Origin of the sequence: Shimia fortis, assembly GCF_040225985.1 — a bacterium.
GTDB lineage: Bacteria > Pseudomonadota > Alphaproteobacteria > Rhodobacterales > Rhodobacteraceae > Shimia.
Genome location: NZ_JBBPEU010000007.1, coordinates 1 through 202,819 on the forward strand (window position 1 = coordinate 1; position 202,819 = coordinate 202,819).

General features: G+C 60.1%; 203 protein-coding genes, 1 tRNA gene and 1 pseudogene. 91 read left to right on the forward strand and 114 right to left on the reverse strand.

The features are described 5' to 3' along the window. Nucleotides 1-334 precede the first annotated feature (334 nt). The 14 genes from WNE31_RS11570 to WNE31_RS11635 all read left to right on the forward strand — a co-directional run bounded on the left by WNE31_RS11570 (nucleotide 335) and on the right by WNE31_RS11635 (nucleotide 13,962). Complete coding sequence (locus WNE31_RS11570) at nucleotides 335-514, forward strand: Flp family type IVb pilin (RefSeq protein ID WP_349979935.1); 180 nt, start codon at nucleotides 335-337, stop codon at nucleotides 512-514. A gap of 261 nt (nucleotides 515-775) precedes the next feature. Next, on the forward strand, nucleotides 776-1,642 hold the full coding sequence (cpaB, locus tag WNE31_RS11575) for a Flp pilus assembly protein CpaB (protein WP_349979936.1): 867 nt from the start codon (nucleotides 776-778) through the stop codon (nucleotides 1,640-1,642). Nucleotides 1,643-1,832: 190 nt separating this feature from the next. Then, the gene (locus WNE31_RS11580; protein WP_349979938.1) at nucleotides 1,833-3,260 is read left to right on the forward strand and encodes a type II and III secretion system protein family protein; all 1,428 of its coding nucleotides are present in this window, start codon (nucleotides 1,833-1,835) and stop codon (nucleotides 3,258-3,260) included. 4 nt (nucleotides 3,261-3,264) lie between these two features. Next, on the forward strand, nucleotides 3,265-3,918 hold the full coding sequence (locus WNE31_RS11585) for an OmpA family protein (RefSeq protein WP_349979939.1): 654 nt from the start codon (nucleotides 3,265-3,267) through the stop codon (nucleotides 3,916-3,918). 307 nt (nucleotides 3,919-4,225) lie between these two features. Then, nucleotides 4,226-5,494 (forward strand): AAA family ATPase, encoded by a 1,269-nt coding sequence (locus tag WNE31_RS11590; protein ID WP_349979940.1) that lies wholly within the window; start codon nucleotides 4,226-4,228, stop codon nucleotides 5,492-5,494. Between the two features lie 14 nt (nucleotides 5,495-5,508). Next, nucleotides 5,509-6,960, forward strand: coding sequence for a CpaF family protein (locus WNE31_RS11595; protein ID WP_349979941.1), 1,452 nt, complete (start codon nucleotides 5,509-5,511; stop codon nucleotides 6,958-6,960). Between the two features lie 5 nt (nucleotides 6,961-6,965). Continuing rightward, complete coding sequence (locus WNE31_RS11600; RefSeq protein WP_349979942.1) at nucleotides 6,966-7,934, forward strand: type II secretion system F family protein; 969 nt, start codon at nucleotides 6,966-6,968, stop codon at nucleotides 7,932-7,934. Between the two features lie 13 nt (nucleotides 7,935-7,947). Continuing rightward, nucleotides 7,948-8,913: a type II secretion system F family protein gene (locus WNE31_RS11605; RefSeq protein WP_349979943.1), complete on the forward strand. Its 966-nt coding sequence runs from the start codon at nucleotides 7,948-7,950 to the stop codon at nucleotides 8,911-8,913. A 27-nt stretch (nucleotides 8,914-8,940) separates the two neighbouring features. Further along, entirely contained in the window at nucleotides 8,941-9,504 is a 564-nt protein-coding gene (locus WNE31_RS11610) for a tetratricopeptide repeat protein (protein WP_349979944.1), read from the forward strand. 32 nt (nucleotides 9,505-9,536) lie between these two features. Next, nucleotides 9,537-10,385 carry a tetratricopeptide repeat protein gene (locus WNE31_RS11615; protein ID WP_349979945.1) on the forward strand — a complete coding sequence of 283 codons (849 nt, stop codon included), beginning with the start codon at nucleotides 9,537-9,539 and terminating at the stop codon, nucleotides 10,383-10,385. A gap of 15 nt (nucleotides 10,386-10,400) precedes the next feature. Next, nucleotides 10,401-10,895 carry a prepilin peptidase gene (locus tag WNE31_RS11620; protein WP_349979946.1) on the forward strand — a complete coding sequence of 165 codons (495 nt, stop codon included), beginning with the start codon at nucleotides 10,401-10,403 and terminating at the stop codon, nucleotides 10,893-10,895. Between the two features lie 114 nt (nucleotides 10,896-11,009). After that, a complete protein-coding gene (locus WNE31_RS11625; RefSeq protein WP_349979947.1) occupies nucleotides 11,010-12,317 on the forward strand; it encodes an ATPase in 1,308 nt (435 codons plus the stop codon). Between the two features lie 62 nt (nucleotides 12,318-12,379). Continuing rightward, nucleotides 12,380-13,183, forward strand: a complete 804-nt coding sequence (locus tag WNE31_RS11630) for an NAD(P)-dependent oxidoreductase (RefSeq protein WP_349980144.1) — start codon at nucleotides 12,380-12,382, stop codon at nucleotides 13,181-13,183. An 86-nt stretch (nucleotides 13,184-13,269) separates the two neighbouring features. Then, complete coding sequence (locus WNE31_RS11635; protein ID WP_349979948.1) at nucleotides 13,270-13,962, forward strand: CDP-alcohol phosphatidyltransferase family protein; 693 nt, start codon at nucleotides 13,270-13,272, stop codon at nucleotides 13,960-13,962. Here WNE31_RS11635 and WNE31_RS11640 read toward each other — a convergent pair. The 3 genes from WNE31_RS11640 to WNE31_RS11650 all read right to left on the reverse strand — a co-directional run bounded on the left by WNE31_RS11640 (nucleotide 13,959) and on the right by WNE31_RS11650 (nucleotide 18,376). Next, nucleotides 13,959-14,411 carry a methylated-DNA--[protein]-cysteine S-methyltransferase gene (locus WNE31_RS11640; protein ID WP_349979949.1) on the reverse strand — a complete coding sequence of 151 codons (453 nt, stop codon included), beginning with the start codon at nucleotides 14,409-14,411 and terminating at the stop codon, nucleotides 13,959-13,961. The two genes, WNE31_RS11635 and WNE31_RS11640, sit on opposite strands and share 4 nt — an antisense overlap. A gap of 91 nt (nucleotides 14,412-14,502) precedes the next feature. Next, on the reverse strand, nucleotides 14,503-17,412 hold the full coding sequence (gene ileS, locus WNE31_RS11645; protein WP_349979950.1) for an isoleucine--tRNA ligase: 2,910 nt from the start codon (nucleotides 17,410-17,412) through the stop codon (nucleotides 14,503-14,505). 253 nt (nucleotides 17,413-17,665) lie between these two features. Further along, nucleotides 17,666-18,376 (reverse strand): VIT1/CCC1 transporter family protein, encoded by a 711-nt coding sequence (locus WNE31_RS11650; protein WP_349979951.1) that lies wholly within the window; start codon nucleotides 18,374-18,376, stop codon nucleotides 17,666-17,668. 82 nt (nucleotides 18,377-18,458) lie between these two features. On the opposite strand from WNE31_RS11650, the gene WNE31_RS11655 reads away from it, so the two are divergent. Beyond that, nucleotides 18,459-18,872, forward strand: coding sequence for a group III truncated hemoglobin (locus WNE31_RS11655; protein WP_349979952.1), 414 nt, complete (start codon nucleotides 18,459-18,461; stop codon nucleotides 18,870-18,872). On the opposite strand, the gene WNE31_RS11660 is transcribed toward WNE31_RS11655, so the two are convergent. Continuing rightward, nucleotides 18,864-19,859 carry a YcjF family protein gene (locus WNE31_RS11660; protein WP_349979953.1) on the reverse strand — a complete coding sequence of 332 codons (996 nt, stop codon included), beginning with the start codon at nucleotides 19,857-19,859 and terminating at the stop codon, nucleotides 18,864-18,866. The two genes, WNE31_RS11655 and WNE31_RS11660, sit on opposite strands and share 9 nt — an antisense overlap. After that, nucleotides 19,856-21,271, reverse strand: a complete 1,416-nt coding sequence (locus WNE31_RS11665; RefSeq protein WP_349979954.1) for a YcjX family GTP-binding protein — start codon at nucleotides 21,269-21,271, stop codon at nucleotides 19,856-19,858. The genes WNE31_RS11660 and WNE31_RS11665 overlap by 4 nt, the downstream gene beginning before the upstream one ends. 120 nt (nucleotides 21,272-21,391) lie before the next feature. On the opposite strand from WNE31_RS11665, the gene truA reads away from it, so the two are divergent. Both truA and WNE31_RS11675 read left to right on the forward strand, forming a co-directional pair. After that, entirely contained in the window at nucleotides 21,392-22,159 is a 768-nt protein-coding gene (gene truA, locus WNE31_RS11670) for a tRNA pseudouridine(38-40) synthase TruA (RefSeq protein ID WP_349979955.1), read from the forward strand. Nucleotides 22,160-22,300: 141 nt separating this feature from the next. After that, nucleotides 22,301-23,422, forward strand: a complete 1,122-nt coding sequence (locus tag WNE31_RS11675; RefSeq protein WP_349979956.1) for a beta-ketoacyl-ACP synthase III — start codon at nucleotides 22,301-22,303, stop codon at nucleotides 23,420-23,422. A gap of 358 nt (nucleotides 23,423-23,780) precedes the next feature. On the opposite strand, the gene WNE31_RS11680 is transcribed toward WNE31_RS11675, so the two are convergent. Continuing rightward, a complete protein-coding gene (locus tag WNE31_RS11680; RefSeq protein ID WP_349979957.1) occupies nucleotides 23,781-24,680 on the reverse strand; it encodes a helix-turn-helix transcriptional regulator in 900 nt (299 codons plus the stop codon). A gap of 2 nt (nucleotides 24,681-24,682) precedes the next feature. Beyond that, complete coding sequence (locus WNE31_RS11685) at nucleotides 24,683-25,138, reverse strand: hypothetical protein (RefSeq protein ID WP_349979958.1); 456 nt, start codon at nucleotides 25,136-25,138, stop codon at nucleotides 24,683-24,685. A gap of 360 nt (nucleotides 25,139-25,498) precedes the next feature. Here WNE31_RS11685 and WNE31_RS11690 point away from each other — a divergent pair, with 360 nt between their 5' ends. Further along, complete coding sequence (locus WNE31_RS11690) at nucleotides 25,499-26,077, forward strand: thymidine kinase (RefSeq protein ID WP_349979959.1); 579 nt, start codon at nucleotides 25,499-25,501, stop codon at nucleotides 26,075-26,077. 36 nt (nucleotides 26,078-26,113) lie between these two features. On the opposite strand, the gene WNE31_RS11695 is transcribed toward WNE31_RS11690, so the two are convergent. From WNE31_RS11695 to WNE31_RS11730, 8 genes are all read right to left on the reverse strand, one after another. Then, nucleotides 26,114-27,076, reverse strand: a complete 963-nt coding sequence (locus WNE31_RS11695; protein ID WP_349979960.1) for a 2-hydroxyacid dehydrogenase — start codon at nucleotides 27,074-27,076, stop codon at nucleotides 26,114-26,116. After that, entirely contained in the window at nucleotides 27,073-27,411 is a 339-nt protein-coding gene (locus tag WNE31_RS11700) for a tRNA-binding protein (RefSeq protein ID WP_349979961.1), read from the reverse strand. Before WNE31_RS11700 ends, WNE31_RS11695 begins: the two co-directional genes overlap by 4 nt. Further along, nucleotides 27,404-28,219: a pyrroline-5-carboxylate reductase gene (gene proC / locus WNE31_RS11705; protein WP_349979962.1), complete on the reverse strand. Its 816-nt coding sequence runs from the start codon at nucleotides 28,217-28,219 to the stop codon at nucleotides 27,404-27,406. Before proC ends, WNE31_RS11700 begins: the two co-directional genes overlap by 8 nt. Nucleotides 28,220-28,249: 30 nt before the next feature. Then, nucleotides 28,250-28,750 (reverse strand): type III secretion system chaperone family protein, encoded by a 501-nt coding sequence (locus WNE31_RS11710; RefSeq protein ID WP_349979963.1) that lies wholly within the window; start codon nucleotides 28,748-28,750, stop codon nucleotides 28,250-28,252. A 231-nt stretch (nucleotides 28,751-28,981) separates the two neighbouring features. Continuing rightward, nucleotides 28,982-30,202 (reverse strand): efflux RND transporter periplasmic adaptor subunit, encoded by a 1,221-nt coding sequence (locus WNE31_RS11715; RefSeq protein WP_349979964.1) that lies wholly within the window; start codon nucleotides 30,200-30,202, stop codon nucleotides 28,982-28,984. 6 nt (nucleotides 30,203-30,208) lie between these two features. After that, nucleotides 30,209-32,572 carry an ABC transporter permease gene (locus WNE31_RS11720; protein ID WP_349979965.1) on the reverse strand — a complete coding sequence of 788 codons (2,364 nt, stop codon included), beginning with the start codon at nucleotides 32,570-32,572 and terminating at the stop codon, nucleotides 30,209-30,211. 4 nt (nucleotides 32,573-32,576) lie between these two features. Continuing rightward, entirely contained in the window at nucleotides 32,577-33,290 is a 714-nt protein-coding gene (locus tag WNE31_RS11725; RefSeq protein ID WP_349979966.1) for an ABC transporter ATP-binding protein, read from the reverse strand. Nucleotides 33,291-33,379: 89 nt separating this feature from the next. After that, the gene (locus tag WNE31_RS11730; RefSeq protein WP_349979967.1) at nucleotides 33,380-33,619 is read right to left on the reverse strand and encodes an accessory factor UbiK family protein; all 240 of its coding nucleotides are present in this window, start codon (nucleotides 33,617-33,619) and stop codon (nucleotides 33,380-33,382) included. A gap of 117 nt (nucleotides 33,620-33,736) precedes the next feature. Here WNE31_RS11730 and lgt point away from each other — a divergent pair, with 117 nt between their 5' ends. The 4 genes from lgt to WNE31_RS11750 all read left to right on the forward strand — a co-directional run bounded on the left by lgt (nucleotide 33,737) and on the right by WNE31_RS11750 (nucleotide 36,717). Continuing rightward, nucleotides 33,737-34,624, forward strand: coding sequence for a prolipoprotein diacylglyceryl transferase (gene lgt / locus WNE31_RS11735; protein ID WP_349979968.1), 888 nt, complete (start codon nucleotides 33,737-33,739; stop codon nucleotides 34,622-34,624). Next, on the forward strand, nucleotides 34,617-35,678 hold the full coding sequence (locus WNE31_RS11740; RefSeq protein ID WP_349979969.1) for a class I SAM-dependent methyltransferase: 1,062 nt from the start codon (nucleotides 34,617-34,619) through the stop codon (nucleotides 35,676-35,678). Before lgt ends, WNE31_RS11740 begins: the two co-directional genes overlap by 8 nt. Next, on the forward strand, nucleotides 35,675-36,433 hold the full coding sequence (gene pgeF, locus WNE31_RS11745) for a peptidoglycan editing factor PgeF (RefSeq protein ID WP_349979970.1): 759 nt from the start codon (nucleotides 35,675-35,677) through the stop codon (nucleotides 36,431-36,433). The genes WNE31_RS11740 and pgeF overlap by 4 nt, the downstream gene beginning before the upstream one ends. Nucleotides 36,434-36,576: 143 nt before the next feature. Continuing rightward, complete coding sequence (locus tag WNE31_RS11750) at nucleotides 36,577-36,717, forward strand: hypothetical protein (RefSeq protein WP_349979971.1); 141 nt, start codon at nucleotides 36,577-36,579, stop codon at nucleotides 36,715-36,717. Nucleotides 36,718-36,797: 80 nt separating this feature from the next. On the opposite strand, the gene WNE31_RS11755 is transcribed toward WNE31_RS11750, so the two are convergent. Then, nucleotides 36,798-37,298: an Lrp/AsnC family transcriptional regulator gene (locus tag WNE31_RS11755; protein ID WP_349980145.1), complete on the reverse strand. Its 501-nt coding sequence runs from the start codon at nucleotides 37,296-37,298 to the stop codon at nucleotides 36,798-36,800. A 214-nt stretch (nucleotides 37,299-37,512) separates the two neighbouring features. On the opposite strand from WNE31_RS11755, the gene trxB reads away from it, so the two are divergent. The 3 genes from trxB to WNE31_RS11770 all read left to right on the forward strand — a co-directional run bounded on the left by trxB (nucleotide 37,513) and on the right by WNE31_RS11770 (nucleotide 42,471). Further along, a complete protein-coding gene (gene trxB / locus WNE31_RS11760; RefSeq protein ID WP_349979972.1) occupies nucleotides 37,513-38,454 on the forward strand; it encodes a thioredoxin-disulfide reductase in 942 nt (313 codons plus the stop codon). 126 nt (nucleotides 38,455-38,580) lie between these two features. Beyond that, the gene (locus WNE31_RS11765) at nucleotides 38,581-40,257 is read left to right on the forward strand and encodes an adenylate/guanylate cyclase domain-containing protein (protein WP_349979973.1); all 1,677 of its coding nucleotides are present in this window, start codon (nucleotides 38,581-38,583) and stop codon (nucleotides 40,255-40,257) included. A gap of 135 nt (nucleotides 40,258-40,392) precedes the next feature. Next, entirely contained in the window at nucleotides 40,393-42,471 is a 2,079-nt protein-coding gene (locus WNE31_RS11770) for a bifunctional sulfate adenylyltransferase/adenylylsulfate kinase (RefSeq protein WP_349979974.1), read from the forward strand. A 141-nt stretch (nucleotides 42,472-42,612) separates the two neighbouring features. Here the strand turns inward: WNE31_RS11770 and WNE31_RS11775 are convergent, their stop codons facing one another. From WNE31_RS11775 to WNE31_RS11790, 4 genes are all read right to left on the reverse strand, one after another. Next, on the reverse strand, nucleotides 42,613-43,146 hold the full coding sequence (locus WNE31_RS11775; RefSeq protein WP_349979975.1) for a hypothetical protein: 534 nt from the start codon (nucleotides 43,144-43,146) through the stop codon (nucleotides 42,613-42,615). A gap of 146 nt (nucleotides 43,147-43,292) precedes the next feature. Further along, nucleotides 43,293-44,159: a glycosyltransferase family 10 domain-containing protein gene (locus tag WNE31_RS11780; protein ID WP_349979976.1), complete on the reverse strand. Its 867-nt coding sequence runs from the start codon at nucleotides 44,157-44,159 to the stop codon at nucleotides 43,293-43,295. A gap of 110 nt (nucleotides 44,160-44,269) precedes the next feature. Beyond that, nucleotides 44,270-44,500, reverse strand: coding sequence for a DUF1150 family protein (locus tag WNE31_RS11785; RefSeq protein WP_349979977.1), 231 nt, complete (start codon nucleotides 44,498-44,500; stop codon nucleotides 44,270-44,272). Between the two features lie 2 nt (nucleotides 44,501-44,502). After that, entirely contained in the window at nucleotides 44,503-44,916 is a 414-nt protein-coding gene (locus tag WNE31_RS11790) for an Hsp20 family protein (RefSeq protein ID WP_349979978.1), read from the reverse strand. A 159-nt stretch (nucleotides 44,917-45,075) separates the two neighbouring features. Here WNE31_RS11790 and WNE31_RS11795 point away from each other — a divergent pair, with 159 nt between their 5' ends. The 3 genes from WNE31_RS11795 to WNE31_RS11805 all read left to right on the forward strand — a co-directional run bounded on the left by WNE31_RS11795 (nucleotide 45,076) and on the right by WNE31_RS11805 (nucleotide 46,994). Beyond that, nucleotides 45,076-45,300, forward strand: a complete 225-nt coding sequence (locus WNE31_RS11795; RefSeq protein ID WP_349979979.1) for a YdcH family protein — start codon at nucleotides 45,076-45,078, stop codon at nucleotides 45,298-45,300. Nucleotides 45,301-45,436: 136 nt separating this feature from the next. Next, nucleotides 45,437-45,925 (forward strand): 5-(carboxyamino)imidazole ribonucleotide mutase, encoded by a 489-nt coding sequence (purE, locus tag WNE31_RS11800; RefSeq protein WP_349979980.1) that lies wholly within the window; start codon nucleotides 45,437-45,439, stop codon nucleotides 45,923-45,925. Then, nucleotides 45,918-46,994 (forward strand): 5-(carboxyamino)imidazole ribonucleotide synthase, encoded by a 1,077-nt coding sequence (locus tag WNE31_RS11805; RefSeq protein ID WP_349979981.1) that lies wholly within the window; start codon nucleotides 45,918-45,920, stop codon nucleotides 46,992-46,994. The genes purE and WNE31_RS11805 overlap by 8 nt, the downstream gene beginning before the upstream one ends. A 37-nt stretch (nucleotides 46,995-47,031) precedes the next feature. Here WNE31_RS11805 and WNE31_RS11810 read toward each other — a convergent pair whose 3' ends face one another. Beyond that, the gene (locus WNE31_RS11810; RefSeq protein WP_349979982.1) at nucleotides 47,032-48,165 is read right to left on the reverse strand and encodes an alpha-D-ribose 1-methylphosphonate 5-triphosphate diphosphatase; all 1,134 of its coding nucleotides are present in this window, start codon (nucleotides 48,163-48,165) and stop codon (nucleotides 47,032-47,034) included. After that, complete coding sequence (locus tag WNE31_RS11815) at nucleotides 48,162-48,884, reverse strand: esterase/lipase family protein (RefSeq protein WP_349979983.1); 723 nt, start codon at nucleotides 48,882-48,884, stop codon at nucleotides 48,162-48,164. Before WNE31_RS11815 ends, WNE31_RS11810 begins: the two co-directional genes overlap by 4 nt. A 63-nt stretch (nucleotides 48,885-48,947) precedes the next feature. Here WNE31_RS11815 and WNE31_RS11820 point away from each other — a divergent pair, with 63 nt between their 5' ends. Further along, nucleotides 48,948-49,403, forward strand: coding sequence for an NUDIX hydrolase (locus tag WNE31_RS11820; protein ID WP_349979984.1), 456 nt, complete (start codon nucleotides 48,948-48,950; stop codon nucleotides 49,401-49,403). Here the strand turns inward: WNE31_RS11820 and WNE31_RS11825 are convergent. The 6 genes from WNE31_RS11825 to WNE31_RS11850 all read right to left on the reverse strand — a co-directional run bounded on the left by WNE31_RS11825 (nucleotide 49,384) and on the right by WNE31_RS11850 (nucleotide 54,505). Beyond that, on the reverse strand, nucleotides 49,384-49,860 hold the full coding sequence (locus WNE31_RS11825; protein ID WP_349979985.1) for a GNAT family N-acetyltransferase: 477 nt from the start codon (nucleotides 49,858-49,860) through the stop codon (nucleotides 49,384-49,386). The two genes, WNE31_RS11820 and WNE31_RS11825, sit on opposite strands and share 20 nt — an antisense overlap. A 36-nt stretch (nucleotides 49,861-49,896) precedes the next feature. After that, nucleotides 49,897-50,730: a DMT family transporter gene (locus WNE31_RS11830; RefSeq protein ID WP_349979986.1), complete on the reverse strand. Its 834-nt coding sequence runs from the start codon at nucleotides 50,728-50,730 to the stop codon at nucleotides 49,897-49,899. 177 nt (nucleotides 50,731-50,907) lie between these two features. Beyond that, nucleotides 50,908-52,557 carry a chaperonin GroEL gene (groL, locus tag WNE31_RS11835; RefSeq protein WP_349979987.1) on the reverse strand — a complete coding sequence of 550 codons (1,650 nt, stop codon included), beginning with the start codon at nucleotides 52,555-52,557 and terminating at the stop codon, nucleotides 50,908-50,910. A 39-nt stretch (nucleotides 52,558-52,596) separates the two neighbouring features. Further along, entirely contained in the window at nucleotides 52,597-52,884 is a 288-nt protein-coding gene (locus tag WNE31_RS11840) for a co-chaperone GroES (RefSeq protein WP_349979988.1), read from the reverse strand. A gap of 146 nt (nucleotides 52,885-53,030) precedes the next feature. After that, nucleotides 53,031-53,804, reverse strand: a complete 774-nt coding sequence (locus tag WNE31_RS11845) for a potassium channel family protein (RefSeq protein WP_349979989.1) — start codon at nucleotides 53,802-53,804, stop codon at nucleotides 53,031-53,033. 32 nt (nucleotides 53,805-53,836) lie between these two features. Continuing rightward, nucleotides 53,837-54,505, reverse strand: coding sequence for a DUF2161 domain-containing phosphodiesterase (locus WNE31_RS11850; RefSeq protein ID WP_349979990.1), 669 nt, complete (start codon nucleotides 54,503-54,505; stop codon nucleotides 53,837-53,839). A gap of 127 nt (nucleotides 54,506-54,632) precedes the next feature. Here WNE31_RS11850 and WNE31_RS11855 point away from each other — a divergent pair, with 127 nt between their 5' ends. Beyond that, nucleotides 54,633-55,631, forward strand: a complete 999-nt coding sequence (locus tag WNE31_RS11855; RefSeq protein ID WP_349979991.1) for a TraB/GumN family protein — start codon at nucleotides 54,633-54,635, stop codon at nucleotides 55,629-55,631. Between the two features lie 128 nt (nucleotides 55,632-55,759). Next, nucleotides 55,760-56,680, forward strand: a complete 921-nt coding sequence (locus WNE31_RS11860) for a manganese-dependent inorganic pyrophosphatase (RefSeq protein ID WP_349979993.1) — start codon at nucleotides 55,760-55,762, stop codon at nucleotides 56,678-56,680. 33 nt (nucleotides 56,681-56,713) lie between these two features. Here WNE31_RS11860 and WNE31_RS11865 read toward each other — a convergent pair whose 3' ends face one another. Both WNE31_RS11865 and WNE31_RS11870 read right to left on the reverse strand, forming a co-directional pair. Further along, nucleotides 56,714-57,895 (reverse strand): winged helix-turn-helix domain-containing protein, encoded by a 1,182-nt coding sequence (locus WNE31_RS11865; protein ID WP_349979994.1) that lies wholly within the window; start codon nucleotides 57,893-57,895, stop codon nucleotides 56,714-56,716. A gap of 130 nt (nucleotides 57,896-58,025) precedes the next feature. Beyond that, a complete protein-coding gene (locus tag WNE31_RS11870; RefSeq protein WP_349979995.1) occupies nucleotides 58,026-59,171 on the reverse strand; it encodes an acyl-CoA dehydrogenase family protein in 1,146 nt (381 codons plus the stop codon). 172 nt (nucleotides 59,172-59,343) lie between these two features. On the opposite strand from WNE31_RS11870, the gene WNE31_RS11875 reads away from it, so the two are divergent. The 5 genes from WNE31_RS11875 (at nucleotide 59,344) to WNE31_RS11895 (ending at nucleotide 63,587) form a co-directional block, all read left to right on the forward strand. Then, entirely contained in the window at nucleotides 59,344-60,219 is an 876-nt protein-coding gene (locus WNE31_RS11875; protein WP_349979996.1) for a TIGR01459 family HAD-type hydrolase, read from the forward strand. A gap of 103 nt (nucleotides 60,220-60,322) precedes the next feature. Next, nucleotides 60,323-60,766 carry a MaoC family dehydratase gene (locus tag WNE31_RS11880; RefSeq protein WP_349979997.1) on the forward strand — a complete coding sequence of 148 codons (444 nt, stop codon included), beginning with the start codon at nucleotides 60,323-60,325 and terminating at the stop codon, nucleotides 60,764-60,766. Between the two features lie 369 nt (nucleotides 60,767-61,135). Then, nucleotides 61,136-62,068 (forward strand): bifunctional riboflavin kinase/FAD synthetase, encoded by a 933-nt coding sequence (locus WNE31_RS11885; RefSeq protein ID WP_349979998.1) that lies wholly within the window; start codon nucleotides 61,136-61,138, stop codon nucleotides 62,066-62,068. Next, nucleotides 62,065-62,541, forward strand: coding sequence for a YcgN family cysteine cluster protein (locus WNE31_RS11890; RefSeq protein WP_349979999.1), 477 nt, complete (start codon nucleotides 62,065-62,067; stop codon nucleotides 62,539-62,541). Before WNE31_RS11885 ends, WNE31_RS11890 begins: the two co-directional genes overlap by 4 nt. Beyond that, on the forward strand, nucleotides 62,541-63,587 hold the full coding sequence (locus WNE31_RS11895; protein ID WP_349980000.1) for a threonine aldolase family protein: 1,047 nt from the start codon (nucleotides 62,541-62,543) through the stop codon (nucleotides 63,585-63,587). Before WNE31_RS11890 ends, WNE31_RS11895 begins: the two co-directional genes overlap by 1 nt. Before the next feature lie 2 nt (nucleotides 63,588-63,589). Here WNE31_RS11895 and WNE31_RS11900 read toward each other — a convergent pair whose 3' ends face one another. Both WNE31_RS11900 and WNE31_RS11905 read right to left on the reverse strand, forming a co-directional pair. Beyond that, nucleotides 63,590-64,396 carry an alpha/beta fold hydrolase gene (locus tag WNE31_RS11900; RefSeq protein ID WP_349980001.1) on the reverse strand — a complete coding sequence of 269 codons (807 nt, stop codon included), beginning with the start codon at nucleotides 64,394-64,396 and terminating at the stop codon, nucleotides 63,590-63,592. Between the two features lie 2 nt (nucleotides 64,397-64,398). Next, a complete protein-coding gene (locus WNE31_RS11905) occupies nucleotides 64,399-64,998 on the reverse strand; it encodes a 2-hydroxychromene-2-carboxylate isomerase (protein ID WP_349980002.1) in 600 nt (199 codons plus the stop codon). Between the two features lie 115 nt (nucleotides 64,999-65,113). Between WNE31_RS11905 and WNE31_RS11910 the strand changes: the two genes are divergently transcribed. Further along, nucleotides 65,114-66,133, forward strand: a complete 1,020-nt coding sequence (locus tag WNE31_RS11910) for a ribose-phosphate pyrophosphokinase (protein ID WP_349980003.1) — start codon at nucleotides 65,114-65,116, stop codon at nucleotides 66,131-66,133. 54 nt (nucleotides 66,134-66,187) lie between these two features. On the opposite strand, the gene WNE31_RS11915 is transcribed toward WNE31_RS11910, so the two are convergent. The 7 genes from WNE31_RS11915 to WNE31_RS11945 all read right to left on the reverse strand — a co-directional run bounded on the left by WNE31_RS11915 (nucleotide 66,188) and on the right by WNE31_RS11945 (nucleotide 72,574). Next, complete coding sequence (locus tag WNE31_RS11915; protein WP_349980004.1) at nucleotides 66,188-66,538, reverse strand: H-type lectin domain-containing protein; 351 nt, start codon at nucleotides 66,536-66,538, stop codon at nucleotides 66,188-66,190. A gap of 109 nt (nucleotides 66,539-66,647) precedes the next feature. Next, nucleotides 66,648-67,043 (reverse strand): F0F1 ATP synthase subunit epsilon, encoded by a 396-nt coding sequence (locus tag WNE31_RS11920; RefSeq protein ID WP_349980005.1) that lies wholly within the window; start codon nucleotides 67,041-67,043, stop codon nucleotides 66,648-66,650. An 11-nt stretch (nucleotides 67,044-67,054) separates the two neighbouring features. Continuing rightward, the gene (gene atpD, locus WNE31_RS11925) at nucleotides 67,055-68,479 is read right to left on the reverse strand and encodes a F0F1 ATP synthase subunit beta (RefSeq protein ID WP_349980006.1); all 1,425 of its coding nucleotides are present in this window, start codon (nucleotides 68,477-68,479) and stop codon (nucleotides 67,055-67,057) included. Between the two features lie 16 nt (nucleotides 68,480-68,495). Then, nucleotides 68,496-69,371: a F0F1 ATP synthase subunit gamma gene (locus WNE31_RS11930; protein ID WP_349980007.1), complete on the reverse strand. Its 876-nt coding sequence runs from the start codon at nucleotides 69,369-69,371 to the stop codon at nucleotides 68,496-68,498. 12 nt (nucleotides 69,372-69,383) lie between these two features. After that, the gene (gene atpA, locus WNE31_RS11935) at nucleotides 69,384-70,922 is read right to left on the reverse strand and encodes a F0F1 ATP synthase subunit alpha (protein ID WP_349980008.1); all 1,539 of its coding nucleotides are present in this window, start codon (nucleotides 70,920-70,922) and stop codon (nucleotides 69,384-69,386) included. Continuing rightward, on the reverse strand, nucleotides 70,922-71,482 hold the full coding sequence (locus tag WNE31_RS11940; protein ID WP_349980009.1) for a F0F1 ATP synthase subunit delta: 561 nt from the start codon (nucleotides 71,480-71,482) through the stop codon (nucleotides 70,922-70,924). Before WNE31_RS11940 ends, atpA begins: the two co-directional genes overlap by 1 nt. Before the next feature lie 351 nt (nucleotides 71,483-71,833). Further along, nucleotides 71,834-72,574 carry a class I SAM-dependent methyltransferase gene (locus tag WNE31_RS11945; protein ID WP_349980010.1) on the reverse strand — a complete coding sequence of 247 codons (741 nt, stop codon included), beginning with the start codon at nucleotides 72,572-72,574 and terminating at the stop codon, nucleotides 71,834-71,836. 61 nt (nucleotides 72,575-72,635) lie between these two features. Between WNE31_RS11945 and gloB the strand changes: the two genes are divergently transcribed. The 3 genes from gloB to WNE31_RS11960 all read left to right on the forward strand — a co-directional run bounded on the left by gloB (nucleotide 72,636) and on the right by WNE31_RS11960 (nucleotide 76,990). Further along, a complete protein-coding gene (gene gloB, locus WNE31_RS11950) occupies nucleotides 72,636-73,403 on the forward strand; it encodes a hydroxyacylglutathione hydrolase (protein WP_349980011.1) in 768 nt (255 codons plus the stop codon). A 297-nt stretch (nucleotides 73,404-73,700) separates the two neighbouring features. Then, complete coding sequence (gene clpA / locus WNE31_RS11955; protein ID WP_349980012.1) at nucleotides 73,701-76,022, forward strand: ATP-dependent Clp protease ATP-binding subunit ClpA; 2,322 nt, start codon at nucleotides 73,701-73,703, stop codon at nucleotides 76,020-76,022. Then, entirely contained in the window at nucleotides 76,019-76,990 is a 972-nt protein-coding gene (locus WNE31_RS11960) for a M23 family metallopeptidase (RefSeq protein ID WP_349980013.1), read from the forward strand. Before clpA ends, WNE31_RS11960 begins: the two co-directional genes overlap by 4 nt. A gap of 5 nt (nucleotides 76,991-76,995) precedes the next feature. On the opposite strand, the gene WNE31_RS11965 is transcribed toward WNE31_RS11960, so the two are convergent. The 3 genes from WNE31_RS11965 to WNE31_RS11975 form a co-directional block, all read right to left on the reverse strand. Further along, on the reverse strand, nucleotides 76,996-79,122 hold the full coding sequence (locus tag WNE31_RS11965) for a peptidoglycan -binding protein (RefSeq protein WP_349980014.1): 2,127 nt from the start codon (nucleotides 79,120-79,122) through the stop codon (nucleotides 76,996-76,998). A 2-nt stretch (nucleotides 79,123-79,124) separates the two neighbouring features. Beyond that, complete coding sequence (locus WNE31_RS11970; protein WP_349980015.1) at nucleotides 79,125-80,333, reverse strand: biopolymer transporter ExbB; 1,209 nt, start codon at nucleotides 80,331-80,333, stop codon at nucleotides 79,125-79,127. Between the two features lie 89 nt (nucleotides 80,334-80,422). Then, nucleotides 80,423-80,959, reverse strand: a complete 537-nt coding sequence (locus WNE31_RS11975) for a gamma-glutamylcyclotransferase (protein ID WP_349980016.1) — start codon at nucleotides 80,957-80,959, stop codon at nucleotides 80,423-80,425. 127 nt (nucleotides 80,960-81,086) lie between these two features. Here WNE31_RS11975 and WNE31_RS11980 point away from each other — a divergent pair, with 127 nt between their 5' ends. Continuing rightward, a complete protein-coding gene (locus tag WNE31_RS11980; protein WP_349980017.1) occupies nucleotides 81,087-82,082 on the forward strand; it encodes a DUF2125 domain-containing protein in 996 nt (331 codons plus the stop codon). Nucleotides 82,083-82,085: 3 nt separating this feature from the next. Here WNE31_RS11980 and WNE31_RS11985 read toward each other — a convergent pair whose 3' ends face one another. From WNE31_RS11985 to WNE31_RS12030, 10 genes are all read right to left on the reverse strand, one after another. Beyond that, nucleotides 82,086-82,934 (reverse strand): extensin-like domain-containing protein, encoded by an 849-nt coding sequence (locus tag WNE31_RS11985; RefSeq protein WP_349980018.1) that lies wholly within the window; start codon nucleotides 82,932-82,934, stop codon nucleotides 82,086-82,088. Then, nucleotides 82,931-83,857 carry a prephenate/arogenate dehydrogenase family protein gene (locus WNE31_RS11990; RefSeq protein ID WP_349980019.1) on the reverse strand — a complete coding sequence of 309 codons (927 nt, stop codon included), beginning with the start codon at nucleotides 83,855-83,857 and terminating at the stop codon, nucleotides 82,931-82,933. The genes WNE31_RS11985 and WNE31_RS11990 overlap by 4 nt, the downstream gene beginning before the upstream one ends. Continuing rightward, nucleotides 83,854-84,939, reverse strand: a complete 1,086-nt coding sequence (gene hisC, locus WNE31_RS11995) for a histidinol-phosphate transaminase (RefSeq protein ID WP_349980020.1) — start codon at nucleotides 84,937-84,939, stop codon at nucleotides 83,854-83,856. The genes WNE31_RS11990 and hisC overlap by 4 nt, the downstream gene beginning before the upstream one ends. A gap of 110 nt (nucleotides 84,940-85,049) precedes the next feature. Further along, the gene (locus tag WNE31_RS12000; protein ID WP_463407432.1) at nucleotides 85,050-85,577 is read right to left on the reverse strand and encodes a TIGR00645 family protein; all 528 of its coding nucleotides are present in this window, start codon (nucleotides 85,575-85,577) and stop codon (nucleotides 85,050-85,052) included. Nucleotides 85,578-85,789: 212 nt separating this feature from the next. Next, on the reverse strand, nucleotides 85,790-86,410 hold the full coding sequence (gene rpsD / locus WNE31_RS12005; RefSeq protein ID WP_349980021.1) for a 30S ribosomal protein S4: 621 nt from the start codon (nucleotides 86,408-86,410) through the stop codon (nucleotides 85,790-85,792). Between the two features lie 465 nt (nucleotides 86,411-86,875). Continuing rightward, nucleotides 86,876-87,910 carry a radical SAM/SPASM domain-containing protein gene (locus WNE31_RS12010; protein WP_349980022.1) on the reverse strand — a complete coding sequence of 345 codons (1,035 nt, stop codon included), beginning with the start codon at nucleotides 87,908-87,910 and terminating at the stop codon, nucleotides 86,876-86,878. Nucleotides 87,911-87,916: 6 nt separating this feature from the next. After that, nucleotides 87,917-88,315: a hypothetical protein gene (locus WNE31_RS12015; protein ID WP_349980023.1), complete on the reverse strand. Its 399-nt coding sequence runs from the start codon at nucleotides 88,313-88,315 to the stop codon at nucleotides 87,917-87,919. Beyond that, on the reverse strand, nucleotides 88,299-88,676 hold the full coding sequence (locus WNE31_RS12020) for a hypothetical protein (protein WP_349980024.1): 378 nt from the start codon (nucleotides 88,674-88,676) through the stop codon (nucleotides 88,299-88,301). Before WNE31_RS12020 ends, WNE31_RS12015 begins: the two co-directional genes overlap by 17 nt. Then, nucleotides 88,673-91,327: an SMEK domain-containing protein gene (locus tag WNE31_RS12025; RefSeq protein ID WP_349980025.1), complete on the reverse strand. Its 2,655-nt coding sequence runs from the start codon at nucleotides 91,325-91,327 to the stop codon at nucleotides 88,673-88,675. Before WNE31_RS12025 ends, WNE31_RS12020 begins: the two co-directional genes overlap by 4 nt. A gap of 1,102 nt (nucleotides 91,328-92,429) precedes the next feature. Further along, on the reverse strand, nucleotides 92,430-92,945 hold the full coding sequence (locus WNE31_RS12030) for a hypothetical protein (protein WP_349980026.1): 516 nt from the start codon (nucleotides 92,943-92,945) through the stop codon (nucleotides 92,430-92,432). Nucleotides 92,946-93,046: 101 nt separating this feature from the next. On the opposite strand from WNE31_RS12030, the gene WNE31_RS12035 reads away from it, so the two are divergent. Next, nucleotides 93,047-93,667, forward strand: a complete 621-nt coding sequence (locus WNE31_RS12035; protein WP_349980028.1) for a hypothetical protein — start codon at nucleotides 93,047-93,049, stop codon at nucleotides 93,665-93,667. A 208-nt stretch (nucleotides 93,668-93,875) separates the two neighbouring features. Here the strand turns inward: WNE31_RS12035 and WNE31_RS12040 are convergent, their stop codons facing one another. Both WNE31_RS12040 and WNE31_RS12045 read right to left on the reverse strand, forming a co-directional pair. Further along, on the reverse strand, nucleotides 93,876-94,940 hold the full coding sequence (locus tag WNE31_RS12040; RefSeq protein WP_349980029.1) for a Hint domain-containing protein: 1,065 nt from the start codon (nucleotides 94,938-94,940) through the stop codon (nucleotides 93,876-93,878). A 304-nt stretch (nucleotides 94,941-95,244) separates the two neighbouring features. After that, nucleotides 95,245-97,524 (reverse strand): adenosylcobalamin-dependent ribonucleoside-diphosphate reductase, encoded by a 2,280-nt coding sequence (locus WNE31_RS12045; protein WP_349980030.1) that lies wholly within the window; start codon nucleotides 97,522-97,524, stop codon nucleotides 95,245-95,247. A gap of 195 nt (nucleotides 97,525-97,719) precedes the next feature. Here WNE31_RS12045 and WNE31_RS12050 point away from each other — a divergent pair, with 195 nt between their 5' ends. Continuing rightward, nucleotides 97,720-98,151, forward strand: coding sequence for a DUF1489 family protein (locus WNE31_RS12050; protein WP_349980031.1), 432 nt, complete (start codon nucleotides 97,720-97,722; stop codon nucleotides 98,149-98,151). A 16-nt stretch (nucleotides 98,152-98,167) separates the two neighbouring features. Here WNE31_RS12050 and hisG read toward each other — a convergent pair whose 3' ends face one another. The 4 genes from hisG to WNE31_RS12070 all read right to left on the reverse strand — a co-directional run bounded on the left by hisG (nucleotide 98,168) and on the right by WNE31_RS12070 (nucleotide 102,346). After that, nucleotides 98,168-98,863, reverse strand: coding sequence for an ATP phosphoribosyltransferase (gene hisG, locus WNE31_RS12055; protein ID WP_349980032.1), 696 nt, complete (start codon nucleotides 98,861-98,863; stop codon nucleotides 98,168-98,170). Further along, entirely contained in the window at nucleotides 98,860-99,945 is a 1,086-nt protein-coding gene (locus WNE31_RS12060; RefSeq protein ID WP_349980033.1) for an ATP phosphoribosyltransferase regulatory subunit, read from the reverse strand. The genes hisG and WNE31_RS12060 overlap by 4 nt, the downstream gene beginning before the upstream one ends. Beyond that, entirely contained in the window at nucleotides 99,945-101,435 is a 1,491-nt protein-coding gene (hisS, locus tag WNE31_RS12065; RefSeq protein WP_349980034.1) for a histidine--tRNA ligase, read from the reverse strand. Before hisS ends, WNE31_RS12060 begins: the two co-directional genes overlap by 1 nt. A 107-nt stretch (nucleotides 101,436-101,542) precedes the next feature. Then, entirely contained in the window at nucleotides 101,543-102,346 is an 804-nt protein-coding gene (locus WNE31_RS12070) for a crotonase/enoyl-CoA hydratase family protein (RefSeq protein ID WP_349980035.1), read from the reverse strand. Nucleotides 102,347-102,447: 101 nt separating this feature from the next. Between WNE31_RS12070 and WNE31_RS12075 the strand changes: the two genes are divergently transcribed. Further along, nucleotides 102,448-102,642: a SlyX family protein gene (locus WNE31_RS12075; RefSeq protein WP_349980036.1), complete on the forward strand. Its 195-nt coding sequence runs from the start codon at nucleotides 102,448-102,450 to the stop codon at nucleotides 102,640-102,642. Nucleotides 102,643-102,773: 131 nt separating this feature from the next. Here WNE31_RS12075 and dnaE read toward each other — a convergent pair whose 3' ends face one another. Then, entirely contained in the window at nucleotides 102,774-106,292 is a 3,519-nt protein-coding gene (gene dnaE / locus WNE31_RS12080; protein WP_349980037.1) for a DNA polymerase III subunit alpha, read from the reverse strand. A gap of 322 nt (nucleotides 106,293-106,614) precedes the next feature. On the opposite strand from dnaE, the gene WNE31_RS12085 reads away from it, so the two are divergent. Genes WNE31_RS12085 through WNE31_RS12100 form a run of 4 tightly spaced genes read left to right on the forward strand, consistent with a single transcriptional unit; the run spans nucleotide 106,615 to nucleotide 111,254 of the window. Further along, nucleotides 106,615-108,144, forward strand: a complete 1,530-nt coding sequence (locus tag WNE31_RS12085; protein WP_349980038.1) for an ABC transporter ATP-binding protein — start codon at nucleotides 106,615-106,617, stop codon at nucleotides 108,142-108,144. After that, nucleotides 108,141-109,220 carry an ABC transporter permease gene (locus WNE31_RS12090; protein WP_349980039.1) on the forward strand — a complete coding sequence of 360 codons (1,080 nt, stop codon included), beginning with the start codon at nucleotides 108,141-108,143 and terminating at the stop codon, nucleotides 109,218-109,220. Before WNE31_RS12085 ends, WNE31_RS12090 begins: the two co-directional genes overlap by 4 nt. After that, nucleotides 109,220-110,140 (forward strand): ABC transporter permease, encoded by a 921-nt coding sequence (locus WNE31_RS12095; protein ID WP_349980040.1) that lies wholly within the window; start codon nucleotides 109,220-109,222, stop codon nucleotides 110,138-110,140. The genes WNE31_RS12090 and WNE31_RS12095 overlap by 1 nt, the downstream gene beginning before the upstream one ends. 40 nt (nucleotides 110,141-110,180) lie before the next feature. Beyond that, nucleotides 110,181-111,254 (forward strand): BMP family ABC transporter substrate-binding protein, encoded by a 1,074-nt coding sequence (locus tag WNE31_RS12100; protein WP_349980041.1) that lies wholly within the window; start codon nucleotides 110,181-110,183, stop codon nucleotides 111,252-111,254. 49 nt (nucleotides 111,255-111,303) lie between these two features. Here the strand turns inward: WNE31_RS12100 and WNE31_RS12105 are convergent, their stop codons facing one another. After that, nucleotides 111,304-112,338, reverse strand: coding sequence for a helix-turn-helix domain-containing protein (locus WNE31_RS12105; protein WP_349980042.1), 1,035 nt, complete (start codon nucleotides 112,336-112,338; stop codon nucleotides 111,304-111,306). 104 nt (nucleotides 112,339-112,442) lie between these two features. On the opposite strand from WNE31_RS12105, the gene WNE31_RS12110 reads away from it, so the two are divergent. From WNE31_RS12110 to WNE31_RS12125, 4 genes and pseudogenes are all read left to right on the forward strand, one after another. Next, nucleotides 112,443-113,501: a DUF1214 domain-containing protein gene (locus tag WNE31_RS12110; protein ID WP_349980043.1), complete on the forward strand. Its 1,059-nt coding sequence runs from the start codon at nucleotides 112,443-112,445 to the stop codon at nucleotides 113,499-113,501. Between the two features lie 14 nt (nucleotides 113,502-113,515). Next, nucleotides 113,516-114,520 (forward strand): DUF1214 domain-containing protein, encoded by a 1,005-nt coding sequence (locus WNE31_RS12115; RefSeq protein WP_349980044.1) that lies wholly within the window; start codon nucleotides 113,516-113,518, stop codon nucleotides 114,518-114,520. Nucleotides 114,521-114,556: 36 nt separating this feature from the next. Continuing rightward, nucleotides 114,557-115,534 carry a hypothetical protein gene (locus tag WNE31_RS12120; protein WP_349980045.1) on the forward strand — a complete coding sequence of 326 codons (978 nt, stop codon included), beginning with the start codon at nucleotides 114,557-114,559 and terminating at the stop codon, nucleotides 115,532-115,534. Between the two features lie 13 nt (nucleotides 115,535-115,547). Next, nucleotides 115,548-115,664 (forward strand): annotated as a pseudogene (locus WNE31_RS12125) (hypothetical protein); the annotation flags it as partial. A gap of 64 nt (nucleotides 115,665-115,728) precedes the next feature. On the opposite strand, the gene WNE31_RS12130 reads toward WNE31_RS12125, so the two are convergent. From WNE31_RS12130 to WNE31_RS12145, 4 genes are all read right to left on the reverse strand, one after another. After that, nucleotides 115,729-116,088, reverse strand: coding sequence for a DUF5368 domain-containing protein (locus WNE31_RS12130; RefSeq protein WP_349980046.1), 360 nt, complete (start codon nucleotides 116,086-116,088; stop codon nucleotides 115,729-115,731). A 13-nt stretch (nucleotides 116,089-116,101) separates the two neighbouring features. Beyond that, nucleotides 116,102-117,421, reverse strand: coding sequence for an NAD(P)/FAD-dependent oxidoreductase (locus WNE31_RS12135; RefSeq protein ID WP_349980047.1), 1,320 nt, complete (start codon nucleotides 117,419-117,421; stop codon nucleotides 116,102-116,104). A 162-nt stretch (nucleotides 117,422-117,583) separates the two neighbouring features. Further along, nucleotides 117,584-117,778, reverse strand: a complete 195-nt coding sequence (locus WNE31_RS12140; protein WP_349980048.1) for a YgaP family membrane protein — start codon at nucleotides 117,776-117,778, stop codon at nucleotides 117,584-117,586. A 67-nt stretch (nucleotides 117,779-117,845) separates the two neighbouring features. Continuing rightward, nucleotides 117,846-118,436, reverse strand: a complete 591-nt coding sequence (locus WNE31_RS12145; RefSeq protein WP_349980049.1) for a Crp/Fnr family transcriptional regulator — start codon at nucleotides 118,434-118,436, stop codon at nucleotides 117,846-117,848. A 122-nt stretch (nucleotides 118,437-118,558) separates the two neighbouring features. Between WNE31_RS12145 and WNE31_RS12150 the strand changes: the two genes are divergently transcribed. The 7 genes from WNE31_RS12150 (at nucleotide 118,559) to WNE31_RS12180 (ending at nucleotide 123,505) form a co-directional block, all read left to right on the forward strand. Next, nucleotides 118,559-119,140 (forward strand): VOC family protein, encoded by a 582-nt coding sequence (locus WNE31_RS12150; protein ID WP_349980050.1) that lies wholly within the window; start codon nucleotides 118,559-118,561, stop codon nucleotides 119,138-119,140. 11 nt (nucleotides 119,141-119,151) lie between these two features. Further along, a complete protein-coding gene (locus tag WNE31_RS12155; RefSeq protein WP_349980051.1) occupies nucleotides 119,152-119,772 on the forward strand; it encodes a DUF502 domain-containing protein in 621 nt (206 codons plus the stop codon). Nucleotides 119,773-119,839: 67 nt separating this feature from the next. Further along, nucleotides 119,840-120,778 carry an aldo/keto reductase gene (locus WNE31_RS12160; RefSeq protein WP_349980052.1) on the forward strand — a complete coding sequence of 313 codons (939 nt, stop codon included), beginning with the start codon at nucleotides 119,840-119,842 and terminating at the stop codon, nucleotides 120,776-120,778. Next, entirely contained in the window at nucleotides 120,775-121,845 is a 1,071-nt protein-coding gene (locus WNE31_RS12165) for an NAD(P)/FAD-dependent oxidoreductase (protein ID WP_349980053.1), read from the forward strand. The genes WNE31_RS12160 and WNE31_RS12165 overlap by 4 nt, the downstream gene beginning before the upstream one ends. After that, a complete protein-coding gene (locus WNE31_RS12170) occupies nucleotides 121,845-122,507 on the forward strand; it encodes a DUF938 domain-containing protein (protein WP_349980054.1) in 663 nt (220 codons plus the stop codon). The genes WNE31_RS12165 and WNE31_RS12170 overlap by 1 nt, the downstream gene beginning before the upstream one ends. 194 nt (nucleotides 122,508-122,701) lie before the next feature. Then, nucleotides 122,702-123,037, forward strand: coding sequence for a carboxymuconolactone decarboxylase family protein (locus WNE31_RS12175; RefSeq protein WP_349980055.1), 336 nt, complete (start codon nucleotides 122,702-122,704; stop codon nucleotides 123,035-123,037). 63 nt (nucleotides 123,038-123,100) lie between these two features. Next, entirely contained in the window at nucleotides 123,101-123,505 is a 405-nt protein-coding gene (locus WNE31_RS12180) for an EF-hand domain-containing protein (protein ID WP_349980056.1), read from the forward strand. Nucleotides 123,506-123,536: 31 nt separating this feature from the next. Here WNE31_RS12180 and WNE31_RS12185 read toward each other — a convergent pair whose 3' ends face one another. From WNE31_RS12185 to WNE31_RS12195, 3 genes are all read right to left on the reverse strand, one after another. After that, nucleotides 123,537-124,349 (reverse strand): hypothetical protein, encoded by an 813-nt coding sequence (locus WNE31_RS12185; protein ID WP_349980057.1) that lies wholly within the window; start codon nucleotides 124,347-124,349, stop codon nucleotides 123,537-123,539. Then, nucleotides 124,349-126,859 (reverse strand): GcvT family protein, encoded by a 2,511-nt coding sequence (locus WNE31_RS12190; protein ID WP_349980058.1) that lies wholly within the window; start codon nucleotides 126,857-126,859, stop codon nucleotides 124,349-124,351. Before WNE31_RS12190 ends, WNE31_RS12185 begins: the two co-directional genes overlap by 1 nt. Before the next feature lie 182 nt (nucleotides 126,860-127,041). Beyond that, nucleotides 127,042-128,058, reverse strand: coding sequence for an alpha/beta hydrolase (locus WNE31_RS12195; protein WP_349980059.1), 1,017 nt, complete (start codon nucleotides 128,056-128,058; stop codon nucleotides 127,042-127,044). Between WNE31_RS12195 and WNE31_RS12200 the strand changes: the two genes are divergently transcribed. The 3 genes from WNE31_RS12200 (at nucleotide 128,042) to panB (ending at nucleotide 130,171) form a co-directional block, all read left to right on the forward strand. Beyond that, entirely contained in the window at nucleotides 128,042-128,398 is a 357-nt protein-coding gene (locus tag WNE31_RS12200) for a hypothetical protein (RefSeq protein WP_349980061.1), read from the forward strand. The two genes, WNE31_RS12195 and WNE31_RS12200, sit on opposite strands and share 17 nt — an antisense overlap. A gap of 112 nt (nucleotides 128,399-128,510) precedes the next feature. After that, nucleotides 128,511-129,365 (forward strand): pantoate--beta-alanine ligase, encoded by an 855-nt coding sequence (gene panC / locus WNE31_RS12205; protein ID WP_349980062.1) that lies wholly within the window; start codon nucleotides 128,511-128,513, stop codon nucleotides 129,363-129,365. Then, the gene (panB, locus tag WNE31_RS12210) at nucleotides 129,362-130,171 is read left to right on the forward strand and encodes a 3-methyl-2-oxobutanoate hydroxymethyltransferase (RefSeq protein WP_349980063.1); all 810 of its coding nucleotides are present in this window, start codon (nucleotides 129,362-129,364) and stop codon (nucleotides 130,169-130,171) included. Before panC ends, panB begins: the two co-directional genes overlap by 4 nt. 70 nt (nucleotides 130,172-130,241) lie before the next feature. Here the strand turns inward: panB and WNE31_RS12215 are convergent, their stop codons facing one another. The 5 genes from WNE31_RS12215 to WNE31_RS12235 all read right to left on the reverse strand — a co-directional run bounded on the left by WNE31_RS12215 (nucleotide 130,242) and on the right by WNE31_RS12235 (nucleotide 135,770). Then, the gene (locus tag WNE31_RS12215; protein WP_349980064.1) at nucleotides 130,242-130,847 is read right to left on the reverse strand and encodes a hypothetical protein; all 606 of its coding nucleotides are present in this window, start codon (nucleotides 130,845-130,847) and stop codon (nucleotides 130,242-130,244) included. Nucleotides 130,848-130,916: 69 nt separating this feature from the next. Next, entirely contained in the window at nucleotides 130,917-131,351 is a 435-nt protein-coding gene (locus WNE31_RS12220) for a CBS domain-containing protein (protein ID WP_349980065.1), read from the reverse strand. Nucleotides 131,352-131,436: 85 nt separating this feature from the next. Then, nucleotides 131,437-132,843: an FAD-binding oxidoreductase gene (locus WNE31_RS12225; protein ID WP_349980067.1), complete on the reverse strand. Its 1,407-nt coding sequence runs from the start codon at nucleotides 132,841-132,843 to the stop codon at nucleotides 131,437-131,439. 53 nt (nucleotides 132,844-132,896) lie between these two features. After that, a complete protein-coding gene (gene ggt, locus WNE31_RS12230) occupies nucleotides 132,897-134,627 on the reverse strand; it encodes a gamma-glutamyltransferase (RefSeq protein WP_349980068.1) in 1,731 nt (576 codons plus the stop codon). A 156-nt stretch (nucleotides 134,628-134,783) separates the two neighbouring features. Beyond that, complete coding sequence (locus WNE31_RS12235) at nucleotides 134,784-135,770, reverse strand: 2-hydroxyacid dehydrogenase (RefSeq protein ID WP_349980069.1); 987 nt, start codon at nucleotides 135,768-135,770, stop codon at nucleotides 134,784-134,786. 106 nt (nucleotides 135,771-135,876) lie between these two features. Between WNE31_RS12235 and WNE31_RS12240 the strand changes: the two genes are divergently transcribed. Beyond that, complete coding sequence (locus WNE31_RS12240) at nucleotides 135,877-136,395, forward strand: SH3 domain-containing protein (RefSeq protein WP_349980070.1); 519 nt, start codon at nucleotides 135,877-135,879, stop codon at nucleotides 136,393-136,395. Nucleotides 136,396-136,422: 27 nt separating this feature from the next. Beyond that, entirely contained in the window at nucleotides 136,423-136,941 is a 519-nt protein-coding gene (locus WNE31_RS12245) for a GNAT family N-acetyltransferase (RefSeq protein WP_349980071.1), read from the forward strand. A gap of 9 nt (nucleotides 136,942-136,950) precedes the next feature. On the opposite strand, the gene rpe is transcribed toward WNE31_RS12245, so the two are convergent. Continuing rightward, nucleotides 136,951-137,640 (reverse strand): ribulose-phosphate 3-epimerase, encoded by a 690-nt coding sequence (gene rpe / locus WNE31_RS12250; RefSeq protein ID WP_349980072.1) that lies wholly within the window; start codon nucleotides 137,638-137,640, stop codon nucleotides 136,951-136,953. Between the two features lie 255 nt (nucleotides 137,641-137,895). On the opposite strand from rpe, the gene WNE31_RS12255 reads away from it, so the two are divergent. The 11 genes from WNE31_RS12255 (at nucleotide 137,896) to WNE31_RS12305 (ending at nucleotide 147,490) form a co-directional block, all read left to right on the forward strand. Then, a complete protein-coding gene (locus tag WNE31_RS12255; RefSeq protein WP_349980073.1) occupies nucleotides 137,896-138,177 on the forward strand; it encodes a hypothetical protein in 282 nt (93 codons plus the stop codon). A 113-nt stretch (nucleotides 138,178-138,290) separates the two neighbouring features. Further along, nucleotides 138,291-138,968: a hypothetical protein gene (locus WNE31_RS12260; protein WP_349980074.1), complete on the forward strand. Its 678-nt coding sequence runs from the start codon at nucleotides 138,291-138,293 to the stop codon at nucleotides 138,966-138,968. A 263-nt stretch (nucleotides 138,969-139,231) separates the two neighbouring features. Next, nucleotides 139,232-139,456, forward strand: a complete 225-nt coding sequence (locus tag WNE31_RS12265; protein WP_349980075.1) for a hypothetical protein — start codon at nucleotides 139,232-139,234, stop codon at nucleotides 139,454-139,456. 183 nt (nucleotides 139,457-139,639) lie between these two features. Then, entirely contained in the window at nucleotides 139,640-140,653 is a 1,014-nt protein-coding gene (locus WNE31_RS12270) for a C4-dicarboxylate TRAP transporter substrate-binding protein (protein ID WP_349980076.1), read from the forward strand. Nucleotides 140,654-140,761: 108 nt separating this feature from the next. Beyond that, on the forward strand, nucleotides 140,762-141,391 hold the full coding sequence (locus WNE31_RS12275) for a TRAP transporter small permease subunit (RefSeq protein WP_349980077.1): 630 nt from the start codon (nucleotides 140,762-140,764) through the stop codon (nucleotides 141,389-141,391). Beyond that, nucleotides 141,391-142,788 (forward strand): TRAP transporter large permease, encoded by a 1,398-nt coding sequence (locus WNE31_RS12280; protein ID WP_349980079.1) that lies wholly within the window; start codon nucleotides 141,391-141,393, stop codon nucleotides 142,786-142,788. The genes WNE31_RS12275 and WNE31_RS12280 overlap by 1 nt, the downstream gene beginning before the upstream one ends. Nucleotides 142,789-142,911: 123 nt before the next feature. Then, nucleotides 142,912-143,586: an energy-coupling factor ABC transporter ATP-binding protein gene (locus tag WNE31_RS12285; RefSeq protein ID WP_349980080.1), complete on the forward strand. Its 675-nt coding sequence runs from the start codon at nucleotides 142,912-142,914 to the stop codon at nucleotides 143,584-143,586. Continuing rightward, on the forward strand, nucleotides 143,586-144,182 hold the full coding sequence (locus tag WNE31_RS12290) for an energy-coupling factor transporter transmembrane component T family protein (RefSeq protein ID WP_349980081.1): 597 nt from the start codon (nucleotides 143,586-143,588) through the stop codon (nucleotides 144,180-144,182). Before WNE31_RS12285 ends, WNE31_RS12290 begins: the two co-directional genes overlap by 1 nt. Nucleotides 144,183-144,288: 106 nt before the next feature. Then, entirely contained in the window at nucleotides 144,289-144,825 is a 537-nt protein-coding gene (locus WNE31_RS12295; protein WP_349980082.1) for a biotin transporter BioY, read from the forward strand. A 9-nt stretch (nucleotides 144,826-144,834) separates the two neighbouring features. Continuing rightward, nucleotides 144,835-146,340, forward strand: coding sequence for an AMP-binding protein (locus WNE31_RS12300; protein WP_349980083.1), 1,506 nt, complete (start codon nucleotides 144,835-144,837; stop codon nucleotides 146,338-146,340). Next, nucleotides 146,312-147,490, forward strand: a complete 1,179-nt coding sequence (locus WNE31_RS12305; RefSeq protein WP_349980084.1) for a thiolase family protein — start codon at nucleotides 146,312-146,314, stop codon at nucleotides 147,488-147,490. The genes WNE31_RS12300 and WNE31_RS12305 overlap by 29 nt, the downstream gene beginning before the upstream one ends. A gap of 79 nt (nucleotides 147,491-147,569) precedes the next feature. Here WNE31_RS12305 and ilvD read toward each other — a convergent pair whose 3' ends face one another. Then, nucleotides 147,570-149,423: a dihydroxy-acid dehydratase gene (gene ilvD, locus WNE31_RS12310; protein ID WP_349980085.1), complete on the reverse strand. Its 1,854-nt coding sequence runs from the start codon at nucleotides 149,421-149,423 to the stop codon at nucleotides 147,570-147,572. Between the two features lie 224 nt (nucleotides 149,424-149,647). Between ilvD and WNE31_RS12315 the strand changes: the two genes are divergently transcribed. From WNE31_RS12315 to WNE31_RS12325, 3 genes are read left to right on the forward strand one after another with little or no spacing between them, the layout of a single operon-like run. Then, entirely contained in the window at nucleotides 149,648-150,754 is a 1,107-nt protein-coding gene (locus WNE31_RS12315; RefSeq protein WP_349980086.1) for an NAD(P)/FAD-dependent oxidoreductase, read from the forward strand. Continuing rightward, nucleotides 150,741-151,055, forward strand: a complete 315-nt coding sequence (locus WNE31_RS12320; protein ID WP_349980087.1) for a (2Fe-2S)-binding protein — start codon at nucleotides 150,741-150,743, stop codon at nucleotides 151,053-151,055. The genes WNE31_RS12315 and WNE31_RS12320 overlap by 14 nt, the downstream gene beginning before the upstream one ends. Beyond that, the gene (locus WNE31_RS12325) at nucleotides 151,048-152,418 is read left to right on the forward strand and encodes an FAD/NAD(P)-dependent oxidoreductase (RefSeq protein ID WP_349980088.1); all 1,371 of its coding nucleotides are present in this window, start codon (nucleotides 151,048-151,050) and stop codon (nucleotides 152,416-152,418) included. The genes WNE31_RS12320 and WNE31_RS12325 overlap by 8 nt, the downstream gene beginning before the upstream one ends. A 21-nt stretch (nucleotides 152,419-152,439) precedes the next feature. On the opposite strand, the gene WNE31_RS12330 is transcribed toward WNE31_RS12325, so the two are convergent. Then, complete coding sequence (locus tag WNE31_RS12330) at nucleotides 152,440-153,585, reverse strand: alpha-D-ribose 1-methylphosphonate 5-triphosphate diphosphatase (protein WP_349980089.1); 1,146 nt, start codon at nucleotides 153,583-153,585, stop codon at nucleotides 152,440-152,442. Nucleotides 153,586-153,634: 49 nt separating this feature from the next. On the opposite strand from WNE31_RS12330, the gene WNE31_RS12335 reads away from it, so the two are divergent. After that, nucleotides 153,635-154,321, forward strand: coding sequence for a DUF1045 domain-containing protein (locus WNE31_RS12335; RefSeq protein WP_349980090.1), 687 nt, complete (start codon nucleotides 153,635-153,637; stop codon nucleotides 154,319-154,321). Here WNE31_RS12335 and phnN read toward each other — a convergent pair. The 7 genes from phnN to phnG all read right to left on the reverse strand — a co-directional run bounded on the left by phnN (nucleotide 154,303) and on the right by phnG (nucleotide 159,571). Next, complete coding sequence (phnN, locus tag WNE31_RS12340) at nucleotides 154,303-154,845, reverse strand: phosphonate metabolism protein/1,5-bisphosphokinase (PRPP-forming) PhnN (protein WP_349980092.1); 543 nt, start codon at nucleotides 154,843-154,845, stop codon at nucleotides 154,303-154,305. The two genes, WNE31_RS12335 and phnN, sit on opposite strands and share 19 nt — an antisense overlap. Continuing rightward, complete coding sequence (gene phnL, locus WNE31_RS12345; RefSeq protein WP_349980093.1) at nucleotides 154,845-155,525, reverse strand: phosphonate C-P lyase system protein PhnL; 681 nt, start codon at nucleotides 155,523-155,525, stop codon at nucleotides 154,845-154,847. Before phnL ends, phnN begins: the two co-directional genes overlap by 1 nt. A 49-nt stretch (nucleotides 155,526-155,574) precedes the next feature. Further along, nucleotides 155,575-156,345, reverse strand: a complete 771-nt coding sequence (phnK, locus tag WNE31_RS12350) for a phosphonate C-P lyase system protein PhnK (RefSeq protein ID WP_349980094.1) — start codon at nucleotides 156,343-156,345, stop codon at nucleotides 155,575-155,577. Next, a complete protein-coding gene (locus WNE31_RS12355; RefSeq protein WP_349980095.1) occupies nucleotides 156,342-157,253 on the reverse strand; it encodes an alpha-D-ribose 1-methylphosphonate 5-phosphate C-P-lyase PhnJ in 912 nt (303 codons plus the stop codon). Before WNE31_RS12355 ends, phnK begins: the two co-directional genes overlap by 4 nt. A 217-nt stretch (nucleotides 157,254-157,470) precedes the next feature. After that, on the reverse strand, nucleotides 157,471-158,559 hold the full coding sequence (locus WNE31_RS12360) for a carbon-phosphorus lyase complex subunit (protein ID WP_349980096.1): 1,089 nt from the start codon (nucleotides 158,557-158,559) through the stop codon (nucleotides 157,471-157,473). Further along, complete coding sequence (phnH, locus tag WNE31_RS12365) at nucleotides 158,559-159,128, reverse strand: phosphonate C-P lyase system protein PhnH (protein WP_349980097.1); 570 nt, start codon at nucleotides 159,126-159,128, stop codon at nucleotides 158,559-158,561. The genes WNE31_RS12360 and phnH overlap by 1 nt, the downstream gene beginning before the upstream one ends. Continuing rightward, complete coding sequence (gene phnG / locus WNE31_RS12370) at nucleotides 159,125-159,571, reverse strand: phosphonate C-P lyase system protein PhnG (protein WP_349980098.1); 447 nt, start codon at nucleotides 159,569-159,571, stop codon at nucleotides 159,125-159,127. The genes phnH and phnG overlap by 4 nt, the downstream gene beginning before the upstream one ends. A 102-nt stretch (nucleotides 159,572-159,673) precedes the next feature. Here phnG and phnF point away from each other — a divergent pair, with 102 nt between their 5' ends. From phnF to WNE31_RS12385, 3 genes are all read left to right on the forward strand, one after another. Then, nucleotides 159,674-160,420: a phosphonate metabolism transcriptional regulator PhnF gene (gene phnF, locus WNE31_RS12375; RefSeq protein ID WP_349980099.1), complete on the forward strand. Its 747-nt coding sequence runs from the start codon at nucleotides 159,674-159,676 to the stop codon at nucleotides 160,418-160,420. Between the two features lie 67 nt (nucleotides 160,421-160,487). Continuing rightward, complete coding sequence (locus tag WNE31_RS12380; protein ID WP_349980100.1) at nucleotides 160,488-161,669, forward strand: alpha-D-ribose 1-methylphosphonate 5-triphosphate diphosphatase; 1,182 nt, start codon at nucleotides 160,488-160,490, stop codon at nucleotides 161,667-161,669. Between the two features lie 53 nt (nucleotides 161,670-161,722). Then, on the forward strand, nucleotides 161,723-162,121 hold the full coding sequence (locus WNE31_RS12385; RefSeq protein ID WP_349980101.1) for a DUF1801 domain-containing protein: 399 nt from the start codon (nucleotides 161,723-161,725) through the stop codon (nucleotides 162,119-162,121). A gap of 4 nt (nucleotides 162,122-162,125) precedes the next feature. On the opposite strand, the gene WNE31_RS12390 is transcribed toward WNE31_RS12385, so the two are convergent. The 5 genes from WNE31_RS12390 to phnC form a co-directional block, all read right to left on the reverse strand. Beyond that, the gene (locus WNE31_RS12390) at nucleotides 162,126-162,743 is read right to left on the reverse strand and encodes an LbetaH domain-containing protein (protein ID WP_349980102.1); all 618 of its coding nucleotides are present in this window, start codon (nucleotides 162,741-162,743) and stop codon (nucleotides 162,126-162,128) included. Nucleotides 162,744-162,787: 44 nt separating this feature from the next. Beyond that, nucleotides 162,788-164,104 carry a phosphonate ABC transporter, permease protein PhnE gene (gene phnE, locus WNE31_RS12395; RefSeq protein ID WP_463407433.1) on the reverse strand — a complete coding sequence of 439 codons (1,317 nt, stop codon included), beginning with the start codon at nucleotides 164,102-164,104 and terminating at the stop codon, nucleotides 162,788-162,790. A 2-nt stretch (nucleotides 164,105-164,106) separates the two neighbouring features. Beyond that, nucleotides 164,107-164,985 (reverse strand): phosphonate ABC transporter, permease protein PhnE, encoded by an 879-nt coding sequence (gene phnE / locus WNE31_RS12400; protein WP_349980104.1) that lies wholly within the window; start codon nucleotides 164,983-164,985, stop codon nucleotides 164,107-164,109. 66 nt (nucleotides 164,986-165,051) lie between these two features. Further along, nucleotides 165,052-165,954, reverse strand: coding sequence for a phosphonate ABC transporter substrate-binding protein (gene phnD, locus WNE31_RS12405; RefSeq protein ID WP_349980105.1), 903 nt, complete (start codon nucleotides 165,952-165,954; stop codon nucleotides 165,052-165,054). 54 nt (nucleotides 165,955-166,008) lie between these two features. Further along, entirely contained in the window at nucleotides 166,009-166,803 is a 795-nt protein-coding gene (gene phnC, locus WNE31_RS12410; protein ID WP_349980106.1) for a phosphonate ABC transporter ATP-binding protein, read from the reverse strand. Between the two features lie 217 nt (nucleotides 166,804-167,020). Here phnC and WNE31_RS12415 point away from each other — a divergent pair, with 217 nt between their 5' ends. Then, a complete protein-coding gene (locus WNE31_RS12415; RefSeq protein ID WP_349980107.1) occupies nucleotides 167,021-167,692 on the forward strand; it encodes a GntR family transcriptional regulator in 672 nt (223 codons plus the stop codon). Here WNE31_RS12415 and WNE31_RS12420 read toward each other — a convergent pair. The 13 genes from WNE31_RS12420 to WNE31_RS12480 all read right to left on the reverse strand — a co-directional run bounded on the left by WNE31_RS12420 (nucleotide 167,689) and on the right by WNE31_RS12480 (nucleotide 186,268). Continuing rightward, nucleotides 167,689-171,021, reverse strand: a complete 3,333-nt coding sequence (locus tag WNE31_RS12420; RefSeq protein ID WP_349980109.1) for an error-prone DNA polymerase — start codon at nucleotides 171,019-171,021, stop codon at nucleotides 167,689-167,691. The genes WNE31_RS12415 and WNE31_RS12420 overlap by 4 nt on opposite strands. Next, nucleotides 171,018-172,484, reverse strand: coding sequence for a Y-family DNA polymerase (locus tag WNE31_RS12425; protein WP_349980111.1), 1,467 nt, complete (start codon nucleotides 172,482-172,484; stop codon nucleotides 171,018-171,020). Before WNE31_RS12425 ends, WNE31_RS12420 begins: the two co-directional genes overlap by 4 nt. A gap of 116 nt (nucleotides 172,485-172,600) precedes the next feature. Continuing rightward, the gene (locus WNE31_RS12430; RefSeq protein WP_349980113.1) at nucleotides 172,601-173,719 is read right to left on the reverse strand and encodes a porin; all 1,119 of its coding nucleotides are present in this window, start codon (nucleotides 173,717-173,719) and stop codon (nucleotides 172,601-172,603) included. Between the two features lie 177 nt (nucleotides 173,720-173,896). After that, nucleotides 173,897-174,010 carry a cytochrome bd-I oxidase subunit CydX gene (gene cydX / locus WNE31_RS12435; RefSeq protein WP_349980114.1) on the reverse strand — a complete coding sequence of 38 codons (114 nt, stop codon included), beginning with the start codon at nucleotides 174,008-174,010 and terminating at the stop codon, nucleotides 173,897-173,899. Between the two features lie 15 nt (nucleotides 174,011-174,025). Further along, nucleotides 174,026-175,189: a cytochrome d ubiquinol oxidase subunit II gene (gene cydB / locus WNE31_RS12440; protein ID WP_349980115.1), complete on the reverse strand. Its 1,164-nt coding sequence runs from the start codon at nucleotides 175,187-175,189 to the stop codon at nucleotides 174,026-174,028. Nucleotides 175,190-175,194: 5 nt separating this feature from the next. After that, complete coding sequence (locus WNE31_RS12445) at nucleotides 175,195-176,793, reverse strand: cytochrome ubiquinol oxidase subunit I (protein ID WP_349980116.1); 1,599 nt, start codon at nucleotides 176,791-176,793, stop codon at nucleotides 175,195-175,197. A 175-nt stretch (nucleotides 176,794-176,968) separates the two neighbouring features. Continuing rightward, a complete protein-coding gene (locus WNE31_RS12450; RefSeq protein ID WP_349980117.1) occupies nucleotides 176,969-178,615 on the reverse strand; it encodes an amino acid ABC transporter ATP-binding/permease protein in 1,647 nt (548 codons plus the stop codon). Further along, on the reverse strand, nucleotides 178,612-180,270 hold the full coding sequence (locus WNE31_RS12455) for an ABC transporter ATP-binding protein/permease (protein ID WP_349980119.1): 1,659 nt from the start codon (nucleotides 180,268-180,270) through the stop codon (nucleotides 178,612-178,614). The genes WNE31_RS12450 and WNE31_RS12455 overlap by 4 nt, the downstream gene beginning before the upstream one ends. A 149-nt stretch (nucleotides 180,271-180,419) precedes the next feature. Beyond that, nucleotides 180,420-183,272 (reverse strand): nidogen-like domain-containing protein, encoded by a 2,853-nt coding sequence (locus WNE31_RS12460; protein WP_349980120.1) that lies wholly within the window; start codon nucleotides 183,270-183,272, stop codon nucleotides 180,420-180,422. Between the two features lie 131 nt (nucleotides 183,273-183,403). Then, a complete protein-coding gene (locus tag WNE31_RS12465) occupies nucleotides 183,404-184,009 on the reverse strand; it encodes a hypothetical protein (RefSeq protein WP_349980121.1) in 606 nt (201 codons plus the stop codon). Nucleotides 184,010-184,131: 122 nt separating this feature from the next. Next, nucleotides 184,132-184,208 (reverse strand) — tRNA-Met (locus tag WNE31_RS12470). 84 nt (nucleotides 184,209-184,292) lie between these two features. Further along, nucleotides 184,293-185,294 (reverse strand): GlxA family transcriptional regulator, encoded by a 1,002-nt coding sequence (locus WNE31_RS12475; protein WP_349980122.1) that lies wholly within the window; start codon nucleotides 185,292-185,294, stop codon nucleotides 184,293-184,295. 62 nt (nucleotides 185,295-185,356) lie between these two features. Then, nucleotides 185,357-186,268, reverse strand: coding sequence for a LysR family transcriptional regulator (locus WNE31_RS12480; RefSeq protein WP_349980123.1), 912 nt, complete (start codon nucleotides 186,266-186,268; stop codon nucleotides 185,357-185,359). Between the two features lie 98 nt (nucleotides 186,269-186,366). On the opposite strand from WNE31_RS12480, the gene WNE31_RS12485 reads away from it, so the two are divergent. The 6 genes from WNE31_RS12485 to WNE31_RS12510 are packed head-to-tail and all read left to right on the forward strand — an operon-like array spanning nucleotide 186,367 to nucleotide 191,561. After that, nucleotides 186,367-187,548, forward strand: coding sequence for a lipid-transfer protein (locus WNE31_RS12485; protein ID WP_349980124.1), 1,182 nt, complete (start codon nucleotides 186,367-186,369; stop codon nucleotides 187,546-187,548). A gap of 1 nt (nucleotide 187,549) precedes the next feature. After that, nucleotides 187,550-188,032: an FAS1-like dehydratase domain-containing protein gene (locus WNE31_RS12490; protein ID WP_349980125.1), complete on the forward strand. Its 483-nt coding sequence runs from the start codon at nucleotides 187,550-187,552 to the stop codon at nucleotides 188,030-188,032. Further along, nucleotides 188,029-188,445: a MaoC/PaaZ C-terminal domain-containing protein gene (locus WNE31_RS12495; protein WP_349980126.1), complete on the forward strand. Its 417-nt coding sequence runs from the start codon at nucleotides 188,029-188,031 to the stop codon at nucleotides 188,443-188,445. Before WNE31_RS12490 ends, WNE31_RS12495 begins: the two co-directional genes overlap by 4 nt. A 17-nt stretch (nucleotides 188,446-188,462) precedes the next feature. Further along, nucleotides 188,463-189,611 (forward strand): acyl-CoA dehydrogenase family protein, encoded by a 1,149-nt coding sequence (locus WNE31_RS12500; protein ID WP_349980127.1) that lies wholly within the window; start codon nucleotides 188,463-188,465, stop codon nucleotides 189,609-189,611. Nucleotides 189,612-189,615: 4 nt separating this feature from the next. After that, a complete protein-coding gene (locus tag WNE31_RS12505) occupies nucleotides 189,616-190,443 on the forward strand; it encodes an SDR family NAD(P)-dependent oxidoreductase (RefSeq protein WP_349980128.1) in 828 nt (275 codons plus the stop codon). A gap of 23 nt (nucleotides 190,444-190,466) precedes the next feature. Beyond that, a complete protein-coding gene (locus tag WNE31_RS12510) occupies nucleotides 190,467-191,561 on the forward strand; it encodes a CaiB/BaiF CoA transferase family protein (protein WP_349980129.1) in 1,095 nt (364 codons plus the stop codon). A gap of 15 nt (nucleotides 191,562-191,576) precedes the next feature. Here the strand turns inward: WNE31_RS12510 and WNE31_RS12515 are convergent, their stop codons facing one another. Then, on the reverse strand, nucleotides 191,577-192,197 hold the full coding sequence (locus WNE31_RS12515) for a 2OG-Fe(II) oxygenase family protein (protein WP_349980130.1): 621 nt from the start codon (nucleotides 192,195-192,197) through the stop codon (nucleotides 191,577-191,579). 124 nt (nucleotides 192,198-192,321) lie between these two features. On the opposite strand from WNE31_RS12515, the gene WNE31_RS12520 reads away from it, so the two are divergent. After that, the gene (locus WNE31_RS12520; RefSeq protein ID WP_349980131.1) at nucleotides 192,322-192,789 is read left to right on the forward strand and encodes a DM13 domain-containing protein; all 468 of its coding nucleotides are present in this window, start codon (nucleotides 192,322-192,324) and stop codon (nucleotides 192,787-192,789) included. 80 nt (nucleotides 192,790-192,869) lie between these two features. Here WNE31_RS12520 and rplP read toward each other — a convergent pair whose 3' ends face one another. The 10 genes from rplP to rpsJ all read right to left on the reverse strand — a co-directional run bounded on the left by rplP (nucleotide 192,870) and on the right by rpsJ (nucleotide 199,039). Then, nucleotides 192,870-193,283, reverse strand: a complete 414-nt coding sequence (gene rplP, locus WNE31_RS12525; protein ID WP_349980132.1) for a 50S ribosomal protein L16 — start codon at nucleotides 193,281-193,283, stop codon at nucleotides 192,870-192,872. A 13-nt stretch (nucleotides 193,284-193,296) separates the two neighbouring features. Beyond that, nucleotides 193,297-194,004 (reverse strand): 30S ribosomal protein S3, encoded by a 708-nt coding sequence (gene rpsC, locus WNE31_RS12530; protein ID WP_349980133.1) that lies wholly within the window; start codon nucleotides 194,002-194,004, stop codon nucleotides 193,297-193,299. After that, entirely contained in the window at nucleotides 194,004-194,384 is a 381-nt protein-coding gene (gene rplV / locus WNE31_RS12535; protein WP_349980134.1) for a 50S ribosomal protein L22, read from the reverse strand. The genes rpsC and rplV overlap by 1 nt, the downstream gene beginning before the upstream one ends. A 3-nt stretch (nucleotides 194,385-194,387) precedes the next feature. Next, entirely contained in the window at nucleotides 194,388-194,669 is a 282-nt protein-coding gene (gene rpsS / locus WNE31_RS12540) for a 30S ribosomal protein S19 (RefSeq protein WP_349980135.1), read from the reverse strand. A 3-nt stretch (nucleotides 194,670-194,672) separates the two neighbouring features. Then, nucleotides 194,673-195,515, reverse strand: a complete 843-nt coding sequence (gene rplB / locus WNE31_RS12545; protein ID WP_349980136.1) for a 50S ribosomal protein L2 — start codon at nucleotides 195,513-195,515, stop codon at nucleotides 194,673-194,675. 299 nt (nucleotides 195,516-195,814) lie between these two features. Further along, nucleotides 195,815-196,807 (reverse strand): fatty acid desaturase, encoded by a 993-nt coding sequence (locus WNE31_RS12550; protein WP_349980137.1) that lies wholly within the window; start codon nucleotides 196,805-196,807, stop codon nucleotides 195,815-195,817. A 275-nt stretch (nucleotides 196,808-197,082) separates the two neighbouring features. Next, nucleotides 197,083-197,379, reverse strand: coding sequence for a 50S ribosomal protein L23 (locus tag WNE31_RS12555; RefSeq protein WP_349980138.1), 297 nt, complete (start codon nucleotides 197,377-197,379; stop codon nucleotides 197,083-197,085). After that, nucleotides 197,376-197,993 (reverse strand): 50S ribosomal protein L4, encoded by a 618-nt coding sequence (gene rplD / locus WNE31_RS12560; RefSeq protein WP_349980139.1) that lies wholly within the window; start codon nucleotides 197,991-197,993, stop codon nucleotides 197,376-197,378. Before rplD ends, WNE31_RS12555 begins: the two co-directional genes overlap by 4 nt. Then, complete coding sequence (rplC, locus tag WNE31_RS12565) at nucleotides 197,990-198,715, reverse strand: 50S ribosomal protein L3 (protein WP_349980140.1); 726 nt, start codon at nucleotides 198,713-198,715, stop codon at nucleotides 197,990-197,992. Before rplC ends, rplD begins: the two co-directional genes overlap by 4 nt. 15 nt (nucleotides 198,716-198,730) lie before the next feature. Further along, a complete protein-coding gene (gene rpsJ / locus WNE31_RS12570) occupies nucleotides 198,731-199,039 on the reverse strand; it encodes a 30S ribosomal protein S10 (RefSeq protein ID WP_044028221.1) in 309 nt (102 codons plus the stop codon). A gap of 416 nt (nucleotides 199,040-199,455) precedes the next feature. On the opposite strand from rpsJ, the gene WNE31_RS12575 reads away from it, so the two are divergent. After that, complete coding sequence (locus WNE31_RS12575; protein ID WP_349980141.1) at nucleotides 199,456-200,229, forward strand: lysophospholipid acyltransferase family protein; 774 nt, start codon at nucleotides 199,456-199,458, stop codon at nucleotides 200,227-200,229. Here the strand turns inward: WNE31_RS12575 and WNE31_RS12580 are convergent, their stop codons facing one another. From WNE31_RS12580 to WNE31_RS12590, 3 genes are all read right to left on the reverse strand, one after another. Beyond that, nucleotides 200,230-201,465, reverse strand: coding sequence for a CoA transferase (locus WNE31_RS12580; protein WP_349980142.1), 1,236 nt, complete (start codon nucleotides 201,463-201,465; stop codon nucleotides 200,230-200,232). It abuts the gene before it with no gap. Next, nucleotides 201,462-202,307: an HTD2 family dehydratase gene (locus tag WNE31_RS12585; protein WP_349980143.1), complete on the reverse strand. Its 846-nt coding sequence runs from the start codon at nucleotides 202,305-202,307 to the stop codon at nucleotides 201,462-201,464. The genes WNE31_RS12580 and WNE31_RS12585 overlap by 4 nt, the downstream gene beginning before the upstream one ends. Nucleotides 202,308-202,728: 421 nt before the next feature. Then, on the reverse strand, nucleotides 202,729-202,819 hold a 91-nt coding region (locus WNE31_RS12590), incomplete at its 5' end, for an EF-Tu C-terminal domain-related protein (RefSeq protein WP_349980149.1).

Consider the following 202,819-nt stretch of genomic DNA (forward strand, 5'->3'; position numbering starts at 1 on the left):
AAATTCATCAAAAACTTCCGCAAAGACGAAAACGGCGCCGTAACTGTTGACTGGGTTGTTCTGACCGCAGCCGTTGTTGGCCTGGCCGTCGCAGCTTACACCGCGATCGAAGCCAACACCAACACCCTGGCCGCTCAGGCAGCTGGCGACATCGCTGGCGAGATCGGCCAATAAGCTGAACGCTGCAAGACAACTTGAAGGGGCCGTGCCGATGTTCGGCGCGGCCCTCTTCTTAACCGAGATACTGCCAATCTCATCTTAACGAGTTCGTGGGTATTTGGGGGGCCTGCCCCGAATGGGTGGGCTTCTGGATGTCAAAAGGAAAGGCCCGGCAATGAAACGCTTTTTGGCCCGTTTCCATCGTAGTGAAAAAGGTGCCGTGACAGTTGACTGGGTTGTCATCTGTGCGGGAATCGTCGCCTTGGCCATACTTGCGATAACAGCAATTGAAAACGGCACACTCTCGCTGGCAAACGATACACGCTCCCAAATCGGGGATCGCCTGCACGACTAGGGTCATCCGCCGTCGAGAGGAGACCGTCTGTCGCGAAGCTTTTGCTGTCGCGGCATTTTGTGCCGAACGCCGTCCGGCTCCATGCCCCTGTTGACCACCGCTGTGGTAGCCGTTTCCAAAGACAAAACGCCTTTCCCTAAATCACGAAACAATCCCTTCAAAGGCCACATTTTGCCATATTGTCGTGTTCTATAAGGTTCTGGACCCGTAGGCGCGCCAACGGGCTAACGGCTGGCGCGACAAGATACGTGAGGAACGAGTATGCGAGCGATATTTGCAGTTGTATTGCTGGTCGGGCTGGGCCTGGCTGGTTTCGCCGTCTACATGGCGCAGAACTATATCGAGGGATACCAGTCTGCCCTGGCCAAGGAGCGCGCGACGAAGAAACCCGAGATCAAGACGAAAGAGGTGTACGTCGTAACCCGCGCCATGAAATATGGCGAAGAGCTGACACCTGAGGATGTCAAGCTGGTCAAATTCCCGCAAGAGGCGCTGCCGGAAGGCATCTTTACCACCAAGGAAGACCTTTTCCCGCAAGGTGAAGAAGTCGGGCGCTATGTCGTGCGCGCGATGGAAGAAAAAGAGGCCATTCTGGCCGTGAAGGTCACCCGGCCCGGCGAAGATGCCGGTCTGACCACGCGCCTTGAACGCGGCATGCGGGCCTTTGCCATCAAGGTGGACGTGGCCAGTGGGGTCTCCGGCTTCCTGCGCCCCGGCGATCGCGTCGATGTCTACTGGACCGGCCGTGTCAAAGGCATGGGCGGAGAGTTGGGTAGCGACGAGGTGACCAAGCTGATCGAGACGAACATCCGCTTGATCGCCATCGACCAGAGTGCCGACGGTGAAATTGAAGCGGGCAATGTGGCCAACACCGTCACCGTGGCCGTCAAGCCGCAACAGGTGGCCGCACTGGCACAAGCGCAGAAGACCGGCGATCTGATGCTGGCCCTCGTGGGGGCCGAAGATGACAGCATCGCCTCGGTCATCGAAGTCGACCAGCGCAGCCTTTTGGGGATCGAAGCGCCCGAAGAGAAGATTGTCGAGCGGGTCGAAGAAGAGAAAGTCTGCACCATCAAGACCCGGCGCGGGGCCGAAGTTGTCCAAATCCCGATCCCGTGCACGAACTGAACCCGGAACATGATCCAAAGGGGCGCCCGTCTGTGGCGCCCCTCTTGCGTTTGGAGGGCTGTTGCCCTGTTCCCACATCAAGAACCGCTCAAAACCCTTTGTTTCTTGCAATGAAACCGGTTTTGACGCAAACTGGCAAAAAAGTGGGCGCAAGATCCACTTCTGAGGCGTGATCAAAAAGGCAGGTCACATGACATATCGTAGATTTCTTGGCGCAGCCCTTTTGGGGTTGGCCATTGCCGCAGCACCTGTTGTCACGTCGATGGCACAGGCTGAATCGCTGCGCGTCGTTCGCAGCGGAACATCCTCCAAGCTGAGCGTCCCGATGAACCGGGCTGTCGTGGTCGAAAGCGATGTGCCCTTTGCCGAACTCAGCATCGCCAACCCGGCCATTGCAGACATCTCGTCCTTGTCGGACCGCACCATCTATGTTCTGGGCAAGGCTCCGGGTCTGACCACGCTGACCCTCCTGGATGGCACGGGGCGCCTGATCACCAATGTCGATGTGCATGTCGCCGCCGACATCAGCGAATTCAAGGAACGCCTGCGCCAGATCCTGCCAGGTGAGAAGATTGAAGTCCGCACGGCTAATGACGGGATTGTTTTGTCAGGCACCGTCAGCAGTCCACAGCGCCTGCAACGCGCGCTGGATCTTGCCGAGCGCTATGCGCCCGAGCGTGTATCTAACCTGATGACGGTGGGTGGCGTGCAGCAGGTCATGCTGAAAGTGCGCTTTGCCGAAATGCAACGGTCTGTTGCCAAATCGCTGAGCGCCTCGCTGTCGATGGAAGGCGCGATTGGCGGTGGCAGCACCGGCATCAAGGGCGGCACAAACACCACGGTGGCCAATGGTGCCGTAGACAATGCCCTTTCGGGCAACCTGCCAATCACAAATGACAACAACGGCGCGATCCTGTTCGGCTTTTCCGCAGGCAGCGTTCAGGTTGGTCTGCTTCTGGAGGCCCTTGAAACCAAAGGCGTCGTGCGCTCGCTGGCCGAACCGAACCTGACCGCCCTGTCGGGGCAGGAGGCCAAATTCCTTGCCGGCGGTGAATATCCCATCCCGGTCAGCCAGGATAACGGCGCGGTGACGGTCGAATTCAAACCCTTCGGTGTCGAGCTGAACTTTATTCCGCGCGTGATCGACGGGGACCTGATCAATCTCGAGCTTGACGCAGCGGTGTCGTCAGTCGACTCCTCGAACAGCTATCAGGACGGGACCTTTACCATCAACGGGTTTAAGCGCCGTGAAACCTCGACCACGGTCGAGCTGCGCGACGGTGAAAGCTTCGCAATCGCAGGCCTTTTGCAGGATGACTTCCTAGACAACAACGGGCAGGTGCCATGGCTGGGCGATATTCCCGTTCTGGGTGCCCTTTTTCGCAGTGCCGATTTCCAAAGATCACAATCCGAACTGGTCATTATCGTGACCGCGCACCTTGTGACCCCCACCCGGGGCGAGGCGTTGGCCCTACCCACGGACCGTATCAAACCACCAAGCGAGGCGGATTTGTTCCTGTTCGGGCGCGTGGCTCGCGAAAAAGCCCCGCAAAAAGGTGCTGCGGGCGAAGTTGCCAAGCAGGACTTTAGCGGTTCTTACGGCTATGTGATGGATTAAGCCAATGATGATAAAAAGGAAACATCTTCTGGCCATCGCCGCCCTGACCGCCCTGGCCGCATGTGACACCAGCAGCTATCGCGAGGCAGGCGCCGTTGTCGACAAAGGCAATTTCGGAGCTGCGACCGTCAACAATGCCGAGATTCAAACCGGCGAACGCAGCTATGTGATCGAGCTGGCAGGGCGTTTCGCCGAAGAAGTGCCCTCGACCGTGAATTTCGCCTTTGACAGCGCCTCGCTGGATGCGCAGGCACGCACCATCCTGCGCGAGCAGGCGGTTTGGATCAAACAATTCCCAGAAGTCCGGTTCCGCGTCTATGGCCACACTGATGCCGTAGGATCCAGCAGCTATAATTACAATCTCGGCCTGCGCCGCGCCAAGGCTGTTGTCCGTTACCTCGGCAGCCAGGGCATTGGCCGCGACCGGCTTGAGGCCATCGTCTCCGAAGGCGAAACCCAGCCCCTGATCGTCACCCAGGGCCGCGAGATGCGCAACCGCCGCACCGTAACCGAAGTTTCGGGTTTCGTGGAGCGTCACCCGACCATCATGGACGGGAAATACGCGCAGGTGATCTATCGCGAATACGTCGAAAGCGCGACCGCAGAATCCGGCCTCACGGGCATCAGTAGCGCTGACTACCAGTCCGGGGGCGGCTAAGCCTGCTCGGTTTCGAACAAAAAAGCCCCCGCCTGAGAGATCAGCGGGGGCTTTTTCGTGTCAGGCACCATTGCCACCAGCATTCACTCAACAATCCTGTTTTGCGGCCCGCATCGTTCAAAGATACCGCACAATTTCGATTTTTTGGCCCCAATGTTGCCAAAGTTCCCCTTCACATTCCTTGCAAAGAACGAATTGCGTCCGGCGTTTGAGTCGACGCGGCGTCGCGGATGTGGGGAAGTTCAACGTGTGTGTGTTGGCCCCGACACCAAGGCAAACGGCGCTCTTGTTAAGAACCGAGGCTATGATGACGAGTAACACAACAAATCATGAGGATCCGGGTCCCATCCTGGCCTGTACCGTCTGCCGCGACGTGCAGAATTTTGAACTCCTCATCGTGGACATGGAAGAGGCGCTCGGGGAACAATGGGGCGACCTCAGCTTTTCCGATGCGCTTCAGTTCTTTGACCAGCCGGATGCGAAAAGCCTCGAATTCATCGCCATGGCCATAGACGACTATGACGAAGACAACCTAGCGCAGTTGATGGACGTGATTTCAGCGGCGAAAAGCCGGGGTATTCGCAGCATTCTGATCGCCGAGGATGTCACCCCCGCCTCGCTTCACAAACTGCTGCGCCATGGCGCCGACGAATTTGTCCCCTACCCGCTGCCATCCGGCGAATTGAAAGAGGTGATTGAACGCCTGCGCGCGCCTGAACCGGAACCGCAAGCGCCCGCCGCGCCGGCCCCTGTCCCACAGGAAGCCCCTGCCGTAGTATTGAACGACGGTGGGTATTCTCGCGAAGGGGTCGTGATCGCCGTGCACGGGTTGGCAGGCGGCACTGGTGCCACGACCCTTGCGGTCAATCTGGCGTGGGAGTTGGCCAACGCAGATAAGAACGATCCCCCGTCCGTTTGCCTGCTCGATTTTGACATGCAATTCGGATCGGTCTCGACCTATCTGGATCTTCAACGCCGGGAAGCGGTGTTTGAACTGCTGTCTGACACCGAAGGCATGGACGCCGACAGCTTCGGACAGGCGCTGGTCAAATACGAAGATCACCTGCATGTTCTGACCGCACCCAGCGACATCATCCCGCTGGATCTGATCTCGTCAGAAGATGTTGAGCGGATTCTCGATACGGCACGCCGCCATTTCGACTATGTGATCATCGATATGCCCTCGACGCTGGTGCAATGGACCGAATCCGTACTGAATGCCGCGCACGTTTACTTTGCCACGCTCGAAATCGACATGCGCTCGGCACAGAATGCCATGCGGCTGAAACGGGCCTTGCAAGCCGAGGAACTGCCCTATGAAAAGCTGCGCTACGTTCTGAACCGCGCGCCGAAATTTACCGATCTCGCAGGCAAGTCACGTGTCAAACGTCTGGCCGAGAGCCTCGATATCTCGATTGATGTGCTGCTGCCGGATGGCGGGCGCCAGGTGATGCAGGGCGGCGACCATGGCCAGCCCCTGGCAGAGTCGGCCCCGAAGAACCCGTTGCGCAAAGAAATCGCGAAACTCGCCAATGACCTTCACAGCCTGGATCAGACCGATCCCAAAGCCGCGTGAGTTAGGAGCCTCCGATGTTTTCCAGATACAAGAAGCAGGACACTGCCAAACAAGTTCCCCCCGCCGCCCAAGCCGGCAAAACCGAGGAAACTGCCAAAGCTCCGGCAGTAGAAGCTCCACAGCCCAAAGTCATGATGCGCAAGCCGAGTCCGACCCAGGCCGCCACCGCGGCCCCGGCCGACAAGGAACGCAAGCGCAAGGAACGTCTGGGCGAAATCAAGCTCGAACTGCACCGCGAATTGCTGGACAACCTGAACCTTGCTGCGCTTGAACACGCCTCCGAAGCTGATTTGCGCAACGAAATCAGCGCCATCTCCAGCGAGGTATTGCAGGAACGAGCCATTGTCCTGAACCGGGACGAGCGTAGCCAGCTGAACCAGGAACTCTATGACGAGGTCACCGGCCTTGGCCCGCTGGAAACCCTTCTGAAAGACGAGACCGTGAACGATATCCTCGTGAACGGCCCGCAGCAGATTTTCGTGGAACGCGCAGGCAAGCTGGAACTGACTGACATCACGTTCAAGGACGAAAAGCACCTTCTGCGCATCATCGACAAGATCGTGTCGGCCGTCGGACGGCGCGTGGATGAATCCAATCCTTACGTCGACGCCCGCCTTGCCGACGGGTCGCGCTTCAACGCCATGGTGCCCCCGATTGCGGTGGACGGATCGCTGGTGTCGATCCGGAAATTCAAGAAAGACAAGCTGGGTATCGACGACCTGGTGAATTTCGGCGCCTTCTCGGAAGAAATGGCCGCCTATCTTCAGGCCGCTGTCGCCACGCGCCTCAACGTGATTGTATCAGGTGGTACGGGCTCGGGAAAAACAACCACCCTGAACGCGCTTTCGTCCTTTATCGACAATGCCGAACGCATCCTCACCATCGAGGACACGGCGGAACTCCAGCTGCAACAAACCCATGTGGGCCGGATGGAAAGCCGTCCGCCCAACGTCGAAGGCAAAGGCGAGGTTTCCCCCCGCGACTGCTTGAAAAACGCCCTGCGGATGCGCCCCGACCGCATCATCGTCGGCGAGACGCGCGGCGAAGAGGTGATCGACATGCTTCAGGCCATGAACACCGGCCACGATGGATCGATGACCACGATCCACGCCAACAACGCACGCGACGGGATCGCGCGTCTGGAAAACATGATTGCCATGGCCGGGATCGAGATGCCGCTCAAAGCGGTACGGTCGCAGATCTCATCGGCGGTGAACCTGATCGTGCAGGCTTCGCGCCTGCAGGATGGGTCGCGCCGCATGACCTCGATCACCGAAATCACTGGCATGGAGGGCGACGTCATCTCGATGCAAGAGGTCTTCCGCTTCCAGCGCACCGGCCTGACACCGGAAAACAAGATCATCGGCCACTTCACGGCCACCGGCGTACGTAGCCACTTCTCGGATCGCTTCCGCCTTTGGGGATACGATCTTCCTGCATCCATCTATGAACCGACAGTGGGGTAAAGCACATGCCTTTCAGCCCTGAACTCCTAATCTATGGCCTGATCTTCGTTGGCGTCGTCGTCCTTGTCGAAGGCGTCTACCTGACCGTGTTCGGCCGGTCGATCAGCCTTAACAGCCGCGTGAACAGACGCCTCGAAATGCTCGACAAAGGCACGCGACGCGAAGAGGTGCTGGAACAGCTGCGCAAGGAAATGCAGCAGCATGGCAAGGCCAAAACGATCCCACTTTATTCGCTGCTGGCGTCAAAAGCCCAGAAAGCGGCCATCGCCTTTACCCCAAAGCAGCTCATGGGGATCATGGCCGGGGTCAGCGTCTTTGCGTTTCTGTTGCTGACTATCGGCACGGAATCCGGCCCAGCAATGAATGCGGTGATCGGGGTCATGGCAGGCGTGGGCGGTGTTTATTTCTGGGTTAGCCACAAGGCGAACAAACGTCTGGGCATGATCGAGGAACAACTGCCCGATGCGATTGAACTCATGGTGCGTTCGCTGCGTGTAGGCCACCCGTTCAGCTCCGCCATTCAGATCGTCTCGAAAGAGGTCGAAGATCCGCTTGCCACCGAATTTGGCGTCATTGCCGACGAAAGCGCCTATGGCCGCGACGTGGGCGAGGCCCTGAAAGACATGGCCGAACGGCTGGACATGCAGGATATGCGGTTCCTTGCCGTGGCCGTGGCCATCCAACAGCAATCGGGCGGCAATCTGGCCGAGATTCTGGATGGTCTGTCCAAGGTGATCCGCGCGCGCTTCCGCCTGTTCCGCCGCGTCAAGGCAATCACGGCCGAAGCGCAATGGTCGGGCAAATTCCTGTCGGGGTTCCCCGTTGCCGCGCTGATCTTCATCAACCTCAGCGACCCGCATTATTATGACGAAGTGAAAACGCACGAACTGTTCATCCCTGCCTGTATCGCAGTTGGGCTGTTCCTTGCGGCAAACCTGTTCGTCATGCGCGTTCTGACCAACATCAAAGTTTAACCGGAGAGTCCCTATGGAAGCCTTATCCCAAGTCCTGACCGGCGCCCTTGGCCCCTTCGGCCCGATTATCGCGGTGGGCGCAGTTGGCCTGATCCTGATTTTGGCGACAGTCGTTCTGATGCTGAAACAGCGCGATGATCCGCTGGACAAACTCAAACGGTCCCAGACCGAAAAAACCAAGACCAAGGAAAACCGCAAGGAAAAACTGCGTCGCGCCTCGGCCAACGAAAAACTGGCCAAATACAAGTCGTTCCTTGAACCCCAGAACGAGGAGGAACTGTCGAGCCTGCGCCTCAAGCTGATGCAGGCCGGGTATCAGTCGCGGGATGCGGTGCGCGCGTTTCACCTTGCACAGATGCTGTTGGGTATTATCGGCCTGATCCTTGGCGTGAGTTATTTCCTGATGGTCCTCAGCCCCAATGGCGCCACCACGCAGGACACGCTGATGTATATCCTTGGCCCCGGTGCGGCCGGATACCTGCTGCCGAAATACTGGGTCACCCGTCGCGTCGAAACCCGCAAAGAGGAAATCACGGCCGGCTTCCCTGACTCGCTCGATATGATGTTGGTCTGCGTGGAAGCGGGGCAATCGCTGGACCAAGCGATCAACCGTGTCGCAGGCGAATTGCGGGCTTCCTATCCCGCACTTGCCGATGAATTCCAGATCGTCGCCTACGAGATGAAGGCCGGTAAGGACAAATCCCAGGTGCTGAACGACATGGGCGAACGCTGCGGTGTGCAGGACGTGTCCAGCTTTGTGACCGTGCTGATCCAGTCAACCTCGTTCGGTACTTCGATTTCGGATGCCCTGCGCGTCTATGCCAGCGAAATGCGCGACAAGCGGGTCATGCGTGCTGAAGAGGCAGCAAACAAGTTGCCAACCAAGATGACCCTTGCCACAATGATGCTAACCGTGCCGCCGCTGCTGATCATTCTGGTTGGGCCGTCGGTACATAACATCACCCAGATCGGGCAGTGATCTGCGAAAAACAGGGTACGAAACACCATGAGACCCGCCTTCGGCACGGCCTCGCTCATGATTACCGTGGCTTTGGCCGCCTGCTCGTCAGGCGGCTTTGGCACGTCCAAGGACAATCCCTATGCGCCCACCGGCGTGGCGCGGGGCGAAGCGGTGGACGGCCTTGTCGTCGGAGACCGCCTTATGGCGGCAGGTCAATACGAACTTGCGCTTGAGGCCTATATTCGCGGCGCGGGCACCCATGGCATGACGGCAGATGTCCTGACCTCGCTCGGGTCAGCCAACCTTGCGCTTGGGCGTCTTGGACAGGCAGAGAAACAGTTTCGCGACAGTCTGGACGTCGAAGAAAACCGCCCCGATACGTGGAACAACCTTGGCGTGGTCCTAATGGAACAGGGCGAATACGTCCAAGCCGAGCAGATTTTTCGCAAGGCTTATGCGCTGGACAATGGCCAAAGTGACTCAATCCGCGACAATTTGCGCTTAGCACTCGCAAAATCAGAAAATCCTGCTTATGATGACGGGCAAAACCAAGATTACAAATTGGTGCAGCGCGGCGGCAGCGACTATCTGTTGCGCAGAACACCATGAGATCGAGACGAGAGCAGTAAAAGGACGCAAAAATGCGCCACAGTTTCCTTGTCCCGCTATGTCTGACCGGTGCCTTGGCCCTGTCTGCCTGCGGAGAGTCCGACAACGCTTCGGTTGAGCGTGCCATTCAGGATGTCAACGCCGTCGACGAGACCAATCTCAGCGACATTATGTTGACGGTCGCCGACCCGAACGAGGCCGTGACCTATTTCCAGCGCACTCTGAAGGACAACCCCGACAGGATCGACATCCAGCGCGGGCTGGCCGTGTCTCTGGTTCGGGCCAAACGCTATTCCGAGGCTGTACCGGCCTGGCAAAAGGTCGCCAGGAACAAGGACGCCACCGATGCCGACCGCGTGGATCTGGCCGATGCGCAAATCCGCTCGGGCGATTGGGAAGGCGCGGAAAAGACGCTTGATGCGATCCCGCCCACGCACGAAACCTATAAACGCTACCGTCTCGAGGCGATGATTGCCGACAGCAATCAGGAATGGCGCAAGGCGGACAGTTTTTATGAAACCGCAGTTGGTCTGACCACCCGTCCCGCCGGGGTTCTGAACAACTGGGGCTATTCCAAGCTCAGCCGTGGCGACTATGCCGAGGCGGAACGCCTGTTTGGCGAAGCCATCCGCAATGATAGCAGCCTGTTCACCGCCAAGAACAACATCGTGCTCGCACGCGGTGCCCAGCGCAAATACACACTGCCCGTGATCCCGATGGTCCAGACCGAGCGGGCACAATTGCTGCATACGCTGGCCCTGTCAGCGATAAAGCAGGGCGACACCGAAACCGGCAAGGCCCTGTTGCGCGAAGCCATCGACACACACCCGCAGCACTTCGAAGCCGCGGTCCGGTCGCTGCGCGCCCTTGAAAAAACCTAAAGCGACGAGGCTGAGATGGAGATCACCGCCTGGTCCGCGACTTGGTTCCTGCCGTTCGTGCTGCCGATCTGTTTTTACGTCGCCTGGAGCGACATGCGTGCTATGCGCATTCCCAACCACGCCGTTCTGGCATTGCTCGGGGTGTTTGTCGTCATCGGCCTGATCGCTCTGCCCCTGCCCGATTATGGCTGGCGCCTGACCCATGTCGTGGTGATCCTTCTTGTCGGCATGGTGTTGAATGCAGGGGGCCTTGTGGGCGCAGGCGATGCCAAGTTCGCCGCAGCCGCCGCGCCCTTTATCGCGGTTGGGGATATCAGGTTCCTCATCGTGATCTTCTCGGCCAACCTTCTGGCTGCGTGGATCACCCATCGCATCGCCAAACATTCGCCGGTGCGCAGGCTGGTGCCCGATTGGGAAAGCTGGGATCAGGGCTGGGATTTCCCGATGGGGCTGGCGCTTGGCGGGACACTCGCGATCTATCTGGTCCTTGGAATCCTTTACGGGGCCTGATCCCGGCCTGAAATTCGCCATTTTTACAGTGTCTAGTGGCGGGGAACCGATCGGGCAGAGTGCGACCTTTGTCCGGATACGAATAGCCAACCCAGATTTTCCGAGGCTGCACAGATGAATATGCAAACCGGCAACGTCATGGCCCCTCCGGCCCCCAAGCGCCTGACCGATATGCAACTGCCCATCGTGATGATGCGCGACATCATGTTGAAAACCATGTTCCGCAAGAATGTCGACATGGTCAGCGACGTGGCCAAGGCCATCTGCCTGCCCTCAGCCGTGACACAGGAACTGATCGACCTCGCCCGCGAACAGCGTTTGCTCGAGGCGACCGGCACGCTGAACGCCAACAGTGGCAACGAAATGGGGTTTCAACTGACCGATGCCGGCAAAGCCCGCGCGCTGGATGCCCTTGCCCAGTCCGAATATTTCGGTGCGATGCCCGTGCCGCTGGACGTCTACCGCGAGCAGGTCAAACGCCAGTCGATCCGCAATATCCAGATCAGCCGCAAACAGCTGACCGATGCGATGGGGCACCTGATCCTGCCCGACAGCCTGCTGGATCATCTTGGCCCTGCGGTCGGGTCGGGGCGTTCGATCTTGATGTATGGTCCGCCGGGCAACGGGAAATCCTCGATTTCCAACGGCATTCGCGACGCGATGGGGGACAAGATTTATGTCCCTTACGCGATTGAATATGCCGGTCAGGTCATCACGGTTTATGACCCCATCGTCCACTCCAAGGCCGAGGCCGAAGAAGAAGACAAGACCGCACTGCGCCGCGTCGCCCGATTTGACTCGCGCTATGTGAAATGTGACCGGCCCACCGTGATCACCGGGGGCGAACTGTCTCTGAACATGCTGGATCTCGTTTATAACCCGACGGCGCGCACCTATCAGGCACCGCTTCAGCTGAAATCGACCGGCGGAATCTTTATCGTCGACGACCTTGGCCGGCAGGAAGAACCTCCACAGGCGCTGGTCAACCGCTGGATCGTGCCGCTGGAAGAAAGCAAGGATATCCTCGCGCTGCAATCGGGTGAAAAATTCGAGGTGCCCTTTGACACGCTGGTCATCTTCTCGACCAACTTCCACCCGAACGAAATCTTTGACCAGGCGGCCCTGCGGCGGATCTTTTTCAAGATCAAGATCGACGGGCCAAGTCAGGAAAACTTCCTGAAAATCTTTGCTTTGGTCGCCAAGAAAAAAGGTGTCCCGCTTAGCGAGGCGGCGCTGGTGCACCTGCTGAAAAAGAAATACCCGACGATCAACAACGTCTATGCCAACTATCAGCCGGTCTTCCTGATTGACCAGATGATTTCAATCTGCGAGTTCGAGGGCATCCCCTATCAGATGACGCCAGAATTGATCGACCGCGCCTGGGCCAACATGTTCGTCAAGGACGAACATATCGTCAAATAGCCCCTTTTCCGGCCTGCATTCCCCCGATACCGTCTGCTTCGGATCGGGAGGGTGTGATGCAGATGACAGGGATAGGTGTTGCAGGATGCGGGCGCATGGGTGGCCCCATGCTGGCAGCCTTGCGCAATGCAGGCTTTGACGCCAAGGGTTTTGACATTCGCCCGAGCGAAGACTTTGGCGCACTCTCGCCCCATATGCGCGACGCACATGAATTTTCGCAAGGCCTGCGCACCCTGATTTCCGTTGTTCGGGATATTCCTCAAACCGAGGACGTGTTGTTCGGCGCGCAGGGTTTCCTTTCGGCGCCGCATCTTGAAACGGTGATCCTGTCCTCGACGCTGTCCCCCCGGTATGTGCGGGACTTGCGCGCCCGCGTGCCGGACCGCATCACGCTGATCGACGCCCCGATGTCCGGCGCGGCCATCGCCGCCGAAGAGGCGCGGCTTTCCTTCATGCTGGGCGGGAACCCCGAGGTTCTTGACACCTTTCAGCCGCTGTTCAACGCGATGGGCGCCCATTTCCATCGTATGGGGCCATACGGAGCGGGGATGCAGGCCAAGGTGCTGAACAACCTACTGGCGGCGTCGCATACGGCAATGACGCGCCTCGCACTCGACTGGGCGGACGCAGCCGGGTTGGAGACGCAAAAACTGCTCGATCTCATCCACACCTCTTCGGGTCAGAACTGGCTCGCCTCAGGCTTCGACACGATCGAATTTGCCCGTGACGGCTGGCAAGAAGACAATACGATCGGCATTCTGGTCAAGGACGTGGCCTCTGCCCTTGATGCCGCGCCCGAGCACGCCGACACAAGTCTGCCCGAGACCGTGCAGGCCGCGATCCGGGCACTGAGGCCTCGCGCGTGACCTTGGTCCTCTGACCCTGCGGCAAAACACAAGACGCCTGCGGCCCCCGCATTGCACATTCCGCCAATTTGCGGCATCACCGTGCCATGACCCCCGAAACGCGCGCTCTTTTCGTTCATCTGTTCACCGCCACCGGTGCCGTATTTGCCATGCTGTCCATGTTGGCCGCGGTGGATGGTGAATGGGACCTGATGTTCCTTTGGCTGGTGGTGGCGTTTTTCGTGGACGGACTCGATGGGCCGATGGCGCGCCGCTATGACGTCAAGACATACGCGCCCGAGTTTGACGGCGTGCTTCTCGACCTGATCATCGACTATCTGACCTATGTGTTCATTCCCGCTTTTGCCCTGTTCAAATCAGGGCTGATGGACGGCTGGACAGGGTGGTTCGCGATCATTGTCATCACCTTTGCAAGCGCCATGTATTTTGCGGACACCCGCATGAAAACAAAAGATAACTCCTTTTCCGGCTTCCCCGGATGCTGGAACATGGTGGTGTTGGTGATCTTCGCGATCGAGCCAAATTTCTGGGTGTCTTTCACTTTGGTCGCCGCGTTGGCGGTGGCGATGTTCCTGCCGCTCAAATTCATCCATCCCGTCCGGACCGAACGCTGGCGCGCCGTGTCGCTTCCGATGGCGTTGGCCTGGACATTCTTTGCCGGCTGGGCTGCATGGGTCGATTTCCATCCGGAAAGCTGGGCGCATTGGGGGTTGATCGTGACCAGCGTCTATCTTTTGTTCGCGGGCATCGCCCAACAGATCATTCCCGAACGGGCCTAGATCAGGAACCCGCCCGCCCCTTCAAGGCGCAGCAACTGGACCTTGGTCTCGACGCCCCCTGCCCCCGAAAACCCGGTCAGCCCTTTGGCCCCCATCACCCGGTGGCACGGGATGATGATCGGGATGGGATTGTGGCCACAGGCTTGCCCGACGGCCTGCGGCGGCACGGATAGTTTCTTGGCGATGTCGCCATAGGTGCAGGTATCCCCATAAGGAATGTCCAGCATCGCGTTACAGACCGCCCGCTGGAAATTGGACCCTGCCACCCGCAGCGGCAGGTCAAAGCGTTCGCGTGTGCCCTCGAAATAGGCGCGTATTTGTTCAACCGCCTTGTCCAGCAAAGGCGTGTGGTCCATACCCCCCTGTCCCCAACGCAGGCGCACGATGGTTCCCGCGTCTTCGACGATAGTGACGGGGCCGGTCGGGGTTTGCACGGTGATCTCGGACATGCGCACACCCTGCGCCACAAAAAAGCGCCCCGCAAGCGGGGCGCCTTCGATTGCGCAAGTTCCGGTAAGATGTCGCGGACAGGCCTTGGACTTAGCCCAGCGCCGCGTTGCAGCGCCCGCAGACTCCGGGATGCTCATATTGTCCAACGTCGGGCAGGATCTTCCAGCACCGCTGGCATTTTTCGCCTTCGGCCTTTTCGAACACAACGCCAACCCCGTCCACATCCGGCAAACGGAAGGCTTCGGAAGGCATCGGATCGCTGCTGAGCACGACACCCGAGGTGATGAACAGATCATCCAGCGGCAGCACGCGCAGCATGGCCATAACGCGGTCATCCTCGACATGCACCACCGGCGCGGCCTCGAGGCTGGATCCGATCACCTTGTCGCGACGCTGGATTTCCAGCGCGGCGGTCACCACACGGCGCACGCGGCGCAGACTTGCCACATTTTCGGCCAGGCCCTCGTTCAGCCACTCTTTCGGGGTGGCGGGAATGTCGACCAGATGCACTGAGGACTCGTCGCCCGGGAATCGTTCCAGCCAGACCTCTTCCATGGTGAACACAAGGATCGGCGCCAGCCACGTTGTCAGACGGTGGAACAGAATATCCATGACCGTCCGCGCGGCACGGCGGCGCTCGGTGTCGCCATCACAGTACAGCGCATCCTTGCGGATATCGAAGTAGAAGGACGACAGGTCCACGGTGGCAAAGTTGAAGACCGCGTTGAACACACCCATGAAATCAAACGCCGCATAACCGTCGCGCACCTTCTGGTCCAACTCGGCCAAACGATGCAGAACCCACCGTTCCAGCGGCGGCATGTCGGCAAACTCCATCCGGTCTTCCTCGCGGAAGCTGTCCAGCGCGCCCAGCATGAACCGCATCGTGTTGCGCAGGCGACGATAGCTGTCGGCGACACCTTTGAGGATCTCCGGCCCGATCCGCTGGTCAGCGGTATAATCGGTCTGGGCCACCCAAAGGCGCAGGATATCCGCACCGTATTGCTGCACGACCTTCTCGGGCACGATGGTGTTGCCGAGCGATTTGGACATCTTGTTGCCCTTCTCGTCCAGCGTAAAGCCATGCGTAACCACATTGCGATAAGGCGCGCGCCCCAAGGTGCCGCAGGCCTGCAGCATCGAGGAATGGAACCAGCCGCGGTGCTGGTCGGTGCCTTCCATGTAGACATCGGCGATACCATCCTCGGTGCCGTCCTCGCGGTCGCGCAGTACGAAAGCATGGGTCGAGCCCGAGTCGAACCACACGTCCAGCACGTCAAAGACCTGTTCATAGTCGTCCGCGTTGTAGTCATTGCCAAGGAAACGTTCCTTGGCCCCATCCGCGTACCAGCAATCCGCGCCTTCCACCTCGAAGGCCTCGGCAATGCGGGCGTTGACAGCCGGATCCCGCAACAGGAAGTCCTCGTCGGTGGGCAGCGCATCTTTCTTGGTGAAACAGGTCAGCGGCACACCCCAGGCGCGCTGGCGCGACAGAACCCAGTCAGGGCGCGCTTCGATCATCGAATAGAGACGATTGCGCCCGGTTTGCGGCGTCCATTTTACCAGCTTGTCGATCGAGGTCAGGGCGCGCTCGCGGATGGTGGCACCATAGGTGTCCTGACCGTCCTCAACGTCCTTGTCCACGGCCGCGAACCATTGCGGCGTGTTGCGGAAAATCACCGGAGCCTTAGAGCGCCACGAATGCGGATAGCTGTGGGTCACCCGCCCGCGTGCGATCAGGCCGCCGACCTCGGCCAGCTTGTTGATGACTGCGGTATTGGCGCCACCTTCCTTGCCCTTGGGCGTGATGATGACCTCGCCGCCGAACAGGGGCAGAGACGCGCGGAACGACCCATCCTCGATCACGTTATGGGTCATTTGCAGACCATGCTTGACCCCAAGGATAAAGTCGTCGGCACCGTGGCTTGGCGCGGTGTGCACAAAGCCAGTCCCTGCCTCGTCGGTGACGTGATCGCCCGGCAGCATCGGCACGTCATAATCCCATTCACCTTCCCCGCCGTCCACGCCGCGCAGGGGGTGGGCACAGATCACAAGATCCAACTGCGCCGACGAGACATCCCGCTTGCGTACATATTCCTCGACCTTGGCCGATTTCATCACGTCTTCGGCCAGATTGTCGGCTAGCAGGTAATGATCGCCCTTTTGCGCCCAGTTGCCTTCGGGCGCAGCAGTGACCTTGTAAAGCCCGTAAGACAGGTCGGGGTTGAAGGCGATGGCGCGGTTCGACGGGATCGTCCACGGCGTCGTGGTCCAGATCACTACGTTCACGCCAGACAGGGACGAGCGCGCGCCGGTCGGCTCGACCGCGCGCACGATCGGGAACTTGACCCAGATCGTATGGCTTTTGTGATCGTGGTATTCGATCTCGGCCTCGGCCAGAGCGGTTTTCTCGACCGGCGACCACATCACAGGTTTGGATCCCTGATAAAGAGTGCCGTTCATGAGGAACTTCATGAATTCTTCGGCGATCACACGCTCGGCGTGATAGTCCATGGTGAGATAGGGGTTTTCCCAATTGCCGGTGATGCCCAGACGTTTGAATTCCTCGCGCTGGATATCGACCCAGCCCTCGGCAAACTTGCGGCATTCCTGGCGGAAGTCGATAACCGGAACCTCGTCCTTGTCCTTGCCCTTCTGGCGGTACTGTTCCTCGATCTTCCACTCGATCGGCAGACCGTGACAATCCCAGCCCGGCACATAACGCGCGTCAAAGCCCATCATCTGGTGCGAGCGCACGATCATGTCCTTGATCGTCTTGTTCAGCGCGTGACCGATATGCAGGTGACCGTTCGCATAGGGGGGGCCGTCATGCAACGTGAACGGCGCGCGGCCTTCCTTTTCGCGCAGGCGGTCGTAGACGCCCATTTTCTCCCAGCGTTCCAGCCATTGCGGCTCGCGTTTGGGCAGGCCCGCGCGCATGGGGAAATCGGTCTTGGGCAGGTTCAGAGTGGATTTGTAATCGGGGGTTTCGGCGCACATATCTTGGCGTCCTTGTCTGTTCGGATCATGTTCAGGAATGAGGGGGCGGCGCGGTGTTCCATACGCCTTGTCCCGGCGGCTCGTCTTGGATCAGAGCGCCGGGCATATAATTCGAATAATGATCGCGAAATGGCGTGTCATGGCCCGCGTTATAGGCGCGCCGGCCCAAGGCGTAAAGGCTCAAACAACACCGTACCCGTGCTTCATCTTGCCCCGAAAGCAACGCGCCTTCTCGGCGCGGCCTTGCAGTGGGTCACGGATGGAAAAGCGACCCTACCCCAAAGGCAATGCCCGCCGCCAAACCACCGATCAGCAGGGTTTCCAGGCCAGAGCGCCACCACGGCGTCAGGGCCCAGCGGCTTTTCAATGCGCCGATGCCGAAAAACACCACGCCCGTCCCCATGGCCGAAAGCCCGAATGCGTTTTCAAACCCGATCACAAAGGGCAAAAGCGGGATCATCCCCGCCACCAGAAAGGCGACAAAGGTCGCGATAGCCGCCCGCATCGGGTGCGGATCGACGCCCGCCAGTCCGTATTCGCCCTCAAGCATCAACTGGACGGACGCTTCCTTGTTGGCGGCGATGGCATCCGTGGCGGCCTCTAGAACCGCACCCTCCAGGCCTTTCAGACGCAGGATTTCGCGGATTTCGCGGCGTTCGCCTTCGGGATGGTCGCGCAGGTGGCGCAGTTCAACTTCGCGCAGTCGTGCGATATCATCAAGTTCGGCCTTGGTTCCGGAATAATTCCCCGCCGCCATGGAAAACCCGTCGGCCAGCACATTGGCGATGCCCAGCGCCACGATGATAAGCGGCGACAGCCCTGCCCCTGCGACCCCCGCCACGATGGCAAAGGTCGTGACCGACCCGTCAATCCCGCCATAGACAAGGTCACGCAAATACCCCCGCCCTGGCGGGTCGCCAATGCGCCGTTCGACCTCTTCCTGCGAATGACCGTGTTCTTTCATGCCCCGATCATGCGGCGCGGCCCCTTGTACTTCAAGGCGCTGCCGTGCCACATGCGCATATTCCGTCGCACCAGAGGTAGAGATGTCCAATCCCCTGCAACTGTTCGCCATTACACCCGAAGAAATTTCACGCGTGGTCACGGCCTTCTATGCGCGCATCCGGCAACACCCCGATCTGGGTCCGGTCTTCGCCGCACATATTCCCGGCGACGCGTGGCCCGTGCACGAGGCCAAAATCGCCGCCTTCTGGCGCAATGCGATACTCAAGGAACGCGGTTATGACGGTCAGCCGATGCGGGTGCATCTGCAAACGCCCGAGATCCAGCCAGAGCATTTTGCACAATGGCTGGGACTGTTTGACGAGGTGTTGACCGAAACCCTGCCCCCCGAGACCGCGCAGGCCTTTTCGGCGTTGGCGCACCGGATCGGCGACGGGTTCCGCTATGGCATCGAACAGATCCGCCGTCCAGCCGACCTGCCCCCGGTTTTACGCTGACTCACCGAACAATCCGGTCAGCGCACGCTTGATGATGACCGCGACCGACGGGCGTCTGGCCTGAACAAACGGCATGGGGCGGCACACTTCCATGGCCGCAACGCCAACACGGGCGGTCAGCGCCCCGTTGACCAGCCCCTCGCCAAAGCGGCGGCTAAGTTTTGCCAGAACGCCCCCGCCCGCCAGCGTGCCGATCATGTCATCGCCCACTGCCACCGCGCCCGTCGCCACAAGATGCGACATCACCGCCCGCAGCAACCGCCAGCTTCCCAACGTTCCCGCGCGCCCGCCATAGATCTCGGCAATCCGGCGGATCATGCGCACGTTGGACGTCATCGCCGCCACAACATCCGCCAGCGCCAGCGGCACAAGGGCGGTGACCATGGCCACCTGACGGGCGGCGGCCTCGATCTCGGCCTGAGCCGCCTGATCCAGCGGGCCAAGCACCTCGGCCTCGGCCACACCCAAAAGACCGTCGGCATCCATCACATCGCCGCGCCGTTCAGCCAGCCGTTCACGCCCCCACGCCGTATCGGGGCGACCGCTGTAAAGGCGTTCAAGCTGATCCACCACGCTCCGCGCTGCCTTGAGATCATGCGCCGCCAGCGCCGCATCGGCCGCCTGATGCAGGGCATCCACTCGTCGCAGCCGCGCAAATCCGGCCATTTCGCGCAGGACAATCACCAGACACACCAGCACGAACACCGCGACTAAAGCCGTCACCGCCATCCCAAGGATCGGGGATGTGGCCAGCAATCCGGTCACAAAATTCCACGCGGCCACCGACACCACCGTACCAAGGATCATCCCCAGCAGGCCCCAAAACCAGCGGGCGAGCCTTGACGGTTTGCGCGCGGCCAGCTGCGCCGCGACCTGCATCGCCTGCCCTTCCGGAACGGGCGCGGCGATCTCGGGCACGGGCGGGGCATCGGTAACAGAGGGGGCGGCGTCCTTGTCGAGATCGATCAATACGGGGCCGTTGGTCATAGCTTGTCTCCGATCAGGAACTCGGCCGCCCGGTCCAGCCGGATATGCGGCGGGCCTTCGCCCGGTTTTAGATGCATCTTGGCGGGGGCGAAATTCATCACCTGATAGTCCCCGTCGAGCCACGCCTTGGCTCCGTCCCGCGCCGGCGCGAGCAGCACATTCGGATCCTCGGGCAACGCACCGGGATAAAACGCGGCCTGTTTTCCGGTCTCCAGAAGCGTCCCGCGCACGCAATCCAACTCGCGCCCGTCATGGGTCAGAGTTTCTTCGGTGGTCGCCCGCAGAGACGCAATCGACAGCGCCAGCGTGTTCGCGCCCGAATATTGCGCGCGATCAGCCGCGTCACGAGTCAGCGCCTGCATGACCCCCGTCAGTTGCGGGTGTTGCGTGTGGTGCAGGTGGTCGGCCTTGGTGGCCGCGAACAGGATCTTTTCGACCCGCTTGCCACGCAGCATCCGTGCCACGAACCCGTTCGTGCCGGGCCGGAACGCCCCAAGGATATCGGACATGGCAAGCCGAAGATCCTCAACCGCCGCTGGGCCTGCGTGAATCGCTCCCAAGGCATCGACCAGCACGATCTGCCGGTCGATGCGGGCAAAGTGGTCTCGGAAAAAGGGTTTGACGACCTTGGCCTTATAGGCTTCGAACCGGCGCTCCATTTCACGCAACAAGCTGCCCCGTTTGGAGCTTTCCTGCGCGGGGAGCGGGGCGAAAGTCAGCGCGGGCGACCCTTCCAGATCCCCCGGCAAAAGGAACCGTCCCGGCGAACAACGGTAATAGCCTTCGGCGCGCGCGACATGCAGATAGGCGGTGAAGGCTTTGGCAAGCTGTTGCGCCACCATTTCGTCATGGCGCGTGTCCGGGTCCACGGCCCGTGCCTGTTCGAGATAGTCCTGCGCCGTGTCGCGCCCCTCCAGCCAGCCCAGTGTCTCGGCGGCCCATTGCGCATAGGTCTTGTCCATCAGACCCAGATCCAGCAGCCATTCGCCGGGATAGTCGATGATATCAAGGTGGACGGTACGCGGCCCCTGCAACCCTCCGAGCATTCCCGAAGGCTGAATCTTCAACGACAGTCGCAGTTCGCTGACCGCGCGCGTGCTTTCGGGCCAGTTTGGCGTGGTACCCAGCAACGTGCCCAAGTGGGTTTCATAGTCAAATCGAGGCACCGTGTCATCGGGTTGGGGCTGCAAATAAGCGGCCACAATGCGCCCCCCCGCCTGCGCCGAAAGTTGCGGCATCCGCCCGCGATCCAGAAGGTTCGCCACCAGGGATGTGATAAACACCGTCTTGCCCGACCGCGCCAACCCCGTGACACCAAGGCGGATGACCGGCTCGAACAATGCCTCAGAAAGGGTATCGCCCACCGTTTCCACGCTGCGGGTAAGGCTGTCTGCCAAAGAGGAAATGACCAATGTGTGTCCTCGAAACTGTTTGTCTTCCTACCTAAGTGGCACGGCACCTTATTGCTAGGGGGAGACAACCGCCCACGGTCTCCGCTTCCCCTCGGAGAACGAATAGGCTATCCGACCGTCATGCCGCGTATTGCACTCAAAGTCGAATATCACGGAGCGCCCTTTGCCGGATGGCAACGACAGGCCGACCAGCCCTCTGTCCAAGGGGCGATCGAGGCTGCGCTGGCAAAACTTGAACCCGGACCGCATACCATTGCAGCGGCGGGGCGCACCGATGCGGGCGTGCATGGTCTGGCGCAGGTGGCGCATTGTGACCTGCAAAAGGAGTGGGATCCGTTCCGCCTGTCTGAGGCGCTGAACCATCATTTGAAACCCCTGCCGGTGGCCATCGTCGATGCCAAAACCGTGGCCCCTGACTGGCACGCCCGGTTCTCGGCGGTGGAACGGCGATATTTGTTCCGCGTTCTCATGCGCCGCGCGCCGTCGACGCATCAGGCCGGTCTGGTGTGGCAGATCAACCACCAACTTGACGTGGCTGCGATGCAAGCGGGGGCGGATTTTCTGATCGGGCATCACGATTTCACCACCTTCCGCAGTTCCATCTGCCAGTCGGCAAGCCCTGTCAAAACACTGGATGAGTTGCGCGTCGCAGGGGTCGAAACCCTCTGGGGACCGGAAATCCATTTCCATGTTCGCGCAAGGTCGTTCCTGCACAATCAGGTCCGCAGTTTTGTCGGTACGCTGGAACGGGTCGGCGCAGGGGCGTGGCAACCCGAACAGGTCAAAACCGCCCTCGAGGCCAAGGATCGTGCCGCCTGTGGGCCGGTCTGCCCGCCGCAGGGTCTGTATTTAGCAGGTGTCGGTTATCCGGACGATCCGTTCGCATAGAGACAGCCCAGCGAAACGCGGCTGACCGTGTAAAAAGCCCTCGAAACAGGGGCAAAGTCCCGCTGCTTACCTTAGGGCAAGACTTGACCCCGTTTCATGCTAAGGTGATGTCTAATGACCAGCATAGCCAAGAGGTTCGTCATGTTTACACCCGCAATCACCGGTACCGGTGTTTTCACGCCAGATCAGGTCATCACCAATGACGAACTGGTGGAAACCTTTAATGCATATGCGGACATGATGAACGAGAAAAACGCCGACGCCATCGCCGCAGGCGAGGTTGAGCCGATGCAGCATTCCTCAAGCGCGTTTATCGTGCAGGCCTCGGGGATCGAACAGCGTTACGTGATGGACAAGACGGGCGTTCTTGACCCGAAAGTGATGCACCCGCTGTTGCGCGAACGCGGGGATGACGAGTTGTCGATCATGGCCGAAATGGCGCTGGATGCCTGCAACAAGGCGCTGGCGCAAGCACAGGTGGCTGCCGACGAGATCGATCTCGTGATCTGTGCGGCCTCGAACCTCGAACGGGCCTATCCGGCGGTTGCGGTTGAAATCCAACAGGCCCTTGGCGCCGGTGGTTTTGCCTTTGACATGAACGTCGCCTGTTCTTCGGCAACCTTCGGGATTCAGGCCGCGTCAGACATGATCCGCTCGGGCTCGGTGCGCAAGGCCATCGTGGTCAATCCGGAAATCTGTTCCGCCCATCTCGAATGGCGCGACCGGGATTGCCACTTTATTTTCGGCGATGTGGCCACAGCCACGGTGATCGAACGCAGCGAAGATGCCAAAGGCGCCTATTTCGAAATCCTGTCAACCAGCTGCGCCACACAGTTTTCGAACAATATCCGCAACAATAACGGGTTCCTGCGCCGGTCGCGCCCTTATGGCATGGAAGACCGTCGCGACATGCAGTTCATGCAGAATGGCCGCAAGGTGTTCAAAGAAGTGCTGCCCATGGTGTCGAAACACATCATGACCCAGATGGCCGAGAACGACATTCAGAACACCGACCTGAAACGCATCTGGTTGCATCAGGCGAACAAATCCATGAACGATTTCATCGGGAAAAAGGTGCTCGGGCGCACCCCAACCCCCGAGGAACAGCCCAACATCCTGCAGGATTATGCAAACACGTCTTCGGCCGGGTCAATCATTGCCTTTTCACAGAATTCCGAGGATCTCGAAGCGGGCGACTATGGGCTGATCTGTTCCTTCGGGGCGGGCTATTCGGTGGGGTCGATTCTGGTGCGGCGTCACTGATCGGCGGCAGATTCGGCAGCGCAGCATAGATGCGAAAATGACCTGATACTTTTGACAGTATTTCCCCCGAAAGCTGTCAAAAATAATAGTGTTAGAGCACGGATTTTGTAGGCACGGCCCATCCCATTGTTACAAAACTATGCCATACTCTTCCTCGGAGAAGGCACAGTTCGATGTGCTCTGTTTCCCCAGACAGAGTTGCCGAACATACCTTTGGAATACCAAGGTCGGTTGTCGCTGGTGCGTCCCGTGCAGGCGGCAGAGTGTGTGCATTTTTCTCCACAAGTCATTTTGTGAGTGGCGCAAGGGTGCTTCGTTCGCGAGGCACCCTTATTCATTGGCCCAGCCCAAACCGAGCCTAGTCGCGGCGCCGGATTTTCACCATGGGGGACATGGTCGGATCATCGCCTTCGCGGGGCGTCCCCATCTGGACCAGTACCGCCTGGCTGCCTTCGGATTGTCGCGACAGGGGATCGGGCAAAATCCCCATACTCATCGCCAGCGCCGCCAGTTCGGCGCGGTTGGACAGGCCCGTTTTCTTGAGGATATTGTTCATCCGCTGACGCACCGCCGACACTGTCACCCCCAGCGCATCCGCAATCGATTTGTCCTGCTGGCCGTTTCCAATCATCTCAAGCAGTTCACGCTGCTTCGCGGTGATCTTGTTGCGCTCGGAAAACTCGGATGCGAAATGCGTCAGATACCGCTGATGCCCGCTCAGCGCGGCCACATGCAGCACCCACCCGTGGGTCTGGATGATCTTTTCCATTTCTCGCTTGGAGTGGTTTCCTGAAAACGTGATCAGGGCGGCCTGCGGCGGGGCATGGACCCGCAATGGAATCGAGAACCCGGCCCGCAACCCACGGCGCGCGGCCTCTTCCAGCACCTTGTAGCGCGCTTGCGGAATGTGGCGGTATTCGTCCACGAATTCCACCCCGACCGCAAGCGGCGTCAGGTAATGCAGCGCGTGCGATCGGAAATAGGACCATTTGGCAAGGTCCGGATCCTGGTTCACGCTGTTTAGCCAGCTCGAGTCATAGGACGTGCGGACAAACAGTGTTTTCTTCCACTCTGCATAGCTGCTGGCAGAGATCAGATCCACATAAGGCAGGTTCAGCTTGCGCCCCAGTTCGACCAGCAATCGCCAGACTTCGGACGAATGCCGGGTCGCCTCCAGGTCGACAAGATAGCCCTGCAAAAGATCCGGCGTGTACTGCTCGGCGGGCACAAGTTCGCGCCGGGGCATCCCCGCCGACATGCTCAGCTGGTTTCCTCTTCGAGGTGGAGCTTCATATCCAACAGAACATGCTGCAGGGCAACGGTTTCCTTCAACAGGCGCTTGGCCTCGTTGACGGTGATGATGCCGTCCTCGATGGATTGGCTGTATTCGGCCATGAGCATTGCAAATCGCTGGCTCAGCGCGATCACATCGGCATTCACCCCACCCTCGCGCGTGTTCTTGCGCCGGTCATCATAGGAAAGCGTGATCCCCTTGAGATCGGCCAGCGCCGAGGTCACATGCGGAAAGGACGACGCCTCTTCCAGACGGGCTACAGCATCAATCGGCATGAACCGGTCTTCGTGCTCGGGGTTGTGCGAATAGTATCGGCCCAAGGTGGCTTTGGACTTGCCGGTCAACTCGCAAGCCGCCTCAATCCCGACATCCTTGACCAAAGCTTCGGCATGTTTTTTCAAATAGGACCCAACACTGTCCATACTCACGTCCCCCAACACGATTTTCCCCGAGGGGAAATAGATAAGCCGTTTCCCCTTAAAGCTATTTTTCTCAGATGTCATTTGTAAACTGTCTCGCCCGAAAAGCGAGACGTTTGTGAGTGGCCGGCGATTTCGCCGGTTATGTGTGAGGCGCTTTCGGAGGTCCCTTCGAGAGATGGCATGTCGGATAACAAGTATCGCCTTCCAATCATCCCCTGAGACTCGCGCTCGGGAAGGCTGTTAACCAGTATGACGACTGCACCGAAGTCACGGGGCCTGTGTGCCCCGGGGCTTCGGTCCTCAACCCGGTTTTGTCATTCGCTGTTGCATAAACGCGGGCCAACGGCCTATGACGCGGGCATGGCCAAGTTGTACTTTCAGTTCTCGACCATGAACGCGGGGAAATCGACCCTGCTTCTGCAGGCGTCGCACAATTACCGCGAACGCGGGATGCACACTTACCTTTTGACCGCGCATCTCGATGACCGCGCGGGGGCAGGCAAAATCGCCTCGCGGATCGGGATCGACAGCGATGCGGATACTTTCCGGCCCGACGATGATCTTTTTGCCATGATCCAAGCCCGTCTTCAGGAAAGTGGCGTGGCCTGTATCTTCGTGGACGAGGCCCAGTTCCTGACCGAAGATCAGGTCTGGCAGCTGGCGCGCGTCGTAGATGACCTTGAGGTGCCCGTCATGTGCTATGGCCTGCGCGTGGATTTTCAGGGCAAGCTCTTTCCGGGATCAGCCACGCTTTTGGCTCTGGCGGACGAAATGCGCGAAGTCCGTACCATTTGCCACTGCGGAAAAAAGGCCACGATGGTCGTGCGCCTGAACGAACACGGCGACCCGGTGCGCGAAGGAGAGCAGGTGCAGATCGGCGGCAACGAAACCTATATGTCCCTGTGCCGAAAACACTGGCGCGAGATCATGGGCGACTGATCCGGAAAGCCCCCGGATCACCCGCACCGGTCAGCCTCACACCGCATTCACCCCATTAGGAAGCGGTCGGCCATCGGCATAAGCCTTAAGGTTCTCGACCGCCATCATGCCCATATTGGTGCGCACTTCGGTGGCGGCCGTCCCAAGATGCGGCAACAGCGTTACGTTGTTGAGCGACCGCAGCGCCTCGGGCACATGCGGTTCCTGTTCATAGACATCAAGCCCGGCACCCCCGATCCGCTTGTCGCGCAACGCTTCGATCAGTGCCCTTTCGTCGACAACGTCGCCGCGCGAGACATTGATGAAATGGGCATGGCGCTGCATTGCATCGAACACACCCGCATTCACAAGATGGCGCGTTTCGGGCCCGCCGGGCACACAGGCGATCAGAACATCCACTTCGCGTGCCATGTCGGTCAGGCTCTCTAAGCGGCGGGCGTCGAACTCCATCAGTTTCGGCGAGCGACTGAAATACCGCACCCGCATCCCGAACCCATAAAAACACCTCTGGGCGATGGCCTGCCCGATCCGGCCCATGCCGATGATGCCGACCGTCTTGCGCGATACATGCATGCCCAACATCTGGGTCGGATGCCAGCCCTCCCACAGACCAGAGCGCACCAGACGTTCTCCCTCGGCGGCGCGGCGCGCGCTCATCAACATGAGCATCACCGCGATATCGGCGGTTGCATCGGTCACCGCGCCGGGCGTGTTCGACACCAGCACACCTGCCCGCGTAGCTGCGTCGATGTCGATGTGGTTATACCCCACCCCGAAATTCGCGAGCAGCTTGCACTTTGGCTGCGGTACGTCCGCAAAGACACCGGCCGAAAAAATGTCGCCCAGTGTCGGCAAAACAAGGTCGAACTCTTCCAGAACCCAGCGCAGGTCATGGTCGTTCAGGGGAAGGTTGCTCTGGCGTACACTTGTATCAAACACGTCACGCGCGGATGCCAGAACCTCTTCAGGTAGCGGGCGCGTGATATATAACGTTTTCAATGCATCCTCCCTCCGGCCGGAACATCCTTGTCCGGTCCGATTAGAACAATATCGTTGTTTTCATCAGGTAGCCCCAGAACCAGGATTTCGGACATGAACCGTCCGATCTGGCGGGGGGGGAAATTGACAACAGCCATCACCTGTTTTCCGATCAGGCTTTCCGGCGTGTAATGCTTTGTAATCTGGGCCGAGCTTTTGCGCACGCCCAGCTCTTCCCCGAAGTCGACCCACAGCTTGATCGCGGGCTTGCGGGCCTCGGGATAGGGTTGTGCATCGACAACAGTGCCGACGCGGATATCCACCTTGAGAAAATCGTCAAAATCAATCTCATCCATCGGCCAACTCCCGCGATCTGGCAACGGCGGCGTCCACCGTGCGCCGGATCAGGTCGGGCAAACCGCCCTCGGGGTCCATCAGAACATGCAACCCCGCCTGCGTCGTACCGTTCGGGCTGGTGACATTTTCGCGCAGCTTGGTCGGGGTTTCTTCGGCCTGTTCCGCCAGTGCGCCCGCCCCGGCCACCGTCGCCTTGGCCAAGGCCATGGCAAGCTCTGGTTTCAGCCCTTGCGCCTCGCCTGCAGCCGCAAGCGTTTCGATCAGGTGAAACACATAGGCCGGGCCCGATCCGCTGACGCCGGTGACGGCATCGATCTGGCCCTCGTTGTCGAGCCGGACAACCTGTCCCACAGCAGTCAACAGCGCCTCTGCCAATGCCATCTGATCCGCGTCCACCTTTGCATTCCCGACCATCGCCGTGATCCCGCGCCCGACTGCGGCCGGCGTGTTCGGCATCGCACGTATGATGGGCGTATCCTGCCCCAGAATGGTTTCGTATTGCTTGATGCTGATCCCGGCCGCCACCGACAGGAACAGGGTCGTCCCGTTGCCCATGGCCTGTAACGCGGGCAGGGCTTCTGCCATCATCTGCGGCTTGACGGCAATCAGCACAATCGCGGGCGCGGCAGGCAGATCGGCATTGACGTTGACGCCGCTGCCCTGCACCCAGTCGCTCGGATACGGATCCTGAACCCATACGGATTGCTCGGGCAGCCCGTCTTTGAGCCAACCTGCCAGCATCGCAGATCCCATTCTTCCGCATCCCAGAAGAACAAGCCCGCGCTCTGCAATGACCTTCATATCCATGTAAACCCCCGATTGTCTTTGGGGGAAGTGTTACGCGCGACCGTAGGCCTCTGCAATGGCGACCTGCATCGCGTCGTCCACTTTCCTGTCGCCCCATACCACAAGCTGGATCGCTGGGTAGAACCGTTCGGCACTGCCCACGGCAAGGCGGATCATGGTGTCGATCTGATCGGGGCTGGCGACTTGCCCGCCGGACAGCACAAGGCCGTAGCGATAGATCATCAACTGCTGCGGCTTCCAGAAAGTAAATGCCCCCGCCCAGCACTGGTCGTTGATGGCATTCAGCGTTTCGTGCAAAACCGCGATCTTGTCCTCGGGGGGTTCCATCTCGAAGGAACAGACCAGCCGCAGGGTTTCGTCATAGGCCGACCAGGCAAGGGTGATCGAGTAGGTCCGCCACTGTCCTTCAACCGCCATGGCGATCTGGTCATCGGCGATCCGGTCGAAACTCCAATCGTGGTATTCCGCGATATGTTCGACAATGTCGATCGGGTGAATGTCTTCTTCGAGAAACTGCTCTGATAATGCCATGGCCCCACCTCTTTTGCTATTGCGGCAGAGGATTGGCAGCTCCCCTAACGCTTGGTGCCTGCTCTAGGGGCTGCGGCAAAACCAGTGCCCCTTACTAGATATGGTGCTGTGCCAAGGCAGGTCTGTAAAGCAAAATATTTGTGGATAACGCAATAAGTTGTGGATTACTTGGGCAAAGGCACAAGAAACCGTCACAGTCAAACAGGCGGGTCGTCGCTGACAAAGCTTAGATTAGGGCGTGGTGCGGGGTGCCACTTTGCTGCCATCACTCAGGTTTGCCGAGGGGTAAAGCACCACGATCTGCCCCCCTTCCACCCCGTCCAACACCTGCGCGAACAGGCCATTGTTGCGCCCGACCGATACAGGCTTGCGGACCGCAACGCCCTCCTCGACCACGAACACCGACCACCCGTCAGGCGTGCGGAACAACGCGCTTGACGGCACGCGCAGCACATCCTGCCCTTCCCAGACCACGATGCGGGTCTCGACCCGGAACCCATGCCCCAGCGAGGCGCGCTGCTCGGGCGGGTCGGTAAACCGGATGATCGCATTGACCCGCTGCTCCTCGACGCCCAGCGCCGAATACTTGGTGAACCCCCAGGGATCGACCCGCGCCACCACGCCATAGAGATCGCCCTCACCGCCCCAGTTCGAAATCAGCACACGGTCGCCCACCGCAACCTTGACTGCATCGGACGACAACAGCTCGACCACGATTTCGAGGTCGGACGCAGTGTCCCCGATCTCCAGAATGGGCGCCCCCGCCGGCAGGATCGTTTCGCTTTGCTGGATCACACGCAGCACCACGCCGGAAATAGGGGCGGGCAGGTTGATGGGATCAGCGGTGTTGCTGGTGATATGGCCATTGGTCTCAAAACTGATCAGGTTGGCGCGGGCATTGTTGAGATTGGCAATCCGCATCGAGATCGCCGCGCGCGCGGTATCGACCGTGGCCTGAACCGTGCGCCAATGGCTTTCGGCGCGATCCAGTGCCGCCTCGGCCACCGCGTCCTGCTCGAACAGCTTGCGGGCACGTTCGAGATCGGACCCGGCAAGATCGCGGTCGGCGATGGCCTTGTTCAAATCCGCCTGCGCCACCCGCAGGGCCGCCTCGGCCGCCGCAATGGCCGCGCGCGCCTGCTCGCGGGTCCGCACGTCAAGCGCCGAAGGATTGGTCGGCTGCATCCGCGCCACCACCGTTTCGCCTTTGACCACCGGATCGCCGGGAAACAGATCTACACGCAACAGATGGCCCGCAATGGGGGTAGACACGACATGTGGGTCTTTGACCTGGGTGCGGGCCTCTTCATCGACGGTCACCATCATATCGCCCCGCGACACCTGCCCCATGTCCACCAGAATCGGCTGCGGCCAGAACGCCGCCGCAAGCCCCGCCGCCACCAGAAGGGCCGCCCCAAGGGTCAGGATACGTCGCGAAGATTTCTGTGCCATCTGCCTTTACTCTCTTGTTTTCAATGTGGCGACAAGGTCGACCTTATCGATGTCACGCCGCACCAGCCATCCCGAAACCAGCGCCGCCAGCACCACCGCTGCGGTCGCTGTGCCAAAGGCATCGGGCCGGAACGTTGTCGGAATCTGGTAAAGATCCGTACTGAACCCCGCCGCGATCAGGAAAGACAGGGCATAGCCAATCCCCACCCCCAAAGGCAGCGCCAACAGGATCACGATGGCCAGTTCGCCCAGCAACACAAAGGCGGTCTCGGCCCGCGTGAACCCGATCACCCGTAAACTGGCCAGATCGCGGGCCTGTTCGCCATAGGCAATGCGCGCAGCGTTGTAGACAATACCAAAGGTGATGATCCCCGCAATCGCAGCCATGACATAGCGCATCGCGCCAGCGCCTGTGTCCATCAGTTTCTGCATGGCGGCACGTGCGTCCTCGCGCTGGGTCACACCGGCGACCGAGGGCATCGCCTTGAGCTCGGCATACAGCGCGGGCAACTGGGCGCTATCGACTCGCAGATAGACCACCGACACCCGCCCCCATTCACGCATCTCGTGATTGAGGCTTTGCATATGCATGAAGGCCGGCGCCCCCAGCAGCGTCTCGGCGATTGACGCCACCGGCACCTGCAAGACGGGGCGACGCCCCTCAAGCACCTCGATCTCAAGCATGTCGCCCGGCCCGATCTCCAGGATATCGGCCAGCGCCTTTGCCAGCACGATCCCCGTTTCGGGCATGGGAATGTCGTTCATGTCGTTGTCCACCGCGCGGCTCAGGCTGGCGCCCGGCGTCAATCCCGTCACCGACCCGCGATAGCTGTGCAACCCGTTGCGCAAGACGGCCCCGACCGCGCGGGTCGGCTCAACCTCGACCACGCCGGGCAGGTGTTTCATGGCATTGACGGCAGCGGCGGGCATAGGCTCAAAGAAGCTGACCGAGACATCAGAGCGGTCAATCACGCCAAAGGTCAAATCCAGCGTTTCATCGAACCCCAGCATGATCGACAGCTGCGCCGAAGACAGCCCCATTCCAACCGCCACGCCAAGAACCGCCCCGAAAATCCGCCCCGGATTGCGCATGACCCGCCGGATCACCATGCGGCTGGGTTGATCCAGCCAGGATTTCAGCCGCTGGTTCAGCGCGCCCGAGCGGGAAAAATCCATCGGCGCCGGGGGACGCATGGCCACCGCCGGGGTCAATCGGAACACCCGCCGCAAAACGAACAGCCCTCCCGCCGACGCCGCCAGCACCGACACCCCGACGCCGGTCACGAAAGACGCGGGCGAGATTTGAAAGACCAGAAACGGGAAATGGTAAACCGTCTGATAGACCCCGGCCATCGCCCGTCCACCCCACAGACCCAGCACACAGCCAAAGGCGGCCCCCGCTACCGCAATCACCAGCACCATTTTGAAGTAATGGAACCCGACCTCGAAATCCGAATACCCAAAAGCCTTGATCAACCCGATCTGTTCGCGCTCGGCCTGCACCATGCGCGTGATCACGATGTTCAGCAGAAACGCCGCCACCCCCATAAAGATCGGCGGCACCACGACCGAAGTCGCCTGCAACCCGCTGATCTCTTCCGAGATAAACCGGTCGGACATATGGTCCTCGCGCAGATAGGCCCCCTGCCCGCCATAGCGGTCGACGATGGCATCCACCGCATCCAACACCGCCTCGGGCATGGCACCGCGCTCAACGGACAACAACGCCTCGTTGAACGCACCCTTCAGGTCGAAGGCCGCAGCCAGCGCATCTTCATTCATCCAAAGCACGGCAAAGCGCGCATCATCGGGCACAAATTCGCCGGGTGCCGTGGTGAACAGAAACTCGGGCGCCATCGCAAACCCCACGATCCGAAAGCTGCGCCGCGCGCCGTTCATGGTCGCGGTCAGCGTGTCACCCAGCATGAGGTCATGGGCCTTGGCAAAACTGTCCAGCACGATGACTTCTTCGGTGCGCCCGGGCACCAGCATCCGACCCTGTTTCAGGTAGAGGTCGTTCAAACGGGGCGCGCGGTGCGTGGGCAGCGACACGGCGCTGGCCCGGATGGGGATGGCCTGTCCCGGCATATCAACCAAGGCCCCGCCAAAAATGCGCCCTTCAACTGCTGCCACACCGGGAATCTGGGCCAGACGTTCCAGCAAGCTGAGCGGGGCGCGCGTGACCGGAGCGACCACATCCGACAGGCGATAGCGTTCGTAATAGGCCGCCCGCGTTTCTTTCAGGGAACTCAGCATCCCGGCCATCATCACCAGAAGGCTGACCCCGACGGCCACCACCAGCGCAATCGCCCCCGCCTGCCCCTTGATCCGCCAAAGATCGCGCAGCAACTTGCGGTTCAGCGGACTCATGACGTCACCATTTGATCTCGTCCGGGCTCAGGCGGTGGGCGTTGGTTTCCACGCTGCGAATGGCCCCGTCGGCAAAATGGATGACTCTATGCGCCATGCCCGCCGTCGCCGCCGCGTGGGTGACGATCATCACGGTGGCACCCAGCTTGGCATTCACGTCATTCAACACATGCAGCACCGCCCGCCCCGTGGCCGAGTCCAGCGCGCCCGTGGGTTCGTCACAAAACAGCACCGTGGGCTTCTTGGCGATAGCCCGCGCGATTGCCACGCGCTGCTGTTCGCCCCCCGACATCTGTGCCGGGAAATGGTCCATACGCTCGGTCAGGCCCACCAGCCGCAGCGCCTCGGACGCGTCCATCGGGTCTTCGGCGATCTCGGTGACCAGCTCGACGTTTTCACGCGCGGTGAGCGAGGGCATCAGGTTATAGAACTGGAAAACGAACCCGACATGATCGCGGCGATAGCGCGTCAGGTCGCGGTCGGACATCGCCGTCAGGTTCTGGCCTTCGAAAAACGCCTCTCCGTCGGTCGCGCGATCCAACCCGCCGACAATGTTCAAAAGCGTCGACTTCCCCGACCCCGACGGCCCGAGCAGCACCACGATCTCGCCCTTCGGAATTTCGAGATCCACCCCGCGCAGCGCGTGTACCGCAGCTTCGCCTGACCCGTACACCTTGGTCAGACCCCGCGTGGTGAAAGTATGTTCAGTCTCTGACATAGTCTTAAACGGTGTGCGCAAACGCCCGGCACAACGCGGTCACCTGATCGACAAAGAAATAAAAAAGGGGCGTCGTCGCCCCTTTGCAATTATTTGTTTTCAAGCGCCTCGATGCGGGCCTTGAGCGCCTCGTTTTCCTCGCGCGCTTTCTGGGCCATGGCGCGCACGGCATCAAATTCCTCGCGCGTGACGAAATCGCGGTCCGCGAGCCAGCGGTCCATCATCGACTTCATCGCGTTTTCCGCCTCGTCCTTGGCACCCTGTGCCACGCCCATGGCGTTGGTCATAAGTTGCGAAAAATCGTCCATGATCTTGTTACGGCTTTGCATGGGTCTCTCCGGCAAATGGCATTTCCCCTTATATGGGGTGCAACCGCGTCAGGCACAATGGTAGAGTTCCGCGCAGGGCGGTTGACTTCCCCCGTTTCAGGGGGGCATGACTTGCCCATGCGCGCGATGATCCCATTCCCCGAGGTTTCTCCTGAAATCTTCACTGTCACCCTGTTCGGTATGGAACTGGCCCTGCGCTGGTATGCGCTGGCTTATATCGTCGGCATCCTGATAGGCTGGCGGCTTGTGGTCGCCACGCTGAAACGTCCGGCACTTTGGGGCGACAGGGGCGCGCCCATGACACCGCAACAGCTTGAAGACCTGTTGACCTGGGTGATCCTTGGCGTCGTGCTAGGCGGACGGCTGGGCTATGTGGTGTTTTACAAAGGCGCCTATTACGCTCAGAACCCGATGGAGATCCTGCGCGTCTGGGAAGGTGGCATGTCCTTTCACGGCGGTCTTCTGGGGGTTGTTCTTGCCGCGTGGCTGTTTTCGAAGAAACATGGGATTCCCCGCCTTCAGATTGCCGATGCCATGGCACTTGGCACGCCTGCAGGGCTGCTGCTGGGGCGGATAGCCAACTTCATCAACGCCGAGCTTTGGGGCCGTCCCACCGATCTGCCGTGGGGCGTGATCTTTCCCGGTTATGCCGCGCAGGACTGTGGCCAGACCCTTAGCCTGTTATGTGCGCGCCATCCATCGCAACTCTACGAGGCACTGCTGGAAGGCGCGCTGCTCGGGGGGGCGTTGTTGTGGCTGGTGTTCCGGCGCAACGCTCTGGCCACGCCAGGGGTGGTGTCGGGCGTGTTTTTTGCCGGCTACGGGCTTGCACGGTTTGTGGTGGAATTTGTCCGCCAACCGGACGCGCATTTCGTGACCGACGGCAACCCGCTGGGCCTTGCACTGCATGTCGGGGGCGTGGGGCTGACCATGGGGCAAATCCTATCGCTGCCAATGATCCTTGGCGGCGTCTGGCTGATCCGGCAGGCCCGCCGCAATGGCTGATCTGAAGACGCATCTTCTGGGTCATATCGCCCAGCATGGGCCGATGCGCCTGTCCGACTATATGGCGGAATGTCTGTTTCACCCTGCATACGGATATTACAGCACCCGAGACCCGCTGGGTACTGCGGGCGATTTCACCACCGCGCCCGAGATTTCGCAGATGTTCGGTGAAATGATCGGGCTGTCCCTCGCCCAAAGCTGGATGGATCAGGGCCAGCCCGGCGCCTTTGTGCTGGCAGAACTGGGCCCGGGGCGTGGCACCCTGATGGCCGACATCCTGCGCGCAACTCGCGCTGTGCCGGGATTCGCGGACGCGGCCCGCGTGCATCTGGTCGAAGCATCGCCCACCCTACAACAGAAACAACGCGCCCTCTTGGGGGACGCGCCCGTCTGGCATGACCGCATCGACACCCTGCCGAACGATTTGCCCGTCTTTGCCGTGGCAAACGAATTTTTCGATGCCTTGCCGATCCGCCAGTTTGTCCGCAGCGGCGAGATGTGGTGCGAACGGCTGATCGGGGCCAGGGACGGCGGGCTGGTCTGGGGTCTAGGCGCCCCTGCACCGCAACCGGCGCTGGCTGCGCGGCTGGGAGATACGCGCGAAGGTGACCTTGTGGAACACTGCCCGCTGGCCGCCCCGATCGTGAAGGCGCTGGGGGCGCGGATCGCGGAAAACAGCGGCGCGGCCCTGTTGATCGACTATGGCGACTGGCGCTCACTTGGCGACACGCTTCAGGCCCTGTCGCGGCATGAAACCGCCGATCCGCTGACGGCACCGGGTCAGGCCGACCTGACCGCCCATGTGGATTTCGAAGTGCTGGCCACGGCGACCCCGTCCGCCCACAGCAGACTGACACCGCAGGGCGTTTTCCTCGAACGTCTTGGCATTACACAGCGGGCGCAGGCCCTTGCCGCGCGGATGCAGGGCGACACGCTGACAACCCATATCGCCGCACATCGGCGCTTGACGCATCCGCAGGAAATGGGAAACCTGTTCAAAGTTCTGGCGCTCTTTCCCAAGCATGCAGCGCCACCTCCCGGATGCGAAACATGACCCTTGAGATCCTGACCTCTGACGCTTTGGCCCCCATTCGGCACGGCTTTTTCACCCGCAAGGGCGGCGCGTCCTCGGGCGTGTTCGAGGGGCTGAATTGCGGCACCGGCAGTTCCGACCAGACCGAGGTCGTGCGAATCAACCGCGAACGCGTGGCCGAGGCGATGGGCGCCCCGATCGCGCATCTTGCGACGGTGCATCAGGTGCATTCCCCCGATGTGGTGGTGGTCGACGGCCCGCTGCCCGCCAACCGCCCCAAGGCCGACGCGATGGTGTCAAACACCCCCGGCGTCGTGCTGGCCATCCTGACGGCGGATTGCCAGCCGGTGCTGTTCGCGGACGAAAAAACCGGCGTTGTCGGCGCGGCCCATGCGGGCTGGCGCGGCGCGCTGGATGGCATTCTCGAGGCCACGCTGGACGCGATGGAAGGTTTGGGCGCCAGCCGGGCCAACACGGTCGCGGTGATCGGCCCGTCAATCAGCCAGACCGCCTACGAGGTTGGCCCCGAGTTTTTCGAGATGTTTGTCGCCTCGGATCCGGACAATACCCGTTTTTTCAGCGGCGGTACTGGCGACCGGATGCTGTTCGACCTGCCCTCTTACGGACTTCACCGAATGCGCAGCGCAGGCATTGGTCATGCGGAATGGATCCGGCACTGTACCTATTCGGATCCCGACCGGTTCTATTCATACCGCAGGGCCACTCACGCCAACGAAGCAGACTATGGACGCCTGATCTCGACGATCCGCCTATGACCCGCTGCCCCAAAAACAATCCAGCAATTTCCTAAAACTAGACCTTTCCTGCCCCATCTCTGCCCCAATTCAGGGCGAGATTAGGGTCAAGGCAGGAAACAGAGTGTTCACAAAAACACGAACACGCAGATAGGAGAAAACAAATGGCTGGGAAAACTCGCTTTATCAAATCGGTGGTTGCAGGCGCGAAATCGGATGTACCGGCAATGCCGTGGGAACGTGGCGCACGTCGCAAGGCCTTCATCGCCAAGCGCAAGGCATCGACCCTCAAGAACGCAGCCTGACGCGCCGTTCACGGATTGAAATGCAAACAAGGCCGCCTCACTTGGGGCGGCCTTGTTGCTTTTTGGGGATGTCTGAAGAATCAGGCGTCGCGGTTCAGGCGCTCTTCCAGAACGTCAAAGGGCACACCGGGTTCGTCTTTGGCACAGCGGATCACGAGCGAGGTTTTCACACTGGCCACGTTGTCCGCCTTCAAAAGATCCTCGGTCAGGAACCGCTGAAAGGTCGACAGGTCGGGTGCGACGCATTTCAGGATAAAGTCCACCTCGCCATTCAGCATGTGGCACTCGCGCACCAGCGACCAGTTGCGGCAGCGTTCTTCAAAGGCGCTGAGATCGGCCTCGGCCTGGCTGACCAGCCCGACCATGGCAAAGACCTGCACCTCGAAGCCCAGCTCGCGCGAATCGACATCGGCGTGATAGCCACGAATGAACCCCGCCTCTTCCAGCGTTCTCACGCGGCGCAGACAGGGCGGTGCGGAAATGCCAACGCGTTTGGCCAGTTCGACATTGGTCATGCGACCGTCGGCCTGGAGTTCCGCCAGGATTTTGCGATCAATCGGATCAAGCCGGGTGCCGGGCATACTGAGTCTTTCCATGTGAATTTTGCGGTTCTTATAGCACCCACCTGAGCACGCGCAATAATGTTTCGCGTTAGCGCAAGATCATTTTGCACCTATTTCGGGCAATGCGCAGGATTTGGGCAGATGTTCTTTTGCGGAGGATCGGGGTTTTCCCGGACCGCAGGGATGGCTATATCCCCTGCCTGACGCAATTCTGCAACTGGAAAGGTGCCCCATGGCCGACTCGAAGAAAACCAAGGTTCTGATCATCGGCTCCGGCCCGGCCGGATATACCGCCGCCGTTTATGCCAGCCGTGCCATGCTTGAACCGGTTCTGGTTCAGGGGATCGAACCCGGCGGACAGCTGACCACCACCACCGAAGTTGAAAACTGGCCCGGTGACACCGAGGTCCAGGGCCCCGACCTGATGGTGCGCATGGAAGCGCACGCCAAGGCCATGGGCTGCGAAATCATCGGCGACATCATCACCGACCTTGACCTGTCCGAACGCCCCTTCCGCGCCAAGGGCGACAGCGGTACGGAATATGTGGCCGATGCGGTTATCCTCGCCACCGGCGCGCGCGCCAAGTGGCTGGGCCTGCCATCGGAAGAGAAATTCAAGGGCTTCGGCGTTTCGGCCTGCGCCACCTGTGACGGCTTTTTCTACCGCGGACAGGAAATCGTCGTGATCGGCGGCGGCAACACCGCCGTGGAAGAGGCGCTGTTCCTGACCAACTTTGCCTCGAAGGTCACGCTGATCCACCGCCGCGACGAGCTGCGCGCCGAGAAAATCCTTCAGGACCGCCTGTTCAAGAACCCCAAGATCGAACCGCTTTGGTTCCACGAACTGGAAGAGGTCATCGGCACCGACATGCCGCTGGGTGTCGAAGGCGTGAAAGCCAAGAACGTCAAGACCGGCGAGATCACCGAAATCCCCTGCAAGGGTGTTTTCGTGGCCATCGGGCACGCGCCCGCGAACGAGTTGGTCAAGGACACGCTGGAGATGCACAATGGCGGCTATGTCAGCGTGAAACCCGGCACCACCGAAACCTCGGTGCCCGGTGTCTTTGCCGCGGGCGACCTGACCGACCACAAGTACCGTCAGGCCGTGACCTCGGCAGGGATGGGCTGCATGGCGGCGCTGGATGCGGAACGCTTCCTCGCCGAACAGGACTAAGCCCGAACCACGGGCCCGACCATCCCGCCGGGCCTTTTCATATCCGCTTTGTATCTGCGCACAACGCCGGTGCCTTGACCCTGCGCGCTTCGACGGTCACTTTCGACACACGAAGGAGACCCGCGCATGAACAGCTTGTGGCAAGGGCGTTGGACAACGAAAGCCCGGATCGCCTCGGGGCTGGTCCTGTTCGTCTATGTCCTTTTGCACTTCCTCAATGTCGGGCTTGGCCTGTTTTCGCTGGACCTGATGGAGCAGGCACAGGACTGGCGCAAGGCAGTCACACGCAGCTTTGTGGGCGGGATCGTGCTCTATGCGGCGTTTCTGGTTCATGCCGCGCTGGCGCTGGAACGGGTCGCGCGTCGGCGCACGCTACGCATGCCGGTGTGGGAGGCAACGCAGGTTGTTCTAGGCATCCTGATCCCCTTTCTGCTGTTCGTACATATCGTGCACACCCGCGTCGCGTTTCAGCAATTCGGCGTGAATGACAGGATGGGCTATATCACAGGGCTGATCTGGGACACGTCCTCGGGGCGCAATCAGGCGATCCTGCTTTTGATAGTCTGGATCCACGCCTGTATCGGGCTGCATTACTGGCTGCGCGGGCGCGATTGGTGGCAGCGCGCCACGCCCGTGCTGATCGGCCTCGCCGCGCTTGTGCCCGCCTTTGCGCTGGCGGGTTTCATGGTTCAGGGCCGGGCCCAAAGGGCAAGGCTGCAGGACCCCGACAGCTTTGGCACCCTTGCGGAGCTTTACAACTGGCCCTCGCGCGACAGTTTTGCCGCAATGGACACCATCACCGGAAACGGGCTCTCGGTCTATTGGGGGATCCTTGCGCTGGTGGCCGTGATCATGGCATTTCGCCGTTGGGGCATGACGCGCAGGTCCCTGAAGATCCAGTTCGTGGACGGCCCCGAGATCACCGGGCGCAAGGGCATGACCCTTCTTGAAATGTCGCGCGCATCAGGCGTGCCGCATATGGCGCTTTGCGGGGGGCGTGGGCGCTGTACCACCTGCCGCGTCATCATTGAAGACGGCAGCGATCTTCTGCACCCGCCCTCGCCCGAGGAACAGGCCGCCCTCAGGGCGGTGAACGCGCCGCCCAATGCGCGGCTGGCCTGCCAGATCCGACCCACCGAACCCGCCACTGTCATGCGCGTCTTCCGCCCGGACGGACGCCGCGCACGACAACATGAAAGCCTTGGACAGGAGCGCAAGCTGGCCATCCTGTTCCTTGACATGCGCGGCTTTACCGCCCGCACGACGGGGCAATTGCCCTATGATGTGGTATTCCTTCTGAACCGGTTCTTCGATGCCGTCGTGCCCTCAATCACCGGCGCGGGCGGGACGGTGGACAAGTATCTCGGCGACGGGCTTCTGGCCGTGTTCGAACGGAACTCGGCTCAAGCCTCGGCGCGCGCAGCCCTTGAAGCCGCCGCCGGGATCGGCTCTGCGCTTGAGACCTTCAACAAGGCGCTCAAGGCGGAACGCGCGGACTCGGTCGCCATCGGCATGGGGCTGCATCTGGGCGAGTTGGTGCTGGGCGAAATCGGGGCCGCCGACAACGCGCCCCGCACCATCATCGGGGCCACGGTCAACACTGCAAGCCGCCTTGAGGCCGAAACCAAACGGCTTGGGGTCGAGGCGCTGGTGTCAGAAGACCTCTTGCAGGCCGCTGGCATCGACACCGAAACGCTGGATCTGGCCAGCCTCGATCTGCGCGGTGTCCGGCACCCGGTCGCGGCCCTGCCTGTGACCAAGGCGAGCACAATTGCGACCCTCCTGCGGGATCACAACGCCTGACCGGCCCACATCGCCCGAGACGTTGCGGCGATGCAACGCAGGCAGCTTTCCGCCTTCCGCCCATGAAAAAGCTTTCCTCTGATCTTTTGGTCATGTAATGCGTTCACCCGTGAACACACTTTGAGTCGATTGATTATGTCGTCTGCGATTACGAAACCTTCTGCCGATGAGGAAGACCTGCTCTTCCGTCTTCTGCGCCAACTGGATTTGGCGCCGGATGCATCGCAGCGGACCACCGCAGCGGCATTGAACATTTCGCTGGGTCGGTTGAACACCTTACTACGCACCACGGCGGAAACCGGGCTGATCTCGATTACCGAAAGATCAGGTCCGGATAAACGACAGCGCTTTGCCTATACTCTGACATCGCGCGGTGCGGCAGAAAAAGTGCGGCTCACAGATCAATTCCTTGCCCGCAAGCTTGCAGATTACAACGCTTTGCACGCGGAACTCACAGGCACGGCAAGTGGCCTTTCTCCTATCAAACACAGGACCCATCCCATGGAAAACAACCTGGCTCCCATCCCCGAGCTGTACGTCTCCTACGAGAGCGCCCAGAAACTGAAAGTCGAAGCTGCCGACCTCGTCAGCTGGGACCTGACCCCGCGCCAGATCTGCGACCTCGAACTGCTGATGAACGGCGGTTTCAACCCGCTCAAGGGTTTCCTGACCGAAGCCGACTATGACAGCGTTGTCGAGAACATGCGCCTGACCGACGGGTCGCTGTGGCCGATGCCGATCAACCTCGACGTTTCGGAAGAGTTCGCGGCCTCGATCGAGCCGGGTCAGGACATTGCCCTGCGCGATCAGGAAGGCGTGATCCTTGCCACCATGACCGTGACCGACAACTGGGTGCCGAACAAGGCGCGCGAAGCCGAAAAGGTCTTTGGCGCCGACGACGACGCGCACCCCGCCGTCAACTATCTGCACAACACCGCGGGCAAGGTTTATCTGGGCGGTCCCGTCACCGGTATCCAGCAGCCCGTGCACTATGACTTCCGCGCCCGTCGCGACACCCCGAACGAACTGCGCGCCTATTTCCGCAAGCTGGGCTGGCGCAAGGTTGTTGCGTTCCAAACCCGCAACCCGCTGCACCGCGCGCACCAGGAACTGACCTTCCGCGCCGCGAAAGAAGCGCAGGCCAACCTGCTGATCCACCCCGTTGTGGGTCTGACCAAACCGGGCGACGTCGATCACTTCACCCGCGTGCGCTGCTACGAAGCCGTTCTCGACAAATATCCGGCCTCGACCACGACCATGTCGCTCCTGAACCTTGCCATGCGTATGGCAGGCCCGCGCGAAGCGGTCTGGCACGGCCTGATCCGCAAGAACCACGGCTGTACCCACATCATCATCGGCCGCGACCACGCAGGCCCCGGCAAGAACTCGGCCGGCGAAGATTTCTACGGCCCCTATGACGCACAGGACCTGTTCCGCGCCCACGCCGATGAAATGGGCATCGAAATGGTCGACTTCAAACACATGGTCTATGTGCAGGAACGCGCCCAGTACGAACCCGCCGACGAGATCGAGGACAAGGACAACGTCACCATCCTCAACATCTCGGGCACCGAACTGCGCCGCCGTCTGGCCGAAGGCCTCGAGATCCCCGAGTGGTTCTCGTTCCCCGAAGTTGTGAAAGAACTGCGCCGCACCAAGCCGCCGCGTTCCAAGCAGGGGTTCACCGTGTTCTTCACCGGCTTCTCGGGCTCGGGCAAATCGACCATTGCAAACGCTCTGATGGTGAAACTGATGGAAATGGGCGGCCGTCCGGTCACCCTGCTTGACGGCGACCTCGTCCGCAAGAACCTGTCGTCGGAACTCGGCTTCTCGAAAGAGCACCGCGACCTGAACATCCGTCGCATCGGTTACGTGGCTTCGGAAATCACCAAAAACGGCGGGATCGCCATCTGTGCACCCATCGCGCCCTATGCCACCACCCGCCGCGCGGTACGTGAAGACATCGAACAGTTCGGCGCCTTTGTCGAAGTGCACGTGGCCACCTCGATCGAGGAATGTGAACGCCGTGATCGCAAGGGTCTCTACAAGCTGGCCCGCGAAGGCAAGATCAAGGAATTCACCGGCATCTCGGACCCCTATGACGTTCCGGTCAACCCCGAGCTGAGCGTCGAGACCGAAAATGTCGACGTCGACAACTGTGCACATCAGGTCATCCTGAAGCTGGAAAGCATGGGCCTGATCGCGGCTCAGTAAGCTGCCGGTTCAAGAAATACGAAAGGCCGCCTCTCGGGGCGGCCTTTTTCTTTGCGGGAGCGCGGTGTCTTGGACTGATGTCGCTCTTTGGGCGCTTTCAATTGGCGGGACGCCCACCATTCCATCCATGCGGTTGAACGCTCAAAATACCGCCATGCAGTCACGCGCCCTGTCGATGGCATTCCGTGGCGTTTTAAGCTTTACCGTGACCTTGTAGGGCGCATCCTGAAAGGCGACGAATTCACGGGCTTCCTCAAGATCACTTATGAAATTCGGATTGTCGAAAACGATATAGCCGCCGCTGAACCCGCCGGACAGCGTGCGCGAAACGGTGGTGACACTGCCAACATAAAGCTTGTCATTCAGCAGGATAGTGATGCCGCCCTCGCCTGCCTGTGGTTCGACGTCTTTCAGAAATGCGCCAAGATATCCGGCATCCTTCTTGGCCGTCAAACCGGCCTGAACAACGCTGTTTTCGCTACGCCATTCAATGAAACAGGATTGGCGCGAACTGTTCTTGAAAACCGTCCAATACTTGGCGCTCCAATAGGTCTCGATGTTGTCCCCGGCGGCTGGCAAGACAGTTTCATCGGCAAAGGCCACCGAGGCCGTGCACATCAAGGCCGCCAAGAAGGTGCCGGAAAGAAGGGTTCGAACTGGTTTCGCAATGCCCATTGGAATCTATTTCCTCTATATTTGCGTTTCTGTACCGTCTTTGCGACCGGCCCCGATTTTGTGACGTGACTGCAGGATAGGGGATGACCGGCGCTTGGTCTATCGTTCCGGCCTATGGCGCCCCCCATCGCGACACATGTGATGGATCAGCCTGCGTGCAAAACCGCCTGCGCTGCACGGGTTTCCAGATCCCCCCAGTGGGCGGCCTGCTCTTTCATGGCGCGCAGGGCGGGCAGGCGCGCCGCGAAGCCGGCCTCATCGGCACCCCGAATCGCCACGCGAACCTCTTCTTCGGTTTCGCACAGGATCATGCCTGATGTATCAAAGAACCGCTCGATATTCGGGCACCCCCAATAGATCGGCACGCTTTCACACAGGATTGCATCCACCAGCTTTTCGGTGAAATAATCCGGCTCGCGCACGTTTTCGATCACCACCGAATACCGATAGGGCGCCAGCCCGTCGGATTTGGCATCAAACGGTTTGTATCCCCGCCCCATTACATCCATGTCCAAGCCTTGGGCCTCGGCCCATTCCACCGTGGCGTGGCGCAGGACATGGCCCTCAAGATCGCGTTTGGAGGACGCAATCAGCGACATGTTACGGGTCTTGGTTACGTCCAGATCGCGCCACTCGGGCACCCATGTCGACCCGAACGGGAAGAAGATGCCGTTGGGGATCGTCGCCAGAAACGGCTCGTTGGCGCACAGCACCCGGAAGAATCGCTTATGCGATCGGACCAGACGATCATAGTGACGCTGTTGCAGCGCGCGCGGCTCGACCACCATCATCGACACCTTGGCCCGTGTCCCGAAAGAGGGGCGGATATGGGCAGTCGTCGCCGGATAGATCACCAGATGATCCTGCGCCCCGAGATCGCCCAGCGTTTTGCCCCGCAGGCGCACAGGCTGCCCCAGAGGCCAGTTCATCTCGTCCAGCGGCAGTTTCGAGGGCCGGTATCCCAGCTTGCGGCCATAGGGCAAAACGGCAACGGCGGGCTGGGTGTCAGACATGGGTTCTCTTTCTGGTGACATGACCTGTCATAAGCCAAAGGCCCAAACGACAACAAGGCCCACGCGGGGCCTTGGTCCTGAATTCAAAGTGTCGCGCATGGCGCGGGCGTTTAGTGCACCGTAACCGGCGCAAAGTCGTTCTGACGCGCCAGAACAAAAGCAAGGCTGCGCTCTTTGACAACGGCCAGCCGCTCTCCGTCGGTGGCGGCATAGACGCCGTACAGAACCTCGGCCCCTTCGGCCTGTTCCTGCATGTCCTCGGGCAGGTCTTCCACCAGCACCTCGCGCACATACACGACGCGGCTTTCGTCCTGATCGTCGAATTCGTAATTGTCGTACATGATTACCCCTTATTGATCTGGATGGTCTGCACCACGGTTTCGGGCCGCGCACGACTCAGGTCGATATGCAGCAAACCGTTTTCCATGATCGCCTCGCCCACTTCAACCCCGTCGGCCAAAACAAACGAACGCTGGAATTGCCGCGCGGCGATGCCCCTGTGCAGGAACACCCGATCCAGCCCATCATCGGCCTGACGGCCCCGGATGACCAGTTGACGGTCTTCAACCGTGATTGACAGGTCTTCTTCGCGGAACCCGGCCACGGCCAGGGTGATGCGGTAGGAATAATCGGAAGTCTGTTCGATATTGAATGGCGGATAGCCTTCGTTGCCCGTTTTTGCGGTGCGTTCCAGAAGGCGTTCCAGCTGTTCAAAACCAAGCATATGCGGGTAAGAACCCAGAGTCATCTTTGTCATCGACACGTCCTTAGCTCAAGCGACAGTCCATCTTTGGGCCCCACTATGGCAACCCTTTGGAGATAAATATGGGCAGCCCCGCCGCAGAGCGCAAGGGCTTTGCAGAAGACGCCGGAAACGCTATGCTAGGGGTTTGGAACTATTCAGGATTCTCCACAAATGAACGCACCTCATGACCTGTCGATGAAAACCGATGACGTGCTCAGGGTGGAGCTTGAGGTTTTCAAGCAGGAACACCGCGACCTGGACGAGGCGATTCACGCCCTGACCGAGCGCGGCACCGGCGACCAACTGACCATCCAGCGGTTGAAAAAACAGAAGCTGCGGCTGAAAGACCTGATCGCGCGGATCGAAGACCGGCTGACCCCCGATATCATCGCCTGACCCGATACCACCCCTGCCCCATGGCTTGCCAAAAAATGCAGCGTCACTTGGTCTCGGACCCACCTGCAACCCGGCTAGGCGATTGCGAAATCAGGGGCATCGTCTATAAGCAGGATTTCAGCAAACCGAGGCGCAGATGGCAGATATCAAGGTAGGAATCATCATGGGTAGCCAATCCGATTGGCCCACCATGAAACTCGCAGCCGACATCCTGGACGAGTTGGGGATCGCATACGAAAAGAAAATCGTATCCGCCCACCGCACGCCTGACCGTTTGTGGACTTATGGCAAAGAGGCGGCAGATCGCGGCTTGCAGGTGATCATCGCGGGCGCGGGCGGCGCAGCCCACCTGCCCGGCATGATGGCCTCGAAAACGCGCATTCCCGTGGTCGGCGTGCCCGTCCAGACACGCGCCCTGTCGGGCGTGGACAGCCTCTATTCCATTGTGCAGATGCCCAAGGGTTTTCCCGTGGCCACCATGGCGATCGGTGCGGCGGGCGCATCCAATGCGGGCCTGATGGCGGCGGGGATTCTTGCCCTGCAGGACGCCGCCCTTGCGCAGAAACTTGATGCATGGCGCGACGCCCTGTCCGCGTCTATTCCGGATGAACCCCAAGATGACTGATCCCCTTTCCACCGGCGCAACCATCGGCATTCTGGGCGGCGGCCAACTGGGCCGGATGCTGTCCGTCGCCGCCGCGCGGCTTGGCTTCCAGACCCATATTTTCGAACCCGGCGCCAACCCGCCCGCGGGCCATGTCGCACGCCATGTGACGACCGCCTCTTACGACGATGCCGAGGCGCTCAAGGCTTTTGCCGATCAGGTGGACGTGATCACCTATGAATTCGAGAACATTCCCACCTCGGCGCTGGATATTCTCGAGGCGCATTGCCCGATCCGCCCAGGTCGCGAGGCCCTGCGCGTCAGCCAGGACCGCCTGACCGAGAAAAAGTTCCTGCAAAGCCTCGGCTTGAAAACCGCGCCCTTCGCAGCGGTGGACACGCTGGACGACCTTGAGGCGGCGGTCAAACAGATCGGCAAACCGTCGATCCTGAAAACCCGCCGCTTTGGCTATGACGGCAAGGGGCAGGCCCGGATCAAGTCGAAATCCGATATCGCCCAGGCGCATGCCGACATGGCCGGTGCGCCCGCCCTTCTGGAAGGGTTTGTCAACTTCACGCACGAAGTGTCAGTCATCGCCGCACGCGGTCTGACCGGTGATGTGGCCTGTTATGATCCCGGCGAAAACGTGCATCGCGACGGTATCCTGCACACCACCACCGTACCTGCCACCCTCAGCGCGGGTCAGCGCATGGACGCCGTTTTGCTGGCGGCCCGCATCCTGAACGAGCTGAACTATGTCGGCGTGATGGGGGTCGAACTGTTCGTCACACCGCAGGGCCTAATCGTGAACGAGATCGCACCGCGCGTGCACAATTCCGGCCACTGGACCCAGAACGGCTGTGCCGTGGACCAGTTCGAGCAACATATCCGCGCCGTGGTCGGATGGCCTCTGGGCGACGGCCAACGTCACAATGACGTGGTGATGGAAAACCTCATCGGTGACGATATCAACCACGTGCCGCAGATCCTGCGCGAAGCCAACAATGCGCTGCATCTTTATGGCAAGGAAGACGTGAAACCGGGCCGCAAGATGGGCCACGTCAACCGCATCCGCGCCTTCACAGGCTAAAGCGTCCGGCCCGATTGTCTATTGACCGTCGGGCCGTTTATTCGCCCACAAACCGCGCGGCCACGTCACCAGCCATAAAGCTGATCCGGCCCGCACAAATCGTGGCCCCGATCCGGTCGGTGCGGGGGTCCAGCACCACCAAATCCGCGCGCTTGCCCGCCGCGATCTCTCCGCGATCCGCAAGCCCGGCGATCTGTGCCGGTCGGCGTGACACAAGACTCCACGCCTCTTCAAACCCCATCACGCCATCCCGTACCAGCCGCTGCACCGCCTGCTTCGGTGCCGGATAGTGATAGTCCGAGGCAATCGCATCCCCAATGCCCTCGGCCAACAGGTCGGTGGCCGAAACATTGCCCTTGTGCGACCCGCCCCGCACAACGTTGGGCGCGCCCAGAACCACAGGCGTCTGGTCACAATGCGCCGCACTGGCGGCCTCGCGAGTTTCGGGGAACTCAGCCACGGCCACCCCGGCCTGCGCCCAGTGCTGGCGGGCCTCGGCGGTATGGTCGTCATGGCTGCCCAGCAAGACCCTAGCCGCCCGCAATCGCCGCGCCAGCCGCGACACCGCATCGGGCACCTGATCCGCGTGATCGTGCAGGCGTTGCAGCAGCGCAAGATGCGCCTCGGGGCTACGGCCACTTTTCAGCGCCTGCCCGGTCAGGCGCGGCGGGCGTTTGCCCTTGGCCAGCGCCGCATGGGGCACGTGGTCGTTGAACACCACGTATTTGGTGCCGCTCTTGGCCACCAGCGCCTCGAACCGCGCGTATTCGTCCAGCATGTGGGTCTCAAGCCGCAACTGCAGGCGCATGTCGGTCAACAGGCCCTGCGCCCCCTGCAAAGCAGCGCATAAACGCTCGGCAAATTCCGGCCCGCGCATCCCGCCTTCCCATGAAAAGAACTGCGCGAGAAAAGCCGTGGTGATGCCATTGGCGCCAAGTTCGGCATCCACCGATTGCAACCCGACACCCAGATCGCGCATCGCCCCCCGACGCGGCGCAAGGTGGCGTTCGAACCCGTCACCATGCAGGTCCACGATCCCTGGCAGGATCCGGTACCCAGTCAGGTCAATCTCACGCCCCGACGCATCGTCCGCGATCATGCCCTCGTCCAGACAAACCTCCTCCGTCCCGAACCCTTCGGGAAACAGCACCTCGGCCCCGCGCAGGATCATCGCATCCCCTCGAAGGTCGGCACCATGTTTTCAAGGCCCATGTTCTTGTGGAAATGGCCGTGCTCGATAAAATACAGGGTCTCGGCCAGAACCTCGAGATTATTCATCATGAACGTATGCGTCACCGGCAAAACCAGATGGTCCAGCATACCCTCGACCTTGGTCGATTCAACCGAGACCTTGCCGTCATCCGGGCCTTTGATAAGCGCCGAATAGAACGGATTCAGCGACCGGTCTCCGGCAATCACGCCGACGGGAAAATCCACGGGCGGCAGATGCGAGGGCAACCCGTCTGTGCCCAGTTGCCCGCCCGCCGGCCCGTTGATCCAGTCGAACGCCTCGATCTGGCTCATCACATCGACCAGTTCGGTGCCCTGGTTCGGCGGGGCCAGCATGACCACCCGCCCAAGGTTCTCGGGCCGGTTATCCAGCATCCACAGGCGCAACAGGATGCCGCCCATGGAATGCGTCACAAAATGCACCGGCTGGTTACCACAGGCGGTCACGGCATCGGGGATGGTCGGCTCGATCAACTCTTGCACCGATGCCTTGGTCGACGGGTATCCAGGTCGCACCACGTCATAGCCTTCGGCCCGCAACGCCGCCTCGGCCACCAAGAGCGACGCCTCGGTACGCGCCAGCCCGTGCAGCAATACGATGCAATCCGCCAAGGCCGGAACCGGCAGCAGCATCAGCAGAAGAAGAGCCAGACGTAACATATCCTTGAGATAACGGTTCCAACGCCCATACAAAAGGGGAACCACCGCCAAGGACGCAACTAAATGCCCTCACCCCGCCTCGCTGTACGCGCAATAATCATGCAGGATGACAAACTGCTTCTGGTGAATGCCTTTCCACAGGACACGGATGATTTATGGTGCGCCCCAGGCGGCGGGGTCGAGTTGGGATCCTCTTTGCCCGACAACCTGATCCGCGAGGTTTACGAGGAAACCGGGTTGCGGATCGCGGTCGGCGCGCCCTGCCTTGTCAACGAATTCCATAACCCAGAGGACCGTTTTCACCAGGTCGATCTCTACTTCCGCTGCACCATCCTGTTAGGCACTTTGGATGACACATGGCAGGATCCCGAAGAAATCGTGACCCGCCGCAGGTTCGTCAGCCGGACCGAGATGACAGGGCTGCGCTTCAAACCCGACAGCCTGCCCGCAGTCGCTTGGGGGGAGGCGGGGATCAGCTATGATCCCCTCGAACTTCTCGTCAAACCCCGTCTGGAATGAAAGGCGCTGCATAGGTCAGTTTGACCTGCGGCTGCGCTTCGGCAAGGTCGGGCGCATAAAGGCCGGTATGGGACAAAGGAAAGGGCGAGGTCATCCGTTTGGCCCGCGCGAAATCAAACCCGATCCGGCCATAGAACGCAGGCTCTCCCAGAACCACCACGGGCGCGTTGGCATATTGCATCGCCATCTGGCAGAGGGCGCTGCCGATGCCCTTGCGCCGCAGCTTCGGGTCCGTTGCGACCGGTGCCAGCGCCAGCCAGCCCGCAGGCGCCGCCATCCGCGACAGGGCCACGTAGCCCACCACCCGTTTCTTGTGTTCGGCAACCAGTTCAAGCGCCATGTCGCCCGCCTCGCGCAAGGACTCTACAAGCTCTGCCTCGTCGACCTGCCCGAAGGCGGCGCTCAACAGCGCGCGGATGTCAGGGGCTTCGGCGGGGGTGCAGGCACGGATCATCATGTCTAGGGCATAGGGCCTCACTGCGCCTGTCGCAAGCTATCTCTGCCGGAGCGAGAGCAGAACGCCCCCCATGACCAGCGCCGAGGCCAGTGCGAACCGCAGCGTGATCTCTTCGCCCAGAAAGGCCCAGCCCCCCGCAAGGGCGATCACCGGCACCGTCAATTGTGCCACAGCCGCGCGGGTTGCACCAAGCGGTGGCAGGATGTGATACCACAGCGCATAGCCCAGCCCCGAGGTCACGCCCCCCGACACAAGCGCCAGCAGGACGGGCCCCGCCGGCAAGGCCCCCACGTCCCGCGTCAGCCCAATCCAAAGCAGCCCCGCAAGTGCGGCAAGGACAAAGTTCATGGCAGTGGCTTGTAGCGGGTCAGACGCCCCGCGCCCCAACAGCGAATACACACCCCACCCGGCCCCGGCAAAGGCCATCGCCGCGATATGGGGCCAGGAAAACGTCGTGCCTGCGATCGGCCACAACAGCCAGACCAACCCGCCCAGCGCCAGCAACGCCCCGATCCAGCGTATCACGGGCACCGCCTCGCGCGTCAGAACGGCCCCTGCAAACATGGTGATCTGAACCACGGAAAACAGGATCAGCGCCCCGAACCCCGGGTCCAGCGCGGCATAGGCCAGTGAAAAACCGAAAATATAGGCCAGCAGGGCCCCAACCGCCGCCCAGCGCGACAGACCGCCGAAGGCAAAGCGCCGCCGCTGCCAAAGCACCAACAGGCCCAGAACAATGGCCCCCGAGACCAACCGCAGCACCCCGAAAGTGCCCGCCTGCATAGCGCCATCCGCCAGTGCCAGACGGTTCAGAACCGAATTCGCGGCAAAGGCCACCATGGTCAGGCTGGTCAGAAGAAACAGGCGCATCAATCCCGCATACACTGCCGCGGGAACGGGTACACCCCCGTTCACAAAGAAGTGCACCCCCCGCTTCACCTTGGCAAAAATACTCGCGCCGCAGGCAGGCCCGCACAGCGGGCCTTCAAAACGAAAAAGAGGCCGCCCGAAGGCGACCTCTGGAACTCTAGGCCAAAAGGCGTGGGCTTACATCATGCCGCCCATGCCGCCCATGCCGCCCATGTCGGGCATGCCGCCACCGGCACCGCCGTCTTTGGCGGGCTTGTCGGCAACCATGGCTTCGGTGGTGATCAGCAGACCGGCAACCGAGGCCGCATCTTCCAAAGCAGTACGTGCCACTTTGGCCGGGTCGATCACACCAAAGGCGAACATGTCACCGTATTCTTCGGTCTGGGCATTGAAGCCAAAGCTGGTGTCGGTCGATTCACGGACCTTGCCAGCCACAACCGCACCGTCCACGCCGGCGTTCTCGGCGATCTGGCGCAGCGGCGCTTCGATGGCTTTCATCACGATGTTGATGCCTGCGTCCTGATCGGCGTTTTCGCCTTTCAGACCGGCCAGTGCCTTACCGGCCTGAACCAGGGCAACACCACCACCCACGATGACGCCTTCCTGTACAGCGGCGCGGGTCGCGTTCAGAGCATCGTCTACACGGTCTTTACGCTCTTTCACTTCGACTTCGGTCATGCCGCCGACGCGGATCACGGCCACACCGCCCGCCAGTTTGGCAACGCGCTCTTGCAGCTTCTCGCGGTCGTAGTCCGAGGTGGTTTCCTCGATCTGGGTGCGGATCTGGGCCACGCGGGCTTCGATCTCGGCTTTTTCACCTGCACCGTCAACGATGGTGGTTTCGTCTTTGGTGATCTGGATTTTCTTGGCGGTACCAAGCATGTCCATGGTGACCGACTCGAGCTTCATGCCCAGGTCTTCCGAGATGACCTGACCACCGGTCAGGATCGCGATGTCCTGCAGCATGGCCTTGCGGCGATCGCCGAAGCCCGGTGCCTTGACGGCTGCGATTTTCAGGCCGCCGCGCAGTTTGTTGACCACGAGGGTGGCCAGCGCTTCACCTTCGACGTCCTCGGCAATGATCAGCAGCGGCTTCTGCGACTGGATCACCGACTCGAGCAGCGGAACCATCGGCTGCAGCGACGAGAGTTTCTTCTCGTGCAGCAGGATGAGGCAGTCTTCCATTTCCGCGATCATCTTGTCAGCGTTGGTCACGAAATAGGGCGACAGGTACCCACGGTCGAACTGCATGCCTTCGACGACAACGGTCTCGGTTTCAAGACCTTTGTTTTCCTCGACGGTGATCACGCCTTCGTTGCCGACTTTCTGCATCGCGTCTGCGATCTGCTGGCCGATTTCGGCTTCGCCGTTGGCCGAGATAGTGCCAACCTGCGCAACTTCGGCCGAGTCTTTCACGTCACGTGCCGAGGCGCGGATGCCTTCAACCACTTTCGCGGTGGCCAGGTCGATACCACGCTTGAGGTCCATCGGGTTCAGGCCGGCCGCAACTTGCTTCAGACCTTCACGAACGATGGCCTGAGCCAGAACGGTTGCGGTGGTGGTGCCGTCGCCGGCTTCGTCGTTGGTGCGCGAAGCGACTTCTTTCACCATTTGCGCGCCCATGTTCTCGAACTTGTCTTCCAGCTCGATCTCTTTGGCAACCGATACACCGTCTTTGGTGATGCGGGGTGCGCCGAACGACTTGTCCAGAACCACGTTACGGCCTTTGGGGCCCAGGGTTACTTTTACGGCGTCAGCCAGAATGTTCACGCCGCGCAGCATTGCGTTGCGGGCATCGGTGTCGAACTTTACGTCCTTAGCAGCCATTGTGCTTTACCTCTTTGGAATTCTTAATCAGTCAGACGATCAGGACAGGATGCCCATGATGTCGGATTCTTTCATCATCAGCAGCTCTTCGCCGTCGACGGTGACTTCGGTGCCCGACCATTTGCCGAACAGAACGCGGTCGCCCGCTTTCACGTCGAGCGCGATGCGGTCGCCGTCATCGTCACGCAGGCCAGCGCCGGCTGCAACGATCACACCCTCGGCGGGCTTTTCTTTTGCGCTATCGGGGATGATGAGGCCGCCAGCGGTCTTCTCTTCGCTTTCGGTGCGACGAACCAGCACGCGGTCATGCAGAGGTGTAAGTGCCATTGTCTAGGTTTCCCTAACTAGATTTTTCTCCCTGACTCCTCAGCGGAGTCGTTAGCACTCCCTGTCGGCGAGTGCTAACAGACGAATAGCTAGGGGGTGCAAAACTCCGAGTCAACCGGATTGCCGGAAAAAATTTGCGCGTTTTTTCAGCCCGCGCCGTCAGTCTTGATATGCACGACGGCACCGCAGTGTTTGCAGTGCACCGCGTCGGCGTCGTGACGGGTCAGGCCACATCTGGGGCAGGTGTGGTTGACCTTGCTCGGCATCACGATCACCCGCGCCAGATGCAGGAACAGCGATACCCCCAGCACCATGATGCAGATCGCCGCCAGCTTGCCGCCCATGGTCGTGGGCGTGATATCCCCGTATCCCGTGGTGGTAAAGGTGGTGACCGTGAAATAGAGCGCATCCACATAGGCCTCCCAGCCGGTGCGTTCCGTCACCAACAGGGTATAGACCGCCGAGGTCGTGGTGAACACGAACACGATCAGGTTCAGCGCGGCCACCACCGCGTCTTCCCGCATCCGAAAGAACCGGCTGGAGCCGCGCAGGTCCTGCAAAAGATAAAACGAATGCGCAAGGCGCAGGCCCCGCAGAATCCGCAGGAAAGAAAAGTCTACCGCCAGCAACGGATTCAGCACCAATGTCCCAAGGACGATCACATCCGCCCAGACATAGACATGGGACAGATGCTCTTTCTTGTCGGGCGCAATCCAGAGCCGCGCCACGAAGTCCAGAAAGATGATCACCGCCAGAGCGCCGTTGATCACATACATCACGTCCGTTTTGGGAAACGGGGTCACCGCGATGAAATAGCCGATGGTCGCAAGATCGAAGGCGAACATGACGTAGCGGAACAGGACCGATCTGCGCCCCGTGCCGGTGTAAAGCTCATTTACCGATGCCCTGAGTGTTGCCATGCCGTGCCTCTCCCCGCCGCGCGTCATCCGCCCTACCCTGCCTCTTCCCGCGCTTCCACAATCGCGCGCCCCGCGTCGCTCAGCCCGTAGACCCCGGTCGCAACCTTCTGAAACCACCCAAGATGATCCACGCGCATCATGCGTGTGGCCTGCGCGACATCAGTTGCCTTGGCGACCTCGGCCCCCTTGCAGGGCCCGTTTTCCAGCAGAAACACCGCACAGCGCAGCATTTCCTGTTTATAGGCAGTGGTCACCTGCCCGCGCGTCCCGCCCAGATTGGGATCGCCCTCGCGCCGGTCGAACTCGCGCAGCAACGCGCCTTTACGGGGTTTCGACTTGCGGGGGCGAAACTCTACCGGGTCGCAATGGGCCTGCACGTGCCCGTCCGCCAGTCGCACTGACAATACGCCGATGCCCAGCCGTTTGCACAAGCCGACATTGCCCTTGAAACTGCGCCAGCCCGTTTTCCCGGCCCAACGCGGCACGGCGACATAAACCCAGTCGCTCAGCCTTTGCCGCGCCACCGCCTGTTGCAGCAGGGTCAGCGAAAATCCGGTTTTCAATTCGACAATCACAGGGTCTTCACCGTCACGACGGGCCACCACATCCGCCGCGCCCACCTCGGCCTTGACCGCGAACCCGCGCGCCTCGAGCCAGGTTTTGACCGGAAGGTAGAGGTCGGTTTCGCTGATCTTCGCCATGCCCTAGGCTTAGCGCCATTTCCCGGCGCTGCCAAACATCTTGGCACCCCCTGCCCCGATGACTTGCGTTTGCCCCGCCACGCCATATCCTCTGGCCTGTCAGATCACCAAATACGAAGGAATGCCCGTGCGGTTTCTGAATGCCCTGCTCGCCTGCCTGTTCTGGGCAACCACCTTGTTTGCCGACTGTAGCTATCCCACGACTTTTGACAGCTATCCCAAGGATCGGAAGGCTGCGCTTTATGCCCGCACGGCGAAGACTTCATATCCCGAGGGCCTGCTCTGGCAGGTCGAGAAAAACGGGCATGTCTCGTACATCCTTGGCACGATGCACATCGCCGACGCGCGCCACGCGCCAATCCTTGACGCTGTCGCGCCCCTGCTGGATCAGGTCGACGCGGTGTTCCTGGAACTGAGCAAAGAGGCAGAATCGGACTTCCTGCGCTATCTCACCGCGAACCCGGATCTCTACCTGATCCAGCAAGGCCCCAGCCTGATGGAACGCCTTGGCCCCGAGACATGGGCGGCACTGCAACCGCAGTTGAAAGAGGCGGGCCTGCCCGAATTCATGGCGGCGCGCTTCCAGCCCTGGTTCCTCGGCCTGTCGCTGGCCATTCCACCCTGTGTGACCGCCCAGCAGAAGGCTGGTAAACTCGGCCTCGACCGCCAGCTAGAGGCACGCGCTCTGCCCCGCGATCTGCCGATCCGGTCGCTGGATGTGCCTGCGGATCTGGTCAGCCTGATGGGCGGCACCCCTCTGGACGAACAGGTCCGCGATTTCCGCGACAGCCTCGCCTATGGGGCGCTATCGCATGACATTTTCGGAGATATCACAGAGTTCTACTTTAACGAAGAAACCGCGATGATCTGGGAGTTCTCGAAACAGGTGGTGCATGATCAGGCCGGCCCCGCCCACAAAGACCGGATAGACGCGCTGTTTGCCGAGATGGGAAAGGGCCTTGTCACGGAACGGAACCGGCTCTGGATCGACACTCTTGCGCCCGCGCTTTCCGACGCACCGGCCGTTGTCGCCGTTGGCGCGATGCACCTGCCGGGACAGGATGGCGTACTGAGTTTGCTTGCAGAACAGGGATTTGCCGTCAGCCGTGTGCCCCTGACCCACTAAGGGAATTGCTGCATTGCAGCATCACACGTCAGACCTCGTGTCGCAGCCCCGTTGACAACAGGTGACAAGCCTTGGCCCAGCCCCTATAAGGCGCGCAAATTGACGCTTTCCATGAAGGATCCCTGATTATGACCACCCTCGTATTCGGCCACAAATCCCCCGACACCGACTCGACCGGCTCGCCGCTGGTCTGGGCTTGGTACCTGAACGAAGTCAAAGGCGTTGACGCCAAGCCGGTTCTGCTGGGCCAGCCCAACACCGAAGCGGCCTTCATGCTGAATCGCTGGGGCTTTGACATGCTCGACATCATCGAAGACGTGGCCGACGATCAGGCTTGCGTCGTTGTCGACACCAACAACCCTGCCGAACTGCCCGCCAACATCAACGGCGCCGATGTTCAGGCCATCATCGACCACCACAAGCTGGTTGGCGGCCTTGAAACCAAAGGTCCGATCGACATCACCGTGCGCCCGCTGGCCTGCACCGCGACCATCATGTACGACCTGATGGGGGACGACGCCGCCAAGATGCCGGAAAACATCAAGGGCGCGGCCCTGACCTGTATCCTGTCTGACACGCTGGAATTCCGTTCGCCCACCACCACCGACCGTGATCGCGAAGTAGTTGAAGCACTGGCCGCTGATTTGGGCATCAACGTCACCGAATACGCCGCCGAAATGTTCGCCGCGAAATCGGACGTCTCGGCCTTCTCCGACGCAGAGCTGATCCGCATGGACTCGAAAGAATACGAAGTCGACGGCACCAAGTTCCGCGTCTCGGTTCTGGAAACCACCGCGCCGGAAATCCCGCTGAACCGCAAGGACAGCCTGATGGAAACCTTCAAGACCGTCGCCGCTGAAGACGGCGTGGACGAAGTTCTGCTGTTCGTTGTCGACATCCTGAAAGAAGAAGCCACCCTGCTGGTGCCGAACGATCTGGTCAAAGGCGTGGCCGAGAAAAGCTTTGGCGCCACTGTGACCGGCGACGCGGTTGTCCTGCCCGGCATCATGTCGCGCAAGAAACAGATCATCCCGAACCTCAAGGTCTGATCTGCCTTCACAAAGATGCGGAAAGGGCGCCCGTCACGGCGCCCTTTTTTGTGCCGCCTGCGGTGCCCAGTGCAGGTCCTCGACACCAACGAACCGGGATAAGCGGCCCAGTTCCGCATCAAGCCTGCCAAACCGGGCCGTCCCCCATCTCGCATCCGTTTCGGGCCAGAAATTCACCACCGTGAGCGTGCCCGCCTTCCGGTCGGCCTTGAGTTCGATGCGCCCCACGAACCGGTCGCCCTCAAGGATCGGAAACACATAATACCCCCAGACCCGCTTGGCCTTGGGCACGAACATCTCGTTGCGATATTCGAACCCGAACAGACGATAAAGACGCTTTCGGTCCCGCACCGCCGGATCAAACGGGTTGAGAATACGCAGGCGCGATGTTGGGGCGCTTACCTTTTCAAGACGGTCTTCGATATCCATCGGGGCCAACGCAGACTGCCAGTTCCCCGCCGCGGACTGCACCTCCACCTCTTGCAAATCCGGCTGCGCGGCGCACCAATCCTTGACCTCGGCCAGATCCGTTGCATCCCAGAACTGCTGGATCTCGCCCGCCGTACCAACCCCGATCCGCTCAAGCGCGGCACGGCACAACCAGTCCACCTGCGCCGCATCGTCCATATCCACATCCGCATGTTCCGGCGCGAAGACCCGCTCGGCCAGATCATAGACCTTGGTAAACCCGTCGCGATGGCAGGTCGCCAGCTCGCCCGAATACCACATGTAATCCAGAGCCTTCTTGTGCGGCGGACGCGCCCACATCTCGCGCACGCCTTCCACCTTGGTGTCAAAGGCATGGGTCGACAACGCGCCCTCGCGCCGGATGCGGTCCTTGATCTTCTCGCGCTCGGTGGCGTCCGGCAGCCCCCTGAACCAGCCTGCCCGGTCCAACTGGGCCTGTTTGCGCCGGAATTGCCGCCGCCACATGGGCAGGAATTCCATCGGCAACACCGATGCATCATGGGTGAAATGTTCGAACACCGCGCGGTCGCGTGCCAACAGACGATCCAGCATCGGTTCGCGGTAATTCTGGTTGCGGCTCCAAAGAATGTGATGATGCGCGCGCGCCACCACCTGGATCGTATCCAGCTGCACGAACCCCAGGCCCCGGATCACGCCCATCAGATCCAGCGAACCTGTCGGCGTGCGTGCCAATCCCTGCACGGACAGCCACAAATGGCGCGCCTGACGGTTGTCGATCCTAAGCAACGGCCTTCCCCCTTTGCGCCCACAAGACACCGTCCAAGCCCAAGACGCCACCCCTGCTTTTTCTTGGGAAAAATACCTTGGGGTGAATTGGCCCGTCAGGGCCAAGAGGGGCAACGCCCCTCCACCCGCATCACATACGCTTGGCCACCTCTTCCAGCATCACCTCGGTCGCGCCGCCACCAATGGCCTGCACCCGCGCGTCCCGGGCCATGCGCTCAATCGCCATGCCCCGCAAATAGCCTGCACCGCCGTGGAACTGCAGACAGTCATACATGACCTCGTTGACCAGCTCGCCACACAGCGCCTTCAGCATCGATACCTCGCGCACCACATCCTGACCATCGGCATCGCGCGCCGCCGTCTGATAGACCAGCGCCCGCGCCGCCGCGACCCGCGCAGACAACATGGCAAGCCGCTGGCGGATCGCCTGTTTCGTCCAAAGCGGCGCCCCGAAGGCATGGCGCTCTTTCACGTAAGACGTGGTAAGTTCAATCGCGGCCAGCGATTCCCCGACCGCGGCCGCCGCCGCCACAAGACGTTCATTCTGAAAGTTCTGCATGATGGCATAGAACCCGCGCCCCTCGGCCCCGAGGACGTTTTCCACGGGCACCCGCACATCTTGAAAAGACAGTTCCGCCGTGTCCGACGACCGCCACCCGTGCTTGTCCAGAGCGCGACTCACCGAGAAACCCTTCATGCCTTTTTCCAGCAGGAACATGGTCACCGACTGGCTTGACGGGCCGTCCCGGTCGGTCTTGGCCGCCACACAGTAAAGGTCCGCATGTACGCCATTGGTGATGAACATTTTCGAGCCGTTCAGCACATAATGGTCGCCCTCGCGTCGCGCCGTGGTGCGGATGCCCTGCACATCCGATCCGGCGCCGGGTTCGGTGACGCAGACCGCCGTGATTTTGCGCCCAGCCACGATATCCGGCATATACCGCGCCTTCTGGGCCTCGGTGCCCGCGTTGAAAATATGGACCGAGGCCATATCCGTGTGCACAAGCGCGGTAATCGCGAAACCCGAATAGGTCGATTTGCCCAGTTCCTCGGCCATAACCGCCGTGGCGCGCGTATCCATGTTGCTGCCGCCAAATTCCTCGGGATAGCGGATTCCCAGAAAGCCCAGATCGCCCATTTCCCGCAGAACGTCGCGCGGGACCATGCCGGCCTCTTCCCAGGCATCGCCATGGGGTTTGACGCGCTCTTCCACGAAACGGCGGATCTGGTCGCGTAGAATGCTGTGTTCTTCTCCCAGAAACAGATGTTGGTCCATGATGATATCCTCCCTCGAAAGACATGGTTCCGCATGTCTGCGATCCTGTCCACAAAGACGTCGCGCCCGCCGCACTGCGGCAAGGCGAGCCAATGCCCCTGGGGATTTTACTGGAAACCCTGCACGGGCTTTGCGATACCTCGGCCGAACCTTCTGCCGACAGGACCAGACCATGACCCAGATCATCAATGCCCTTTCCGACGTTTCCGACCGCTATGACGCGCTATACGTCGACCTTTGGGGATGCGTGCATAATGGCGTAACCGCCTATCCCGAGGCCGTGGCCGCGCTACAGGCCCACCGGCGGCGCGGTGGTATTGTCGTGCTGGTCACCAATTCGCCCAAACCCCGCGCCGGGGTGGCAACGCAACTGGAAGGGTTCGGCGTACCGGCCGATGCTTATGACACCATCGCCACCTCGGGCGATTCCGCACGCGCAGCCATGTTCACCGGGGCCGTGGGCGAAAAGGTCTATTTCATGGGGGAATGGCAGCGTGACGAACTGTTCTTTTCGCCGCTCGAGGTGATCGAAACCCCCGTGCCGATCACGCGCGTGCCCCTGCAAGAGGCCGAAGGCATCGTCTGCTGCGGCCCCTTCGATCCGATGGCAGACCCCGACGTGAATCGCGCCGATTTCCTGTATGCCAAGACCAAGGGCCTGAAACTTCTGTGCGCCAACCCAGATATCGTGGTCGACCGGGGCGAAACCCGCGAATGGTGCGCGGGCGCACTGGCGCGACTTTATACCGAGATGGGCGGCGAGAGCCTCTATTTCGGCAAGCCCCATCCGCCGATCTATGACCTGGCCCGCCGCCGCCTGACGGCCCTTGGCAAGGACATCCCGGCGTCGGCGATTCTGGCCATTGGCGACGGGGCCCAGACCGATATTGCCGGGGCCATGGGCGAGGATATTGATTCCCTGTTCATCTCTGGCGGGCTTGCCGCAACGGAAACCAAAACGTCGCACGACCCCGACCCAAAGGCCCTAACCGCCTATCTTCAAAAGGAAAACGTCGCACCAGCCTATACGATCGGGCAATTGCGCTAGGCAGATTAGGGGTTGATTTTCTGCGCCTGCAAAGTAATAAAGTTGCGAATGCTGGCGCAGAGTCGCCCGAAAATTACCAAGCCGACGCAGACCGGAGGACGGAATGTTGGATAACCTGCCGCGCGGAACCATTTGTATCGAAGATATCGAAATGGGCATGTCGCGCCACCTTCGCAAAGTCGTGACCGACGAAGACATCCAGATGTTCGCCCAGGTTTCGACCGACCATAACCCGGTGCATATGGACGACGACTATGCCAATGACACCATCTTCGAAGGCCGCATCGCGCACGGGATGCTGACCGCCGGCCTGATCTCTGCGGTCATCGGAGAACAGCTTCCGGGACATGGCACCGTCTATATGGGCCAGACCTTGAAATTCCTGGCCCCTGTCCGCCCCGGCGACACCGTCTATGCCGAGGTCAAGGTCACCGACATCGACTTTGCCAAGCGCCGCGTCAAGATGGATTGCCACTGCTCGGTCGATGGCAAGAAGGTTCTGATCGGCGAAGCCACCGTTCTCGCGCCTTCGCGCAAGTTCGACTGATCCAAAGACAGGTTGCGCGCCCCGCACCCGGGCGCACAAGCAGCAAGATTTGCCGCCTCGGAGCCTCTCCGGGGCGGTTTGCGTTTATTATGGATGTGATGTGGTCCGGTATGACAGGCGGCGCCGCCAATGTGGAATATCGGACGGGGTTTCCCCCGCACCCCGACCCGGGTCCAGATGTCCCCCGCCACGGGGACCGCTTCCAGTGTCATACGACGCCGGCCTTGTCGGGGCACGGCGAAGGATCGATCGCAAATGGTTCTAAAGGCACGGCGTTAATCTTTTGACAGGCCACCGCGCGCTGCGTCACGGGCCACCTGCGCATAACGGCGCTTGATCCTCCCGCGCAAGGGGGCTACCCCTTCGGCCATGCGGATCATTCGTGACTATCAATACGTGGACGAACGCGATCGGGGCGCAAGCGCCGCGATCGGTAATTTCGACGGGGTGCATCTGGGCCATCAGTCGGTGATCGACCTTGCGCGCAACGGCGGCAATGGCGCGCCGCTGGGCATTGTGACCTTTGAACCTCACCCGCGTGAATTCTTTGCACCCGACGCCCCGCCTTTCCGGCTGACCAGCGCGGAAACCCGTGCCAACAGGCTTGAAAAGCTGGGGGTCGAGCGTCTCTATGAACTGCCCTTCAACGCGACCCTGTCCGGCCTGACCCCCGAGGCGTTTGCCCGCGAGGTTCTGGCCGAGGGGCTGGGCCTGCGTCACGTGGTTGTCGGCGCCGATTTCTGTTTCGGCAAAGGGCGTAAGGGCACCGCAGAGGACTTGAAGAGTTTTGGCCGGGACATGGGGTTTGATGTCACCATCGCCCCCCTGCTGCGCGATGACGAGGTGCAGGTGTCCTCGACCGCGATCCGCACCGCGCTGAGTGATGGGCGCCCCCGCGATGCGGCCACGATGCTGGGCCACTGGCACCGTGTCGACGGGCCCGTAATCGGCGGCGACCAGCGTGGCCGCGACCTTGGCTTTCCCACCGCGAACATGTCGATTGACGGGCTGCACCCGCCGAAATTCGGGGTATTTGCGGTGTTGGTCGATGTGCTCGAAGGGCCCCACAAAGGCAGCTATCAGGGCGCGGCTTCGGTCGGGGTGCGGCCCATGTTCGGGGTCAACAAGGCCAACATCGAAACCCATATCTTCGACTTCTCCGGCGACCTTTACGGCACGGAACTGTCCATCGCGCTGATTGATTTCCTGCGCCCCGAGTGGAAGTTCGACGGTGTCGAGGAATTGATCGCGCAGATCGACAAGGACTGTCGCCAATGCCGCGACATCCTGGCGGCGCTATGACCAACCGTGACCCGATAGCACGGGACGGGCTGGCCCACCGGTTCTGGGAGCGCAAGCCCCTGACCAAGCTGAACCAGCGCGAATGGGAGGCACTTTGCGACGGCTGTGGCAAGTGCTGCCTGAACAAGCTCGAGGATTCCGAGACGGGCCGGGTCGAGCTGACCTGCGTCGCCTGCCGGCTGTTGGACGATGACAGCTGCCGTTGCACCCAATATGACATTCGCCACCAGTTCGTGCCCGAATGCATCGTCATGAGCCCGAGCAATATCGACGATCACGCCTACTGGATGCCCCGCACCTGCGCCTATCGGCTGTTATGGGAGGGCAAACCCTTGTTCGACTGGCATCCGCTGATTTCCGGCGACCCCGAAACGGTCCATGCTGCGGGCGTTTCGGTGCGCCACCGCACGGTGTCGGAATTCGAAATCGATGAAGATGACTGGGAAGACTATATCATTGAGGAGCCCGTCTGATGTTTTTTGCCTCTGACAATGCAGGTCCGGCGCATGATGCCATCATCGCAGCGCTGGCCACGGCCAACCGGGGCTATGCCATGCCCTATGGCGCCGATCCCATCATGGACGAGGTGCGCGCCAAGATCCGCACCATTTTCGAAGCCCCTACGGCCGAGGTCTATCTGGTGGCCACGGGTACGGCCGCGAATGCGCTGGCGCTGGCCTGCTATGCCCAGCCGTGGCAGACCGTGTTCTGTTCCCCCGTTGCTCATATCCACGAGGATGAATGCAACGCACCCGAGTTCTATGCAGGCGGTGCAAAGCTGACCCTGGTGGGCGATGGCGCCAAGATGACGCCCGACAACCTGCGCAGCGCCATCGAGGGCGAGGAAACCCGCGGCGTTCACGGCCCCCAGCGCGGCCCCGTATCGATCACCCAGGTGACCGAACGCGGCACGGTCTATTCCGTGGACGAATTGCGCGCGCTGTGCGACGTGGCGAAATCTTTTGACCTGCCCGTGCATCTGGACGGCGCACGCTTTGCCAATGCGCTGGTCGCCTTGGGATGCACCCCAGCCGAGATGACATGGAAAGCGGGCGTGGATGTGGTTAGTTTTGGCGGCACCAAGAATGGTTGTGTCGGCGTAGAGGCGGTGATCCTGTTTGACCCGGACAAGGCGTGGGAATTCGAACTGCGCCGCAAACGCGGGGCACATCTGTTTTCCAAGCACCGCTACCTGTCGGCCCAGATGAACGCTTATCTGACCGAGGACCTCTGGCGTCTGAGCGCGACCAAGGCCAATGCAAACTGCGCGCGGCTGGTGGCGGGCCTTAAAGAGGCGGGCGTCACTTTCCTGCACGATCCGCAGGCCAATATCGTGTTCTGCAGCTTCCCCCGCGCAGCACACCAGCGCCTGCACGATGCAGGGGCGGTCTATTACGTCTGGTCCGGCGCGCTGGAAGGCGACGACCCCGATGAGATGCTCGAAGCACGGCTGGTCTGCGACTGGTCGCTGTCCGAGACCCAGATCGACCAGTTTGTTGCCCTCGTGAAACCGGCCTGACCTCAGCCCTCGGCGCGCCGGACGTTTTGCAGGATTTCGGCCGCCACGGTTTTCGGATGGGTGATTGGCCCCATATGCGCCAAGCCTTCAAAGGTTTTGCGGCGTGCCCCATGCACCCGCGCGGCGATGCCATCCTGCACGACCTTCATCAGGGCCGGTGACTCGGCCCCATCCATCAGGACAAGCGGCGCCTGGATCTCGCCAAGACGCGGGATCAGGCCCCAGTTGTCATGCCCCAAAGATGGTTCACTGTCGCGAATGACGGTGATCCGCCGCGTCGCCCCCGCCCGCAGGTCTTCGGGCAGGTCATCCCAGCGGCGCCCATCCCCCCAGACCCGCATGAAGGCGCGGGCCGCCCTGTCGGGGTGCCCTGCCGCAATTTCGGTCATCACGGTCTGCATGAGCGCAGCATTCCACGCCGCCTGCTCCGGTCCGTCCTCTCGGGCCACAGCCATCAAGACCGGTTCGAACAGGGACACGGATTTGACCAGATGCGGGTATTGCACCGCCAGCCGCAGCGCGATGACGCCGCCATAGCTGTGGCCGATCAAATGCATGGGACGGCCAAGAAACGGGCGCACGGCGGCGACCGTCGCGTCGGTGATGTCGCCTTGCCCGTCCCAGTCGGGGCTACGCCCGTGACTGGGCAGGTCCAGCGCGGTGACTGTCATGTCCTCTGCCAAAGCCCCCGCGACCCCGCGCCATGCGCCGGAATGCGCCAACGAACAATGAAGCGCCAGCGCCGGTTCGGGGCCATGCCCGAAGCTGCGCGCGTGAAGATGCAAGGGCGCGACCGTGTCCAGCCCCATAATCAGAGCTCTCCCGACAGATGCATGTCGAGGTCTTCGAGCCGGTCCTGCCCCCAGAAGGCCGCGCCGGTGTCGACCACATAGAACGGCGCCCCGAAGGCCCCTGCGGCGATGCCGTCTTCAAGGTTCTTTTCATAGATTTCGGCCCCGACCAGAAGGCCGCTATCGGCCAGTGACGGATCGAACCCCGCCTCGGACAGGCACGCCTTGATGACGTCATCCTGCGCGATGTCCTTGTCTTCGACCCAGCAGGCCCGCATCAGCCCCTGGCATAGCTTGCCCAGGTCGCCACCGCCGGCCTTTTGCGCGGCAATCACGGCATAAGAGGACGGCGCCATGTTGGTCGGCCAGTGGGCCGGTTGCAGGTTGAACGGCATGCCAGCCTTTTTGGCCTGACGCGGCAGTTCCTGTGCACGATAGGCGATGCGATTCGGGTGCCGGTCCTTGGGCGCAACACCCCCGGTACGCGCAAAAAGCGCCATGATATCGAGAGGTTTGTAGGTGATCGTCGCCCCGTGCTTGGCCGCGATCTCCTCCAACCGGTTGCCCGCGAGATATGCATAGGGGGAAATCGTCGAGAAATAATAGTCGATATGTGGCATTTGGGACCTCTGCGCGTCTGCATCACTTTGCCAGAAGGTAGGGCCATGTTAAGCGGTGTGCAACGTCACGAATCTGTCATTCGTGGATTCGGATATCTGCCTGGGGACCACTCAAATGCCTACCATCCTGGAACCGAAACTCATCACGGGAACCGCCAACAAACCGCTGGCTCTGGCGATTGCACGCCGCATGTCGATGCATCGCGGCAAAACGCTGGGTCTTGTGGACGCCCGTGTCGAACGGTTCAACGACCAAGAAATCTTTGTCGAAGTGTTCGAAAACGTGCGCGGCGAAGATATGTTCATTATCCAGCCGACCTCGAATCCGGCCAATGACAACCTGATGGAACTGCTGATCATGACCGACGCGCTGCGCCGGTCGTCGGCGGCGCGCATCACCGCCGTGATCCCGTATTTCGGCTATGCCCGCCAGGACCGCCGCGCCAAGGCGCGCACGCCGATCTCGGCCAAGCTGGTCGCCAATATGCTGGTCGAGGCCGGCGTGGAACGGGTTCTGACCATGGACCTGCACGCTGCGCAGATTCAGGGCTTCTTCGATATCCCCGTCGACAACCTCTATGCCTCGCCCGTCTTTGCGCTTGATATCATGCACCAGTTTCCGGGCGAACTACTCAAGGATGTCATGGTCGTCTCGCCTGACGTGGGCGGCGTGGCCCGGGCCCGCGAACTTGCCAAACGGATCGGCGCGCCCCTGTCGATTGTGGACAAACGCCGCGAAAAGCCCGGTGAGGTCGCCGAGATGACTGTGATCGGGAATGTCGAAGGCAAAAAATGTATCATCGTCGACGACATGTGCGACACCGCCGGCACGCTCTGCAAAGCGGCCGAGGTCCTGATGGAGCACGGCGCGACCGAGGTGCATTCCTATATCACCCACGGTGTCATGTCCGGCCCTGCCGTCGATCGCGTCACCAAATCCGTGATGAAATCGCTGGTCATCACCGACTCGATCCAGCCGACCCAACCGGTTCTGGACGCTCCGAATATCCGCATCGTGCCCACAGCCCCGATGTTTGCACAGGCGATCATGAATATCTGGAACGGCACCAGCGTGTCGTCGCTGTTTGAAACCGAAACGCTGGAACCCGCCTATGAGGGCATGTTCCCGTCCTGATCGGACGCCCGGTTCGCGAAACAACAAAGGGCGCCCGTGTGGCGCCCTTTTGCGTCAGCGGATTTCCCAGTCGTCGTCGTTGGCAAGTTCGCCAATCGCGGTCCAGTTCATGCGCACGCGGGCAACGCGGCTATCCCCCCATGTGCGAAACACGAGGTCGAACCCCGCACGGGTGACCTTCTCGGACAGGATTTCAATACGCTGATGGGGGCCGCTGTCGATATCGGACAGGGACAGGCCAACATGTACCGCAGGCACGTCAAGGAAGGGTTCGGTAAACACCACCGGGATCCGACGTTCGCGGGCACCATGTCCCGTCCACATTTCACCACCATTTTCGAAATCCGCAAAAATGGGCACGTCGCCCTGCTCAATGCCGATGAGATGTGTTCTGAGTCGTTTCATGGGCCGTACCAAAAATGTCTAACTTGACGACAAAACACGCACTAATCAACAAAACAAGGGGCCACGCCTGTTGGCGCAGCCCCTCTGAACTGTTTTTACAGGGTCTGGATCAATCCATCGCGTCCAGCAGGTCGACGAGGTCGGCAACAAACTTCTCTGCTGCATCCTTGTCTTCTGCCGCCGCAGCCGCAGCCGCGTCGCGGGCTGCCGTCAGGACGTCTTCCAGATCTGCCTTGGTCACTTCCGATCCCACATGCGCGTGTTCGGCAATCACCGAGATCGACTCGGCCGAGATTTCCGCGAAACCGCGGGTCACGACAAAATCTTTCTCGCCTTCGGGCGATTGCACCTTCACGACACCGGGACGCAGCGAGGTCAGCACAGCGGCGTGACCCGGCATGGCGGTCATGTCGCCATCTGCGCCCGGGATCTGGACCGAGGTCACCTCGAGCGAAGCAAGGCTACGCTCGGGGCTGACCAGGTCAAATTGCATCGTGTTTGCCATCAGGGGCCTCCTTAGGCCGCTTCAGCAGCCATTTTCTCGGCTTTTGCGATCACTTCGTCGATGCCGCCAACCATGTAGAAGGCGCCTTCGGGCAGGTGATCGTATTCGCCAGCCACAACGGCTTTGAACGACGAGATGGTGTCTTCCAGCGGAACCTGAACACCGTCAGAGCCGGTGAAGACCTTCGCAACGTCGAACGGCTGCGAGAGGAAACGCTGAATCTTACGGGCACGAGCCACGGTCAGTTTGTCTTCTTCCGACAGTTCGTCCATGCCGAGGATGGCGATGATGTCTTGCAGCGACTTGTAGCGTTGCAGGATGTTTTGAACGTCGAAGGCCACTTTGTAGTGCTCTTCACCCACAACACCCGGGTCCATCAGACGCGAGGTCGAGTCGAGCGGGTCAACGGCCGGGTAGATACCCAGTTCCGAGATCGCACGCGACAGAACGGTGGTTGCGTCGAGGTGGGCAAAGGTGGTTGCCGGTGCAGGGTCGGTAAGGTCGTCCGCGGGAACGTAGACGGCCTGGATCGACGTAATCGAGCCCGATTTGGTCGAAGTAATGCGTTCCTGCATCGCACCCATGTCGGTGGCCAGCGTCGGCTGGTAACCCACCGCCGAAGGAATACGGCCCAGCAGAGCCGAAACTTCCGAACCGGCTTGGGTAAAGCGGAAGATGTTGTCGACGAAGAACAGAACGTCGGTACCGGACTGGTCGCGGAACTGTTCTGCAAGGGTCAGACCGGTCAGAGCAACACGTGCACGCGCACCCGGAGGTTCGTTCATCTGGCCGTAAACCAGAGCCACCTGCGATTCTTCGAGGTTATCGGGTTTGATAACGTTCGATTCGATCATCTCCCAGTAGAGGTCGTTACCCTCACGGGTCCGTTCACCCACACCCGCGAACACCGAGAAACCCGAGTGCACTTTTGCGATGTTGTTGATGAGTTCCATGATGAGAACGGTTTTACCCACACCTGCACCACCGAACAGACCAATCTTACCACCCTTCGAGTAGGGGGCCAGCAGGTCGATCACTTTAATACCGGTGACGAGGATTTCCGACTCGGTCGACTGTTCGTCGAATTCCGGTGCGGGCTGGTGGATTGCGCGGGTCTCGTCTGCGTTGACCGGACCTTTTTCGTCCACGGGCTCGCCCACAACGTTCAGGATGCGGCCCAGGGTTGCGTTACCAACCGGAACCGAAATCGGTGCGCCGGTGTCGAGCACTTCTGCGCCACGAACGAGACCTTCGGTCGCGTCCATCGCGATGGTGCGGACAGTGTTTTCACCCAGGTGCTGGGCAACTTCCAGAACCAGTTTCTTGCCGTTGTTTTCAGTGTTCAGTGCGTTGAGGATTTCCGGCAGGGAATCTTCGAACTGAACGTCGACAACGGCGCCGATGACCTGGGTCACCTTACCTTTTGCGTTTGCCATTTGTTCGTCTCCGGTCTTAGAGCGCTTCAGCGCCCGAGATGATTTCGATAAGCTCGTTGGTGATCACAGCCTGACGCGAGCGGTTGAACTCGATGGTCAGTTTGTCGATCATGTCGCCAGCGTTGCGGGTCGCGTTGTCCATTGCGGACATCCGCGCACCCTGCTCCGAGGCACCGTTTTCCAGCAGTGCAGCAAAAATCTGCGTTGCGACGCCGCGCGGCAGCAGGTCGGCCAGAATGGCCTCTTCGCTGGGCTCGTAGTCGTACAGAGTGGCTGCGCCGTCACCTTCGGCTGCGTCAAACGCTGCCGGGATGATTTGCTGAGCGGTCGGGATCTGGGTCACAACGTTCACGAACTTCGCATAGAAGATTGTGGCCACGTCGAACTCGCCCGCATCAAAGCGCGACAGGATACTTGCAGCAATACCTTGCGCATCGCCATATCCAACACGTTTGACCTCGGTCAGGTCAACGTGATCAATGAAGTGTTCACCCAGATCACGTTTGATCGCGTCACGACCTTTCTTGCCGACCGTGACGATCTTGACAGTTTTACCTGCTGCGATCAGCTCTTCCGCTTTCGAACGGGCCAGTTTGGCGATGTTCGAGTTGAAGCCGCCGCAAAGGCCACGTTCAGCGGTCATCACCACCAGCAGGTGGGTCTGATCGCTGCCGGTGCCCGACAGCAGTTTCGGTGCAGAGTCGGAACCACCGACCGAGGCCGCCAGACCACCCAGAACGGCGTTGAACCGTTCTGTGTAGGGGCGCGATGCCTCGGCAGCGTCCTGCGCGCGGCGAAGTTTCGCCGCGGCAACCATCTGCATGGCTTTTGTGATCTTCCGAGTGTTTTTCACACTCTCGATCCGGTTTTTTAGGTCCTTCAGACTAGGCATTGTCCGAACCCCTTATGCGAAGTCAGCTGCGTATTCGTCCAGCGCGGCTTTAACTTTGTCGGCGGCGTCGCCCTTGATCTTGGGATCTTCGTCGGTGATCCAAGCCAGCAGGTCGGCGTGCTTGCCGCGCAGGTGCTGCAGAAGACCGGTCTCGAAACGACCCACGTCCTTGACGTCGACCTTGTCGAGATAGCCGTTCACACCGGCGAAGATCACGCAGACGATTTCCGCGTTGGTCAGCGGCGAGTACTGCGGCTGTTTCATCAGCTCGGTCAGACGTGCACCACGGTTCAGCAGCTGCTGGGTTGCGGCGTCAAGGTCGGACCCAAACTGGGCAAACGCAGCCATCTCACGATACTGAGCCAGCGACAGTTTCACCGGACCGGCAACCGAAGACATGGCCGAGGTCTGAGCCGAAGAGCCAACCCGCGAAACCGACAGACCGGTGTTCACAGCAGGACGGATACCCTGATAGAACAGTTCGGTTTCAAGGAAGATCTGGCCGTCGGTGATCGAGATCACGTTGGTCGGAATAAAGGCCGACACGTCGCCGCCCTGGGTTTCGATGACGGGCAGCGCGGTCAGCGAGCCTGCGCCGAAATCTTCGTTCAGCTTGGCCGAACGCTCCAGCAGACGCGAGTGCAGGTAGAAAACGTCACCCGGATAGGCTTCACGGCCCGGCGGACGACGCAGCAGCAGCGACATCTGACGATAGGCAACGGCCTGTTTGGAAAGGTCATCATAGATGATCAGCGCGTGACGGCCATTGTCACGGAAGTACTCGGCCATCGCGGTCGCGGCGTAAGGTGCCAGGAACTGCATCGGCGCGGGGTCCGAAGCGGTTGCAGCAACAACGATCGAGTAGTCAATCGCGCCGGTTTCTTCGAGTTTCTTCACCAGCTGAGCAACGGTCGACCGCTTCTGACCGATCGCAACGTACACGCAGTACAGTTTCTTGCTTTCGTCGTCGCCGGCGGCGTCGTTGTAGGATTTCTGGTTCAGGATGGCGTCCAGAGCCACGGCGGTTTTACCGGTCTGACGGTCGCCAATAATAAGTTCACGCTGGCCACGGCCAATCGGGATCATCGCGTCAACCGATTTCAGGCCGGTTGCCATCGGTTCGTGAACCGATTTACGCGGGATAATGCCCGGCGCTTTCACGTCGGCAACGCCGCGTTCGGTGGCTTCGATCGGGCCCTTGCCGTCCAGCGGGTTGCCCAGACCGTCAACAACGCGACCCAGAAGGCCCTCACCAATCGGAACGTCCACGATCGAGTTGGTGCGCTTGACAGTGTCACCTTCTTTAATGTCACGGTCCGAACCGAAGATCACGACACCAACGTTGTCGTTTTCAAGGTTCAGGGCCATGCCCTGGATGCCACCGGGGAATTCAACCATCTCACCGGCTTGAACATTGTCCAGGCCGTAGACGCGCGCGATACCGTCACCGACGGAAAGCACACGGCCGACTTCGGCCACTTCGGCCTCTTGGCCAAAGTTTTTAATCTGGTCCTTAAGGATCGCAGAGATTTCGGCTGCTTGGATACCCATTATCCGACCTCTTTCATTGCATTCTGGAGGGAAGAGAGCTTGGAGGCGATCGACGTGTCGATCATCTTCGAACCCACTTTAACGACAAGACCGCCGATGAGGGCTTCATCAACGGTCGCATTGATTTTGACGTCTTTGCCGACACGTGCGGCCAGAGTCTTGGAAAGCTTTTCGCTTTGCGCCTTGGTCAGCGCTTTGGCAGAGGTGACTTCGGCGGTCACTTCGCCTTTTTCTGCCGCGACCATCGCGTTCAGCTGTTCAACCAGCTGGGGCAGAACGAACAGGCGACGCTTCTCGGCCATCAGGCCCAGAACGTTCCTCAGCATCGGCTGAAGGCCCATCTTTTTGGCAATTGCTGCAATGGCGTTCACCTGCTCTTCGCGCGAATAGATCGGCGAGTTGATCAGGTCGCGCAGTTCTGCGCTGTCGGCCAGTGCGGTGCTCAGGTCGGCAAGACCGCTTTCAAGTTTATCAAGCGTCTTGTTCTCTTTCACGATCTCGAAGACCGCGGTGGCATAGCGCTGTGCAATGCCGGAGGAGATCGAAGCTGGTTCGGACACGTCCACCCTTCCGCTTTCTGGCCCCGATTTCTGCATACAAAAGTATGCATTTCCCGGGGGCGTTTCATGACCCCGATTGTTCAGGGCAGTAAAATCCGTGAGGGATGTAGCAGAGCAGCGCCCACCTAGCAACATTGTTTGGCATATTATCTGCTTTGCGAAAACGCCTTGTTTATAAGGCTTTGACGCGGGTGCGACCCTTTGCCAGTGACCGCACGTCAAAAAAAACAGTGGGAAACGGTCATATTTGGCGATTCCCGAACCGTTTTCACCCGCCACCGTTAGCGGAAACAGCCGAATTTTCCGCCCCGTGTGGTGTCACATGGCGGCCCTCGGGGGCAGAGGTGGGGGTCAGACCGGCGCGGTTTCGGGTTTCGGGGACAGCACGCCAAGCGGCTTGCGCACGGCTTCCCGCAAACCCGGCCCCGAAGACGCTGGCACGCGCTTGGATGCCTCGACCATCAAGACCCCGCCCGCGATGACCGGCGACAGGGTCTTGCCCATGCTCTCCCAGATCGGGCCGGTCTTGCGCCAGAACCGTTTATGGGTCGGCGGCTGGTAAAGCGTGGTGCGGTTGCGCTCGGGCATGAAGTCAAAGCTGCGCAACTGCGCTTCAAGCTGGCCAGTGGAATAGGGGCGGCCATAGCCAAAGGGCGTGGCATCGCTGCGCGACCAGATGCCGGCGCGATGGGGCACAATGAACAGAACCTTGCCGCCGGGGCCAAGCACGCGATACGCCTCGCGCAAGAGGTCGGCAGGTCTTTCACAGGTTTCCAGTCCGTGCATCATGACAAGCCTGTCCACATGACCGGTCTCGATTGGCCACAGAGTTTCCTCGCAGAGAACCGAGACGTTCGGCATCCCCGCAGGCCAAGGCATCACCCCCTGCGGCGCCGGCATCAGCCCCAGAACACGGCGCGCCTCGGACAAATAGGGCCGCAACAGAGGCACCGCGAATCCGTAGCCCGCGACGGTCATCCCAGAGGCGTCTGGCCAGAGTCCCAGCATTTCATCCCGCACGGCCTTTTGCGCCGCACGCCCCAGCGTGCTGCGGTAATAGAAATTCCTCAGGTCCTGCACATCAAGATGCATTGCAACCGTCCGTCCGATCGGCAACTCTGTGGTCAACATAGCAATGAAAAGGCGAATTTCCATGCCCCTCGAGATCGTCACGATCCCCTGTCTGTACGACAACTACAGTTTTCTTATCCATGATGCCGCCACCGGCGACACCGCGGTTGTGGACGTGCCGGACGCCGCCCCTATTAGTGCGGCGCTCAAGGCACGTGGCTGGACACTGTCGCACGTGCTGCTGACGCACCACCACTGGGACCATGTCGATGGTCTGGAAGCGCTGCTGGCCGACCATCCGGCCAAGGTCATTGGTGCCAAGGCCGATGCCCACCGGCTGCCGCCGCTCGACCTTGCAGTGACAGAGGGCGACACGGTCACCGTTGGGGAAGAGCAGGCAAAGGTCATCGACGTGTCGGGCCACACGCTCGGGCATATTGCCTTCTATTTTGCCGACACTGGCGCCGTGTTCACCGCAGACAGCCTGATGGCGCTTGGCTGTGGCCGCCTGTTCGAAGGCAGCCCCGAGCAGATGTTCGACAGCCTGTCCAAGCTTGCCAGCCTGCCCGCCAGCACCATCGTTTGTTCCGGCCACGAATATACCGAATCGAACGCGAAGTTCGCGGTGACTGTCGACCCCGACAATGCCTCCCTCAAGGCCCGGATCACCCGGATTGAAGAGGCGCGGGCAAACGGAAAGCCCACCGTGCCTTCGCTCTTGTCCGAGGAGCTGGAGACCAACCCGTTCCTGCGCGGACATACCCCGGGGATTCAGCGCGCCGTGGGGCTGGAAGGCGCCGACCCGGTCGCGGTCTTTGCCGAGGTGCGCAAACGCAAGGACAATTTCTAGGGCGGCTTGGGGTTGAACTTTGGGACAACACCCATAGACTCTAATTCCAACAGGCGCCGTCCGAACCGGTTGTCTGCCTTCGTCGGGGCAAGGATCTGCCCCGCTGTTTGTGTTGTTGACCCACCCCTAGACCCGATCATGTCAATTTGCCCAAAGAGGCACCCGTTCAGGGAAAAGTGACATGTTTCATGCAGAAAATCCTTGAAGCTGGCGTCAGATAGACCAAACTTTAAACCTATGAGGCCATGGTTGTACGGCGACCCGCCAGCAACCCAGAACCAGAGGAGCACATGAGCAGTGCCTTCATTCTCGAACACACTTGAACAGGCCATCCACGCCGCTCTGTCTGAAGCGAACGATCGCCGCCACGAATTCGCAACGCTGGAACATCTGCTTCTGTCGCTGCTGGAAGAACCCGACGCGCTGCGCGTAATGCAAGCCTGCAGCGTCAACATCGACGAACTGCGCGCCGCCCTGATGGAATACATTGACGAGGATCTGTCGAATCTCGTGACCGATATCGAAGGGTCCGAGGCCGTGCCGACCGCTGCGTTCCAACGCGTGATCCAACGCGCCGCGATCCATGTGCAATCGTCTGGCCGCACCGAAGTGACCGGTGCCAACGTTCTGGTCGCGATTTTTGCCGAGCGTGAATCGAACGCCGCCTATTTCCTGCAGGAACAGGACATGACCCGCTATGACGCGGTGAACTACATCGCGCACGGTGTCGCCAAGGATCCCGCCTTCGGGGAAAGCCGCCCCGTGACCGGCGCGGACGATGACAGCCAGACCGTTGATATGGGCGAAGGCGAGACCAACAAGGAAAGCGCGCTGGCAAAATACTGCGTCGACCTGAACGCCAAGGCCACGGCGGGCGATATTGACCCCCTCATCGGACGTGATGCCGAGGTCGAGCGCTGCATTCAGGTGCTGTGCCGCCGCCGCAAGAACAACCCGCTTCTGGTGGGGGATCCCGGTGTGGGCAAAACCGCAATTGCCGAAGGTCTGGCGCACCAGATCGTGATCGGCGCCACGCCCGAGGTGCTGTCCGAAACGACGATCTATTCACTCGACATGGGCGCGCTTCTGGCCGGAACCCGCTATCGTGGCGACTTCGAGGAACGGCTCAAGGCTGTGGTGACCGAACTTGAAGAACACCCCAACGCAGTTTTGTTCATCGACGAGATCCACACCGTGATCGGTGCGGGCGCGACTTCGGGCGGGGCGATGGACGCATCCAACCTGCTCAAACCCGCTCTTCAGGGGGGCAAGCTGCGCACGATGGGCTCGACCACCTACAAAGAGTTCCGTCAACATTTCGAGAAGGACCGCGCGCTCAGCCGCCGGTTCCAGAAAATCGACGTGATGGAGCCGACCGTCGAAGACACGATCAAGATCCTCAAGGGGCTTAAACCCTATTTCGAGGAACATCATAGCGTGAAATTCACTGCCGAGGCGATCAAGACCGCCGTAGAACTGTCTGCGCGCTACATGAATGACCGCAAACTGCCGGACAAGGCGATCGACGTCATCGACGAAGCCGGCGCGGCACAGCATCTGGTGGCGGCCTCGAAACGGCGCAAGACCATCGGCGTGAAAGAGATCGAGGCGGTTGTCGCCAAGATCGCCCGCATCCCGCCGAAAAACGTGTCGAAAAACGATGCCGAGGTGCTCAAGGATCTGGAACGTTCGCTCAAGCGCGTCGTGTTCGGCCAGGACAAGGCGATCGAGGCGCTGTCCTCGGCGATCAAACTGGCCCGAGCGGGCCTGCGCGAACCGGAAAAACCCATCGGCAACTATCTGTTTGCCGGGCCGACCGGTGTGGGCAAAACCGAGGTGGCCAAGCAATTGGCGGATACGCTGGGTGTGGAACTGCTGCGCTTTGACATGTCGGAATACATGGAGAAACACGCCGTGTCGCGCCTGATCGGCGCGCCTCCGGGCTATGTCGGTTTTGACCAGGGCGGGCAGCTGACCGATGGCGTCGACCAGCACCCGCATTGCGTGCTGCTGCTGGACGAGATCGAGAAAGCACACCCCGATGTCTATAACATCCTGTTGCAGGTGATGGACCACGGCACGCTGACCGACCATAATGGGCGCACGGTGGATTTCCGCAACGTGATCCTGATCATGACCTCGAACGCGGGCGCTGCCGAACAGGCGAAAGAGGCGATCGGCTTTGGCCGTGACCGTCGCGAGGGCGAAGACACCGCCGCGATCGAACGCACCTTCACGCCGGAATTCCGCAACCGCCTGGATGCCGTGATCTCGTTCGCACCGCTGCCGAAAGAGGTCATCATGCGCGTGGTCGAGAAGTTCGTGCTGCAACTCGAAGCACAGCTGATGGACCGCAACGTGACCATCGAACTGACCCCGAAGGCCGCCGAATGGCTGGGCAACAGGGGCTATGACGACAAGATGGGCGCGCGGCCTTTGGCGCGTGTCATCCAGGAACACATCAAGAAACCTCTGGCCGAGGAATTGCTGTTCGGCAAGCTGGCCAAGGGCGGTGTGGTCAAGGTCACCGTCAAGGATGGCGAGTTGAAACTCAAGCTCTCCGGCCCGGACAAGCCACGCATCACGGGCAACAAGCCACCGCTTCTGACCGCGGAATGACCAAGGCTTTTTGGGCTTTCATCGGCTCTCTCATCGCTTTACCGGCGATGGGAGAGCCTTCATTTATCCAGCCGATTGACTGCGAGCTGGGCGAAACCTGTTATATCCAGAATTATGTCGATCGCGACCCGGGGCCGGGATTTCGCGATTTTGCCTGTGACCGGCTGACCTATGATGGACACAAAGGTACGGATTTCGCGATTCTGGGCGACGTCGATATAAACACCTATTTTCGCGGCTTGGATGTGCTGGCCGCGGCGGATGGTGTGGTTTTGGGCGTGCGCAACACCATGGCCGACAAACCCCACCCGTCTGACAGGTCACAGGACGTCTCCGGCAAGGAATGCGGCAATGGCGTGGTGATCGACCACGGCGACGGCTGGCACACCCAATACTGCCACCTGAAGAACCAATCGGTTCGCGTCAAACAGGGTCAAAGCGTGACCGCCGGGGATGTGCTGGGCCAGACCGGCCTCAGCGGGCTGACCAGTTTCCGCCACCTGCATTTTTCCGTGCGCAAGGACGGACAGATCGTTGATCCGTTCAGCGCTGACAGTGACGCGACCTGCACCGACACGCCCCGACAAATCTGGGCAGAGCCGGTCGCCCATGTGCCGACAGGGCTGATCGCCATCGGGGTGCATGATGCTGTGCCGGATTATGAGGATCTGGTCGCCCTGCCCCGCACCCCGAACCATTGGGCGCATCCGCCTGCCGCCCTCGTGATCTGGGCCATGGGATATGGCAGCGATCCGGCCGACCGCGTGGCGTTGATCCTGACTGGGCCGGACGGCGCGGTGTTCGACACCGCCATCCCCCTCGACAAGGCACAGTCGCGCTATTTCCGGGCCTATGGCAAAAAACGCCCGGCAGGGGGATGGCCGTCCGGCACATATACCGGCACGGCCACGATTGAACGGAACGGTCAGGTCATGGCACAGGACACCTTGCGCTTTACCCTGCCCTAGACGGCTTACTTTTCGGTAAACTTCAACTCGATGCGCCGGTTTTTGGCCCGCGCATCGGGGGTGTTGGCCGGGTCAATCGGCTGGTATTCGCCAAACCCGTTCGCCGCAAGGCGGTTCGGCGGAATGCCCAGCCCGTCAATCATGAACCGCACCACCGACAGAGCACGGCCCTGGCTGAGTTCCCAGTTGTCGGCGTATTTGCCCGCGCTGAAAAAGGGCTGGTTGTCGGTATGCCCGTCCACGCGCAGGATCCAGTCGATTTCCGCCGGGATTTCGTCCGAAATCCGGGTCAGGATATCGGCCACCTTGGCAATCTCGGCCTGCCCCGCCTCGGACAGGGTGGCGCTGCCAACGTCGAACAGAACCTCTGACGAGAACACGAACCTGTCGCCGACGATCCGCACGCCCTCCTGATTGCCCAGCACATCGCGCAACCGGCCAAAGAACTCGGACCGGAACCGTTCCAGATCGCGCGCCTTGTCTTGCAGCGCCTTGGCCTCGGCCTCGAGTCGTTTGCGCTCTTCCTCTTCCAGTTGACGCCGCTTGCGTTCCTCGGCGGCAGCCCGCGCCAGCGCAGTGTTCAGATCCTGCCCCAGCGATTGCAGCTGGACCTGCGCGGCGGCATCACGTTCCTTGGCGTCGTCCAAAAGCGCCTGCAAACCTGTCAATTGCGAGCGCAGCGCAGCCACTTGTTGATTGAGGACGGCCACCTGACGCTGGCTTTCGGCGGTGCGCGCCTCTTGTGCGTTCAGGGCCGTGTTCGCTGCGGACAAAAGGGCCTCGCGTTCCTCGGCGGCGGACAGGGTTTCCGACACCGTGCGTTCCGCAGCCAGCTTGGCGGCCAACGCGGCGGCAAGACGTTTCTCGACGTCGCCCTGCGCGGCAAGCGTTTCCTCGGCGGCCAGTTTCGCCGCGAGCGCCGCCGCTAGCTGTTCCTCCAGCGCAGCGCCGGTTTCTTCTGCCGACCGCGCCCGGTTCTCTGCGGACAGCTGGGCGGCAAGGGCCGCAGCCAGCTGGGTTTCCAGCGTTTCAAGATCCGAGGCCAGCCGCGTCGCGGTTTCCCCGGCCTCATCCTGCGCCGTGGCCAACTCGCCTTGAAGGGTCGCCAACCGCGTTTCAAGATCGGCGACAGTAGCATCGGCCTGTTCCAGATCCAGCAGGGCAGCGGCCAGCTGCGCTTGGATCGATGCGATTTGCTGATCCTTGGCGGTGACGTCCTCTTTGGTCCGTGTCAGGCTGCGCAGCGCAGCAGCCAGATCGGCCTCGGCGGTTTCGCCGGCAAGAAGGGCGGCGGCCAATTTCAGGTCAAGGTCTTTCCGGGCGGCCTCGGCAGCGGCCAGCATGGTCAGCGTATCCTCGGCCTTTTGGCGCTGTGCCTCAAGGGCCAGCGTCATTGCGGTCAGCTCGGCATCAGCGTTTTGCAGTTTTTCACGCAGAGCCTCGGCGGCGGCGGCTTCGACAAGGCGCTGTTGCTCGGCCTCACTCAGCGCCTGTTCCAACTCTGTGCGGGCCGTGGCCCCGACCTCCAGGTCGCGGTTCAGGTCGGCCACCATGGCCTCAAGAGCCTCGCGGCGGGCGGCAGCCAGACGCGCGGCTTCTTCCTGCGCGTCAATTTCGGTGCGCGCGGAGGCCAGGGCCAGATTGAGCGCCTCTTGTTCGTCCAGCAATTCAGTGCGGCGGGTTTCGAGATCGGCAATCGTGCCCAGCGCGGCATCGCGATCGGCAATCAAGGCCGCGACCTGCGCCTCGAAACTGGTGATCCTCGTACGGGCCTCGGCCAAAGCCGCATCCTGCGCCGCACGTTCCGAGGTCAGGCTTGCGATTAGGGCGGCCTGTTGTTCGACCTGATCGCGGGCCGTGGTCAATGTCGCCTGCAAACCGCCAACCCGCGCCTCAAGTTCGGAGTTTTCCTGCTGTTCCAGACCCAATGCCTGCGCCAGCGCGGCGACCTCGGTCGAGAGAGCATCCAGTTCGCTTTCCTGTCCGGTAATGGTTTCGCGCAGGACGAACTGCACCACCATAAAAATGGTCAGCACGAACATCAGCACCAGCAACAACCCCGTCATCGCATCGACAAAACCGGGCCAGATGGATGCCTGAAACCGCTGTCCTGTGCGACGTGACAGCGCCATGGTCAGCCATCCCCTTGCGGATAAGGGGCCTGTCTCGGGGCATTGGGGGCCGCGCCGCTCTTGTTCTGGCGCAAGACGCGGGCCAGCGCGGCAAGATCGTTGCGGATCTGGCCCATGCTTTCCTGCCGTCCTGCGGACACTTCTTCGAGAATGCGCAGCATCTGAACGTCGATCGACCGCAGTCGCATCCGGCTTTCGGCGTCGAGACCTTCGTTTTCCTGCCGGTTGCGCAACAGGTGGACCAGTTCTTCCTGCCCCTCGGCAGCACGCAACAAGGCCTGCGAGGTGGGGGCCGAGGATTCCAACTGGTCGGCCAGTTTCTGCACCGAATCCACAAGGGTCGAAACCTGCGTTTCCATGGCGTGTCGGTTGGCTTCGGCCTGCACGAACAGATCGCGCACCACGTCAATCTGCCGGCTGAGATGATCTACCACGCCAACCATGGCACCCTGTTCCGCGCTCATGTCACCGTCGCCGGCAGAGAACCCGACGCGAGTGATCGAGCTCAGCCATTCTTCCAGCTCTCGGTAGAACCGGTTCTGCCCGTGGCCCGCGAACAACTCCAGCAAACCTACGATCAGCGATCCGGCCAGACCCAGCAGCGACGAGGCAAAGGCCACGCCCATTCCCCCCAGTTGGGCCTCAAGGCCGGTCATCAGGCGGGAAAACACCTCGACCCCGCCTTCGCCTTCCTGCGGGGCAAGGCTGCGGATGGTATCGACCACGGCGGGCACGGTCGTGGCAAGGCCATAGAACGTGCCCAGCAGACCCAGAAAGATCAGCATGTTCACAAGATAGCGGGTGATCTCGCGCGCCTCGTCAATCCGGGTCGCGACCGAGTCGAGGATGGAGCGGGTCGAGGTCGCGCTGATCTGGGAATGCGCGCCACGGCTGCGCAGCAGCGTGGCCAGCGGCGCCAGCAACGAAGGTGCCACCACGCCTTCGCGCTCGGCCTCTCCTGCGGCAAAGGCCTCGATCCAACGGACCGAGGATATCAGCGAGAAGACCTGCGCGAAACAGGCGGCCACCCCGATCATGAAGACGAACAGGATAAAGCCGTTGAGATAGGGGTTCGCCTCGAACACAGGCATCACCCGTGGCAGGGCGAAATACCCCAACGCCACCGTCAGCCCCAGAACAATCAGCATGAGCATGATCTGGCGGACGGGTTGAGAGAAATGCGGCTCGACTTTGCGGTCCGGCTGGTCCATGTGGACGGATCCTGACACCTTGTTTTTTCTGGGCCCACCCTACTGAGAAGCGGGCCGCGTGCCAAGGACTTATGCGGATACGCCCCGCGTCAGACGTCCAGCGCCGTCAATTCGCGCACACGCGCAGACAGCCAGTCCAGTTCTTCATCCTGAATGCCCAATTCGGAAAGGTGGCTGGCCGTGTTGTGCAGGTATTCCGTGTTGGGCCCGCGCCCGCCTACTGCCGTTGCGATGATGTGGGCCTGCTCTTCAAGTTCGAGATGGCAATACTGCACATGGTGCGGGTCGATCACATAGGTCACCGCCTCGACTTTGCGCCCGTCCGACAGGTCCACCGTCAGCACCTGTTCCAGATAGGCGGACGAGACCAGTTCACGTTCGCGCAGGTAGTCTAGGGTTTGCGCCTCGGCGCCGGTGGGCACGGACAGGGCCAGCCCCTGACAATGCGCATGTTCCATCGCGTCCAGAGCCAGCACAAGGCCCGGGTTTTCAGACGTGCCGCGATGGTGAATCGAACGCATGCAGAAGCTGCGATGCCAGCCGGGCAGCGACGCGATCAGTTTCTCTTCGTAATCGAAGCCGGGGTTCCACAACAGGGAACCGTATCCGAAGACCCACATCGTCATGTTTCGTGTCCTTGTCTGTCCCGATCCTGCACGCCGCAGAAATCATCGCCTCAGGCAAACTTGGGTTTCAAGTTTCGCGCAGAAGGCTTTAAACACCAATGCAGCACGAGTTGAAAGAGGCCCCCCGATGAAACGATTGCTGATCCTGATCCTTGTGGCCGCCATTGGGTGGTCGGCCTATTGGTTTATCGCGGCCTCTTCGGCCCGGTCGGGGTTCGAAAGCTGGTTCGCCGCGCGGCAGGCCGAAGGCTGGGTCGCCGAATACGCGGATCTGGACGTGTCGGGATACCCGAACCGGATCGACGCGACCTTTGACACCCTCACCCTGGCCGATCCCGAAACCGGCGTTGCGGTGGACCTGCCGTTTTTCCAGCTGTTTGCGCTGAGCTATAAACCCAATCACCTGATCGCCGTCTGGCCACAGGCGCAAACCCTGTCCTTTCCCGACCAGAAAATCCAGATCGCGACCGAGGACATGCGCGCCTCGCTGGTGCTGGGCAAGGCCAAGACCCTGCCGCTTGAGCGCAGCAATCTTGTGATCGAACAATTGCAGGTCGTGTCCTCGACCGACTGGCGCAGCAGTGCCAGCGAGGTGCGCCTTGCCCTGCAAAAGAAACCCGAGACCGAGGCCACCTACCAGTTCGCGTCAGACGTGATGAACCTCGCGCCGCCAGTGGCCTATCGCCTGTCGCGGGGCGAAGACCTGCCACGCACGCTGAAAACCGTGCAGGCGCAGGTCGAAATCACCTTTGAACGGCCACTAGACATGCGCGCCATCGAGGACGCCCGTCCGCAACCGACCGAAATCGACCTCAAACGCGCGGAAATCGCGTGGGGGGATCTGAACCTGCAGGCGGCGGGCAAGGTCACGGTTGACGGGCTGGGTTATCCCACCGGGGATATCACGGTTCGCGCGACAAACTGGCGGGATATACTGGATGTTGCGCGCAGCAGTGGCGACATTCCGACCGGCATTCTGGACGCCACCGAAGGCGCACTGGAAACGCTGGCGAAACTGTCCGGATCGTCGCAGACCCTCGACATTCCGCTGTCGTTCAAGCGACAGCGCACATGGCTTGGCCCCCTGCCGATTGGCCCCGCACCGGTGATCCGCCTGCGCTGACGCCTAGCGGCAATAGGGGCCGCCACGGTGCTTGGCGATGTCAAAGTGGAAATGGTCTTTATGGTAACGGTCGGCATTCGGGCCCAGCACGGTGCCGAACGGGCCACAGGCCTGCTTGTGCATCCTGCGCAACATCTTGCCTTTCCGCCCCTTGCCCCAGTCGCGAAGTACGGAAATCGTGTCTCCGTTCTTGAGATGCAAGGCGCTGATGTCGATCGCACGTCCCTTGCCATGTTCCGAGATTTTCGCACCGGGGCGGTTGTTGCGGGTACGGCAGGCATATCCCGCCGCCACCTTGAGTTCGACAACCCCGCCGCCATAGCGTTTGACCGATTTGGACATGCCCCCATCGACCCATTTCTTGAGCGCACGGGCGGTGTCGCACTCCATCACGGCAGGGGTGCTGAGCTTGACGCCCGACACCTCGTAAAGACGGATGGCGCCCTTGTCGATGCCGCACCCGCTCAGCCGTCCGGCGACGGCCCCGACTTCGAGACCGCGCAGGTTCCGGTCCTTGCAGACCTTGCCGACCCGTGTGCTTCTGACACGGGACGCGGAGTTGGTCTCTCTGGGTTCGGGGTCGAGATCCCGTGGTGAACTGGCTGGCACGACACCACGGTCTGTCAGGGTCTTTGAAAGAGGGTCCGGGCTGGTACGCGTGTTGGCCGCCGCTGCCACGGGCGCGCTGCGCGTGGTGCGGGCCTTTGGCCTCACGGATTCATCCGGTGCAAAACTAGGCAAGGCGGGGGGAAAGACATCCTCGCGCGACACGGGGCGCAGCGATGTGTCAGGGGCCCCTGCCGCCGCTGCCGTCGCCAGCAGCAAAACCGCAAGTCCCGCCCTGCGGATCATGCCTTGGGGGCCCCGCGCCCGAAATCGGGGGCCTCGGTGTCCTGTCCCGCCTCGATGATGCCCCGGCGGATGGCGCGGGTATGCGTAAAATAGTCAAACAGGGTGTCACCGTCGCCGGTGCGGATGGCCCGTTGCAGCGCAAAGAGTTCTTCGGTGAAACGGCCCAGGATTTCCAGCGTGGCATCCTTGTTGTTCAGGAACACGTCGCGCCACATGGTGGGGTCGCTGGCCGCGATCCGTGTGAAATCGCGAAACCCCGCCGCCGAATACTTGATGACCTCACTGTCGGTCACACGCCGCAGATCATCCGCCACACCGACCATGGTATAGGCGATCAGGTGCGGCGCGTGGCTGGTCACTGCCAGTACGAGGTCGTGGTGATCGGCATCCATTTCATCGACATTGGCGCCCATGCCTTCCCAAAGCGCACGCAGGCGGGCCACGGCGGTGGGATCGGTGCTCTGATAGGCGGGCACGATGATGCACCAACGGTTGTCATACAATTCGGCAAACCCGGAATCGGGGCCTGAATGTTCGGTCCCGGCCAACGGGTGCGCGGGCACGAAATGCACACTGTCGGGCAAATGCGGGGCAACGGCCTCTATCACCGCGCGTTTCACGGAGCCCACATCCGATACGGTAGCCCCTGCTTTCAGGCCCGGCGCGATATCTGCGGCCACGGCCCCCATGGCGCCCACAGGCACGCAAAGCACGACAAGGTCGGCGTCCTGCACGGCCTCAAGCGCCGTGTCACAGACCCGGTCACACAGGCCGATTTCCCGCGCCCGATCCCGCGTCGCGGCCGAGCGGGCATAGCCCGTGACCTCGCCCGCCAGCCCTGCCCGCTTGATCGCCCAGAACATCGACGAAGCAATCAGCCCAAGCCCGATCAGGGCGACACGTTCATAGACCGGTGCGTTCATCTGGCACCGCCCTTGAACTGGCCGATGGCATGGGCCACGCGCCGACAGCCCGCCTCGTCCCCGACGGTGATCCGCAGGCAATTGGCCAGTCCGTACCCCGTGGTCCGGCGCACGATCAGGCCCTGCGATTTCAGGTAATCGTCACAGGCCTCGGCCTCGGCCTGCGATGCAAAGCGCGCCAGAATGAAGTTGGCGCAGGACGTATCTGACGGCACGCCCAGTTCGGCGAGCGCCTCGGCCAGCCAGGCGCGCAGCCGCGCATTGTCCACGCGACATTTCTCGACAAATGCCTGATCGCGCACCGCGGCCTCGGCCACGGCAAGCTGCAGCGTGGACAGGTTGAAGGGCTGGCGGACGCGGTTCAGCACGTCAATGATCTCTTGCGAGGCATAGCCCCAGCCGATCCGCAAACCGCCCAACCCGTAAATCTTGGAAAAGGTGCGGGTCATGATGACATTGTCCTGCGCATCGACCAAAGCCGCGCCGCCGTCGAAACCTTCGACATATTCGGTATAAGCCCCGTCATGCACGAGGATCGCGCCCTTGGGCAGCCCGGCCGCCAGACGCGCGATTTCATTACTGCCAACCATCGTGCCGGTAGGGTTGGCAGGGTTGGCAATAAACACGATCCGCGTCTTTTCGGTGCAGGCATCCAGAATGGCATCCACATCCACCACGCGTTCGCGTTCGGGCACCTTGACCGGCGTCGCCCCAACCGCGTGCGCCAGGATCGGATACATGGAAAACCCGTGCTCGGTATAGATCACCTCGTCGCCCGGTCCGGCATAGCACTGGGCGATGAATTGCAGCACCTCGTCCGAGCCCACGCCACAGATGATGCGCGCGGCGTCCAGATCGTGCACCTCGGCAATCGCGGCGCGCAGGTCGGCATGATCCGTGCTGGGATAGCGATGCAGGTTGTGGCCTGCCTTGGCCACGGCTTCCTTGGCCGCGTCCGAACACCCGTAAGGGTTTTCGTTTGACGACAGTTTGACGACATCACTGACACCCTCGACGGTGGCCTTGCCCCCGACATAGAGTTCGATCTCCATGATCCCCGGCTGCGGTTCAATACGCGACATTCAATAGTCTCCTGCTATGCCCGTTCTCATATCCCCGGCGCGCACGGTTTGAAAGAACAGAACACACGATTGCGCATGGTTGCGTGATTGTGGTCACGCCCGGCATTTGGTTACCTCTTGGACCGTGCCGTCAGATAGTCCATCAGCGCCATAAGAACACCTGACAGGACAAAAACCATGTGGATCACGACCAGCCACATCAGTTCTGCGTCACTGAAGGACAATTCCCCCTTGGCTTTACCGAGCTCCATGAACCTTTTGAGCAGGTGAATGGCCGAAATCGCCACGATCGAGGCGATCAGCTTCATCTTGAGGCCGGAAAAGTTGACGGTGCCCATCCATTCCAGCCGTTCGGACGTTTCGCTTACGTCGAGCTTCGACACGAAACTCTCATACCCCGAGAACAGCACGATCAAGAGCAGGTTTCCCGCGAGGGTCAGGTCGATCAGGGTCAATACCACAAGTATCACCTTATCCGCCGACATGGACGGCACCTGCGGCAGATAGATCGCCAGTTCATGCACGAAGACATAGACCAGCATGGCCAACGCCACCACAAGACCCAGATACATCGGCGCCATCAGCCAGCGCGATCCGAACAGGGTTTTCTCGATGCCTTTCTCGATCGGGTTGGCCATCTGTGCTCTCCTTATCTCTGCCGCCCTTCCCATAAGAGCAGAACGCCGGACGCGCAACATTCACGACGCGCCCTTTTTTCCCGGGTGATATTCCCGACAACTCTTTTTTGTATGGGGGGGACGGGGGCAGCGCCCCCGGTCGGCACGACACAAAAAGAAAACCCGCAGCATTCCGGCTGCGGGTTTCCAAAAAATCGTCGGGTCGGCGAAGATTAGTTCTTCGCGTAGAATTCGACCACGAGGTTCGGTTCCATCATGACCGGGTACGGCACATCCGACAGGCCCGGGGTGCGTACGAAGGTGGCGGTCATCTTCGAGTGGTCGGCGTCGATGTAATCCGGAACATCACGCTCGGGCAGAGCAACGGCTTCGAGAAGAACGGCCAGCTGCTTGGAGCGGTCACGCACTTCGATCACGTCGCCTTCCTTAACGCGGTAGGACGGGATGTTGACCTTCTTGCCGTTCACCTTGACGTGGCCGTGGTTCACGAACTGACGGGCTGCGAACACGGTGGGCACGAATTTGGCGCGGTAAACAACGGCGTCCAGACGACGCTCGAGCAGACCAATCAGGTTTTCACCGGTGTCACCTTTGACACGTTCCGCTTCGGCGTAGATGCGGCGGAACATTTTCTCGGTCATGTCGCCGTAATAGCCTTTCAGCTTCTGCTTGGCGCGCAGCTGCAGACCGAAGTCCGACATCTTGCCCTTGCGGCGTTGACCGTGCTGGCCGGGGCCATATTCGCGACGGTTGACGGGGGATTTGGGGCGGCCCCAAATGTTTTCGCCCATGCGGCGATCAATTTTGTACTTGGCAGTCGTGCGTTTGGTCACGGCTGATCTCCTTCGTTCAGGTTTCGAAGGGCGTTGTCCTCTTGCCGGATTTTGCCGACATGACAGGCATCCCCTTGCGGGGGCCACCAACACCAATGAAGCCGCGCTTCTATACGATCATGTGGCAGAGTCAAGCGCTCTTGCAGCACGGTGGTGAGGTAGTTTGAAGAGTGATGCTATGGGAAATGGCATGTCACTAATTCTGACATAACGCCCTACATATCCCACTGATCGCTCAGCACGGCTGCAGACCCGATCCTGACTTACGAGCCCCGCACAGCACTTGAAGCGTTAGGACGTACGGCGGCCAGTTTCAGCGCACCCAAGCGATCCTGCTATTTGGTAACGAGTGGGCGTTTGCCCAGTAGTGCAACGCCTCAATTTCAAGAACAAGTATTGCCTACATAGAAAACGCCCCGCGAAAACATGAACGACAAGGCAGCCGTTTTCGAACAGCTAGCGATTTCACCGGTTTCCACAAACGACGAGATCATCAAACAATGGGCATCCATTCATACAAGTCGAGCGGTGCGCGCAGCCACCGCATCGCTCGGAAGCAAAGTAGCTTCGAAACGAAGCCATGTTTTTTGACTTTGTCCAGATTTCCAACAATGAGGAGTGTTCGTTGAGTTGATCTCCGCTTGCGAGTCCACTCTGAAAGGAACACGGATGCACCGAGAGGTCTTCTGAAACATACATCGAAAACCTTCCCGCGTCGCATGCGTCGACCATTGACGGATTGGCGTTGGTGCGAGCGAAAACGCCGCTGACGCAGCAGGCATCGAAACCAACCTTTAGTTTACGTTGGCCTGAAGTTGCCAGTTCAAAGAATTCGTCCAGCCGATCGCTGTTTCGCAGCATTTTCTTCTCAAACACCTTTCGGCCAGACGGCTTGTAGTTCAAAAAGATAATGGCATTAATACCTCTCAAGAAACTTGGTGGCTCCTTGAGCCACCTAATCGCTGTGTCGATGCTTTCGGCATCCAAAATAAAGTGCACGTTTATCTTGATGCCTGACGCCGCCAGCGTCTCTATCGTCTCTGCGGTTTCATCATAGGGTTCGTAGGCAGAAACAGCGACGGCCCCGCAGTGCTTTCGCGTTGCCTTAAGAATATCATCGGTGAGCCCCCGACCGTTTGTCGTATAATTCGGCACTATTCCTTTAGCGGCAGTGTATTCGAGAATCTCAACAAAGTCTGGGTGTTGGTTTGGGTTGCCACCGCCCAAGGCAACTTGGAATGTACCCATTTTGGCTGCCTGGTCGATGACATTTTTGTAATCGACCAACGCCATATGTTTTCCGCGCTTGGTCGAGGACTTATAGCAAAATGCACAACCTTTGTCGCACCAGTTTGTTATTGAGATGTCCATCAACTCTGGGCCATGAGGCGACCAGAAAGGGTCTTTAGAGCCCTTGTCCGGAATTCGCGCGAAGAAGCCCGTGTCCGAGTTAAAAAAGGACGTGTAACCAAGGCTTTTGTAACGATTAGCTTTCAGCAAACGAAGTCACCAATAGTTGTTATATGCGTTGATATAAAACTTGTCAGAATCGATCTCGAACATCGCCATACAAAGAAGTGATTCAGCGAGAGGCCCATCGCTATCGAGTGTGCCCGTCGCTACGTTTTTCCCTTGATCAAGCGCATCCTTCATCTTTTGGATGACCTCTGGAGTGTATTCGTGTGTTCCAGCGAGGTTGTCGGCAGCCTCCTTGGATGTGACGCTGGCTCCATTGCGCATAGCTGAGATTATTTCCCCATACATCTGCGCGAACAAATCTCCGACGGGGCCGTCCCGGTCCACCCCGGCGGCTTCTAGAAAAAGGTCTTCGGTCAAATCGATGTCAGAGATGTACACGAAAGATGTCGAAGAGCTGTTTGAAACGAAATCAAGTTTGATCTTCATTTTGTGCCCTTTCCAGTTCCCCAATGCACTGAAGCACTGTGTCCAGTTTGTTGTCCTCGTACATTTCGTCAACGACTTGAGGCAACGATGTCACCAAGTAAATCCGTTCATGCTCCAAGTCGTCATCGCTGAGAACCTCTCCATAAGTGATCTCAATATAATCGGCCAACTTGGCGTACTCGACCGAGTAGTATCTTTCGAATTCCCTCTTCACTTCAATGGAGTGGGTAAAAAACGCGTCATAGACGTTACCGAAGAAGTGTTCGCCTAAACCGCCACTGGACACGCCTAGCTTCGCAAGAAAGGCGTCCTTGCGTGGTTCCCATGATGTTGGAAGGATCAGTTTGATCTCATCTCTCATGTGGCTGCCTGTTCTTCTTCGATTTCCGCCACGCATGTCTGAACCCCGTCGGAACTCGCATTTCGGCACACGCTGATTGCGTCATGGAATTCTTGAACCGCCGCCCTGCTTGAAAAGAGGTTTTTGGTTGCCTCTCGCTCGTCCCAACGCGCAAAGGGAGCAAAGTACAGCGCCACAGCCAGCGCAGGACCACCAATGCCAACTTGCTGGTCGTCATCAAGTTCGATCAAACTTGTTAGCAAGCCGCTCACTCTATCCCTCCACTCACTGCCGCGATAGTCTTCTGAACGCGAGAACATTGCTTTAGTAAATTCTTCCAAGGCGACATCTTCCAAATCGCAAAGATGATCCAAGAGAATTTCAACATTGAGATGATCCGAAGCTTCGCGCTTCCTAAACAAGAACCAAGACAATTGGCGAAGTTCGCGCTCTACTGTCAGATTGGCCAACATCGACTTCACCCGTGCGGTATCCTCGGGCGTCTGGATGTCGGCAGATAGCATGGTTAAGTTGTTGAGGTAATGCCGATCAAAGTCATCAAAGGCTTCACATGTTTCAATAACTCGGTCGCATCTTTTCTTCCTCGCCAGAACATAGGCATACCGGAAGAAGCCTTCGTAAATCGGCCACTTGCAAACTCTCTCAAACAACTCATCGACCTTCTCAGGGGTCGATGGCGCCATTTCAACAACTGTGAAATGCGCCAGCAAGAAATCCCTCATTTCATCATATGTGAAAGAGATGTTTTCGACCCCCAGTGACGCAAGCCCTGTTGGCGGGACCTCTCTCCTCAGAATGATATCTTCTCCAACAAGTTTTTCGAAAATCTCTGTCTCCGTTTCATCAAATCCTTCCATCGGAAGCTGTGCAAAATCCTCGTTTTCCAACATACGAGCACAGATTTTATAGATCGAAGCCATTGCTGTCCGGCGTGCAGGGGCCGGAAACTCACCAATCTTCATCGTCAGATATTCTTCGAAGATATCTCCTTTGTAGATATCTGGCACGTAGCCAATGCTCTTGCCCTCGTGAATGTCGCAGAAAATTCTGAGCAAGATGAGGTCATTCTTCAAAAATTCTTTCGCCAAATTTGAAAGGCTTGCATCAATCTGAAAATGGTCAAGATAAGAGCAAAGAAGGCGATCTTTATTGTCCTCAGACATCTTGTTCCGAAGGTCTTGTACCCGATACAGATGCTCCGTGAACTCAGGTTCAAACAACCCGGAAAACTTGTGATCAAAAAATTCGTTGCGGCAGGTTACGATTATCTTGACGAAGTCATACTGGACCAATGCCTCCAGAAACACTCGAAGTTCAGAGACAAAGCCGTCTAAGTCTCCAACTTCGTTGATGCCATCAATTGCAATGATAAATGGCTTCCCAAATTCCTCCGCCACACTGTTGAACAAGGTAAGTAGTTCACGGAGATCGCGGACATCAGGCGCGAATCGGTTGTTCGTGATGTAAGACTGAATCCGGTTTGGGCCGGGGAAATCGTTCAGCTTCCTAGCGGGAATAAAAACTGTTGGAATCCGGAACTTTCTGAACTGATTTTCCACCAAATCGCAAACGAAGTTTGTTTTTCCCTGTCCGGCCATTCCTGTTACTAGAAAAATTTTTGCTTGAGCGATGCCGATTTTCTTGGAGATGTCGTCAAGAGCACGAAGCACCCCGTACCCACTAGACTCTATGTTGTAGCGGAACACTGTCCAAAATCCGGTAAGATAGTCCTTCGGCACGTACCGTTCGGCACGTTCGCCGTATGAAAACTTAGAAACTTGCTCTTTGAGCTTTGTTATCTCGGCATGTTGCTTCGCAAGGCGATCTCGCAATTTGAACAGATTTTCCGGGTGGGCGAGACAATGTAACTCGCCAAGGTCACAGTCTATTTCCTCAATCTGCGCCATTCCCAAGAGTTCGTTAAGGCCCTCTATGCTGACGCGACCGAGCTCGTCATCTATCCTTCTGTAGAAGAACATCGGGTTTGCGAAAAATCGCATTTCTTCCTTTGTTTTTGTGGTCTCCACGAACACGGACGGGATGTATTTTTTTGTTCGTTTTTCCTCTTCAATTTTCTGAGCGCTCACGAGCAAGAAATCATCCAGCTCGGAGCGAAATCTGGTTCTGGAGTCTGCCTTTGCGAACTCGGCCTCAAGGTGGTCAACGATTATCTGGATCTTCTCATTGGGAAGTTGGTCAAGTAACTGGGCCAAGTCTCGAAAGTCTAGGATGTCGCGCGACGGGTCAAATTTGATTGGTAGGCCAGCAATGGTCGTTTCAAGTGCCTTAGAAGTATAAGTTTTCTGCCTCTCGGTTAGCACGTAAACAAAAACCCGGTCAAAATCTGTTTCAAGGCCATGCGATTCGAACTTTTCGAGTGTCTTGTTGATTTTACCACTGGTAGCATCAGAGGTGACTTGAACCGAGGTTCGAGTAGTATTGCATCCCAAATCCACCGCGGGGAAATTCATTTGAATTCGGTTCTGATTCTTCAGATCGGGGCAGTCCAAAGTCGTAGCAAGAATTGGGATCAGAAAGTCTTCCGCTACAGTGTTGATGTCAAACAAGCCCATGGCGTTTGACACACGCACTTCGCATGCGAAGCGCGCCAGCAAAGAGGCAGACTTCTGAAGGAGTTCTAGTCTTGTCATAGGCTCCGTTTCTGCTCTGTTCTCGGTTGGTCCAAACCGGAACGTTTCGGTCTTTTCGCAACCCACTCTTATTGCAGCTCAACTTATAGCTGCGGCGACAATCTGACAACACTTGAGCTGGCGACCAATAGAGAAGTCGATGTGTTCACACGCTTCTTGGTCATTCAATTTTCGAATTCTGTTGGAACAGCAACTTGTGAACACGGGGAACATTGCTGAGGGTCGTTGTGAGGCCGAAAATCAACGTTGTACAGGGGCAGAAGTAAGTTTTGTCCCAGATTACAATATATCTCTACAACAGTTTGAAGTTGTCACTTCAGAAAGAAATTATATGGCCGAGGCAATACGAAAAATGCCGAACTGTTGGAGCTTTCAGTTCAAAAGCAGAAGGTTTGATCTCCTTGGGCCTTGCGGCCCCCTGTAACCGCTCTTCCGATATGAACCGATACATATGCTGCAGATCGAGTGATTGTAGGGGTGAAAAGTTTCGGCAAGCTTGGTCGCTTCTTCCAGCGTGCTACAAGGGTGCCAATGGCCTGGTGTCGTCTTACCCCGATGATGGCCCTGACCGAGATTACAGTGCACGCAATCCGCCCTGTGCACCTTGGAGTGGTGCCTTTCGCTAGAGAAGACCCAATATGGGCTGTAGTCTTTCTGAGGCACCACAACTAGGTCGCGGTTCTTGGCTAGATTGCTCAACTTTTCCTGTTCGCGACGTCGCGACAGAAACTCGTCCATCAAGTGGATCAGGTCTTTCGGCGCCCGTACCCTGTCAGTCAAACCAATTTCCATAGCTGGAGTCGCACGCTTTTCTGAAGTCACCTCTCCGGTTTCTCCGCAAATCCTTTGTTGCGCGCGAGGTATCCAGCAGAAGTTGTAGTACATAATGAGAAGCGCCAAGTGCCTTTCGTGGCTTTTTCGGTTCTTTGAAAAGGCGTTGGTCTTCCGGCCAAGGCGTTTGTTCCACATCCGAGCCGTCAAGTTGAAACGTTCAATGTAGGATGTACTTACGTCTGACATGAGCGGATCACCTATGAGTATTCTTTTGTCCGCGCCCGCGTATCTACTTGCGGGCGTTGGCTCGCCTTTCTCATCCAGTCTGTCATATTGTTTGACGAGCATCGCCTGATTGATTTCGTCGCCAAAAAATGACTTCAGCAGCTTCCTTATATGCCATGAGCCCATCGGTTATGATCGTTGGTCTGTAGGCTAAGCTGCCATTGTCCCCCTGCGCCAACTTGGAACGTAAAGCGGAAAAAAATTTCGTGGCGTGGGGGAGTTTACGGTCGCCGATATGGTGGGCGAGAACAAATCGGCTCTTGGCGCAAATGGCAAGATACACCCACGCCGTACCTGCCCCCGCCAAAGGTCGGGTCATGCGATAAACGTTTTTCTGCTTTGCGCCAACAAACGAGTAAAGCTCATCTGCTTGAATAACGGGCGCTTCAAGTTGCCTGAGCGAACCAAGGTAGTCTATGGCCATGTCGCCCGCGTCACGGAAGAGCTTTTGTACCGTCTTGTTGCTGACCTCGAAAACCTCTTCGCACGCACGTTGTGATGCACCCTTGCACAAAGAATTCAGAATCTGGGTGCGCGTGAGCGTGTTCAAACGGTTCATTGGCCCTTCCATTATGCAACATTTCGTAGACATACTAACTTCTACGTGATATCGCAACTAATAAACGTTGCATTGCAACGATAAAAATGCAAGGACACACCATGATTACCAACGGCGCTTACTTGGTATCAAAGGCCGAACTATCTTCGGCGGAAATTGAACGTGCTTGCGATCTTCCCCAAACACTGCTTCGAAGCTGGAGAAGTCGTGGTTGCGCACCAAAAAACACTGGGGGTACGAGGTACTCTTGTTCTTTGGAGGATGCCGCAAAACTTTTGCTGCTTTCGTCGGGTTCCAAGCTAGGTATCAGCCCTATTGAGATTACACCTCTCTTGGATCGCAGGCCGCAAACACTGGTGTATTTTGCACTAATGGGTTGCGACGGAGCATGTGAGTTTCGTGGGCCACGTAAGAAAGTTGAGAACGTGGTTGCGCGCTTCAACGATAGCGATCAGCTACCATTTCAATTTTCATTGGCAGACGATGTTTCTCGGTTCATGGTCTACCATGGGAAAGGGCGTTTTGAGGTTGTTAGCGATCTGCAAGCAATGCTTGAAGCGGAAAGCGCAAGCCAGTTCGCCGTAATTGACCTCATGGTGTTGGGGCGCAAATTCGCCGAAGAACTCGGCAGACCCATTCTTACTGTAGTTCTCCCATCCGACGGCGATGAAGCTGAAATTCGCCGATTGTCGAATGGTCGCCCGCCCCTAACGATTTTGTAGATGGCGGCTGCTGGAAACGCCTGTTTCAAACTGAGCGCATCGATTCAGAGCGCAGTTCTGGGCGCTCATGGCGAAGGCGGCAGTAATTCTGGCCATGTCATTTCCCATAGCACCGTTTCTCAAACTACCTCACCACCTGCAGCACTTGATCCAATACCTGCTGAACAGCGAACGCAATAGCCATCGGGAAAGCAAGCAGCCCCGCGGATCAGGCCGCCTCGTGCTGAAGGATCGCCGCCTCGCTGGCGCTCAGGTTGCGGCGGGCATAGGGGCCATAGCTGTTCAGATCGAATTCCAGGTCCGGCATCATGTTCAGAAGACGCGTCCGGTCCGTGTCAGTCAATGTCGATAGGGCGGCATTGGCGGGATGGAAGCTCTCGGTTTCGACGCCATTGGCCCAGAGAATCTGGTGCCGGGGCAACAGGAGGTGGATATAGGTCACCTCGCGCATGGCATAATCCACGACCACGTTCGAGCTGTTGACCAGTTCACGGGCCGAGACCAGCACCTCGGGCGTGTTGAACAGCGCGCGCGCGGCGGGGCCCTTCACAAGCATCCGGTGCTCGGGCGAAACGATCAGTTCTTCGTCAGGGCGTTCGATCCCCAGCGCACCGGCCTTGATGCGGATCGGCCGTAGCTTGGGCATGGCGAAAAGACGCGCGCCGGTCATGCGGCGGCTGCCGATCCAGCAGACCTCTTCCGCACCGTTGTCCTTGGTCTGGACCTTGTCACCCTCGCGCAGGTCTTCGACCAGTTTCGGCCCCTCGGGGGTCAGGATGCGTGTGCCCGGCGTAAAACAGATGACACCGCCCGTGGCCGGGCCGGTGGTCTGGTTCCGGTCCATGGCATCCAGCGTATGATGCACAACCCACATCTCGGTATCGCGTGGTGGCACCTCATCGAGGAACATCAACAGGGGCTGGCGCCCCTCAACCTCAATCACGGTGACTGTAAAACTCTGCGCGCCGTTGGTGACAACAAATCCGCCATCAACCAGCGGTTCCTCGACCTCGATTTCATCCAGCCGCCGTGACTCGTCGATAGCTGCCCCAACCAGCCGTCGCACCATCCGGGCGGCTCTTTTACGAATGTTTGCCTCGTCCTCGGACACATCAAGACATAACAGCTCGGTAGGGCCGTCCACGCGCACGGCTTCCCCACGCCATGACCACACCGCGCCCGTTTCGAGCGACTGCACCGGTGCGGCCCCAAGGCCGTCTAGTTCTGTTTGTGACCAGGATATGACAAACGTGCCGCGAAAGCCCGTCTTCATTGCCTGATAACCTGCCATTAGTTTTTTTATTGGCTAAAGGTTAACAAACCCGATTCGCTGTGAAAAGACCCAAATTCTTTTTTTAAAATGTGTGGTTATTAATCGACATTGATGTTGATGGCGCGGATGACCTGGCCCTCTCGCTGGGCGACGAATTTTTTCCAATACAGGTCAGGCCATGAAACATGGACCATTTCAGAGCCTACATGCCTTGCGCAGACACGCCACAGCCCCGGGAAACCTTTAGAGAGTTTCAAAAGAAAAGGGGCGGCCAGGCCGCCCCGTGTCACCCATACTCAGGCCGTCAGCCGCATTTCGAGTAGCCGCAACTGGCGCAGGTCATGCAGCCTTCGACCATGCGCATGTCATACTGGCCGCAAGACGGGCAGGCCTTGCCGCGCGGGGCTTCGCCCACGACCATGACCTCGGATTGCGGATCGGTCTTGAGGCCCATGCCTTCACCTTCGATGAACCCGATGGCGATCATGTGGCGCTCGATCACGCCGCCGATGGCCGCGAGGATCGACGGGATGTATTTGCCCTCCATCCATGCACCGCCGCGCGGATCGAACACGGCTTTCAATTCCTCGACCACGAAAGATACGTCACCGCCGCGACGGAATACGGCCGAGATCATGCGGGTCAGCGCCAGAGTCCAGGCGTAGTGCTCCATGTTCTTGGAGTTGATGAACACTTCGAACGGGCGGCGGTGGCCATTGATGATGACGTCGTTCACGGTGAGGTAAATCGCGTGCTCGCTGTCGGGCCACTTGAGCTTGTAAGTCGCGCCTTCCAGCGATTGCGGACGTTCGAGCGGTTCGGACATATAGATGACCTCGCCATCCGTCACGTGATCTTCGGGCTTTTCGCCGGGGGCGTTCTCGGCCGTTTCCGACACCGCGAGAACCGAACCGGTCACATCGTTCGGGCGGTAGGTGGTGCAGCCTTTGCAGCCGGTGTCCCATGCTTGCATGTAGACATCCTTGAACGCATCGAACGAGATGTCCTCGGGACAGTTGATGGTTTTCGAGATCGACGAGTCGATCCACGATTGAGCCGCGGCCTGCATCCGCACGTGCGCCGCAGGTTCCAGCGTTTGCGCGTTCACGAAATAGTCGGGCAGTTCCTTGTCGCCGAACTTGTCGCGCCACATCTGCACGGCATAGTCGACCACCTCTTCTTCGGTGCGCGAGCCGTCCTTTTGCAGCACCTTGCGGGTGTAGGCATAGGCAAACACGGGTTCGATCCCCGAAGACACGTTACCTGCATATAGGCTGATCGTGCCGGTGGGCGCGATCGAGGTGAGCAGCGCGTTGCGGATTCCGTGTTCGGCGATCGCGGCCTTCACGTCGTCATCCAGATGCGCGACCAGACCGCCATTGACATACTTATCCTTGTCAAACAGCGGGAAGACGCCTTTTTCACGGGCCAGATCGACCGAGGCCAGATAGGATGCGCGCGCAATCGCTTTCATCCAGGCTTCGGTCTGCTCGGCTGCTTCCTCGGTGCCGTATTTCAGGCCCAGCATCAGAAGCGCGTCGGCAAGACCGGTCACCCCAAGACCGATGCGGCGCTTGTTCTGGGCTTCCTGCGCCTGTTCGGGCAGCGGGAATTTCGAGGCGTCCACCACGTTATCCATCATGCGCACGGCGGTGGCCACAAGATCGGTCAGGGCTTCCTGGTTCAGCTCGGCGTTGGTCTCGAAGGGGTTGCTGACCAGTCGGGCCAGGTTGATCGAACCCAAGAGGCAGGCACCATAGGGCGGCAGGGGCTGTTCGCCACAAGGATTGGTCGCCGCGATGGTTTCGCAATAGCCCAGATTATTCATCTGGTTGATGCGGTCGATGAAAATCACGCCCGGTTCGGCATAGTCATAGGTCGACTGCATGATCTTGTTCCAGAGGTCGCGCGCCTCGACCGTGTGATAGACCTTGTCGCCGAATTTCAGTTCCCACGAACCATCATTCTTGACCGCTTCCATGAAGTCATCGGTGACCAGAACCGACATGTTGAACATGCGCAGACGGGCCGGGTCGGATTTGGCGGTGATGAACTGCTCGATATCGGGATGGTCACAGCGCATGGTGGCCATCATGGCCCCTCGGCGCGATCCGGCAGACATGATCGTGCGGCACATCGCATCCCACACATCCATGAAAGACAGGGGGCCGGACGCATCCGCAGCCACACCTTTGACGTCTGCACCCCGTGGGCGAATTGTCGAGAAATCATAGCCGATGCCACCGCCCTGCTGCATGGTCAGCGCGGCCTCTTTCAGCATGTCAAAGATCCCGCCCATGCTGTCGGGGATCGTGCCCATGACGAAACAGTTGAACAGGGTCACGTTCCGGGCGGTGCCGGCACCGGCGGTGATGCGGCCTGCGGGCAGGTATTTGAAGTCTTCCAGCGCGGCATAGAATTTCTCTTCCCAATGCGCCGGATCTTTTTCCACCCGCGCCAGATCGCGCGCGATGCGGCGCCAAGTGTCCTCGACCGTGATATCGATCGGTTTGCCGTCCGCTTCCTTGAAGCGATATTTCATATCCCAAATCTGTTCGGCGATGGGGGCGGCAAAGCGTGTCATAGGCGAATCCTGTTGTCTCTGGTGGCAGCTTGAGTGGCGCTCTGGTTACTACGCGACGCGTCGGGGTCTCAACGTAAAATTGGCCGCGCGGAAGATTTTATTTCTTGACGGACGGTCACTTTACCACAAGACCTTGCCCACACCAACAGAAGACCTACTATATGAGGGTCGTGGAATATAAGGAATCCCCTCGCCTTGGCCCAGCATGTCAATCTCGTAAAGCTCAGTGTCGGCAGCGAAAATCCCGAGAGCCTTGCCGCGTGGCAGGCGACGCGCGCGGCCCAGACCGGTGACGGGCATCCACAGCATGTCACCCGTATGTGGCCCAAGCGTGAAAAAGAGATTTTGAACGGCGGCTCAATCTACTGGGTTATCAAGGGCGCGATTCAATGTCGGCAACGCATCCTGCGTCTGGACGAGGTGATCGGCAGCGACGGGATTCGTCGCTGCGCCATCGTGCTTGACCCCGAAATCATCCTGACCGAAACGGCGCTGCGCCGCCCGTTTCAGGGCTGGCGCTATCTGCCTGCCGAAGACAGTCCAGCAGATTTGCGCGGAAAACGCCGGCAGGAAGACGACCTGCCGGCCGAACTGGCCGCGGCACTGGCTGAAATTGGCGTGCGGTGAAAACCGGCCAGCGCCCTTAATCGCGGTCCAGTTTTTCCAGAAGCACCTTCAGCGTCTCGCGCTCGTCCGCGTTCAGTTTCGCCTTGCGCGACCGGAAAAGCGTGGCCTGCGATTGCAGCGCCATCCCGTTTGACAGAATCTTGAGGTGGTTCGCACGCAGGGTATCCCCGGTCGAGGTGATGTCGGCAACCGCTTCGGCGGTCAGGTTCTTGACCGTGCCCTCGGTCGCGCCCTGACTGTCGACAAGCTGGTAATCAGCCACGCCATTGTCTCGCAGGAATTCCCGCACAAGACGGTGATACTTGGTCGCGATGCGCAGCCGGAAGCCATGTTCCGCACGGAAAGCCGCCGCTGCCGCATCAAGATCGTCCAGCGTGTCCACATCGACCCAGCAATTCGGGACGGCGATGATCAGGTCCGCCTGCCCGAAGCCCAGCAACGCGAGTTCCTCGACCTGCTGCTCCCACTGGCCCAGTTTTTCACGCACGAGATCGGTGCCGGTCACGCCCAGATGGATACGCCCCGCCGCCAGTTCGCGGGGGATTTCCCCTGCCGACAGCAGCACCAGTTCCACGCCATCGATCCCTTCGACCGACCCGGCGTATTCCCGATCCGACCCGGACCGCGCCAGACCGATGCCACGCGCGCCGAACCAGTCAAAGGTCTTTTCCATCAGGCGACCCTTGGACGGCACTCCCAGTTTGATCGTCATAGCGCGCCCTCCAGTTTCAGGACCAGACCCGGACGGATCACGCCGCCCACTGCCGGAATTTCACGCCCCTGCCCCAACACGCGGGTCAGCGCATCATAGCGCCCCCCGGTCGCGATGGGCGGCAGGTCCGCACGGCCCGGCGCATAAAACCCGAACACGAACCCGTCGTAATATTCCATCGAAGTGCGGCCATAGCTGGCCTCGAATTCGAGGTTGTCCACATCGACCCCGCGCGAGGCCAGCGCCTCGATCCGGTCCTTGAGCGTGAACACCGCCTCGGTGATGGCAGGCATGTCCACGGCGATGTCGCGCAGATGTTCCAGCGCAAAGGGCAGCTTCTCGCGCACGCCCAGCAGCGCCTCGATCAGCGCGACCTGCCCCGCCGCCAAAGGCGGTGTTTCGGCGTCTTCTTTCAAGGCGGCAATGCGCGCCGCGATTTCCTGTTCCGAGCGCAGGCCGATCATCGGGAAATCGGTATCCATCGGGTTCGGCGTCGCGATCAGGGCCGCGCGGGTGGCAGGCATCTCGGTGCGCCCCGAAAACCGGTCCAGCAACTGCCGGAACCGGCGCGGTCGCCAGATATGGCGCAACAGGGCACCCTTGCGCCGTTCGGTGGTTTCAAGCCCGGCCACCGCCGCCTTGAGGATACCGATATCGCCCGTTGCGGCCCGCAGGTCGAGCGGGGCCAGCACAGTCTGCATCAGGGCAAAGACCTCGGCATCGGACGAGGCGGGGTTTTCGCGCTCGAACACCTCATATCCGACCTGCATGTATTCATTGTCGCGGCTCGGGTCTTCGTCCTGCCGCCGGAACACCTGGCCGGAATAAGTATAGCGCGCGGGTTCCGCCCCGTGGTCCATGTGCATCTGCACCACCGGCACGGTAAAATCGGGCCGCAGCATTTGTTCGCCGCGCAACGTGTCCGAGGTCACGTAGGCGCGGCCGCGGATATCTTCGCCATAAAGGTCCAACAACACCTCGGCAGGTTGCAGCAACGAGGTTTCCACGGGCGTCGCGCCGGCCTCTTCAAAGAACGCCTGTATCTCGGCGGCCCGGGCGCGGATCATGGCTTTGGTCGGCATCACTCACCCTGCCCTTCAAGGATTTCGCGCACCTTGGCAACCAGTTGATCGCGCGGCACCTCGAACTGGCTGGGGCGCTCTTTCCATTCTTCCAGCGTCGCGCTTTCGGCGATCTTGGCGCCCAGCACCAGATCCTTGATCTGAATCACGCCCCGGTCTTTTTCATCCCCGCCTTCGATCACGGCCACGGGGCTGTTGCGCTTGTCAGCGTATTTCAACTGGTTGCCAAAATTCTTGGGGTTGCCCAGATACACCTCGGACCGGATGCCCGCATTGCGCAGCTCGGCCACCATCGCCTGATAATCGGCCATGCGCGCCTTATCCATCACGGTCACAACCACCGGACCAACCGAGGTTCCGCCCATGCGGCCCTTTTCACGCAGCGCCGCCAACAGACGGTCCACACCAATCGACACGCCGGTCGCAGGCACGGCCTGACCTGTGAAACGCTTGACGAGATCGTCATAACGTCCACCACCAGACACGGACCCGAACTGGCGCTTGCGTCCCTTTTCGTCAAAGATTTCAAAGGTCAACTCGGCCTCGTAAACCGGGCCGGTATAGTATCCCAGACCACGCACGATGCTCGGGTCGATCTCGATCCGGTCCGCGCCATAGCCACCCGCATCCAGCAACTCGGCAATCTGTTCCAGCTCTGCAATCCCTTCGGCCCCAACCGCAGACGCCCCAACGGCACCGCGCAGGTTTTCAAAGGTCTTGGACACGTCGGCCGCTTTTGAAGTCAGAAAGGCAATTACAGGCTCGGCCTGATCTTCGGACAGACCCACGCCGTCAATGAACGCCCCCGAGGCATCGAGACGCCCCTTGGTCAGCAATTCACGCACGCCCTGTTCGCCCACCTTGTCGAACTTGTCGATGGTGCGCAGCACGTTGTCCTTAGCCGCCTGATCTTCGCCAAGGCCCATCACTTCGAGCACGCCATTCATGACCTTGCGGTTGTTCACGCGCACCAGGTAATCGCCGCGCGGAATCCCAACGGTTTCCAGCGTGTCCGACAGCATGGCGCAAATTTCCGCGTCCGCCGCCATGGACGCCGTGCCCACGGTATCCGCATCGCATTGATAAAACTGGCGAAACCGGCCCGGACCCGGCTTTTCGTTGCGCCAGACCGGCCCCATCGCATAGCGGCGATAGGGCGTCGGCAGATCATTGCGATACTGCGCATAGACGCGAGCCAAAGGCGCGGTCAGGTCATAGCGCAGTGCCATCCAATCGCCCTTGTCGTTCTCGTCAAATTCCTGCCACGCGAACACGCCTTCGTTGGGGCGGTCGACATCGGGCAGGAACTTGCCCAGCGCCTCGACAGTTTCCACCGCCGACGATTCCAGCGCCTCGAACCCGTAATGATGATAGACCCCGGCGATCTGTTGCAGCATATGGCTGCGCTCGGTCACCTCGTGGCCGAAATAGTCGCGGAACCCCTTGGGCGTCTCGGCCTTGGGGCGGGGGGCTTTCTTCACTTTGGCCATGTGTCATGGTCCTTTCGGGTTTAACTCGCCCGTGCGTTTACCCAATGCCCCGCACGGGGGCAAGCGAACCCTTGATGACAAAGCGCCCCGCCCCCTGTGGTGTGCGCTCAGATATCCGCAAAATCTCCGCCGCGCCCCTTTCCGCCGGCAAAACGGGCCGCGCCATGCTGACCCTCTTTCAAGAAGGTGCCATACGACCGCCACTCGCGGCGCAGGGCCGACGCCAGTTTTTCCCCCGACATCCGTGCCGACACATGATCGGCGCGCATACAGGCCTGAGGAAAGGGCACAAGGCTTTCGGCCAGTTGCATAGCCGCAGCAAGGGCCTGATTTTCTGGTACAATTCTATCGACCAGCCCCATGTTAAAGGCCTCGGACGCGCCCACGGGGCGGCCGGTCAAAATCAGATCATTGGCGCGGCCCTGCCCCAGAATGCGGGGCAACCGGATGGTGCCGCCGTCGATCAGGGGCACGCCCCAACGGCGGCAGAACACGCCGAACGTGGCGGTTTCGGCGGCGACACGCATGTCGCACCACGCGGCAAGTTCGATCCCGCCAGCCACGGCATAGCCTTCCACGGCGGCGATCACGGGCTTGGTCAGCATCAGCCGCGACGGCCCCATCGGCCCCGGCAAAGGCCGCGTGCGCGCGTTGCTCCAGTCATCGGGGATCTGCACATCGGCAATCCAATCCTGCCCCGCGCCGGTGGCCGCGGATTTGAGGTCAAACCCCGCACAAAAGCTGCCTGCCTCGCCAGTCAAGATCGCGACGTCGACGGCTTCATCTACGTCAAACGCCTGAAAAGCCTCATATAAAGCCCGCGCCGTCTCGGGGTTGACTGCGTTGCGCGCAGCGGCCCGGCGGATGGTCACCACGCGGACACGGCCCCGTGTCTCAACAGAAATCGTCATGTGAAATCCTCCTCGATGACAGGGAAGCATCCCCTGGCGCACCAATCAACGCAAACCCCACGTCGCTTGACCCGGACCGCCCCGCCGCCTATCGAGAGACCATGAAAAAGCTGGAAGAACAGATCGCTCACCTAACCCGCACAGTCGAAGACCTGTCAGAAGTCGTGGCGCGGCAGGATCAGGAAATCACCTTGCTGACAAACCGTGTACGGATGCTGATGGAACGCGAGGCCGAGCGCGAGGCGGCAGGCACAGGCGGTATCGTTCTGGGTGACGAACGCCCGCCGCATTACTGAAACTATAGGGTTTGTACGCATTTCAGCCCCCCGCCTGACCATTTTGTACAAACCCGTTTCTTCACCTTGTCTTAAATACTCTGGGGTGAATTGGCCGCAGGCCAAGAGGGGCAACGCCCCTCCTGCCCTGCTTAATATTCTTCCACCATCATCACCCCGTCGAGCGATTTGATCGCGCCCTTGATTTGGGGGTTCACGGGGAATTCGCGGCCCGTATCCATTTCAACCTCGCCCGGCAGGGCGGGGTCCATCAGGCAGAACATGACCGGTCCGCGCCCACCGCTTTTGACCGAGTCGGCGGCCTGTTGCAGCACGCTTGCGACCGGCGCAATGGCGGTAGTGTCCTCAATAAAGATTCTGAGCCCCGCACTGCCCGCGTCGGCCACAACCGTGTCTACCGGCGCGATGGATTTCGCCAGCAGTTTCAACTGGTCCGATTCGACCTCGGCCTCGACCGTGACCACGACCTTCGATCCGGTTTCAAGGTATTCGCGACATTTCTCCAGGGTATCCGAGAAAATCGTAACCTCGTAGGCGCCGGTCGGGTCCGAGAGTTGGGCAAAGGCAAAGCGGTTGCCACGCGCGGATTTGCGTTCCTGCCGACCAGACACACGGCCCGCCATCTTGACCACGCAGCGCCCGCCCTTGGCCTGTTCGGCGACCTCATCCATGGTGAGAACCTTCTTGCGCTTGAGCGCAGGCATATAATCTTCGAGCGGATGGCCAGAGAGGAAGAACCCGATGGCCCGCGCCTCTTCATCGAGACGTTCCGCCGGCAACCAGTCGCCCACTGGCGACAGGCGCGGTTCGGGCAGGTCGTCGCCCGCCTCGCCAAAAAGCGAGACCTGGTTCGAGGTTTTTTGATCCTGGATGGCTGCGGAATAGTTCACCAGCGCATCAAGGCTTTCCAACACGCGGCGGCGATTGTTGTCGAGTTCGTCAAAGGCACCCGCGCGGGCGAGCATTTCAAGCGGGCGTTTGCCGACGCGCTTAAGGTCCACCCGACGGGCAAAATCGAACAGCGTGGCAAAGGGTTTGTCGACGCCATCCACCTTGCGCCCGTTGGTGACAAGGTTCATTGCCTCGACGCCCACGTTCTTGAGCGCGCCCAGACCATAGACCAGCGCCCCGTCCACCACCTTGAACGTGGCATCCGAGCGGTTCACGCAGGGCGGCACATAAGGCAGCGCGAGCTTTTTCTTCACTTCTTCGAAATAGACGGACAGCTTGTCGGTGAGGTGGATATCGCAGTTCATCACCCCGGCCATGAATTCGACGGGGTGGTTCGCCTTGAGCCACGCGGTCTGATAGGACACCACCGCATAGGCCGCCGCGTGGGATTTGTTAAAGCCGTAGTTGGCGAATTTTTCCAGAAGGTCGAACACCTCGGACGCCTTCTTGGCATCCACGCCATTTTCCGCCGCGCCCTTTTCAAACTTGGGGCGTTCGGCGTCCATCGCCTCTTTGATCTTTTTACCCATCGCCCGGCGCAGCAGGTCCGCGCCGCCAAGCGTATAATTCGCCATGACCTGCGCAATCTGCATCACCTGTTCCTGATAGACGATGATGCCCTGGGTTTCCTCAAGAATGTGGTCGATCAGGGGGTGTACGGACTCGATCTCGCGCAGGCCGTTCTTGACCTCGCAATAGACGGGGATGTTTTCCATCGGACCGGGACGATAGAGCGCCACAAGCGCGACGATGTCCTCGATACAGGTGGGTTTCATGCGCTTGAGCGCATCCATCATGCCGGTGGATTCCACCTGGAAGACGGCGACGGTCTTGGCGGCGGCATACAGTTTATAGGTGGCTTCGTCATCCAGCGGGATGGCGTTGATCTGGTTTTCCGCACCTTCCGCCGGCTCGTACAGTTGCGTGCCATCAGCGGCGACATGCAGGGGCCGCCCCGAGGCGTGGATCTGTTCAATCGCGTTCTGGATCACGGTCAGGGTTTTCAGGCCCAGAAAGTCGAATTTCACCAGCCCCGCCTGTTCCACCCATTTCATGTTGAACTGGGTCGCGGGCATGTCGGATTTCGGATCCTGATACAGCGGCACCAGCGCATCCAGCGGACGGTCGCCGATCACCACCCCTGCCGCGTGGGTCGAAGCGTTGCGCAACAGCCCCTCGACTTGCTGGCCATAGGTCAGCAGGCGGTCGACGACCTCTTCGTTGCGGGCCTCTTCGCGCAGGCGGGGTTCCTCCTTGAGCGCGTCGGCAATCGACATCGGCTTGACCCCTTCGACGGGGATCAGTTTCGACAGGCGGTCCACCTGACCATAGGGCATCTGCAAGACGCGCCCAATGTCACGCACCGCGGCCTTGGACAGAAGCGCGCCGAAGGTGATGATCTGGCCCACCTTGTCGCGGCCGTATTTTTCCTGAACGTATTTGATAACCTCTTCGCGGCGGTCCATGCAGAAGTCGATGTCGAAGTCGGGCATAGACACCCGCTCGGGGTTGAGGAACCGTTCGAACAGCAATGAATAGCGCAGCGGATCAAGGTCGGTGATGGTCAGCGCATAGGCGACGAGCGACCCCGCGCCCGAGCCCCGCCCGGGCCCGACGGGAATGTCGTGGTCCTTGGCCCACTGGATAAAGTCGGCCACGATCAGGAAGTAACCCGGAAAGCCCATGCCCTCGATGATGCCAAGTTCGAAGTCGAGCCGTTCCTGATATTCCTCGACGCTGACGGCATGGGGGATCACAGCAAGGCGGGCCTGCAGGCCCTCGTTCGCGATGCGGCGCAGTTCGGCGACTTCGTCATCGGCGAATTTCGGCAGGATCGGGTCGCGGCGATAAGTGGCAAAAGCGCAGCGTTGGGCGATCTCGACCGTGTTTTCGATGGCTTCGGGCAGATCGGCGAAGAGGGTGATCATCTCTTCCTGCGACTTGAAGTAATGCTGCGACGTCAGGCGGCGGCGGCCGTCCTGCTGATCGACATAGGCGCCTTCGGCAATACAGATCAGCGCATCATGCGCCTCGTACATGTCCGGTTTCGGGAAATAGACATCGTTGGTCGCGACCAGCGGGATGTCCATATCATAGGCCATCTCGATAAAGGGGCGTTCGGTTTTCTGTTCAGCCTCGGGCTGGCCATGTTCGCCGGGGTGGCGTTGCAGTTCGACATACAGGCGGTCGGCGAAAATCTCGTGAAACTGACGCATCATAGCCTCGGCAGCGGCGCGCTGGCCGTTGCGCAGGGTGCGCCCGATCGGGCCGTCCGGCCCGCCGGTGAGGCAAATCAGGCCCGCCGACCGCGCGGCGAGTTCCTCCATCGAGACCTGCGGCAGCTGCCCGCCCTTGTCCACATACAGGCAGGAGGTCAGCTTCATCAGGTTCTCGTAGCCTTGTTCACGCTGCGCCAGCAGGACGATAGGTGCAGGTTTCGGGGGTTGGGTGCGCCCGGACGGGTCGTCATGGGGCATGGTGATATCCACCTGCATCCCGACAATCGGCTGCACCCCCGCACCCTGCGCGGTGACCGAGAATTCAAGCGCGGCAAACAGGTTGTTGGTGTCTGTGATGGCCACGGCGGGCATGTTCATGTCGACACAGGTGCCGGGCAATTTCTTGACCCGCATCGCCCCTTCGAGAAGGGAATATTCGGTGTGGACGCGGAGATGGATGAATCGGGGATGGCTGCTCATGGGGCCAAGCTATCCCAGACCGGCAGGCAATGGGAAGACGCACCTTGACCGGCGTTCTGCACAGGAATTCATCGCAATTTGAAGGAAATCCCTTTGGGTCTTTCAAATAAAAGCAAATAACAACTCTTGGGCAGAGCCGGGATTTGCACGAATTTTCAGAGCCTTGCGTCTGCACGGTTTTTCAGCAAAACAGTCAGCGACCTGCCTTTTGCGGCCACGTCCCCCTTGCGCGGTTGGGCGGGGGCTTTCTAGGGTAGCGCAGCTTAAACATTGGGCATTCCGGCTTTTGGCTAGCACCGCCCCAACAAGGACAACAACGCGCATGACAGGGACGTTGCTAAGTATTTCCGGTCTGACCAAAGCCTATCCCGGCGTGGTCGCGAATGACACCGTGTCTTTCGACATAAAGGAAGGCGAAGTGCACGCCCTTCTGGGTGAGAACGGCGCAGGAAAGTCCACGCTGGTCAAGATGATCTACGGGCTGGTGAAACCCGACAGCGGCACGATGACATGGCGAGGCGAGGCCTTTGCCCCGTCCGAACCGCGGGTCGCGCGGGCCTCGGGTGTAGCGATGGTGTTCCAGCATTTTTCGCTGTTCGATGCGCTGAGCGTGGCCGAAAACGTTGCCCTCGGCATGGAAAACCCGCCGAAGATGGGCGATCTGGCGCGCCGCATCCGCAAAGTGTCTGAGAACTACGGCCTGCCGCTGGACCCCAACCGTACTGTGGGCGACCTGTCTGCGGGGGAACGCCAGCGCGTCGAGATTATCCGCTGCCTGTTGCAGGATCCGAAACTTCTGATCATGGATGAACCGACCAGCGTTCTGACCCCGCAAGAGGTGGAAATCCTGTTCAAGACGCTGAACAAGCTGAAGGCGGAAGGCACGTCGATCCTCTATATTTCGCACAAGCTCGAAGAAATCCGGACCTTGTGCGACCACGCGACGATCCTGCGATTGGGCAAGAACGTAGGCGAATGTGTTCCGTCCGAGACCTCGGCCCGCGAGATGGCAGAGATGATGGTGGGCGATACCCTGCAAACGCCGACCCGCAGCACCGAGAAAACGGGCGAGGTGGTGCTGGATGTGTCGGGCCTGTCGATCGAGTCGACATCGGCCTTTGGGACAAAACTGAAGAACATTCATTTCACGGTGCACGCGGGCGAAATCCTTGGCATCGGCGGAGTGGCCGGCAACGGGCAGGATGAATTGCTGGCGGCGCTGTCAGGCGAAAGCCTGACATGGAAGGACGCGATCAAGGTCAAGGGGCGAGAGGTGGCCAACCTGGGCCCCAACGCGCGGCGTGAGTTGGGCATTCTGGCCGCGCCGGAAGAGCGGCTGGGCCATGCGGCGGCACCGGATATGAGTCTCACCGAAAACGCCCTGCTGACCGGCGCAATCCGCGAGGAACTGACCTCGAACGGGTTCGTGAAATGGGCCGACACCACCAGTTTCGCCGAAAGCATCATCAAGGCTTTTGACGTGCGCACCCCCGGCACCCATGTGGCGGCGCGGGCCTTGTCCGGGGGCAACCTGCAGAAATTCGTGATCGGGCGCGAGGTACTGCAACGCCCCGAAGTCCTGATCGTGAACCAGCCGACATGGGGCGTGGATGCCGCGGCAGCGGCGGCGATCCGGCAGGCGCTCTTGGATCTGGCCGCAAATGGCACGGCTATCGTTGTCATCTCGCAGGATCTGGATGAACTCATGGAAATCTCGGACCGCTTTGGCGCGCTGAATGAGGGGCGTCTGTCTGACCTGCGCCCGACGGCGGGTCTGACGATTGACGAAATCGGCCTGATGATGGGCGGCGCCCACGGAATGGAAGTGGCCAAGGTGGGAGAAGACGCATGATCAAGCTGGAAAAACGCCCCATGCCGTCGCGCACCCTGTCACTGGCCACGCCCCTGATCGCGGTTGTGGTGACCATGATCGCGGGCGGGTTGCTGTTTGCCGCCCTTGGCAAGAACCCGTTCGAGGCGATCCGCACGATTTTCTGGGATCCCCTGTTCGGGCAATACGCCTTTTATTATCGCCCGCAGCTTTTGGTGAAGGGCGCGCCGCTGATCCTGATCGCGATTGGCCTGTCGCTGGGGTTTCGCGCGGGCATCTGGAATATCGGGGCCGAAGGGCAATACATCATTGGGGCCTTGTGTGGCGCGGGAGCCGGATTGGCCTTTTACCCGTCGGACAGCATCTTTCTGTTCCCGTTCATGGTGATTGCCGGGGCGCTGGGGGGCTGGGCCTGGGCGATGATCCCGGCCCTGCTGAAGGTGAAATTCGGCACCAATGAAATTCTGGTGTCGCTGATGCTGGTCTACGTGGCCGACCAGTTGCTGGCGAAAATGGCGCTGGGGCTTTTGAAGAACCCCGAGGGGTTCGGCTTTCCGGGGTCGCGCAACCTTGCTGAATGGGAGGCCGCAACCAGCTGGATCGCACCGGAATACGGGATGCACTGGGGCGTGGCCGCCGCGTTGGGGGCCGTGATCCTGGCCTATGTGCTGCTGAACAAGCACATCCTTGGCTTCAACATCCGCCTCTCGGGTGAGGCCCCGCGCGCCGCGCGGTTTGCAGGGGTGAACCCGGCGCGGCTGATCCTGTTCTGCCTGGGCACCGCCGGGGCGCTGGCCGGTCTGGCCGGTCTGTTCGAGGTCGCGGGGCCGTCCGGTCAGGTGAATATCGACTTTGCCGCAGGCTATGGCTTTACCGCGATCATCGTGGCGTTTCTGGGCCGGTTGCATCCGGTGGGCATCCTGTTGGCGGGCCTGCTGATGGCGCTGACCTATATCGGTGGCGACATCGCGGAATCGCAGCTGCAACTGCCCGCCGCCGCCATTCAGGTGTTTCAGGGGATGTTGTTGTTCTTTCTTCTGGCGCTGGACCTGCTGACCAATTACCGCATCAAATTCGCCGTTCGGGGAGCTGCATAATGGATCTTTCTGCGATTAACCCCGTCCTGCTGATTGCCTCGCTCATGGTGGCGGCGACGCCGCTGTTGCTGGCCGCGATTGGCGAACTTGTCGTAGAACGCGCGGGTGTTCTGAACCTCGGGGTCGAGGGTATGATGATCGTCGGCGCGATTGCGGGCTTCGCGATCTCGGTGGAAACCGGGTCGCCCTTTGTCGGTGTCATCGCCGCCGCAGCCTGTGGGGCGCTGCTGTCGCTGCTGTTCGCCTTCCTGACCCAGTTCGCGCTGGCCAACCAGGTGGCGTCGGGTCTGGCGCTGACCCTGTTCGGGTTAGGGTTGTCGGCGCTGATGGGGCAAAGCTATGTCGGGGTGCGCCCGCCGGAGATGGCGCGGCTGGACGTGCCGGTTCTGAGTGATCTGCCGATCGTCGGTCCGATCCTGTTCAGCCATGATCCTATTCTCTACTTCGGGCTCGCGCTGACCGCCGGTGTCTGGGCGTGGCTGAAATACGCCCGCGGCGGCCTTGTACTGCGCGCGGTCGGAGAAAACCACGATGCCGCCCACGCGCTGGGGTATAACGTGATCCGTGTGCGGGTGCTGGCCATCATGTTCGGCGGGGCCTGTGCTGGCATTGGCGGCGCCTATATCAGCCTGATCCGCGTGCCGCAGTGGACCGAGGGCATGACCGCCGGAATCGGCTGGATCGCGCTGGCGCTGGTGGTGTTCGCGAGTTGGAAACCGTGGCGTGCACTGCTGGGTGCCTATCTGTTCGGCGGGATCAACGTGCTACAGCTGAACCTGCAGGCTGCAGGGGTCGCAATTCCGGTCGAGTACTTGGCAATGTCGCCATATCTGATAACCATTCTGGTGCTGGTTATCATGTCGGCCGACAAAAGCGGTGCGCCTGCGTCGCTGGGCCGGACATTCCATGCCTCGCAATGACGGGGTGTTCATACTTTACATCAACAGGGGGAAAACCTGCATGAAACTCACCAAACTTCTGACAAGCGCGGCTGTCGCGCTGGGTCTGGCAACCACGGCCATGGCCATGGACAAGACCAAGGTCGGCTTTGTCTATGTGGGCCCGGTCGGCGATGGCGGCTGGACCTATGAGCACGATCAGGGCCGCAAGGCCGTTGTCGAGCATTTCGGCGACAAGGTTGAAACCGTATACGTGGAATCGGTGCCGGAAGGCCCGGACGCGGAACGCGTGATGACCCAGATGGCGCTTGATGGTGCCGACCTGATCTTCACCACCTCGTTTGGTTACATGGACCAGACCATCAACGTGGCCAAGAAGTTCCCGAACGTGAAATTCGAGCACGCGACCGGTTACAAGACCGCACCGAACGTGTCGGTCTATTCGGCCCGTTTCTATGAAGGACGCGCCGTTCAGGGCCACATTGCAGGCAAGATGACCAAGACCAACACCATCGGGTACATCGCATCCTTCCCGATCCCCGAAGTGATCCGTGGCATCAACTCGGCCTATATCCACGCCAAGAAGGTAAACCCCGACGTCCAGTTCAAGATCGTCTGGGCCTATACCTGGTTTGATCCCGCGAAAGAGGCCGATGCGGCCAAGGCGCTGATCGAACAGGGTGCGGACGTAATCCTGCAGCACACCGACTCGACCGCGCCGCAGGCCGCGGCACAGGCCGCTGGCAATGTCGTGACCTTTGGTCAGGCGTCTGACATGGCTGAATACGCGCCCTTCCCGCGCGTTTCGTCGATCATTGACGACTGGGCGCCCTACTACATCGCGCGCACCCAGGCCGTGATGGACGGCACTTGGGAAACCAAGTCGACCTGGGACGGCATTGGCGCCGGCATGGTGGGCATTGGCGAAATCACCGATGCGGTACCTGCCGACGTGAAAGCCGAAGCCGAAGCTCTGCGTGATGCGCTGGCGGATGGCTCGTACCATGCCTTCACCGGCCCGCTGAACAAGCAGGACGGCACCCCGTGGCTGGCCGACGGCGAAACCGCGGATGACGGCACCCTGGCCGGCATGAACTTCTATGTTGAAGGTCTGGACGCGGAAATCCCGAACTGATCGCGACTTGCGCGACATTGGAAAGGCCCGCCCATCCGGCGGGCCTTTTTTATGGGGTGCCTTTTGTCCCCAAGGCCCCGGTGGCCCGAAACGCGGCCGGGGATTGGCCGGTCCAGTCGCGGAAGGCGCGGCGGAAACTGCGCGGTTCGCGATAGCCAAGACTGCGCCCGATCTCGGCAACCGGTCGGTTCGTTTCCAGCAAGAGTTCCTTGGCGCGGGCGCAGATATAGGTCGCCCGCAGCGCACGAAAGGACGTGCCCAGCGCTCTCAGCGCGCGCTGCAACGAGCGCGGGGTGATCGCCATCAACCGCGCGATCGCAGCCTCGTTCGGGGTTTGGATGGTTGCGCCGGTCAGGTGTAGCATCTGCATCACTTCGTCCCGCAGGTTCTGGGCCGGGGCGACCCCCATCAGGGCGGTCAGTTCCTCAAGCGATAGGGTCCTGTCCGGAGAAGGGGCGCCGGGATTGCGCGTGGCAAGGTCCGACAGGCGGATTGCCACGGCAGGCATATCCGTGCCCGTGCGGATCGGCACGCCGGCAAGCTGCGTCAACCCTGCGAGGTCTTCGGCATTGGCCTCGGGGATCTCGACCCAGTCAGGCTGCCACGCCTTTCCCAGAAAATGGCGCGCCACATCGCCAATCACGAACAGGGCACCTTCGTCGAGATGGCGATGCCCCACCACGGACAACCCCCGAGAGTTGCGCCCCACTACAAGGTGCGTCGCGGTCTGTCGCATCACAACGACCGATCCGGGGTGGGTCAGGAACAGCGCCCGGCGCCCGCGATCCAGTGCCGTGGCCAGGTCGGGCGCACCCAGAACATACTGCGCATAGGCCCCGTAAGTTGCATACTCAAACGCCTGCCCAATCCGCGCCCCGAGATGCCTGTCGCCAATGGCCCGCGCAACGGTTTCGATCAAGACTGCTTCGGTGGCATAAGGCAGGAACCCAGCGCCCTTGCGCAGCATGGCCCGCGTCAGACCCGTGGCGCGCAGAGCCTCGTCCACCTGCTGTCGCGACGCAAAACGCCCCAGCAAGTCGACCACCTTGGTTAGTTCAAGCAGGTTCACCATCTTGCGCTGCATGACATCAGATTGTCGGAAAATGACCCCTCACGCAATGCTAAGGTTCCACTGCCGCTTTCCGTACCCGGACGAGATGGCGTGACAATGAGGAAAAGATTTGCAGCATGACACAGTTTTCGAAAACCGCATGGCCGTTGGCCTTGGCGTCCGCTTTGATAACCAGCGGGGCGTTTGCCCAGACCTTTGATCAGACCCTCGACGCGCTTGCCGAAAGTCGTGACATTCCCGTCACCATCGACAATTTCGCTCGTGCAGCGAGCGACATTGAGTTCGACAAATACGTGACGCTCGCCGGGGGCATCAACCGCTTCTACCACTTCCGCGCCCCCACGCCGGTCGACAACCAACCCACCGTGCGTATGAACCGCGACACGCTCTACAGCACAGCTGTTGTCGATATCTCTGAAGGCGCGACGCTGACCCTGCCAGATGTGGGCGACCGCTATATGACCGCAATGATCTACAATCAGGATCACTTTGTGAACGCGGTCTTTCACGGCGGCGGCACCTATACGCTGGACATGAAGACCTTCGATACAAGCTACGTGATCGTCTTCATGCGCACGCTGGTCGATGCCGATGACGCGCAAGACGTGGCAGCGGTCAACACCATTCAGGACCAGATGCAGATCGAAGCGATCGCATCCAAGCCCTTTATGCTGAAGGACTATGACGAAGACGCCTACGAGGCGCTGGTCGATAGGTTCCGCGCGCTATTGCCGTTTACTGGCGGAATCAAGGGCACATTTGGGACCAAAGACAGTGTAGTCCAAATCCGTCACCTGATCGGCACCGCTGTTGGCTGGGGTGGCCTGCCTGAAACCGAGGCGATGTATCCGTCCAACGTGCCGGGCCTGCCTGTGGGCGAATACAAGATCGAGCTACCCGCCAAGGTACCCGTGGGGGCCTTCTGGTCGGTCAGCCTCTATAATGCCGAAGGGTTTTTCGAACCCAATGATCTGAATGCCTATGTGGTCAATTCAGTCATGGGCGCGCGCAACGATGACGGCTCGATGACAGTGCATCTCGGCGGATGCGACGATGGTCGCGTGAACTGCCTGCCGATAATGGATGGCTGGAACTACGTCATCCGCCTGTACCAGCCCGGCCCGGAAATCCTCGACGGCATCTGGACCTTCCCCGATGTGGAACCCGCGAATTGACACAGGAGACAACAATGAAACTTTTTACAACTCTGGCGCTTTGCGCAGCCACGGCGACCTTGGCCCATGCCGAGGACATCACGATCCAGAACCTCATGCGCGCGGAAAGCGACACGATGTTCCGGATGACGATGCAGACCAGCGGTAAGGGCATCGGAGAGATCGCCCATGAGCGGCAGGTCGTCTCTGCCGACGGGCCACAGCCGATCATCCGGCCCAACCAGGACACCTTATATTCTTCTTCCATCGTCGACTTGTCACAGCCGGTGAAGGTGACGTTGCCTGAGGGCGATGGACGGTTCCAGTCGGTGCTGGTCATCAGCCAGGACCACTACAACTTCGCCTATGCCACGCCCGGCGCCTATGAGCTGACCGAGGACGAGGTTGGGACGCGCTTCGCGATGCTCTTGTTCCGCACCTTCGTCGATGCCAGTGATCCCGACGATGCCGCCCGCGCCCATACCGTTCAGGACGGAATACGCCTGGAAGGCGGTGGAACCGGTCCGTTCGAAGCACCCGACTGGGATCTTGAAAACCTTGCCGAAGCACGGCAGGCGGTCAGCGACCTTGCCGCGGCTGTCGGCCTTGATGCGAGCACGGCCTTTGGTCGTCGCGACGAAGTGGACCCGCTCGGCCACCTGATCGGGATGGCGGGCTGGGCGGGTCAACCGGCCACGACGGCGGCGGCCTTTGTGGATGCCGTCGATTTGAATGACGGCGAAACGCCTCATACAGTAACGTTGCGTGATGTGCCGGTGGACGCGTTCTGGTCGATCACCGTCTACGACGCCGATGGCTTCCTCGCGCCGAACGGATTGAAGCGCAACAGTTTCAACAACACCTCCGCCACGCCGCACGCAGATGGCTCATATACCATTCACTTTGGGGCCTGCGAGGACGGGCGGATCAACTGCATCCCCGTCACGCCAGATTGGAACTATACCGTGCGCCTCTACCAGCCACGCGCCGAGGTTCTTGATGGCAGTTGGGTGTTCCCCGAGATCACACCTGTCGACTGAAAAAGGAGACATATCTAGAAACGCTATGCACTTCCCTTGGCGCTGGCCACCTGCCCGACCTTGCCGGCAGGCGTGTCCGCACAATCCGGCGAGACGCTGGGCCTGGCCGAGGCGCAGATTGAGGAGCGGGTCCGCCGCTCCTATCAATATGTCGCAGTGTTCAATGTGAACGACAAGTTCGCGCTTGATCCCGACAACCCGATGAGCACGGGTGGCCATAACCGGGTCTTCTCCTGCAGGCCCCGACATCGACTCGCTCTGAGTGGCCGCCCTGATCGTTTGACCGAACAGCCCGTCTTCATGGAACTGCCAACTTTCGACTCGACCTATGTCTCGCTGATGGTCACGGGCTACGACCACTCCGAAAACATCCCGATGTCTACCACCAAGGACGATTTCGTCGGTGCCACACTCCGCGTCATGCCCCACGCCGCCGAGCCGGAAAGGCTGGGGAAGAACCTCGCCGCTTTGCAAGGCATAGATGTCGAGCTGCTCTCGGAATTCCTTGGGCAGGGAAACAAGAAACGAAGTGTCCGGTCCTGGGGCAGCCCCTCGGGGATCAGTCGCAACCTGGACCTGCGCGAAGATACGGCCCGCTTCCCGCCCTATGGCTCGGATTTCGAGATCTTCGAGGATCGCTTCAACGAGGTCATGCAGTTCGTCATGAAGCACACGACGTTTGACCCGAACGACGAACTGGATGCGGGTCTGCCGGCGGTTTTGGAGCCGCTCGGTATCGCACCGGGCAACACCTATGATCCCGCAACGGCGCCCGAGATCGACGGCGATGCCCTGCGGGCCGTGGCCAAGGGGATCGCGACCGAGGAACTGGCCAAGTTCGGGAACCAGGACTGGCTGGATGAAAACCTGACCGGGCTTTTCAAACCGAAAGGGCAGATCACGCTGGAGGCGCTGACCTTCCAGTCCGTCGCTGGCCCGGTTGGACAACCTGCCGATCTGGCGCTCCACCCCGCGCCTCACCAAGGACGGCAGCATTATGAACGCCATACATGACTACGAGATCGTGATGACAACCCAGGAGTGGCCGCCGGTCAACGCCTCCAGGCCGGTCACGCTCTACGAGAACGAGACCGGGTTTTTCATACCCAATGAACGGCTCAAGTATTCCGTGGGCGAGAACGCGGGCTTCAAGCTGCTGGACGACGAAGGCGGCATCCGCATCGTGATCGCTGCCGCGCAAGCGTGGGCTAGTCCTGCGCCGCGTCCTTGCGCCAGATCAGGGATTCGACGGTATAGACAAGGATCGCCGACCCGATGGCGCCCGCGACGGCCACCATCAGCAACACGATCACGTCAATCGGCCCGCCAATGTCGGAAAAGCCGGAATTGGTCACACCCTGCACGAACAGCACTGCCGCAATCGCGCCGAAAGGCATCGACAACTGCGCCCACAGGAACTTGCGCCAGCTGATCTCGCGGTCGCGGATCAGGACATAGACATAGCCCGCCGTGATCGCCAGCGCGACCAGTACCATCGCCCAGAACAGGCCGCGTCCGAAGATTTCTTCGAACACCGCGATCAGGGTTCCAAAAGTCAGGTCTTTCATTTGGTCATCCTCCTCAGGCGCGTCCGCGCAGCATGGCGTTATAGGTGGCTTTCAGGGCCACCTCTTTCATCAGCCAGCTGATCCACAGCTCTTCCAGCGGCGCGATGATGCCGGGGAAGCTGGGCACGAGATTGTTGTTGTAGTCGAACTCGATCAGCATCGCGCGGCCGATCCGCGTGATCAGCGGGCACGAAGTGTAGCCGTTAAAGGCAGCGTCCGTAGTGTCGCCGGAAATCTGGGCGATGATGTGCTCTTCCACCACCGGAACCTGCCATTTGACGCTGGCTGCCGTCTTGCCTTTGGGCACACCGGCCACATCACCGATGGCAAAAACAGTGTCGTAGCGCAGGTGGCGCAGGGTTTCCTTGTGGCATTCGACCCAGCCCTGATCTGTCCACTTGTCAGCCCAGCTTAGCCCGCTGTCGCGCACCACTAGCGGTGCGCGCTGGGGCGGGATGATGTGCACATAATCATAGTCTCGGTCATAGTCGCCTTCGGGCGTGGCAAAGGTGACTTTCTTCACGCCGGGATCAATCGCCTTCACGACATGGTCGTATTCATGTTTGATGCCGCGATCGTCGAACACCATACGGATTTTCTCGGCCACGATGGGCACGCCGAACAGCGAATTATTGTTGGCGAAATAGGTGATGTCCGCCTTGCCGGCGCTGCCTTGCTGACGCGCAATGTCGTCAATTAGGAAGGTGTGCTTGATCGGCGCACCGGCGCATTTCATCTCGGTATCGGGACGGGTGAACAGTCCGACCCCGCCTTCTTCGGCGTATTTGCCCGCCGCTTCCCATGTGCGCGCGGCATAGTCGGGACCGGCATAGAGCGACCCGACGCCGTCCTTGCCGATCAGGTCCATCTCGAACCCTTCGATCGCGTCGTAATCCAGAACCAAACCGGTTGCGACCACAAGGTAATCATAGGTCAGGACTTCGCCGCTCTGCAGGGCGACCTTCTTGGCCTCGGGGTCAATCCCTGCCGCCATATCCTGCTTGAGCGTCACGTCATTGTTCAGCCAGTCTTCGGTTTGACTAACCGAATAGCCGGCGGGTTTCAGGCCCGCTGCGATCAGTGAAAAACCGGGTTGGTACCAGTGTTCCTTGCGACCATCGACAATGGTGATGGCCGCACCGTCAAGCCGTGCGGCCAGGCGGTTGGCAAGGGCCGTGCCTGCGGCCCCCGCGCCAAGAATGACGATATGCGCCTTGGTGCGCAGTGCTGCCTGGGCTGGGGTGGCGGCGCCGGTGACAGCCAGCGCGCCCGCGCCGACGGCCATGGACAGGAAGGCGCGCCGCGATGCGGGACGATCCAAGAAATCGGCCATGTAAAATCTCCTCAGATATATTCTGCATCTGGAATACATCTTTGGATACATATCAAGTAGCGGTCAAAACGCCGCGGCCTGAGCCCCAATGAAACAAGGCCAAAACCCGGATTCCCCGAATTTTGGCCTTGGCTTTTCTTATGAAACCCTGACGTGGGTTGGTCAGCCCTTCTTCATTGGGCAGGTGTTCAGGCCGACCACCTGGTAGAGTGGGCAATAGCCCAGAAGACCGGTCGCCAGCGGGACGATTCCGATCAGGCCCCACATGGTTTGCGGGCCGACAAAAACCAGAGACAGCAGGACCAGTCCCGCGATGATGCGCAATGCGCGGTCAAGAGTGCCTTCGTTACGGGGCATAGTGTTTCTCCTTTGATTCCATTCCTGGTCAGTCTCGCAGATTCGTCCGACGCTGTCGGTGACACTGTCACCGATCCTCCTCGGAAATCCGTTGCAGCCCGGCAGAATCGCAGATGCGCACCTTGCCACGAGACAGTTCAACCAGCCCCTGATGGGCAAACTCTGCCAGTCGGCGCGACACGAACGCCCGCCCCGAGGCGGTTTCCGCGGCCAGTTCTCCGTGTGTCATATAGACAACGCCCCCCTCGTCCTGCAGGCGCAGCAAAACCCGCGCGAGGCGCGTGTCAAAACCGGTCAGGGCCACCTCTTCGACAAGGCGCTGGTAATCGCCAAAGCGCCGGGCAACCGCCGACAAGATGTCCGTGCGAAACGCAGCGTCCTGTTCCATCCGCGACCAGAAAGCGGATTTGGGTACGAACCGGCCCTCAAGGTCCGCCTCGACAACCCCTTCCGCCGAATAGTCACTGCCTTCGATCAGGCAGGACAAGGTTTGCAGGCAGACGTCGCCGGGTTTCACACGATAGAGAACGATCTCGCGCCCGTTCGGGGCGGTCATCGACACCCGGATACTGCCCCGGGTCACTTCGACGAATCCCGCACATTCCTGCCCCGGCCCAAACAGCGTTTTGCCAGCGGGAAGAACAATGTTCTTGGTCATGAGCGGTCCCTTTCAGTGGTTCGGGCCAAGGGCAGAGGTGAGAAACAGTCTGTCATCCACGCGGGAAAATTGCCATGACCGCAGACTACGCTTACTGTTGCTTATGGTAAGGGAGATGCAAGATGCGAAAAATTCAAGCCCAAGGCGTACACCATATCACATTGACCGGCGCGGACCGGCAAACCTCGATTGATTTCTGGGAAGGTGTGCTGGGAATGCCCTTCATCTTTGATCAGCCCAACCTCGACAACCCTGATGAAGGGCATCTTTATTTTGATCCCGGTGACGGGCGTCTGATCACCGTCTTCACCGACGAGACCCGCAAACCCGATCCGCGCCGCACGCCGACCGAACCGGGCTGCGTGCATCACATTGCCTTCAACCTCTCGCAAGCCAGCTTTTCGCAGGCCGCCGAACGGCTTGAGGCACGCGGCATACAGCATTCCGGCGTGCGCGACCGGGGCTTCATGAACTCGATCTATTTCAAAGACCCGATGGGGCTCTTGATCGAACTGGCCTATTACAAGTTCGAGCCCCCCTTTGGTTGTAGCCATGCCGACGTGATGATCCGCGCCCATCGCAACCGGGTCGCCGCCGGGGATTACAATATCCAAGAAAAGCATCTTGCCGACGCCATCGAAGCCTTGGTGCATGAACGCCAGGAGTCGCTGTCCGAGGATCGGGACGCGCGCGACCCCTACTAAGCGAGGGCACCATGAAGTCTTTTGTCACCAAAACCATGATCACCGGTCTCTTGTTGCTGATCCCGGTCTTCTTTCTGGGTTTCGCGCTGGTACGGGTGTTTGCCACCATGCGGAAAGTCATGGAGCCAATTGTGGAAACTCTAGGGATCGATAGGGTTCTGGGGGTGATCGTTCTTGATCTGCTGGCGATTGCAGGGCTTTTTGGCGCGATCTTCCTGATCGGGCTTCTGGCGCATGTCGGGTCTTTCGCGAAACGGATCGACGCACTGGATGGTTTCCTAAAAGACCGCGTGCCCGGCTATGCCATTCTCAAAGGCATCCTGAGTGGCACGTTGCAGGCTGATACGTCGGTGAGCGACCTCAAAACCGTGATCGTGCGCCATCTGGACACGGCGCGCATCGGGTTCGAAATCGAAAGGATCGACGACCGCAATGTCATGGTCTTTTTGCCAAATGTGCCCAATCCGCAAACCGGCGTGGCCGTGGCGTTTCGCCCCGAAGACGTGCGCGTGATCGACATGCCGCCCCATCGCGTTCTGGAAATGCTCAGTTTTTTCGGACGTGGTATCGGGGCCGAGGTCAGCAAGGTTCAAGCAGAAAACGCGGCGGCGAAGCAGGACAACGGCACCTGACCACAAGACAAAGATATCGGCAAGAAACCGCTTTTCACCCGCTGTGCCGCGTGGCAACGTCCCCCCCATGACACAGATTATGACCAGCCCCGATGGCTCCCCGATCAGCCGGTTTGCCTTTGGCACGATGCAATTTGGCGGCAAGGCCGATGAACGAGACTCGCAAGAGATGTTCGAGGCCTGTCTCGCGGCCGGGATCACGCATTTCGACACGGCCCATGTCTACACAGACGGCCAGTCCGAAACGATACTGGGTCGTCTGATTGCGCCGCACCGTGATCGGCTGATCATTGCCACAAAGGCGGGCTATACCGGCGGGGCAGGTGCGAAAAATCTGCGCGCGCAGTTCGATATCTCGCGCCAAAGGCTGGGGTTGGACCACGTGGACGTGCTGTATCTGCACCGCTTCGACCCTGACACCGACCTGCGCGAAACCATGGAAACCTTTGCCGCGTTGCGCGAGGAAGCTCTGATTTCCTATGTGGGCCTGTCGAATTTCGCAGCGTGGCAGGTGATGAAGGCGATTGCCATCGGCGATGGTTTCGCTCTGCGCCCCTCAATCCTGCAACCGATGTACAACCTCGTCAAACGTCAGGTCGAGGTTGAAATCCTGCCCATGGCTATGGACCTGGGCCTGACGGTCGCCCCCTATTCGCCTTTGGGCGGCGGGTTGCTGACGGGGAAATATGCGCGGGTCGGCGCAGAGGGCCGGCTTGCCACGGATACGCGGTATGCCGCGCGCTATGGTTTGGACTGGATGCACGAGGCCGCGCGCGCACTGTCGCAGATCGCGGCCGAGATTGGTACGCATCCCGCCACCCTTGCAGCGGCCTGGGCCGCACGCCATCCGTCGGCCCCGACACCGATCCTGTCGGCGCGCAACCTGGCCCAGTTGCAACCATCGCTGGCGGCAGTGGGATTTGACATGGATGACGCGCTTTATGATCGCCTCTCCGCGCTGACCCCCGCCCCGCCCCCGGCCACGGACCGTCTGGAAGAAGCATGATCGACTTTCTGGTAATTGGCGGTGGGATCGCCGGCATCTCGGCGGCGGCGCGTCTGTCGGCCTTGGGGTCGGTCTGTGTGCTCGAACAGGAAGACGCGCTTGGCTATCACGCCTCGGGACGGTCTGCCGCCATGTTCGAGGAAAACTATGGGTCGCCCTCGACCTGCGCCCTGTCCCGCGCCAGTGCGGAGCACCATATCTCGAACGGATACCTGACCGCGCGGGGGCTTATGCTGCTGGGCAAGACCAGTGACAAATCCGACTTCGATGCCGCCTGCAAAGAGTTGGTGATGCACCCAATGACGCGCAGCGAGGCCGCGGACATGGTGCCCATCCTTGACATGGACAAGATCAGAATGGTGGCCTTTCACGAGAGTGCCCGCGATCTTGATGCTGACCGGCTCTTGCAGGATTTCGCCAAACGCGCCCGCCAGAACGGGGCCGAGTTGCGCACGCGCCAGACGGTCACAGCCATCACCAAGACGCCGGCGGGCTGGGTGGTGCAGGCCAACGGCACGGACTGCATGGCTCGCATGATCCTGAACGCAGCCGGGGCCTGGGCCGATCAGGTGGCGGCGCTGGCAGGGATCGCCCCGATCGGGATCACCCCTCTGCGCCGGTCCATGGCGCGTATTCCTGCCCCAGGCGAACTTGATGTGTCGGGTTGGCCCATGATTATGGGCCCGCGCGAGGATTGGTATGCGAAACCCGATGCCGGGAAGCTGCTGATCTCACCCGCCGAGGAAGACCCCCAACAACCCCATGATGCCTGGGCCGATGACATGGTGCTGGCCGAAGGCATTGCCCGCTACGAGGACCATGTGACCGTTCCGGTCACGCGGCTTGAACATAGCTGGGCCGGGTTGCGCAGCTTTGCGCCCGATCGCAACCTTGTTCTTGGGCATGACGCCAAAGATGACAGTTTCATCTGGGTCGCCGGTCAGGGGGGCTATGGCATGCAGACCGCCCCTGCAGCCTCGCAATGGATCGCCGATCTGGTGGCGGGCACCCCGTCCGAACTCGATGAAACCACCCGCACGGCCCTGGACCCGAGGAGATTTTCCTGATGCCCCGTCGCACTGCCCTGCCCCCCTCCGCATCCGTCGTGGCCCCCGATACCGATGGCCGCCTGTTTGCCCCCGCCGCCGACCGCAACGCCGCCGCGATAGTCGAAGTGGCAGCCAGCCATGCCCCAAAAACAGCAGGGCCTGCGCTGGAACTGGCCAGCGGCACGGGTCAGCACAGCGTGGCGCTGGCAAAGGCCATCCCGCAGTTGCGCTGGCAACCCACGGAAATCGACGCCACCCGCCGGGCCAGCATTGATGCCTATGTTGCCGAGGCCAAGCTGCCCAACCTTGCCAGGGCGATTCAGCTGGACGCCACGGCGCCCGGCTGGGGGCTGGATCATGCCGGACAGTCCATGATCCTGTTGGCCAACCTGTTGCACCTGATCAGCGAGAGTGAAGCCCGCACCCTGATCCACGAGGCGGCCGAAGCGCTGGCCCCCGGCGGGATTCTGATGATCTATGGCCCTTTCAGGCGCGATGACGAGCTGACCAGCGACGGCGACGTCGCCTTTCATCAGAGCCTTCAGGCCGCCGATCCCGAAATTGGCTACAAAAGCGATTTCGAAGTCCTGGAATGGGGCCTCTCCTGTTTCCTCGACTATGCCGACATGATCGAGATGCCGGCCAATAACCTGTCGATCCTGTGGCGCAAACCCGGCTAGGGCGCACCCAGGCACCGGCTTTTTCTTGGCGAAAATACCTTGGGGTGAATTGGCACCGGACTCTGTCCGGGGCCAAGAGGGGCAACGCCCCTGTCCTGCATCCTGCACAGAAATCCTGCCCATATGATCTCAATCAAAGACCTGAATATGTCAGCCTGTATTCCGGCATCAGGACCTTTCTTCAGGAGACGAAAATGAGCTGGACTGACAAGCTGAACGGCACGCGTGATCAATTGCGGGCCCTGAACAAGACCATCCCCGACACCACCCGCGCCTTTGGCGGGCTGGGCAAGGCCGTCAAGGAAGGCGGCGTTCTGGACTTCAAGACCAAGGAATTCATCGCCCTCGGGATCGCGGTTGCCATGCGCTGTGAAGCCTGCATCGTGTTGCACTGCGAAGCCCTGCACAAGGCAGGCGCCACCCGCGAAGAGGTAGGCGACGTTCTGGCCATGACGATCCAGATGGGCGGAGGCCCCTCGATGATGTATGCCGCCAAGGCACTTGAATGCTTTGACGAATTGGCGGGCTGACAATCCCCGCCTGATAACGGTATGGTCTCCGTGAACATATTTCGCGTCACGGAGACCTCCCAGATGAAACCCACGATCCCAGCCCTTTTTGCCCTGAGCCTTGCGGCGGGGGTTGCCATGGCAGAGACCCCTGCCTTCATGACAAGCATGGACGTGGACAAGGACGGTTTCCTGACGCTGGCCGAGCTTGAAGAATACCGCAGCCAGGTGTTCAAGACCTTTGACACAAACGGTGACGGAGTTCTGGACAGCGCGGAGTATACCGAGTTCGACAAAGCCCGCGCAGCAGCAGCCGAACAGACCGGCGCGCCCCTGCAGTTGCGGGCTGTGCACGGGTTGGCGCGCGAACGCACCGACCTGAACCTTGACGGGCGCGTCACCCGTGAAGAATTCCGCGAGGCTTTGACACAATGGTTCAACACCCATGACAAGACCAAGGATGGCGTGCTGGGTCACGGGGATTTCTAAAGCCCTTCCCCGGGAGCGCACCAACCGAGTGTCAGGCCGGTGCCCGCTGTGCCATGGCCCGCACCAGCACAAAAAACGCCCCCATAACCAATAGGGGCAGGATCACGATCCGGAACACAAACACTGACAGGATCGCAATATAGGCGCGGATCAGGTCATCTGCGCGGGCAAAAACCTCGGCCATCAGCGTTTGATAACGCTCGGCGTCGCCCGCCAGACCGGCCATGGCGGAAAACCAGCTTTCGTCGCCTGCTGGCAGATCAGCTTGTGCACTGACACTCGCGGTGATTTCCTGAACGATTGCGTCGTGTTCGGCCCAGACCCCTTCAGTCATCCGGTCTGCGACCAGCGACGCGATCACAAAGGCCAGCGGAATCGCCAGTCCGAGGAAGGCCCCGTACCAGCCCAACTTGCGCGTGATCGTTTTTGCAACAGTTCCGCCCCCGAACCTTCGGTCCAGGATCCATACACAGGTGGCAAGCGCAATCAGGCTGCACCCTGTTGCGCTGACCGGGCCCATCGCCACGGCCAGAACACCTGTGAAGACCATCACGGCAAAGACAAGATCAGATATCCTCTCGATCGTGTCATCAACGGGTTCAAGTGCCTTCAGCGGCTGCACCGACCCCGAGACAACCAGTGACCCGCCAAGTTCGACCTCTTGCGCCGTTGACAGAACGGCATTGACGCCCCGCAAAGACACGTAGAGCACAGCGCTGGCCGTGGCGACGTCCTCGGCATAAGCGCTCGCGGCCTGAACAGCGGGGTTTCTATCAAAGTAGGCCGCGGCGACAAACGCCGCCACGGCCAGAACAAGAAGCGATGCCAATGAAGGACGCGGCATTACGCGTCTTTGCGAATGGTCGCGTTGGTCGGGTCATAGGGGCTATCGCAGGTCACGACTGCATCCCACAGTTTGTCTTGCATCTTGACCTTCACCCTTGTGCCTTCCACCGCCAGATCCGGCGGCAGATAGCCCATGCCAATGGATTTCTCGAACGCGACCGAATATCCCCCAGAGGTCAGACGCCCCAGCATGGTCTGGCCATCTTCGGAATACAGCGCCTCGCGTCCCCACGGATCGGCATCGTCAGGCCCGTCGATCAACAGGGTGCAGCACTTGGCGCGGATGCCCTTTTCGACCATGGCGTCCTTGCCGTGGAAATCTTTGCTGAGGTCGATGAAGCGCGGCAGGTCGGCCTCGGCCGGGGTCGCGTCGCGGCCCAGTTCGGTGCCAAAGGCGCGATAGGATTTTTCCTGACGCAGCCAGTTCTGCGCGCGCGCCCCGACCAGCTTCATACCGTGCTTTTCACCCGCTTTTTCCAGCAGGTCGAACAGGTAGTTCTGCATCTCGATCGGGTGGTGCAATTCCCAGCCAAGTTCGCCGGTATAGGCCACGCGGATCGCGTTGACCGGGCACATGCCCAGTTCGATCTGGCGTGCCGAGAGCCATGGGAACCGCTTGTTCGACAGGGCCGTAGCCGGGTCTGCATCAACGATGACTTCGTTCAGAACATCGCGCGATTTGGGACCTGCGATGGCGAAAACGCCCCACTGGGTGGTCACATCCTGAATTTCGATATAGCCGAACTCGTCCATCTTGTCCTCGGCCGCCTTGCGCAGGAAATCTGCGTCATATTCGGTCCAGGCACCGGCAGAGACGAGGTAGTAGTTGTTCTCGCCGTTGCGCACGATGGTGTATTCGGTGCGGGTGGTGCCCGCCGAGGTCAGCGCATAGGTCAGGTTGATACGCCCCACCTTGGGCAGCTTATTGCACGTGAACCAGTCCAGGAACGCCGTTGCACCGGGGCCTTTGACGACGTGCTTGGTGAACGCGGTCGCATCAATCAGGCCCACGCCGTTGCGGATCGCCCTAGCCTCTTCAACCGCGTATTGCCACCAGCCGCCACGGCGGAAGCTGCGGCTTTCCTTGTCAAAGTTTTCGGGTGCATCCAGAGGCCCAAAATAGTTCGGACGCTCCCAGCCGTTTACGAAGCCGAACTGCGCGCCACGGGCGGCCTGGCGGTCATAGGCGGGCGAGGTGCGCAGCGGGCGACAGGCCTCGCGCTCTTCGTCGGGATGGTGCAGGATATAGACGTGCTCGTAACACTCTTCGTTTTTGCGCGCCGCGAATTCGGTGGTCATCCAGTTCGACGAATACCGTTTGGGGTCCAGCGACGCCATGTCGATCTCGGCTTCGCCATCGACCATCATCTGGGCGAGGTAATAGCCGGTGCCGCCTGCGGCCGTGATCCCGAACGAGAACCCTTCAGCCAGCCACATGTTGCGCAGACCCGGAGCCGGGCCCACCAGCGGGTTGCCGTCGGGGGTATAGCAGATCGGGCCGTTGAAATCGTCTTTCAGACCGGACTCGGCGCAGGAAGGGACACGCTCGGCCATCGCCATGTACTGTTCGGCAATCCTGTCCAGATCCAGCGGGAACAGATCGGCACGGAAGCTGTCCGGCACGCCATGTTCGAAACGCGCAGGCGCGCCATGCTCGTAGATGCCGAGGATCCAGCCGCCACGTTCCTCGCGGGCATAGGATTCGTTGTCAGCGTCGCGCACAACGGGGTGCTCGGGGTTGCCGGCAGCGCGCCATTTGACCAGTTCAGGGTCCTGATCCATGACGATAAAGGTGTGCTCGACCGGGATCGCGGGCATCTTGATGCCCAGAAGTTTCGCGGTACGCTGCGCGTGGTTTCCGGATGCGGTCACGACATGCTCGGCCGTGATGACCACCTTCTCATCGGATTCGACGAGGTTGCCTCCCTTTTCGACCATCTTGGTGCAGGTGACTTCCCAGTGGGTGCCGTTCCAGTGGAAATCATCGGCCTGCATCTTGCGCACGATATCGACACCACGCTGGCGGGCGCCCTTGGCCATCGCCATGGTCACGTCAGCGGGGTTAATATAGCCGTCCTCGGTGTGATAGATCGCACCTTTAAGGTCGCTGGTTTCGATCAGCGGCCAGCGCTCCTTGATCTGATCGGGGGTCAGCCACTCATATTCGACGCCACAGGTTTCGGCGGTCGAGGCATAGAGCATGTATTCGTCCATGCGTTCCTGCGTCTGCGCCATCCGCAAGTTGCCGACTACGGCAAAGCCCGCATTAAGACCGGTTTCCTCTTCCAGGGTCTTGTAGAAATCGACCGAATACTTGTGGATATGGGTGGTCGCATAGGACATGTTGAACAACGGCAGCAGACCAGCCGCATGCCAGGTCGACCCCGAGGTCAGCTCATCCCGTTCGATCAGCATGACATCTTCCCATCCGGCCTTGGCCAGGTGGTAGGCGATAGAGGTCCCGACGGCACCACCGCCAACGACCAATGCTTTGACTTGAGTTTTCATATCCCAAGCGACTCCCTAAATTCAGAATTGCCTATACTGTGGCAAATCATTCAGGAACGCGGCGGGTCCAGCCGACCGAAAAACGCACAAAACCGACCAACGTTTCGCGATTGGCCGCGTTCGACCCTTCGTCAGAAGCCTGCGCTGTCACTGAATCGCCTACTCACAGGCGGACCGACCGGCTAGTTTCGCAAGTTTTGTTCGAGAAACCGGATAATCCGGTCCCCCACCGCAGCACGTGTACCATCATCGCCCAACGAAACCGCCTGATGCGGATAGAAATGCGCGAAACCAGGCACCCAGGCCAGAGTGTAGTCGGCCCTGCCAGCCCGCAAAAGAGAGATGATATCAGGCAGGTCGCCCAATTGCGTGTGCTCATCGAATTGCGAGTACATCAGCAAAGTCGGAGGAAAGTCCCCCGAGGCAATCAGCGGGGCATGGTCGTAAAGGATATCGGGCCCCGACAATGGGAAGATCGCCGCCAGTGGTGCCTGCATGCCCACGCCAACATTCAGCGTAATCCCACCCCCTGCAGAGTGCCCGCCCATGGCGATCCGCTCTGGATCGATGTTGAACCTGTCCGCATTTGCAATCACGAAATCCAACGCCTTTCGGGCATCTTCAGCCCCGGCCATGCCCGCTTTCCAAAGGAACAGGCGGTCCTCGGGCGTATCTTCGAGCTGCAATAGGCCCATAGCGCCGCGCGCCCGTTTTGTGGCCTCGAATACTTCGGGCGTGATGTAGGCATCAACATCCGGCAGCAACCCGGCCTCGCCCGGTTTGACAGCCGGTTCCGGGTTTTCCGTGGCCAGACGGTATTCGATGACAAAGACCACATATCCCATGGGCGTCAGCAAACGGGCATAGTCTTCGGGCCGGGAATGCACAGCGGCCTCAAGGCGGAACGGCTCTTGCCGGCGGCCACCCCGATGATGCGCCCCCCCGTGCACGTAGATCACAGCCGGAAACGGCCCCGGCTCAGCACTGGTCGTCCGGGTGTAATCAACGTTCTCGGGGCTGGGCGTATAGACATCCATCAGGAGATCACGTTCGAGGGGCACCCCCTCCGGAGCGATTGTGCCGCTGCCATAAGTGATATCGAATTCAGTCTGGATGCCAAAAGCGGTTTGGGCCAACGTCGGAGAAGATGCCAACCCCAGAAAACCCGACAGCAGCAATGCCTTGTACAACCTTTGCATTATCACCCCCTGGATTTTCGACTCGCCTGAGGATGCGTGGCCAGAGACCACAAAGCAAGCCAAACATGGGTATTTCGGTGCAGGTTCACGCGCAAAACCTGTGCAGGTGGGTCCGAATTGGTCAGTTCAGGCCTGTGCTTTCTTGAGGGTCGAACAATTCAGGCTCGATCTTGGTCAGAGGAAGCTGAGCTTCTGCACCGCGCCCGGCCTGAGCCTGAAACACGGCGACGGCTACCAAACCGGTAGTGACAAAAATGAATGGCAGGACGCGCCCCATCTGTTCCCCTTCACATCAACTCTGGTGGCCATCCTGCTGCGGACGATGGGCGACATTGCGTAGACATTGGGGCGATATCGGGGCGAGGTCCCGTAAGACTACGGATAGGCGGGCAATTATCTTGCCGCAGCGCGGCATAAACTGCTAAGAAAATAAGCACGCTATGAACGGGAACATGCAAAACATGAAGATTTGCAGGACAATCGCCGAATGTCGCGCCGAGGTTGCGACCTATCGCAAGGCCGCAGAACGCGTTGGATTGGTGCCGACGATGGGATTTCTGCACCAGGGGCACATGGCACTGGTTGCCGCCGCACAAGAGGCCTCGGACCGCGTTGTCGTGACCATCTTTGTCAACCCGACCCAATTCGGTGAGGCTGCCGACCTCGAGGCCTATCCGCGCGACGAAGCGCGGGATCTGGCCATGCTACAAGAGGCAGGCGTTGACTGCGTGCTGATCCCGCCCGTCAAAGAGGTTTACCCGGATGGGGATGAAACTATCGTAGAGACCACCCGCATGGCCAACATGCTGCACGGGCTGGTCCGGCCCGGACATTTCCGGGGCGTGACCACGGTTGTCGCGCGGCTGTTCAACTTTGTTCAACCCGACATCGCCTGTTTTGGCGAGAAAGATTACCAGCAACTGCAGGTCATCAAGCGCATGACCCGCGATCTGGCCTTTCCGATCGACATCCGGGGCGTGCCCACCGTACGAGAGCCGGACGGTCTGGCCATGTCTTCGCGCAATGTCCGGCTGACGCCCGAAGACCGGCAGGCCGCGCTGGTCCTGTCGCGGTCGCTCGCGGCTGCCGAACAGGCCGCTGCCCAAGGCACCACCATCGAGGCGCTGCGCCAACTGATTTCCGATACCATCACCGCCGAGCCCCGTGCTACGCTGCGCGGGTTGGACATCGTCGGGGCGACAGATCTGTCCGATCTGTCCGGCCCCCTCACCTCTCCTGCCGCCATCATGATCTCAGCCGAGTTCGGCGGCATTCTTCTGATTGATCAAAGGGTCGTCACACAATGAGTGTTCAAAACAAAATCCGTCGCAACACCGTACCGCAGATTGCCGCCCGCAAAGGAGGCGAACCGATTGTATCGCTGACCTCGTACCACGCGCATACCGCTGCAATCGTTGACAAATATGCCGACTTCATCCTTGTCGGTGACAGCCTTGGCATGGTGATGCATGGCATGGAAAGCACCGTGGGCGTGCCGCTGGATCTGATGATCATGCATGGCAAGGCCGTGGTGCGCGGCACCCAACAGGCATTGATCGTCGTGGACATGCCGTTCGGCACCTACGAGGAAAGCCCGGCAGTGGCCTTCCGCAATGCCGCCAAGATCATGAAGGAAACCGGTTGCGGCGCGGTCAAGCTCGAGGGCGGCAAGCGGATGGCCGAGACCATCACCTTTCTCGTCGAGCGCGGCATTCCGGTGATGGCGCATATCGGCCTGACCCCGCAATCCAGCCACGTGATGGGTGGTTTCAAAACGCAGGGCCGCGAGGAAGACACCTGGGCTGCGCATGAGGAAGACGCGCGCGCAGTAGCCGAGGCCGGGGCGTTTTCGGTCGTGCTTGAAGGCATGGTCGAGCCGCTGGCCGCCAAGATCACCAAGCAAATCGACATTCCGACCATCGGCATCGGCGCTTCTGCCGACTGCGACGGCCAGATCCTTGTTCTTGAGGACATGCTGGGGCTGAACGAATGGACCCCGAAATTCGTCAAGGTCTATGGTGACCTTGGCCCAGCAATCGAGCGCGCGGTCGAGCAATATGCCGAAGAGGTCAAAGACCGGACGTTCCCCGGGGAAGATCAGGTTTACCGCTGAATTCAATAGGGCGCGGGGCAGGTTCTGCCCCGCCTCGCCTTACCTAGTGCCCACGGTAAACAGGTTTGGCTCACTCGCAGCCGTTATGCTTGCGCCACATGGCGGCGTCATGTCCCTCGGGCACCGATGCACAAGGGTCGGACGTATATCCACGCAGACGGCTATATATCGCGATTTGTTCCTCGCTTAAAACCTCGACCGTCGCAAGATGCTGGCGCAAATGGACAAACCTCAGATCGGCGCGCGCTTCGGCAGAGTCCGCCAGCAACCGACGCAGTGTCACTTCGTTCAACCCCTCGCCCGCAAAGGCGTCACTCAGCGCCGCCTCGGCCTGAATGAAACGTTCGCCTGCGGCGATTGCGTCGGCCTGCATCGTCGCGAACAATGCTTCGATAGCGGAAACCTGTTCGGCTGAAAGGCCGATTTGATCCTTGAGTTCCAGCAAATGTGCGGGACCGGGCTTGCCGTTCAGTTCTGCCGGCAGGGCCAACCCCCACCCTTTACCAGCCCGCAGTTGTGCAAGGTCGTTTTCCGACAGGCTCTTGATCTCGCGCGCCTCAAACCCCGCATAGGGAGTTGCGGGAACTGCAGATCCGTGAGCGGCTCCGTGATCATGCGACTGAGCCAGTAGCGGCGAGGCCAAGGCGAACAGAGCTGCCAAAATCGCAGGTTTCATGCGTGCTTCCTATCTGTGGGCCGCGATTTGCGTTCCCGAATATGGAAAACTTTAGCCCGCCCTGTGATCCTAGCAACCATCATCCGCATGGGCGGTGGACATTTCGCGGAAGCGTTCGAACAACATGATATATTCCGCCGGAATTTCCCGATAGGACAACACGCCCGCGACCTTGCCCTGATCCATCACGGGAAGATGCCGGAATTTGTCGCCCAGCTTTGCGGCCAGCGCGTCCGAAATCGCATCGTCCATATCCACGGTCACGGGATCGGGGGTCATCACCTGCGCCGCGGTGGCCGTGTCAGACGCCAGCCCCTGCCCGACCCCCCGGAACACGATATCACGCTCGCTGACGATCCCGACAAGGGTGCCTCCGTCGACAACGACCACGGCGCCGACCTTCTTGTCCGCCATCAGGCGCGCGACCTCCCGCAGAACCGTGTCCTGGGTCACGGTGAAAACGGGGCGGTTTCCCAAAAGCGCGCGGATGGATTTTGTGGACATGGGGGTCTCCTGATGGGCGTAAGTGCGCGCGACTATGGGCGCCATTGTGCCCTGCCGCAAGGGGCATCCTGTCGCTGCACGACACCTAGGCGCTTGGGACGATCTTGCCCGGATTCATGATGTTGTCGGGATCAATCGCCTGTTTGATCGCCACCATCATATCCACTGCGCCACCCAGTTCCTTGACAAGGTAGGGTTTCTTGCCCTGACCGATGCCGTGTTCGCCGGTGCAGGTCCCGCCCATGTCAATAGCGAGGTCATTGAGCCAACCGACAAATTCGTCGGCTTTGGCGACCTCGCTGGGGTTGTCCATATCGATCAGGGGCAGGGTATGGAAATTCCCGTCTCCAACATGCCCCACGATGGGCGCGATAAATCCCATCTCGTCAAGTTTGTCCTGCGCCGCCGTCACGCATTCCGCAAGTCGCGAGATCGGCACGCAGACATCCGTGCTGATCCCTTTGGCGCCCGGGCGCAAATTCACGCTTGCCCAATAGGCATCGTGGCGCGCCTGCCAGAGCTTGTTGCGCTCCTCTGCGCTGGACGTCCATTCGAAGCCGGTGCCACCAAATTCCTCTGCGATGCCGCCGAACAGTTCCGCCTGCTCGGCAACGCTCGCCTCGGACCCGTGGAATTCTAGCAGAAGCAGCGGTGCCTCGGGCAGATCCAGCTTGGAATAGGCATTCACGGCGCGTACCGATAGCTCGTCCAACAATTCGATCCGGGCGACGGGAATCCCGTACTGGATGGTCATCATCACCGCCTGGCAGGCGTCGTTGATGCTGTCAAAGGACACCCGCGCCGAGGACATCGCCTCGGGGATGCCCTGTAGTTTCAGGGTGATTTCGGTGATCAGTCCCAAGGTGCCCTCAGATCCAACCATGAGCCGGGTCAGATCATAGCCCGCGCTGGATTTCTTGGCGCGGGTGGCGGTGCGGATGACCTCGCCCTTTGGTGTGACCACCTCAAGCGCCAGTACATTGTCTTTCATCGTGCCATAACGCACGGCGTTGGTGCCGCTGGCGCGGGTGGCGGTCATGCCACCGAGCGAAGCATTGGCGCCCGGATCAATCGGAAAGAACAGACCCTGATCTCGCAGATAAGTGTTCAGTTGTTCCCGCGTGACACCGGGCTGCACGACACAATCAAGGTCTTCGGCATTGACGGCAAGGATTTCGTTCATCTCGCTCAGATCGACACAGACACCACCGGCCGGCGCGTTTACGTGGCCTTCCAGAGAGGTGCCGGTGCCAAAGCCGATCACCGGCACTTTATGTTCCGCGCAAACGCGGACGATTTCGGCAGCCTCGGCGCTGCTTTGGGGAAACACCACCGCATCCGGTTTCTGGTTCCGAATCCAGGTGGTCGTATGGCCATGCTGTTCGCGGATCGACTCACCGGTCTGGAACTTTTCGCCGAACCGCTGTTTGAGCACCCCCAGCGCCGCCGCGATGCCTGTTTCATTGCGCGGCAGATCGGTTGCCTGAACCATGTGGCTCTCCTCCCCTCAGAGATGAATTGTTACAGATGTAACCTATAGGTGCGTCAGCCGCCCAAGGCCAGCCCTTCCCGACGCGGATCGGCCCCGCCTTGCAGGGTCTCGCCAATGGAAATCGCGTGGATTCCGGAATTGAGCGCGCGCAGCTTGGTTTCGAACCCCATCGCCTCAAGCCCCGGCGCGAGGTCTTCAGCCTCAATATCGTAAAGACCAAAGCGATTGATGCGATGCGGCAGGGACACGGCCTGCTGCACGTCAAGCCCCCAGTCCAGATGGGCGATGATGGCATTGGCCACGTATGAGATGATCCGGCTGCCTCCGGGTGATCCGATGGCCAGAACCGGCGCGCCATTGTCCAGAACGATGGTCGGCGCCATAGACGAGCGCGGCCGTTTTCCCGGTTCGACCCGGTTGGCGATGGGGATGCCTCCGCGATGCGAGCGGAACGAGAAGTCAGTCAGCTGGTTGTTCAACAGGAACCCGCCCGCCATCAGGCGACTGCCAAAGGCGTTTTCGATGCTGGCCGTCATCGACAGCACATTGCCATAGGAATCGACAATAGAGACATGTGTGGTTGAGGGCGCGGTGCGCTCTTCATCGTCGGCGCGAAGATGCCCATGATCAAAGGTTGGGGTTCCTGGCGATGCCTCGGGCAGCTTGTCTTCGCGCCGGAGAAGTTCGGACCGGTCATTCAGATAGCTTCGCTGCAGCATGCCCTGCACGGGCACCGGCACAAAATCGGTGTCCGCCACGTAACGGCCCCTGTCTGCAAACGCCAGACGGGTGGCATCCCCGATCAGCCGCCATGTGTGCGGATTGTCTGGCCCCAAGCCAGTCATATCGAACGGGGACAAAAGGCCCAGAATTTGCCCGACCGCCAAGGCCCCCGAAGACGGAGGCCCCATCCCGCAGACGTCATATCCCCGATAGTCGGCGCAGACGGCAGGACGCTCCTTGACCTGATAGAGGGCCAGGTCCATCTCGGCCAACCACCCCGGGCGCGGCGCAGTGCGTATGGCTGACAGGATGTCCTTGGCAATCTGACCAGTATAAAAGGGCGCGGCCCCTTGCGCAGCTAAGACTCTCAGACTGTTGCCATAGTCCGGATTTTTCAGGAGCTGCCCCGCTTGCAACGGTTGCCCGTCCGGCAGGAAATAGGCTGCGGTTTCAGGATGCACGGCAAGGCGCGCGGCATCGCGTGTAACGGATTGTGCCATGCGCGGCGAGACGGCAAAACCGGACTCGGACAGCCGGATCGCCTCGTCAAACAGCGTCTGCCATTGGACCTTGCCCCATTTTTGATGCGCGGTTTCCATCAATAGGGGGGTGCCGGGCACGCCTACGGACAGGCCGCCCACCACCGCCTCGAAAAACTTGTAAGGTTCGCCATCTTCGCGCTGCAACATGCGGGGTGTGGCTGCCAGCGGGGCGGTTTCGCGCGCGTCCAGCGTGGTAATCTCGCCGGATTCGCTGTCATACCAGACAAGAAACGCCCCTCCGCCAAGACCCGAGCTTTGCGGCTCGACCAGGCCAAGTACCGCCTGCACAGCAACCATGGCGTCGGCTGCCGTGCCCCCTGCGGCCAGAACCCGCCCGCCTGCTTGCACGGCCAGCGGATGCGCCGCCGCGACCATCCAGTTCTCCGCCTCGACCGGTTGCCCGACCTGTTTCGCCTGAAACTGGGCCTCAAGCCCGGCCACCATGGCCCCGCCTAGGGCCGTCGCTGTTTCGGGGGCCACGGCATCTGCGGCCTCTTGGGCCATAACAGCAGAGCCCATGACCGCAAGAATTGCTGAAAAACGGCACAAAAATTTTCGCATGGTTCGCCCTCTCCCTATCGCGCCCCGCCATGCTAGCCAGTTTTTCGGACGGGGCCAGCCCAAAGAAAAAGCCGCACCCTTTGGTGCGGCTTGTGATTGACCCGTGTAGCCGGATCAGAGCATCGCGGGGACGACAAGGTCCGGCGGGCGGTGCCCGTCGTCAAAGGTCTTGATGTTGATCAGAACCTTTTCGCCCATTTCAAGGCGCCCCTCGACCGTGGCCGACCCCATATGCGGCAGCATCACGACATTATCGAGCTGCATCAAGTCAGGGTTGATCTCGGTGCCATGTTCGTAAACGTCAAGACCAGCGCCAGCGATCTCACCCGCCTTGAGCATCCGTACCAGTGCATTTTCATCTACGACCTCGCCGCGCGACGTGTTGATCAGATAGGCATCGGGTTTCATCAACTTCAACCGGCGCGCATTCATCAGATGGAAGGTCGAGGGCGTATGCGGGCAATGCACCGTAATCACGTCCATGCGCGCGACAAGCTGATCAAGGCTTTCCCAATAGGTCGCTTCAAGGCTTTGTTCGACCTCGGGGCGCAAGCGACGCCGGTTGTGATAGTGGATCTGCATCCCGAAGGCACTGGCGCGGCGGGCGACGGCCTGACCGATGCGGCCCATGCCCAGAATACCCAGACGTCGCCCGGCCAGCCGACCGCCCAGCATTGCGTTCGGGGCCCATCCCGTCCATTCGCCCTTGGCCATCAGGCGCAGCCCTTCGGGTACGCGGCGGATCGCACCAATCATGATCGCCATGGTCATGTCAGCCGTGTCATCGGCCACCACGCCCGGCGTGTTCGACACCAGAACTCCCCGCTGGCGCGCGGTTTCCACGTCAATGTGGTCGACCCCTGCGCCGTAATTTGCGATCAGTTTGAGCCGACCGCCTGCTTGGGCAATCATCGTCGCGTCGATCTGATCCGTCAGGGTCGGCACAAGAACATCTGCCTCGGACATCGCCGCTACAAGCTCTTGCCGCGTCATCGGCGTGTCATCGTCCCGCAGCCGCACGTCGAACAATTCCGAAAGTCTTGTTTCCACCGCTTCCGGCAAGCGTCGCGTAACGACAACACTCAGGCGTTCCTTTGGCATCCGGGCCTCCCAATCCATTGCAATTCAGCGCGTTGATGTCACACTGCCCCACACATAGACGGGGCACAAGAACCCGCGTGAGAAACGAGCAGAAAAAACAGTGCAGATGATCGGATTCCTGAAACGACAACTGGCGGTCGCCTTTTGTGCAGCGGCTGTATCTATCGCCCTCGTGGGGTCGACCATCGCGGAACAGGCGCGTGGGCCGGTGACGAACCTGCCAATCCCGCGCTATGTCTCGCTCAAGGCCAGCAAAGCCAACGTTCGGCGCGGCCCGTCCCTGTCACATCGGATCGACTGGGTATTTACGCGCCGGTCCATGCCGCTGGAAATTACCGCTGAACACGGCCACTGGCGCCGCGTGCGTGACATGGAAGGCGCAGGCGGCTGGATTCACTATTCGCTGCTGTCGGGGGTGCGCACCGTCATCGTCGAAAACGACATGCAACCGCTGACCGTGCGCCCCGAAGCCAACACCCCCGCTGTGGCGCATCTTGAGCTGGGTGTGGTGGCGCGCTTGGGGGAATGCGATACCGACTGGTGCAAGATCAGCTCGGGCGGCTACAAGGGCTGGGCGCCCAAGGCCGTGCTGTGGGGTGTCGCGGCGGACGAAATCCGCGAGTAGCATCCCGGACGTTGCCAGAGGGCAGGCATGACAGACCGCGAATATCAAACTTTCGGAGATCAGCCTGCCGTCCGTATCGAATGGGCCGGTCTTCGGGACGCAGAGCACCTGCGCCCTTTGCTATTGGCACTCTATCGACACGATACACCCGACGCTCCGGAACCTTCGCAGGAGCAGGCGGATGAGCACGTCGCGTTGTTACTGAACTCCGCGACACCCCACAGGCTCGCGATCGCTTGGGATTGTGATGGGTTGGCCATCGGACTTGCCGCTGTGGCAATACTCACCTCGGTCAGCGATCCGCGGCGCGAACGGTGGCGTCAAATAGAACTGAAAGAGTTGTTCGTCCTGCCAAGCCATCAAAACAAAGGGGTTGGTGAAAGCCTTTTCAACTGGATCGAGAAAGAGGCCCACGCGGCGGGCGCCTGCCGCCTGGACTGGCATGTGAGATCTGACAATGCCCTTGGCATTGCCTTTTATCTTCGACTGGGAGGCACCATGGTTGAGAACCGATCAAGTATGCGAAAATCACTCATCGGGTTCTAGCGTGCTGGCTTACAGCGCGGCCTCGGCCGCCGCACGGATGGCGCGGATGTTCTCTCCGTAGACTTCCGGCTTGTCGACGGACCCGCCCTTGAACACGGCGGACCCTGCGACGAAGCAATCCGCACCGGCTGCGACCAGCGGACCGACGGTGTTTGGGTCCACGCCTCCGTCGACCTGAATATGGACTTCACGATCCCCTATCATCTCGCGGACCTGGCGCACCTTGTCTACGCTGGACGGAATGAATTTCTGCCCCCCAAAGCCCGGGTTCACGCTCATCACCAGAACCATGTCGCAGAGGTCCAACAGGTGCTCGATCACGCCCGCAGGTGTGCCCGGATTAAGGCTGATCCCGGCTTTGACACCCTGTGCCTTAATAGCCTGCAGGGTCCGGTGTGGGTGGGGTCCGGCCTCGACATGGGCCACGATCATGTCGGCCCCGGCTTCTGCATAGGCCTCAATATAGGGATCGACCGGTGCGATCATCAGATGCACGTCCATGAAGGTTTTGACATGCGGGCGAAACGCTTTCACAGCGGGCGGGCCAAAGGTGAGGTTCGGTACGAAATGACCGTCCATCACGTCGACATGCACCCAATCCGCACCCTGCGCTTCGATGGCCTGAATTTCCTGTCCGAAATTTGCGAAATCCGCAGATAGAATGGACGGGGCGATCTTGATGGAACGATCAAAGGACATGCAGAGCTCTTTCGATTTTGCGACAGACTGGCGATTCGCCTTTCCTCGGAAAATGGGCGGCTGCGCACCAAATTGCAATCACACTGACCCAAGGTAACGCTGCAATGCAGCAATTTTTAAGATTACCCGACAAAGAAGTGCTTCAAAACAGCACTTTTCTGCCGAAAAGAACCTAAAACTTCATCAAACCGCAATGCTGCACTTGCATTACCATGCTGCAGCGCAACATAATTCAATAAACCTGCGGAGAGACCCATGCTGTCAGTTCATGCAGATACGCCAGTGTTGCCCCGTGCACCACGTAATGGCTTGAATGTCGCCGCTCTCATTTGGCGCAAGGTTGCAGTAACGCGACGGATCAAAAGGCATTACCACGTGACGGGTCTTTGCGGACTCGGCGGTGGAACGCTTATCCCGGCAATGGCATCGGCCAGTTCGCAGCCGCTGCCCTATGAGAGCAACCCGGCTTGGGTTCAGCTTTTGATCGCAGCCATCGTGATCGCGGCCCTGGCCCGACTGGTCTGGGCCAGTCGATGAAACACACGTCCCCGAGAGCCGGGGAACAGAAACTTTGAACCGGTGCGAAACGCGCAACGGACCGACATCATGGAGCATTTCGAGAGAGTGTTCCGGATTTCAGGAGACTTGAAATGACGACTCTCATCATGACCCCTTTCACGGCAACGGTGCAGAATATGCATATCTTTGCCACCGCGTTCGAACAGCAACTGCGGTTCAGCTATGCAGTGAGCAAAGCCCTGTATGAAAGCAACCCTTTCCTGTCACCAGCGGCGCCGGCCAAGGCCGTCGAAACGGACGCAAAGCCTGCGCCCAAACCGCGTGCCCGGGCGGCCAGCAAGCCGGTAGCGAAAAAGGCCATGCCGACTACCAAGAAGAAAGCAGTGTCGAAACCTGCCGCGAAATCCGTTGCGTCGCGGACAACCACCAAGAAAGCCAGCACCAAAGCCACCCCCACGACATCCAAGGTTGAAGCCGTTACCCCCGCTGCCCCCGCAAATGCGACCTCTGCAAAAGCAGTACCGGAACCTGCGGCCCAACCTGTGGCACCGAAAGCTGAGGCGAAACCTGTCGTAGCAGATACACGAGCGGCAGAAAGCAGTGCCGCCCGCAAGCGAACCCGCGCCCCCTCGAAACCGCCCGCCATGCCGGCAACCAAGGCCCAAGTGAGCGTCTCTAAGACCGAGACCACCGCCCCTGCGCCGACGGCCAAGGCCAAACCAGCCCCAAATACAACCACCAAGGCAAAGGCGGCTCAGAAGACGACCGCAAAAACAGCCGCAAAAACCACGAGCAAAGCAAAAGCCTGATCGCATCCGATCTCGTATCTTTTGCCGCGTCGAAGCCCGCTTCGGCGCGGTTTTGTTTTGGCACTCCTGCTCCACAACGCCCAAATTGCGGGCAGTTCGGTCAAGTCCCAAGCACCCGAAACGCCCCAAAGTCTTTAACCCTCTGAAATCATTCACCTTGCATGAATTGCAAAGCGGCTATTCGCAATCATAACTCGCAAAGTCAGCATTACTGACCCAGCTTTAGGGACAGGGAGGCCAAGTTTTATTCAACGAGGTCACACATGGCATATACCAGCATTCACGCACCCGCATCTGCATCGCTTCTGCGTATCCTGGCAAAACCCTTTGTCGCTGCGGGTCAGGCCCTTACCACGCTGGCTGAGTCCAACAGACGTGTGCAAGAGGCCGACAGGCTGCACGCAATGACAGACGCAGAACTGGCAGCACTCGGGCTAACACGCGAAGACATCGCCTTGTACGTTTTCAGAGATAGCTTCTATCTCTGAACCAGCCCATCAGGAAAGAAATAAAATATATTTCAGAAGGTTAAGGCACGAAAATCGGCGACGGGCCAGGTCATGGCCCAACCGCCCCGCTACCAAGAAATACGGACTACCCATGTTCAATCCTCTCGGCTAGGCTGCAGGCAGCACATAAAAACAACACGTGCTTTCTGGGAGGAAAAGAAAATGAACTTTTTGGGTAAAACCGCCGTGGCGGCGATTGCTGTTGCGTTTGCAAGCGAAGCTGCTGCTACCGAATGGAACGTTTCGGTCTGGGGCAAGCGCCGCGCCTTTACCGAGCATATTGAAAAGCTGGCAGAACTGGTGTCGGAAAAAACCGGCGGCGAGTTTACGATGAACATCAGCTATGGCGGCCTGTCCAAGAACCGCGAGAATCTTGACGGGATCTCGATCGGCGCCTTTGAAATGGCCCAGTTCTGTGCCGGATACCACCGCGACAAGAACCGCGTCGTGACCGTTCTGGAACTGCCTTTCCTTGGCATCTCAAATCTTGAAGAAGAAGTCGCCGTATCCTCGGCTGTCTATGCGCATCCGGCCGCGACCGAAGAAATGGCACAATGGAATGCCAAGCTGCTGATGACTTCGCCCATGCCGCAATACAATCTTGTCGGCACCGGCGATCCCCGTACCACGCTGGCTGATTTCGAAGGCATGCGCGTGCGGGCAACCGGCGGCATCGGCAACGCCTTCAAGGCCGTGGGGGCCGTACCCACCTCGGTAACCGCGACCGAAGCCTATCAGGCGATGGAATCCGGCGTCGTTGATACGGTTGCTTTTGCTCAACACGCGCACCTGTCCTTTGGCACCATCAACCAGGCTGACTGGTGGACCGCGAACCTGAACCCCGGCACCGTGAACTGCCCGGTGGTGGTGAACATCGACGCCTATGATGCGCTATCCGATGCTGAACGCGAGGCGCTGGACAGCTCGATCCCCGAGGCTCTGGACCACTATCTGGCCAACTATGCTCAACTTCTGGCCCGCTGGGACAGCGTTCTGGAAGAAAAAGGTGTTCAGAAGATCGAGATAGACGATGCCGTGATCGAGGAGTTCCGCACCAAAGCAGCAGACCCGATCCGCGAAGCATGGATCAAGGACATGGAGGCCCAGGGCCTGCCCGGTCAGGAATTGTATGATCTGGTCATGAAGACCCTTGCCGATCATCGCAGCGGAAGCTGATCCTAACGAGGGGGCGCGCGGACCACTGCGCGCCCCTTGCCGTTTCCCGGGACGGGGAGCCCTTGGCAAACGGCGCCTTTTTCTCTGAACAACGAGGGGAGCAGAGATATGGCGGGATCAGCCGCAGTTCTCGAAGACTCCAGCCTGCTCAGCCGGCTGGATCGCATGTTGTTACCAATCGAACGGTTTTGTGCGCTGATCAGCGGGCTGACCATTTTTTCATTGATGTTTCTCGCGGCTTATTCCGTGACCGGCCGCAAGTTTTTTGACTCGCCGCTTGCGGGTTATGTGGACTATATCGAAGCCGCGATGCCGCTCATCGCGATCATGGGCGTTTCTTACGTGCAGCGCGACGGTAGCCATATTCGTATGGATATGATCGTCGGGCATTTGCACGGACGCATTCTGTGGCTGTTCGAATTCATCACTGTCCTTTTGATGCTGGTGCTGATCGTCGCCCTGACATGGGGCGCCTGGGCCCATTTTGACCGGTCTTTTGACTGTGCCCGTCCGTTGTGCAGTCGGGACAGTTCCATCGACATCGGATTGCCGATCTGGCCATCAAAGCTGATTGTGCCTATTGCCTTCGGCGTTCTGGTCCTGCGGCTTTTGCTGCAAGCGTGGGGTTATGCCCGTGCCTTCATTCTCGGGCTGGAAAACCCGGTTGCGGTGCCGCTGACTCTGACGGTGGAACAACAGGCCCTGCACGAGGCTGAAATGCTTGAGGGGGCGGACTGATGGAACCCATTGATATTGGCCTTTGGGTCACGGGCGGGATGCTTGTGCTTGTCCTGATGGGCATGCGGGTCGCCTTTGCGGCGGGGCTTGCAGGGTTTGTTGGCCTTGTTTGGCTGCGTTGGAACGGCTTCAACTATGACCCCGAACGGTTCTGGAAGGCGGTCGAGATCAGTGTGCGCGTCGCAGGTCTGACGCCGCATTCCAAGGTCTCGGCCCATGTGCTAAGCCTGATCCCCGTCTTCATCCTGATCGGATACCTCGCCTATTATGCACGGCTGACCACGGCCCTGTTCGAGGCGGCCAAACGCTGGATCGCGTGGGTGCCGGGCGGGCTGGCGGTGTCGACCGTGTTTGCCACGGCGGGCTTTGCTGCGGTCTCGGGGGCCTCTGTCGCCACGGCGGCGGTGTTTGCCCGCATCGCCATTCCGGAAATGCTGAAATCCGGCTACAACAAACAGTTCGCCGCCGGCGTGGTTGCGGCTGGTGGCACGCTGGCCTCATTGATTCCGCCTTCTGCGATCCTCGTGATCTATGCCATCATCGTGGAACAGGACGTCGGCAAACTGCTGCTGGCAGGGTTCATCCCCGGAGCGTTTTCGGCGATTGTGTATGCATTGCTGATCATCGGCATCGCGGTGGGGTTCAAGACCGTCGGTCCGCCGGTCACCGGCTTTACATGGAAAGAGCGGCTGGTTTCTCTGCCGCCCGCCCTGCCCATCGTAGCGGTGGTCGTGATCATCATCTTTTTTGTCTACAACCCGTTCGGTGACGCATGGGGAACACCCACCGAAGGCGGTGCAATCGGGGCCTTCATTGTCTTCCTGATGGCCCTGGGGCGCGGAATGCGCTGGCCTGAACTAAAGGCGGCCCTTCTGGAAACGGCCAAGCTGACCGTGATGATCTTTACGATCATCTGGGGCGTGCTGATCTATGTGCGGTTCCTTGGCTTTGCCAAGCTGCCTGATGCTTTTGCCGACTGGATCACGGGGCTGGAGATGGCGCCGATCCTGATCCTGATCTGTATCCTTCTGGCTTATGCCGTGCTGGGCATGTTCATGGACGCCATCGGTATGCTACTTTTGACTCTGCCAGTGGTCTATCCGGCGATCATGGCGCTGAATGGCGGCGAATATGTCAGCGCGGCAGACAGTGCCTTTGGCATGTCTGGCCCAATGTGCGCGATCTGGTTCGGGATCCTTGTGGTCAAGATGGCCGAATTCTGCCTGATCACGCCGCCGATTGGCCTGAATTGTTTTGTCGTGGCCGGTGTGCGCGATGACCTGACGGTGCAGGACGTGTTCAAGGGGGTCATGCCCTTCTTCATCGCAGACGCGGTCACCATCGCCTTGCTGGTCGCTTTCCCGGCGATCGTGCTCTGGTTGCCATCGCTTGCCTGATACACATGGGCCGCCAACCTTGGGCGGCCCATGCTTTTTCCCATTTCCAAATAGGCCACGCAGCACCTTCAACCCGCGCGGCATTTAAGGTAAGAGCGCCCAATCTCAGACACGGGCCCGCCAATGATCGACATCCGCAATGTCTCGCTTGCTTACGGAGAGCGCACGGTTCTTCACGATGTGTCGCTGCACCTGCGCGAACGCCGGATTGCCATCGTTGGGGCAAACGGATCGGGGAAATCCTCGTTTGCACGCCTGCTGAACGGGCTGGTCTTGCCAACAGATGGCGATGTCGAGGTCGACGGAATGAACACGCGCAACAAGGGTAAGGACATCCGCCAGAAAGTCGGTTTCGTGTTCCAGAACCCTGACAACCAGATCGTGTTTCCCGTGGTCGAAGAGGATCTGGCCTTCGGCATGAAGAACCTCGGCCTGCCGAAAGCGACAATCGCCCAGAAGATTGACGCGGTCCTTGCACGCTATGACATGACCGACCTGAAAGAGCATCCCGCGCACCTTCTGTCCGGGGGGCAGAAACAGCTGTTGGCGATTTCCGGCGTGCTGGTGATGGACCCGGCCTATATCGTGATGGATGAACCCACGACCCTTCTGGACCTGCGCAACAAGCGGCGCGTGGCGCGCGCGATTTCCGACCTGGAGCAAACGGTGATCCTTGTCACACATGATCTGGATCTGATCTCTGATTTCGACCGCGTCATCGTGTTCGACGAAGGGCGCGTGATCGCCGATGACACCCCGCAAGCGGCCATCCCGCTTTATGTCGCGCGGATGACCTGATGCTTGATCTCTATTCCCCCGGCACGTCACTCCTACACAGGCTGTCCCCCGCGCCCAAGCTGCTGGCGTTGATGATTGGGGCGACGCTCTTGTTCGTGAACGAAAGCCTTGTTTTGACCGTGGCCGCATTGGGGACCGTGCTGGCCCTTTTTCCGGCGGCGCAACTGACATTGCGGCAGGCTGGTCAACAGGTCCGCCCCCTTCTGTGGATCTTCATCCTGTTCTTTGTGCTGCAATGGTGGCTGTCGGGGCTGGAATTGGCAGCGTTTGTCGTTCTGCGGCTTGCCACCCTGATCCTGCTGGCAAGTCTTGTCACGCTCACCACCCGATCCAGCGACATGATCGACACCATGACAGCTGGGCTTCGGTTCCTGAAACCGTTTGGGGTGAACCCTGCGAAGGTTGGCCTCGCGATCTCACTTGCCCTGCGGTTTATCCCGGTGCTGGCGCAGATCACGCAGGACGTGCGCGAAGCGCAAAAAGCGCGTGGTCTGGAAAGATCTGTCATCGCGGTCGCCATGCCCGTCGCCATCCGCGCGATCAAGATGGCGGACGATATTTCGGATGCCATCGAATCCAGAGGATATCGTCCCTAAGATATCCCGATTTTCTGCACCTGCACTTGCCTGCCTGTCCGGGTCTTTTTACCAGACCCGCCAACCCCAAAGCCTCGCACGGGACAGGATCAAGAAGGAAAACCCAATGGACACCAAGAGCCTTGTCTATATCGCGCTTTTTGCAGCGCTCACAGCCGCCCTCGGGCTGATGCCCCCGATCAGTTTCGCAGGCCTCGCCCTGCCCCCGATTACCGCACAATCCCTTGGCGTTATGCTGGCTGGCGCCGTGGCTGGGGCGCGCCGCGGTGGTCTGGCGCTGTTGCTGTTTATCGCGCTGGTCGCGGTCGGATTGCCGCTGCTTGCCGGCGGGCGCGGCGGCATCGGCGTATTCTTCGGCGCCTCGGGCGGCTTCCTACTTGCGTGGCCGCTGTCGGCCGCATTGATCGGGTTCCTGATGGCAAAGAACCCCGGTGCCAATTTCATCACTACCGCGCTCTATATTGCTTTGGGTGGCATCGTGCTGATGTACGTCATCGGCATCCCATGGATGGCCTTGGTTGCAAAGATGCCGCTTTCCAAAGCCGTGACCATCATGCTGGCCTATGTGCCCGGCGACCTTGTCAAAGTGGTGATAGCCACTATCATCGCCCGTGGCCTGCGTCGGGCCTATCCCAATCTCTGAGGACACGGCTTGCCCCTTCGCAATGCAATAGAAACCCATGCCCGCCAGCGTCCCGATGCGCTGGCGGTCTGTATTTCGGGCACCCGCCTGACCTATGGCGCGCTGCATAAGCGCATCGCGCGCCTGAACACCGCGCTGGCCGCCCTGCCTGCACAATTGCGCAGCGGGTTTGCCCTGCCAGAGACCGGGCGCCTGTTTGCTTATGCGGCTGGCAATCACCCGTCGGCAGCCCCGATGCTGAGCACCGCACTTGCGACGCCGCACGCGGTTGCCCTTCTTGATCCTCAATGGCCGGACAACCTGCATCAGCAGATGCTGTCAAAGCTTCCACCGGATGCCGTGTTCTGTCTGTCGTCGCAAACCGCCCTGATCGACGCCGCAAGGCATCTTGGCATTCCTGCCATCCGGGTCGACACGGATGAATTTGCCGCGTTCGAGGGCCCTGCCGACCCGCTGCTATGGACCCAAGGCTCTGACATCTTCATGGTGGGTTTCACATCGGGCACCACGTCACGCCCCAAGGCTTTTGCCCGCGCACGCCACTCCTGGCGGGCCTCGCTGGACGCAAGCCGCTGGGCCTTTGCCCTCACGGACAAGAGCCACACCTTCGCCCCTGGCCCTCTTGCACACGGGATCACCCTTTATGCTTTTGCCGAGACCCTTGAAATGGGGGCCAGCTTTCACGGGCTAACCCGTTTCGATCTGGGCGACGCACATCGCGCCATGGCGGACACCCGCCGGATCGTGGCCGTGCCGACCATGTTGGGCGCGCTGGCCCGTGGCGCGGCGCAGGACCAGATCATCGAGATCACAACGGCGGGGGCCAAGCTTGATCCGGGGCTGCTGGGGCGGGCACGGAAAGTGTTTCCCAAGGCCCGTATCCACGAATACTACGGCGCGTCTGAACTGGGATTTGTCAGCCTCAACACCCATGGCCCCCAAAGCTCTTCTGCACCGGCCAACAGCGTGGGGCACCCGTTTCCACATGTCTCCCTGTCGATCCGCCACAATGGCGAGGAACTCCCGCAGGGTGAGACAGGCACGATTTTTGTACGTGGGGATCTTGCCATCGACGGCTATCTCTGGGGCGGGCGCCACAGCGGATTTCGACGCGAAGGCCCCTGGGCCACGGTCGGGGATTTGGGGCGTCTGAACAGCGACGGCTCGCTTTCTCTGTTGGGCCGTGAAGGAGGCATGGTGATCACAGCCGGTCACAATGTCTATCCGCAAGAGATTGAAACCGCCCTGTCCGAAATCGCAGGGGTCGAAGGGGCTGTTGTGTTCGGGCAGTTGCACCCATCGCGCGGGCAAGAGGTCGTCGCAATTGTCGGCGGTAACGCTCTGATTGAAGAAATCCGCGCCCAGTTGGCGCTGCGCCTGCCGCGTTACAAGCTACCCCGCAGGTTTTTTCGGCTCGACGCATGGCCCCTGACCAGCAGCGGCAAGGTCGACCGGGCCGCCCTGCAAAACTGGTTGAAAGAAAAGGATGACCGGCTTGTTCCCTTGTCCGCCTGAAATCCAGCCCGTGATCATTGCCGCCCGTAGGACCCCGATCGGCCGCGCAGGCGGCGATTTCCGCGATGTCGAGATCGAGAATCTGGCCGCGCCGGTTCTTGCTGCCGCGCTTACTGATTCCGGTGCACCGCCCGCCGAGATTGATGATGTGATCCTGGGCAATGCCGCCGGACCGGGCGGCAATATCGCCCGCCTGTCGGCACTCACAGCTTGGGGTGACACCTCTGTGCCGGGTGTCACCGTCGATCGGCAATGCGGATCCGGGCTCGAAGCAGTTATTCTGGCCTGCCGCCTGATCCAAAGCGGCGCGGGCTGCCTGTTCATTGCTGGCGGCGTCGAAAGCCAAAGCCGCAAACCACTGCGGGCCTTCCCAACGAAGAGAGGGGCCGAGCCGGCATTTTACGAACGCGCCCGCTTTGCGCCGGATGCCATTGGCGACCCCGAGATGGGCATTGCCGCCGACACGGTGGCAGACCGCTATGGGGTGACCCGCGCGCGACAGGACGCCTATGCCCTGCAGTCCCATCGCCGAGCCATCGCCGCACAACATGCTGGGGTGTTTGAGGCCGAAATCGTCCCAGTCGCGGACATTACAAGCGATGCCTGCCCTCGCGATGACCTGACACCAGAGCGCCTTGCGCGCCTCCGGCCCGCGTTCTCAGCGGCCGGCACGGTGACCGTCGCGAATGCCTGCCCGTTGAATGACGGGGCTGCGGCTCTGGTGATCACGACGGCAACTCGCGCCCGTGCCCTTGGCCACAACAAAGCCCTCGCCTTCATGGATGCAGCAACGGCAGGTGTCGATCCGAATGTGCTTGGTATCGGGCCGGTGGCGTCGACACAAAAATTAATGGAGCGCCACCAGACCCTCACGCTTCACGACGTCACCCATGTGGAGTTTAATGAAGCCTTTGCCAGCCAGACACTGGCCTGTTTCGATGCCCTAGGCCTGCCCTCGGACCTGCCCAATCCCCAGGGCGGAGCCATTGCCCTGGGACATCCGTTCGGGGCATCGGGCGCAATTCTGGCAACGCGCCTTTTCACACAACTGGTGCGCCAAACCGCACCAGACCACGCGCTGGCGCTCGCCATGATCGGGATCGGGGGTGGTTTGGGTCTGACTGCCGCCTTCCGGCCCATCACGCTCTGACTTTTTCTTGGGGCAAAGCCCCTGACAAAAAAACGGGGCCGCCGAAGCGACCCCGTCACACTGTTAGAGGATAAAGGATTTATTCGTCGTCTTCATCCAGCACACGCACCGCACCGGTCGAGGCATTGGAGACATGCGCCGCATAGACCTTGAGTGCTTTTGACACCGCACGCGGACGGCCTTCGGCCTTCCAGAACTTCTTGTCTGCCTGCGGGTGGTTTGCACGGCGACGCGCCAGTTCCTCGTCGCTCACATCCAGGTGGATCGAGCGGTTCGGCACCGAGATCTTGATCTTGTCACCATCTTCGACAAGGCCAATCACACCCTTTTCCGCCGCCTCCGGCGAGGCGTGGCCAATCGACAGACCAGCCGTACCGCCAGAGAAGCGTCCGTCGGTCAAGAGCGCACAGGTCGTGTCCAGTTTCTTCGACTTCAGGTAAGCGGTCGGATAGAGCATCTCCTGCATCCCCGGTCCACCTTTCGGCCCTTCATAGCGGATCACGACCACCGAATAGGGCTTCACTTCGCCCTGCAGGATGCCGTGCATCGCGTCTTCCATCGATTCAAAGACCTTGGCGGTGCCTTCGAATTCGTACATTTCCTTGATGACACCGGCGGTTTTCAAGATACAGCCCTGCTCGGCAATATTTCCGAACAACACGCAGAGGCCGCCCTCTTCGGAATAGGCGTTCTCGAAATCGCGCACACAGCCATCCTTGATGTCGAGATCCAGCTCGGTATACATCCGCGACTGGCTGAAGGCTTCGGTGGTGCGCACGCCACCGGGGGCCGCAATGTAAAGATCACGCGCTTCGTTGCCGGCTGTTTCCCGGCGCACGTCCCATTTGTCGATGAAGTCGCCCATAGTCTTTTCATGCACCGTGGCGCAATCGCGGTGGATTTTACCCTCACGGTCCAGCTCGCCCATGATGCGGGCAATACCGCCGGCGCGGTGCACGTCTTCCATGTGGTATTCAGGCGTCGAAGGCGCCACTTTGCAAAGATGCGGGATCTCGCGGCTCATGCGGTCCATGTCGGCCATGGTGAAATCTACCTTACCCTCATGCGCAATCGCCAGAAGGTGGAGCACGGTGTTGGTGGAACCACCCATCGCGATATCCAGCGCCATGGCGTTCTCGAACGCCTTGAAGTTGGCGATCCCGCGCGGCAGCGCGGTCTCATCGCCATGCTTGTACCAGCGTTCACAAAGTTCGACGATCTTGTGCCCGGCTTCCTCGAAAAGACCACGGCGCTTGGAATGGGTCGCCAGAAGCGAGCCATTGCCCGGCAGCGCCAGGCCCAGCGCCTCGGCCAGACAGTTCATCGAGTTGGCAGTGAACATCCCCGAGCACGACCCGCAAGTCGGACAGGCCGAGCGTTCCAGCTTTTCAACCTCTTCTTCGCTGCGGTCCTCGTCGGTCGCACCAACGATGGCAGTCACGAGATCGGCTTTGTGTTCCCCGTCTTTCAAGATCACCTTGCCTGCCTCCATAGGGCCGCCCGAGACAAAGATCGCGGGGATGTTCAGGCGCATTGCAGCCATCAGCATACCGGGCGTGATCTTGTCACAGTTCGAAATACAGACCAGCGCGTCGGCACAGTGGGCGTTGGCCATGTATTCCACGCTGTCGGCGATGACTTCGCGCGAGGGCAGCGAATACAGCATCCCGTCATGGCCCATCGCAATCCCGTCATCCACGGCGATGGTGTTCATTTCCTTGGCGACACCGCCTGCCTTTTCAATCTCGCGCGCGACCAGTTGGCCCATGTCCTTGAGGTGCACGTGGCCGGGCACAAATTGTGTGAACGAGTTGACCACACAGACAATAGGCTTGCCGAAATCCTCGGTTTGCATACCTGTCGCACGCCACAGCGCGCGGGCAGCGGCCATGCGACGGCCGAAAGTGGATGTCTTGGAACGAAGATCAGGCATGGTAGGTCTCCTGTTGCGCGTTTTGGCCCATATAGGGTCTGACAAGGACGGGTGCCACCACCAACCCCGTTTTGCAAGAGGACTCGCGCAAAATTCGTGCTTTTCCACCACCGGAAAGGATGGAAACCATCCGGCTGCCCCGCCCCATGGGTAACATCCTGACAGCCACACCCAATGCCCATGCCGCCCATTGACGCCAAACGTGGTTCTGTCAGTGTGGCGCCATGCAGAACACCCGGGCAGACACAACCATCATAGGCGGCGGCGTGGTCGGATTGTCGATCGCGCTTGGATTGCTGCGTGCCGGTGAAAAGATACATGTGCTGGACGGGGCCGATCACGATCCCCGCGCCAGCCTTGGAAACTTTGGGCTGACATGGTTGCAGGGCAAGGGGGCGTCCTATGCGCCCTACACGCGTCGGACATGGCAGGCGATCACCGCCTGGCCCGACTTTGCCGCAACACTGCAAGACCTGTCCGGCATAGATGTCGCGCATCACGCGACGGGCGGTTACGAGTTTTTCACTGACCCGGACGAGCTTGACGGCATGGCGGCAGATCTTGCCGCGCAGTCCAATACGCTCGGGCCCGGGTTTTCGTACGAAGTTTTGGACAATGCAGCCCTGAAACAGGCCCTGCCAGGCATTGGAGACACGGTCATCGGGGCCACCTATACCCCGCACGATGGCCATGTGAACCCGCTGCGTCTGCTGTCTGCCCTGCGGAAGGCCCTGCAGAATGGCAATGGTAGGATATCCAATGGATGGGTGGTGCAAGATATCCGCCGCAATGGCGATGATGGGTTCACGCTGACGAATGCAAAGGGGGACGTGCATCAAACCGGCCGCGTGGTGCTGTGTGCAGGTCTGGGAGCGGCGGCGTTGGGCGAAAGACTGGGCTTTCGGGCCACGGTTCGGCCCCAGCGTGGCGAACTTCTGATCACGGAAAAGCTTGAAACTCGTTTGCCGTTCCTATCCTCGACTCTCCGACAGGTGGATGAAGGCGGCATCCAGATCGGCGGCACGAAATCGGATGGCGGACTGGATGACCGCGAGGCGATCGAGAAAATGCGCTTTCTGGCACGTCATGCCGTGGCAGTCTGGCCTGCGTTGAAAGATGTGAACGTGGTGCGCAGCTGGGGCGCCCTGCGGGTGATGACCGAAGACGGCTATCCGGTATATGCCCGCGCACCCGATGGCAGCGAGGCTTATCTCGTGACCTGCCACAGCGGGGTGACACTTGCGCCGCTGCACGCGACGCTTTTGGCGGATTGGATCAACCAGACGTCAGCGGCGCCTGATCTGGAGGCTTTTTCCGATGCAAGATTCTAGGTTCATCCGCCGCGTAACTGACAAGGCACTTGTGTCGTTTACACTGGATGGTGAAACGGTTGTCGCACAAGCCGGGGATACGGTGGCGGCGGCCTTGGTCGCGCATAACGCAAGCCCCCTTCGGCATACCGGCCTTTCAGGGGCCCCGCGCACGCCCTATTGCATGATGGGTGTGTGTTTCGAGTGTCTGGTAGAGATCAATGGCCGCCCCAATGTTCAAAGCTGCCTGATCGAAGTGCAGGACGGCATGCAAGTGCGCCGCATGCATGGATTCCGCAAGATCGAAGTACGCCATGGCTGACTTGATCATCATCGGCGCAGGGCCTGCTGGAATGGCCGCGGCTGCCACCGCCGCGCGGGGTGGCGCACAGGTCGTCCTGCTGGACGAACAACCGCGCCCCGGCGGCCAGATCTATCGCAACATCACGCGCAACAAGACAGAACTGACCTATCTGGGCGGCGACTATGCCAAGGGCATGGAGCTTGCAACTGCGCTGGATCATCCCAACATTTCTTGCCGCTATGGCAGCACCGTTTGGCGGATAGACGACGGCCCACGCGTGACGTTCGACCAGAACGGCAAAAGCAGCAGCATCACGGCGCCGCATGTCCTGATCGCCACAGGGGCACAGGAACGCCCAACACCGTTTCCGGGCTGGACACTTCCCGGCGTGATGCCGGCAGGTGCGGCGCAGATCCTGATGAAAACCTCGGACCTAGTGCCGCGAAACGCCGTGCTCGCCGGGACGGGCCCGTTGCTTTATCTCATCGCCAGCCAGATGATTGATGCCGACAACCCGCCTTTGGCCATCGTTGAAACCCAGACCACAGCAATGCTGTTGAAAAGTGCAAGGCATTTCCCCCGCGCCATGCTGGACCGGCATGCCATTTTCAAAGGCGTCGCCATGCTGCGCAAGATCCGGCGCGCCAAGGTGCGCCGCTATGTCGGTGCCAGTGCCTTTCATGCAGTGTCGGATAAGGGGCGGCTGAGCTTTCACTTCAAGACGCAAGGGAAATCCCACAGTGTTGCCTGCGACCTGGTACTGACCCATCAGGGGGTGGTGCCATCGACCAACCTGCAGCGGGCCGCCGGGCTTCCGATGGAATGGAACCCAGCACAGGCCTGTTGGCAACCGCAGAAAGATGACGAGGGGAAAACCCCTGTTCAGGGTCTCTGGGTCGCCGGGGACGGCGCGGGCGTTCATGGTGCGGATGCGGCGCGAGCTGAAGGCGTAATCGTCGCCAATGCCATTCTCTGTCGCCTTCACGGGTTGCGCCCCGAGATCGCGCCACACGTGAATGCGCATGCGTTGAACCACCGGTTTCGGGCACGGGCGATCAGGCCGTTTCTGGACGCGGCATATGCCCCCTCTCCCGAGATTTTTTCGCCCCCTGACGGCACCGTTGTTTGCCGCTGCGAAGAGGTGACCGCCGGGCAGGTCCGGCAGGCCATATCCTCCGGCGCCGACGGATTGCGCCAAGTCAAGGCGGAAACCCGCGCGGGCATGGGCCCCTGTCAAGGGCGCATGTGCGGCTTGACCCTGACTCATCTGTTGTCGGAACAGACCGGCATCCCCCCTGACGAAATCCCCGCTTTGCGCGCGCGCAGTCCAGTGAAGCCTGTCACTCTGGGGGCGCTCGCGGAGCTCGAGATCGAAGAGTGACGCCAGGGTCGGATCCTGGCATTAGGCAACGCGCTGCCCTTTGCTCCAAACTGCACGCAAGGCGGGCACGCCCTCGGTCAAACGGAACCGGATCAGGTCAGCCTGCAAATCGGGGGCAAGCCGTCCCCGATCATGCAGGTTCGTCATTTTCGCCGGGGTCGAAGTGACTGTGGCCAGACCCTTGGCCATGTCCCCCCAGTGTTGCCCCAGCTGCACCGCCCCAAGCAAAAGCGAAGCCGGCACGTAATCGGACGAGATAATGTCGAGCAGGTCCAGATCCGCGAGGTCGATGGCCGCGACATTTCCGGAATGCGACCCCCCGCGCACGAGGTTCGGCCCCCCCATGATATTGGCGATGTCGTTCTGGTGACAGGCGCGCGCGGCTTCAACCGTGGTCGGGAATTCTGCCAGATGGATGCCGTAGCCTGCAGATACGGCAACCTGCGTGGCGGTGGTGTCATCATGGCTTGCCAACACCGCGCCATAGCGGCGGGCGGCGTCAACCGTCGCGCGTTCATGGACCTCGCCCACCTTGGCGCGCAAGCCGTAGAGAAACTCCACATACTCCTCGAACGCCTGACCCGCGAGACCGTATTTCCCGTTCATGTAGATTCGGTATTTCTCGATATCCGAGAATTGGCGCTGCCCGGGCGTGTGGTCCATCAAGCTGACGATGCCCACGCGATCCTCGGGGCCGAATTCAGCCAGTTCTTCGATCAGGGTTTCTGAACACACCTCGGCCCGCAGGTGCAAATGGTGGCTGATTTTCAGGCCGCCGTGATCGCGCATGGACAGGATTTCATTGGCAATCTGGCGGGCGTACTTCCCGTACTTCTTGCCCGCATCAGATACGATTGATCCAACCCGGATCGCATCAAACACCGTCGTGATCCCCACGCTGGCAAGTTCGGCATCATGCGCCACGATGGCCGCCTGATGTGGCCAATCGACCTTGGGGCGCGGATGGATATGCCGTTCAAGGTTGTCGGTGTGCAGCTCGATCAGGCCCGGCGCAACGAAGTCTCCCTCGCAATCCTCGGCCCCGACGGGCACAGCGGTGCCCGTGTCCAGTGCAACAATCCTGTCGTTATTTATTGAAATACTGCCCCGTACGGTTTCTGTCTCAAGAACAAGGGTGGCATTGGCGAGGATAAAGTCTTGTGTCATTTGTCTGTTACGCGTTTCTGGCATGGGCAGGAAAAAACGGAGAACCAAGGTGCAGTTTACCCGGTATGGCATTTACTATACTCCGCCACGTGGAGCGCTGGCGGATTTCGGCGCGGCGTGGTTGGGATGGGATCCGGTGAAAGGACGTGCTGTGGCGCATCCCGAAATTGCAGGTTTGCCCGGACCTGTCAGCGACTTGACCGAAACCCCGCGCAAATATGGATTTCACGGCACTATCAAGCCGCCCTTTCGGCTGGCGCCCGGAACTGACGCCAAGGCTCTGGCGACCGAGCTGGAACAGGTCGCCACCACGCTGCGCCCTGTGTCTCTTGGCGGTCTGGAAGTGACGCGGCTGGGCGGGTTTCTGGCCCTGACGGTCACCGGACCACAGGAGGCGCTTGCCGATATGGCCAGCACCGTCGTGCGTGGGCTGGATCATTTTCGCGCGCCGCCCAGCGAGGCAGAACTCGCCCGCCGCCGCAAATCGGCGCTTTCGCCCAGACAAGAAGAGCTGTTGGCGACTTGGGGCTATCCTTATGTCATGGACGAGTTCCGGTTCCACATGACGCTGACCGGCAAACTTGGCAAGCGGGATGCGGAAACCACGCGCACCGCGCTCGCACCGGAAATGCAGAGCCTGCTGCCCGCCCCCTTTGTGGTGAGTGATCTCACTCTGGTCGGAGAAGACACGGACGGGCTGTTTCACGAAATCCATCGCTATTCCCTTTCGGGGTGAAGTGCGGCTGTGATCGCGCGGACGGTGTCTGTCAACGGGCCATCATTGCAGATTTCGATCACGTCCTCGCCGGCGGGTCGCACATAGCCCGCCCGCGCAAGACGTTTGTCAATGTCGTCCGCAGTTTCCCGACCACGCCCGCCCAAACGGCGCGCAAGGGTTTCGGGTGACGCTGTCAGCGACAGGATGCGAAAATCGTCAAAGCAACCGCGTGCTGTATCAAGAACCGCACGGGAAAGGTTCATCAACACGCGTGCACCATCGGGGCGGCTTTCTATTTCCGCGACGGGTATGCCGTAGGCAAGGCCATGTGCCTCCCACCAGAGACAGAATGTGCCGGCGACAACACGCTGTTCAAACTCGGCGCGGGTGACTCCCTCGAACTCTTCGCCACCAGCCTCGGCAGGGCGGGTGATCACACGGCGCACCAGATGCGTGTCCGGCAGGGTTTGGGCCAATGCGTGCATGACCGTATCCTTGCCCACGCCTGACGGGCCGACCACCGCGATGACCTGAACGGGCATCAGGCTGCCCTCGGGGTATAGATTGACACATCCACCTCGCGGTCACAGACACGGGCACGAGCGGCTTCGTCATGGAATATCCCGATGATGGCGGCGCCTCTTGCCTTGGCCTCTTCGATCAGGTCCAGCACGGTTTCCCGGTTGGCCGCATCAAGGCTTGCTGTCGGTTCATCCAGCAGCAACGCTGGATAAGTGTGGGCAAAGCCGCGCGCGATGTTCACCCGCTGTTGTTCACCGCCCGAAAACGAGGTCGGGCTCAGCGTCCAGAGACGTTCGGGGATGCGCAGGCGCGCCAGCAGGCCCCGCGCACGCGCACGGGCTGTGTCGATGTCCACACCCACCGAAAGAAGCGGATCGGCCACGACATCCAGAGTCGGCACACGCGGCACCACGCGCAAGAACTGCGAGACATAACCCAGCGTGTGGCGGCGCAATGCGAGGACTTCCCGAGGCTCGGCCTTGGTGACGTCCAGCCCGTCAATGATAATGCTGCCCGATGCGGCCAGGTAATTGCCGTAAATCATGCGCATCAGGGTAGACTTTCCGGCGCCGGACGCCCCGGTCAATGCCACGCATTCCCCGCACCTGACACTTAACGAAGCGCCTTCCATCACAGGAATGACCACGCCATCCTGATTGTGCAGGGTAAAGGTCTTGGACAGGTTCGAAATCTCAATCATCGGTCTTCTTCTTCGATAAATTTCCCAAAGGTGCCACTGCGCGTGTTCATCACACCTGCAACACGGAACTGACCAAAAGCTGCGTATAGGCGTGTTGCGGATCGTCGAGAACCTGATCCGTCAGGCCGGTTTCCACAACGTGACCGTCTTTCATCACCATCAAACGGTCCGCCAGAAGGCGCACCACGGCCAGATCATGCGTGACAATGATCGCGCTCAGACCCATTTCACGCACGAGGCCGCGCAAGAGATCCAGCAGGCGCGCCTGAACCGACACATCCAAGCCCCCAGTGGGTTCGTCCATGAACACCAGACGCGGGCCGGTCACAAGGTTACGCGCGATCTGAAGGCGTTGCTGCATCCCGCCTGAAAACTGTGTCGGACGGTCATCAATGCGTGTTTCACTGATCTCGACACGTCCCAACCAGTCAATTGCGCGCTCGCGGATATCGCCATAGTGGCGTGCGCCGACTGCCATCAGGCATTCGCCCACATTGCCACCGGCGCTGACATTCATCCGCAGCCCGTCGCGCGCGTGCTGGTGCACAAAAGCCCAATCGGTACGCGACAACATCCGGCGCTCGGGTTCGGACATTGTCACCGTGTCCTTCAACCCCTCGGCCCGGGTGTCGAACAGCACTTCTCCGGTATCGGGGGCAAGGTGCCCGGCCAGACAATTCAAAAGCGTCGACTTGCCGGACCCGCTCTCGCCCACGATGCCCATCACCTCGCCGGGATAGAGATCAAAGCTGACGTCGGTGCACCCGATGCGCGTCCCGTACATTTTGCCGATTTTGTCGACCTTGAGCAGCGGGGTCATGCCGCGTCCTCCTCGAAAGCTGTGCCCTGCGCACCGATATGGCCGGCCTTGCGGCGGCTGGCGCAGTAATCTGTATCCGAGCAGACAAACATCCGTTGCCCACTGTCATCCATGATGATCTCGTCCAGGTAACTATCCGTCGCCCCGCAGAGGTCGCAGGGGGCGTCAGCCTTGCTGGCCTCAAACGGGTAATCGTCAAAGTCGAGGCTGACCACCTGTGTGTAAGGCGGCAGGGCATAGATGCGCTGTTCGCGCCCGGCGCCGAACAGTTGGATCGCTGGCATCTCCATCTTGGGGTTGTCGAATTTCGGGATCGGGGACGGATCCATCACATAGCGCCCTTCAACCCGGACCGGATACGCATAGGATGTGGCGATCGCACCGTGCCGGCTGATATCCTCGTACAGTTTCACGTGCATAAGGCCATATTCCTCCAGGCTGTGCATTTTGCGGGTCTCGATTTCCGAAGGTTCCAGAAACCGCAGCGGTTCGGGAATGGGCACCTGATAGACCAGGATCTGATCCTCGGTAAGCTCCGCCTCGGGAATGCGGTGGCGGGTCTGGATCACGCTGGCCTGGGTGGTGTCTTCCGTTGTGGCCACGCCCGCAGTTTTTTCAAAGAACTTCCGGATCGACACCGCGTTGGTCGTGTCATCGGCCCCCTGATCGATCACCTTGAGCGTATCATCCGGCGTCAGTGTCGCGGCGGACACCTGCACGCCACCAGTGCCCCAACCATAGGGCATCGGCATCTCGCGAGAAGCGAACGGCACCTGATATCCGGGAATGGCAAGCCCCTTTAGAATGGCGCGCCGGATCATGCGTTTGGTCTGCTCGTCCAGATAGGCGAAGTTGTAGTCTGACGTATTTTGAACGTGTTCTGTCCGATTTTCCCCTGAAATCGCCATCAATTTGCCCCCTCGGTCGCGTAGCCAGAGCCCGTGAAACCAACAAAAATCAAGGAGAGAGACAGATGTTGGAATGGACGGTCATTTTCATGCTGGGGATTTTTTCCGCAGCGCTGATTGGAAAAGTACTTATGAAGCGTCACCCGGATTCGGGATTCGGCGCATCGCGCGACGAATAAGTCACGCCCCAACAAATCGGGTGAAAGCGAGGCCGTGGTCATTTCGCGGCCTCCTTCTGTTGCGACAACATCGACTCGCGCCGCAGCTTGCGGATCAACTCCAGTTCGGATTGGAAATCCACGTAGTGCGGCAGCTTGATGTGTTCGAGAAACCCTGTGGCCTGAATGTTGTCGGAATGGCTGAGCACGAATTCCTCATCCTGTGCGGGCGCGCCAAGGTTGTCTTCTCCAAGCTCTTTCCAGCGCAGGGTACGATCCACCAGCGCCATCGAGATTGACTTGCGCTCGGAATGGCCGAAGACCAGACCATAGCCGCGGGTGAACTGGGGCGGTTCCGTTTTCGAACCCGTGAACTGGTTGACCGTTTCGCATTCGGTAATTTCGATTTCACCGATCTCGATCGCGAAGCCCAGTTCGGGAATGTCCATTTCCACGTCCACCTTGCCGATCCGCAACTCGCCGACAAAGGCGTGGTTGCGCGCGTAACCGCGCTGGGTGGAATAGGCCATGCCCAGAACGAACCCCTCATCCGCACGCGACAGCGACTGAAGCCGCAAGGCGCGATCCGCAGGCAGTTCAAGGGGTTCGCGGGTCAGGTCGCCGGGCGTGTCATCACTCGCCGCTTCGGTCTGGATCAATCCCTCGCGGTTCAGGAACTCGGTGATATGCGGTGTCGGCTCTTGCCTTGCGATCCCTTCGGGCACCTCTGCTACCTCGCCTTCCGCGGCCAAGGCAAAATCCAAAAGGCGGTGCGTATAGTCGAAGGTCGGCCCCAACACCTGCCCGCCCGGTGCCTCTTTGAAGGTCGCGGAAATGCGGCGATCACAGGCCATTACGCCGGTATCGACCGGGTTGGAATATCCAAAACGCGGCAAGGTGGTGCGGTAAGCCCGGATCAGAAAGATCGCCTCAATCATATCTCCGCGCGCCTGTTTAATGGCAAGCGCAGCAAGATCGGGATCATAAAGCGACCCTTCAGCCATGACGCGATTGACGGCAAGAGACAGTTGTTCGCGGATCTGCGCCACGGATAGCTCTGCAACGTTGAGGTCTCCGCGGCGTTCCTCGGCCAGCCACGCGTGGGCGTTTTCAATGGCGCGTTCGCCACCTTTGACCGCAACATACATCAGTTTGCCTCCACTTGGGTTGTGCGCGGCAAAGCTGCGACCTGCGCCCCCGCGGTAAAGAAGAAGTCCAGCCCAAGCGGAAACAGACTTGCGTTTTCCTGAAATGCTTGCGTGTCGGGCAGTGACAGCGCGGAGTGTTCCTTGATCCCCGGTCCACGCAGCACCGCCCCCTCAGGCGCAAGCCGCTCGCATTCCACGATCAGTGTGGCTGACCGGTCCGGATACTCCGGCGTGCCAATCGGGAAATCGGCGAGCGGAAGCAGGGCCTGCCAGGACCCGATCGCAAATATCGCGTCCGGCTTGTGGGTGACAGGCGCCCCGATATGAAAGGCGATCCAGTCGCGTACAGCCTTGCAGTCAACCTCTCCGGCCAGATGGATCGGCGTTTCTGGATCACAAAGCGTCAACAGAACAATACCCGCCGCAATCGAAAGGGGTACCGGAGGTACAGCGCCGGACAGGTCACGAATTTCGCCGGGCTTTGCCATCACGTTCATGATTTGACGGAATGCAAAGGCCGCCTCAATGGGGGCATCCGTGAAACCGCCCTTCAGGATATCCGCGTTCATTGGTCCTCTCCGCGTACCATAGTGAAGAATTCAACTTTTGTCGCCGCGGCTTTGGCGGCGCGCTTCGACTTCATTGCGCCGATCTCGGCCGTCAGGCGCGCGATCAGGGTGGCACGCAGGTGGTCGGCACTTGGTCCCTGCATAAGGGCGTCAATCAGGGCGGCTGTGGTCGCCTTGTCCTTATCCCGCCCCTGCACATAGGCATGTCCGATCTCACCACTGTCCAATTGCAGCGAACAGCGGGTCACCGTCATTTCGCCAAGATTGAACGGGGCCCCCGTGCCCCCCATGCGGCCCCGCACCATGGCTGCCCCGACTTCAGGCGTGCGAAGCCACGTGTAGCCCGGCGCCATGCCGGTGGCTTGCCAGAGGCTCTGCAGGGTGGTTGCCGGCGCTTTGGCCAATAGGCTCATCCAGTCGCGGCGTGTGATTTCTACGGTCATCTAGACACCTTGCCGATTTATCTAAAATACTATACAACTAGACAAATCAATACATTTGCGCCCCGAGTCGGACAATCCTGTATTTCGTGAAAGTTTCGTGACGTGACCTCAGCACAAAGAAAGACACCCGTCTGGCAAGCCATTGCACAAACTCTGACAGAAGACATTGCCAAGGGCCGTTATGGCCCCGGAGACAAGCTGCCGACCGAGGCCGAACTGTCAGCGCGGTTCGGCGTCAATCGACATACGGTGCGGCACGCCCTTAAGGATATGGCCGAAAACGGGCTGGTTCATGCGCGGCGCGGCGCAGGGGTATTTGTCGCCCAGACGCCCACCGATTACCCCATCGGCAGACGAGTGCGGTTCCATGCCAATTTGCGCAAATCCGGGCGACTGCCGGGCAAGGAGATCCTGTCGTGTGAAACTCGCGCCTCAGATGCGCGGGAGGCCGATGCGCTGGGCTTGGAACAGGGCAAGGCTGTGCATGTGTGTAATGGTTTATCGTTAGGCGACGGTCAGCCGCTGGCTTTATTTCGATCGGTCTTTCCTGCGGAAAGATTCCCGACATTGTTGGATGAAATCCGTGCACAGCACTCTGTCACGGCGGCGCTTCGGGCTTGTGGTGTTGCGGATTACACCCGCGCATCAACGCGGCTCACCGCGAAACGCGCAGATCCGACGCAAGCCCTGCACCTGCGTCTGCGGGAAGGCGATCCGATCCTGCGCTCGGTTGGGATCAACGTGGACCCTCAAAACCATCCGGTCGAGTATGGAACCACGTGGTTTGCCGGCGACCGGGTGACCCTGACGCTGACCGATGATGTGACCGGGGGCTCAGAAGTACTCTGAACTGTCACGTATGCGACATACAAATCACTTAGGAAGTGGGCAATTCGCTCTTATCGAACAGTTTCCGATGTCCAGAATTGCCCTTTCCCTGCGCCTGACCGGTGCCACCGTCCTGCGAGACGGCGAGATGCAGAAGCGTTCTCTCGTGGTTGAACGGGGGCGTATCTCAAAAGGCCCTTTGCCAAGCGTTGACCTGGCCGGCTATTTGCTGATGCCGGGGATCATCGACATGCATGGCGACGCGTTTGAGCGCCACATCGCCCCGCGGGCAAGCGCCTCGTTCCCGATCGAAACCGGCTTGCGCGCCACGGATCGGGATGCCGCAGCGCACGGTGTGACAACCGCATGGCTTGCCCAAAGCTGGAGCTGGGAAGGTGGCCACCGAGGCCCGGATTATGCCGAAACGCTGTTGACCAAGATGGATCACTACAAGCCGCTGGCCCAAACGGACCTGCGCATCCAGATCCGGTGCGAGACGCATACGGTGGATACCGCAGCGCAACTGCTCGCCGCCGTTGAACGGCACAACATCGACTATGTTGTCTTCAACAACCATCTGGACGAGGCGTTGCAACTGGCCCGCCTGCGCCCCGAGGAAATCACGCTCTGGGCCCAAAAAGCCGGGCGTACGCCGGAACAGCACATGCGACTTGTCCATGATGCCCAAAAACAGACCCCGCGTGTCCCGCGCTATCTCTGCAATCTGGCCGAACGGTTCGACCAAATGGGGGTGCGCTACGGCTCTCATGATGATCCGGACGGCGACACACGCGAAAGGTTCTCAATGATCGGGGCACGGATCTGCGAGTTTCCCACCGCTCGACCAGCTGCGGCCCTAGCTAAGGCCGTGGGTGACCATGTTTTGATGGGCGCCCCCAATGTGGTGCGGGGTGGCTCTCAATCGGGCAACGTGGCCGCGGTCGAGTTGATCGAGGCCGGGATTTGCGACGCGCTAGTGTCCGATTATTATTATCCCGCGCTGGCGCAGGCCGCGTTCAGGCTGGCGGATGAGGGCATTCTGTCTTTGCCGAGGGCCTGGGACATGATCTCGACAAACCCTGCACGGATTATGGGGCTTGCCGATCGCGGGGCGCTCGACTTTGGAAAACGGGCCGATCTTACCATTATCAACGCAGAAACGCGCGCGATCGAGGGCACCATCGCAGGTGGGCGGATCACCCATCTTGTGGGCGAGGCCGCACACCGGTTCTGCCAGTCAAGCGACGCGTTACCGATGGCCGCAGAGTAGTTGCACGGTTCCAAACTGGGTGTAGGCTGGGTGTCGCAGAACAAGGACACCAGATGCCCGCCCCTTCACTTGACCCGCAGGTCCAAGCTTTCTACGAAACCGCTCCCGAACCTCTCAGGGCAGGGCTACTCGACTTGCGCGACACGATATTTGCGGTTGCCACCGAGATCGAAGAAACCGGCGGCGTTGAAGAAACGCTGAAATGGGCACAACCGGCCTATCTGCCGAAACGGCCCCGCGTGGGCACGACACTGCGTCTTGGCCTTCCAAAAACGGGAGGCTTTGGTTTGTATGTCCACTGCCAGACCTCTTTGATCGGCGATTTCGCAACCGCCTTTCCCGACCTTCAGTACGAAGGAAACCGCGCCATCCTTTTTTCAGAAGGGGCCGTACCAGATGAACGCATAAACCTCTTTGTCGGGAATGCTCTGACCTATCACCTGAAAAGGTAACGGATCAGCCGCCGTATTTTTCAAGGAAAGCCTCGGCCGACAACGTGCGAAAATCTTCCAGCGCGGCGCGCAGCTGGGCGTGTTCCCAATCCCACCACGCCAAGGACAGCAAACGCTCGGCGACATCATCAGCGAACCGGGCACGCATCGGCACAGCTGGCACGCCCGCCACGATCATGTAGGGCGGGACATCTTTCGTCACGATGGCCCCGGATGCAACGATCGCACCATGCCCGACCGTCACCTCGGGCTTGATCATGGCATTGTGCCCGATCCAGGTGTCGTGCCCGATAAACGCCCTGCGAGACGCGCGGTGTTCGAAAAAGGCGTTATCCACTCCTGCATCGTCCCAATAATCGGACGACCGGTACAGGAAATGGTGAAGGCTGGCATTTGCCATCGGATGATCTGTGGCCCCGATCCGCACGGTTGCGGCGATATTGGAAAACTTGCCGATCTCGGCATTGGCGATATCCGCCATCCGGTCACAATAGGAATAATCCCCGAAATGGCTGTTGACGATGCGCGTTCCCTTGCCGATCTCGACAAAGCGCCCGAAGGTAGCATTGTGCAACTCGCAATCGGGGTGAATGAACGGGGTGTCTTCTTTCAGTCGGGCCATGTCTGCCTCTTGAACCATGCTGGTGCCAAACCCTGCGCAGAAGGTTAGTGGCCGCTTTCATTGCCGGAGATCAGTCGGCGGCGCAGCCAACCCGAGAACCAATCCATCGCCATCACCATCAATACGATCAGGACGATGTAGTAAGCCACCTCTTCCCAGTCTTTCTGCGTGATCATGGCCTGCGTCAGCAACAGACCGATCCCGCCCCCGGTGATCGCGCCGATGATGGTCGCGCTTCGGGTGTTGGATTCAAGGAAATAGAGGATCTGGCTGAGGAGAACCGGCGTCACTTGGGGGATCACCCCAAAGCGATAGCGCTGGATCGGGTTCGCCCCGGTGGACTGGACCCCTTCGATCTGTTTCTCGTCAACGTTTTCCAGCGCCTCCGAGAACATCTTGCCAAAGCTGCCCGTGTCCGTGATCAGGATCGCGAGGGCACCGGTCAGGGGACCTGGGCCAAACGCGCGGGACAGGACAATGGTCCAGATCAGGGCATCAACGCCGCGGCAGAAGTCAAAGAAACGACGGGTCACCTGCCGCACTGCCATGAAGGGCGAAAAGTTCTTGGCCGCAAGGAAGGCAAGCGGCAAGGCCACCAGCGCGGCCCCCATCGTGCCGAGGAAAGCCATCAAGATGGTCTCGAAAATTGCCCAGGCCACATCGGCGTGCCGCCACATCTTGTTGTTCCAGAAATCGCTCCAGATATCCGCGGCTTCTCCGCCAAGGGCGCGGCTCATGACCTCGGAAAGGCCCATCCCGTGATAGGGACTGTCCAGCGTGAAGAAGAACAACTCCCACCCCATGAAATAGCGAAACACTTCGGTCCGGTTGCGGGTCACGGTCAGGCGTCCCTCGTCCGTCGTCACGGTGAGGCGGTTCTTTGAGAGGTTGATCCAGTCTGGCACATCACCCCCGGGCAATTGGGCCTGAACACCCTTGCCGCGGCTTGGCTGTGCCGTGATCAGGCCATAGCCCGGAATGTCATAGGACACGAAATTTTCCGCGCCGAAGGTGACAACATGGCCACCGCCAAGATCAATCACGGTCTCATCGCCCAAGCGCACCCATTCTGGCGCGGTGCCGGCGGGATAAGCGCCCTTGCGTTCGCCCTCGATGGCGGCGCTGACCTCGCCCGAACGGTTGTCGCGGCTGACATGGGTCTTGTAGCTATAGCTGTCGGCCACCAGCGCGCGGGCGTTGTCAATCTCGAAACGCTTTGCCAGCCCCGGCACGTCAAAGGAAAAGAAGATATAGGTCAGGTAGGCCAGGACCAGCAGCGGCAGCCCGAACGAGACCATCCGCTTACGTGAAAAAATCTGGTCGGCCTGAAGTTTGAGCAGGTCGGTATCGGTCGCGGTCATGGTCATGCCGTCACCTTCATCTTGATTTTCTTGCCATGTGTCAGGCGGTCACGAACGTGGCTCGAAAACTGGTCCACCACGACAATCGACAGGAACAGCAGCAGGAAAATCGCAGCGGCCTCGTCATATTGCCCTTTGCCCCAGCTCATCGCGTTCTTGAGTTCATAGCCGATGCCGCCGGCCCCCACGAAGCCAAGGATCGCCGAGGCGCGGATGTTGATTTCAAAGCGCAGCAAGGCATAGCTGAGGTAGTTCGGCGCAACCTGCGGAATGACACCGATCCACATGCGCTGGAACCAGCTTGCACCGACAGATTGCAGGCCCTCGACGGGTTTGAGCGAGACGTTCTCATTCACCTCAGAGAAAAGCTTGCCAAGTGCCCCCGCCGTGTGGAACGCAATGGCGACCATCGCAGGTACGGGCCCGCCACCCATCACAAAGATCAGGACCAGCGCAATCACGATCTCGGGGATCGCGCGCATGATGTCCATCAAACGGCGGAACACGGGAATCAAGCGCGGCCAGCGGGCCAACCCGCGCGTGGACAGCAAAGACAGCCCCATCGCCAGCATCGCACCGATCAGCGTCGAGGCCCCAGCGATGTTGATCGTCTCAATCAGCGAGGGGAAGAACTTCACAAGATGCGAAGGAAGTTCTGCGGCCTTTTCAGCTGCTTCCCCCAGCACTTCTTTGGGGAAATCGAAGAACCGGTGAAAACCGTCCCAGAAACCGCCCGCGTTCCGGTCGTCGGCAATCATGAAACCCGACACCATTAGCGCGACAAAGACAATCAGCAGGATGCCGTCCAGCAGCCGCTTGCGCCGCACCTGCGCCATATAGTCGGCGCGCATGTGGTCGATATCACCCGTCAGTTCCGCCATGAAACCCTCGCTTGGAAAATGCAGACCCCGCGCGCGGCGGGGCCTGTGTCGTCATATGAAAATGGCTTAGTTGGATTTCAGCTTGCGCGCTTCGATGATGACTTCATACGCGTCGTGGGTGATCGGCATGAAACCTTTTGCCTCGCCTGCGGCCACACCGTAGAAGCATTCGTCGTCCATCGACTTCAGCGATGCCATCAGGCCGGTCATTTTGACTTTCACGTCTTCCGGAAGCGCCTTGCGCAGAACAACGGGGCCTTCTGGGATCGGCTTGGACTGCCAGATCTGCACGAGGTCGTTCATGTCGACCAGTCCGGCATCAACCGCGCGGCGCAGCGCGCCCGAGTTGTAGCCGTCTTCCCAGGCACCCAGGCCATCGGCCCAGGTCACGCCGCCGTCCACGTCACCGTTGTTCACGGCTACGATGGTTTGCTCGTGACCGCCGGTGAACTTGACCTCGCCAAAGTAGTCACCCGAGGTCATGCTCGCGCCGGTGGCCTGCGGGATTTCGATCGAGGGGATCAGAAAGCCCGAGGTCGAGTTCGGATCACCAAACCCGAAAACCTTGCCTTTCATGTCGGCCAGCGATGCAATGCCGCTGTCCTTACGTGCGAACCCGACCGAGTAATAGCCATAGCCGCCGTCTGTGTTGACCTTGACGAGGATCGGCTCAACCGCTTCCGGGTCCGACAGATAGGTCTTTGCGTAGCCTGACGCGCCCAACCATGCCATGTCGATGGTGCCGCCCAGCAAGCCCTGGATCACACCGTTATAATCGGCCGGTGCGAACAGCTTGGTTTCCACACCCAGCAGGTCTTCGGTTTTGGCACGCAGGCATTCGTTATTGTTCAGACGGTCTTGGGCGTTTTCACCGCCAAGGATTCCGATGCGGAATTCCTTGATCTCTTCGGCCATGGCAGGCGCGGTCAGGGCGGTGGTGGCCAGTGCGGCAGCAATCAGTTTTTTCATCTTCTCTCTCCAGTTGGTTTAAGCCCCGCCGTGACTGGACGGGGCAGATGAAACTCAGGCCGGAACGCTTTCGAGCGTCCGGATCTCAGTCGAGGTATAGGCCTCGTTAAAGCTGTCATCGGCGCCATAGATGTCGCGCGCGACGCCGGTGGTCAGTTGTTCCGGGGTGCCATCAAACACGATCCGTCCGTCGCGCATCCCGATCACGCGGTCGCAATAGCGGCGCGCGGTATCCAGCGTGTGCAGGTTCGCGATGACCATGCGGCCGTCTTCCTCGTGAATACGGCGCAGCGATTGCATGACGACCTGCGCATTCATCGGGTCAAGCGAGGCAATCGGTTCGTCGGCAAGAATGATGCGGGGATCCTGCATCAGCGCGCGGGCGATGGCGACGCGCTGTTGCTGCCCGCCGGACAGCGCCTCGGCGCGTTTGGGGCCGTGTTCGGCAATACCCAGACGGTCCAGGATATCAATCGCACGGTGGATGTCTTCGGACGGGAACAGGTTGAACACGGTTGCCAGGGTAGAGCGGCGGTTGAGCGTGCCATGCAACACGTTCGACACTACATCCATGCGCGGCACGAGATTGAATTGCTGGAATATCATCGCGCATTCCGACTGCCAGCGGCGCTTGTCAGCACCAGTCAGGGCAGTGATGTCGCGACCTTCAAAGGCGATCTTGCCGCTGGTGGCATCACTCAAGCGGTTGAGCATCCGTAAAAGGGTGGATTTGCCCGCACCCGAACGCCCGATAATACCGATCATGGCCGGTTCAGAGACTTCGATCGTCGCATTGTCCACGGCGATATTCGGGCCAAAAGCCTTAGTCAGTTTTTCGATGTGCAGCACAGTCTTTCCCCGCAAGTTCTTCGGCGGGGAGTAGGCCGGATTGGAGTCGGGTATTTGTCAAATTAGTGAAGAATTTGTAAATCCGATCTTTACAGATTTGTCATCTTTGGGCGCGTCAATTTCTTTTTTCCCATGAAAATCAAGGGCTCTTCTTGTCTCGGCGCGCAGGCATGTTACAATGCATACATAGTGAAAGACGCAGACCTCCAAAGACTTCATGACCGCAAATCAGAAATCCACGCTTGTTGCTTCGGCCTATCGCCGCCTGCGCACGGATATCCGTGAAAACCGGCTTGCCCCCGGGTTCCAGGCCCCCGAACCCGAAATCGCCACGCGCCTCGGGATGAGCCGCACGCCCGTGCGCGAGGCCCTGATCCGGTTGCAGGCAGATGGCCTTGTCCGCCTTGTCCCCCGCCACGGGCCGTTGGTGATTGCTTTGACTCCGTCCGAGGTTCAGAGACTTTATGACGTGCTGAGTGCACTGGAACCGGAAGCGGCGGTATCCCTTGCCGATGCAGCGCCGGATACTGAAACCCTCTCGGCGCTTTCGGGATATGTCGGGGATATGGCCCAAGCACTGGATCGGCAGGATCCGCAGGGCTGGCTGGCGGCAGATGACCTGTTTCATCAGGAAATCCTGTCGCTTCAGACGAACCCGCGTCTGCACCACATGGTGTCACCCTTGCTGGACCATGTGCACCGGGTTCTTTTGACAACGCTGCCCTATCGCGACCAGATGCAGCGCGCGACCGAGGACCACCAGACGCTTTTGGCTGAACTGGCTGCGGGCAATGCCAATGGCGCACGGCGCGAGCTGCGCCAGCATCGCAAACGCGAAGGTCGCGAGGTCATGGAAATCATCGCGGCACAGTCCCTGACCGAGCTTTAGTGAAAATCCCGACTGGGAAACAGACGCTTGGCCTGTTCCCGGGGATGGCGCACAGATGGTGGCTGTCGGGCCACGCGGGGGCGCGGGGCGTCATCGGCCTGGGGCTGCGTGATCCCCACCGCGTCATCCATCGGGTGCCCCAGTTCGGCCAGAAGATGTGACATGTCTTCAATCTTTTGCGCGATCAGGTGCACGACGATCCCTTCCCGCTGAAGATACCCTGTCACCCGTAACAGTCGTCCGCCCATCACCGTGCGCCGGTATTTTTCGTACATCTTCGGCCAGACCACGACATTGCTCACCCCGCTTTCATCCTCGAGCGTCAGGAAAATCACCCCCGATGCCGTACCCGGACGTTGCCGCGTGATCACCAGACCGCATACCGAGACCTGCCCCAGCGGCGCCTCGGCCAAATCAGAATGGATCGTCAGCCCCTGCATCATCGGTCGCAGCAATTCCATCGGATGCGCCTTGAGCGACATGCGCAGCGTAACGTAATCCTCGACCACCTCTTCACCGAGGTTCATCACCGGCAAATTCACCGAGGGCTCCCGGATGCCCTCGCCTTCTATTGGGTCGTTGAACAGGGGCAGCGGAGCCTTGCCTTTCACGGCCTTCACCTGCCACAGCGCCGCCCGCCGGGTCAGCCCGATGCCCTGAAAGGCGTCAGCTTCGGCCAGCCGTTCCAGAACCGGCGGTGCCACGCCTGCCCGTATCCAGAGGCTCTCGGGGTCGGGATAGCCGTTGCCGCGCGCCGCCACGATCCAGTCGGCATCTTCCTGACGGAAGCCCTTGATCTGCCGGAACCCCAACCGCAGCGCCAGCGCCCCGTCCACGCGCCGTTCAAGCCTGTTGTCCCATGTGCTGTGGTTCACGCAGACGGGGCGCACCTCGACATTGTGCTCGCGCGCGTCGCGTACGATCTGGGCCGGCGCATAGAACCCCATCGGCTGAGCATTCAAAAGCGCGCAGGCAAAGGCCGCCGGGTGGTGCCGCTTCAGCCAAGCGGACACATAGACCAGCATCGCAAAAGCGGCGGCATGGCTCTCGGGGAAGCCATATTCGCCAAACCCTTCGATCTGGCTGAAACACTGCTCGGCAAAGGCCGGCTCATAACCGCGCTCGAGCATGCCACCGACAAAGCGGTCGCGGAAGGTCCCGATCGTGCCCATACGCCGGAAGGTCGCCAGCGACCGGCGCAACCGGTCTGCCTCTTCCGCAGTGAACCCCGCCGCAACCACGGCAATCTGCATCGCCTGTTCCTGAAACAGGGGCACGCCCAGCGTTTTGCCCAACACATTGCGCAGGTCTTCGGATGGGAACGACACCGGTTCCTTGCCCTGCCGGCGCCGGATGTAAGGATGCACCATGCCGCCTTGGATCGGCCCGGGCCGGACAATCGCGACCTCGACCACGAGATCGTAATATTCCCGCGGCTTCATGCGCGGCAGGAAATTCATCTGCGCCCGGCTTTCCACCTGGAACACGCCCACCGCGTCGGCCACGCACAGCATGTCATAGGTCGCCTTGTCCTCCTGCGGAACGGTGGCAATGGTGTAGTCCGCGCCGTTGAATTCAGAGATCAGGTCAAACGCCTTGTGAATGCAGGTCAGCATCCCAAGGCTGAGGACATCCACCTTGAGAATGCCCAGCGCATCAATGTCGTCCTTGTCCCACTCGATGACCGTCCGGTCCTCCATCGCGGCGTTCTCGATCGGGCAGAGTTCATCCAGCCGCCCCTTGGTGATGATGAAGCCGCCCACATGCTGCGACAGGTGGCGGGGAAAGCCGACAATCTCGCGGATCAGGCGCACGGTCTGAGCCAGGCGCGGGTCGCTGGTGTCCAACCCGATTTCGCGCATCCGGTCAGGATCGGCCCCCTGGCTGGACATGCCCCAGATCTGGCCGGACAGGCTGGCTGTGACATCCTGCGACAGGCCCATCACCTTGCCCACCTCGCGGATCGCGGCGCGCGACCGGAAATGGATCACCGTTGCACACAACCCCGCGCGGTGACGGCCGTATTTTTCGTAAATATGCTGGATCACCTCTTCGCGGCGTTCATGTTCGAAATCCACGTCAATATCCGGCGGCTCTCCGCGATAGCGCGACACGAACCGTTCGAACACCATGGTGATGTGGTCGGGGCTGACATCCGTGATGCCCAGCGCATAACACAGGATCGAATTGGCCGCCGACCCGCGCCCCTGGCACAGGATGTTCTGGCTGCGGGCAAATTGCACGATGTCATGCACGGTCAGGAAATAGGCGGCAAAGCCCAGTTCGGCGACCATGGTCAGTTCTTTCTCGGCCAGTTGCCGGTAATGTACGGGCACCCCGTCGGGGCAGCGGCGCTGCAGCCCCTCTTCACACAGCCTTTCAAGCCGGGCCTGCGGCGCCTCTCCCCCGCCGCTTTCGTCCGGGTATTCATAGGACAGTTCGCTCAGGCAAAAGGTGCAGCGCACGGCGATCTCACTGGCGCGGCGCAGCGCGGCCGGATGGTTGCGGAACATGCGCGCGATATCCGCATGCCCCTTGAGGCGGCGTTCGGCATTGGGCAGGGCGCGGGTGCCGATCTCGTCAATTGTCACGTGGTGGCGCATGCAGGTCAGCACATCGGCCAGTTGCCGGCGGCTGGCGCGATGCATGAGCACGTCCCCAACCGCAACCATGGGCGCCGCCACCCGCCGCGCCAGCGTCGCACAGGCCGTGAACCATGCCTGATCCGCCCCGTCATAGCGCGGCGCGGCGCCCAGGAACACATTGCCGGGATAAACCTGTGCCAGCTTGCGGATCTGGACCATGCTGTCCCGACCCGTATCCGGCGGCAACGCCACCAGCACCATGCCGGCACATCCTGCGATCATATCCTGCATCCCCAGCACACAAGCCCCCTTTTCGGCGCGCCGCTTGCCCAAGGTCAGCAGCCGGCTCAGCCGCGCATAGGCCGCGCGGTCCGTGGGCAGCGCCAGCCATTCGACCGCGCTGTCCTGCAGGACAAGGCGGCAGCCTACGATCAACCGCGGCAGGCGTCGCACCTCGGGGCGCGCAATCGGCTCGGACGTGCCAACCGCCTGCCGTGAACAGCTGTCCGCCTGATGCTGCGAGCGGATTTCGATGGCCTCGTCCGCCTCGCGTTGCAGCGCCTTGAGTGCGGAATAGGCCCGCACCACCCCCGCCAACGTGTTGCGATCCGTGATGGCAATCGCCTCGAGGTCAAGCTCGGCTGCCCGTGTCACCAGTTCCTCGGGGTGCGAGGCCCCTGTCAGAAAGGTAAAATTCGAGGTCACGCACAGTTCGGCATATCCGCCCATCCGCTCGGGTCTCATGCGAATTCCCCCTGCACGTACCAGCCCGGGGCCTGTGGCGTATGATACATCCAGAGCCGCCGCCCCTGCCGCGTTTCAACCCGCCAGTAATCTCGTAGGCCAGTGCGCCAGTTGTCATCCGGTAACCACCATTCCGGTGCCACGCGTTCGGGCCCCGAAACCTGCGCCGCCGTCAGCCGCATGCGCCGCCATTTGAAATGCTGCGGCGGGCGCCGCCCTGTGGCCGCCACGCCCTCGGGCGGAAACAGCACCACCGGACGCGGACGGGCCACAGGCCAGGATCCGGCCCCGTCGCTATAGGCGGCCGCCGCAATCAGGAAGCTGCGTTCGGGAATGTGGCTGTCGGCGGGCAACATGCGATGGATGTTGTCCAACCCGATGCGGCTGCCAAGGCGGGTGATCAGGTCGCTTAGCCCATCCTTGGAGCGGCTCTGGATATGGCCAAGCTGGCGGGCGGGCATGGACTCGATCTGAGTCGCCTGCATCCGCATCAGGTCAATGCCGAACCCCGCATCGACCTCGGACAGGCCACGCTCGAACAGCGGCAGGATCGTGGCCGCGTCACGTAAGGGCCGCGCGAGGCGCAGTTCGACCTGCTGGCTGCCCTTATCCACACGCTGCAAAGTCACTTCCAGACGCCGCACCCCGAGATCACGATCCTTCAGCCGCTGGCAGAGCTGTTCCAACAACCGCCCGGCCCCGGCCATGACATCCCCGCGGAGGCCGATCGGTTCAGGAAAGGTCAGCCGCACGGCCAGCGGGGCCGCCTCGGCCTCGGGCGTGATTTCCTCGGACCGGTCCCCCAACGCCTGATCCAGCCGCAGCAGGGCGTCATTGCCAAACCGGCGTGTCACCGTGGCGCGGGGCAGATTGCGCAGCGCGGCAATCGTGCGAATGCCCAGTCGTTCCAGCCCGACACATGTCTTGCTGTCCAGCCGCAGTGCCGCGACCGGCAAATCTGCAAGCGCCCCGCCTGTGTCGCCTTCTGGGGCAACTCCTTCCCCGAAACGTGCCAAGGCCCAGGCCGCCCCGCGGGTATCGGCAAGGCCGATCCGCACCTCAAGCCGCGCCCGCAGCAAGCGCATGCGCATATCGGCCAGCATGCCTGCCTCGCCCCCGAACAGATGCGCCACACCGGTGATGTCCAGAACCAGCCCGTTGTCCCCTTCGAACCCGACCCAGGGCGAATACTTGCGCGCCCAGCGCAACAACGCGGCAAGGAACCTCTGGTCCTGCAAGCGGTCCACGGGCGCGGACCGCACATCCGGGCAATAGGCGCGCGCATCCGAAAACCCCATGCCACGGCTCAGCCCCTTGGCCTCGGCCTCGGTGTTCAGACACGCGACACGTTCGGCGTTGCTTTGCCGTTCGGTCAGCACGAAAGGGCCCTCGACCGGCTGCAACCGCTGCATCCGGTCCGAAGACAGCCTTGGGAACCACAATGACACGATCCGTCTTTGCATGAGTCTCGATTTTAAATGTTCACCATTTGTTCCAAAATAGATTTGGACATATCAAGAGTCGAGTCATTCGGACGGTCAAAAGAAAACGCTCCGCAATTTCTTGCGGAGCGTTGATCTCAGAACTTCCAGGCGGCGCCCACCATGTAGGACGATCCGTCCTGATAGGTCACACCCGGTTCCGACAGGCTGTAATTGCGATAGGCGGCATAAACCTGAACATTGTGCTTCTTCACGTTCTGCACAATCGCAAGGCCAAGGGATTCAGATTTGGAACTGGGGGCAATGCTCATGTCATTACCCGAGTAGTAATCAAGCGACAGCGCCGTTTCCCCCAGCGACCACCAATTCGCGCGATAGCCCACCTTGCCATAGACATAGTCGCCGCTTTCCCGGCGGTCCCCGGCCGATACCGACGCGTTCCACCCCGAGTCATGCAACACGCTGAACGATCCGATCGTGTCATGGCGTTCGGCCCCCGCTGCCAGATCAATCTTGGCATAGCCGATGGCGCCCTTCATCTTGAATGCACCTACCGTGTTCGCATAGCGCAGCGCCGCGTTGGATGTTTTGAAGTCAGCGTTGAAGGCCAGCATTTCCTCGCCATAGCTGGCAGAGAGGCTGAACCCGGCAAATGCAGGCGTGTCATAACGCAGGCGCACGCGGCGCCCGCCATCAAAGTTCGGCATGGTCGTGCCGACCGCGCGCGCGGTCAGCGCCCCCGTGCCATCGCGAAAAAGATAGGCCCCGGCCATGTCGCCAATCCCGGACCCTTGGGCAATTGTCGTGCCGGACAGGTCGCTCATCGCGGCACCGTCGGTCGAAACACTGCCCTGCCCCAGATAGAAGGTGCCGGCATTTTCAGTTTTCAGGATAAACTCGATCTTGCGAATCTTGCGGCGATCCCAGTCGAAATTGTCCAAGGACGCAACCTGGTTCACGCCGCTTGAGGGCTTCAGGCCCAGCGCAGTTTCAAAGTTGAACGACAGAGCGGCCCCATAGAAAGGTTGCCGGACCCAAATCCCGATCCGGCTGGGTGCATGGCCGTTGTCAACGAGGTGGGAGTAAGAGTCGACACCATCGTCATACCCCACACCCGCAATATTCAGCAGGCCGTAAAAGTCGATTGTTGCGGCCTCCTGGTCAGGATAGCGGCGCTCTGTGTCCTGTGCCAAGGCCGGCGCGGCGACAAGCAAAGCAGAAAAACCAGCGGCAAGAAGATTGGAAAGTCGGGTCATAATAAGGAACCATCATAGGAAAGACTCGGGGCGAGCATAGGAACCGTGGCAGGGCACTGCCAGACTGCCCACCGTGTTAACGCCACACTGGGGCACCGATGCAACGCTTTGCGCGAAAAAGGGCGGGCAGGAAAACCCGCCCGCCAGTCTCTGTCACGGGACACAAATTATGACAGATCAGATGTCTTCATCGGCCAGCCGCGCATCTTCGCGCATCTCGAGCCACATTGCGTTTAGAACGGCGAACATGGCCGCCAGCGGAAGTCCCAAAAGCCAAGCGAAATACCACATGTCAGGTTCCTTTCGTTAATACACGCTGTGGGCGTTCTCTGTGACGTCGGCCTCAGTGACCTTGCCCCAGAGCACTTTGTAGACCCAAGCCGTGTAGGCCAGAATGATCGGCATGAAGATCAGCGCGCAGATCAGCATCACGAACAGGGTGAGATGAGAGGACGAGCTGTCCCAGACCGTCAGCGACGCATTCGGGTCTTTCGAGGATGGCAGGATGAACGGGAACATGGTCAGACCAACCGAGGCGATAATGCCGGTGATCCCCATTTTTGACCAAAGCAGGGTCGACACTTCACGTCCGGCCCGCAGCCCCAGCACCGCCAGCGCGATCCCTACAAACCCCATCAGCGGGGCGACTACGATCCACGGACGCGCGGCATACGCTGCCATCCAGCTACCGCCCTTGACCACGTCGCTGAACAACGGGTTCGAGGGACCATCGGTCACGACCTTGCCGACAATGGCATATCCGTCGACCCCGACGGCAAGCCACAGCCCCGCCAGGGCATAGCTTGCGAAGGCAACCATGCCCGCCACCGTGCCAATGGCGCGCGCCCGCGCCTTGACCGGATCTTCGGCCTTCAGGCTCAGCCACGCGGCACCGTGCATAACCAGCATGGACAGCGACACGACTCCGGCCAGAAGGGCGAACGGGTTCAGCAGGCCAAGGAATTTACCATAAAAGCTGCCCTCATACATCGGCATCAGGCTGTCTGTCAGGTGGAACGGAACCCCCTGCAGGACATTACCCACGGCCACGCCAAAGATCAGCGCGGGCACTGCACCGCCAATGAACAGGGCCCAGTCCCAGCCATTGCGCCATGCGGTGCTGTCGCGCTTGGACCGGTACTTGAACGCCACCGGACGCAGGATCAGCGCCGCAAGCACGACGAACATCGCAAGGTAAAAGCCCGAGAAGCTGACCGCGTAAAGCGGGGGCCATGCCGCGAAAATCGCGCCACCGCCAAGGATGAACCACACCTGGTTGCCTTCCCAAACCGGGCCGATGGTGTTGATCGCGATGCGGCGTTCTACATCGGTTTTTCCGACAAAGGGGATCAGGGTCCCGACCCCCATGTCAAACCCGTCTGTCAGAGCGAAGCCGATCAGAAGAACACCCAGAAGCGCCCACCAGATCACGCGCAGGATTTCGAAATCAAGTAACTCGTGCAGGATCATGGCACTTACTCCGCAGGGGTGGCAGCAGCATCAGACAGCCGCGCCACATGGCGTTGGGTCCAAACCTCGGTCTCTTCCACGTCCATATACGGACCTTTGCGGATGTATTTGACCATGAGGCTCATCTCGATGATGAAAAGAACGGTGTAGAAGGCGACAAAACCGGCCAGCGTAATCAGAAGGTCTGCCACACTCAGATGACTGACCGAAAGCGCCGTGGGCAGAACACCGTCCACCGTCCAGGGCTGGCGTCCGAATTCGGCCACGAACCAGCCAAGCTCGGCTGCGATCCAGGGGGCGGGGATCATGATCACCGCAAGGCGCAGCGACCAGCGCGGGAACTGCATGCCCTTGAACGAGGCCAGATAGAAGAAGTAAGCCATGGACAGGATGAACCCGAAGCCAAGCGCCACCATCAGGCGGAATGCCCAGAACAAGGGCCAGACTGTCGGCACCGTGTCATTTGCGGCAATCGCGATCTGTTTCTCGGTCGCGTCGCGCGGGTCATCGACATAGCGTTTCAACAGGAAGGCAAAGCCAAGATCCGCGCTGTGTTCTTCAAACCGTGCCTGAAGCTCGTCCGGGATCGGCGCGCCTTTCAGGGCCTGAATGTCCATCAGGGCGTCATAAGCAATGAGACCGGTCTTGATGCGTGCCTCGGCATTCTCGACCAGTTCGGCAATGCCCGGAACCTCTTCGGTCAGGGACCGAGTTCCGATCAACCCCATCGCCCAGGGCAGATGGACGGCATAATGGGTTTCACGCGCAAGATCATCCGGGAACCCGACCAGAGTGAAAGATGCCGGTGCCGGTTCGGTGTGCCACATGGCCTCGATCGCAGCGAGTTTCATCTTTTGGCTGTGGGTCGCGGCATAGCCAGATTCATCGCCCAGAAGGACTACCGAAAAGGCCGAGGCCAGACCAAAGGCCGACGCCACCGCAATCGAGCGGCGCGCCAATTCGATGTGGCGCCCTTTCAGGAGGTACCAAGCAGAGACCCCGAGAACGAACACAGAAGCAGTCACATAGCCCGCCGAAACGGTGTGTACGAATTTGGCCTGCGCTACTTCGTTGAACACGACGTCAAAGAAGTTGGTCATTTCCATGCGCATGGTTTGGGGATTAAATTCGGCCCCGACCGGGTGCTGCATCCAACCATTGGCGATCAGGATCCAGAGCGCCGAGAAATTCGACCCCAAGGCCACAAGCCACGCGACGACAAGGTGGGCCACCTTGCTCAGCTTGTCCCATCCAAAAAAGAACAAGCCCACAAAAGTGGCTTCAAGGAAGAAGGCCATCAACCCCTCGATTGCCAAGGGCGCGCCGAAGATGTCTCCGACATAGTGGCTGTAGTAAGACCAGTTCATCCCGAACTGGAATTCCATCGTGATCCCGGTTGCGACCCCAAGCACAAAGTTGATGCCGAACAGGGTTCCCCAGAATTTGGTCATTTGCCGCCAGATCGGGCGGTTGGTCATGACATAAACCGTCTCCATGATCGCGACGAGGATCGACAGACCCAAGGTCAACGGCACGAAGAGGAAGTGATACATGGCTGTCATCGCAAATTGCAGGCGCGACAGCTCGACAATATCCAGCTCCATTTCGAATTCTCCAAAACAATTGGCGAAAGATACACCAAAGATTCATCTTTAAAGGAGCCATACGCCTGAATCCTTGCTCTGTTATTGATTCAGGTCAAAAAATACATTTTCAATGTACATTTAATTGCGGGCGCAGTTCGGAACCGTGCACTCTGCCCGGTTCCCCCGTGAAACCTTACTCGGAGATCGAAATGACCCTGTCAGCGCTGTCGATTTCGGCTCTGCGATGCGAGGCCATCAGAATCGCGGCCTCTGGCAGGTAGGCCCGGATATTTGACAACACCTGACGGGCGGTCGGGGCATCAAGCCCTTCTGTAGGTTCGTCCAGCAACAACAGACGAGGATGCCGCAACAAGGCGCGCGCCAGAACAAGTCGGCGCGTTTCACCCCCCGAAAGACCAGCGCCGCCCTCGCCAAGCGCGCTGTCCAGCCCGCCCATGCGATCGACCACCTGCGACAGGCAGACGACTTCCAGCACCTCTCGGGCCTGTTCGGCGGTAAGATCAGACTTCGCCAAAGCGAGATTTTCAAAGACACTGCCAGACACAAGGGCGCTGCGTTGCGTCAACAGGGTCAGAACCGACCGCAATTCCCGCTCTCCAAAGGCACGCAAATCCTGGCCTGCCAGCGATATGCTGCCAGCATAGTCGGGTTCGGTTCCGGCAAGAAGCGCCAGCAGCGTCGATTTCCCCGACCCGCTGGGGCCAATCACGGCAACAGTTTCCCCCTGCCCCACAGTCATGGAAAACCCTTTGATCAACGGGCGTGCGGCGTCGCCGCGCCGGAAACTCAGGTTCTCGACATGAATGCCGCCTTCGGATGCGTGCCCGCCCACGCGGGCGGGGCCGGTGCCCTGCTCTTCATGGCGCAAAATCCGTTCGGCCGCATCGCGGATTCGGCCAATTTCAGACAGGCCCCGACGCAATGGCAAAAGGGTTTCGGTCAGGGCCAGCGCCACGAAAAAGCCGATCGCGCCAAAGGCGGGATCAAGCATGCCTTCGTGGACAAGGTACGCCCCGAGGGCAAGCGCCGCCGAAGCCACCAACGTGCCCAAGGACGCCAACGCGAAACCAGCCCGCCGTTCGACCCTGTCGAGATCGCGCATTGCCGCGCGCATCGAGTCGTCCACGCCGCGCAACTGGTCGAGTTTGGCCTGAACCTGCCCCTGCAGGAACAAGTCCGTACGTCCGCGCATCAAGCCAATGGTAACGCGCCGCAAAAGCTGACTGGCGCGTTCGGCCTGTCGAGAGGGGGCGTAGGTCTTGCGCGCCAGGCGCATGAGAATGAGGCCACCGCCCAGAATGTAGCCGACAGCGATTGTCGCCGCGACCAAGCCCCCGACCAGCGCCCAGAGCACAAGGAACACGACGACATGAGTGATCAGTCCCGCTGCAATCGGCAACCCGACCCGCAGGACAATCCCGTCAAGCGCATCCACATCTGCCGTGATGCGCGTCAGGGCCATAGGGCCACGCAACCGTTGCATTTCCGGCAAAGACAGGCGTGACAGGCGCCGCATCAGGCTGATGCGCAAGGCCGACAGCGCCCGCAAGGTGGCATCATGGGTGAAGATCCGCTCGCCATACCGCGCGCCTGCACGGCCAAGCGCCAGGAAACGCACCCCGGCGCTGGGGCGAAACACATCAAAGGCGATGCCGATCCCAGCCAGCCCAGCAAGCCCCGTCGCGGTAATGAACCAGCCCGACAAGCCCAACAGCGCCGCGCCCATCAACAGCACGGCCACGGCCATCAATGCACCCCGCCACATCGCGGCAGGGGCAGCCCCCCATATCAAGCGGAACGCGCGCCAAAGAGAGGTCATGCGTGGCCCTCCACGGTGATCGTGCGGTCCATATGCTGTACGACCGCAGGATCGTGGGTCGCAATGACGACAACCGCGCCCTGCCGCGCCAACCTCAGGAAGACCTCAACCAGCTGCTGCGTCGTGTCAGGGTCGAGGTCTGCCGTAGGTTCGTCGGCAAGGATGACATCAGCCCCCCGGAAGATCGCCCTCGCCACCAAAAGTCGGCGGGCCTCGCCGCCGGACACTCCAGCCCCTGTTTCGCCAAGCCGCGTCTCAAGCCCCTCAGGGAGCGACGCCACCACGGCATCCGCCCGCGCCGCGGCCAGAGCTTCAGCAAGATCACGGCCAGTCCCGTCAGGATCAAGGAAATCGCGCAAGGGGCAATCCGGTAGATGAACGAGCTGTGGAATGAAGGCCACGCGGCGACGCCATGCATCTGCTGTGTCCTCGGTCAAATTGGTGCCTGCCACGGTCACATGCCCGCTTTCAAGCGGCACCAGCCCCGCCAACCCCAAAAGGCACGTGGTCTTGCCCGCGCCGCTGTCGCCGACCAGAGCCACGGCCTCGCCCGGCGAAACCGCGAGATCAGGCAAAGCGACCGGAGTTGTCCCGCGCAGCACGACGGTCCGCTCACTCGTGATGTTGGCAGGCCCGTCAAGCGCGGCGACTTGCGCCCCCTGTCCGGGAATCTGCTGGCTTCGGATAGTTTCCAGCTTGTCCATCTCGTCCATCACAGACATCGCGCCGGCCCTGTCATGCCATGCGGCCGCCATATCCCGAAGGGGCTGAAAGAACTCGGGCGCGATCAGCAGTAGAAACACACCCTCGGCCAAGGAAAGCCCGCTGTCCCATACACCAAATGTGATCTCGCCCAACAGCGAAAACCCCACAAAAACCGCCACCATGGCCACGCCGATGGCGGCGAACAATTCGAGCACGGTGGACGACAGGAATGCAATGCGCAACACGGCCATCGTGCGGCTGCGCAAACCTTCGGCACGGTCGGCAAAGTCTTTTTCGGCCTGCTCGGTCGCATCCAGAAGCCGGATATCCCCCAAGGCGGACAGGCGATCCATAAGCAGGCGGTTCATATCGCCCACCTCGACCATCTGACGATCACTGGCATCTTTGGCGGCGATCCCGATCAGGGCCATGAACACCGGGATCAACGGTCCAGCGACCAGAAAGATCAGCCCGACGGCCCAGCTAAACCAGAAACTGATGCCCAGAAGAACCAGCGGCACGAACCGGACCCGCGCCATCGCGGGTTTGTAGCGGGTCAGGTAAGGCACCAGCATGGGCAGTTTCTGTGATATCAGGGCGGCAAGCTCGGCCGACGTCGTCACCTGCACGTCGCGGCGCACCTCGCGCGCAAGAATCTGGTGCCGTTCCCCCGACACGATTTCGTCCGCCAGATCAAACAGAACACCCCCGGCGCGCTGTTCCAAAAACGCGCGTAGCAACCCGCCCAGAACGAATACGGCAATGGAAATGCCCGCCGCATTGAGCTGGCCGTTCACCCAACTCTGGATCAGCAGTGCCGCCGCTGCGGCCTGGACCGGCCACATCAGCGATGCAAGCACCAACAAACCGGATGCCCGGCGCAGACCCGGCCCTGCTGCAGCATCAATCCGCCGCAGAGTCGCAGATTTCTGGGGTTTGGTTCGTTTCATCGTTTCGCGCGTCGATCTGATTGATCCAAATCTTTGAATATTACCTTCGCATCCGAATGTAAGGGGCCGCACGCGCGACAAATGCGCCGATCCCGAAATGCAAAGGCCCCGGTGTGTACCGGGGCCAGCGCAAGTTCTCGGGGTTTGGCTCAGGCCAGCAGGTCGTAAACCTGCCCAGCAATTTGAAGGTTGATTTCAGATTGTCCGCCACCATCAACAAGCGCCCACATGATCTGTCCGGTCGGACGATAAATCACAAAGGCCTCTTCCAGGTTGTCATCACCGGACCGTTCACCATCAGGTGCAGTGGTATGGGCATAGTTGACCTGGAACTGGCTGCGAGTGGCCGAGGTGTTCCCGAAGACAAGGACGTCCCCTTCGGAGGCGTCATAGTCCTGAATCCAGTCAGAGCCGTGGTGGATGATGCCGATATGGAAGAAACGGTCGGCACCGTCCCCGCCATTCACACGGTCATGACCCCATCCGCCGTTGATAAAGTCATCGCCGGGCCCACCGAAGATCAAGTCGGAATAGGCCGATCCCGTGAGGGTGTCGTTGCCTTCACCACCGATCACGGTGTCTTCCCCAAAGCCACCGGCAATGATGTCATTGCCCGCATCACCGCGGATCGAGTCGTTGCCGAAGCCGCCGTCAATGTCATCGTCGCCGTCACCGCCGAAGATCACGTCAAACAGGTCGTCATCGGTGCCACCATCCGCGATGGTGTCGTTGCCCGGACCGCCAATGATGGTGTCGATGCCGCTGCCGCCGTCAAGCCGGTCGTCGCCTTCGCCACCGTCGATGCTGTCGTTGCCTTGGCCACCCAGAACGGTGTCATTACCAGCACCGGCACGGACCGTGTCGTTGCCCTGCCCGGCAAGGACGTTGTCGTCGCCGTCTGTGCCGGGGATATCGTCATCCTCTTCACCGCCGACACCCTGAACAAATCCGCCAGACACGATGAACTGCCACACACCCGGGATGCTAAGGTTGCCCGGGATCGACTCGAGGTTCAGCATCGCGGCTTCGTTGCCAGAAGCGGGCAGTTCGAAATAGGTGTCGCCAAGCGAGAAGCCTGCACGGGACGTCACACCGCCCAGCCCCCCCTCACCACCCGAAGCGTCCCCGGCTGTCCAGTTGATGTTTTCATAGCGGAAGATGATTTCGACATTGCCGCATCCGCGATCCAGCATTTCCAGTTGGAAGCTGCTGAGGCGGTCAATATGGCGGCTGAAGTACCCCACATCTTCCCACGTCACGATAAAGGAATCTCGGTCAGTATTGAAATCCCAGTATACATTCCCCGGGTTGGTGCCCTCTGACGGGTTTCGGGTATCAACGTCGGCCCAGTAAGGCGCTACGATCTGACGACCCGATCCTTCTATGCGGGAAGGCGTATATGTGCTCAGCCCGCCACCGAAGGTGACGTTGCCGTTCGTGTTGACCGAAATCGTCGTATATGTGGTGTCGCCAACGGTGATCCCGTCTTGGAAGATGGACGAAATGTCGACGTTGGACTGGTACCCGTCATCGTTGCGATACAGAACGTTTGCACCAAAGGCCACAAAGCTGCTGTCAGTCACCGGCGTGAACTCAAGCGCGCCTTCGTCACCAAGGCTGGTCAGTTCATCGCTGAACTGGGCCTGTTCGACATCACGCAGGGTATCTGTGCCATCCACACCGCCGCTGTTGTGGGCCACGGTAATGGTCCCGTCTTCGTTGTCGGTGATCGTGTATTCCGCACGAGCGCCCGAGAAGCCCGCGATATCGCAGCCTTCGCCACCTTCCAGCGTGTCATTGCCACCGCCCCCGATCAGGACGTCGTTACCGTCGTTCCCGGTCAGCGTGTTGGCCAGTTCGTTCCCGATCAGAAGGTCTTCATTCTGGCCACCGGTCGCGTTTTCAATCTGCGCGCCATAGGCAATCGCAAACCCACCATCCAAACCGGTATAGCTGCCGTTGTTCTCGATGAGTACGCGCGAGAAGAACCCACCGGCATGATAGTCATCATTGATGTTTTCCGTGCGCAGGCTGGTCGACAGGCTCGAATAGAAATCGGTGTGCTGCAAGGCCGTGATCGCGGGTGCGGCATCAGCCGCAACCTGAGACCGGTCCAGCGTCGCATCATTGAGGTTGATCAGAACCGAATTTGCCGTGCTGCCATAGTCGATCGTATCGGTGCCGCCTGAGTCCCAGATGGTGGCATAGGCACGGCCGATGTGCATGTCGCCTTCGTTCAGCCGGAGGGCCGATCCACCCGCATCAAACAGCGTGTAGGTCGAGTTGCCAGCGGCATAAGTTTCGGCGCCATATTGTTCCTGAAGGGCCGCGATGTCCAAGGCCATCATGGTCACGGCATGACCATAAGCGTTGGCACTGGTGGCGCCGGTATAGGACATGACGGTATAGCGTTCATTGTCCATTGCCGCTCCGATGCTTGGCAAAGTGCCGCCGCCATCAAACGGGTGGTAAATCCCAAGACCGTGTCCGATTTCGTGAATAATGGTCCAGTGGATGTATTCCCCGTCGCCCGCCATTGCGGGCGGTGTGTTCTGGTAAGCGTTGTCACTGGTAAAGGTGCTGAAGCCCCAATAATCGTTCGTGCCCCGTGTCGACGACCCCGGGAACTGATGGAATCCTTCAAGGTTCTCATCGTTGTTTGCCGAAGACACATAGACGAGATCGGCTGTTGTTTGCGCCGTAGCAGCATTTGTGACTCGCGAAAAATCGGTCGAGATCACCGAGTCAATCACCTGGAACGCGCGCACGGTTGCCGCTTCGTATGCGTATGTAGCGTCAGGTGTGCCGCTGTAGTAAGTGGTTGGCGTCCCTAAATACGCATCCCTGAACTCTGTATCCCAAGCCAGTACATCTCCGTTTCCGAGATAATACTGAAGCGTTCCATCTGCCCAAACCGTGCTATGCGTGATGTCCGCCAATATCGTTCGACCAGTCGCCGGGATGGTATTGGAAATGGCACTTTCGTTTTGAGTATTGGCCATTGGTTCTCCCCCTTAGAAAATCGTTTGCAGTGTGAAAGATATTACTTTGAACATAGAAATCCGACTTCAACCGAATCTCCGACGCCCGGCGCAAGAGCGCCTAGGCCACTGCGATCATACGAGATCACGTTCTACTTATTGCATATTTTTGCTTTGATTTGAATCAAATCAGAAGGTTGGGCCGCTTGCAGGTAGCTCAATCGGTAAGAAACCGCCGATGCCTTCTCAACGCAATGCAGCACACCGGGTACAGCTTGATCAGGCTGATCCTCAGCAATACGCGCCACAAAAAAGCCGCGCACGCCCGTATCGTCGCCAATGGAAAGGATGCGGTTTGACTGTGACCGCTTTCCGGATTCCGGATAGGCCGCGCGGTCCAGACCCGCAGGTGTCACACCGGCCTGCGAGGCCGCACCGGTGATGTCATGGATGCCGTCATGCACCGCGATGTCGACCAGTTTCCCGATCAGTGCCGCCTGATCCTGAACCGGCTTGGGCAAGCCGCTCACGGCCTGAATATCGGCCGTCGTATAGACCCGCACATATCCGGCCGGCAGGGGATCGGTGTCACCTTGGGCAACAAAGCCTTCCAGATCAGAGGAAACCTTAATGTCCTTGTGCCCTGTGTCTGCTGATGTCCCCATAGCCCAAACTCCTTCGCTCGTGACAGCAATCATTGATGCCACGGTCACTGAGGCGTAAACCGCCGCCCTGCTTATTTGAAAAACTGATTTCATGACACATGCCCTTACACTGTCATGCCATAGTAAACGTCCTGCCTGCAGGGATGTCCACATGCATTCCCGCCGATCGGCATGGTCGCGCCTGCGGGCCTAGATGTCATTCGCAAGAGGAGAAGTGGTGGCGGTACAGGGACTTGAACCCCGGACACGCGGATTATGATTCCGCTGCTCTAACCAACTGAGCTATACCGCCACGGTGCGCTGCGATTTAGAAGAGTCGCGCATCGGGGTCAAGAGAGAAAGTTACTCTTTTTCAGATTTTGTGCGATCCCGCGCCCTAGCTGGTTGCAATCGAAAACGAATAGGGTGACACGCCGAACCGTTCTCGGAACCGTTTGGAAAAATGGGATGTCGATTCAAAGCCGCAGGCAAAGGCCACTTCCGAGACCGGCAGGTCGGTTTCGGCCATCAAGGCACGGGCCCGCTGCAAACGCAGGTCCATGAGATACCGCTTGGGCGTCCGCCCGATATGGTGCGAGAAAAGGCGCTCCATCTGGCGTCGCGATACGCCGACACGATCCGCCACTTCATCCAGCTCAACCTGCTGTTCAATCTCTTCGTCAAAGATGGTGATGATCTGCAAAAGCTTTTTGTTACGGATACCCAGCGACGCGGATTTTGACGAGGTCTGACTGTCGGCCTCTGACCGGTGTACGAAATGCAGACACATGTTGAGCACTGCCTGCGACAGGAGCGGTCCGTGGCGTTCATAGATCAGTTTGAGGAAAAGGTCGGTCGCTGCGGCCCCACCCCCACATGTCATGATGCGGTCGTCGATGGCATAAAGCTGTTCCTGCACGTCTAACTCGGGATAGCTCTCCCGGAACGGCAGCTGGTTTTCCCAGTGAAGCGTGAATTTCTTGCCCCCAAGGATACCGGCACGCGCTAGGGTATAGGCCCCCGTGCAAAGCCCCCCGACCACGCGCCCCGTGCGCCACTGGTAACGGATCCAGTCCGCCGCCGCCTTGCTGGTTTGTTTCTCGGGTTCCACGCCGGAACAGACAAAGACATAGCTGCCGGGCCGTGTTTCACCCATGGCGCCATCCACACCAATTTCGATGCCGTTGGACGCACGAACGCTGTCGCCGTCCTGAGACAGGGTAGTCCAGCGATATAGAACCTTGCCCGTCAACTGATTTGCCATTCTTAAAGGTTCGATCGCCGCGCTGAAGGCCAGCATCGACATCTTGGGCAACAGAAGAAAAACAAAGTGTTCCGGCTCTGGAGATGTGTCCAGTTCCACATGGGCGACGCCCTTTGGAATCAATCCGTTGTTCATTTACGTACTCATTTGACCAGATGAAACAGCTTAGCAATGACGTCGGGTCATCTGCAAGCAGATCACAGGGTGCTGCCCCCTGCCGCCGTTGGCGGGTGCGCCTTAAGCGCCGCCCGCAACCACGACATGGCGCGCGAGGGCTGCATATTCGCCCGATAGGCCAAAACCATCGGCAACGGATCTCCCATGTCATAGTCCAGAACTTCGAACCGGCTGCGGAAAGTCTGGCTTTGTACATAGGTATCAATCACCACACCTACAGAATCCGAACGTTCGATGATGCCTGACGCCATAGGAAAGTTTTCAAGGATATGCAGACTGCGGGATGGATCGCCTTCGAGATAGTCCAAAATCCCGATGATCGGTGTAACGTGCGGCCCGCTGATATCGGGCGAGATGATCGGATATTGCGCGATTTCACGGGGGGTCAGCCTACGACCGGTCAAAGGATGTCCCTTGCGCGCAAAGAGCGAGGCGCGCAAAGGCGGCAGGTGTTCTGTGATAAACCCCGACATCCCCAACAAAGTGTTGAGCGGTGCTATGAAGGTGTCCAGGTCCCCCTGCCGCAACAGTTGCAGCCCGGCCTCGAACGGGGTACCCCGCAACTGAACCCGTACCTCGGGGCGGGTCAGGACAAGGTGGCGCACCGCCCTGTTCATCAGCCCTTCAAGAGAGGGTGGCGCAATCCCGATCCGTAACACGCGGTCACGGGATTCACGCCCGGTTTGCGCATCCGTGACCAGTTGGTCCATGTCCGACAGAATCCGTGAGGCGCGGTCAATGAAGGCGCGCCCTTCGGCGGTGGCGGCGACCCCGCGCGCACGCCGGTCAAACAGAGAAAACCCAAGGTCCGACTCCACATCCGCGACCGCCTTGGTCACGGCGGACTGCGTGATGTTCAACACCTTGGCCGCCCCTGAAATCGATCCTTCCCGATCGACGGTTACGACATAGCGCAGTTTGGACAGGTTCATACATTCCTCAGAAGAATATCTGCCGACAAATTTGAATTTGAAAGATGCCTCACGTCAACCACATAATTCAAGCAATTCAGGGATTCGGGGAGGATACCATGACCAAGACCATTATTGCCGGCGTCGGCATGATCAAATTTGCCAAGCCCGGCGCATCCGACAGCTATGACCAGATGGGCGCCGCCGCCGTGCGCGAAGCACTGGTCGATGCGGGCCTCAGCTATGGCGACGTGCAGCAGGCCTATGCCGGCTATGTCTATGGCGACAGCACCTGCGGGCAAAAGGCTCTGTATCACGTTGGCATGACGGGCATTCCGGTGGTCAATGTGAACAACAACTGCTCGACTGGCTCGACCGCGCTGTTCCTTGCGCGCCAGGCCATTGAACATGGCGTCGCCGATTGCGTTCTGGCCGTGGGGTTTGAACAGATGCAGCCCGGCGCACTGACCAGCCACTGGACAGACCGCCCCACCCCGTTTGACGATTTCGACGCCGAGACCGACGCACTTGTCGGCAACGGACAGGTGCCGCTGGCGCTGCGCTATTTCGGCGGGGCAGGCAAATCGCACATGGCGAAATACGGCACCGAGCTGCGCGATTTTGCCAAGATCCGTGCTAAGGCCAGCCGCCACGCGGTGAACAACCCGCTCGCGCTGTTCAACACCGAAGTGAGCGAGGATCAGGTCATGGACGCTCCGATGATGTGGGACGGCGTGATGACCCGCCTCATGGCTTGCCCCCCCACCTGCGGCGGTGCAGCGGCAATCCTGTGCTCAGAAGACTTTGCCAAGAAACACAACATCGACACCACCGTGTCGATCAAGGCACAGGCGATGACGACCGACTATGCCTCGACCTTTGATGCCCACGACATGATGCAGGTGGTCGGCTATGACATGACCGCCGCCGCCGCGAAACAGGTGCAGGAACAGTCCGGCATCGGGATCGAGGATGTGGATGTGGTCGAACTGCACGATTGCTTTGCCCAAAACGAGTTGATTACCTATGAAGGTCTGGGGCTGTGTCCCGAAGGTGGTGCGCAGAAATTCATCGCCGATGGCGACAACACCTATGGCGGCAAATTCGTCACCAACCCCTCGGGCGGTTTGCTCAGCAAGGGCCACCCGCTTGGCGCGACCGGTCTTGCCCAATGCTATGAACTGACTCACCAGCTTCGTGGTACGGCCGAGGCGCGGCAAGTCGAAGGGGCCAAGACTGCGTTGCAACACAATCTCGGGCTGGGCGGCGCCTGTGTCGTGACACTGTATCAGGCGGCCTGACATGGGGATTTTCAACCGCAGCAGCGCGGGGCATGAAACCCCACCTATCGCGGTTTTGGTGGAACGCGGCGCAGTCGCTTTCTTTTCCGAAACCATTGGCGAAGCAAACCCGATCCATTTCGACGTGGACGCCGCGCGCGCTGCGGGCCACCCCGATATCATGGCCCCGGCAACCTATCCCGTTGTGCTCGACATGGCCGCCGCCAAGGAAGGCACCCGCAAAGGGCAAGTGGATCTGCTAAGCCTGATCGGCGCCGACATGCGCTATCTTCTGCACGGCACAGAGACGTATGAGTATCACGGCCCCATCTATGCCGGTGAGACCGTCAAGGTAATCAGCCGCGTCAAGGGATTTTCGGACGCCAAGGGCGGTGCGCTGGAAATTGCGCATCTGGAAATGGAGTTGCGTCACCCCGAGCGTGGGACGCTGGCCATTGCCACACGCGACCTGATCCACCGCCTACCTAAGGAAGCGCAATCATGAGCGTGACACCGCAAACCGCCCAAGTCGGCGACATCCTACCGACGGTGACTTTTGGCCCAATTTCGCGCACCACACTGGCGCTTTATGCCGGCGCGTCGGGCGACCACAACCCGATCCACATCGACACCGATTTTGCCAAACGCGCAGGGCTTCAGGACGTGTTCGCGCACGGCATGCTTTCGATGGCGCAACTGGGTCGCGTGGCAACAGACTGGGCCGGGATGGCCCGCCTCTGCGGCCTGTCCAGCCGTTTTACCGCGATCACCCCTGTCGGGGCCACAGTCACCTGCGAGGGCCGCGTGGCCGAACGGTTCGACAAGGACGGCACGCCGATGCTGCGCATCATCCTGACAGCCACAATTGATGACGGCACCCAAACACTGCGCGGCGAGGCCCTGATTTCCGCCGCCTGATCCAAAGGAGACACATCATGCCCACCCATCTGTGGATGCAAGAAGAACATCATGCGTTCGGCGACTCGGTCCGCCGCTTTCTTGAGGACGAGTTTCAGCCCAACCGCGACCAGTGGAAGAAAGACGGCGTTGTGCCGAAATCCTTCTGGGAGAAATCCGCCGAGATCGGCATTCTGGGCGCCACCATCCCCGAGGAATATGGCGGGCTGGGTCTTTCGCGCCATTTCGATGCGGTCACGTTCCTTGAACAGGCCAAGATCGGCGACTCGGGCTGGGGCTTTTCGGTGCACAATATCGCCACCCACTACATCACGGGTTTCGGTACCGAGCAGCAAAAGGAAAAGTGGCTGCCCAAACTTGCCAGCGGCGAAATGGTCGCCGCCATTGCAATGACCGAACCCGGCACCGGTTCCGATCTTCAGGCCGTCAAGACCACCGCGATTAAGGACGGCAACGAATACTTGATCAACGGGTCAAAGACGTTCATCACCAATGGCGGCAGCGCCGACCTGATCGTGCTCGTCGCCAAGACCGACCCGACCTCGCGCTCCAAAGGTGTATCACTTATCATGATCGAAACCGAGGGTCTTGAAGGGTTCTCGGTGGGTCGCAGGCTCGACAAGATGGGGATGAAGCGCAACGATACGGCGGAGTTGTCCTTTCAAGACGTGCGCGTTCCGCAGACCAACCTTCTGGGCACGGAAGAAGGTCAGGGGTTCTACCAATTAATGAAGCAACTGCCATGGGAACGCCTGATCCTTGGCTATTCCGCGCTGGGGGCCGCGCAATGCGCGCTGGACACCACGCTGGCCTATGTGAAAGAGCGCAAAGCCTTCGGGCAGCGCGTCATGGATTTTCAGAACAGCCGTTTCAAGCTGGCCGAGGCTGCGACAAAGATCGAACTCTTGGCCGCCTTCCTTGACCAGTGCCTTGCCGAACTGGATCAGGACCTGCTGACCCCGGAAAAAGCCGCGATGGCGAAATGGTGGGGCACCGAGGCGCAATGCGAGATCATTGACGAATGCCTGCAACTGCATGGCGGCTATGGCTACATGAACGAATACTTGATCTCGGAACTCTACACCGACGCGCGCGTGCAGAAGATCTACGGCGGCACTAACGAAATCATGAAAGAGCTGATTGCACGCTCTTTGGACAAGGATTGAACATATGGGCACACTTGACGGGAAAACCGCTTATGTCACCGGCGCAGGCAACGGCATTGGCCGCGCGGTCGCGCTGAAACTGGCTTCGGAAGGGGCCTCGGTCGTTGTGAACGATCTAGAGGTCGATCCGGCTGTCGGCGTGGTGAACGAGATCAAGGCGGCAGGTGGCCATGCCGTCGCCGTGCCAGGCAGCGTCACCGAAAAGGGCTTTGCCGAACGTTTTATCGGCACCGGTATCGAGACCTTTGGCGGCGTCGACATCATTGTGAACAACGCGGGCTATACGTGGGATTCGCTTATCGGACACATGACCGACGATCAGTTCGATGCAATGATGGATGTGCACGTCAAGGCGCCGTTCCAGATCCTGCGCGCGGCGAGCGGATTTATCAAAGGCGCGACCAAGCAAGAGGCAGAAGAGGGCCGCGAAGTGTTCCGCAAGGTGGTCAACATCTCGTCCGTGGCGGGTACCGGCGGTAATGTCGGACAGGCCAATTATTCTTCGGCCAAGGCAGGCGTGATCGGCCTGACCAAATCGCTTGCCAAGGAATGGGGCCGCATGAAGGTCTGCGTGAACTGCGTGGCCTTCGGCTATATTGAAACCCGCCTGACCGAAGCCACGGACGAAAAGAAAACCATCGTCGTGGATGGCAACGAGGTGGGCATCGGCATCCCCACCAAGGTGGCGGGCGGCTTTGCTGCCATGGTCCCGATGGGGCGCGGCGGCACACCGGAAGAGGCCGCGGGCGGCGTTTACCTGATGTGTATCCCCGAATCCAACTATGTCTCGGGGCAGGTGCTGACCGTAGGCGGCGGCTTTAACCTCGGGTAAGATGAAGGGTAAGGAGCAATCCCATGCTGAGCGGTATTCGCGTCATTGAAATCGAAGGGCTTGGCCCCGGTCCCTTTGCCGCCATGTTGCTGGCCGATCTGGGCGCGGACGTCATCACCATCCATCGCAAGGGCAAATCCGGGCAGGTCACGGCGGACGGATCCGTTCTGGATCGTGGCAAACGGTCGATCGCGCTGGATCTCAAAGACCCAGATGACATGGTGACGGCGAAACGTCTCATCGCGACGGCAGACGCCTTGATCGAAGGGTTCCGTCCCGGCGTGATGGAGCGGCTAGGCCTTGGCCCGGCAGACTGCCATGCGGACAACCCCGCGCTTGTCTATGGCCGCATGACCGGTTGGGGTCAGACTGGTCCGCGCGCCGAAACGGCGGGGCATGATCTGAACTACATCGCCACGTCGGGCGCGCTGCACTATGCCTCGGAACCGGGATCGCCCCCGATCACGCCCGCAACGCTGGTGGGAGATATCGGCGGGGGCGCGCTTTATCTGGTGGTGGGTCTTTTGTCCGGTATCCTAAACGCGCAGGCGACGGGCAAGGGCACCGTGGTGGATGCCGCGATCGTCGATGGTTCGGCACATATGATGGCCTTGCTCATGGCCATCCGGCAAACCGGCATGTTGTCCATGGATCGGGGTCAGAGCCTCTTGGATGGGCCCCATTGGAGCCGAAGCTATACCTGCGCCGATGGCGGATATGTCAGTGTACAGTGCCTCGAGCCACAGTTTTACGCGATCTTCCTCGAGAAACTCGGGCTTTCGGATGATCCCGAGTTCCAGAAGCAGCATGACGCAAAGCTCTGGACGAAACTGACCGCGCGGCTTGAAGACATTTTCCTGGCCGAACCCCGGGTGCATTGGGCCGATCTGTTTGACGGGACCGATGCCTGCGTCGCCGCCGTTCTGACCCCGGAAGAGGCCATGCATGCGCCGCATATGCAGGCGCGGCATGTCTGGCAGGCACCGGAAGGCATATTACAACCTGCCCCTGCCCCACGGTTTGACGGACGTCTGGCCCCGCTCAACACGGCCTGCAGACGTGGGGAACACAGCGAGGAAATTATGGCCGAACTCGAGGCGCAGCAAACTGGCTCATAAGCGGGGAAGCGTGCCTCATTCCCACTTGTAGTTGAAGCTGACCGAAATTCGCTCGTCCTCGGCCATGTTCATCGGCACCTCGTGGCGCAGCCAGCTTTCCCACAGGAATACCTCGCCCACGTCGGGTTTCATATAGATGAACTGCTGCATGTCACGGCGCGCGTCCGGCTTGCGCGCAGGCGCCGCCATCATGCGCCCCGAGCGGGGATCTTCAAGCTTGAGCGCACCTGCACCGTCCGGCAAAGATACATAGGTCGTGCCCGAAATCACCGAGTGCGGATGAAGGTGGGATGTATGCAAGCCGCCTTCCGGCAGAATGTTGATCCAGATATCCTCGAGTACCAGTTTCTTATCCTCAAGTACAAACTCAAGGTCTTCGGCAAAGGCAGCAACATGTTTGTCCAGCGCTGCAACGATGTCGGCAAAGATCGGGAAGCGCCAAGGCAGATCGGTCAGGGAGGCATAGGACGTGTACCCTGGGTAACCTTCCTTTTCGCACCATACCTGTCCGGCTTCATCGTCCTCGGCAATGGAATAGCAGGACGCGACAAGTTCATCATTGTCGATGGGGGTGCCATACTCAGAGAGCTGGGCACGGTAAAAGCGGGTCACAAAGAGAGATTCGATCTGGGCCATACCAGCGGTTTAGCGCATGGCCGCCAAGAGCGCGAGAGGCTGTGTTGTCACAATTCTCACCACCAATTCAACTCGGTTTCAGTCCATCCTCCCCATATAATGTCGTATCAAACGAGGAGAGGACATGCGCAAGCTTATACTATTCGGAACCCACGCCTTCACACTCGCGGTCGGATTTGCCCTCGGGGTCTATCTGCTCCCGATCCTGACGGCGCCGCAGGGGCCGGATCATGCAGTTCTCGAGGCCGAGGCGCAGGGAGCCACCTATTCGGCCGCGTTCACCCGAGACCTGAAGGGAAGCGACTTTTTGCATTGGGGTGAGGGCACTATCAGCGTCTCGCCCGAGCGGATTGTCCATATGGGTGACCTGGCTCCGGGGCCGGACTATAAACTCTACCTAGTGCCTGAATTCGTAGAGGACGAAGCTTCATTCGAAGCGGTCAAGAAGCAATCCATGCGCATCGGCGACGTGAAAACCTTTAACGGCGTGATCCTCGATGTGCCCGCAGGCGTGGATATCGACGCCTACACCACAGTTGTCATCTGGTGCGAAGCCTTTGGCGAGTTCATCACGGCCGCGAAATATCGGTGACGAGACCGAACACGAAAAACCCCGCCAGTTTCCTGACGGGGTTTTTTTCTTTTCGATGAGCAGATGCTCTCGGACTGATCTTACCAGTCTTCGCGAACAACAACGCGGGTTTTCACCGGCAGTTTCATTGCTGCGAGGCGCAAGGCTTCGCGGGCAACTTCGTCATTCACACCGTCGATTTCGAACATCACACGACCGGGCTTGACCTTGCAAACCCAACGGTCGACGGAACCTTTACCTTTACCCATACGAACTTCGATCGGCTTGGCCGTGACCGGAGTGTCAGGGAAGATACGGATCCATACACGGCCTTGACGCTTCATATGACGGGTCATGGCACGACGTGCGGCTTCGATCTGACGGGCCGTCACACGCTCGGGTGTGGTGGCTTTGAGACCATACGACCCGAAGTTCAGGTCCGAACCGCCTTTTGCGAGGCCTTTGATCCGGCCTTTGTGCATCTTGCGGAATTTTGTACGCTTTGGTTGAAGCATGTGTCAGTCTCCTTTAGCGACGACCGCCTGCACCGCGCGGTGCTGGGCCATCTTGGACTTCCTGTGCTTTACGGTCACGTGCCGAAGGATCGTGTTCCATGATCTCGCCTTTAAAGATCCAGACCTTGATCCCGATGATGCCGTAAGGAGTCATCGCTTCGGAATGTGCGTAATCGATGTCAGCACGCAGAGTATGAAGAGGTACACGACCCTCACGGTACCATTCGGTCCGCGCGATTTCGGCACCACCCAGACGACCAGCCACGTTCACCCGGATACCCAGGGCGCCCATGCGCATGGCGTTCTGAACGGCGCGCTTCATTGCGCGACGGAAGGATACGCGGCGTTCCAGCTGCTGAGCGATCGACTCGCCAACCAGTTGGGCGTCGAGCTCGGGCTTGCGGACTTCAACGATGTTGAGGTGCAGTTCCGAGTCAGTCATCGCGGCAATTTTCTTGCGCAGGACTTCGATGTCCGCGCCTTTCTTGCCGATGATGACGCCGGGGCGTGCAGTGTGGATCGTGACGCGGCACTTCTTGTGCGGACGCTCGATGATCACACGGGCCACACCGGCCTGCTTGCACTCTTGCTTGATGAACTCGCGGATTTTCAGGTCCTCGAGCAGCAAATCACCATAGTCTTTGGTGTCTGCATACCAGCGGCTGTCCCAGGTGCGGTTGACCTGAAGACGCATGCCGATCGGATTTACTTTGTTACCCATTAGGCTTGCTCCTCAACTTGACGCACCTTGATGGTGAGTTCCGAGAACGGCTTGATGATCTTGCCGAACCGGCCACGGGCACGCGGGCGACCGCGCTTCATGGTCAGGTTCTTACCCACATAGGCCTCGGCGACGATGAGTTCGTCGACGTCCAGGTTGTGGTTGTTCTCGGCGTTGGCGATGGCCGACTGAAGACATTTCTTCACGTCTGCAGCGATACGCTTGTTCGAGAAAGTCAGGTCGGTCAGGGCCTTCTCGACTTTCTTGCCGCGGATCATGCCAGCAACCAGGTTCAGTTTCTGCGGGCTGGTGCGAAGCATGCGGACTTTTGCCATTGCTTCGTTTTCAGCCACGCGGCGGGGATTCTTTGCCTTGCCCATGACTTACTTCCGTTTCGCTTTTTTGTCGGCAGCATGCCCGTAGTAGGTACGGGTCGGCGAATATTCACCGAATTTCTGACCGATCATATCTTCGGTTACCAGCACAGGAACGTGTTTCTGACCGTTGTAAACGCCAAAGGTCAGGCCCACGAACTGGGGCAGGATGGTGGAGCGACGCGACCAGATCTTGATCACTTCGTTGTTGCGACCCGATTCACGGACAGCTTCGGCTTTCTTAAGCACGTAAGCATCCACGAAGGGGCCTTTCCAAACAGAACGTGCCATGTTTTAGCGGCCCTTCTTCTTGGCGTGACGCGAGCGGATAATAAGCTTCTGCGACGCCTTGTTCTTGTTGCGGGTACGCGCACCTTTGGTCGGTTTGCCCCAGGGCGAAACCGGGTGACGACCACCAGAGGTACGGCCCTCACCACCACCATGCGGGTGATCGATCGGGTTCATAACAACACCACGGACCGACGGACGCTTGCCCTTGTGGCGCATACGACCGGCTTTACCGTAGTTCTGGTTCGAGTTGTCTGGGTTCGACACGGCACCAACGGTAGCCATGCATTCCTGACGGACCATGCGCAGTTCGCCCGACGACAGGCGGATCTGAGCGTAACCACCGTCACGACCCACAAACTGTGCGTAGGTCCCTGCGGCGCGTGCGATCTGACCACCTTTACCAGGCTTCAGTTCGATGTTGTGCACGATGGTACCGATCGGCATGCCCGAGAACGGCATTGAGTTGCCCGGCTTGATGTCGGCTTTTGCCGAAGCGATGACCTGGTCACCAACTGCCAGACGCTGCGGAGCCAGGATATATGCCTGCTCGCCGTCTTCATACTTTACCAATGCGATAAAGGCAGTCCGGTTAGGGTCATATTCGATACGTTCGACGGTTGCCGCGACATCGAATTTATTACGTTTGAAGTCAACAATACGGTAAAGGCGTTTTGCGCCACCGCCGCGACGACGCGAGGTGATCCGTCCGGTGTTGTTCCGACCGCCCGACTTGGTCAAACCCTCGGTGAGAGATTTGACCGGACGCCCTTTCCAAAGCTCCGAACGGTCGATCAGAACCAGCCCACGCTGGCCCGGCGTCGTCGGTTTATACGACTTGAGTGCCATGCTTTCTGTCTTCCGTTTAGCAATGCGAAGCACCGGGTTCGCCCGACGTCTCCGCTATGTTCAGCCCCCCGAAGGTGGCCCGTGGTATAGGCCCCCGAAGGTGCCCGATTTCAAAACGAACCGGCCCCAGAACGAATCTGAGGCCAGCGCGATGGGTGCTCATAACAAGGGGTCGGGAAAGTGTCTATAGGAATACCCATATTTCTTTGGGCAACACGGTCACGACGTTTACATTTAGACTTTCAGTTGGCGCGGTTTGACGGAACGCGCACGCAATACCACAAAGCCCCGCCTGACAATCAACAATACCGCGCCCGCGCTTCGGCAAAGGACAGCAACTGCCGGCTTTCTTCGTCCCAGAGGTTCAAATCCAAACTGCTGAAACTTTCGCGAATGGTCATCCGGTTGCTTTCCGCCAATATCTTGTGATCGCGCAGAACCTCGGGCAGTCGGTAGAAGGGAATCCGGCTATAGAGGTGGTGCACATGGTGAATGCCGATATTGGCAGTCAGCCATTGCAGGACGGGCGGAAGCACATAATGCGAACTGCCTTCAAGCGCGGCCTCATGGACCTGCCAGTCTTCGTCGGAATTCCAATAGGTACCTTCGAACTGGTGTTGAACATAGAACAGCCACATGCCCGCCGTCGCCGCCAGCAGCGTCGAAGGCAGGAAGATCAGCAGGATCGGCATCAGTCCACCGAAATAGTAGATCACGCCCAAGGCCACGAGCAGGACGGCATTGGTGCCCATGGCACTGATCCAGTATCGTGACCGGTCCGTCAGGCCATAGGGGACGCGATTTTGCAGCAGGAACAGGTACGCCGGCCCGAACCCGAAGAGGATCACCGGGTTGCGGTAGAGGCGATACATCAGTTGCTCTCGCGGGCTCATCTCGAGATACTCTGCCACTGTTGCGGTGTGAATGTCGCCATAACCGCGTTTTGACAGGTTGCCAGAGGTGCCGTGATGGATAGCGTGGGTCTGTTTCCAGACATCATAGGGGGTGAGGGTCAACACGCCCAGAAAGCGGCCCAGCCAGTCGCTGAGCGTGCGGTTGGTGAGGAAAGACCCATGGCCGAGGTCATGCTGGATCGTGAACAGCCGTAGCAGGAAGGCCGCGTTCACCAAAGAGAGCGCGAAGGCCAGCCAATAGCTGACGGAGAGCGACCCCCAAGCCAGCGCCCAGAGGCCGATAAAAGGCCCAATCGTGACCGCGAATTCAAAGGCGCTGCGCAGGGAATTTGGTTCCCGATACTTTGCGAGCACTTTAACCCATTCTCTGGGGTCCATGGTTTCCGGCCTAAGCCCAGAAGAGTTAGCTTGATCGAACATTAACCTGCATCCGTTTATTCAAATGACCGAATATACGAAGAACAGCCCCACGGGAATGGAACCGACGGACCAAAGACGAAAAATATGTGCCGAAGGGCGATGTGACACAGGGCCGTCGAAAACCTGCACGTCTTTGCCGTGCTGCCCCTGCCCCACACGAAAAAGCCCCCCGCCATCACTGGCGAGGGGCTCTTTCTTTTCCACAGGCCGGACACTCGCCCGGCACAACTCGATTACAGACCGGTGGTCACGTCGATCGTGTTGCCTTCTTCCAAGGTTACGTAAGCCTTTTTCACGTCTTTCCGCTTGCCCAGCTGGCCGCGGAAGCGCTTGACCTTACCCTTGGTGATGGTGGTGTTCACCGCTTTAACCTTCACACCAAACAGAGCCTCGACGGCCTCTTTGATCTGGGGTTTGTTGCTGTCGATTGCCACTTCAAAAACAACCGCGCCGTTTTCGGACGCCATGGTCGATTTCTCGGTGATGATCGGCTTGCGGATCACGTCGTAATGTTCTGCCTTAGCGGTCATTTCAAACGAGCCTCCAGAGCTTCGATACCTGCTTTGGTGATCACCAGGGTGTCACGCTTGAGGATATCATAAACGTTTGCACCCATCGTCGGCAGGATATCCAGACCTTCGATGTTGCGCGATGCTTTCAGGAAGCCTTCGTTGACCGATGCGCCATCGATGACCAGAGCGCGTTTCCAACCAAGGTTCTTTACCTGTTTGGCCAGAGCGGCAGTCTTGCCTTCGGTCGCAGCGTCTTCGATCACAACCAGCTCACCTGCTTTGGCTTTCGCCGACAGAGCATGCTTCAGACCCAGCTTGCGGAATTTCTTCGGCAGGTCGTGTCCGTGCGAACGCGGGGTCGGACCCTTGTAGATACCACCTTTACGGAAGATCGGCGCGTTACGGTCACCATGACGTGCGCCACCGGTGCCTTTTTGGCGATAGATCTTCTTGGTCGAGTACGAGGTTTCCGAACGGGTCTTGACCTTGTGAGTGCCGGCCTGGGCGTTGTTACGCTGCCAGCGCACTACACGGTGCAGGATGTCCGCGCGGGGCTCGAGGCCGAACAGGTCTTCCGACAGTTCGATGTCGCCAGCTTTGCCGCCGTCGAGTTTGATCACGTCAAGTTTCATGCTTCACCACCTTCCGCGGGGGCTTCTTCCGCCGGTGCTTCGGTTGCTGCCACTTTCAGACCAGCCGGGAACGGCAGACCTTCGGGGGCTTTCTTCTTCACGGCGTCCTTGACAGTCACCCAACCGGATTTCGGGCCAGGGACGGCACCTTTGATGAAAACCAGTCCGCGTTCGGCGTCAGTTTTCACAACTTCCAGGTTTTGGGTGGTGACGCGCACGGCACCCATGTGACCCGCCATCTTCTTGCCTTTGAAGACTTTGCCGGGATCCTGACACTGACCGGTCGAACCGTGCGAACGGTGCGAGATCGACACACCGTGCGAGGCACGCAGACCGCCGAAATTGTGGCGTTTCATGGCACCGGCAAAGCCTTTACCAATCGAGGTGCCTGCAACGTCAACTTTCTGACCTTCAAGGAAGTGCTCGGCCGAGATTTCGGCGCCGACTTCAATCAGGGCATCTTCCGAGACGCGGAATTCTGCAACTTTACGCTTGGGCGCAACGTTGGCTTTTGCAAAGTGACCGCGCATAGCTTGCGAGGTGCGTTTTGCCTTTGCCGAACCGGCGCCGAGCTGAACAGCGGTATAGCCGTCGGTTTCGACGGTGCGCTGTGCAACAACCTGCAGGTTATCCAATTGAAGAACGGTCACAGGGATCTGCTTCCCGTCTTCCATGAACAAGCGGGTCATGCCCACTTTTTTCGCGATAATACCAGAGCGCATACTTCTATACCCTCCTTAGACCGAGATCTGGACGTCAACGCCAGCCGCCAGGTCGAGCTTCATCAGCGCGTCAACGGTCTGGGGGGTCGGATCTACGATGTCGAGCAGACGCTTGTGCGTACGGATCTCGAACTGATCGCGCGATTTTTTGTCAACGTGGGGACCACGCAGAACGGTGAACTTCTCAATTTTGTTGGGAAGCGGGATCGGGCCACGAACCTGCGCGCCGGTGCGCTTTGCAGTGTTCACGATTTCCTGAGTGCTGGCATCCAGTACACGGTAATCAAAAGCCTTCAGCCGAATGCGAATGTTTTGGCTTTGCATTACATTAGCCTTTTTTGGCGTTGGAGTTGAGAGGAGGACCCACGCTCGTCGCAAACCCTCATCGAACCCAAAAGGCGGGAATCACCCCGCCTTCACGTTCTTTTCAAGAACTCGCGCGATATATCGGGCCAAATTCGGTGTGGCAAGGGGTAAATCGGTCAAAACAGGTTTGCAGGCGGTTCCCCCCGCTTATGGGTGACTGCCACACAGCGTGCATGACTGCCCGACCCTCAAATCCGATTGCCCTTGCGGCACCTTTTCCAATTGTAATCGAACATGAACTGCCCGTACATGCCTCGAAGGCCACGGGTTCTCCAAGGCTGATAGCGCAAGTCGTGACGAGGGGCCCGTTTCTTTCGGGTGGCCTTTTCATGGCCCCACGCCCATCCTCGGGCCAAAATGAACGACAAGCTAAAATGGAAAATACCTCTGGGCCCCCACCACAGGCGCCAACCCCAATCGACCCCTGGATCGTCCGTCTGCCCAAGCGGATCGTTTTGGTGATCCTAGGGCCGATCTACTTCCTTCTGATCTCATTCGCCCCTGCCCTCTGCGCCCGCCGCAAGGGGTTTCGTGGCTGGTACTGGCGTACGGTCAAACGATCCTGTTCGAGACTGCTCTGGCTTTTGTCGATCAAGGCAGACATGACCGACGCCGAAAAAGACATGCTCGCGCAGGATACCAACAGTATCATCGTCATCAACCACCGCAGTCACCTTGACGGTTTTACCTTGATGGACACCATCCCCGACGAAAAGTGGTTCACCTTCGCAGCCAAGAAGGAGCTGTTTGACGCCAAACTTCTGCGCACCGGATTTCTGGGCGCGGGTCTGGTCGAAATCGACCGCAAGAGCGGCAAAGTTGCTATGGAAACCCTAAGCGCCTCGGTCGGGGACATGCCCGCGCGTCGATCTGTGGTCCTTTTCCCGGAAGGTACACGCACCAAGACTGAGTCTCTCGGCCCTTTCAAGGCTGGCGCGGTGCTCGTTGCGCGGGAAACCGGGCGCAGCATCCGCCCCATCGTGATCCACGACTCAGATCGTTTGTTGCCAAGGGGCCGATTTTTACCCCTCAGCGGCACAATCCGTGTCGAGGTTCTGACATCATTTCACTGTGACCCCGAAGTGTCCGTAGACGAGGATGTCGAACGCCTGCGCAATGCGATGATTGCGGCCTTCGACAAAGCCTGATCAGGCGGCCTTTCCCTGAGGCGTTGTCATACTCGCTACGACACCGCGATCGAACAGCCCCGCAATTTCCGTGAAATCGAGCCCCGCCACTTCGGCGAGGATTTCCTCGGTGTGCTCGCCCAAGGCGGGCGCCGGCACCGGGTCATCGCGCAGCATTTCGGAAAAACTTGTCGGCAGGCTCGGTACCGGAAAACGCCCCAGCCCCGGTTGATCCATCATTTTGAACATAGGGTTCTCTGGCGACAGGTCAGGGTCTTCTACAACCGCCTCCTTGATGGTCCGGAACAAAGACCATGTCAGCCCCTGCCGGTCGAAATCTTCGGCAAACTCCGCTACGCGCCGTGCTGCGAACCACGGTTCTAGGATGGCGGTGATGTCGTGGCGCAGATCCCAGCGGGTCCCCTCATCCCGCAGGGATCTGCCACTCCGGCGTTCAAGGCCAGAGATCTCTTCGGCAATGCCCGTAGCAGCAACAAGGCCACGCCACTGGCGATCTGTCAGGCCGATGACCATAACGCGTTGCCCGTCTGCGCAGACAAAATCCTGCCCATAGGCGCCATACAGGGCATTCCCCGATTTGCCGCGCGCTGCTTCGTTTACAACGGCATCTCCGATCATGCCCAGATGTCCCAACGTGGCCGCCGCCACGTCTTTGAGGGACAGCTCCACATCCTGCCCCGCCCCATGACGCAAACGGTGACGTTCTGCGGCAAGCAAGGAAGACACCACAAGGTTTCCGGCAATCAGGTCCCATGCCGGCAGAGCATTGGCCACCGGATCGGGATACCCTTCGGGCCCCGTGATATCCGGGATTCCCAGTGCCGGGTTGACGGTATAATCCACCTGCGGGCGCCCGTGCCTGTCTCCGGTGAGGGTGACCATAATCAGGTCTTCGCGCAGTTTCGACAGGGATTCATAATCCATCCAGCCTCGCACACGCAGGTTGGTCAGAAATAAGCCGGCATCGTCGCCCGGCGCGGTCACGATACGGGTGATCAACTCGCGCCCTTCGGGGGATTTCATATCCACCGCGATAGATTTCTTGCCCTTGTTCAAGCCCGCCCAGAACAAGCTCTGACCTGACGGGGCAAGCGGCAAGCGGCCGGAATCCAGCCCACCGCCGATCCTGTCAAAGCGGATCACTTCCGCGCCCATCTGGGCAAGTGTCATTCCCGCGAGGGGCACCGCCACAAAGGCGGACCCTTCGACCACACGCATACCTTTCAGAATACTCATTGCGTATCCTCCCAGATGGCCGTGGCTTGCATGCCCTGATAGCCGTCCTGGCCAGTGAACAATGCCAGCGCCCCATCCTCTTCGGTCGCCACAATCTCGAGGTCAGTCTGGGCGAACATGGGGTGCACACCGCGGAAGTGGAAATCATCCGGAACGCGACCCTTGTGGGCACAGGCTGCCTGCATCAGCAGTGTCGCCTGTAGCGGGCCATGAACAACCAGGCCAGGGTAGTGTTCAGTCTCGCGGGTATAGTCGGTATCATAGTGGATCCGGTGTGCGTTGAACGTCAATGCCGAGTATCGGAACAACAGCGTCGGAGGCATCGCCATCGCGTGCCAGAACACAGGTGCGATCGGCAGAGGGCGCTTCTTGGGGGGCTGATAGCTGTCGGGAATCTGTAGGTAAGCGATGTCCTGGCGTTCCTCGATCGCGAGGCCAGCGGGGCTGTAGATCTGGTGATCAATCGTCACCAGAACCATCGGTCCCGAGGCCAGCTCCTTCTCGACGATTTCACGCACGATCGAGGTTTTCTGAAGCGTGTCTCCCACCCGGATCGGAGCGCGGAACCGCAGGCTGCCCCCAGCCCACATCCGGCGCTTGAGGTTTACGGGCGGCAAGAAGTCTCCAAGCATCGGGTGGCCGTCCGCGCCCAGTTCTTCCATCGGGGCGACAGGCGGAAAGGCCATCCAATGCCAAAGCGGCGGAAGAAACTCGCCCTTGCGCGGAGCACGTTCAGTGGGGTTCCCGAGAGTCGCGTGAATTTGTGCAGCCCGTTGTTCAGAGACACCACCAACGCCATTTTCGGTACGGCCCTGCCATGCAATCAGGTTCAGCTGATCCATTATTTTCCTCCCTCGCTTGCTTTCTTGAATGGTCCAAAATCCCCTTCAAAAAGCAGAATACGAACATAAAAAGTCAATAAAAATAAATGGTTAAATGAATACCGCTGCATACCAAGCGGGCACACCGCGGCATACCGTTCCTCCGATCAAATTGAGACTCTTGGGTTTTTCCGCGCAACCTTCGCGCCTGCAGAACCTTCGCCGCAATTGCAGCCTGCGACCGGATGACACAGAAATCATGGACATGCGCCACAGGTGTTCAACGCGTCAGGACAGTGTACGCGCGGCGCTTCTCTCGCGAAACACACCGGCCCTCCAAACAAAAAGGCCGCCCGAAGGCGGCCTTTTCTATCATTCGACTGAGGTCGACTTACGCGACGATCTTCGACACATCCTTGTGGGTGCGTCTCGGGATCATCGATTACTCGACGATCTTCGACACAACGCCCGAACCAACGGTGCGGCCGCCTTCGCGGATCGCAAAGCGCAGGCCCTGCTCCATCGCGATCGGC

Coding starts and splice junctions, on each gene's coding strand:
- WNE31_RS11570 (WP_349979935.1), top strand. CDS start 335: ATGAAACGCTTTTTGGCCCGTTTCCATCGTAGTGAAAAAGGTGCCGTG.
- cpaB (WP_349979936.1), top strand. CDS start 776: ATGCGAGCGATATTTGCAGTTGTATTGCTGGTCGGGCTGGGCCTGGCT.
- WNE31_RS11580 (WP_349979938.1), top strand. CDS start 1,833: ATGACATATCGTAGATTTCTTGGCGCAGCCCTTTTGGGGTTGGCCATT.
- WNE31_RS11585 (WP_349979939.1), top strand. CDS start 3,265: ATGATGATAAAAAGGAAACATCTTCTGGCCATCGCCGCCCTGACCGCC.
- WNE31_RS11590 (WP_349979940.1), top strand. CDS start 4,226: ATGACGAGTAACACAACAAATCATGAGGATCCGGGTCCCATCCTGGCC.
- WNE31_RS11595 (WP_349979941.1), top strand. CDS start 5,509: ATGTTTTCCAGATACAAGAAGCAGGACACTGCCAAACAAGTTCCCCCC.
- WNE31_RS11600 (WP_349979942.1), top strand. CDS start 6,966: ATGCCTTTCAGCCCTGAACTCCTAATCTATGGCCTGATCTTCGTTGGC.
- WNE31_RS11605 (WP_349979943.1), top strand. CDS start 7,948: ATGGAAGCCTTATCCCAAGTCCTGACCGGCGCCCTTGGCCCCTTCGGC.
- WNE31_RS11610 (WP_349979944.1), top strand. CDS start 8,941: ATGAGACCCGCCTTCGGCACGGCCTCGCTCATGATTACCGTGGCTTTG.
- WNE31_RS11615 (WP_349979945.1), top strand. CDS start 9,537: ATGCGCCACAGTTTCCTTGTCCCGCTATGTCTGACCGGTGCCTTGGCC.
- WNE31_RS11620 (WP_349979946.1), top strand. CDS start 10,401: ATGGAGATCACCGCCTGGTCCGCGACTTGGTTCCTGCCGTTCGTGCTG.
- WNE31_RS11625 (WP_349979947.1), top strand. CDS start 11,010: ATGAATATGCAAACCGGCAACGTCATGGCCCCTCCGGCCCCCAAGCGC.
- WNE31_RS11630 (WP_349980144.1), top strand. CDS start 12,380: ATGACAGGGATAGGTGTTGCAGGATGCGGGCGCATGGGTGGCCCCATG.
- WNE31_RS11635 (WP_349979948.1), top strand. CDS start 13,270: ATGACCCCCGAAACGCGCGCTCTTTTCGTTCATCTGTTCACCGCCACC.
- WNE31_RS11640 (WP_349979949.1), bottom strand. CDS start 14,411: ATGTCCGAGATCACCGTGCAAACCCCGACCGGCCCCGTCACTATCGTC.
- ileS (WP_349979950.1), bottom strand. CDS start 17,412: ATGTGCGCCGAAACCCCCGATTACAAATCCACTCTGAACCTGCCCAAG.
- WNE31_RS11650 (WP_349979951.1), bottom strand. CDS start 18,376: ATGAAAGAACACGGTCATTCGCAGGAAGAGGTCGAACGGCGCATTGGC.
- WNE31_RS11655 (WP_349979952.1), top strand. CDS start 18,459: ATGTCCAATCCCCTGCAACTGTTCGCCATTACACCCGAAGAAATTTCA.
- WNE31_RS11660 (WP_349979953.1), bottom strand. CDS start 19,859: ATGACCAACGGCCCCGTATTGATCGATCTCGACAAGGACGCCGCCCCC.
- truA (WP_349979955.1), top strand. CDS start 21,392: ATGCCGCGTATTGCACTCAAAGTCGAATATCACGGAGCGCCCTTTGCC.
- WNE31_RS11675 (WP_349979956.1), top strand. CDS start 22,301: ATGTTTACACCCGCAATCACCGGTACCGGTGTTTTCACGCCAGATCAG.
- WNE31_RS11680 (WP_349979957.1), bottom strand. CDS start 24,680: ATGTCGGCGGGGATGCCCCGGCGCGAACTTGTGCCCGCCGAGCAGTAC.
- WNE31_RS11685 (WP_349979958.1), bottom strand. CDS start 25,138: ATGGACAGTGTTGGGTCCTATTTGAAAAAACATGCCGAAGCTTTGGTC.
- WNE31_RS11690 (WP_349979959.1), top strand. CDS start 25,499: ATGGCCAAGTTGTACTTTCAGTTCTCGACCATGAACGCGGGGAAATCG.
- WNE31_RS11700 (WP_349979961.1), bottom strand. CDS start 27,411: ATGGATGAGATTGATTTTGACGATTTTCTCAAGGTGGATATCCGCGTC.
- proC (WP_349979962.1), bottom strand. CDS start 28,219: ATGGATATGAAGGTCATTGCAGAGCGCGGGCTTGTTCTTCTGGGATGC.
- WNE31_RS11710 (WP_349979963.1), bottom strand. CDS start 28,750: ATGGCATTATCAGAGCAGTTTCTCGAAGAAGACATTCACCCGATCGAC.
- WNE31_RS11715 (WP_349979964.1), bottom strand. CDS start 30,202: ATGGCACAGAAATCTTCGCGACGTATCCTGACCCTTGGGGCGGCCCTT.
- WNE31_RS11720 (WP_349979965.1), bottom strand. CDS start 32,572: ATGAGTCCGCTGAACCGCAAGTTGCTGCGCGATCTTTGGCGGATCAAG.
- WNE31_RS11725 (WP_349979966.1), bottom strand. CDS start 33,290: ATGTCAGAGACTGAACATACTTTCACCACGCGGGGTCTGACCAAGGTG.
- WNE31_RS11730 (WP_349979967.1), bottom strand. CDS start 33,619: ATGCAAAGCCGTAACAAGATCATGGACGATTTTTCGCAACTTATGACC.
- lgt (WP_349979968.1), top strand. CDS start 33,737: ATGCGCGCGATGATCCCATTCCCCGAGGTTTCTCCTGAAATCTTCACT.
- WNE31_RS11740 (WP_349979969.1), top strand. CDS start 34,617: ATGGCTGATCTGAAGACGCATCTTCTGGGTCATATCGCCCAGCATGGG.
- pgeF (WP_349979970.1), top strand. CDS start 35,675: ATGACCCTTGAGATCCTGACCTCTGACGCTTTGGCCCCCATTCGGCAC.
- WNE31_RS11750 (WP_349979971.1), top strand. CDS start 36,577: ATGGCTGGGAAAACTCGCTTTATCAAATCGGTGGTTGCAGGCGCGAAA.
- WNE31_RS11755 (WP_349980145.1), bottom strand. CDS start 37,298: ATGCCCGGCACCCGGCTTGATCCGATTGATCGCAAAATCCTGGCGGAA.
- trxB (WP_349979972.1), top strand. CDS start 37,513: ATGGCCGACTCGAAGAAAACCAAGGTTCTGATCATCGGCTCCGGCCCG.
- WNE31_RS11765 (WP_349979973.1), top strand. CDS start 38,581: ATGAACAGCTTGTGGCAAGGGCGTTGGACAACGAAAGCCCGGATCGCC.
- WNE31_RS11770 (WP_349979974.1), top strand. CDS start 40,393: ATGTCGTCTGCGATTACGAAACCTTCTGCCGATGAGGAAGACCTGCTC.
- WNE31_RS11775 (WP_349979975.1), bottom strand. CDS start 43,146: ATGGGCATTGCGAAACCAGTTCGAACCCTTCTTTCCGGCACCTTCTTG.
- WNE31_RS11780 (WP_349979976.1), bottom strand. CDS start 44,159: ATGTCTGACACCCAGCCCGCCGTTGCCGTTTTGCCCTATGGCCGCAAG.
- WNE31_RS11785 (WP_349979977.1), bottom strand. CDS start 44,500: ATGTACGACAATTACGAATTCGACGATCAGGACGAAAGCCGCGTCGTG.
- WNE31_RS11790 (WP_349979978.1), bottom strand. CDS start 44,916: ATGACAAAGATGACTCTGGGTTCTTACCCGCATATGCTTGGTTTTGAA.
- WNE31_RS11795 (WP_349979979.1), top strand. CDS start 45,076: ATGAACGCACCTCATGACCTGTCGATGAAAACCGATGACGTGCTCAGG.
- purE (WP_349979980.1), top strand. CDS start 45,437: ATGGCAGATATCAAGGTAGGAATCATCATGGGTAGCCAATCCGATTGG.
- WNE31_RS11805 (WP_349979981.1), top strand. CDS start 45,918: ATGACTGATCCCCTTTCCACCGGCGCAACCATCGGCATTCTGGGCGGC.
- WNE31_RS11810 (WP_349979982.1), bottom strand. CDS start 48,165: ATGATCCTGCGCGGGGCCGAGGTGCTGTTTCCCGAAGGGTTCGGGACG.
- WNE31_RS11815 (WP_349979983.1), bottom strand. CDS start 48,884: ATGTTACGTCTGGCTCTTCTTCTGCTGATGCTGCTGCCGGTTCCGGCC.
- WNE31_RS11820 (WP_349979984.1), top strand. CDS start 48,948: ATGCCCTCACCCCGCCTCGCTGTACGCGCAATAATCATGCAGGATGAC.
- WNE31_RS11825 (WP_349979985.1), bottom strand. CDS start 49,860: ATGATGATCCGTGCCTGCACCCCCGCCGAAGCCCCTGACATCCGCGCG.
- WNE31_RS11830 (WP_349979986.1), bottom strand. CDS start 50,730: ATGCGCCTGTTTCTTCTGACCAGCCTGACCATGGTGGCCTTTGCCGCG.
- groL (WP_349979987.1), bottom strand. CDS start 52,557: ATGGCTGCTAAGGACGTAAAGTTCGACACCGATGCCCGCAACGCAATG.
- WNE31_RS11840 (WP_349979988.1), bottom strand. CDS start 52,884: ATGGCACTTACACCTCTGCATGACCGCGTGCTGGTTCGTCGCACCGAA.
- WNE31_RS11845 (WP_349979989.1), bottom strand. CDS start 53,804: ATGGCAACACTCAGGGCATCGGTAAATGAGCTTTACACCGGCACGGGG.
- WNE31_RS11850 (WP_349979990.1), bottom strand. CDS start 54,505: ATGGCGAAGATCAGCGAAACCGACCTCTACCTTCCGGTCAAAACCTGG.
- WNE31_RS11860 (WP_349979993.1), top strand. CDS start 55,760: ATGACCACCCTCGTATTCGGCCACAAATCCCCCGACACCGACTCGACC.
- WNE31_RS11870 (WP_349979995.1), bottom strand. CDS start 59,171: ATGGACCAACATCTGTTTCTGGGAGAAGAACACAGCATTCTACGCGAC.
- WNE31_RS11875 (WP_349979996.1), top strand. CDS start 59,344: ATGACCCAGATCATCAATGCCCTTTCCGACGTTTCCGACCGCTATGAC.
- WNE31_RS11880 (WP_349979997.1), top strand. CDS start 60,323: ATGTTGGATAACCTGCCGCGCGGAACCATTTGTATCGAAGATATCGAA.
- WNE31_RS11885 (WP_349979998.1), top strand. CDS start 61,136: ATGCGGATCATTCGTGACTATCAATACGTGGACGAACGCGATCGGGGC.
- WNE31_RS11890 (WP_349979999.1), top strand. CDS start 62,065: ATGACCAACCGTGACCCGATAGCACGGGACGGGCTGGCCCACCGGTTC.
- WNE31_RS11895 (WP_349980000.1), top strand. CDS start 62,541: ATGTTTTTTGCCTCTGACAATGCAGGTCCGGCGCATGATGCCATCATC.
- WNE31_RS11900 (WP_349980001.1), bottom strand. CDS start 64,396: ATGGGGCTGGACACGGTCGCGCCCTTGCATCTTCACGCGCGCAGCTTC.
- WNE31_RS11905 (WP_349980002.1), bottom strand. CDS start 64,998: ATGCCACATATCGACTATTATTTCTCGACGATTTCCCCCTATGCATAT.
- WNE31_RS11910 (WP_349980003.1), top strand. CDS start 65,114: ATGCCTACCATCCTGGAACCGAAACTCATCACGGGAACCGCCAACAAA.
- WNE31_RS11915 (WP_349980004.1), bottom strand. CDS start 66,538: ATGAAACGACTCAGAACACATCTCATCGGCATTGAGCAGGGCGACGTG.
- WNE31_RS11920 (WP_349980005.1), bottom strand. CDS start 67,043: ATGGCAAACACGATGCAATTTGACCTGGTCAGCCCCGAGCGTAGCCTT.
- atpD (WP_349980006.1), bottom strand. CDS start 68,479: ATGGCAAACGCAAAAGGTAAGGTGACCCAGGTCATCGGCGCCGTTGTC.
- WNE31_RS11930 (WP_349980007.1), bottom strand. CDS start 69,371: ATGCCTAGTCTGAAGGACCTAAAAAACCGGATCGAGAGTGTGAAAAAC.
- atpA (WP_349980008.1), bottom strand. CDS start 70,922: ATGGGTATCCAAGCAGCCGAAATCTCTGCGATCCTTAAGGACCAGATT.
- WNE31_RS11945 (WP_349980010.1), bottom strand. CDS start 72,574: ATGCATCTTGATGTGCAGGACCTGAGGAATTTCTATTACCGCAGCACG.
- gloB (WP_349980011.1), top strand. CDS start 72,636: ATGCCCCTCGAGATCGTCACGATCCCCTGTCTGTACGACAACTACAGT.
- WNE31_RS11960 (WP_349980013.1), top strand. CDS start 76,019: ATGACCAAGGCTTTTTGGGCTTTCATCGGCTCTCTCATCGCTTTACCG.
- WNE31_RS11965 (WP_349980014.1), bottom strand. CDS start 79,122: ATGGCGCTGTCACGTCGCACAGGACAGCGGTTTCAGGCATCCATCTGG.
- WNE31_RS11970 (WP_349980015.1), bottom strand. CDS start 80,333: ATGGACCAGCCGGACCGCAAAGTCGAGCCGCATTTCTCTCAACCCGTC.
- WNE31_RS11975 (WP_349980016.1), bottom strand. CDS start 80,959: ATGACGATGTGGGTCTTCGGATACGGTTCCCTGTTGTGGAACCCCGGC.
- WNE31_RS11980 (WP_349980017.1), top strand. CDS start 81,087: ATGAAACGATTGCTGATCCTGATCCTTGTGGCCGCCATTGGGTGGTCG.
- WNE31_RS11985 (WP_349980018.1), bottom strand. CDS start 82,934: ATGATCCGCAGGGCGGGACTTGCGGTTTTGCTGCTGGCGACGGCAGCG.
- WNE31_RS11990 (WP_349980019.1), bottom strand. CDS start 83,857: ATGAACGCACCGGTCTATGAACGTGTCGCCCTGATCGGGCTTGGGCTG.
- hisC (WP_349980020.1), bottom strand. CDS start 84,939: ATGTCGCGTATTGAACCGCAGCCGGGGATCATGGAGATCGAACTCTAT.
- WNE31_RS12000 (WP_463407432.1), bottom strand. CDS start 85,577: ATGGCCAACCCGATCGAGAAAGGCATCGAGAAAACCCTGTTCGGATCG.
- WNE31_RS12015 (WP_349980023.1), bottom strand. CDS start 88,315: ATGAAGATCAAACTTGATTTCGTTTCAAACAGCTCTTCGACATCTTTC.
- WNE31_RS12020 (WP_349980024.1), bottom strand. CDS start 88,676: ATGAGAGATGAGATCAAACTGATCCTTCCAACATCATGGGAACCACGC.
- WNE31_RS12025 (WP_349980025.1), bottom strand. CDS start 91,327: ATGACAAGACTAGAACTCCTTCAGAAGTCTGCCTCTTTGCTGGCGCGC.
- WNE31_RS12030 (WP_349980026.1), bottom strand. CDS start 92,945: ATGAACCGTTTGAACACGCTCACGCGCACCCAGATTCTGAATTCTTTG.
- WNE31_RS12035 (WP_349980028.1), top strand. CDS start 93,047: ATGATTACCAACGGCGCTTACTTGGTATCAAAGGCCGAACTATCTTCG.
- WNE31_RS12040 (WP_349980029.1), bottom strand. CDS start 94,940: ATGAAGACGGGCTTTCGCGGCACGTTTGTCATATCCTGGTCACAAACA.
- WNE31_RS12045 (WP_349980030.1), bottom strand. CDS start 97,524: ATGACACGCTTTGCCGCCCCCATCGCCGAACAGATTTGGGATATGAAA.
- hisG (WP_349980032.1), bottom strand. CDS start 98,863: ATGACGATCAAACTGGGAGTGCCGTCCAAGGGTCGCCTGATGGAAAAG.
- WNE31_RS12060 (WP_349980033.1), bottom strand. CDS start 99,945: ATGCCGACCAAAGCCATGATCCGCGCCCGGGCCGCCGAGATACAGGCG.
- hisS (WP_349980034.1), bottom strand. CDS start 101,435: ATGGCCAAAGTGAAGAAAGCCCCCCGCCCCAAGGCCGAGACGCCCAAG.
- WNE31_RS12070 (WP_349980035.1), bottom strand. CDS start 102,346: ATGACGATTTCTGTTGAGACACGGGGCCGTGTCCGCGTGGTGACCATC.
- WNE31_RS12075 (WP_349980036.1), top strand. CDS start 102,448: ATGAAAAAGCTGGAAGAACAGATCGCTCACCTAACCCGCACAGTCGAA.
- dnaE (WP_349980037.1), bottom strand. CDS start 106,292: ATGAGCAGCCATCCCCGATTCATCCATCTCCGCGTCCACACCGAATAT.
- WNE31_RS12085 (WP_349980038.1), top strand. CDS start 106,615: ATGACAGGGACGTTGCTAAGTATTTCCGGTCTGACCAAAGCCTATCCC.
- WNE31_RS12090 (WP_349980039.1), top strand. CDS start 108,141: ATGATCAAGCTGGAAAAACGCCCCATGCCGTCGCGCACCCTGTCACTG.
- WNE31_RS12095 (WP_349980040.1), top strand. CDS start 109,220: ATGGATCTTTCTGCGATTAACCCCGTCCTGCTGATTGCCTCGCTCATG.
- WNE31_RS12100 (WP_349980041.1), top strand. CDS start 110,181: ATGAAACTCACCAAACTTCTGACAAGCGCGGCTGTCGCGCTGGGTCTG.
- WNE31_RS12105 (WP_349980042.1), bottom strand. CDS start 112,338: ATGCAGCGCAAGATGGTGAACCTGCTTGAACTAACCAAGGTGGTCGAC.
- WNE31_RS12110 (WP_349980043.1), top strand. CDS start 112,443: ATGACACAGTTTTCGAAAACCGCATGGCCGTTGGCCTTGGCGTCCGCT.
- WNE31_RS12115 (WP_349980044.1), top strand. CDS start 113,516: ATGAAACTTTTTACAACTCTGGCGCTTTGCGCAGCCACGGCGACCTTG.
- WNE31_RS12130 (WP_349980046.1), bottom strand. CDS start 116,088: ATGAAAGACCTGACTTTTGGAACCCTGATCGCGGTGTTCGAAGAAATC.
- WNE31_RS12135 (WP_349980047.1), bottom strand. CDS start 117,421: ATGGCCGATTTCTTGGATCGTCCCGCATCGCGGCGCGCCTTCCTGTCC.
- WNE31_RS12140 (WP_349980048.1), bottom strand. CDS start 117,778: ATGCCCCGTAACGAAGGCACTCTTGACCGCGCATTGCGCATCATCGCG.
- WNE31_RS12145 (WP_349980049.1), bottom strand. CDS start 118,436: ATGACCAAGAACATTGTTCTTCCCGCTGGCAAAACGCTGTTTGGGCCG.
- WNE31_RS12150 (WP_349980050.1), top strand. CDS start 118,559: ATGCGAAAAATTCAAGCCCAAGGCGTACACCATATCACATTGACCGGC.
- WNE31_RS12155 (WP_349980051.1), top strand. CDS start 119,152: ATGAAGTCTTTTGTCACCAAAACCATGATCACCGGTCTCTTGTTGCTG.
- WNE31_RS12160 (WP_349980052.1), top strand. CDS start 119,840: ATGACACAGATTATGACCAGCCCCGATGGCTCCCCGATCAGCCGGTTT.
- WNE31_RS12165 (WP_349980053.1), top strand. CDS start 120,775: ATGATCGACTTTCTGGTAATTGGCGGTGGGATCGCCGGCATCTCGGCG.
- WNE31_RS12170 (WP_349980054.1), top strand. CDS start 121,845: ATGCCCCGTCGCACTGCCCTGCCCCCCTCCGCATCCGTCGTGGCCCCC.
- WNE31_RS12175 (WP_349980055.1), top strand. CDS start 122,702: ATGAGCTGGACTGACAAGCTGAACGGCACGCGTGATCAATTGCGGGCC.
- WNE31_RS12180 (WP_349980056.1), top strand. CDS start 123,101: ATGAAACCCACGATCCCAGCCCTTTTTGCCCTGAGCCTTGCGGCGGGG.
- WNE31_RS12185 (WP_349980057.1), bottom strand. CDS start 124,349: ATGCCGCGTCCTTCATTGGCATCGCTTCTTGTTCTGGCCGTGGCGGCG.
- WNE31_RS12190 (WP_349980058.1), bottom strand. CDS start 126,859: ATGAAAACTCAAGTCAAAGCATTGGTCGTTGGCGGTGGTGCCGTCGGG.
- WNE31_RS12195 (WP_349980059.1), bottom strand. CDS start 128,058: ATGCAAAGGTTGTACAAGGCATTGCTGCTGTCGGGTTTTCTGGGGTTG.
- panC (WP_349980062.1), top strand. CDS start 128,511: ATGCAAAACATGAAGATTTGCAGGACAATCGCCGAATGTCGCGCCGAG.
- panB (WP_349980063.1), top strand. CDS start 129,362: ATGAGTGTTCAAAACAAAATCCGTCGCAACACCGTACCGCAGATTGCC.
- WNE31_RS12215 (WP_349980064.1), bottom strand. CDS start 130,847: ATGAAACCTGCGATTTTGGCAGCTCTGTTCGCCTTGGCCTCGCCGCTA.
- WNE31_RS12220 (WP_349980065.1), bottom strand. CDS start 131,351: ATGTCCACAAAATCCATCCGCGCGCTTTTGGGAAACCGCCCCGTTTTC.
- WNE31_RS12225 (WP_349980067.1), bottom strand. CDS start 132,843: ATGGTTCAGGCAACCGATCTGCCGCGCAATGAAACAGGCATCGCGGCG.
- ggt (WP_349980068.1), bottom strand. CDS start 134,627: ATGGGCTCTGCTGTTATGGCCCAAGAGGCCGCAGATGCCGTGGCCCCC.
- WNE31_RS12235 (WP_349980069.1), bottom strand. CDS start 135,770: ATGCCAAAGGAACGCCTGAGTGTTGTCGTTACGCGACGCTTGCCGGAA.
- WNE31_RS12240 (WP_349980070.1), top strand. CDS start 135,877: ATGATCGGATTCCTGAAACGACAACTGGCGGTCGCCTTTTGTGCAGCG.
- WNE31_RS12245 (WP_349980071.1), top strand. CDS start 136,423: ATGACAGACCGCGAATATCAAACTTTCGGAGATCAGCCTGCCGTCCGT.
- rpe (WP_349980072.1), bottom strand. CDS start 137,640: ATGTCCTTTGATCGTTCCATCAAGATCGCCCCGTCCATTCTATCTGCG.
- WNE31_RS12255 (WP_349980073.1), top strand. CDS start 137,896: ATGCTGTCAGTTCATGCAGATACGCCAGTGTTGCCCCGTGCACCACGT.
- WNE31_RS12260 (WP_349980074.1), top strand. CDS start 138,291: ATGACGACTCTCATCATGACCCCTTTCACGGCAACGGTGCAGAATATG.
- WNE31_RS12265 (WP_349980075.1), top strand. CDS start 139,232: ATGGCATATACCAGCATTCACGCACCCGCATCTGCATCGCTTCTGCGT.
- WNE31_RS12270 (WP_349980076.1), top strand. CDS start 139,640: ATGAACTTTTTGGGTAAAACCGCCGTGGCGGCGATTGCTGTTGCGTTT.
- WNE31_RS12275 (WP_349980077.1), top strand. CDS start 140,762: ATGGCGGGATCAGCCGCAGTTCTCGAAGACTCCAGCCTGCTCAGCCGG.
- WNE31_RS12280 (WP_349980079.1), top strand. CDS start 141,391: ATGGAACCCATTGATATTGGCCTTTGGGTCACGGGCGGGATGCTTGTG.
- WNE31_RS12285 (WP_349980080.1), top strand. CDS start 142,912: ATGATCGACATCCGCAATGTCTCGCTTGCTTACGGAGAGCGCACGGTT.
- WNE31_RS12290 (WP_349980081.1), top strand. CDS start 143,586: ATGCTTGATCTCTATTCCCCCGGCACGTCACTCCTACACAGGCTGTCC.
- WNE31_RS12295 (WP_349980082.1), top strand. CDS start 144,289: ATGGACACCAAGAGCCTTGTCTATATCGCGCTTTTTGCAGCGCTCACA.
- WNE31_RS12305 (WP_349980084.1), top strand. CDS start 146,312: ATGACCGGCTTGTTCCCTTGTCCGCCTGAAATCCAGCCCGTGATCATT.
- ilvD (WP_349980085.1), bottom strand. CDS start 149,423: ATGCCTGATCTTCGTTCCAAGACATCCACTTTCGGCCGTCGCATGGCC.
- WNE31_RS12315 (WP_349980086.1), top strand. CDS start 149,648: ATGCAGAACACCCGGGCAGACACAACCATCATAGGCGGCGGCGTGGTC.
- WNE31_RS12320 (WP_349980087.1), top strand. CDS start 150,741: ATGCAAGATTCTAGGTTCATCCGCCGCGTAACTGACAAGGCACTTGTG.
- WNE31_RS12325 (WP_349980088.1), top strand. CDS start 151,048: ATGGCTGACTTGATCATCATCGGCGCAGGGCCTGCTGGAATGGCCGCG.
- WNE31_RS12330 (WP_349980089.1), bottom strand. CDS start 153,585: ATGACACAAGACTTTATCCTCGCCAATGCCACCCTTGTTCTTGAGACA.
- phnN (WP_349980092.1), bottom strand. CDS start 154,845: ATGCCCGTTCAGGTCATCGCGGTGGTCGGCCCGTCAGGCGTGGGCAAG.
- phnL (WP_349980093.1), bottom strand. CDS start 155,525: ATGATTGAGATTTCGAACCTGTCCAAGACCTTTACCCTGCACAATCAG.
- phnK (WP_349980094.1), bottom strand. CDS start 156,345: ATGACCCCGCTGCTCAAGGTCGACAAAATCGGCAAAATGTACGGGACG.
- WNE31_RS12355 (WP_349980095.1), bottom strand. CDS start 157,253: ATGGCGATTTCAGGGGAAAATCGGACAGAACACGTTCAAAATACGTCA.
- WNE31_RS12360 (WP_349980096.1), bottom strand. CDS start 158,559: ATGTATGTTGCGGTCAAAGGTGGCGAACGCGCCATTGAAAACGCCCAC.
- phnH (WP_349980097.1), bottom strand. CDS start 159,128: ATGAACGCGGATATCCTGAAGGGCGGTTTCACGGATGCCCCCATTGAG.
- phnG (WP_349980098.1), bottom strand. CDS start 159,571: ATGACCGTAGAAATCACACGCCGCGACTGGATGAGCCTATTGGCCAAA.
- WNE31_RS12380 (WP_349980100.1), top strand. CDS start 160,488: ATGTCCAGAATTGCCCTTTCCCTGCGCCTGACCGGTGCCACCGTCCTG.
- WNE31_RS12385 (WP_349980101.1), top strand. CDS start 161,723: ATGCCCGCCCCTTCACTTGACCCGCAGGTCCAAGCTTTCTACGAAACC.
- WNE31_RS12390 (WP_349980102.1), bottom strand. CDS start 162,743: ATGGCCCGACTGAAAGAAGACACCCCGTTCATTCACCCCGATTGCGAG.
- phnE (WP_463407433.1), bottom strand. CDS start 164,104: ATGACCGCGACCGATACCGACCTGCTCAAACTTCAGGCCGACCAGATT.
- phnE (WP_349980104.1), bottom strand. CDS start 164,985: ATGGCGGAACTGACGGGTGATATCGACCACATGCGCGCCGACTATATG.
- phnD (WP_349980105.1), bottom strand. CDS start 165,954: ATGAAAAAACTGATTGCTGCCGCACTGGCCACCACCGCCCTGACCGCG.
- WNE31_RS12415 (WP_349980107.1), top strand. CDS start 167,021: ATGACCGCAAATCAGAAATCCACGCTTGTTGCTTCGGCCTATCGCCGC.
- WNE31_RS12420 (WP_349980109.1), bottom strand. CDS start 171,021: ATGAGACCCGAGCGGATGGGCGGATATGCCGAACTGTGCGTGACCTCG.
- WNE31_RS12425 (WP_349980111.1), bottom strand. CDS start 172,484: ATGCAAAGACGGATCGTGTCATTGTGGTTCCCAAGGCTGTCTTCGGAC.
- WNE31_RS12430 (WP_349980113.1), bottom strand. CDS start 173,719: ATGACCCGACTTTCCAATCTTCTTGCCGCTGGTTTTTCTGCTTTGCTT.
- cydX (WP_349980114.1), bottom strand. CDS start 174,010: ATGTGGTATTTCGCTTGGCTTTTGGGACTTCCGCTGGCGGCCATGTTC.
- cydB (WP_349980115.1), bottom strand. CDS start 175,189: ATGATCCTGCACGAGTTACTTGATTTCGAAATCCTGCGCGTGATCTGG.
- WNE31_RS12445 (WP_349980116.1), bottom strand. CDS start 176,793: ATGGAGCTGGATATTGTCGAGCTGTCGCGCCTGCAATTTGCGATGACA.
- WNE31_RS12450 (WP_349980117.1), bottom strand. CDS start 178,615: ATGACCTCTCTTTGGCGCGCGTTCCGCTTGATATGGGGGGCTGCCCCT.
- WNE31_RS12455 (WP_349980119.1), bottom strand. CDS start 180,270: ATGAAACGAACCAAACCCCAGAAATCTGCGACTCTGCGGCGGATTGAT.
- WNE31_RS12460 (WP_349980120.1), bottom strand. CDS start 183,272: ATGGCCAATACTCAAAACGAAAGTGCCATTTCCAATACCATCCCGGCG.
- WNE31_RS12465 (WP_349980121.1), bottom strand. CDS start 184,009: ATGAAATCAGTTTTTCAAATAAGCAGGGCGGCGGTTTACGCCTCAGTG.
- WNE31_RS12475 (WP_349980122.1), bottom strand. CDS start 185,294: ATGAACAACGGATTGATTCCAAAGGGCGTCGCCCATGTGGAACTGGAC.
- WNE31_RS12480 (WP_349980123.1), bottom strand. CDS start 186,268: ATGAACCTGTCCAAACTGCGCTATGTCGTAACCGTCGATCGGGAAGGA.
- WNE31_RS12485 (WP_349980124.1), top strand. CDS start 186,367: ATGACCAAGACCATTATTGCCGGCGTCGGCATGATCAAATTTGCCAAG.
- WNE31_RS12490 (WP_349980125.1), top strand. CDS start 187,550: ATGGGGATTTTCAACCGCAGCAGCGCGGGGCATGAAACCCCACCTATC.
- WNE31_RS12495 (WP_349980126.1), top strand. CDS start 188,029: ATGAGCGTGACACCGCAAACCGCCCAAGTCGGCGACATCCTACCGACG.
- WNE31_RS12500 (WP_349980127.1), top strand. CDS start 188,463: ATGCCCACCCATCTGTGGATGCAAGAAGAACATCATGCGTTCGGCGAC.
- WNE31_RS12505 (WP_349980128.1), top strand. CDS start 189,616: ATGGGCACACTTGACGGGAAAACCGCTTATGTCACCGGCGCAGGCAAC.
- WNE31_RS12510 (WP_349980129.1), top strand. CDS start 190,467: ATGCTGAGCGGTATTCGCGTCATTGAAATCGAAGGGCTTGGCCCCGGT.
- WNE31_RS12515 (WP_349980130.1), bottom strand. CDS start 192,197: ATGGCCCAGATCGAATCTCTCTTTGTGACCCGCTTTTACCGTGCCCAG.
- WNE31_RS12520 (WP_349980131.1), top strand. CDS start 192,322: ATGCGCAAGCTTATACTATTCGGAACCCACGCCTTCACACTCGCGGTC.
- rplP (WP_349980132.1), bottom strand. CDS start 193,283: ATGCTTCAACCAAAGCGTACAAAATTCCGCAAGATGCACAAAGGCCGG.
- rpsC (WP_349980133.1), bottom strand. CDS start 194,004: ATGGGTAACAAAGTAAATCCGATCGGCATGCGTCTTCAGGTCAACCGC.
- rplV (WP_349980134.1), bottom strand. CDS start 194,384: ATGGGCAAGGCAAAGAATCCCCGCCGCGTGGCTGAAAACGAAGCAATG.
- rpsS (WP_349980135.1), bottom strand. CDS start 194,669: ATGGCACGTTCTGTTTGGAAAGGCCCCTTCGTGGATGCTTACGTGCTT.
- rplB (WP_349980136.1), bottom strand. CDS start 195,515: ATGGCACTCAAGTCGTATAAACCGACGACGCCGGGCCAGCGTGGGCTG.
- WNE31_RS12550 (WP_349980137.1), bottom strand. CDS start 196,807: ATGGACCCCAGAGAATGGGTTAAAGTGCTCGCAAAGTATCGGGAACCA.
- WNE31_RS12555 (WP_349980138.1), bottom strand. CDS start 197,379: ATGACCGCTAAGGCAGAACATTACGACGTGATCCGCAAGCCGATCATC.
- rplD (WP_349980139.1), bottom strand. CDS start 197,993: ATGAAACTTGACGTGATCAAACTCGACGGCGGCAAAGCTGGCGACATC.
- rplC (WP_349980140.1), bottom strand. CDS start 198,715: ATGCGCTCTGGTATTATCGCGAAAAAAGTGGGCATGACCCGCTTGTTC.
- rpsJ (WP_044028221.1), bottom strand. CDS start 199,039: ATGCAAAGCCAAAACATTCGCATTCGGCTGAAGGCTTTTGATTACCGT.
- WNE31_RS12575 (WP_349980141.1), top strand. CDS start 199,456: ATGGAAAATACCTCTGGGCCCCCACCACAGGCGCCAACCCCAATCGAC.
- WNE31_RS12580 (WP_349980142.1), bottom strand. CDS start 201,465: ATGAGTATTCTGAAAGGTATGCGTGTGGTCGAAGGGTCCGCCTTTGTG.
- WNE31_RS12585 (WP_349980143.1), bottom strand. CDS start 202,307: ATGGATCAGCTGAACCTGATTGCATGGCAGGGCCGTACCGAAAATGGC.